Below are 223,907 nucleotides of genomic sequence, written 5' to 3' on the forward strand. Positions count from 1 at the left end.
GCGCCTACACTTATCGGTTGTCTGTTTTGTTAAAGAGCGTTTTTCCGAACTGAATCAGCGACTTGCTGCTTCGGCCGGCGCTGCGTCGTGCAGCGAGGAAGCGAACTATACGTCCGCCCCTCCCTTCCGTCAACACCCGTTTTCCGCTTTTTTGTCACCGATCCGGCAAGTCATTGAGCGGAAAGATTTTTCCCGAAACCACTTTTCCCGCTTCATCCTGCGACGGCAATCAGCGAAGGCGATTTCCCGCTGGCGATGTCCAGCAGACGGTCGATATTCGGGTGTTTTCCGGGGTTCGCCCGGGCATCCGTGCTGTGTTCCGCATACAGCAGCAGCCCGGCTTCGGCCGCTTCCGGGCCGATACGGGCCTGGAAATGATCGAGCAGATAGCGGTAGACGCGCAACGAACCGCTCTGTCCCGGCTTGTCTTCCAGCAGGACCGGAGGCACTTCGCTCTCGAACCCCAGCAGCGTCAGCCGGCAGGCCGCCGCAAAGTGGCCGCGCCCTGCGTCCAGCAGCGGCAGGATTTCGGCAAAGGTCTTGCCGCGCAGCTGCCCCAGCATGACCGCGCTCTCCCGCTGCGACACGCCAAGCGGCTTGTCTTCCACCAGGTAGGTCTTGCTCATATGGCGGAACAGGTCGGTGCCGGCGAGACGCAGGGTCTCGAACAGCACCATTTCGCGCGTCACCAGAATCACTCCGGCCTGCTGGCAACGCAGCAGGGCGACGTCGACGTCGCTGTCGGCGCGGGAGCCGATGCAGTCGCGGACCAGGAAGACCTGCTTGCCCTGCGCGCGCAGTTCCAGCACGGTCTGCAGCACGCAGACGTGGGCTTCCATCCCGCACACGATCACTTGCGAGCGCGCCATCAGGCTACCCGGCAGGCAACCGGCGGCCACGCAGGAGAAGTGGTTCTTTTCGACGACATCGGCACGCGGCGCCCGCGCCAGCAGCGACGGGGCGGTATGCCCCAGTCCGCGCGGGTACTGTTCGGAGAAGACAATCGGCAGACCGGCATCGGCCGCGGCCGAGATCAGTTTGCCGGCATTGGCCAGCAGCGCTTCCGCGCCACGAATGGCCGGCAGCAGCTTGTCCTGGATGTCGACCACCAGCAGGGTGGCGTCGGAGAGATCAATCAGCATGCGGAGTCCTCGTTCTGGGGAAGGAAGATCAGGCGTCGGCGTAGGGTTCGGCCGAACGGATGAGCGGTTCGCTTTCTGCGGCCTGCAGCCATTCGTTCATTGCCGGCAGTGCATAGAGGGCATCGACCCAGTCGCGCACCAGCGGCGGCAGCTGGACGCCGTAGGTGACAAGCCGGGTCGCCACTGGCGCATACATGGCATCGGCAATGCCGAACTCGCCAAACAGGAAACGTCCGGTGCCGCCAAAGCGGGTCCGGCAGTCACTGACCAGTTCGACCACCCGCGCCACGTCGGCCAGGGCCGCGTCGGTATGGCCGCGCCCGGGCAGGCGGGCGCAGAAGTTGGTCGGCATCGCCTGGCGCAGTGCACCAAAGCCGGCATGCATTTCTGCGGCGATCGAACGCGCATGGGCACGGGCAATCCGTTCCGCCGGCCACAGCGGCAGTTGCGGAAAACGCTCGGCCAGATAATCAAGGATCGCCAGCGATTCCCAGACCAGCGCGCCATCGTCGATCAGTGCCGGCACCTTGCCGGTCGGCGAGTAAGCCAGCCGCTCGGCACGGGTGTCACCCTGGTACAGGTTGACCATGATTTCGTCGAACGGCAGATCGAAGTGGCGCATCAGCAGCCAGGGCCGCAGCGACCAGGACGAATAGCGCTTGTTACCGATGATCAATTGCATGAAATCTCCCGCGTGCAGGTCACAGTGAGCAAAACGCTCCGGCATGCGGAGCGTTTCTGGTAATAGCTACAGCTTATTCGGCTTCATCGATCCACGCCATCTGGATGGCTTCGAGGATCTTCTCGCCACAGTGACCGGGGTCGTCGTCGAAGTCGGGCAGTCCCATCACCCAGTCGCGCAGGTCGGTAAAACGTACCGTTTTCGGGTCGATGTCCGGGTGCTGCTCCACCAGCTCGATGGCGATATCCAGCGTATCGGTCCATTTCATGTTCAATTCTCCTTGATGTCGGCGACACGGGCACCGGTAGCCGCCACCAGGTCGGCGGCCGTGGTGCGGAACACGGCGAACGGGCTGCCGGCTGCGGCCCAGAGCTCGTCATACTGGAACAGGTCTTCATCCAGCAGCAGATCGACCGGATCGTTGGCATGGCCGACCGGCGATACGCCACCGATGGCGAAGCCGGTCTTTTCGCGCACGAAGTCCGCGTTCGCCTTGCCGATGGTCTTGCCGGTCAGTGCCGCCAGCTTGGCGGTCGACACGCGGTTGGTGCCGCTGGCGACGACGATCAGTGCGCGGTCGCTGTCGACCTCGCGAAAGACCATGGATTTGGCAATCTGCGCCACGCTGCAGCCGATGGCGGCGGCGGCTTCGGCCGAGGTGCGGGTCGAATCCGCCATTTCGCGGATCTCGGCCTGCAGGCCCAGTGCTTTCAGTGCTTCCGCGACCCGGGCGACGCTGCCGCCGCCTGTCGCGCCCTGAGGATGCTCACTCATGCTTCTCCCCTGCCCGGCCGGCAGTTGACGGCCGGTCCGATGAGCTGATCAATGATGTTCGCGGGCGTGGTTGACGGTATAGCGCGGAATGTCCACGACCAGATCGTCTTCCGCCACGATGGCCTGACATGACAGGCGGGACTGCGGTTCCAGCCCCCATGCCTTGTCGAGCATATCGTCTTCCAGCTCGTCGGACGGATCAAGGGAATCGAAGCCTTCGCGCACCACGACGTGGCAGGTGGTGCAGGCGCAGCTCATTTCGCAGGCATGCTCGATCTCGATATCGTGTTCCAGCAGGAGCTTACAGAGGTTCTGCCCGGGAACGGCGTCGATGACCGCCCCGTCCGGACACAGGTCGGGATTGGGCAGGACGATGATTTTCGGCATGGGGAGTCCTTACAGGTCGCTGATTTTCTGGCCGGCCAGCGCGCGACGGATATTGCGATCCATGCGCCGGGCGGCAAATTCGTTGGTGGCGTCGTTCAGGCGGGCAGTGGCGGCGTTGATGGCCACGGTCTGTTGCGAGGCGATCGCGCTGCGCAGCCCGGCTTCGGCATCGACGATCGCGGCCCGCTCGGCGCCGTCGAGCAGATCGCCGTCGACCTGCAGGGCGGCTTCCGTCGTGGCGAGCAGGCTTTCCGCGTCGACCACGGCTTCGCGCAGCTTGCGCGCGACGATATCGTCCTTCACGTGTTCGATCGAGTCGGCCAGCATCTGGGTGATCTGGTCGTCGGTCAGGCCGTAGCTCGGCTTGACCGAGATGCTGGCCTCGACGCCGCTCGACTGCTCGCGCGCGCTGACACCGAGCAGGCCGTCGGCATCGACCTGGAAGGTGACGCGGATCCGCGCCGCACCGGCCACCATCGGCGGGATGCCACGCAGTTCGAAACGCGCCAGGCTGCGGCAATCGGTAACCAGTTCGCGCTCGCCCTGCAGCACATGCACCGCCATGGCGGTCTGCCCGTCCTTGAAGGTCGTGAATTCCTGCGCCCGCGCGGTCGGGATGGTGCTGTTGCGCGGAATGATCTTTTCCACCAGCCCGCCCATGGTTTCGATACCGAGCGACAGCGGAATCACGTCCAGCAGCAGCCAGTCGTCTTCGGTCTTGTTGCCGGCCAGCACATTGGCCTGCATGGCGGCACCGAGGGCGACGACCTGGTCCGGGTCGAGGTTGGTCAGCGGCGTGCAGCCGAAGTACTCGCCGACCGAGCGGCGGATTTGCGGCATGCGCGTCGCGCCGCCGACCAGCACCACGCCGTTGACGTCCGCCGGCGCGATCTTCGCGTCGCGCAGCGCCTTGCGCACCGGCAGCAGGGTCTTTTCCACCAGCGTGCGGCTGATGTCGCCGAAGACGTCGCGCGTCAGCAGCAGGTCGACTTCGGTCTTGTCCGACAGCACGGTGTTGATATGCGCCTCGCTGGCGTCGGTCAGGCGTTCCTTGGCAGCGCGGGCGTGGGTCAGCAGCAGGCGGATGTCGTGGTCTTCGAGTTGCGACAGCGATGCCTGTTCGAGAATCCAGCAGAACACGCGCTGGTCGAAATCGTCGCCGCCCAGCGCGGAATCGCCGCTGGTCGACAGCACTTCGAACACGCCGCGTGTCAGGCGCAGCACCGACACGTCGAAGGTGCCGCCGCCAAGGTCATAGACGACGTACACGCCTTCGGACGCGTTATCCAGGCCGTAGGCGATGGCCGCCGCCGTCGGTTCGTTCAGCAGGCGCAGCACATTGAGGCCGGCCAGCCGCGCCGCGTCCTTGGTCGCCTGACGCTGTGCGTCGTCGAAGTAGGCCGGCACGGTAATGACGGCACCGGTCAGTTCGCCGCCCAGCGACGCTTCGGCGCGGACTTTCAGTGCCCGCAGGATGTCGGCGGAGATTTCGACCGGCGACTTGACGCCCTGGCGGGTCGCCAGCTGCACCATGCCCGGCGCATCGACAAAGCGGTACGGCGTCGAGGCGGTGTCGCCGATGTCTTTCAGGTCGCGGCCCATGTAGCGTTTGACCGAGACGATGGTGTTGTGCGGATCGTCGCTCTGCCGCGCGCGCGCGGCATGGCCGACGACGACGCTGCCGTCTTCCATGTAGCGGACCACCGAGGGCAGCAGGTTGTAGCCATGCTCGTCCGGCAGCACGGTGGCAGAACCGCTGCGCACGGTCGCCACGAGGGAGTTGGTCGTGCCCAGGTCGATGCCGACCGCGAGGCGATGCTGGTGCGGAGCGGCCGACAGGCCGGGTTCGGAGATTTGCAGCAGAGCCATGAACGTTATGTCACCACAAAACGGGACGAGGACGACCGCTGGCGGCGGCACGCCGGATCAGTCCGGCGGCCTGCGGTCTCGTCACCCCTTGGGAATCATCGGAATCAGAACAGCAGCGCCTCGATGGCATCGCCGATTTCTTCATCGAGTTTTTCGAGAAAACGCAATTTTCGCACGAGCAGCGCCGCAGTTTCATTGTCTGCGTCGACATCCAGCGCCTGCCCGAGGCTGACGGTCAGCGCGTCGGTGTCGCGACGGACGTCGGCCGACAGGCGTTCCAGCTGGTCGACGTCGCGCGCGATCCGCGCGTCCGCCACGGCCTCGCGCCACTCCATCTGTGCCATCAGGAAGTCGACCGGCATCGCGGTGTTGGTTTCTTCCTGGGTATCGACACCCGCCAGCGACAGCAGATAGCGCGCGCGCAGCAGCGGGCGTTTCAGCACCTGGTAGGCTTCGTTCACGCGTGTCGCGTACTGCATGGCCAGACGCCGGTCGGCATCCGGCTTGTGCGCATGGCGGTCAGGGTGGACCTCGGCCTGCACGCGACGGTAGGCGGCTTCAAGTGCCGGCAGGTCGACGGCGAAGCGCTGGGGCAGGTCGAACAGGGAAAAGTGGGTCATCGGGCGGACAGTGCAGCAGAAATGAACAAGGCGCGCCTCCTCGCGGAGGGCGCGCCTGGCAAGCGGGGCTCAGACGTGGAAGCTCTCACCGCAACCACACTCGTTCTTCACGTTCGGGTTGTTGAACCTGAAGCCCTCGTTGAGGCCTTCCTTGACGAAATCGAGTTCGGTGCCGTCAAGGTAGGCCAGGCTCTTCGCATCGGTAAACACCTTGACGCCGTGGCTCTCGAACGTCAGGTCCGAACCGTCGACCGCGTCGACGAACTCGAGCTTGTAGGCCATGCCGGAGCAGCCGGAGGTTTTGACGCCCAGCCGCAGTCCGACACCCTTGCCACGCTTTTCGAGGTAGCGCTGGACGTGACGCGCCGCGCTTTCGGTCAGGGTAATCGACATCATGCGTCCCTTCTCAGTTTTCCGCGCCGTGCTTCTGCTTGTAGTCGGTCACGGCCGCCTTGATGGCGTCCTCGGCCAGAATCGAGCAGTGGATCTTGACCGGCGGCAGCGCCAGTTCTTCGGCAATCGCGGTGTTCTTGATCGTCAGGGCTTCGTCGAGCGTCTTGCCCTTGACCCATTCGGTGACCAGCGAGCTGGAGGCGATGGCGGAACCGCAGCCGTAGGTCTTGAACTTCGCGTCCTCGATCACGCCGTCGGCACCGACCTTGATCTGCAGCTTCATCACGTCGCCACAGGCCGGTGCGCCGACCATGCCGGTCCCGATGGTGGTGTCGCCCTTTTCGAACGAACCGACGTTGCGGGGATTCTCGTAGTGGTCGATGACCTTGGAACTGTAAGACATTTCTCTACTCCTCGAAGCGAGGCCGATCCGCCCTGTTTCCGGTCGGGATCAGCCCGTCAGTCAATCAATGCGCGGCCCACTGGACGCTGTTCAGGTCGACGCCGTCCTTGAACATTTCCCACAGCGGCGACAGTTCGCGCAGCTTGCCGATCTTGTCGTGCAGCAGCTTCACGGCAAAGTCGATTTCCTCGACCGTGGTGAAGCGGCCGATGGTGAAGCGGATCGAGCTGTGCGCCAGTTCGTCGTTGCGGCCCAGGGCGCGCAAGACGTAGGACGGTTCCAGCGACGCCGACGTGCAGGCCGAACCCGACGACACGGCCAGATCCTTGATCGCCATGATCAGGCTTTCGCCTTCGACGAAGTTGAAGCTGACGTTCAGGTTCTGGGCGACGCGGCGTTCGAGGTCACCGTTCAGGTAGACCTGTTCGATGTCGGACAGCCCGCTCCACAGCCGGTCGCGCAGCATGCGGATGCGTTCGTTCTCGGTGGCCATTTCCTCGCGGGCGATGCGGAATGCCTCGCCCATGCCGACGATCTGGTGCGTGGCCAGCGTGCCGGAGCGCATGCCGCGTTCGTGACCGCCGCCATGCATCTGCGCCTCGATGCGCACGCGCGGCTTGCGGCGGACGTACAGCGCGCCGATGCCCTTCGGGCCATAGGTCTTGTGGGCGGAGAAGCTCATCAGGTCAACCTTGAGCTTTTCCAGATCGATCACGACCTTGCCGGTGGCCTGGGCGGCATCAACATGGAACAGCACGCCCTTTTCGCGGCACAGGTTGCCGATGGCATCCATGTCCTGAATCACGCCGATTTCGTTGTTGACCAGCATGACCGACACCAGGATGGTGTCCGGACGGATGGCGTCGCGCAGGCGGTCGAGGTCGAGCAGACCGTTGTCCTGCACGTCGAGATAGGTGACTTCAAAGCCCTGGCGCTCCAGCTCGCGCATGGTGTCCAGCACGGCCTTGTGTTCGGTCTTGACCGTGATCAGATGGCGGCCCCGGGTCTTGTAGAACTGGGCCGCGCCCTTGATGGCCAGGTTGTTGGACTCGGTCGCACCGGACGTCCAGACGATTTCCTTCGGATCACAGTTGACCAGCCGCGCGACTTCGGCGCGGGCGTTTTCGACCGCCTCTTCCGCGACCCAGCCGAAGCTGTGGCTGCGCGATGCGGGGTTGCCGAATTTTTCGGTCAGGAACGGGATCATCGCCTCGGCGACACGCGGGTCGATCGGGGTGGTTGCCGAGTAGTCGAGATAGACGGGAAGCGAAAGTTGGCTCATCGATATGCTCCAGTTGCCAATGAGGTTCGTCAGGCTGCGGCGCGTGCGTCGCTGCGGCCGCGCCGCTCACGGGCGTCGACCAGCACATTTTGTCCGCACTGCGCGCGCTGCTGATCCACCAGGCTGCCGAGCGTAACGGCCTCGAGGTAGGCATAGATTGTGCGGTTGAGATCGGTCCACAGATCGTGGGTCATGCAGCGGTGGCTGTCGTGACAGTTTTCCTGCCCACCACAGGAGGTGGCGTCGAGCGGTTCGTCGACGGCGATGATGATGTTCGCGACGGAAATGTTGACTGCATCCCGGGCCAGACAGTAACCGCCGCCCGGACCGCGCACGCTGTCCACCAGTTCGGCACGGCGCAACTTGCCGAACAACTGCTCGAGATAGGACAGGGAGATGCCCTGGCGCTCGCTGATGCCGGCGAGCGTGACCGGACCGTTGTGCTCGCGCAGCGCCAGATCCAGCATGGCGGTTACGGCGAAGCGGCCTTTGGTGGTCAATCGCATGTCGTTCTCCCTCATCGAATTTCGATGGTGAGAATACTAAAACCCGAGTGTTTTAGTCAACAATTTTATTGAGCCGGTCAGGGTCGAAATCGTCGCCATTGCGGCCGGCGTTTCCGGTGTCGATACCGTGCTGTTCGAGCAGGGCGAGCAGCCGTTCCAGGCGCCGGTCGGTCAGTGCCGAATGGTCGATCAGCGCGTGCAGCGCCTTGACCACCGGATCGTTCATGTCGCCGCCGACCCCGTACTGGGCGAAGCGCGTGTCGGTGCTGCCGCCATCGCGCGACTCGACCAGTCTGGCCGGGATGCCGACGGCGGTCGCGCCAGCCGGCACGTCCTTCATGACGACGGCGTTCGAGCCGATGCGCGCCTTGTCGTGCACGGTGATCGGCCCCAGCACCTTCGCGCCGGCGCCCACCACGACCCCGGCGCCGAGTGTCGGGTGGCGTTTGCCTTTCTGCCAGCTGGTGCCGCCCAGGGTGACGCCATGATACAGCGTGCAGTCATCGCCGACTTCTGCCGTTTCGCCGATCACGACGCCCATGCCGTGGTCGATGAACACCCGGCGGCCGATACGGGCGCCGGGATGGATCTCGATGCCGGTCAGCCAGCGCGACAGATGCGACACGAAGCGCCCGCTCCACTTGAAGCCGCGCTGCCACAGCCCGTGCGCCAGCCGGTGCAGTGTCAGGGCGTGGAAGCCGGGATAGCAGGTAAGCACTTCCCAGACGGTCCGCGCGGCGGGATCACGGTCGAACACGCAGCGGATATTTTCGCGCAGCCGGGAGAACATTGTCGGGTCCGGTGTCAAAGAAGGGACACCGCGAGTGTGGGCCACCCGCGGGCAAATGCAAACCGGTTCAGTGGCTGCCGTGGGTGACCGCGGCGATCAGGATCTTGCCGACCGACTCCAGTGCGGCGGCAAAGGCCTGGCTCTGGCTGTCGAAGGTCACCGAGGCGACGCTGTCGCCCTTGCCGGCGGCCCAGTTCACCACCGGCGCCAGGCACGCATACGGCACGCCCTTTTCCCGGGCCAGCGCGGCTTCCGGCATGCCGGTCATGCCGACCATGTCGGCACCGTCGCGTTCCAGCCGGCGGATTTCCGCCGCGGTTTCCAGTCGCGGCCCCTGGGTGCAGGCATACACGCCGCCATCATGGGCGTCGACGCCGGCGCTCTTTGCGGCCTGCAGCAGGCGCGCGCGCAGTCTGGCGTCATAGGGCAGTGTCAGGTCGGTGTGGACGACCGGGATGTCGGCGCCTTCGAAATAGGTGTGCGCGCGGCCCCAGGTGTAGTCGATGATCTGGTCCGGCACCGCGACGGTGCCCGGTGGCACGCCGGCGGAAATGCCGCCGACCGAGCCGACGGCGACGATGCCGCTCACGCCCTGCTCCGCCAGTGCCCAGATGTTGGCGCGGTAGTTGATCTCGTGCGGCGCCAGCGAATGTCCGTAGCCGTGGCGGGCGATGAACACGACCGGATGGCCGCCGATCAGGCCGAAGGTCAGCGGGCAGGACGGATCGCCGAACGGGGTGCGGACGATCTGGCGCTGGGTGGATTCGAAACCGGGCAGGCGGTACAGGCCGCTGCCGCCGATAATGGCGAGCATCACGTCTCCATGACGGAATGAGGATGGCGAAACATACCATTCGCTTCGCCATCCACCAACGGCCACGCGCCGCCGTGATCCGGAATTACAGTACGCCGTCCTTGCGCATGCGCTCGATCAGCACCCCGGCCAGCTTCGTGGTCAGCCCGGCCACGTCCTGCCCGGCGATGGTTTCGCTGGTGCCGCTCCAGATGACTTTTTCCTGTTTGAAGTCCCACAGCGTCGACTCGATGACCAGCACTTCATACTGGTCGACCTGCGGCGGCATCGATGCCCAGGCCGCGCCATACCAGCCATAGAAGCCGCCATAGCCCGGTCCCGTGTAGCCGGGCGACACGCTGATGCGCTGATCGACGCGCAGCAGCCGGGTGACCAGGATCGCGTCGGAACCGGTCCGGGTGACCGTGTCGCGGATGTCGGCCCGCGACAGCTGCCCGCTTTCCGGCAGCAGCGCATAGCTGGTCGCGGCCGGGATGCCGGCATCGCGCAGGCTCCGGGCAAAGCTGTCCTCGAAGATGCGGCGATGACTGTCGCTCTTGCTGATGCCGATCACCAGTATCTGCTTCGGTGCCGGTCCGCTGAAATCGGGGCTGCGCCAGACCGAGGTCAGTTGCGGCGTCGAGCAGGCGGTCAGTACGACGCAGGCGGCCACGGCCAGCCAGCCGGCAATCCGGCGGCCTCCGGTGGAGAGGATCGACATGGCTTACTCCTGTGAGTGGGGGGAATGACTGTCGGCAGGGGTCGGGACGCTGTCCGGCGTCACGACAGGCGACACCAGGCCCTCATCGATCCATGCCTTCAGCAAGGTATAGGACACGGCCAGAATCACCGGACCGACAAACAGGCCGACGATGCCGAAGGCCAGCAGGCCGCCGATCACGCCGACCAGGATCAGCAGCAGCGGCAGGTCGGCGCCGCGCCGGATCAGGATGGGTCGCAGCACATTGTCCAGCGTGCCGACGATGCCGGTCCAGACCAGCAGCGACGTCGCCCACACCGGCTCGTTCTGCCAGTACAGCCATGCCACCGCGCCCAGCAGCGGCAACGTCGGCCCGATCTGGGCGATGCACAGCAGCAGCATCAGCACGGTCAGCAGACCGGCAAACGGCACGCCGGCAATCCAGACGCCGAGCCCGCCGAGCGCGGACTGGGTCAGCGCGGTGACGACGATGCCCAGCGCAACGGCGCGGATGGCCATGCCGGCCAGCAGCAGCGCATTCTCGCCCCGGGAGCCGGCCAGCCGGCGTGCAAAGCGCCGCAGGCCGCAGGCCGCCGCTTCGCCCCGGGCGTACAGGATGGCGGACACCGCCAGCGTCAGCAGCAGGTGGACGACCAGCATGCCGGCCGAGCCGGCGGCAGCCAGCCCCTGGTTGGCGATCAGCATCGCATACGGCTGCAGCCGGGCCAGCACGCCGCCGGAGCCGGCATCGGACAGGCGCTGCCACTCGCTGCCGACGGCGTTGCCGATCAGCGGCAGCTGTCCCACCCACGCCGGCGGCGCCGGCAGGGTGTAGGCGGGCAGTGCCTTGGCCCAGCCGGCGATCGCGTCGGCATGCTCGGCCACGATGGAAATCCCGGCGACGATGGGCAGCACCAGCAGCACCAGCATGATCAGCATCATGACCAGCACTGCCAGGCTGCGACGTCCCCACAGCCGGCGCTGCACCGACAGCAGGATGGGCCAGGTCGCGACGACCACCGTGGTCGCCCAGACCAGCGCGACCAGGAACGGACGCAGGACCCAGAGGCTGCCGGCAATCAGCAGACTGGTAATCAGGATGAGGAGCAGCGCGCGCGCCAGATCGTTGCGGGGAGAAACAGGGTTCACGGACGCTCCATGGCGCAGGGTCGAATGACTAGGATGCCCGGAGCCCGGGCAGAATGCGAGTGAGTATAGAACAGCGTTCCCTTGCCGGCGGCGGGCCAAACCCGCGCGGCAGGCGGATAATGCGCGCATGAACATCCATCTGGCCTTTGCCCGCCTTGTGCCGCCGGACGCTGATGCGGCGCCGCTCCCGCAGCGCGCCTCGCTGGCCGCCCGCGCGCTGCTGGCACGATTGCTGGCGGTAACGCACGGCATGGAGGAGCTGCCGGAGATCGTGCGCGAGGCCGGCGGCCGCCCCCGTTTCCGCGATGCCGCGCTGCCCGCCTTCAGCCTCAGCCACAGCCGCGACTGCATTGCGGTTGCCCTGGGCGGAACCGGGCCGGTCGGCCTCGATATCGAACTGCCGCGACCACGCACGCACATGGCCGACATGGCCGATGCGCTGTATTCGGCACCGGAGCGCGACTGGATGGCGTCAGGTCCGGCACTGGAACGCTTCTACCTGCTGTGGTGCATCCGCGAGGCGGCGCTGAAGGCGGGAGGGCACGGGCTGGCGGAGCTGTCCCGGGTCGAGGTCGATCCGGTCGCCGCCACGCTGCGCTATCCGCGAACGCCGCACGGCCAGGTGCTGGCCGGCCTGCATGACGGCTGCAGCTGGGCGCTGCATGTGCCGTGGCCGGCGCGGCTGCACTGGCGGGATGCGCAGGCCGCGCCGATCGGCAGTCCGCCGCTTGTCCTCCGGCTGGACTGCCTGCCGGCCGGATCAGGCGTCGGCCAGCTTGCGACAGATCAGTAGCGTGTGACCCTTGCCGAGGTCGTCGTATTCGTCCTCGACATGGAAGCCCGCCAGCCGCAGGCACTTCAGCATCACTTTCGAGTGATAGAAACGGCTGTTGCCATTGGCGAGGCAGGTAAAGTACAGCGATGTCGCATTGAGACTGAAGGCCGCCGCCTCGAAGCGCTGACGGTCCCAGAACAGCTCCATGATCGCCAGCCGGGCGTCCGGGCGCATGCTGCGGCCGATCAGCTTGAGGATGTGGACGATCTCGTCCTCGCTGAAGCAGTCGAGGAACTGGCTCATCCACCACAGGTCGGCGTCGCCGGGCAGCTGTTCCGCCTTGAGAATGTCGACCGGCCAGCCGTCGATGCGGCCGGCCAGCCCCTCGCGTTCGATGTTGTCCTGCGCCAGGGCCAGTTGCTGCGGCAGATCCAGCAGCGTGACACGCACGTCCGGATCGTGGCGCGCACAGCGCAACGCCCACTTGCCGGTATTGCCGCCGACGTCGTAGATATGCGCAGGCCGGTAGTGGAAGATTTTCGCCAGCGCCTCGCTGAACGCCTGATCGGAATAGAAGTGGTCGAATTCGAACCAGCTTTCGCGCGCCTCGTCGGGCAGTTCGCCGAGTGCCGGGTAGATGGTCGGCCAGTCGCCGAACACCTGCAGCCCGGACGGCTTGCCACTGCGGATGGCATCCAGCAGATGGCGCATCGCCTCGTAGCAGGTGTGCTGGGTGAAGTCCATGTTGGTCCGGGTCATCGGATCGTTCAGCAGGTAGTGACCGACCCGGGTCAGCCGGTAACGCGCCGACTTCAGGAACAGCACGCCACCGCTCAGTCCCATGTCCAGCAGCACCCCCACGGCATAGGGTGTCAGCCCGCTGTCGTCGACAAGGGTTTCCAGACTCGCGCCGTCGCGGTCGTGCCGTTCCAGCGCGGCCAGCAGGCCGGTCTCGCGCAGGCACCAGACCGCCTGGAACAGAATCGGCGCAAAGGCGATCTTCTGCGCAGCCGATACGGCCTCCAGCGCGTTCAGTCGATCATGGTCATAAACGGTTTCCACCCTGTCTCCCTGTTGCGGTCCGGCCAGCCGGACCCGTCGTGCATAGATGATGCCGGCCCGCATCGTGCGGGCCGGCGGACCACTCAGTTGGCCGTCTTGCCGTAGCGGCCCTTCAGCGCCACGCCGGCGACCATGGCGCCGGCATGGCATTCATAAGTCGTGCTGCTGCGGGTTTCGTTTTTCTTGTAGTAGCTGACGATGTCGTACACCGCATTCGCCCCCAGTGACCTGGCCTTGTTCTGGAAGGCCATCAGCGCGGACAGCGCGGCCCAGCGGCAGGCGACGTCGTCGGCCTTGCCAAAGCCGTTGGTCTTGCGGTTGGACACGTCCTCACCCAGCTGCTCGGTAATGGCCGGGGTCTTCTGTCCGGCCAGGTAGAACTTGACCGAGCCGTCGAGCTTGTCCTTGGCTTCCGGCATGTTCAGCACGTCCTCGAACGGCAGGTGCAGCTCGGTGTCGCGGGCATGGGCCTGGCCGGCCAGCAGCAGGGCAAGCATCGAAAGCGCCAGTGTTTTTTTCATGATTCGTTCATCCTGTTGTCGATTGAAAAGCGGGTCAGTCGCAGCGGCGGAAGATCAGCGAGGTGTTGATGCCGCCGAAGGCAAAGTTGTTGCTCATGACCACGTCGGTTTCCAGCGCGCGCCCGTTCCCGGTCAGGTAGTCGAGCTCGGCACAGGCCGGATCGACGGCGTCGAGGTTCAGCGTCGGCGCAAACCAGCCGGCCCGCATCATCTCGATGGTCATCCAGGCTTCCAGCGCACCGCAGGCGCCGAGGGTGTGGCCCATATAGCTTTTCAGCGACGAGATCGGCATGCGGGCACCGAACACGTCCTGCGTGGCATGCGATTCGGCGACGTCGCCATGGTCGGTCGCCGTGCCGTGCGCGTTCACGTAGCCGATGTCGGCCGGCGCCAGGCCGGCGTCGTCAAGGGCCAGACGCATGGCTACCGCCATGGTGTCCGGGCGCGGCTGGGTCACGTGGCGGCCGTCGCTGTTGGTGCCATAGCCGATGATTTCCGCATAGGGCCGCGCGCCGCGCGCCAGCGCGTGCTCGCGCTCTTCCAGCACCAGCGTGCATGCGCCCTCGCCGAGCACCAGCCCGTCGCGGCGGGCATCGAACGGGCGCGGGGTCAGGGACGGCGTGTCGTTGTGGTCCGCGCTGGCGGCAAACAGGGTGTCGAACACCGCCGCCTCGGTCGCATCAAGTTCCTCGGCGCCGCCGGCGAGCATGGCGACCTGCTTGCCGGACTGGATCGCCTCGAAGGCATAGCCGATGCCCTGGCTGCCTGAGGTGCAGGCGCTGGAGGTGGTCACGATGCGGCCGGTAATGCCGAAGAACACGCCGATATTGACCGCTGCCGTATGCGACATCATCTTGATGTAGGTGGTTGCGCTGATGCCGGCGGTGGTCTTCTCGCTCATCACCGTGCCGAAGTCGCCGATCGCGCCCGGCGAGCCGGCCGACGAGCCGTAGGAAATGCCCATGCGGCCCGAACTGACCAGCGGGTCGCCATACAGGCCGGCATCACGCAGTGCCAGTTCGCTGGCACGGGTCGCCATCAGCGCCACCGGTCCCATGCTGCGGGTGCTCTTGCGGTGGTACAGCTCGGTCGGCAGGACATACGGCGCGACCGGCGCGCCGACCTGGGTGTTGAGCCCGGCATAATCGGCCCAGGCACTCATGCGCTGTACGGCGTTGCGGCCGACGCGCAGGCGCGCATGCACCGTTTCCCAGTCATGGCCGAGCGGGCTGAGCGCACCGATGCCGGTAATCACTACGCGCTTCATCCGAGCAGCCCCCCGTTGACCGAAATGACCTGGCGGGTGATATAGGCGGCATCCTCGCCGAGCAGGAAGCGCACGGTGGCGGCGACCTCCTCCGGTTTGCCGACCCGGCGCGCCGGAATCATCTTCAGCGCTTCCTGCAGGATGTCGTCGTCGACCATCTCGGTGCCGATCAGGCCGGGCGCCACGCAGTTCACGGTGATGCCGCGGCTGGCCAGCTCGACCGCCAGCGCCTTGCTGGCGCCGATGATGCCGGCCTTGGCCGCGCTGTAGTTGACCTGGCCACGGTTGCCCATGATGCCGGACACCGACGACAGCGTGACGATGCGCCCCGGCTTGCGCGTCCGCACCATCGGCATGATCAGCGGGTTGAGCACGTTGTAGAACGCGTCGAGGTTGGTGTGAATCACCGCGTCCCAGTCTTCCGGCGGCATGGCCGGGAAGGCGTTGTCGCGGGCAATGCCGGCATTGCAGACCACGCCGTAGTAGCAGCCGTGCTGCCCGACATCGTCGAGCAGCGCCCGGGCAGTCTCTTCGCGCTGGCCGACGTCGAACTGCAGCACGCGCGCGCGCCGGCCCAGCGCCGCAATCTGCGCCGCCACCTCATCGGCCTGCTCTCGCCGCTCGCGGCAGTGCAGGACGATATCGTAGCCATCCTGCGCCAGGCACAGCGCAATGGCGCGGCCGATGCCGCGGCTCGACCCGGTTATCAATACGGTCTTGTCAGTCATGTCCTGCTCCCCGCAATCCGGGTTCCACTCGCAAACTCGATGTCATGAATTGGGTAACAATAAAAATCGTCAAAAAAGCAGCCAGCCATCATACAGAAGCCTCTTTCAGTCCGCCCTGACGGCAACGGTGTCTTCGTCGGGACCGTAGACTGTCAGTGTGGCGGTCGCGACCGTGTCGCCGCGCAGCTGCAGCGCGCACTCGAACTGGCCCAGCCCGTTGTCGGACTGGAAAATCCGGGTCGCCGTCACCTGCAGCGTGTCGCCGGCAAGGAAGCGCGGGCAGCGGCATTCATAGCGCCGCGTACCGAGCAGGAAGCCGATCCGGGGTGTCTCGCCGGCGCCGCGCGCCTGCCAGCCGGCCCAGGCGGCGACTGCCTGCGCCATGTATTCCAGCCCGACCCAGCCGCCAACGCCATCGTCGCCGTGAAACAGGTCGTCGGCGCGAATGTCGACTTCCGCCAGCACGCTGTCGCCGTCGCACGTCAGCACCCGGCTCAACAGGCACATGCGACCGGCATGGACCACCAGTTCGGTCACCGGTATCCGGCTCGGATCGGTCATCAGGCTCTCCCCAGCAGCAGCACGGCATTGCTGCCGCCAAACGCAAATGAGTTACTCAGTATCCAGTCCGGCTGGCGACCGAGCCGGCCACCGGCCGGCACCAGGTTCAGCACCGGCAGCGCCGGGTCGGCCACGCCATCCCAGCACTGCGGCGGCAGTTCGCCCTGCGGGTTGTCGTGCAGCAGCAGCCAGCCGATGGCCGCTTCGATCGCCCCGGCCGCGCCGAGCGTATGCCCGGTCAGCGGCTTGGTCGAACTGGCCAGGGTGCCGGCGCCGAACAGGGTGCGGACCGCCAGGCTTTCCATCGCATCGTTCTGCACCGTCGCGGTGCCATGCAGATTGATGTAGTCGACCTGGCCGGGTTCGATGCCGGCCCGCGCCAGCGCCTCGCGCATGGCGGCCAGCGCCCCGGCGGCGGACGGATCGGGGGCGGAGATGTGGTGCGCGTCGGACGATTCGCCCCAGCCGGCCAGCCGCACCCCGCCCGGCTCGCGGCTCATCAGGAACAGCGCCGCGCCCTCGCCGAGGTGAATGCCGCAGCGGTTGGCGCTCATCGGGTTGCAGCGTCCGGGGCTGACCGATTCCAGCGCAGTAAACCCGGCCAGGGTGAAGCCGCACAGGGTGTCGACGCCACCGGTAATGACCACGTCGCACAGCCCGGCGCGCAGCAGCCTGGCCGCACTGGCGATGGCTTTTGCACCGGACGAGCAGGCAGTGGACACCACCAGCGCCGGTCCGGCCAGCCCGAGCAGTCCGCTCAGCGCCAGCGCGGGCGAGCCCAGTTCCTGCATGGCGAAATCATAATCGGCCGGCAGGGCGCCGCCGGCATGAAACGCCCGTGCCGCCCGTTCGCTTTCGGCAATGCCCGAGGTGCTGCTGCCAAGCACGACGCCGATCCGCTCCGGTGCATGACGCGCCAGCGCGGCATCGACCGCCGGACGGATCTGCGCCAGCGCGGCCAGCATCAGTGCGTTGTTGCGGCTGCGCCGGGCGGGCGGCAGCAAGGACAGGTCGGCGTCAGCCACCGTCACCCGTCCCAGCAAGCGTGGCTGCCCCGGCGAATCGCATTCGTCCAGGCTGCCGGGCAGCGGCGTCCGGCCCAGCATGGCGTCGCGCAGCGCCGCCTTGCCGTTACCGGCGGCGCAGACCACGCCCAGTTCGTTCAGGTAGACCGCGGCGCTCATGGCGCTTCCTCCGGCTGCAGGGCAGATTCGATGCGCAGCCGGTAGTGCTCGGCCACATTGTCCAGTTCAGCCGTGCCGATCCAGCGTGGCGCGCCGGCGGCATAGCGGATGTTCACCACGGCGCTGCCATCCCGGCTGCGCAGCACGCGCGCCCGTTCCGACTCGTCCAGCGTCCAGCCCGGCGGCAGCGCCGCCTGCAGCGCGCTTGCCGGCCAGTACACCAGTTGCACGTCGCGCAGCACATGCGCGGCATCGACTTCCATCGGCAGCAGCGGATGACGCTGGCTGCGCAGTGTCTTGCCGTCATAGTCGAGCGTCAGCACGCGCTGGTTCATGACGAAACCGGCCAGCCGGACCCGTGCCGGGTCCAGTTCCAGCAGCACGTCGATGCTCCTGCCGGTCGATGCCGCCTCGCCACCGTTGCGCGGCACTTTCAGCACCGTCAGGCGCTGGACCAGGGCCAGCGAACTGCCGAGCGTGGCCGGTGCCAGCTGCAGCGGCGGCACGGCCGCGACCGGCGCCGGCGCACGCGTGGCGCAGCCGGTCAGCAACAGCAGGCAGAGCACGCCGCAGCAGCCCCATCGGTTCACGCGCCTCATGGCGTCCTTTCTTTTTGCCGCGCCGGCCCCGAGCAGAACATCGGCGCCAGCAGCCAGGCCAGGCCGATCCCGAGCAGCATGGTCAGCCCGAAGGCGCGCAGCGCCGGGGTGTGCGACAGCGCCAGCAGGCCGAACGACAGCAGGGTGCACGCCGCCCCCAGGGTGACCGACAGGAACGGAGCGCCGGCATCAGGGTCGGGCTGCTCCTGCAGGAAAATGCCGTAGTCCACGCCCATGCCGAGGATCAGCAGCAGGGCCAGGACATTGAACAGTTGCAGCGGCTGGCCGAACAGGGCGAGCACGGCGAGGGTCAGCAGGCTGGCCAGGGCGGTCGGCAGCAGCGCCCGCCACGCCTTGCGGCCGAAGCGACGCCACAGTGCAGCCAGCACCAGCAGGTAACTCGCAAGAATGACGCCGCCCATGATCTGCCGGTACCGGCTCAGCACCGACGACACTTCCGCCACCTTGTCGACCCAGCGCACGCCGGGCAGTCCGTCGGCCAGTGCCGCCAGACGCGGCAGGCGATCGGGCGAGTCCACGCCGCGCAGCATGATCACGCTGGCGTAGCCGCCATCGAGCCGGCCCAGCCACAGCGGCCGCAGCGGTTCGGAGACCGGCGCGGCCAGCCAGCGCGCCAGGGTCATCAAGGGCACCGGGCCGGCCGTGCGGGCGGCGGCCGGGGTTTCTCCCAGTCGCTGCGTGGCCAGCGCGATGACCCCGCCGTCGCCATCCAGCGTCCGGCGCAGCAGCGCCACACTGGCGCGCTGGCGGGCCGCCGACGGCACCCAGTCGGAGACCGCCTGATAGCCGCGTATCCAGCGTGCGCCGACCAGCGCGTCCAGCCGGGCCTTCAAGGCTTCTTCCCGGGCCAGCACCTGGTCCGGCGTGGCCCCGCGCACCAGGTAGAACTGGGCCGGGCTCGGCAGGTCGAGCAGGCGGGAAATGGCCAGTTGCTGTTCGATCAGCGTCGCCGGCGAGCTCTGCAGCAGGCGGATGTCGTCATTCGCCTGCAGGCGCCAGCCGCCCCCCAGCAACAGGCCGGCCAGCAGCAGCGCCAGCAGCAGTGTCGCCCGGTTGCGACCGACGCGCGGCCAGTAGCGGCGCGCACGACCGATGGCAGCGGACAGCGGCGTCACCGACATGTAACCGCGTTCAAGGAACGGAAACCACAGCATGACGGTCAGGAACGAGGCCAGCAGGCCGACGGCGGAAAACACCGCCATCTGCTTGAGGCCGGGAAATGGCGTCAGCGCCAGCGCCAGATAGCCGATCAGCGTGGTCAGCAGCGCCAGCCCCATCACCGGCGCCTGCTCGCGCACCATGCGCCAGCGCGAGGCCGGCGGCTGGCCGAGCCGGCCGGCAAAATAGTTGGTGCCGTAGTTTTCGGCCACGCCGACCAGGCTGGCGCCGAATACCAGTGTCAGCAGGTGCAACCGGCCAAACAGTGCGGCAGTGACCGAGACGGCCGCCAGCAGGCCGACGCCGATGGCCAGGGTCACCAGTACCCGCGGCCGCAGCGCGCTGAAGGCGAACACGGTCAGCAGGATGATGCCGGCCAGCGAGCCGAAACCGATGGTGTGCACTTCTCGCTCGGCCTGGCTGGCCGCCGCCGCCGCATGCAGCGGGACGCCGGCGCTGAGCACGCGCACGCCGGGCGCGGCCTGCTGCGCGGCCTGCGCAGCGCGTTCCAGCCACGGCATCAGCGCCTGCTGGGCGGAGATCGAGAACGCCGGCCCCTGCTGCTCCAGCATCAGGACCGCATGGGCGCGACCGTCCACCTGCAGCGACAGCCGGCCGTCGGCCGGCCGCACCCGGCTGTCGGCCGCACGCTCGGTCTGCCAGTCGCCATACAGGTTCAGCGGGTCCTCGATCCACGGCCCCAGCCGCGGCATGCCGACCGGGCGGTACAGCGCGGCGACGGCATCGTCGGCCAGCGCCTGCGGCGACCGGCTCGCCAGCCGCTCCGCCTGGCGCGCACTGAGCAGGGCCTGCCGGTACGGCGCAAAGAACGACAGCCAGTCGTCGGCCATCCGGTCGCTGACCCGGTATTGCAGCGCCAGCGGCAGGCGCGCCGAGGCCAGCACGGCCGCATAGGCATCGCCGGCGCGGCGGGCGTCAGCCCAGTCGTCAGCGCCGACCAGCACCACGATGCGCCGGGTGGCCGCATCGGCCAGGCGACGGGTGGCCTGCTGCACGGCCGGGTCGCGCTGGTCCTGCGGCAGCATCGCCAGCACGTCGGTGTCCAGTTGCAGCCGGTCGCCGGTCCACAGCCACAGATTGTGCCCGGCGACCAGCGCGACCAGCAGCAGCCAGAGCAGCGCCAGCCGGCGCATCAGCGGGGAGGCGGCGTCAGTCAAACCGGGCGGCCTCTTCGGCAGTCAGCGCGGGCGGCGTGCTGCGCAGCGCGGAGAACTGGATATGCGTGCTGTCGCCATTGCTTTCGTCGATGGTGATCTGGCGCACGTAGCGGTCACCGGACAGGTCTACCCGGCGCATGCTCTTCGCCAGTGCCGCATGGCGCGGCGTCAATGTCAGCGACCACGACTTGCCGGACAGCTTGCCGTCGATGGTGAAGTATTCCTTCAGCGCCAGCACATCGCCGCCGAGCAGCGAGAACATCAGGTTGTTGATGACCCGCACCGACGGTTCGCGGCCGGCGTCGAGCTGGAAGGCAACGCGGCCATCCTGGGTCGCCACGATTTCATTGCGCGTCATGCGCAGCTCGCCGGCGAAGGGTTTGCGGGTGCGCCACAGTACCCCGCGCTCGCGCGAGACCAGGAAATCCCCGTTCGATGCCAGCGGCTTCCGGAAGCCGGCCACCGACTTGCTCTGGGTGAAATCCCCGCGCAGCAGCGCCGGTTGCGCGAGTCGTTCGCGTACGCCGGCCACCAGATCGGCGGCCTGGGCCGCACCGACCGCCAGCCACAGGGCCAGGCCCAGCCACAGCCGTCTCATGCCACCTCCACGCCGAGTTTTTCCCACAATACCGGCGGGCAGACGTAGCACATCTCCCCGCTGTCGAGACCGACCGCCACCTGGATGGTCCAGGCCTCGTTCAGCTTTTCGCCGCTGTCGGCATCGGTCATCCGGTAGTCGATCTTCAGCCGGTTTTCCCATTCGACGATGCGGGCGCGCAGCCGCACGCGCTGGCCGTATACCAGCGGCCGGACGTACTTGAGCCGCATGTCCACCACCGGCCATGCATAGCCGGACGCCCGCATCTGCGGATAGTCGTAGTCGAAGCGCGCCAGCAGCGCGCAGCGGGCGATTTCGAGGTAGCGGACGTAGTTGCCATGCCAGACCACTTCCATCGGGTCGAGGTCATGGAAGGCCGGCGTCAGTTCGATCTCGTGACTCAGCTCAGTCGTCATACAGGCTCCAGGCTTCGGCGCGGATCGCCGTCAGCAGCGATTGCAGTTCTCCGTCCAGCGCGCGGTCCTCGACGATCAGCGGGATGCGCGCGGCCAGATCGTCCAGCGTGGCGGCCAGTACCGGGCTGAGGTCGGGGTCGTGCCGCAGCCGCAGCGCCACGCCCTGGCGGGCGCAGATCAGCATGGCGGCCAGCACCTGTTCGGACAGTTCCAGCACCCGCAGGCAGTCGCGGGCGGCGATGGTGCCCATGCTGACCTTGTCCTGGTTGTGGCACTCGGTCGAACGCGAGAACACCGAAGCCGGCATGGTCTGTTTCAGCGCTTCGGCGGTCCATGCCGACACGCTGATCTGCAGCGCCTTCAGGCCATGACTGATGGCGGCGCGCGGTCCGGTCGCCGCACTCAGGTTGCCGGGCAGGCCCTGGTTGTAGCGGGTGTCGACCAGCAGGGCCATCTGCCGGTCCAGCAGGTCGGCGACATTGGCCACCGCATTTTTCAGCCCGTCCATGGCAAAGGCGATATGCCCGCCATAGAAGTGGCCACCATGCAGCACCTTGCCGTGGTCGACGTCGATGATCGGGTTGTCGTTGGCGCTGTTCAGCTCGTTCTCGATCATCATGCGGAAGAACGGCAGCGCCTCTTCCAGCACGCCGATCACATGCGGCGCGCAGCGCAGCGAGTAGCGGTCCTGCAGCCGGCGTTCATTGCGCGCCGGCCGGTCGCTGGCCAGGTCGGCACGCAGGCGGGCGGCGGTCAGTTGCGGTCCGGCGTGCGGTTTGACGGCAAACAGCGCCTGATCGAAGTGGTAGGCGTTGCCGGCAGCGGCAAAGACATTCAGCGCGGTGATGCGGGTCGCCAGCCGGGACAGGTAGTCGGCGCGGCGCCAGGCGAGGCAGGCCAGCGCCGTCATCACCGCGGTGCCGTTCATGATCGCCAGTCCTTCCTTCGGCCGCAGCGTCAGCGGCGCGACGCCGATCGCGGCCAGCGCGTCGGCGGCGGCGCACGGCTCGCCACGGAACCAGACCTGCCGCTCGCCGCACAGCACCGCGGCCAGGTAGGACAGTGGTGTCAGATCGCCACTGGCGCCGACCGAACCTTCGGCCGGAATCATCGGCAGCACGTCATGGCGGAGCAGGGTTTCGATCTGTGCCAGCAGGGCCACGCTGACGCCGGACGCGCCCTGCGACAGCGATGCCAGTCGCGTCGCCAGTACGGCACGGGTTTCTTCCGGGGTCAGGAAACGCCCGGCGCCGCAGCCGTGATAGGTGTACAGCCGCGATGGCAGCTCGGCCACCAGCTCCGGCGGCACGGCGACGGTGCACGAGTCGCCATAACCGGTGGTGACGCCGTAGACCACGCCGTCCTCGGCCAGCAGGCGGTCAAGGAAATCGGCGCCGGCGGCGATGCGCTGGCGGAACGCCGGGGCAGGCGACAGCACGGCCGCGCGCTCGCGGCGACTGATGGCGACAATGTCTTCCAGGGTCAGGCGGCTGCCGTCGAAGCAGACGGCGTTATCAGGTTGATCGGACAGCATGGGGCAAGGCTTTCTGTTCCCAGAACGGGAAAAAATTGAACCAGTCATAAGGCGATGCCGCCAGCAGCGCGCCCAGCCGTCCGGCATAGCGCGATGCCTGTGCGGCCAGCGCCTGCTGGCGCTGCTGGCGTGGCAGCACGACGCGCCCGGCCAGCAATTCGAAATGCAGGGCATAGCCCTCGCCGTCGTGCAGGCAGCCCAGCAGGTACAGCGGGCACTTGAACAGCGAGGCCAGCAGATACGGACCGACCGGAAAGGCGGCGTCATGACCGAGGAACGGGACGGTCACGGTCTGGCCGGAGCCGACCGGCACCCGGTCCCCGGCAATGACCACGTATTCGCCGGCCTCGACCCGCTCCGCGAGCATGACGGCCGTGGCCGGGCCCAGTTCGCTCACTTCGAGCAGGGTCAGCGCGGTATCGGGATTCAGTCGCCGCAGCACCCGGTTGAACTGTTCGGCATGGCGGGTATGCACCAGCACGGTCAGTTTCAGGGTCTCGGTCCGCTCGGCCAGCGCACGGCACAGCTCCAGGCAGCCGACATGCGCGGTGACAATGACGCCGCCCTGCCCGGCACGGATCGCGGCCAGGATCGGTTCGGCACCGAGGGTGCGCACGCGCTGCAACGGGTAGCGGCCGGCAACGGCCAGCAGCTTGTCGAGCAGGGTGTCGGCAAAGGTCAGCAGATGGAAAAAGGTGTCGCGACGGCGGGCGGGCCGGCCGAGGGCACCGGTTGCCGCCTGCAGCCGGTCCAGATACTGGCGCGACTGCGCACGCACATCGGGGCGCCCCAGCCAGTAGGCGAGCACGACCGGGTACAGGCAACAGCGGAACAGCCGCCGGCCGAGCAGGCGCTCGATGCCGTACAGCAGCCAGATGCCGGCGACGAACGTGTTCTCGCCCAGCTCGGCCCAGTGCGCGCCGCGTTCGCTCATCGGCGCAGTCTCCGCCACAGCAGCAGCGGCGCGCGCAGCAGCATGCCGGCGAACAGCCCGGCATGCAGCCGGGAAATCAGCACGTTGTCGCGCAGGACCCGAAAGTGCGACACGCCGTCTTCCGGATAGCGCACCCGTGTCGGCAGACTGACGATGCGCAGCCCGCGCCAGGCCAGACGCACCAGGATCTCGATGTCGAAATCCATGCGCCGTCCAAGCCGGACCGTATCCAGCAGCGCCAGCACCGGCGCCAGCGGATAGACGCGGTAGCCGCACATCGAGTCGCGGATTTCCAGCGACAGGGTGTTGATCCACACCCATACATGGGTCGCGTAACGGCCATACAGCCGTCCGGCCGGCACCGAGGCGTCGTAGACCGGGCAGCCGCAGATCACCCGCTGCGGATACTGTTCGGCCAGCGCCAGGAAACGCGGAATGTCATCGGTGTCATGCTGGCCATCGGCATCGATCTGCAACGCCTGCCGGTGGCCCAGGCGTGCGGCCTCGCGCAGGCCGGCCATGACCGCCCCGCCCTTGCCCTGGTTGCTCGCCAGCCGCAGCAGGTGAACGCCGTCGGGGTCGGCGGCGGCCAGCGCATCCAGCGCGGCGGCGCAGGCGGCGTCGCTGCCGTCGTCGACCAGCACGCAGAACAGGCCATGACGGCGCACGCCGGCCAGCACCTGGCGTACGGCATCGCCATGGTTGTAAACCGGGATCACGGCGCAGACCGTCATGCCGTCTCTCCAAAAAGGATCCGCCCGCCGGCATGCCGGCCGGCATCCGAGTCGAAGGCGAAGGTCAGCGAGCCCCGCGCCGCATCGAAGTCCAGCGTCAGCGTCAGCACGCTGTCAGGCACGATCACCTGCTGGAACTTCAGCACTTCCAGCCGCTGCACGGTCGCCGGCAGCGGAAACAGCTCGCGGCCGAAACGGATCGCCCACTCGATCTGGGCGATGCCGGGCAGGATGGGCCGGCCGGGGAAATGGCCGTCGAAGTACGGGAGGCCGGCCCCGGCGCGCAGCCACAGCCGGACGGACTGCGCCTCGCGCGCCAGCAGGCACACGTCGGGCCGGCGCGGGTCGAACCAGCGCGTCAGCGCCGCCTGGGTGATTTTGCCCTGGCTGTCGACCGGCAGCGCCCAGCCGTAACGCCAGTGGCGCGGCAGCACGCTGGCTTCCACATCGCACGCCAGCCACTGCCGCAGCCGGCGGCCGAAGGCGCCGCGCCCGTCGGCAACCAGCGCCGCGCGACCGGCGGCACTCGGCACGGCGGCGACGCCGAGCCGTTGCCGCGCGCCGTCCAGCGGCAGCACGCGCACTTCGTCGAGCAGGCCGGACGCCAGCAACCGCTGTTCCATCGCCGTCAGCGAGACGCGCTTTTCCTCGATCTTGACGATGCGGTCCTGACGGCCCAGCAGCAGGAAACCGTCGCCATGCGGCCGGGCATGGTCGGCGGAGCGGAACCAGTCGTCATCGGGCAGGTTCGGCGAACGCACCCACAGGGTGTCCTCGTAACGCAGCGTGACCGCCGGGAACGGCAGCCAGCCGGTGGCGTCGTCGCGTTCGCGCTGACGCCAGGCGATGCCGCCGGTTTCCGAGCTGCCGTAGACCTCGATCGGCGCCTGGCCCAGCAGTTCACGGCACACCGGCACGGCGTCGTCCGGCAGCGGACCGCCGGACGAGAACACCGCCCGCAGGCCGCGCGTGGCCGTTGCCCAGTCCAGCCCGGACGGCAGCCGCTTCAGGTGCGCCGGGCTGGCGACCAGCACTGCCGGCTGGCCTGCCAGGGCGGCCACGATGTCCTCCGGATACGCATGTCGGGTGGCAATGAACGGACGACCGCTGGTCAGCGGCCACAGAATGCGGAACAGCAGGCCGTAGATATGCTGGTGCGAAACGGTAGCGAATACCGGTGCCTCACCCAGCAGCCCGTCCCAGCAGGCGGCCAGCGTGCCCACTTCGGCCATCATCTGCCGCAGGCACTTGCCGATGGCGGCCGGTACCCCGGTGGAACCGGAGGTATGGATCACCAGCGCGGAAAAATCAGGGTCCAGCGGCTGCCAGTCCGGTGTGGCGGCCCCGCTCAGCGGCGTCAGCGGCAGACAATCGGCCGGCAGATCGCCGGCAAAGCGGTCGACCTCGTCGCGCAGTCGGGCCAGCGTGCCCGGCTGCGCATCGGCCGGCAGCACCACGGTCTTGCCGGCATGCCAGGCACCGAGCAGTGCGCAGGCGAAGTCGAAGCTGTCGTTGAAGTACAGCGCCACGGTCGGACCGGGCTCGGCGGCAAAGGCCGCGTGCCAGTCTGTGCAGCCACGCAGCAGGGCGGCGTAGTCGAGCCGGGCGCCATCGCGCCAGGCGACCGTGCTGTCCGCGGCGCGGCCGCGCGTCAGCAGGGTATCGAGTGTCAGGCGTTCAGGCATGGTTCCTCCCTGCCCTGACCCGCCGCCGCACCAGCCATTCACCGGCGAACAGCACGCCCATCAGCAGGTAGGAGATCAGGCCGTTGTACAGTGCCCAGGTGGCGGCATCGCCCCACAAGGCGGTCAGCAGCGAGAGGCTGCCGTTGAACAGAAAAAATCCGCACCAGACCTGGGTGACCTTGCGGGTGTAGCCGACGGCCTCGGGCGGAAAATCCGGTTCCATCCGTCGCGCCAGGCGCTCGATCACGCTTTGCGGGCTGTACAGGCTGGCCGCGAACACCGCCAGCAGCACGGCATTGATCAGCAGCGGATACAGTTTCAGCGGCCAGGCCGCGTTGGCCAGCAGGCCGGCCACGGCCAGCACCAGCGTGCCGGCGGCCACCACCAGCCAGACCCGGTCGCGTTGCCGCCAGGCGCGCAGCAGCGCCACCGCCACCAGCGGCACGGCCAGCCAGCGCGGCTCGACCAGTCCGAGACCGAAATAGACGATCAGCGGGTAGGCGAGCAACAGCAACGACGCGAGCAGCGTGGTCATGGGCGGTTCAGCTCGGGTCCGGCGCGTGCATCAGGGTGTGCAGCGCGTCGACGACATCCTGCAGCGTACGGACCGACTTGAAGGTTTCCGGGTGCAGGCGCTTGCCGACCAGCGGGCGCAATTTCACGATCAGGTCGACCGCGTCGATGCTGTCGATGTCGAGGTCTTCCTTCAGCCGGGCTTCCGGCCGGATGCGCTCGGCATCGATTTCAAAACATTCCTGCAGGGTGGCCGACAGGCGGTCGAAAATGTCCTGTTTGTTCATTCTGTTCTCTCTGGCTGGCGGCGAAACGGGGAATGCCGCACGGGTTGCTGTCAGGTCGGGGGCGCCATCAGCGCTGGCGGCTCGCCGCGACGAAGGAAGCCAGGGCGCGCACGCTGGCGAAATGGCGGCGGGTTTCTTCCGCTTCGGCCGACAGGCTGACGCCATAGCGCTTCTGCAGCACCAGCCCCAGTTCCAGCGCGTCGATGGAGTCGAGGCCGAGGCCGTCGACGAACAGCGCCGCTTCCGGGTCGATGTCGTCCGGGGTCACGTCTTCGAGATTCAGGGAATCGATGACAAGCTGTTTGATTTCCAGCTCAAGGGATTGCATGGATCGGGATCTCCGTCGAAAAGTAATGGCTCAGATAGCGGGTCAGTTGCCGTACGGCCAGCGCTTCGCTGCCGTCGGCTTCCAGAAAGGGCGCGACTTCGATGTCATCACGGACATCAAAGGAAAAATCGATGATGCGCGGCGGCACCTTCCACCACGGCAGTTCCTTGCTCAGCGCGGGGGGCGAGCAGCGGATATGCACGGGTGTCATGTCGCAGCGTCCGCGAATGGCGATATTGGCCGCGCCGCGCTGCAGTTGCAGCGGCCGGCCGGGGGTGGTGCGCGTGCCTTCGGGGAAGATGATCAGATTGTTGCCTGCCCGCAGCGACGCGATGCAGTCGTCGATCACGCCGACGCCGGAATCGTTGCAGATGTAGCTGGCGGCCCGGACCGGGCCGCGGGTGAACGGATTGCGCGCCAGCCCGGCCTTCACCACGCAGTCGGCGTTCGGCACCATGGCGATCAGGAAAACCACGTCGATCAGGCTCGGGTGATTGGCCAGAATCAGCTGTCCACCGCGCGCCAGCCGCTCCTGCCCGCTGATCCGGTAACGCAGCAGACCGAGCCCGCACATGATGTCGACGAACAGGCGGAACGAATGGTGGATGGCCAGCCGCGCCCGCCGCGTGCGGCGCACCGGATCGCGATCCAGCCACTGCAACAGCGGAAAGTACGCCAGCCACAGCAGCAGGCCGCCGAGGCCGAAGACGGAAAAGGCCAGCCCGGTTGCCAGCAGGCGCCAGGCGCGACCGGCGCGTTCAGTCATGCCGGCACCATTGCCATTGCCGCACCCCGACCCGGCGGGTATAGGCCGGCCGGTCCGACAGCAGAAAGGCCAGCGCGGCCAGATCCGGCGGCAGCACGCCGTCGGCCACGCACTCCCGGCCGGCCTCGCCGGTACAGAGGCTCAGCCCGCCCGTGTCGGTGGCCTCCAGCCGACAGGCCCAGCCGCGCGGAAAGGTGACCCGGTCGGCAAATGCCTGGTAGCGCGCCGGCAGCGGCTCGTCATACACCACGACCATGACCGCCGGCGCCCCGTCGGCCAGCAGGCCGCCGGCTTCGACAAAGGCGGCTTCGACGGTTTCGTCACCGGCGGCGATCGCCGAGTACGGCTGGACATCGTGACGGGCAATCGAGTACAGCGCACCGATGGCATTGTGAACCGACAGACTGAACGACGCCGGTGACACCTGGCCCTCGCTGACCAGCGAGTCGAGCAGGGTCAGCGAGCGGCCGACTTCGCCATGGCGCGACGCAAGCACGACCGGGCAGGCATCGTCGTCGGCCTGGCACGTGTAGGCGGTTTCCAGCGCGACCCGGCCCAGCGGATCGAGCCGTCGGCGCATCATCGCCGGCATCGCTGCCAGCGCCGGCTTGCCATCGACCGGCAGCGGAAACGGCGCCGCCAGCCAGCGCAGCCAGCTCTCGCTGTCCGTCAGGCCGGGCGCCCATGCGGCCCAACGCACCATTTTCCACCTCACCGCCATCACCAGTCGTTCCGTTTTCTCATGCGTGCCCGGCACGGATTCCGGGGAAATCCGCGCAATTCTTTTGGCATATAAAATATGGCGGACATTTTAATCCATGCCGCGCATAAAGCCCATAAATGGCGCGATGATGGCCGTCAGTGCGTTGTTTCCGCCCAACGCCGGCGGGTATGGCAGCGAGGAATTCTGAACGTTATTGGCGCATTTCCCGCAGCGGCCAATTAACTAACGATTAATTCCAAAATAGAGAAATTCTGAATCTGGGTTCAACCCTGTGACCCGCGCTCGCGCACCGACAACAGGCCGGCACGGATCAGCCGGGCGCGGGTGACGCTGCGGCTGAGGCCGAGCAAGCGGGCGGTATGGACCTGGTTGTCCTGGCTGCGTGCATAGGCAAAACGCAGGATCGCCGTCTCGATTTCTTCGAACAGCCCCTCCCGTCGGTCCTCGGCGCACAGGGCATCAAAGGCCTGCTCCAGCAGCGCCATTCCGGTCGAAGGCGCCATGGGCGGCAGCGCGACGGGGACCGCTTCGGTCGCCGCTGGCGCAGACAGGCTGTCCAGGCGGGTCAGTTGCAGGTCATCGGGGCGGATCTCGCCGTCGCGGCACACCAGCAGGGTGTGATGGATGACGTTTTCCAGTTCGCGGATATTGCCGGGCCACGCATGCCGGCGCAGCTTGTCCTCGGCGCGGGCGTCGATGCGGATGCGCTCGTAACCGAGCCGTGACTGGTACAGGCGGATAAAGAAGTGCGCCAGCGGCAGGATGTCGCCCGGCCGGTCGCGCAATGGCGGCAGTTCGAGCCTGACCACGTTCAGCCGGTAGAACAGGTCTTCCCGGAAGCGGCCGGCGGCGATGGCCTGTTCCAGCTGGACATTGGTCGCCGCCACAATGCGCACGTCGATCGGCACCGGCTTGCGCGCGCCAAGCCGCACCACTTCGCGCTCCTGCAGCACGCGCAGCAGCTTGACCTGGATCGCCAGCGGCAGGTCGCCGATCTCGTCGAGAAACAGGGTGCCGCCATTCGCAGCCTCGAACCAGCCTTCCCTGGCGGCAAAGGCGCCGGTAAAGGCCCCCTTCTCGTTGCCGAACAATTCGGCTTCAACCAGGTTTTCCGAAAAAGCACCGCAGTTCACCGCCACGAACGGTCCGTCAGCGCGCGCGCTGAGCGCGTGCACGTGACGGGCGATCAGTTCCTTGCCGGTTCCGGTTTCGCCCATGATCAGCACACTGGCATCGCTGGGCGCCACCCGGCGGATGCGCGACAGCAGCGCCCGCGACGCCGGGTCCTCGAACACCTGCGCGGTCGCGCGGATCGAGGTGGCCAGCGCCTGGGCATTGGGAAGTGTCAGCAGCGTCATCGGCGGGGCGACCCCGGCTGCGGGTGCAGGACAGACAGGATGGGCAGGGACATCAGGAATAAAAGGATGGCGCGGGCGGCTGCTGGTTCAGCGCCCAGTCTCCGAGTTCGCGGAGCTTGTAGTCTACGGGATCGTGCAGGGTCTGCGTTCGCAGATTGCGCCAGTGGCGATCCAGCCGCAGCGCGGCATGGGTGGCACGCGCGCCGGTGACTTCGAACAGCCGGGTGCAGACATCCAGCCCGATCCGCGTCGCCGCCACCTTGGCACTGGCGATGCTGACCGCCAGCCGGCCGCGCTCGTCCGCCGTCAGGGCGTCGCCGCACGCCCAGGCATCGTCCAGCATCCGCGCCGCACGTTCGACCAGTGCACGCACGCTTTCCAGGCCAAGCCAGAACTCGCCGTAGTGATTGAGCACGTACGGGTCTTCGCCAACCGTCGCCGCCGCGGAGCGATGCCATGGTCGCGCCTCGTGCAGCGAGAAATGCCGCGCCTCGTCGAATGCGCCCTCGGCGATGCCGAGATAGACGCAGGTCAGGGTCAGCTGGGCAATCAGCGGCCGCAGGCACGAGAACGGCGTGGTCAGCGGACCGGGGTCGGCCAGGATCTCGCTGTTCTCCACCCTCACCTGCTCGAACTGCACCGTGCCGCTGTCGGTCTGGCGCTGGCCGATGCTGTCCCAGTCATCCAGCAGGGTGATGCCGCTGCGCGCGGTCGGCACGGCGGCAATCAGCAGCCGCTGGTCATCGGCATGCCGCGCCGACACGATCAGCATTTCCGAGTCCAGTGCGCCGGAGCAGAAGCGCTTCTGCCCGGCAAACAGGTAGTGGCCCGGCCGCGGCCGGGCCTGGGTGCGCGGATCGAGCGGGTTCAGCGCATTGCCCCAGAACCACTGCCGCCGCGCGGTATGCTCGAACCACGGCTGCCACTGCGCCGGCCCGGCGAACAGGCGCACGGTCGCCAGCATCAGATGCTGGAAACCGAACACATGGGCGATCGACGCATCGACGCGGGCAAAGCGGCGCACGATGGTCAGCATCTCGCTCCAGCTGGCCCCCAGCCCGCCGAACTCGCGCGGGATGGCCAGCGTCAGCAGCCCGCTGCGCCGCAATGCATCGCGCTCGGCCTTCGGTGTGCCACCCGCCTGGTCGCGCGCCACGGCCGTGGCGGCGAAGCGCTGCGCCAGTTCATCGGCAATGGCGAAGATATCGTCGTGACGCGGGCGGGCACGCCCGGCGATCGGCGGGGCCAGGGTATTCAGCATCGGCGTCTCCGTCAGGCTGCAGGGCGTTCGCGCATCGGCACGATGTCGTTGGCAATCATTTCCCCGAACGGGCCGGTCAGGTTGCCGCTGCTGGCCACGCGCTCACGCAGCCCCAGCGGCAGCAGCGGAAACACCAGTTCGGCGAAGCGGTACGCTTCCTCCAGGTGCGGGTAACCGGAGAAAATGAAGCTGTCGATGCCGAGCGCCGCGTATTCGAGAATGCGTGCCGCCACGGTTTCCGGATCGCCGACCAGCGCCGTGCCGGCGCCACCGCGGACCAGCCCGACGCCGGCCCACAGGTTCGGCGCAATTTCCAGCTGGTCGCGGCGGCCGCCATGCAGTTGCGACATGCGCCGCTGCCCTTCCGAATCGAAGCGCGAGAACGACTGCTGTGCGGCGGCGATCGTCTCGTCCGACACCTGCTCGATCAGCTTGTCGGCGGCGGCCCAGGCTTCGGCGGCCGTCTCGCGCACAATGACGTGCAGGCGGATGCCGAAGCGCACCTCGCGCCCGAGCCGCCGGGCGCGGGCGCGCACGTCGGCGATTTTCTCCGCCACCGCCTGCGGCGGCTCGCCCCAGCTCAGGTACACGTCGACCTGCTCGGCGGCCAGGTCGTGCGCCGCATCCGACGAGCCGCCAAAGTACAGCGGCGGGTACGGCTGCTGCAGCGGCGGGTACAGCGCCCTGGCCTTTCTGACTTTCAGGTATTCCCCGTCATAGTCGACGCTTTCGCCCTGCAGCACGCGGCGCCAGATATGCAGGAATTCGCGCGCGGCCGCATAGCGCTGGCCATGGTCGAGAAACACGCCATCGCCCTGCGCTTCGTCAGGATCGCCGCCGGTCACGACATTGATCAGCAGCCGGCCACCGGACAGCCGGTCCAGCGTCGCCGCCATCCGCGCCGAAACCGTCGGCGAAATGATGCCGGGCCGGACGGCGACCAGATAACGCAGTTGCCGGGTCAGCGGCGCCAGTGCGGACGCCACCACCCAGGCATCCTCGCACGAGCGCCCGGTCGGGATCAGCACGCCGTAATAGCCCAGTTCGTCGGCTGCCTGGGCAATCTGTTTCAGATAGGCCAGCGTCACCGGGCGGGCGCCGTGCGACGTGCCCAGATAGTGGCCGTCGCCGTGGGTCGGTAAAAACCAGAAAACCTGCATGGTCGCTTTCTGTATCGGGGAAGTCGGGAACAAGGGTGAGGTCATTCAGGCCGCCAGCAGCTCGGCCGCCCCCCGGGCCTGCCTGGCCCGCAGCAGCGGCAGGGCCCGCTCGACCGCCAGGTCGATGCGCGCCTGCAGCGCCGGGCTGCTGACCCGGTAGTCGCTGAAGTCGGTTTCGGTGCCGTACACGCCGATCGGCAGCGTCAGCGACTGGAAGAAGCTGAACAGCGGCCGCAACTGGTGATCGATCACCAGCGCATGGCGGTCGCTGCCGCCGGTGGCGGCCAGCAGCACCGGGGTGTCGACCAGCGCGTTCTGGCCAACCAGATCGAAGAAGTGCTTGAACAGGCCCGGATAGGTGCCGCGGAACACCGGAGCGGCGACAATCAGGAAGTCGGCCGATTCGACGGCCGCAAACTGTCTGCGTACGGCCTCCGGCAGGGCCGATACCGAAAAGGCGCCGCCGAGTGCCTTGCCGATATCGCTGATTTCGATCACATCGATATCGACCGGCAGCCGCTCGGCAAAGCGCTCCAGCAGGGCTTCCACCAGGGCGGCGGTGCGGGACGGGCGCTGGAAGCTGCCGATGACGGCAGCGATTTTCAGTCTGTGTTGCATGGCATGAACTCCTGTTGGTGCAGCCATCGGCCCGTGGCCGTGGCGAGGGATGGGGTCAGTACGCGCCATGGCGCGGAGGCGGTGTGCCATTCAGGCAGTGGTCGCCGATCACGCGCGCCTGTTGTCGCGCGGGACGACCGGTGTCATGACGACGGGCGTCGCGCCAGTGCCGGTCCGGGCGGGCGGCATCCGCCAGCAGGCGGCGACCGGCCAGCTCGAACACGGCAGCGCCAGCCTGCGATGCCAGATCGGCGCACAGCACCCGCGCCGCCGTGACGGCCAGCGCGGCCGCATCATGAATGGTCTGGCCCGGCACGGCGGTCAGCGCATCGACCTGCAGTGCCGCGTCGTCGAGCAGCGCACCGGCAGCGGCCTGGCAGGCGCCGAGCCAGCCAAAGCGCGCCAGCCGCTGCGCATCATGGTCATGGCGCAAGACGGCGGCGCTGTCCGCCAGGGCGGCATCGGCGATGCCAAGGTCGATGGCAGCATGCAGCAGCTGGGCCAGCGGTCCGACCCGGCCCGGCGTGTCGAACACCACCCGGTACGGAATCACCGCCAGTGGCCCGACCTCGACCTCGTCGATCGCCACGCCGCCATCCGCTTCGACCCGCAGGCCGGCACTGCCGCGCGGGACAAAGGCCAGCAGCAGGTTGCCATCGCCGGATCTGACCGACAGCGCCACCCAGTCGGCCTGCGCCGCGCCGCCGGCATCGCACTTGCGTCCGTCGATGCGGTAGCGACCGTCAACGCAGTGAATGCGGGTTTCGATCCGGCAAACCTCGTCGACACCGGTTTCCGCCAGTGCGGCGGCAAAGCGTTCGCCGTCCAGCGCCCGCCGGAAAAACGCCTGTTTCTGCGGCTCGCTGCCGGTGGCGCGCAACACTTCGAGCACCGCGTAGTGGCTGTGCGCGATACGGGCCAGCGCCGGGTCCCCGGCCGCCAGCAGACGGATCAGCTGCGCCAGGGTGCCGCTGCCGACGCCACCACCGCCATACGCCTTCGGCACGGCCACGCCGCCCAGCCCACTGGCCCGGAACTGCGCCAGCGCGTCGGGGACACCGCCCTGCAGCCGCAATGCCAGTTGTCGCGCCGCATCGAGCGCCTGCGCGTCATCGGCGCGGGATGCCGTATCAGTCGATGGCGCCGGTCGACGGCGGCGGCGGGGTACGGGAGAAACGGTCATGAGGATTCCAGTCAGAAAGGGGCGCGGAGAGGCGCGGCAGACGGCAGGTCCAGCAGCCGTTCGCCAAGCTGGCGGCAACTGTCGGCGGATGGCGCGTACTGTGCATGGGCCCGGGCATCGCGCCAGCAGCGATCGCGGTCATCGCCATCGACAGCCGGGACCGGCCCGGCCAGCTCGAACAGCGCATCGACCGCACGCAGCGCGATATCGCCGCACAGCACCCGGGCCTGGAGCACCGCCACATCGGCGTCGTTGCCGGCATCCAGCGCGCGGGCAGCGTGGCGCAGCAGTGTCTGCGCCGCAGACAGCCGCACCTGCAGTTCGCCGATCGTCGCCAGCAGCGCATCGGTCTGCGCCCCCGGCCGGCACCGGGTGCCATCCAGTGCGGCCGCCGCCATGCCGGCGTCGATGGCAGCGGCATACAGCGCCACCGGCGATGGCGACCGGGCCGCCCCGTCGAGGTCGAACACCCACTTCGCCGCGACCGTGACCTGCGTCAGCCGCAGCGTGCCGCCAGCGACGGTGCGCAGCCCGACCGGCACCGCTTCATCCTCGATATCGAGGCCATGCGCGTTATGTGGCACCAGCGCCAGCCACGTCCGCTGCCGGGCGTCCCGGGCCGGCACCGCCAGCCACTCGGCAAAGCCGGCGCCGGCGACCTGGTGCAGCTCGCCGTTCAGACGCAGCGCGCCGCCGGAATCCGGTTCGCCATCGACAGTGCCGGCCGGCGCGGAGGCGAAATGCCGTCCCTGCAGCAATTCGCGGTACAGCAGGCGCTGTTGCGCCCCGCCCGCCGTCCGCAGCCGTTCCAGCGTGTCGACATGGGCGAGCAGGATGCGGGCAATCGACGGATCGGCCGCCGCCAGGGTGCGAAAGATCGCGGTCAGGGTCTGGCGCGATACCCCGGCACCGCCGTGCTCGCGCGGCACGGTCACCGCCCACAGCCCGGCGCGGGTCATGGCCGCCAGTTCGTCCCATGGCAGGCGCCGCTCGCGGTCGCGCACGGCAGCCCCCGGCGCGAATTGCGCGGCCAGGGTACGGGCGGTGTCCAGTGCTTCATCGTCGCTGCGGATCAGGTGCACGGCGATGTCGACGATCGGTTCGATGGCGCGGATGGTCATCAGGGGCTCCGGCAAGTTTCTGATAACTGTTCAGCAGCTTGCGTGCCAGAAACCCAACCTTCTGTTATATAAGCCTTTCCCCGTTCCGCGCGCCGATCTCTGTACGGATCCGGACAGTGCCACTGTCCGGATCCGTACAGCGGCATGGCCCCGATGCGGGAAATGCAGCAGCGCCGGTCGTCGGCAGACGGCCCGGTCTGCTATCGTTCGGTCTCGTTCCGGCATGCCGGCCCCACCTACCGGCCCTTGCGGCCTTCACCGGGAGACTCTCGCCCCATGGCTCAATACGATCTCGACCTGTTTGTCATCGGCGCCGGTTCCGGCGGGGTACGCGCGGCACGCGTCGCCAGTCAGCACGGCGCACGCGTCGCCATCGCCGAAGAGGCGAATTTCGGCGGCACCTGCGTCAACCGTGGCTGTGTGCCAAAGAAGCTGTTCGTGTATGCGAGCCGCTTTGCCGCCGAGTTCGAACAGGCCGCGGCCTATGGCTGGCAGCTGCCGAAGCCCGCCTTCGACTGGCCGACGCTGCTGCGGAACAAGGATGCCGAGATCGCGCGTCTGGAAAGCGTGTACCGCCGCAACCTCGACCAGGCCGGCGTCACCATCCATGCCGAACGTGCCGTACTGGAAGATGCGCACACCGTGCGTCTGAGCACCAGCGGCAAACGCCTGACCGCCGCCCATATCCTGATTGCCGTCGGTGGCCGGCCGCATGCCGGCCCGGCCTTCCCCGGCCAGGAACTGGCCATCACCTCGGACGAGGTGTTCCACCTGCAACAGTTGCCGCGTCGCATCCTGATTGTCGGCGGCGGCTATATCGCCATCGAATTCGCCGGCATCTTTGCCGGACTTGGCGTCAACACCGCACTGCTGCATCGCGGCCCGCACGTGCTGCGCGGCTTTGACGAGGAAATCCGCACCACGCTGGAAGACAGCTACCGCCAGCGCGGCATCCGCATGCTGCTGAACAACACGCTGGCCCGGCTGGAGAAAACCGCCGACGGACTGCGCGCCACCCTGGCTGACGGCAGCACGGTCGAGACCGATGTGGTCATGCTGTGCGTCGGCCGCCGCCCGTACACTGGCGAGCTCGGGCTGGACGCGGCCGGCGTGGCCACCGGAAAGAACGGGGAGATCCGGGTCGATGCGCAATCGTGCACCAATGTGCCGTCGATCCACGCAGTCGGCGACGTGACCGACCGCGTCAACCTGACCCCGGTCGCCATCCGCGAAGGCCAGGCCTTTGCCGACAGCGTGTTCGGTCAGCGACCGGCGACTGTCGATCACTCACTGGTACCCACGGCGGTGTTCTCGACCCCGGAAATCGGCACGGTCGGCCCGAGCGAGGAAGCCGCCCGCGAACGCTACCCGGCACTGAAGGTGTATCGCGCCCGCTTCCGGCCGATGAAAACCGCATTTGCCGCCAGCAACGAACCGATGCTGATGAAGCTGCTGGTCGACGGCGAAACCGACCGGGTGGTCGGCGCCCATGTGCTCGGCGAAGGCGGGGCGGAGATGATCCAGTTGCTGGCGGTATCGATCGGCATGGGCGCGACCAAGGCCGACCTCGACCGCACCATCGCACTGCACCCGTCCGCCGCCGAGGAATGGGTGACGATGCGCTGAGTATTCATTGAGTACTCATTGGCCTGCGTGAGCAACCCGGGGTTTTCCCGGTCCCGGCCATGAGGACACCGCCCCCCGGGATGACATCACGGCATGCTTGTGGTCAATCCGACGACCACTGCGCATACAGGCCGGCACGACGGAAGTTGTCACCGTGCTGCTGCGATGGCCCTCCCGGGCTTAACCGCAAATAGCTGCAATCATCTGCAGGCCGCTTTTCCCTGGTCCGGCGAAGGTCCCAATAACCATCCGTGGAAAGAACCCAGGCTTGTCCCCCTGTCTGACTGAGCTCCATCACCTCGGGAGTGGCAAGCCGGCAAGCTTTGAGCACTCGGGTCACAAGATGACGATCCGGTGACCGGCCTGCCTGCGCAAGAGCGGCCTCAAGGGTATGCACAGGGGTCTGCCACTGTTCTTGCTGCCCCTTTTCCTGTGACCCGACCCGGCAATCTCCGCAAACAAATGCGGTGCAGGGATGATCGTCATGAGGAATGAGCAATGCAGCAAAACACGCTCTTTCCTGGAACAACTTCGCCTGGCGAAGAGGTTGTCTGGCCTCCTGCATCATGCCGATGACGCGGTCAGCGGAAGGAGGGTGCTCAGGTAGCTGTTTCAACAAGGCGTCCAGCCAGATGGCATTGAACAAAGACGCATCGTTCCCCTTGCCCGAAGCATCCATGATGATGGCAAAAGTGTAGGCGTCACTGGCATATAGCCCCCCGGCATCACGGTTCTCATTTTGTTCTGTGCCCTTGACGCTGGCCCAGTGAAAACCGTACCGCCGGGCGCCATTCATGCGCCGCGGCCTTGAACGGCAATCAGCCGGATACGGTCAAACAGCGCCTCTTCTCTTGATCTGTCGTTATTGGCTGCAGCTTGAACTGCATAGTCGAAATCCCGGTGCATTTGCAGTGCCGCCATCTGTGTACCGACATACGCCCTCAGTGCGGCGGGAGCATCCAGTATTTCACCGATCAATTCCGTGCGACCATCAATCAGCGTCAGGATGTCTTCAATATCCCGGCTCTCTATCGGATCATCATTTCCACGCTGCAGGTATGCTTCAAGCTTTGTAGCCATGAAGTATGTTGGCGGTATCAGCCGGATAGTGAGTTGAGCAGGCAGCACATATGGCTCTGCTTTCAGGAAGGCGTCCCGGTACCACTGATTCGTAAAGCCCAGGACGCTTGCATCGTCCGGCATAAAATCAACGCGCAGTTCTCCCAGCCGCATGGCGCAGACAGGATCCTCACTGGAGACAAGGGAATCCCTGAATCCCTTGCTGCGCAGCTTCTCGACCAGCACGTGCCATCCGACAGTGCTGATCACGTGAACAATCAGATCAACGTCGTCAGTATGTCGGACCTGCCCTTGAGAATAGGTGTCTGTCACGAATAGTGCCGTGGTGCATCCCCCGACAAAAGCAACCTCATTGCACAGTTCCTGGCCCATTGCTTGTGCCACAGCAGTTATCATCGCAACGTGGTTTGCCCGACTTGCCATTTTTCAGCCTCGAAGCAATTTTTCGAGTTCAGCAATAGCCAGGCTGCGTTCCCTGGGCAACCCAAGCCGGATCGAGTCTACCGCGGCCAGCATGGCATACAGTTCCGCATCGTGAATCACCGCCATCGGGACTGTTTTGTAAAGGGGCGCCACGGCCGGGCCTGCAGCGTTGCCTTTTGCGTATGGCCATACCGGAACCGCGTCTCCCGAATGCAACTTGCCCTGAAAAATCGGCGCGGTAAGACAGGTTGCGATTCCGCGCGTGGTCTCCTGCATCCTGACCGGGAAAACATAGCGGATACCGTAAACGAGAAACTCCAGCAATGCCCTTGTGTTGACTGCTGGAGGCTCGCCTTTTCTGCCGGGTCTGGCGAGCCCGCTGAAAAAGCAGCGGGACATCACATTGCTGACCTCTGATTTGCCTATGCCAGTGAGCCGGGCAAGTCCTCTTGCACTATACCGGCCAAAGGGCGCTTCCCCCGCCCCGGGATCATCGACAGGCTCCCCGCCCTCGATATCCCGTGACCACGCCACTGACTGGTCGTCCGCAGGGTAGTCATATCCGCTGCCCGTACCTTCATGTCGCCCAAGGGCGACCAGCTTGAGCAACAAAAAGACATCTTGACTCTTCATATTCGTCACAACCAGCACGCCCACAGTCCATGGACAATGGACACACTGTCACCATCAGGCGTTGCGTTGTCAAGTGTGGAGGACGCCGCCGCCTTTCAGAGCGGAAAACAAGGAAAAAGGGCCATGACGGCCCTTGAAGGTAAAGCGCAATGCGCTGATCAGCGATCCAGCCCGGCCAGCAGCAGGTACTTGATCTCGACGTAGTCTTCGATGCCGTACTTCGAGCCTTCACGGCCAAGGCCGGACTGCTTGATGCCGCCGAACGGTGCGGCTTCGTTCGAGATCACGCCGGTGTTGATGCCGACCATCCCGTACTCGAGCGCTTCGCCGACACGGAAGATGCGGCCGATATCGCGGCTGTAGAAATAGCTCGCCAGGCCGAATTCGGTATCGTTGGCCATCCGGATGACGTCGGCCTCGGTGTCGAACCTGAACAGCGGAGCCAGCGGGCCGAAGGTTTCCTCGCGGGCGACCTTCATGTCCTGGGTCACGCCGGTCACGATGGTCGGCTCGAAGAAGCTGTGGCCCAGCGCATGGCGCTTGCCGCCGGCAATGACCTTGCCGCCCTTGGCCACGGCGTCGGCGATATGCTCCTCGACCTTCTCGACCGCCTTCTCGTCGATCAGCGGGCCCTGGGTGATGCCGGCGGACGCGCCGTCGCCAATCTTCAGTCCGGCCACGGCGGCGGCGAACTTCTCGGCAAACGCGTCGTAGACGCCGGCCTGCACGTACAGCCGGTTCGCGCAGACGCAGGTCTGGCCGGCGTTGCGGTACTTGCTGATCATGGCGCCTTCGACGGCGGCATCGAGATCGGCATCGTCGAAGACGATAAACGGCGCATTGCCGCCGAGTTCCATCGACACTTTCTTGACCGTGCCGGCACACTGGGCAATCAGTTCGCGGCCGATTTCGGTCGAGCCGGTAAAGCTGAATTTGCGCACCAGGTCGCTGGCGGTCATTTCACCGCCGATGGCAGCGGCCGAGCCGGTAATGACGCTGAACACGCCGGCCGGCACGCCGGCGCGGTGGGCGAGTTCGGCAATCGCCAGCGCCGACAGCGGGGTCTGGCTGGCCGGTTTGACCACGATCGGGCAGCCGGCGGCCAGTGCCGGGGCGGCCTTGCGCGTGATCATGGCATTCGGGAAGTTCCACGGCGTCACGGCAGCACATACGCCGATTGGCTCCTTGATCACCAGCACGCGCTTGTCGTTCTGATGGGTCGGGATGGTATCGCCGTAAATGCGCCGGGCTTCCTCGGCATACCATTCGATATAGCTGGCGCCGTAGGCGATCTCGCCCCGGGCTTCGGCCAGCGGCTTGCCCTGTTCGGCAGTCAGGATGGCCGCGAGGTCATCCTGCGCCGCCATCATCAGGTCAAACCATTTGCGCAGGATGCCGGCGCGTTCCTTGGCGGTCTTCTTCTTCCACGCCGGCCAGGCGGCATTGGCCGCTTCCAGCGCGCGCCGGGTTTCCGCCGCCCCCATGCGCGGCACGCGGGCGACCACTTCGCCGGTGGCCGGATTGGTGACCGGCAGGGTTTCGCCGTTGTCGGCGTCCAGCCACTGTCCGTTCACATAGCACTGCTGGCGCAACAGTCCCGGATCTTTCAGGTTCAGCATATGGATTCTCTCTCTCGTGTTGGCCACAACGACACGCCGGCCCCGCGCGGGGCCGGCGGACGGACTCGGGTTCAGGCGTTTGCCGCGTGCAGCAGGGCCGCTTCGAGCTTGCCCAGCGCTTCGTCGAACACCGCATCTTCGATGGTCAGCGGGAACAGGAAGCGAACTACGTTGTAGTACATGCCGCAGGTCAGCAGGATAAGGCCATTGGCCAGGGCGTGCTGCTGGACCTTCTTGGTGAAATCGGCGTCCGGCTCGTGCGTGCCCGGCTTCATGATTTCGAGGGCGACCATGCCGCCCAGACCGCGCACGTCGGCGATATGCGGCACGCGGCTCTTCAGCCCGTTCACGCGTTCGCGCAGCTGGTCACCGAGGCGGACCGAGCGTTCGCACAGCTTCTCTTCGGCGATGACGTCGATGACGGCCTGCGCGGCGGCCAGCGCCAGCGGGCTGCCGGCATAGGTGCCGCCAAGGCCGCCGGGAGCCGCCGCATCCATCAGTTCGGCACGGCCGCTGAGCGCGGACAGCGGGTAACCGCCGGCCAGCGATTTGGCCATGGTCACCAGGTCCGGCTGCACGCCGGAATGCTCGATGGCGAACATCTTGCCGGTACGGGCAAAGCCGGACTGGACTTCATCGGCGACCAGCAGGATGCCGTGTTCGTCACACAGGCTGCGCAGTTCGCGCAGGAAATCGTACGGGGTGACGTTGAAACCGCCCTCGCCCTGCACCGGTTCGATGATGATCGCAGCGACGCGCTTCGGGTCGATTTCGTACTTGAACAGCCCCTTCAGCGCCTGCAGGGCATCTTCGCTGGACACGCCATGGAACGGGTTCGGGTACGGCACGTGATAGACGTCGCCCGGGAACGGACCGAAGCCCAGCTTGTACGGCGCGACCTTGCCGGTCAGCGCCATGCCGAGCATGGTGCGGCCGTGGAAGGCGCCGGAGAAGGCGATCACACCGGCACGGCCGGTGGCCACGCGGGCGACCTTGACCGCGTTTTCCACTGCTTCTGCGCCGGTGCTGAAGAAGGCGGTCTTCTTCGCGTGCTTGCCCGGGGTAAGGGCATTGATCTTTTCTGCCACATCGACGTACAGCTCGTACGGAACGACCTGGTAGCAGGTGTGCGAGAACTTCTTCGACTGGGCATCGACTGCCGCGACCACTTTCGGGTGCAGGTGGCCGGTGTTCAGTACGCCGATGCCGCCGGCGAAGTCGATATAGCGGTTGCCTTCGACATCCCAGATTTCGGCATTCTTGGCATGGTCGGCATAAAAACCACACATGACGCCGACGCCACGCGGCGTGGCGGCATCTTTGCGGGCTTGAAGTTCAGCATTCTTGCTCATCTTGTATCTCTCCTGGCGGCGGGCAGGCCCGCCGGATCTTTCGCAGGTAAAGGCCGGATCGGCGACTCATGACAACCATCTCGGCGCGTGTTTAATTTTTTAAGCGTTTGATGGTGTTTTTCTCATGCAAAACCTTGACATGGCCTGTTTTGGTCAACACTTCAGCACTTATGGCACTGAAATTTCGCCAAATCGGCGTTTATTGTCAGACAAGTCTGCAACAAGTGTCGAAGATTGTAATCACGTGTTTAGAAAATAACCACAGGGTGCGGCAAAAAAATTAAACGCTCCGGCATGCGGTTTTCCGCGTGCGCGTTCCACCGCCAATGCGGCCCGCTCATGCCATAATCGAGACATGAGCGAATTCTCCCTCTCCCACCATTTTCTGATCGCCATGCCGCACATGGACGACCCGTTCTTCGCCCGCGCCGTGGTCTATCTGTGCGAGCACTCGGAGCGCGGCGCCATGGGGATGGTGATCAACCGACCGTCCGACATGACCATGGCGACGCTGTACCGGCAGATCGGTCTGACGCTGGACCAGCCGCAGTTTGCCGACCTGCCGGTCTACTACGGCGGGCCGGTGCAGTCCGATCGCGGCTTCGTGCTGCATGAGCCGATCGGCAACTGGCAGTCGACGCTGACCGTCACCGACGATGTCGCCATGACCACGTCGAAGGACATCCTGACCGATACCGGCAAGGGTCAGGGACCGGAGCGCTTTATCGTCACGCTCGGCTACGCCGGCTGGGAAGCCGGCCAGCTGGAACATGAGCTGTCGCACAACGGCTGGCTGACCGTGCCGGCCGACATGCGCATCGCCTTCGACCTGCCGCCGGAAGACCGCTACGACGCCGCCATGAAGCTGCTGGGCTTCGATCCGCTGGCGCTGTTCGGCCAGGCCGGGCACGCCTGATGCAGGGCCAGACGTCCTGCAGGAAATGATCATGAACGGAACTTATCTCGGCTTCGACTTTGGCGAAGTCCGCATCGGCGTTGCCGTCGGCGAACGCCTGGTGGCCCTGGCCCATCCGCTGGAAACGCTGGCGACCCCGAACAACGACGAACGCTTTGCCCGCATCGCCACCCTGCTGCATGACTGGCAGCCGGAAGGGCTGGTGGTCGGCCTGCCGACCCATGCCGACGGTACCCCGCACGAAATGACCCGTCTGGCGCGGCGTTTTGCCCAGCGCCTGCACGGTCGTTTCGGCCTGCCGGTGTTTCTGGTCGACGAACGCCACACCTCGCTGGTCGCGGAAGAAATGCTCAGGGAAGCCGGCCTGCGCGGCCGCAGGCAGAAGCCGGCCCTAGACCAGATCGCCGCCCAGCTGATCCTGCAGACCTATTTTGATGGCGGCGGCGAAGCGCTCGATGTGAAGGGCGGCAGCGAGGAACGCGAATGAGGACGCTGGTGCTGCTGGCGCTGGCCCTCGGCGGTCTGCTTGGCGCACTGATGATTCATCGCCAGGGCAGCAAGGCCGCCGCCGCACTCGACTGGCCGCAGGTGACCGGCAGCGTGCTCGACAGCCGGGTCGAGACCCGCGCCGCCCGCGGCAGCGCGGCACGGCAGTGGGACTACAAGGCGGTGATCCACTATCGCTACACGCTGAACGGCCGGCAGTACGATGCCAGCCGCCGCCGTTATCCCGAGCCCGGCTACAGCGACAACGAGGCCGGCGAAGCCGCCATTGCCGCCCGCTATCCGGCGGGTCAGCCGGTGCGCGTGCACGTGAATCCGGCCAACCCGGCCGACAGCGTGCTGGAGGCCGGCCGCCACTGGACCGTCTGGGCCGGCATGGCCATGGCCATTCTGGTCGCCGTCATCGCCATCGCCGTGCTGGTCGCCGGCTGAACGCCGGTTTTCCACAGCAATGCCGGTTCATCCCCCGGCAACGGGGATGGCGCAGGGGACTGCCTGTGGAAAACTCTGCTATCTCATTGAAATCGCTTCATCTTCCCGTTGCTGTCTGTTTTTTGCACAAGCCCCTGTCAGCCATGCCAATGGAATTGGCGGTCAGCCAGAACTGTGGACAAGTTCCCTCTGACTTCATCCACTATCGGCGGGGACAGGGTTGGGGACGTGCTGTGGACAAGTCAGACAAGTCATTGACCAACATGAACAATTCTCATCCTGCTTATTTTTTGCGCAACAGAAAAACCGGTCAGCCGAACAGCACCAGCACCTGCCCGTCGCTGTCAGCCGCATAGTGGTGGCTGAGTCCGGGCGGAATACAGGCCATCTGGCCGGCTGCCATCTCGACCCGCTGCTGCGCGGTCTCCAGCGCGACGCGGCCGGCCAGCACCACGATGCGCTCGGACACCACGTGCTGCTCGTCCGGAAACGCCGCAGCCTGTGGCCGGTAGTTCAGCAGCAGCAGATCGCCTTCGGTGACCCGGGCCAGCAGGTAGTCGCTGTCGACATCCAGTCCGGATGCCAGCGTGCGCAGGTCGCTGACCTCGATGGAGAGATCGTTCATCGTGTGTACTCCCAAGAAAAAACCGGGCCACGACGGACCCGGTTTGAAAATGGACAGGCATCGTCCTATTTGACGATGCGCAGCTTGCCTCTGGCCGGCGGCGTGCCGCCGGCATCCGGACCGGCAGGAGGCGTCGGATCGTCATCACGATCCTCTACCGCCTGCAATGCCGGGCGCTCCGGCGTCTCGTCGACTTCGAGCTCGAACCCCATGCCCTCGCCGGTTTCCCGGGCGAAGACCGACACCACGTTGCCGACCGGCACCCGGATCGCATGCGCCACACCGCCGAAACGGGCGGAGAACGTGATCCAGTCGTTGCCGATATCGAGGCCGTGCGTGGCGGTGTTGCCGATATTCAGCACGATCTCGTTGTCGCGCACGAACTGGCGCGGTACCTGCGTGCGCTCGTCCACCCAGACGGCCAGGTGCGGCGTGTAGCCGTTGTCCACGCACCACGACCACAGTGCGCGGATCAGATAGGGCTTGGTCGATGTCGTCATGGGACTCACTTGCGCATGGCTTTTTCGGCCGGCGTCAGCGAGTCGATGAACGCCTGACGGGTGAAGATCCGTTCCGAGTATTTGAGGATCGGCGCGGCGGCGCGGCCAAGGTCGATGCCATAGCTTTCCAGACGCCACAGCAGCGGGGCCACGGCGACATCGATCATCGAGAAGTCGTCGCCGAGCATGAACTTCTGCTTGGCGAACACCGGCGCGATGGTGGTCAGGCCGTCGCGGATGCCTTCACGGGCCTTTTCGGCTTCGGATTTCTTCGGCGAGCCTTCCAGCGTCTTCACGTGGATGAACAGTTCCTGCTCGAAGCGATGCAGGAACAGGCGGGCACGGGCGCGCATGATCGGGTCGGCCGGCATCAGTTGCGGGTGCGGGAAGCGCTCGTCGATGTACTCGTTGATGATGTTCGACTCGTAGAGGATCAGGTCGCGTTCGACCAGCACCGGCACTTCGTTGTACGGGTTCATCACCGCCAGGTCTTCAGGCTTGTTCAGCAGGTCGACTTCCTTGATTTCGAAGTCCATGCCCTTTTCGAACAACACGATGCGGCAACGATGGCTGAAAGGACAGGTGGTGCCGGAATAAAGCGTCATCATAAATACGGAGATCCTCTAGACGTCATGTGGGCCATACAGGCCTGGATGGCGGGAATTCTAGCACTCCGCTCTCCGGCACTGCCACCACAAGTCGTCAAACCCTTGATTTGAAAAACAAAACAGACGGGTCAAAAAACCCGTCTGTCATGAATTGCCGACTGTTACCGGAGAATGCCCTTAGTGGACGTCCTTCCAGTATTCCTTCTTCAGCAGGTAGGCCAGCGGCAGCATGACCAGCGCGAGGAACATCAGCACGACATAGCCGATCTGTTCACGCTTGGTCTGGACCGGTTCGCTCATCCACACCAGGTAGTTGGTCAGGTCGGCCATGCGCTGGTCGAACTCGCGCGTATCGGCCTTGCCGTTTTCCAGCTTGGTCATGGAACCGGCCTTGACCAGGGCCAGCTTGTGCTCGTCCTTGCCGTCCTTGCCCTTGACCGTTTGCAGAACCTGGTCGCCCTGCCATTGCCACAGTGCATGCGGCATGCCGACCTTGTCGAACACCAGGTTGTTCCAGCCGGTCGGACGGGTGTCGTCACGGTAGAAACCACGCAGGTAGGCGTACAGGTAATCGGCGCCGCGCGAACGGGCGATGACCGACAGGTCCGGCGGCGCAGCGCCGAACCATTCCTTGGCGTCCTTGACCGGCATGGCGGCGTGCATCGTGTCGCCAATCTTGTCGGTGGTGAACATCAGGTTGCTCTTGATCTGCTCTTCGGACAGGTTGATGTCCTGCAGGCGATTGAACCGCATCGCCTGTGCGCTGTGGCACGACAGACAGTAGTTGGTGAAGATCTGCGCACCGCGTTGCAGGCTTTCCACATCGCGGACGTTGATCGGCGCCTTTTCGAGCTCCGGGCCTTCGCCGGCGGCCATGACGGCCGTGGTCGGCAGGATGAAGGCCAGTGCGGCGATCAGGTGACGGAATTGCATTTTCATCGTTATCCCCTCGATCAGACCAGTTTGGCGAACAGTGTCGCGCCGCCGATGGCCACCAGCCAGTACACCACGAACATCAGTTGGCGCTTGCCGTTGGTTTCCGTCACGCGGGACGGGACCGGCACCGAGCCGACATCGTTCCGGGTGTAGAACGGCATGGCGAGGAAGAACATGAAGTACACGAACGACAGCACCTGCGAGATCACCGTGCGTTCGCTGGTTGCCGGCATCGCACCGAGGATGCCCAGGCCGAAGAAGCTGATCAGGAACAGCACCAGCATGAACTTGAACTTCGGGCCACGGTAGCGGATCGACTTGATCGGCGAGCGGTCAAGCCACGGCAGGAAGGCAATCAGCACCACGGCGGCACCCATGCCGATCACACCCCAGACCTGGGTACCCAGGAAGGACGGGATCGCGCGGAGGATGGCGTAGAACGGCGTGAAGTACCAGACCGGCGCAATGTGCGGCGGCGTCTTCAGCGGATCGGCCGGATCGAAGTTCGGCATTTCCAGGAAGTAGCTGTTGTGCCCGATCGGCAGCGTCGGCGCGAAGAACACGATGGCGCTGAACACGATCAGGAACACGACCACGCCGAGGATGTCCTTGACGGTGTAGTACGGGTGGAACGGGATGCCGTCGAGCGGGATGTGCGTCTCCGGGTCCTTGTTCTTCTTGATTTCGACGCCGTCCGGGTTGTTCGAGCCGACTTCGTGCAGCGCGATCAGGTGGGCGACCACCAGACCCAGCAGCACCAGCGGCACGGCAATCACGTGCAGGGCGAAGAAGCGGTTCAGCGTGGCGTCCGACACCACGTAGTCACCCCGGATCCAGACCGACAGGTCCGGGCCGATCACCGGGATCGAACCGAACAGGTTCACGATCACCTGGGCGCCCCAGAACGACATCTGGCCCCACGGCAGCAGGTAGCCCATGAAGGCTTCGGCCATCAGACAGAGGAAGATCAGGGTACCGAACACCCACACCAGTTCGCGCGGCTGCTTGTACGAGCCGTAGATCAGGCCACGGAACATGTGCAGATAGACCACGACGAAGAACATCGACGCGCCGGTCGAGTGCATGTAGCGGATGATCCAGCCGCCCGCCACGTCGCGCATGATGTATTCGACCGAGAAGAACGCGGTGGCCGCGTCCGGCTTGTAGTTCATGGTCAGGAAGATGCCGGTCAGGATCTGGATCACCAGAACCAGCATGGCCAACGACCCGAAGAAGTACCAGAAGTTGAAGTTTTTCGGCGCGTAGTATTCGGAGACGTGCGCCTTCCAGGTCGACGTCAGCGGGAAGCGCGCGTCAATCCAATCCAGAACCGCTTGTTGCTTGCTCATGTGTTTCGCCTCTTATTTACTTGTCGTCGCCGATGAGAATCACCGCGTCGGAAAGATATTTATGTGGCGGAATTTCCAGATTGGTCGGGGCAGGCACGCCACTGAACACCCGGGCGGCGAGGTCGAACTTCGACCCGTGGCACGGACAGTAGAAGCCACCCAGCCACTCCGGACCGAGGTCGGCCGGCGCGAGGTCCGGACGGAAGGTCGGCGAACAGCCCAGGTGGGTACAGATACCCACGGCAACGAGCAGGTTCGGCTTGATCGAACGCGTGGCGTTCTTGCAGTACTCGGGCTGCTGCGGCACCTCGGACTTCGGGTCGGCCAGCTTCGGATCGTTCTTCGGCAGACTCTTGATCTGCTCTTCCGTACGATTCATCACCCAGACAGGTTTGCCACGCCATTCGACGTTGATCTTCTGCCCTGCCTCCAGCTTGCTGATGTCGACCTCGACCGGCGCGCCTGCTGCCTTGGCACGTTCGGACGGGAAGAAGCTCAGCAGAAACGGCGTCGCAACGCCGATGGCGGCGACCCCGCCGGCTGCGGCGGTAGCTACCGTCAGGAAGCGGCGACGGCCGTTGTCCACTTGCGGCTCACTCATTGTGTTGATCCTCAAACAAGATATGGAGCTTAAACTCAGACTGCTGACAAAGTTGGGGCTTGCCGCCCCGGCGGTACCGGCACAGGCCGGACTGGTGAAAATCCCGCGGGTGGCGGCAGTCTGCCTGATTCATTCCGACGCCCTCCGCCCTCGGCGGCGCGAGGGGACCTCGCTGGCGCTCGCCGGTTTTCCAGGGCCGGGTTTGTCTGCAGGCTCTTAAACCCCGCGATTCTAACTGAATACCCGGATTGCTTAAAGCGGGCTTACAGTTTTTTGCCCTGCCCTTGATCCAGGATGTCCTACAGTGACAGATGGCTGAAGGAGAAAGGCCGGCCGGGCGGCATCCGGTCGACCGTCTGCCTGTCAGACCGGATTGTCGATGTCGACGTAGCGGGTATTCAGCCCGTCCTGGCCGTGCAGCCAGCCGGCCAGCGCCTGCGCGCCAAAGCGCTCGGTCGCATGGTGGCCGGCGGCGATAAAGGCCACGCCGCTCTCGCGGGCCAGGTGGCAGCAGTATTCGGAAGCCTCGCCGGTCACGAACGCGTCGACCCCCAGCGCAATCGCCTCCTGGAAATAGCTCTGCGCGCCGCCGGTGCACCAGGCCAGCCGGCGCAGCGGCCGGTCGGCCTCGCCGATCAGCAGCGGCGTGCGGCCCAGCACCTGCCCGATACGCGCGCCAAACCCGGCCAGCGTCGCGCCGTCTGCATTGCGTCCGTACCACAGCAGGTTCTGTTCACCGGTCTGCCCGTCGGCCTCCAGGCCCAGCGCACGGCCCAGCCCGGCGTTGTTGCCCAGCTCGGCATGCGCATCAAGCGGCAGGTGGTAGGCGATCAGGCTGATGTCGTGCGTCAGCAGTGCCTTCAGCCGGGCCTGCTTGATGCCGACCACGCGTGCGTCCTCGCCCTTCCAGAAATAACCATGGTGGACGAGCAGCGCATCGGCGCCATCGGCGATGGCGGCATCGATCAGCGCCTGGCTGGCGGTCACGCCGGTGACGATGCGCCGCACTTCGCCGCGCCCCTCGACCTGCAGGCCGTTCGGTGCATAGTCCCTGAACCCGCCCGGCTGCAGCAGGGTATCAAGGCGGGAAACGAGATCGCTGAGCAGCATGGCAGGCTCCGGGTCAGGGTAAGGAATGGCCGGATTGTGCCGTGCAACACCCGGCGGGCCAAGCGCAAAAAAGCCCGGCGCTGTTGTCGCCGGGCAATCCGTGGAGTGTTACATGTTCGGATAGTTCGGACCGCCGCCACCCTCCGGCGTAACCCAGTTGATGTTCTGGGTCGGGTCCTTGATGTCACAGGTCTTGCAGTGCACACAGTTCTGCGAGTTGATCTGCAGACGGGGCTCCCCCGTGTCCTGCCCGACGATCTCGTACACGCCGGCCGGGCAGTAGCGCTGCTCCGGGGCGTCGTATGTCGCCAGGTTGATGCGGATCGGCACGCCCGGGTCCTTCAGCCGCAAGTGGATCGGTTCGTCCTCGCGGTGATTGGTATTGGACAGGAACACGCTGGACAGCTTGTCGAAGGTCAGCACATTGTCCGGCTTCGGATAGACGATCTTCGGCATCTGGCTGGCCGGTTTCAGCGTCTCGTGGTCGGCATGCTTGTGATGCAGCGTCCACGGTGCGCGACCACGGAACAGATAGGTGTCGATGGCCGAGTAGATCATGGCCGGCCACAGCCCCCACTGGAACGACGGCCGCACATTGCGCACGCTGTACAGTTCGTCGTGGACCCAGCTCGCCTTGTAGGCGGCGGTATAGCCGGTGGCTTCGTTGCCGGCGTTCTCGTCGCCGAGCAGCGCGAAAAGCGTGTCGGCCGCCAGCATGGCGGACTTCATTGCCGTGTGCGTGCCCTTGATCTTCGGCACGTTCAGGAAGCCGGCGGTATCGCCGACCAGTACGCCGCCGGGGAAGGTCAGCTTCGGCACCGACTGCAGGCCGCCCTCGGACAGCGCGCGGGCGCCGTACGACAGCCGGCGACCGCCTTCGAACACGCCGCGGATGGCCGGGTGGGTCTTGAAGCGCTGGAATTCATCGAACGGCGACAGGTGCGGGTTCTGGTAGTCCAGACCGACCACATAGCCGACCACCACCTGGTTGTTTTCCAGGTGATAGATAAACGAACCGCCATAGGTGCTGGTATTCATCGGCCAGCCGATGGTGTGGGTGACCGAACCCGGCTGATGCAGCTCCGGTTTGACCTCCCACAGTTCCTTGATGCCGATGCCATAGGTCTGCGGCTCGACGCCATCACGCAGCTTGAAGCGCTCGAACAGCGTCTTGGTCAGCGAGCCACGGCAGCCTTCGGCGAAGATGGTCTGTCTGGCCCACAATTCCATGCCGGCTTCCCACGCATCGGTGCGGTTGCCTTCACGGTCCAGCCCCATGTCGCCGGTCGCCACGCCCTTGACCGAGCCGTCCTCGTGGTACAGCACTTCGGCGGCGGCAAAGCCCGGGTAGATTTCCACGCCCAGCGCCTCGGCCTGTTCGCCGAGCCAGCGACAGAAGTTGCCCAGACTGACGATGTAATTGCCGTCGTTGTGCATCTGCGGCGGCGTCGGCAGCGCACGCGAGCCGGTTTCGGTCAGATACAGGAAACGGTCGGCGGTCGCCGGCGTATTCAGCGGCGCACCCTTGTCTTTCCAGTCGGGGATCAGTTCGTCGAGGGCGCGGGTCTCGATCACCGCGCCGGACAGAATGTGGGCACCGATTTCCGAGCCCTTTTCCAGCAGGCAGACGGAAATCTCGCGGCCGTTCTCGGCAGCGAGCTGCTTGAGGCGAATCGCGCTGGACAGCCCGGCCGGGCCGCCACCGACGATCACCACGTCGTATTCCATGTATTCGCGTTCCACGCGCGACTCCTTCATGCTTTTCGGGTTTCGGCAACTATTGCATGCTATCGGCAAATGAGTCAAACGAGCGTTTGACTTTTTATTCAACCCGCTATGATAAAGCGGCCGGAGCCGGCCGCTTACACAAAAAATCGCATAGCGAATGCGGCGTTTCAGATCACGCCCTGCGCCCGCAGCCTTGCCACCTCGTCCCCGGAATAGCCGAGTTCCGCCAGTACCTCACCGGTGTGCTCGCCCAGGGCCGGCGGCGCGCGATGATAAACCAGCGGCTCGACCTCCAGCCTGATCGGACTCACGACCTGCGGCACGGCCCGGCCATGACCGTCGACCAGATCGGCGCGCAGACCGCGCGCGACAATCTGCGGATCGGCAAAGGCCTCGTCGACGGTATTGATCGGTCCGCACGGCACGCCGGCCGCATCGAGTCGCGCCAGCCATTCATCGCGGCCACGGGTGGCGAACACTTCGGCCAGTTGCGGCACCAGCAGTTCGCGATGGGCGACCCGCTGCGGGTTGGTGGCGAAGCGGTCGTCCTGCGCCAGTGCCGGCAGCCCGACCTGCTCGGCGACACGCGCAAACTGGCTGTCGTTGCCGCAGGCCAGGATGAAATGGCCGTCACTGGCGGCAAAGACCTGGTAGGGCACGATATTGGCGTGACCATTGCCGAGTCGCGGCGGGGTCTTGCCGCCGACCAGCCAGTTCATGTTGACGTTGGCCAGCATCGTCAGGGCGCAGTCGAACAGCGCCAGATCGATCCGCTCGCCGTGGCCGCTCTTTTCCCGCCCGTACAGCGCGGCGGTAATGGCACTGACCGCGTACATGCCGGTAAACAGGTCGGTCACCGCCACCCCGACCTTGTGCGGCTCGCCGTCGGCAGGGCCGGTGATGCTCATCAGCCCCGACATGCCCTGGACGATGTAGTCATAACCGGCATGCTGTGCATACGGCCCGGTCTGGCCGAAGCCGGTAATCGAGCAGTAGATCAGCCGCGGGTTCACCGTCTTCAGGCTGTCATAGTCGAGGCCGTACTTGCGCAGCCCGCCGACCTTGTAGTTTTCCAGCAGCACATCGGCCTCGGCCGCCAGACGCGCCACCAGCTCGCGGCCTTCCGGCCGGCTGATGTCGACCGTGACCGAGCGCTTGCCGCGATTGGCGGCCAGGAAATAGGCCGCCGTGCCGTCGTCGAGGTTGGGAGGGCCCCAGTGGCGGGTATCGTCCCCGCTGCCGGGACGTTCGATCTTGACCACATCGGCGCCGAGATCAGCCAGCGTCTGGCTGGCCCAGGGGCCGGCCAGCACGCGGGACAGATCGAGCACCCTGATGCCGGAAAGCGGACCGGACATGTGAACTCCTTGCGCTCAGGAAAAGGCCTGGATGCCGGTCTGCGCGCGACCGAGAATCAGCGCGTGCACGTCGTGGGTGCCCTCGTAGGTGTTGACCGCCTCAAGGTTCAGCATGTGACGGATCACGCCGTATTCATCGCTGATGCCGTTGCCGCCATGCATGTCGCGCGCGACGCGGGCAATGTCCAGCGCCTTGCCGCAGTTGTTGCGCTTGATCAGCGAGATCATTTCCGGCGCGGCGCGGCCTTCGTCCAGCAGCCGGCCGACCCGCAGCGCGGCCTGCAGCCCGAGGCTGATTTCGGTCTGCATATTGGCCAGCTTCAACTGGATCAACTGGTTGGCGGCCAGCGGGCGGCCGAACTGCTTGCGGTCCAGCGTGTACTGGCGGGCAGCATGCCAGCAGAACTCGGCAGCGCCCATTGCCCCCCAGGCGATGCCGAAGCGGGCCTTGTTCAGGCAGCCGAACGGCCCTTTCAGGCCCTTGACGTTCGGCAACAGCTGCGCATCCGCCACCTGGACCTCGTCCATGACGATTTCGCCGGTGATCGACGCACGAAGCGAGAACTTGCCTTCGATTTTCGGTGCCGACAGCCCCGGCATGCCCTTTTCGAGGATAAAGCCGCGGATCTCGCCGTCGTCATCCTTGGCCCAGACCACGAACACGTCGGCGATCGGGCTGTTGGTGATCCACATCTTGCTGCCCGACAGCAGATAGCCGCCGTCGACACGACGGGCACGGGTCTTCATCCCGGCCGGATCGGAGCCGGCGTCCGGCTCGGTCAGCCCGAAGCAGCCGACCCACTCGCCGCTGGCCAGCTTCGGCAGATAGCGGTCCTTCTGCTCGTCGGAACCGTAGGCCCAGATCGGATGCATGACCAGCGAGCTCTGCACGCTCATCGCCGAGCGGTAGCCGGAATCGACCCGCTCGACTTCGCGGGCGATCAGTCCGTAGGCCACGTGTGACAGGCCGGCGCAGCCGTAACCGTCGATGGTGCAGCCCAGCAGGCCCAGTTCCCCCATCTCGCTCATGATTTCGCGGTCGAAGCGCTCGTCACGGAAGCCCTGGCGGACACGCGGCAGCAGCCGTTCCTGGCAGTAGGCGTGCGCGCTGTCGCGCACCATGCGTTCTTCTTCGGTCAGTTCCGCTTCCAGCAGCAGGGCGTCATCCCACTGGAACGGGGCCCGGTTTTGCGTTGCAGCCATGTGATTTACTCCTTTGCAGAGGATTTCGCCTGCCCCGGTGCGGGGCGTCCGACAAATTTAATTCCGCCAGGCGGAACTTTGTTCTAATATGTGGAATCAAGATACCCTCGGCACCGGTGACTGTCAAAGCCCTTGCCCCGTCTCTCCCCCCTTTTTTTGCCGACCATGACCGATACCGACAAAGACCGACTTTTCGTAACCGCGCTGGCGCGCGGCCTGGATGTGCTGTCCGCCTTCGACGGCACCGCCGCACGCATGACCAATCTGCAACTGGCCAGCCGCACCGGTCTGCCGAAATCGACTGTGTCGCGGCTGACCTACACCCTGACCCAGCTCGGCTATCTGAATGCGGTCGACAATGGCTATACCCTCGGCTTCCGCGTGCTGGCGCTGGCCGCCGCACAACTGAACCGCTTCGAGCTGCGCACGCTGGCCGCGCCACTGATGCGCGAGTTCGCCGACCGTCATCAGGTGTCATGCAGCCTGGCAACCGATGACGGAGTGGAGATGGTCTATCTGGAATGCACGCGCAGCAGCGCGCGGGTGACAGTGCAGTTGTCGGTCGGCTCGCATGTGCCGATGACCCGCACCGCCATCGGCCGCGCCTGGCTGGCGGGGCTGGAGGCGGCCGAACGCGACCGGGTGTTTGCGCGGCTCGGGCAGCACTACGGCGAGGCATGGCCGGCCGAAGCGGCCCGCATCGAAACCGCCCTGGCCCAGTACCGCCAGCGCGGCTTTACCTCGTCCTATGGCGATTACGACGATGAGGTGGTGGCGGTCGGGGTGCCGATCGCGCCGATGCTGCAGGGCCAGCCCAAGCTGGCGATCAACGCCAGCAGCCCGGCCTACCAGATCAGCCAGGAACGGATGGAGCAGGACATCGCCCCGGATCTGGTCGCGCTGGCCGACCGCCTGTCCGGCCGCGCCTGATCCGGCACCGAACGACGGACGCAAAAAAACCGGGCAAGCCCGGCTTCAGACAAGACTTATTATTCGCCGACCACCACCACCGGCACGCGCGCGGCCAGCGCACACATGAGCTCATAGCCGATCGTGTCGGCGCCGGCGGCCACTTCGTCGATCGACAGGCCGTCGCCACCCCACAGCGTGACCTTGCTGCCGACGCCGGCCTGCGGCACCGGATCGAGATCGATGGTCAGCATGTCCATCGACACCCGGCCGACCAGCCGGGTACGGACGCCGTCGACCACGCACGGCGTGCCGGCACGGGCGATGCGCGGGTAGCCGTCGGCATAGCCGCAGGCGACAACACCTATGCGCATCGGCTGCGACGCGGTAAAGCGTGCACCATAGCCAACCCGGTCGCCCGGCTGCAGTTCCTGCACGCCGATGATTTCCGCTTCCAGCTTCATGGTCGGTGCCAGGCCGAGCTGTTCGGCCGACTGGTCGGCAAACGGGCTCGCGCCGTACAGCATGATGCCCGGTCGCACGTACTCGCGCCGCGCCACGTCGTAGCGCAGTGTCGCGGCCGAGTTGGCCACGCAGCACGGCAGATCCAGTCTGGCATTGACGGCGTCGAAGCGCAGCAGCTGCGGTTCGATGCCTTCGTCGTCATCGGCGGTGGCGAAGTGGGTCATCAGCCCGCGCACCTTGACCTGCGGCAGTTGTCGCAGCCGGGCCAGCACGTCGGCGGCCTGCTCCGGCCGGAAGCCGAGCCGGTTCATGCCGGTGTTGATCTTGATGAACACGTCCAGCGGCCGGCCAGCGGCCGGCAGCGCGCGCAGCCAGTCGAGCTGGAAGGCGGAATGCACCGGCACCCACAGCCCGTTCGCCACGGCGACGTCGACTTCCTCGCGGTCGAAGCAGCCTTCCAGCAGCAGGATCGGCTGGGTGATGCCGGCCTCGCGCATTGCCAGCGCGTTCTCGATATTGATCAGCCCGTAGCCGTCGGCCACCGGCGCGAGCGCCTGCGCGACACGCAAGTAGCCGTGCCCGTAGGCATCAGCCTTGATGACGGCGAAGGCAAAACTGTTGGGGGCCAGACGTTTGGCAAGCAGGTAATTCTGACGGATGGCGGCGAGATCTATCGTCGCTTGAATCGGACGGGTCATGATGTAGGGCAAATCTCGATAAGCAGGGGGCAACACGCGGTGTGATAGTATCAACCATCTCCGCTGGAGCGGTGCTTTTTTAAACAAAACGTTTAATATTTCAACCAACGCCAAGCATGGACATACTGCAAACGCTGATCGACTTTTTTACCGGGTACGGCTATGCAGCCGTGTTCCTGGTGCTGCTGGCGTGCGGTTTTGGCGTACCGATTCCCGAGGACGTCACGCTGGTTGCCGGCGGCATCATCTCCGGCCTCGGTTACACCAACGAACACACGATGTTCCTGGTCGGCATGGCCGGCGTACTGGCGGGCGATTCGACCATGTTCATGATCGGTCGCCTGTACGGTCCGCGCGTGCGCCGGTTCAAGTTCGTCCGTCGCATCCTCACGCCACAACGGTTCAGGATGGTACAGCAGAAATTTGCCCGTTACGGCAACTGGGTGCTGTTCGTCGCCCGTTTCCTGCCCGGCCTGCGCACCCCGATTTTCCTGACTGCCGGCATGTCGCGGCGCATCCCGTTCTGGCGCTTCCTGCTGCTTGACGGCCTTGCCGCGCTGATCAGCGTGCCGATCTGGGTCTACCTCGGCCACTTCGGCGCCAACAACCGCGAATGGCTGATGCAGATGGTGTCGCGCGGCCAGCACGGCCTGTATGCGCTGATGGCGGTCATTGCGGTGGCGCTGTTCGCCGTCTGGTGGCGCAAGCGCAAACGCAAGGCCGACTGCTGACGCGCAAGCGGTACGCCCCGCCGGGGGTGTTACAATCGCGCCTTTGTCGAACTCCGGCCGGCAAGCCGATGCGCCCGTGCGCGTCGCCCGCTTGCCCGCCCCTCGTGACGAAGGACACACCATGAGCCTCAAATGCGGCATTGTCGGCCTGCCCAACGTCGGCAAGTCCACGCTGTTCAACGCGCTGACCAAGGCCGGCATCGAAGCGGCGAACTACCCGTTCTGCACCATCGAACCGAACGTCGGCATCGTCGAAGTGCCCGATCCGCGCCTCGACGAACTGTCGAAGATCGTCAAGCCGCAGCGGGTTCAGCCGGCCATCGTCGAATTCGTCGACATCGCCGGTCTGGTGGCCGGCGCCAGCAAGGGTGAAGGCCTCGGCAACCAGTTCCTGGCCAACATCCGCGAAACCGATGCCATCGTCAACGTGGTGCGCTGCTTCGACGACGACAATATCGTCCACGTCGCCGGCAAGATCGACCCGATCTCCGACATTGAAACCATCGGCACCGAACTGGCGCTGGCCGACCTGTCGACGGTCGAAAAGGCCATCACCCGTGACGGCAAGAAGGCCAAGAGCGGCGACAAGGACGCGATCCGCCTGATCGCCGTGCTGGAAAAGGTCCGCGCCCATCTCGACGCCGGCCTGCCGGCCCGCAGCCTCGGCCTGGACCCGGAAGACGTCGAACTGGTCCGCCCGTTCTGCCTGCTGACCATCAAGCCGGCAATGTACGTCGCCAACGTGGCCGAAGACGGCTTCGAGAACAACGACTACCTCGACCGCCTGAAGGCCTTTGCCAGCAAGGAAGGCGCACCGGTCGTGGCGGTCTGTGCCTCGATTGAATCGGAAATCGCCGACCTCGACGATGCCGACAAGCAGGAATTCCTCGACAGCCTCGGCCTGGCCGAACCGGGCCTGAACCGGCTGATCCGCGCCGGCTACCAGCTGCTCGGCCTGCAGACCTACTTCACCGCCGGGGTAAAGGAAGTCCGCGCCTGGACCATCCACGTCGGCGACACCGCGCCGCAGGCGGCCGGCGTCATCCACACCGACTTCGAACGCGGCTTCATCCGCGCGCAGACCATCTCCTACGCCGACTTCATCGCCTGCGGCGGCGAAGCCAAGGCCAAGGAAGCCGGCAAGATGCGCTCGGAAGGCAAGGAATACGTGGTGCAGGATGGCGACGTGATGAACTTCCTGTTCAACGTCTGAGCCTGAGCATGGATGCCACCGGATGCCGGTGGACGACAAAACCCCCGCAATGATTGAGCTTTGCGGGGGTTTTTGTTTATTTCTGTCCAGGGCGGTCGTTGAAATCCCGACGTGAGCCGGGTGTGGGGCCGGAGATGACGCCATGGAGGCCTTCCGCACCGGAGCGACCCGGGCGGTCCCGGTCAGACAGACCAGTCATCCTCGCCGGCCGCGCCATCGCCTCCGGCGGGACCTGCCGCCGGCAATGCCGGCGAATGCGCCGACGCGGCGGGGGGCGGCGCAGTGGTGGCCAGCCGCGCGTCCGGTATCGGTCGCAGCACCAGCCACAGGGCGGCGGCAATCATGCCCCCACCCAGCGCGTGGGCCAGCGTGGCAGCTTCGCCCAGGATCAGCCAGCCCCAGAACACGCCGAACAGCGGGATCAGGAAAGTCACCGTCAGCGCCTTCAGCGGTCCCACATCGGCAATCAGTCTGAAGAACAGAATGTAGGCCGCCGACGTGCACAGCAGGCCAAGCGCCAGCATCGACATCCACACCGGGGCCTCCACCTCGCCCCAGGGAATCGAACGGGTCGAAACATCCAGGGCGGCAAACGGCAGCAGCATCAATACTGCACCGATCTGGCTGCCCAGAGCGACGATCCGGCTGTCGAGGCCGCCGCGTGCGGTAATCCAGCGCCGGGTCAGAAAACCGGCCAGCCCATAGCAGAACGTCGCCAGCAGACAGGCCGCCACGCCCCACAACACGGCCCCGCTGACATCGAGCGGCCCGGTACGGGTCAGGACGGCGACCCCGGCCAGCCCGACCAGTACGCCGGCGGCCCTGGCGCCGGTCATCCGCTCGCCAAAACAGGCCATGCCGACCAGCACGCCCATCAACGGGGTCATCGCATTCAGAATGGCGCTGTAGCCGGCTGGCAGCACCCGGGCCGCCAGCGCGTACATCAGGAACGGGATGCCGGAGTTGATCACTCCCAGCGCCAGCGCCGCGCCGAGTTTGCCGTGGAACGACAGCCGCACCCGCAGCAGCAGCACCAGTGCGAGCAGGCCAAAAGCCCCCAGCAGCACGCGGCCGAATGCCGTGGGCACGGCCCCCAGCACCGGGGCCGAAATGCGCATGAACAGAAAGCTGCCGCCCCAGAGTGCGGCAAGCAGGAACAGGCGGGCGAGACTGGCGGGATTCATGATTGACCGTGACCTTTGCATGCTGCACCGGGGGAACTGCTTCCCGGATTTTCAGGGGGAAAGGCCGATTCTTCAAACGATTTGTTCTGGCTGGCTATTTAGTCTGGCTAAATCCTGTCAGCCACCGGCGAAGGCTGTTGTATTCAGACCGGATTTGACGATCGCAGCGGGAAAACGCTAGTTTTACCGGCAGCTCAGTGGGTGATCAGGCATTGCCAACCGATATTTTCATTCCCGCTCATGCTGGAAGAGACCCTGCCTGACGCCCCTTCGACCCTGCTTTTTTTATCCATTACGTCATTGACAAATCAAAGCCACTAATTATTTCCGCGGTCAAATTTTTATTTAATAGAGATTATAAATGTCTGCGAGAAAATGCATGCCCGGTGCCCGCTTGAAACGGGTTGGCAATATGACGGCGCTTTCCCTTGCCGCACCATTTTATGCCCCTGCCGCCCCCGCACAAGTGGCCGAACCGCTGCCGGTCAGCTGGGAAATCGCGGCTACAGGCGCCGATGCCGCCCGGCGCGCCGGTTTCAGGGGAAAGGGCGTCGCCATCGGCGTGCTGGACAAGGGCTTTCTGGTCCGGCACCCGTTATTGTCCGGGCCCAATTTTCATCCGCTCGACAGCACCCTGAATATCGACGGCAACACGCTGATTTTCGACGCCCGCGTACTGCAGCGGGACGAGCGCGGCTATGCCACGCACGGTGCGTCCGTCAGCGCCGCCATTGCCGGGCAGGCCTATCCCGATCTTGGCTATCTCGGCGGCATCGCGCCCGAAGCTGACCTGTACCTGTCATCGATGACCCCCTCCGACGTGATCTTCGCCACGACACACGGGAGCAAAAGCGCGGAGGCCGACAATGACAACACCCTGTTCCAGCCTCTCGACCAGCAACTGCTCGGCCATGGCCTGCGCACCCTGTACCGGAATGTGTCCGCGCTGCGCGTGATCAACAACAGCTGGAATGACGAAGCGGCCGGTGATCGCCCGGCGGATGTCGATACCGCCTATCGACGCGCAAGGCAACTCGACACGGGAAACGCGCCGCTGATCGACAGCCTGCGTGCCGCCGCCCGCCAGGATGTCCTGCTGGTATTCGCGGCCGGCAATGAGCACCGTGCCCAGCCGGGCCTGATGGCGACCCTGCCGCGCTACCTGCCTGAACTCGAACCCCATTTCCTGTCCGTGGTTGCGCTGGATGCGGAAGGCCGGCTGGCGGCATACTCGAACCAGTGCGGCGTCAGCAAGGCCTGGTGCCTGAGTGCGCCGGGCGACATCTATGCGGCCAGCGCCAGCCATGCCCCGGCCGGGGCCGGCCCGGCCTACAACCTGGTGCGCGTCCAGGGTACCTCGATCGCGGCGCCGCTGGTCAGCGGTGCAGCCGGGCTGATCAGGGAACGCTTCCCGTACATGACCATGGCCCAGGTACGCGGCGTCATGCTCAGTACGGCAACGCCCGAGGGCGCAGAGCGGGTCAGCGAGGCCCAGGGCTGGGGCCGGCTGAACGTGGCCAGAGCCTTGCAGGGGCCGGAACAGCTGCTTGGCGATCCGGTCTACCATCTCGACCGTGCCAGCGACCCGGAGGGCGATGTCTGGCGCAACGATATCGTCGCCGGCGGCCGGCTGGGCAAGGCCGGCAATGGCACACTGTCGCTGGCAGGCATGCGGAACCGCTTTGCCGGCGTCACCGTGCATGACGGGCTGCTGACGCTGGAACAGGCCCATGTCTTCAGCCAGTCAAGCCGGGTCGAGGGCGGGGAGCTGCGTGTCGACGGCTCGCTGGAGGGCCCGGCACTGGACGTGGCACCGGCAGGCACCCTGAGCGGCAGCGGCGATATCCGGGCGCCGACCCGGATCGACGGCAGCCTGGCGTCGCAGCAGGCATCGCGTGCACTGACCTTTCACCACTCGCTGATCCTGGGACGGCACAGCCGCACGCGGCTTGCCGCCGCACCGCTCGTGCTGTCCGGTTCCCGGGCCCAGGCCATGCTCGGCGGCACACTGATACCGTCCGGTCTGACGGCAGGTAGCCGGCCACTGCTCAGGACCACGGCCGGCGCACGCTACCACGGCCGCTTCGACCGCCTGCAGCAGGACCCGGCGCTGAATGCCGCCGGTCAGCGCCATGACCTGCTGTTCGCCCCCGACGGCATCCGTGTCGCCGTTCATCCACAAACGCTTCCCGGCCAGCAGGCGCTGACGGCCAATGCCGCCCGTGGCGCCACCCTGCTCAATCAGTTGCGCGATCATCCGCAGGCGCTGGGCGACAGCCGCTACAACCGCTGGTTGCAGCAGGCGCTGGCCGGGCACGCCGGCAGCCTGCCGCAAACCATCGGTGGCCAGATCCATGCCGACCTCGGTGCGGCACTGCTGCAGCAACCGCTGCGACTGCAGTCCGCCTTGCAGACGCAGCTGGGCCACCCGGGACAAGTCCCGGGTGGCAAGCGCTGGTGGCTGGATGCGGTCAGCGAGCGGGCGCGCAGCAGCGCCCGGCCCGGCATCGCCGCCAGCAAGGAGCACAGCAGCACGCTGCGGCTGGGGGTCAGCCTGCCGGTCAGCGAACGGCTGGCGTTCAGCGGCGGTTTCTCGCCAGGCAAGGACACGGTCAGCGCGGTCTCCGCCCACGCCCGGACCGACCTGCTCCAGCTGGGCGTGGCGACGCGCTACGGGCTTCGTGCGCTCGGTCACGGGCCGTATATCGGCGGGCAACTGGCCGTCAGCCGCGCCAGCAGTACGATCACGCGCAATCTGGCGCCGCTGGGGCAGACGCGAGGCGACACCGGCGGCTGGCTTTACAGTGCCGGCCTGACCGGCGGCTATCGCTGGCCGGCCACGCCGGACAGCATGATCACGCCTCATGCCGGTCTGCAGGGCAGCCGGGGTCATCTGCGCGCGTTCCGGGAGCACGGCGGCGAACTGCCCCTTTCCGTCGAGCGCGGCACGCTGTCCACGCAGACCGCGCTGGCCGGCATTGATCTGGAACAACGCTGGCAGCGCGGACGCTGGGCCCTGCTCCCCGGTCTGAGCATCGCTTACCAGCGCACACTCGGTCGCAGCAGCCAGCACAGCCAGACCCGGATCGACGGCTTCACAGTCGGGCAGACCTCGGCGCGGCACGGCCGGGACCGCGTCGCCGCCAGTCTGAAGCTCGACGCCCGCTATGCCGACTGGACCGCCCGGGTGCGTCTGGCCGGCCTGACCGGCAGCGGGGACAGCGGTGGTGCAGCCAGCCTGCAGCTGTTCCGGGCATTCTGAGTCGGCAGGACAGAATGCCGGACAGCGAACAACCCGAGCCTGTTGCTCAACAGACTTCAGACTGTCCACAAACCCCGTCCACGAAGAATGGACGAGCGAAGCGAGGTTTCCCCGCGGCGGCGGGGACGGAAGAGGCAGGATTCAATCAGGCAGACTGCCGTGTTCACGACAGTTTCTGTCAGTCGGGCGTGCACCGACGCCACTGCAACTGTCTGTGCCCACCTTCATGAGCAGTCTGGAGCCTGTTGGTCAACAGGCTTGCGGGTCTGCCGTGGTCGGGAAGCACACCCAGTGCGATCGCCCTGGCGATGCCGGCATCACGTCCCCTTCCTGACCGTCCCCGCTTTCAGAAACGCCCCGCGCACTTCGAACCGTACCTGCTCGATCACCTGCTGACGGTCGCGCAGCTGCAGCACGTGGCGCCCGGGCATCGGGAACCAGGCCAGCGTCGCCCCGCTGCCGAGCAGCCTGCCATCCAGCCACCACTGCGGCCGGGCAATGCCGCTGGCGCGAAACACCACGCGCTGGTTCTGCGGCGGGATGTCCGGGTCCAGCGCATAGATCGCACCATCGACCGGATTGCCGATGCCGCGCGTGCGGCTGCGGCGGTCATCATCGGCCGCGTAGATCATGTCGCGCGCGGTACCGGGCAGGAAGTATTCGCGATGGGCGACTTCGACGTTCCGCTCGAAGCGCACCTGGCGTCGCTCCACCCCGGCTGGCGGTGCCGGCGGGCGTGACGGTACGCCATCGTGCAGCCGGTTCATCAGTGCCAGCCAGACCGGCGCCGCACCGTGCATGCCGGACACGTCCCACATCGGCGCACCACTGGCATTGCCGACCCACACCCCGACCGTGTAGCGGCGCGAGTAGCCCACCGCCCAGTTGTCGCGCATGTCCTTGCTGGTACCGGTCTTCACCGCACTCCAGAAGCGGGTGGCCAGCGCACTTTCCAGACCGAAGGTGCGGGCCCGCGCGGTGCGGTCGGACAGAATGTCGCTGATGATGAAGCTGCTGCGCGCATCCAGCTGCCGGGCCGGCGCCGGCCGGGGGTCCCTGACCTGCCAGCGCAGCGGACTGCCGAGTCCCCCGGTCGCCAGCGTGCGATAGGCATTGACCAGCTCCAGCAGCCGGACATCGGCAGAGCCCAGCGCCAGGCTGTAACCGTAGTAGTCGCCGGACTCGGACAGGCTGCTCAGGCCGAGGTCGTACAGACGCTGGCGCAGCCGGTTCGGCGTGACCATCTCGATGGTGCGGACCGCCGGCGTATTCAGCGACGAGGCCAGCGCGGTACGGACCGAAACCGGCCCCTTGAAATCCTTTTCGTAGTTCTGCGGCGCATACAGGCCGCTGCTTGTCCGCAGGTCGAGCGGGCTGTCGTTCAGCAGCGACGCCGCCGTCAGCCAGCGCCCTTCCAGCGCGATCTGGTACAGGAACGGCTTCAGCGTCGAACCGGCCTGGCGCAGGGCGGTCACGCCATCGACCGCGCCGGCCCGCGACAGATCGCCACTGGAGCCGACCCAGGCCAGAATGTCGCCGCTGGCATTGTCCAGCACCAGCAGCGCCCCATCCTCGACATTGCGCTGGCGCAGATCGGCCAGCTGCCGGCGCAGGACACGGGTGGCGAAACGCTGCAGATCGCCGTCCAGCGTGGTGCGAACGGTGCTGCCGGCCGCCTGCGGCGACCGCGCCAGCAATTTGCGGGCGAAATGCGGCGCCAGTTGCTCGCCGCGCAGATAGTCATTGCCGTGCCGCGCCAGCGCAAAGCGGGTTTCGGCATCGATCCGGGCGCAGTCCTGCGCCTTTGTGCCGACGCGGCCCATGTCGCGCAGAATGCCGCAGGCGCGCTGCGCGACCCGGGCCGGACTGGCATTCGGGGCGCGGATCAGCGCCACGGCGATCGCGGATTCGTGGGCATTCAGCCCTGACGGCGACTTGTCGAACATCGACGCCGCCAGCGCATCCAGACCGACGATCTCGCCCCGGAAACTGACCAGATTCAGGTATGCCTCGAGAATCTGCGCCTTGCTCCAGCGGCGCTCCAGCCACTGTGAACTGACCCCCTGCCCGACTTTCTGCACCAGCGAGCGCCGCTGCGCGCCGCGCCGCAGATCGTCGTCCAGCAGGCCGACCAGCTGCATGGTCAGTGTCGAGGCGCCACGCGTGCGCTGGTTCCACAGATAGCCCCAGCTGGCGGCGGCCACCGCCGACCAGTCCACCCCGCTGTGCTGATAGAAGCGACGGTCCTCCGACATCACCAGCGCCTGGCGCATGGCCGGCGAGATGTCGGTCAGCGTGACCCAGTCCAGCCGGCGCACCCGCGCATCGACCCGCATGCGCTGCAGCGGCTGGCCGTTACGATCCATCAGGGCCACGTCGGACGAACGCCAGCCGGCCTTGACCTGCTGAAAGTCCGGCATTGCCTGCACAGCCGGCGCGATGATCAGCGCGGCCAGCAGCGCCAGCCCGCGCCCGGTTCCGGCCAGCCTCACGGCTTCGCCTTTACCGTGAACGGCGGATTCGGCGCCGCACCGAACACGTCCGGCGCATACAGCGCCTCCACCCGGGTCGGCGGCAGCCGGAACACGCCGGCATTGTTCAGCCGCATGCTGTACTCGACGCTGAAGCCGCCGCGCGGCACGTACTGGTAGTAGGCGCGATAGCCGGCAAAGCGTCGCTCGACATAGGCCGGCCACGCGTCACCGCTCTGCTGTTCGCCCTGGGTGGCGATCTGCGAATCGCGGCCCATGCCGCTGCCGAGAATGCTGGCACCGGCCGGCACCGGGTCGTCGACCACCACCCAGGTCATGCCGGCCTGGGCGCTGATGTCCAGTTTCACCCGCAGCACATCGCCGCGCGAATACTGGCCGGACACGCTCGGCTGCACCGGCGTGATGGTTTTTTTGACGCTGTAGCCGGCCGCCTGCGGCGCCCCCAGCGGCACGGCCGCCAGCACCTGCACCGTCGCCCATGGCGCACCGCTGCCCTGCTGGGCCAGCGTCAGCGAGGCCTGACCGCGTCCCGGCCACGGCAGCATCACCGCTGCCGGCTGCGGCGTGGTCCAGGGCACGGTCCGCTTGCCGGCGCCCAGCGCCAGCTGCACCTGGCCGGTCACCGGCCGGGTTTCGAACTGGCTGCCGAAACGCTTCACCGCCAGCGTGCCCCAGGCATTGGCATTGGTGGTCCACCAGGCGCCCTTCTGCTGCCGCGCCAGCAATCCGGTCAGCAGCCGTGGCGCATCGTCCTTCCAGCCCGGCACCTTGCTGGCGATCAGCAGCAGTCGCGCCGCATTGACGTCGGCGTTGCCCATCAGCCACCACCAGTAGTCATCACGTTCGGTGGAGAACACCAGCCGCGTGCCCTGATAGGTCAGCCGGCTGCGCAGGATCTGTTCGGCCTGATGCAGCTTGCCGTCACGGTCGGCCACATCGGGCAGGCGCTGCAGCAGCGACAGCCAGTCGATCAGCATCGCCGTCGACCAGCTGTTCGGCTGGATGGTCACGGTATCGAGCTGACGCGCCCGGGCACGGTCGTAGCGTGACAGCGCTTCCAGCGCCGCCAGCCGGCGTGCATCGCCGGAATCGCGCGGCATCCACAGATCACGCCGCAGTTGCCCTTCGACAAACCGGGTCAGCCCGGTCAGCATGCGCTCGCGCGCCGCATCGGGAATCGTCCAGCCGGCTTCGTTCGATACCGACAGCAGATAGGCGGTCAGCGTGTCGCTGCCACTGGCGCGGCTGCCTTCCTGGGACGGGAAGTACTGCGCCAGCCCGTCGCCGTCCAGATAGGTCGGCAGCTCGGCCATGATCGCGTCCCAGCGCGCCTTGTCGTCCAGGCCGATGGCGATCGACGAACGCTGTTCGAGGCAGGTGAACGGATAGCGCCGGAACCAGTCGCGCACCGACGGCAGTTCGTCGGCCAGCCGCGCCTGCAACTGCACCGAGACGCCACCGCGGCCCGGCTCGGCCCCCGGCGGCAGGCCGACCGGGATCGCCAGTTCACCATCCAGCTGGCGCAGCGTGGCCTGCTGCACCGTGACCGGCGTGGCCGCTTCGACCTGCTGGCTGAAGGCCAGCCGGTCCTGCGCGTGTTCACCACCCTGCTCCTTCGCCGTCAGCGTCCACGGCAGGGTGGTGATGCCGGCCGGCACCACCACATTCCATTTGACCTCGCGTGCCTCGCCGGCCGGAATCTGCACCGTCTGCGCAGCCAGTGCCGGCAGGCCGGGCGCCTGTGCCTCCACTACCGTTTTCATCGCCCGGCCGGAGCCGTTGCGCACGGTGATGCCGGCCTCGACCCGGTCGCCGGATCGCGCCAGCGGCGGAATGCCGGCGGTGATCTGCAGGTCCTGGGTCACGGTAATGGTGGCCGATCCGGTGCCGAAGTACGCCGGGCCGGCGTCGGCGATCGCCACCAGCCGGAAACGGGTCAGCGCATCGTTCAGCGGTACGCTGACGGTGGCGCTGCCGGTCCGGTCCAGCACCACCCGCGGCTGCCAGGTCAGCAGGGTATCCAGCAGCTCGCGCGTCGGCGCAAAGCCGCCGCCGCCGCCCGGCTCAAGCGCCTTGCGACCGAAGTGGCGCTTGCCGACCACCTGCAATTGCGCGGTCGAGGTCTCCACGCCATAACTGCGTCGCTGCAGCATGGCGTCCAGCAGATTCCAGCTGGTGTTCGGCTGCAGTTCCAGCAAGGCCTCGTCCACCGCCGCGAACGCCACTTCGGTGCCGGCCGGAACCGGCTGGCCGTTCGGCAGCTTGACCTGGACCCTGACCGTCGCCGTCTTGCGGATCGAATATACCGGCTTGTCCGGCGTCACCGTCACCGCCAGCTGGTGGCCGGCGCTGCCGACGGTGATTTCCGCCAGCCCGTATTTGAAGGCCGGTCGCGACAGGTCGACCATGGCGGTCGGCGCCTGGTATTCGCCGCCCTCGTTGCGGAAGGCATCCCACCAGTCGCGCGGCGTCTTCCAGCCCCAGGTAAAGAACGAATACCACGGCACCTCACGCACGCGGCCACGCACGGCCAGCACTGACACATAGACGTTCGGCGCCCAGTCCGGCCCGATCTTCAGCTCGAAAGACGGGTCCTTGCCGCTGAGTTCGATCACCCGGGTCTCGATCACGCCCTCGCGCTCGATGGCCAGCAGCGCCGTCGCCTTGCGGAACGGCATCCGCACCTGGAAGCGGGCGGTATCACCCGGCTGGTAGCGCTTCTGTTCCGGCAGCACGTCGATGCGGTCATTGTTGTCGACGTCGAACCACATCTCGTCGCGGTTGCTGACCCAGATGCGCTGCGCGGCACGGGCGCTGTGGCTGTTGCCGTCATCGGCCTCGGCGATCAGCTCGATGCTGCCTTCCCGGGCCAGTTCGATCTCGCAGAACATCAATCCACGGCGGTCGGTCTTGCCATCGCAGACCTGGCCCAGATCCTTGCTGGTTTCCTGATGGTCATACGCATAGAAACCGCCAACCAGCCGTTTGCGGGTCGACAGGTATTCATGCTGGCGCGCCCTGACGCTGACCGTGCGATTGGCCACCGGCTGCCCGCGGGTATCCAGCACCACTGCCTTCAGGCTGACCCGCTTGCCGGCTGCGACCCAGTCGTCGACCGCCAGCCCGACGCGCACGCCGGCCGGCCACAGCGTGACCGTGCGCGACAGCGTCTGCACTTCACCGTTCGGGTCGCTGTAGGTCGCCTCCATCACCATGTCGTATGGCCGGTCGAGCTTCGGCAGCTCGCGCACGGCGGTCTGGCCATTGCCGTTGCCGTCGAGGGTGAACGCGGACTTGTCCAGCACCACCTTGCCGTCCAGCGACTTCTGCGGTTCGCCGCGCGCACTTTCCGGTGCGGCGAAACTGAAATTGTCATAGCCGTCGGCCTGGTCGTAGCGTGCGCGCAGCATGGCGCTGACTTCCACCGGCAGGCCTTTGGCCGGCCCCCCGGTGCCGTAGGCCATCGACACCCGCACCGGTATCCGGCCCGGCGCAATGGTGGTCTTCGGATCGGTGCCCAGCTGACCCCGCATGACCGGCAGGCGGAACTCCTCGACCCGGAAGCGGCCGGTGTACAGGGTGATGCCGTCCAGATCGATACTGGCAGGACGGGTGTCGCCCGACTGGCGGGTCGGCTTGCGCGTCAGCGTCACCGAGTACATGCCAAGCCTGGCCGCCTTCGGCAGGGCAAAGCTCGATTCGGCATGGCGCCCACCGCGCCAGTCCAGCGGGAAACGGTACTCCTCGCCGCTGCCCTCATGGGTCACGGTCATCTGGTCCGGCAACTGCCCGGCCTTCGGCAATGCCAGACCGCGAGCGGTCTCGACGCGCAGGAAATGCTTCATCGACACCGTTTCGCCGGCGCGGAACAGCGGCCGGTCGAACACGGTGCTGGCACGCACGGTCGGCTGCGGCGTGGTGTCGGTCGGCACCGGGAAGCGCCACGGCTCGATCCCCTGGTTCCAGCCGGAACGCACAAAGGACACGTCCTCGCGGCCCTGCGCATCCTTCTTGCGCGCAGTGACAAACAGCCCGTACAGCCCGCCGTCCGGGCAGCGCCCGGCTTCATCCAGCGGCTGGTCGATGCGGGCCACGCCCTGCGCATCGGTCTTGCCCTGCCACAACAGCTCGCGGCGGCAGTCGTAGACCGACACCCGCGCGTCAGCCACAGGCCGGGCGCGGTCGAGCGTGGTCACCCACACCGCCGCATTGTCCCGCCCGCGCTTCAGGTGCACGCCAAGATTGGTCACCAGCATCGCGGTGCGCACATACATCGGCGCGTCCTCGGCCAGCAGCGACTTGCCGAGCAGGCGCGATTTCAGTTCGACCACGTGCAGGCCCGGTTCGCGCGCCGGAATGCCAACCACCGAGAACGGCCACTTGCCGCTCTTGTCCTGCGCCATCGGCACCTGCATCGCCTGCACGCCGCGCTGCCCCTGCAGCAGGCTCAGGCGGCGGGTCTCCACCGGCTTGCCGCGCACCAGGGTCGTCGTCTCGTGCCAGCGTTCGACCCGGGCCAGCCAGTCCATCATCGAGCGGTCGTCGGTCACGGTCAGGTTGCTGGCACCGACCTGGATCTGGCGGACATCGAGGCCGGCCTCCACGTCGCGCAGCGTGACCGCGATGGCCGGGTCGGCATTCAGTTCGACAATGCCGAACGGCGCGGCGGCGAACTTGGCCAGCGGCGGTGCCGAGGCGGTGGAGAACGCGAGCGGGAACGAGGCCCGGTTGTCCAGCGTGCGACCGCTGTCATCCCTGAAGCCATCCGGCAGCGTCAGGGTAAACGCGGCATTGGGCGGGAACGGCGGCTTGAAGCTGACCTCGTAGACCGTGCTTTCGGTGTCGCGACCGAAGTCCGGCTTGCGCTCGCCGTTCGGCGTCCGCAGCCGGATCTGCTCGGCCAGCTTGCGCGTGACCGGCGCCGAGAAATGCAGCGTGACCGGACGCAGCGGAATGCATGCTGCCTTTGCGCTTTCGCGCTTGCAGGTGAACGAGGCATTGAAGGCCTCGCGCACCGGGTACTCCAGCGTCTGCCGCTCGGCGCTGCCCGGACGCGTCAGCACCAGCTTGACCCGCTTGCCGGCCGGCAGGCGCTGGCCGCAGCTGACCGCGTCGACATTGGCCGCCTGCTGCTGCCAGCCCAGGTGCCTGATCAGCGCATTGCGGTCAGCAGCGGCGACACGCCGGGCCGGCAGCCGTTCCGGCGATCCCTCGACCTGGCAGAACATCGGCACTGGAGCCGCGACCCGGCCATTGAAACGCAGGGCAAATGTCTGGTCCTCGTCGATGGTGCCGCCGTTGTACGGTGCGCTTTCCACCACCGCCAGCGGACCGGTGGAAAAGCGGAACTGGCGCTGGCCGCTGATTGCCTCACCGGCCAGCGTGGTCAGCGCCGGCCTGACACTGAAGCGGCACGTGGTCGCCGCCGGCACCCCGTGCGGGAAGTCCATGACCCACGAACGATCGTCGATCCAGTGGCCGTTGCCCTTCTGCGCGCAGTCGATGTCGAACGGCGCCGGCGCGGACACATTGCCCATGCGGATCATCGGTGCGGAAAACGTCGCCCGCACCTGCTGGATCTCGCGCACCTCGTTCTGCGGGGAGAAGGACAACACGCTCGCGGCCATCGACCACGGCGAAGCCAGGGCGATGGCGAGCAGGGCGAGGGTATGGGTGGTTTTCAGTTTCATGACGATCGGCAGGCAAGGACGAAAAAAAGGGGCAAAACAGCGGTCGACAGCCCCGAAAGGGCAGCGCATGCGGACGGAATCGACAACTGCCGTTACCTTACCTGTTTAGCCTGTTTGCTGATACCGCCCGGCAAATACATGAAAAAGCCCCGCGCAAGCGGGGCTCAGACTGTCCACACACTCCGCGACGACGAACGGGCGGGCGTAGCAGGGTTGCCGGGAAACGGTACCGGTGGCCGCCTTAGCGGTACACCAGCCCGCCGTCGATCATCGGCGCCTGACCGGTCATGTAATCGGCGTCCGGACCGGCCAGATAGGACACGAAGGCGGCCACGTCGTCCGGCGTCTCGGCACGGCCGAGCGCGATGCCCTCGACGAACTTGCGATAGGTCGCGCCCGGTTCGGCACCGGTGGCTTCGACCATGCCCTTGTCGATCTCGACCCACATGTCGGTGCCGACCACGCCCGGGCAGTAGGCATTGACGGTGATGCCGGACGAGGCAAGTTCCTTGGCCGCCGCCTGGGTCAGCGCACGAATGGCGAACTTGGTCGCGGAATAGACGCCGAGCAGCGCATAGCCCTCATGGCCGGCGATCGACGAGGCATTGATGATCTTGCCCTTGTGCCCGCGCGCCCTGAACTTCTTCGCCGCCGCCTGGATGCCCCACAGCACGCCATCGACATTGATCCTGAAAATGCGCTCGGTTTCCGCCGGCGTGACATCCAGCAGCGCCCTGACCTGGGCGATGCCGGCATTGTTGACCATGATGTCGAAGCCGCCGAGCGTCTTCTCGGCATGCTCCACCGCCGCGTACACCTGATCGCGGTCACCGACATCGGCCACGAAAGTCGTGGCCTTGCGTCCGAGCGCCGCCACTTCGGCCGCCACGGCGGCCATCTTGTCCTGGTGCAGGTCGACGATGGCGATATCCGCGCCATCCTTCGCCAGCCGCAAGGCAATGGCACGGCCGATTCCCTGACCAGCCCCGGTAACCAGGGCCACTTTTCCATCAATAGTGCGCATGATGTTTCCTTCCGGATGTGGGTAATACGGTGGATCCGTATCCGATTCTGCTCCGTTTTCCGGCACGAGGGTTTGCCCTGCGACATCAGAACGGCTCCCGGCAGCTCGACTTGCGGACCCGCGGAGTAAAATGACGGCGGCAAGCCGGTCTGCCCCCGGCCAGGCTTTCCCTGCAACGGCGGGGCATGCCTGGCGAGAATCTCTGTCAAGTATTTGTACCTGAACACAATATTTGTGTCATAAGCACGCCAGACTACACGTTTGCCCTGCCGTTGCCCGCCCGGACCGGAGGGAAAAACATATACGCCATCAAGCCCGTATGAAAAGACGACTGCAATGTTCAACAACAAACTGAAGCAGGCCTGCGCAGCGCTACAGCAGCAGGTCGATGAGCAGGCTGCGATCATGCAGGCGCTGGACCGCGCCTCGGCCATCATCACCTTCGATCCCGACACCACGGTGCTGAGCGCCAACGCCAATTTCCTGCGCACGCTCGGTTATCGGGACAGCGAAGAAGTCGTGGGCAGGAAACATGCGACCTTCTGCCTGCCGGAAGACGCCGCCAGCCCGGCCTACCGGCAGTTCTGGGAGCGGCTCAAGCGTGGCGAATCCTTCAGTGGCCGGGTACGGCGCAAGGCCGCCGACGGCCGCATCGTCTGGCTGGAAGCCAGTTACAACCCGATCCTGGACCCGACCGGCAGGGTGGTCCGCTACATGAAATTCGCCACCGACATCACCGCCAGCGTCGATGCCGAGGCGGTCATGCAGGCCAAGCTGAATGCGATCGATCGCGCGATGGCGGTGATCGAATTCGCGCCGGACGGCCTGGTCCGCGATGCCAACGACAACTTCCTGAACGTGATGGGCTACCGGCTGGACGACATCCGGGGCAAGCACCACCGGCTGTTCTGCGAAGACGAATTCACGGCCAGCGCCGAATACCAGGCGTTCTGGCACAACCTGGCCAGCGGCAAGCTGTTCAGCGGGCAGATCAAGCGCATTGCCCGCGATGGCACGCCGCGCTGGCTGGAAGCCAGCTACAACCCGGTATTCGGCAGCGATGGCCGCACGGTCATCTCGGTGATCAAGTTCGCCAGCGACGTGACGGCCAACGTGCTCCAGCAACAGCAGGAAAGCGAAAGTGCGCGCTTCGCCTACCGCGTGTCGCAGGACACGCTGTCGATGTCCAATTCCGCCGTCGACTCGATCCGCCTGAATGTCGACGAGATCCAGAAGATGGCAGACAGCATTGGTCAGGCCGGCGAGAACGTGCAGGCGCTCGGCGCCCGTTCCGGCCAGATCACATCAATCGTGCAGACCATCAGGGACATCGCCGACCAGACCAATCTGCTGGCACTGAACGCGGCCATCGAAGCCGCGCGTGCCGGCGAAACCGGCCGCGGCTTCGCCGTAGTCGCCGACGAGGTGCGCAAGCTGGCCGAGCGCACCGCTTCGTCGACCGCCGAGATCGGTGCCATGGTGTCCGAGATCCAGCAACGGACCCGGACCGCCGTCAGCCATATGGAACAGGTCCAGGCGCAGGTCGGCCAGAGCGTGTCGCTGACCGAGGCCACCGGCGCCACCATGAACCGGATCAGCGAAGGCGCCCGCTCGGTCGTCGACGCCATCGGTCAGTACGCGACACTGAAGGCCTGATCGGCATCAGAAGCGGTAACCGAGCCCGGCCGACACGCTGAAGCCGTTGCCGGGCAGGAAGCCCGGCTGGGCGGCGGTTGCCTTGTTGCGGATTGCGTAGCTGCTGGCGTAGCGCTCGTCGGTAATATTGTCCAGTTGCAGGAACAGGCTGAGCTGTTTGTTGCGGCGATAGTCGACCTTGAAGCCGAGCAGTGCATACGGGTCCTGATAGATCGACGACGTATTGGCATGGTCGGTCGGTGTCGCCTGCGGCAGCCAGCGCACATTCGGGCCGAAGCGCCAGTCGCCGGTCCGGTACAGCAGTTCGGCGCTGATCAGATGGCGAGGCACGCCGGCGATCTGATTGCCGGCGAATTCGCCGCCGCGAAAACGGAAATCGCTGTAGGTCCACGCCAGCCGATAGTCGATGGCGCCGCTGGCCGTCACCGGCAGCGAGCCGTTCAGCCCGGCCTCGATCCCCTGGTGGCGGGTACCGCCGGCATAGTTGTAGGTGCCGACCCTGATGCCGTAGCCGTCGGTGGTCGAGATCAGTTCGTCATCGACATCGCTGTAATACGCCGTCAGCGACCCGTTCAGCCGGCCGGCCAGCAGCTCGGCCTCGGTGCCGATCTCGAACGTGGTCGCCTTCTGCACCCCGAGTTTGACCAGTTCCGCGCGGGCGCCGGCCGGATTCTGCGGCGACACTTCCCCACTGACGATTTCCCAGTAGGTCGGTGCCTCGTTGCTGCGGCTGATATTCGCGTAGCCGCGCAGGCCCGGCCTCGGCGTCCAGTTCAGGCCGATTTTTGGCGTGGCATAGTCCCAGGACTGGTCCAGCGACGAGCCGTCGTCGCGGCTGCGCGCATCCCGCACCACATGACTCCACTTGACCTCGCCGACCAGTTGCCAGTCCGGTGCGAACTGCCAGCCGAGCCCGGCCAGCGCCTCGCGGTTTTCCGCCTGCAGCGCATAGTTGCCGAAACGCTGCATCGGCTGGCCGGTCTTCGGGCTGGTCGCATACAGCTCGCGATCCATGTCGCTGCGCGACCACGCCAGCGCCAGCCGGTAATCGAGCTGCCGCCACTTGCCGTCCAGCGTCCACTGCGCGCCGACCGTCTCGCTGCCGGTCACGGTGGTGCTGGTCTGGTTGTTGAAGCGGTCGTCCGTATTCTGCCAGTACACGCCAAACCCCTGCCGCAGTGCGTCGTCTCCCCATTGCGAACGGTTGGCCAGCCGCAGCTGGCGCGCGGCACGGCGCGGGTCGCGGCTGTACACATTCAGCAGCTTGTCCTGCGCGGTATTGCCGTCCCCCATGACGCCGCGCGGATTGCTGTCGATGCGGTCCCTGGGCACCACGGTCGGGATATCGAACTGCAGGTCGGTCCACGACAGATAGCTGCGGTTCTCGAAGCGGTCGCCAAGACGGAAGCCGGTATTGGCCTGCACGCTGCTGCGCGTCGATCCCGAGTGATGACGGTAGCCGTCGTAGTTGTCGGCGCTGACGCTGAGGCGACCGTCGAGCTGCTCGCCCTGCCCGCCGACGGCGGCCTGCAGCGCCTGACGGCCAAAACTGCCGCCTTCCAGCCGCAACTGCCCGCGCCCGTCCGCGCCGGTCATCGACTGGAAGTCCAGCTCGCCGCCGAGCGTGGTCGCCCCCGGCGTCGTCGCGTTGGCGCCGCGCCGCGCGGTAATGAATGCACTGTTGCGCGGTTCGAGCAGGCCGATGATGAATGACCCGTCGGCCTCGTTCAGTGGCAGCCCGTCCTGCAGCAGCAGCACGCCGCGATTGACCGGATTGCTCTGGATACCGGAACCGCGAATGCTCAGCCGGGGCTGGTCCGCGCCGCCGAAAAAGTCCTGGATGATGATGCCCGGCTGGTAGTCGAGCGCATCGCGCAGCGTCGCCAGCCGGGTTTCCTGCTGCGGCTCGGCCAGATTGGTACCACCAGGCACGCGGGCCAGTTTCGCGCGGGCCTGCCCGGCCGTCGGCGCCAGCGGCACGGCCTGTCCTTGCCGGTCGGACACGACCACCGGCGTCAGCACGACTTCGTCATCGGCGAGGGTGGCCGCCGGCAGGGCAGCGGCGATCGCCAGGCCCAGCAGCGGGCGTTGGAACGCATTCGGGAACATCGGAACTCTCTTTCAGGATGGGGGCGCCGCTCAGCCGTGCACGTAGAACATGCTTTTGGCGAGCAGCACGATGGCGACCATGTGACAGAACACGCTGAGGTGGAGACGGCGGAAGCGGACCGAACTCATCTGTCCGCACCCCCGCCAGCGCATGGCGAGCAGGAAGTGGCCGAACACGCTCAGCGCCAGGGCGATCTTCAGCGCCAGCAACGTGCCGAAGCCGCCGGCGAGCGGCGTCATCAGCGCTGCGCGGTGATGCCAGCCAAGGCCGAGGCCGGCGCTGAACAGCACCAGCAGCACCCACGGCATCAGCGACCGGGCACGGGCGGAGATCGCCTGTTCCAGCTCGCGCATCGACGCCGCCGGCATTCGCCTGCGCACGCCTTCCAGGATCAGGACTTCGAAAAACACCGTGCCGATGAAGATCAGCGCGGCAAACAGGTGCAGGATCAGCAGGACGGGATAAGTCATCGGGACAACACTCCGGGGTGGACAAGGGCGGCATGCAGGGCGGCGGCGACCTGGTCGCGGGACTGGCCGGGACGGCGGTCGTCAATATCGAACCGGCGCAGCGAGCCGGCATCGAGCAAGGCACAGCGGTCGACCAGCCCGACCAGTTCGTCCGGGTGGTGGCTGACGCAGATCAGCGCCGCGCGGGTCTGCGCCAGCAAGGAACGGCAGACCTCGCCAAGTGACGCGCGCAGGCCCGGATCAAGCGCGCTGAACGGCTCGTCGAGCAGCAGCAGGTCCGGCTCCAGCGCAAAGGCACGGGCCAGTGCCGCCCGTTGCGCCATGCCGCCGGACAACTGCCCGGGCCAGGCATCAGCCTGTGCGCCCAGGCCGACCCGCTCCAGCCACTCGCCGGCCCGCCGGCGCGCCTCGGTGGCACCGCAGCCGGCGGCACGCAGCGGAATTTCCACATTGGCGCGCACGCGCCGCCAGGGCAGCAGCCGCGGCTCCTGGAACACCAGCAGCGGGTGGGCAAAGTCATTGCGGTAGCCGCCCTGCGATGGCACCAGCAGCCCGGCCGCCAGTTTCAGCAGCGAACTCTTGCCGCTGCCGCTGACACCGAGCAGACCGAGGTGCTCGCCGGGACGCAGTTGCAGATCAACGCCATCGACAATGCGGCGACCGCCGCGATCGATGGATACCCCGCGCAGTTCAAGCATGGTTTGCCTCCTGCCAGCGGGTCAGCCGGCGCTGCAGCGGTTGCTGCACGCTGAATTCGAGGACCGCCACCAGCAGCAGCAACAGCAGCGCCCATGCATACAGCTCGCCGCTGTCGAAGGTGCTGCGGGCATTGGCCAGCGCAAAGCCGGCGCCGCTGTCGGCGCCGAGCACCTCGGCCATCACCACCACCCGCACACCACCGCAGGTGGCAATCAGCAGCGCGGCGGTCAGCGGCGCAGCCAGATGCGGGACATACAGGTGCCAGAGCCGCTGCCACGGCCGCAGCCGGTAGACCGCAGCCATTTCGACCAGTGCCGGGTCGAGCATCTGCATGCCCCTGACCGTGTTCACATACATGCCGGGCGCAACCATCAGCGTGGCGATAAACACCACCATGGCCGAACCGAGGCCGAACCACAGCATGGCCAGCACCACCACGACCACCGGCGGCACCGCCATCAGCAACCAGCGCAGCGGTTCGAGCAGGCCGCGCAGCCGTGGTGACAGACCGGCCAGCAGGCCGAGCGCAAAGCCGGCCCCTGCGCCAAGCCCGACGCCGGCGGCGATGCGCAGCAGGCTGGCCCCGGCCTGGGCATGAAAATCATCGCTGTGCAGCAAGCGCCACAGCGCGGCCAGCGTCTGCAGCGGCGTCGCCATCAGCAGCGGCCCCAGCCGGATCGCGGCCAGTTGCCACAGCAGCAACAGCAGCGCCCCACCGGCCAGCGCCCAGATCCGCGACGTTCGCCGCGAGACGGCAAGACGGGGCGCGCTCATGGTCCGTAGAACCCGACGTCGGGCAGGCGGCCACCGATCGCCTGCGGGTGCTTGTCGGCAATCAGCCGGTACAGCGCTTCCAGTTGCGGACGGACTTCGCTGGCCGGGCGGCTGTCGAGCCGGGTGACGCGGATCGACGCCTCGATGGCGGCGACCGGCAGTTGCGGCAGATGGCGATGCGTCAGTTCGGCGCAGGCACGCGGCTGTGCCGCGCACCAGCGGGCCGAGGCCGCGTACGCGTGTTCGACCACTCGCGACAGCGCCAGGTCCGGTGCGCGGCGTGAACTGGCCATCAGCCCGGCCTGCGGCAGCGCCGGCTGGCCCGGAAAGGCCTCGCGCCACGCCGAAGCCAGACTTTGCGAGCGGTACAGCGGCGCACCGCCGGCCCGGGCATTGCGCCATAGCAGCAGCGACGCCATCGGCTCGCCGAGCACGGCGTGATCGGCCTGTCCGGCCAGCATCAGCGCGACCGCATCCTGCATGTCGCGGGTGCGCCGCAGCGTGACCTTGCCGGCCACGCGCTCCGCCCGCAGCACTTCGTCGAGCAGAATGGCCGGCAGATCGCGCGAGAACGACGTCAGCAGCACCTTGCCGGACAGGTCGGCATAGCGCCTGACCTGCGGGTCGCGGCTGACCAGCCACAGCTGGCCCCATACCGAAATGTTCAGCAGCCGGACCGGCTCGCCGCGATTGGCCAGCAGTGCCGGCAGATTGGCCGGCGCAGCGGTGTAGTCGGCCTGGCCATTGGCCAGCAGCACGCGCAACTGGTCGGGGTTCTGCCACAGCCGGAACGTCACCCGGTCCGCATGGGATTTCAGTGCCCCGCTGTCGATCATGTGCAGCAGCGGGAAGCTGACCACCGATGCCGGCCCGGCCAGTGTCAGCGGCGGGCGCGTCTCCGCCGCACCGGCGGTGCCGGCCAGCAGCAGACACAGCGCGGCCGCGGCATGCCGGGCCGTATTGATTGATTTGATAATACGAATTATTCTCATGCGGTCATTTTCGCTGCATGAGACCCACACCCCCAATGACATATGTCATGACGCAGGAAAAACGCATGCCGGACGTCCCGTCCCTCCCCCTGCTGTCCGGGCACCCGCTGTTTCGCAGCCAGCCGGCCACCGTGCTCGATGCACTGGCCCTCGGCGCGTCGGTGCGGCGGGTGGCGGCGGGCGGACAGCTGTTTCGCGAGGGGGACCCGGCCGGTCATTACTATCTGGTCATCAGCGGCAGCGTCGAGATGCTGCGCTATGGCCAGGATGGCGAAGAGCGGGTATTCCGCCTGTACGAGCGCGGCCAGCTGGTCGCCATCGCGGCAATGTTCATGGCCCATGCGCGCTATCCGATGAATGCGCGCGCACGCACCGACCTGGCCGTCCACCGGCTGTCGCGCGCCGCGCTGCACCAGGTCTGCGCGGCCCATCCTGATATCGCCATGCGCCTGCTCGAGGTCGTCAGCCAGCAGCTGTACCAGCATGTGAACCAGGTGGACTGGCTGACCGGCAGCTCGGCATCGCAGCGGCTGGCGGCCTACCTGCTCGGCCTGCCGCGCACGGCGGACAGTACCGCGGTCCAGCTGCCGCTGAGCCAGCGCCAGCTGGCCGCCCATCTCGGCGTTCGCGCCGAAACCCTGAGCCGGCTGCTGTCCGAATGGACCCAGCGCGGTCTGGTTCGCGGACGGCAACGCACCTGGGCGCTGTGCGACATCGTGCCGCTGCAGCGGCTTGCAAGTGCATCGTCGCGCCCCTTCTGAACGAACCACCGGTCAGGCAATGCAGCCTGCTAAGACGCGTTTAAGTCATGACGGATGTAATGGTCGGGCTTTTTCAGACGGTTGACACCGGCCCCGATGGTGAAACCGGCCAACCGTCTGGCCCGCTGAATGCCGAACCTGGAGTTGCCGTCATGCGTCGCATCCTGATCTGTATGCCGCTGCTGTTGGCCGGCGCCGCCGTACACGCCGCGCCGCCCACGCCGTCCCCCTGCACTGATGCCCCTCGCGCCCAGTGGCTGAGTGATGAACAGTTGCTCAGCGAGGTCAAGCGCATGGGCTACAAGCTCAAGCGCTACGAACAGGAGCGCCAGTGCGTCGAAGTCGAGGGCTGGGACCGTAATGGCCAGCGCGTCGCACTGCGTGTCGACCCGGCCACCGCCCGCATCGTGCAGACTACGTTCAAGTAGCGCCTCACCCCCTCTTTTCCCCGGGTCGGTCATCAACCGGCCTTTTTTATTTTTTGCCGGCTGCGACCGCGTTACCATTCCGCCGGAACCCTTATCGGAGTCAAGGTCATGAGAGTGCTGCTGGTTGAAGACGATCCCCTGCTCGGCGACGGGCTGGAAGCCGGTTTGCGCCAATCCGGTTTCAATGTCGACTGGATGAAGGACGGTGCCGCCGCCCGCGCCGCCATGGCCGCCGCGCCGTATGATGCCGTGGTGCTGGATCTGGGCCTGCCGCGCGTGTCCGGGCTGGACGTGCTGTCCGACTGGCGCCGCCAGCAGGTGATGACGCCGGTGCTGATCCTGACCGCGCGCGATGCGGTCGAGGACCGCATCAAGGGCCTCGACGCCGGCGCCGACGACTATCTGGTCAAGCCGTTTGCCCTCGGCGAGCTGGTGGCCCGGCTGCGCGCGCTGATCCGCCGCTCGCACGGCCGCGCCAATCCGGTGTTCGAGCACGGGACGCTGATCCTCGACCCGAATGCGCGCACCGTCAGCCAGGACGGCCGGGCGGTCGAGCTGACCGCCAAGGAATTCCAGCTGCTGGAACTGTTCCTTGAAAACAAGAACCGCGTACTGCCGCGCGCGCTGCTCGAAGAAAAGCTGTACGGCTGGGCCCAGGAACTGGACAGCAATGCGCTGGAGGTCCACGTCCACCACCTGCGCAAGAAACTCGGCAGCCAGCTGATCCGTACCGTGCGCGGGGTCGGCTACCAGTTGGGCGAGGCATGAAGGTCGGCAGGCTGCGCGGCGTCCCGTCGCTGAAGCGACGGCTGCTGACGGCATTCCTGATCCTGCTGCCTGCGGCGTGGATGGTCAGCGCCGTCATCAACTACCGTGCCGCCTCGCTGGCGGTCAACGAACTGTTCGATACCGAGCAGGCGTTCTTCGCCCAGATCCTGGCCTCGGTCAATCTCGAGGCCCGCGCCCAGGGCTACAAGATCCGCCCGACGCTGCCGCGCACGCTGCACGAACTGTTCGATGACGGCGACGAAGAGGAAATGGACGCCGATATCGCCTTTCAGCTGCGCAACGGCGCCGGCGAAATCATCATCGCCGACATCAACCAGACCGAACTGCCGTTCAGCCGCGACTACAAGGGCTTTTACAACGTCCGCATCGACAACCGCGAATGGCGGCTGTTCTACCTGCACGACCGGAACAACGACGCGTTCGCCCTGGTCGGCCAGCGCATGAAAACCCGCAACAAGCTGGTCAGCCGGCTGGTGCTCGGCCAGATGATGCCGTGGCTGATGGCATTGCCGGCGCTGCTGGTGCTGATGTGGTGGGGGGTGCGCCGCAGCCTGCGCCCGGTCGACCGGCTGGCGCGCGACGTGCGCGAGCGCGCCCCGGACAATCTGGCGCCGATCGCCGCACCGGTGCCGGCCGAAGTCGGTCCGCTGGTGGTCGCACTGAACCGGCTGTTCGCGCGACTGGAAACCACGCTCGCCAACGAGCGCCGCTTTACCGCCGATGCCGCACACGAGTTGCGCACGCCGCTGGCCGCGCTGCGCGTACAGCTGGAAGTGGCGATGATGGCCGGTGACGACGCGTCGCGCCGGCGCGCGCTGGCCAAGGTCATGAGCGGCATCGATCGCGCCACGCGGCTGATAGAGCAACTGCTGACACTGGCCCGGCTCGACCACCTGGCCGCGGCCGATCGACGTCCGGCCGACCTGGCACTGTGCGCACGACGCGCGGTCGTGCTGTGCGCCGACGCCGCCGATACCCGCGCCATCACGCTGACGGCACCGGCCGAGGGCGTGATCTGGCCACTGGCCGGCGACGAAGGCATGCTGGAAATCCTGCTGCGCAACCTGATCGACAACGCCATCCGCTACACCCCGCCGGGCGGCGAGGTATGGGTCGAGTGCGACGCGGCCGCGCTGTCGGTCTGCGACAACGGCCCCGGCGTCGCGCCGGAATGGCTGGAACGGGTCAAGGAGCGCTTCTCGCGACCGGAAGGCCAGCAGGCCAGCGGCAGCGGGCTCGGCCTGTCGATCGCCGAGCGCATCGCCGAGCTGCACGGGCTGAAGCTGACGCTGGACAACCGCCCCGGCGGCGGCTTCATCGCCAGACTGAGCCGGGTCGGCTAGCCATCAAGCAGCGACGGCATCATCACCGTCCGCAGCAGGATCTGCCCGTCGCCCTGGCGCTGGCGGCGGGCGAACCACCATGCCGCGCCCTTCTTGATCGTCAGCATGGTCGGCGTGCCGGTCAGCAGCTGCGAGGCTACCTGGCCAATCCACGGCTGATGGCCGACCACCACCAGTGACTCGCCGCATTCCGGCCAGTCGATGGCCGACAGCACGCGTTCCCACGGCTGGTCCGGATTCAGTTCCGGCAGCACTTGCGCATGCTTGCCCAGGTGCGCGGCCGTCTGCTGCGAGCGGCGCGCCTCGCTGACAAAAATCCGTACCCGGTCCGGCAGGCGCGGCCGCAGCCACTCCGCCATCGATGCCGCCTGCACCTGTCCGCGGCGCGTCAGCGCCCGGTTCAGGTCCGGACTGCCGTCTTCGGCTTCGGCATGTCGCCACAGCACCAGTTCGATCATGGTCGTATCCTTGTTGCAAATCCGGGCCTCCATTGTCGCAGACTGTCGCCTGCAGGCAAAAAATCGCCGCCAATACCGATCCGGGGCGAGGTATTTGGCATAATGCAGGGATGACTTCGCTTCCCGACTGGCAGTCCGCCGTTCCGGCCGACTGCGCCTATCCGGACTGGCTCAGCGAGCAGGGCTCGCTGACCGCCCGCCTGCTCGCCACTGGCCATGCATTCGCTGTCGAACTGCAGGCACTGGAGGCCACCGTTCCGCGCGCCGACGAGGCGGCCTGTCTGGGCATCGCCAGCGACAGCGTCGTGCTGGTGCGCCAGGTCCGGCTGACGCTGGATGGCGTGGCGGTGATTGCCGCCCGCAGCCTGTCGGCGGATGACGGCTGGCGTGCCGTGCTGGACCGCGGCGGCCGCTCGCTCGGCTATTCGCTGTTCGGCGACGACAACGACATTCTTCGCGGCCCGCTCGAATACGCGACCCTGTCCGCCGGCCAGGCGTTGCACCCCGGCGATGGGCCGTCACTGTTTGCACGTCGTTCGACCTTTGCCCGCCACGGCGGGCGGCTGCTGGTGCAGGAGGTTTTCCTGCCCGCCCTGACCGGGTTCCTGCCATGAATCGCGAACGCCTGATTACTTACAGCCAGTTGATGCGGATCGACAAGCCGATCGGCACCTTCCTGCTGCTGTGGCCGACGTGGTGGGCATTGTGGATCGCCTCTGGCGGCGTGCCGCCGCTGCCGGTGCTGGCGATCTTCACCCTCGGCACCTTTCTGATGCGCTCGGCCGGCTGCGTGGTCAACGACTATGCCGACCGCGATTTCGACGGCGCCGTCGACCGGACCCGCCAGCGCCCGTTTCCGCGTGGCGCGGTCAGCAAGAAGGAAGCCCTGCTGCTGGCCGCCGGTCTGGCGCTGCTGGCCGGGCTGCTGATCCTGCCGCTGAACCACCTGACCTGGGCCATGAGTCTGCCGGCACTGTTCCTTGCCGTCAGCTACCCGTTCACCAAGCGCTTCTTCGCCGTGCCGCAAGCCTATCTCGGCCTGGCATTCGGCTTCGGCATCCCGATGGCCTTCGCCGCGATCCAGGACACCATTCCGCTGGTCGCCTGGTGGATGTTCGTCGCCAATGCCTTCTGGACCGTGGCCTACGACACCTGCTATGCCATCACCGACCGCCCGGACGACCTGAAGATCGGCATCAAGACCTCGGCCATTACCTTCGGCCGGCACGATGTGCTCGCCGTCGGCATCTGCCATGCGACCTTCCTGCTGCTGATGGCACTGCTGGGGCCGCAGCTGGGCATGGGCTGGCCGTATCTGGCCGGGCTGGTGGTGGCCGCCGTGCTGATCGGCATCCAGATGGGGCAGATCCGTGGCCGCGACCGCGCGGTGTGCTTCAAGGTATTCCTCGACAACAACCGGGTCGGGCTGGCGATCTTCGTCGGCATCGTCATCGACTATGCGCTGCGCTGACCTGCACCTGCGCGCGGCCGTTGCCGCAGATGCCGCCGCCATTGCCCGCATCCATACCGAGAGCTGGCAGCTGGACTATCGCGACATCCTCAAGCATGCGTATCTGGATGACGAGGCGCCGGCCGAACGGCTGGCGCTGTGGTTGAGCCGGATGGGCGGCGATGCACCGCCACGGGTGCTGCTGGCGGAAAGCGCCGATGGGGTCGTGCTCGGTTTTGTCTGCGTATTTCCCGATGTCGACAGCCGTTTCGGCGCCCTGCTCGACAATCTGCACGTCGCACCGGCCGCCCGTGGCCGCGGCATCGGCCGCCGGCTGCTGGCCGAGGCCTGCCGCGAACTGCGCACGTACGGCCAGTCCGGCGGCATGCACCTGTGGGTCTACGCGGCCAATCGCAGTGCCAGCGGCTTCTTCCGCCGCTATGGCGGCAGCGAGGTCACGCGGGAAACCATCGTCACGCCGGATGGCGGCACCACCATCTCGCTGTGCTATCACTGGCCGAACCTGGACATGCTGGCGGCGGATACCGGCGCGCGCGACAGCGGCAAATAGCCGGCCGCTCAGCGCCGGACCCGCAGCGGCCCCGGCAGGCGGGCGAAATGCTCGGCCAGCGCCGTGATCTCGTCAGCGGTCAGCCCGGTCACCTGCGCCTGCATGATGGCGTTGCGGCGGGCGCCGTGCTGGTAGTCGGCCAGCGCCCGGGCCAGATAGTCGGCATGCTGGCCGGCCAGCGCCGGAAAGTCATCCGACACGCCCCGCCCGTCGGCGCCATGACAGGCCGCGCACTGGGTCCGCGCCCGCTCCTCCACACCGACCGCCCGCGCCGTACCGGACGCCAGCAGCACGGCGATGGCCAGCAGCAGGGCTGCACCTTCTCCGCAACGGGTCATTTTCCGCTCCCGTAGAAAGCCGCCAGATCGGCGATATCCTGGTCGGACAGGCTGCGGGCAATCGCCTGCATGCCCGAGTGGCTGCGTTCGCCGGCACGATATGCATGCAGCGCCGCTTCCAGGTAACGCGCTTTCTGTCCGCCAATCAGCGGCACCGAATACACCGCCGGATAGGCGGTGCGGTAGCCGGGAATGCCGTGACAGCCGGCGCACATGGCGGTCTTGTCGCGTCCGGCGGCCGGATTGCCGGGCGCAGCCAGCGCCGGCAGCGTACAGACGGCGGCGAGCAGCCACCATGAAGGCAGTCGGAGCATGGGCACGGTCCTTTGTCCTGACAGCCATCGCACAGGCGATGACAACCGGTTTATAGCGGCTGTCGCCGCCGGCTGCCATGGCGGAATGAACGCGGGAGACTTACTCCTGGCGTGCCGCCTGACGTGCCCGCCAGGCGGCGACGATGCCGTCGATGCCGGACAGCTCGGTCATCACCTCGCAGCGCGGCCGCGAGCGCAGCCCGCGGCAACCGGCGCCGCCGACCCACAGCTCGACGTCCGGCGGCAGCAATTCCAGCAGCGATGCCGTCGCATCCTGCACGTCGCCGTCATAGGCGCCGGAGAACGACAGCGCGACCACGTCGGCATCGTGCTTGACCGTGGCGTGCGCGGTATCGGTAAACGGCATTTCCGGACCGAAGGCCAGGGTTTCGCAGCCGGCCAGCCGCAGCATCGCCTCGACCATCAGCACGCCGATCACGTGCTGTTCGCCGGGACAGGTGGTCAGGATCACCCGCGGGCGCTCGGCCGGCATCGCCAGCCGCGCCAGTGCCTCGCGCAGCACGCGGTTGATCTGTTCGGTGTACAGATGCTCTTCGTAGACTTCGATTTCGCCGCGCATCCAGGCACTGCCGACCTGCTCGATGGTCTCGCTGAGAAAGTCGCAGACGAACGGACGGGTGCCGAGGGTATCCAGCTGGATGTGCAGATAGTCGCGAACGGCGTAATGGTCGCGTCCGCGCAGCAGGCGGACCATGTCATGGGTCGACGGCGAGGCCTCGCGGCGCGGCTCGTGCACGTCGATCATCCGTTCCAGCGCGTCGCTGTCGAGGTGCATGACCTTGCCCGGCCGGAAGCCGAGGTCCATCAGCCGGCGTACCAGCCGCAGCTTGTCGATCTGTTCGCGCGGATACAGCCGGTCACCCTGGTCGTCACGGGCCGGCTCGGGAAAGCCGTAACGCCGTTCCCACATGCGCAGCAGATCCTTGGCGATGCCGGTCTCGCGCTCGACGGCGCTGATGGGCAGTCCGTGCGGTATCAGGTTCATGGGGTCCATGCCGTAGGCAATGTAGGGGGTGCGCCGATTATGCCATGCGTGATCCGGCCGGCACCGGCCGGATCACGCAATGGCGAACTCAGACGCGCAGCAGCTCGACTTCAAACACCAGCGTGGCATTCGGCGGAATCACGCCGCCGGCGCCACGGGCGCCATAGCCGAGCGAGGCCGGAATGGTCAGCTTGCGCTTGCCGCCGACCTTCATGCCGCTGACGCCTTCGTCCCAGCCCTTGATCACATGGCCGGCGCCAAGCGGAAAGCTGAACGGCTGGGCGCGGTCCACGCTCGAATCGAACTTGGTGCCATCGGTCAGCCAGCCGGTGTAATGCACGGTGACTTCGCGGCCGGCACGGGCCTCGTCGCCGGTACCGACTTCCAGTTCTTCAATCACCAGTCCGCTGTCGGTGGTCGTTGTGCTCATGTGTGTCTCCTCGTGGGGGTCAGATCCGGATGGCGGCGCGGGCGGCGGCAGGATGCCAGAGCCGACGCCGGGGATGCCGATTGTAAGCAGGATGAGGCGCAGGACAAAGCCCGACCGGCGGGACGACCCGACCACCGGGGCTTGCCAGCAGGCGCGCACTGTCTATAACCACAGGACAACACCATAGCGGCAGCCCGCGGCTGCCGGGGAAACGGGTGGGCGCCCTCTGCGCGCTTGCCCTTCCGGGAGAGGGGACGTTCTGCCCCGCTGCGTCAGCCTTCGCACCCGACTCCGCCGCCCGACCGGGATGGCGAACCGCTCACCGCTGCCGAGGAAAGCCGCCATGGACATCACACACGCCCCCGTCACCCGTCCGCCCGCCGTGCGTCATGTCGACGCCGCCGCCCCCCTGTCGTGGCTGCTGCATGCCCTGCTCGACTTTCGCCGCGCACCGGCCGTCAGCCTGTTCTACGGCGCCGCCTTCGTGGTCATGGGCTATCTGATGTTCTTCTATTTCGGCAACCGGCCGGAATACGTGATCACCTGCGCAACCGCCTTCCTGCTGCTGGGCCCGTTCCTGTCGATCGGGCTGTACGACATTGCGCAACGGCTGGAACAGCACGGTGAAGTCCACCTGCTGCCGACGCTGACCGCCTGGCGGGCGAACCTGCCCGGCATCACGCTGTTCGCGGTGATGCTGGCCATGCTGGTTTTCTTCTGGTTCCGGATTTCGCAGCTGATGTTCGCGCTGTTCTATACCGGCGACATCCCGGCGCTGTCCGATATCGTCGCCAATGCGTTCACGGCCGGAAACCTCGGTTTCCTGGTGGTCTATTTCGGACTCGGGCTGATCTTCGCCGCCGTGGCCTTCAGCTTCAGCGTGGTGGCCATCCCGATGATGCTGGATCGCAATGTCGACACCGTGACCGCAATCCTGACCAGCCTGCACGCCACGGCGAAGAACATCCCCGCCATGCTGGTCTGGGCCGGGCTGATCGCGCTGCTGACGGTCATCGGCTTCGCCACCTTTGCGGTGGGGCTGGCGATCCTGATGCCGCTGATCGGGCTGGCCAGCTGGCACGCGTACCGCGCCCTGGTCGAGTGAGGCCCGCGGGGGGCGGATTGCCCGTCCCCCGTCCCCTGCCTACCTGGCCGCCGTATGCAGGGTTTTCATTGCCGAGGCGAAGTCGCCGTCGCGCACCTGCGGCAGCACGTCCAGCGCATGGTTCATGGCAATGTCGATCAGGGTCTGCTCTTCGGCGCGCGGGCGCTTCAGTACGAAGTTGACCACTTCATTGCGATCGCCGGGATGACCGATGCCGAGTCGCAGCCGCCAGAAATCCGGACCGCCGAGTGCCGCGATGATGTCCTTCAGCCCGTTGTGGCCGCCATGGCCACCGCCGAGCTTGAACCGGGCAGCACCGGGCGGCAGGTCGAGTTCGTCATGAACGACCAGGATTTCATCCGGCATGATCTTGAAGAATTTCGCGACCGCAGCCACCGCGCGCCCCGAGGCGTTCATGTAGGTCTGCGGCCACAGCAGATGCAGCTCGCCGGCACGCGCATACTGGCCGAAGAACTTGGCTTCGAGGCGCGGCGTGGCCCGTTCCTGGTGTGCAATCTGGTCCAGGAACCAGAAACCGGCGTTATGGCGCGTATCGGCGTAGTCCGGCCCGGGGTTGCCGAGGCCGACGATCAGGCGAATCTGACTCATGGCTCAATGGGATTCTGGGGAGAGTGAATGAAAAAACGGCCCGCTGCAGGCAGCGAGCCGTTTTGTCGTGTACGCGCAGAAACTCAGGCGCGGGCCACGGCCAGGTCGTGACCGCGGCGCAGCGATGCCAGTTCGGCACCTTCCGGCAGCTTCAGGTCCGACAAGTGGATGGCTTCGCCGGCTTGCAGCGTGCTCAGGTCCACCACCAGCGACGACGGCAGGTTGGCCGGCAGGGCCACGACTTGCACTTCGCTGACGATGCGGCTGATCAGCTTGCCACCCAGCTTCACCGCCGGCGAGATGTCGGCGTTGATGAAGGACAGGCGAACCTTGGCGGTCAGCGGCACGTTGGCTTCCACGCGCTGGAAGTCGGCGTGCAGCACTTGTTGCTTGTACGCGTGCTGTTGCACGTCGCGCAGGATGACCTGCTCGGCAGCGCCATCAACGATCATGTTCAGCACCGAGCCGTGGAAATCGTCATCCTTCAGCGCGTAGAACAGGGTGTTGTGGTCGAGCGAGATGGCCTTGGCTTCGCCATTGCCATAGATCACGCCCGGAACCTGACCAGCGCGACGCAGGCGGCGGCTCGCACCAGACCCCTGATCGTCACGCTTTTGAGCGATAACTTCGATAGTCATTGTGATACTCCAGTTGGGACACCGGCCGCGACCAGCCGGCGTTGTGACGGGCGCTTGTGCGCCCGGAAATCAATCCATGAACAGATAGCTCACCGATTCTTCGTTATTGATGCGGCGCAGCGTCTCGCCAAGCAGACCGGCGATGGACACCACGCGGATGTTCGAGCAGGCCAGCGCTTCTTCGGACAGCGGGATGGTATCGGTCACGACCACCTGGTCGATCTCGGAAGTCTTGATCCGCTCGACCGCCTGACCCGAGAACACCGGGTGGGTCGCATAGGCCAGCACGCGGGCAGCACCCTTGACCTTCAGCGCGGCGGCCGCCTTGCACAGGGTGTTGGCAGTATCGATCATGTCGTCGACGATCAGACAGGTCCGGCCCTGGATGTCACCGATGATGTTCATCACTTCGGCCACGTTGGCCTTCGGACGACGCTTGTCGATGATCGCCAGGTCGGCATGCAGCGCCTTGGCCATGGCACGGGCACGCACCACACCGCCGATGTCCGGGCTGACCACGGTCAGGTTCTCGATGCTCTGCGACTGGATGTCCTTCAGCAGCACCGGCGTGGCGTAGATGTTGTCCACCGGAATGTCGAAGAAGCCCTGGATCTGGTCGGCATGCAGGTCGACGGTCAGGATGCGGTCGATACCGGCCGACGTCAGCATGTTCGCCACCAGCTTGGCGGTGATCGGCACGCGGGCCGAACGCGGACGGCGGTCCTGGCGGGCGTAGCCGAAGTACGGGATGGCTGCCGTGATCCGGCCGGCCGACGCGCGCTTCAGCGCATCGACGGTGGTCAGGATTTCCATCAGGTTGTCATTGGTCGGCGCACACGTCGACTGCAGCACGAACACATCGCGTCCACGGACATTTTCCAGCAGCTCGATGGCGACTTCGCCATCGCTGAAGCGGCCCACGTCGGCGCGGCCGAGGGTGATGTCCAGGTGTTTGACGACACTGTGTGCGAGTTCTGGGTTGGCGGTCCCGGTAAAGACCATCAAGCTGTCGTAAGCGGCCATGTGTATTCCGATTCAAGACAAACAAAAAGCGTGTAAGTCCGATTTAACTTACACGCTTGCGTTATGCTTTTATTCGCACTTTTCGTATTGGATTGGCTGGGGAGGTAGGGATCGAACCTACGAATGTCGGAATCAAAATCCGATGCCTTACCACTTGGCGACTCCCCAGTATAACCGTCAATCCGTCTCGTACAGCGGATGATCCTGCAGTCCCTTGACCACGAATCCCCGATATTCGTCCGACACGGATCGGTAAACTGTATTTGCTTGCTGCTCCGTTTCGCATTCCAGAAAAACGCAACTTCCGGAACCCGTCATCAACGCCGGACCAAACTCACTCAGTCGTTGATGGCACTTTGCAACCTGCGGAAACTCTTGGAAAACAACGCTTTGCATGTCGTTCCTGCGTCGCGTCACATCCGAGAGGCTTCGCATTATGGAGATGGTCGAATTGCGTGTCAACAGCTCCGACGCGAAAATTTTCGCAGTCGGCACATGCGCGTCCGGATGCAGCACCACATACCAGGCGTCCGGCACGACACAAGTCGTTAATTCTTCACCGATTCCGCTCGCGAACGCCGGGCGTCCATAAATGAAAACCGGCACATCGGCGCCAAGGGTCAAACCGAGCATTTGCAGCGCGGTTCTGGACAACCCGCAGCCCCACAGCCGATTCAATGCCAGCAAAACCGTAGCCGCATCCGAGCTGCCGCCGCCCAGACCGCCGCCCATCGGGATGCGCTTGTCGATCCGGATCGAGGCGCCCAGTCGCGTGCCGCTGGCCGCCTGCAGCGCCCGGGCGGCGCGCACGGTCAGGTCCAGGGCCGGGTCGACGCCGGGCGTCGGCGTGTCCAGCACGATGGCGCCATCGTCACGCACGGCCAGTTCGATGGTGTCGCACAGGTCGATAAAGCGGAACACTGTCTCCAGCAGGTGATAGCCGTCGGCGCGGCGGCCGACGACATGCAGTGACAGATTGAGTTTGGCGGGAGCGGGAAAGGCGTGAAACGTCATGCGATCGGACCGGGAAAGACAGGAAGGGACGGCGCGGCTTATTGCCAGCCGTTGATGGCGAACCTGATTTCCAGGTCGCTGCCGCGGGTCAGCGTGACGCGGGTCGGGCGCGGACCGGCCGGGGTGTCGACCGGACTCTCGGCGACGATGCGCCAGCCGTCCTGGACAAAGCCGGCCCCGTCCTGCTGCCAGGCGCCGGGGGCCGGACGGCCGAGGATCCACCAGCCGAGGTTGTCGAGCGGCAGCGGCCAGCCCAGTTCGGCCTCGGTCAGTTGCTCGGTGTCGGCCGCGCAGCGTTCGCGCTGGTGGGCCACCAGGCATACGGCATCACGCTGGCGGTTCAGTGTGGCGACGATCTGGCCCAGCGGCGACATGACCGCGACGTCATCGACGCCGGCGACCCGTTTCCAGTCGAAATTGCCGTAGTGCCCCTTGCCGGTCGCCTTGACCGCCAGACGGCCGTCGATGCGGAAGTCGGGGGCCTCGGCCTGATGACCGGCATCGACCGGCGCCATCGGCCGCAGCTGCGCACAGGCGGCCATCAGCACGACCGGCAGCAGCGCCAGCAGCCGATGCCAGCGGCTCATGGCTGCACCTTCAGCCGCTTGACCGTCTCGGCCAGCACGTCGCTGTCCGGGTGCAGGGTCAGCATGTTGGCGGCCAGCGCGCGCGCGTCAGCGACCTTGCCCTGTTTGACCAGCACTTCGATCATGTGGGCGGCGATCTCGCCATCCGGCAGTGCCGCATACGCGCGCTGCAGCCAGTCGTAGGCTTCGGTCAGCCGGCCCTGCCTGAACAGGACCCAGCCCATGCTGTCCATGACCATCCCGTTGTCGGGGCTGTCGGCCAGCGCCTTTTCGATCAGTTGCCGGGCTTCGGCCAGCTTGATGCCGCGATTGGCCAGCGTGTAGCCGAGTGCGTTCCGGGTCTGCATCGAGTTCGGATCGAGCTTCAGCGCGTGGCGCAGATCGCTTTCGGCCTGGCCCGGGCGACCGAGCTGGTCGGCGAGAATGCCGCGCTCGTACCACAGCTCCAGCGCGGCCGGATACTTGCGCAGCGCCGTGCTCAGGATCGCGTAGGCACGGTCCTGCTGGCCGGCGTCACGCGCCAGCTGGGCGCGCCACAGTTCCAGCCGTGCCGGTTCCTTCAGGTCGGGCCCCAGCTTCTCGATACGGGCCAGTGCGGCGTTCAGCTGGCCGGACTGGGCTTCGAGGCTGGCGATGCGCGCCTGTGCCTGCGGATAGTACGCACCCTGACCGACCTGCTCGTAATAGGCACGGGCCTGCTCGGGGCGTTTCTGTTCGTCCTCCATCTGTCCCAGCGTCAGCAGGATGAAGGCCGGGTCACGATAGCCGGCCGCACTGGCCGCCTTCAGGTGACGCTCGGCATCGTCATAGTCCTTGTGCTCGTAGTCGAGGATGCCGATCGCGTACAGGATGTCGGGGTTGTTCGGGTTGCGCTTGTCCAGCCGGGTGAATTCGGCCCGGGCCTGGTCATATTGCCGGTCAGCCACCAGCAGCCGCGGGTAGGACAGCTGCAGTTCCAGCGGCGACTTCGGCCGGTCGGCCAGCGCCTGTTTCAGGAACGGCGCGGCCAGGGCCGGACGCAGTGCACGCAGCCGCTCGACCCGCCACATGACCGGGATCACCCAGTCCGGCCGCGATGATGCCAGCTGGTGGATCGCCTGATCGGCGACCGCATCGGCACCGACTTCAGTCGCCGAGGCCGACAGCGCAAAGCGCGATTCCGGCAGTGTCGGGAAACGCTGGGCCAGTTCCTGCACGACTTCGTAATTGCCCTGCTTGTCCGCCTGACGCGGGGCAAGTACCGCGATATGGCTGAACAGCGCCGGCGCACGCGACGGCACGCTCAGCAGCGAATCGAACAGCGGCCGCGCCTCGGCCAGCCGGCCGGTGCGGGCCAGCGCCAGTGCCAGCTGCAGCCGCGCCTGCTCGGACTCGGGGTCCAGCGCGCTCCACAGCGACAGCGATGCCAGCGCCATGTTCAGGTTGCCACCGACCAGCGACAGTTCGGCCGCCCGCCGCGCCAGGCGCGGATCGCGGACTTCCTGCGCCAGCTCCAGATAGGTACTGGCCGCGGCGGCGGTCTGGCCGTTCTGCGCCGCGTACTCGCTGGCCAGCAGACCGAACAGCAGGTCCTCGTTCATCTCGACCTTCGGCAGACGCGCTTCTTCCTCGGCACGGGCCTCGTTCTGGGCGGTCAGCAGGTCGGCCTCGGAGCCGCCGGGCGAACCGGTAACGGGTTTGGCGGTACTCGCGCAGGCAGCGAGCAACAGGGTCAGCAAAAGTCCGAGTGCCGGGCGATGAAGGTTCATGAAGTCGTTCTGCCGCAGGAGAAGTGGACAAAGAGGTTGATACTTTTCAGCATAACACGCCGCTCAGCAGCATTCCGTACCGTATCATCGCGCGTTATCGTATTTTGCTGCCGCCTGAATCGATGCCCGAACTCCCCGAAGTCGAAACCGTGCGCGCCGGCCTGACGCCGCACATCACCGGCCGGACCGTCACCGACGTCACTATTCGCGATCCGCGCCTGCGCTGGCCGATCGATCCTGCCCTGCCCGCCCACCTGACCGGCCTGACGGTACGCAGCGTGTCGCGCCGTGCCAAATACCTGCTGATCGACTTCGGCCAGGAATGCCGGCTGATCATGCACCTCGGCATGTCCGGCAGCATCCGCATGGTCGAGACCGGCCTGGCGCCGGAAAAACATGACCATCTGGATCTGGTGTTCGGCGCCAGCACGCTGCGTTTTCGCGACCCGCGCCGCTTCGGCGCAGTGCTCTGGCATATCGGTCCGCCCGAACTGCACCCGCTGCTGGCGCGGCTGGGGCCGGAACCGCTGTCGGAGGAGTTCGATGGCGCGCGGCTGTATGCCGCCACCCGCAGCAAGCGCGCAGCCATCAAGACCGTGCTGATGGACAACCATGTAGTGGTCGGCGTCGGCAATATCTATGCGAACGAGGCGCTGTTCGCCGCCCGCATCGATCCGCGCCGCGCCGCAAACAGCCTGGATGCCGATGCCTGCGCGCGGCTGGTCGCGGAAGTGCGTGAAGTGCTGACCCGTGCCATTGCCGCCGGCGGCAGCACGCTGCGCGACTTTACCGACGCCATCGGCAAGCCCGGCTACTTCCAGCAGACCTATGCGGTCTACGGCCGCGACGGCTGGCCATGCCCGGTCTGCGGCGGTCCGGTCGCCAGCGTGCGCATCGGCCAGCGCTCCAGCTTTTACTGCCCGCACTGCCAGTGCTGATGCGCTTTGCGTCCATCAGGGTTTTTTGAGATCGTAGCCAATTGCAGGTATTTTCAGCGTCATGAACAACCGTCTTCCCCTGCCCGGCCGCCTGTGGCGCGTCGCCCGCCTGCTCGGCCACCTGATGGCCGGCCTCGGCCTGGTTTCCTTCCGCTACGGCAAACTGAATCGCGCCGGCCGCGCTCACGCCGGCCGCGACTGGTCGCGGCGCCTGCTGCGGCTGACCGGTGTCGAGATCCGCGTCATCGGCAACCAGCCGGAGCTGATTCCGGCCAATACGCTGCTGGTCGCCAACCACGTGTCGTGGCTGGACATCTTCGCCATGTGCAGCGTGTCGATGTCACGCTTTGTCGCCAAGAGCGAGATTCGCCGCTGGCCGGTGCTCGGCTGGCTGGTGACCCGTGCCGGCACGCTGTATATCGAACGTGGTTCGCGGCGCGATGCGATGCGCGTCAACGACATGCTGGCCAATGCCATGCTCAGCGGGGACGCGATGGCGGTCTTCCCCGAAGGCACCACCACCGACGGTGCCCGGCTGCTGCCATTCAAGGCGTCACTGTTCGAGTCGGCGCTGCGCGCCGGCAGCGTGGTGCAACCGGTTGCCATCCGCTATCTGAACGCCAGTGGCGAGCTGTCGACGGCCGCGCCGTACATCGACCAGATCCACTTTCTCGGCTCGGTCTGGCGGCTGCTCAGCGAACGCCAGACCATTGTCGAACTGACCTTCCCCACGCCGTACCATGCCGTCAACCAGAGTCGCCACCAGCTGGCGCTGACCGCCTACGCCCGTATCGCCGGCGCGCTCAGGCTGCCTGCTGGACAGGACGAAACGTGGGACATGGCAGCTGAAACGCCTGCCGATCAGACAGCCTGACCGCCGTCAGGCTGCCGCCCCACAGGCAGCCGGTATCGATGGCCAGCACACGGTCGTCCAGCCGCAGTCCCAGTGCCGACCAGTGGCCGAAGATCAGCGGCGTATCGCTCCAGCGCGGGTTCGGCGCATCGAACCAGGCGATCAGGCTGGCCGGTGCATCGGCCAGTTCGCCCTTGAAGGCCAGATCCAGTTCGCCGTCGCGGGTGATCAGCCGCATGCGCGTCATCACGTTGACGATCATCCGCAGCCGGTCGATGCCTTTCAGGTCGTCGCTCCAGCGAACCGGCTTGTTGCCGTACATGCGGCTGAAAAAGGCCCGGTAGTTCGGCCCGGACAGTTCGGCTTCCACTTCTTCAGCCAGACGCAGGGCCTTGCGGATGCTCCATGACGGCAGCAGCCCGGCGTGGACCATCGCATAGCCTTCGCCCGCGATCATCAGCGGCTGCATGCGCAGCCAGTCGAGCAGAATCTTGCCGTCGGCGGCATCCAGGATGTCGAGCAGCGTATCGTCCGGCTTGACCCGGCCAAAGCCTTCCGACACTGCCAGCAGGTGCAGGTCATGATTGCCGAGCACCATGCTGAGGCTGTCCTGGTACTTGAATGCCCAGCGCAGCATGCCGAGCGAATCCGGCCCGCGGTTGACCAGATCGCCGGTCAGCCACAGGTGGTCGCGTGACGGGGAGAAGTCGATCAGGCGGAGCAGTTGTTCGAATTGACGGAAGCAGCCCTGAATGTCGCCGATCGCGTAGGTGGCCATGTTTTCTCCAGATATTTGCATCATCAGGCCGGCGCCGGTCCTGCTGGCGCCTTTCGTGCCCGGCCCGTACCAGTGGTCTGCCTGGCGGGTCAGGCCGATCTTACCTGATAGAATACGACGCCTTGTTGACGAACTCAGGAAGCCACAGGCCCGCACGATGTCCATCGCCGATATGAATCCGCCGCAGCGCGCGGCGGTCCGCTACCTTGACGGCCCCCTGCTGGTGCTGGCCGGCGCGGGCAGCGGCAAGACGCGGGTCATCACGCAGAAGATCGCCTATCTGGTTCGCGAAGGCGGAATGTCGGCGCGCAATATCGCCGCCATCACCTTCACCAACAAGGCGGCGCGCGAGATGCTGGAGCGGGTCGGCAAGCTGCTGCCGGCCGACGCGTCGCGCGGACTGACCGTCAGCACCTTCCACTCGCTAGGCCTGCAAATTCTGCGCCAGGAAGCGCCGCGCGTCGGCTACAAGCCGCAGTTTTCGATTCTCGATTCGGCCGATGCCGCAAAGATCATCTCCGATCTGCTCGCCACCACCAGCAAGGACGAGATCCGCCGGGTGCAGAGCCAGATCTCGCGCTGGAAGAACGACCTGCTGGCGCCGGAAAGCGCGCTGGTCGGCGCCGGCAACGAGTTCGAGCGCATTGCCGCCCGCATCTATCTGAACTATCAGGATACGCTGCTCGCCTACCAGGCAATGGACTTCGACGACCTGATCCGACTGCCGGTGCGGCTGTTCGAGACCGACCGCGAAGCGCTGGAAAAATGGCAGGCGAAGCTGCGCTATCTGCTGATCGACGAATACCAGGACACCAATACCTGCCAGTACCTGCTGGTCAAGCTGCTGGCCGGCGTGCGCGGCATGTTTACGGCAGTCGGCGACGACGACCAGTCGATCTACGCCTGGCGCGGCGCCAATGTCGAGAATCTGGCGCAACTGCCGCGCGACTATCCGCGCCTGCACGTGATCAAGCTGGAGCAGAACTACCGTTCGACCGCCCGCATCCTGCGCGCGGCCAACAGCGTGATTTCCAACAATCCGAAGCTGTTCGAGAAGCAGCTGTGGAGCGAACTCGGGCTCGGCGAGCCGCTGCGGGCCGTGCAGTGCCGCGACGACGATGGCGAAGCGCACATGGTCGCCCAGCGGCTGCTGGCGCACAAATTCGAACACCGGACCGATTTCCGCGACTATGCCGTGCTCTACCGCGGCAATCACCAGGCGCGGCTGATCGAGCAGGTATTCCGCGAACACAAGATTCCGTATGCCATTTCCGGCGGCCAGTCGTTCTACGACCGGGCGGAAATCAAGGACGTGCTCGGCTATCTGCGCCTGATCGCCAACCCGGACGACGACCCGGCCTTTATCCGCGCCGTGACCACCCCCAAGCGCGGCATCGGCAATACCACGCTGGAAAAGCTTGGCGCCTATGCCGGCGAGCGCCATGTCTCGCTGTTCACCGCCGCACGCGAGCACGGTCTGCAGGGCCGCATCCAGCCGGCGCAGCTCGAACCGCTGCAGCAGTTCTGCGACTATATCGAACGGATGGGGTTCCGCGCCGTGCGCGAACCGGCCGGTCCGCTGATCCGCGAACTGCTGACGGCCATCCGCTACGAGCAGTGGCTGTATGACAGCGAGGAGCCGCGTCCGGCGGAAAGCAAGTGGAAGAACGTGCAGGAGCTGTGCGGCTGGCTGGAACGCAAGGGCGAGGCCGATGGCAAGAACCTGGTCGAGCTGACCCAGACCATCGCCCTGATCACGCTGCTCGAGGGTCGCGAGGGCGAAGAGGCGCCGGATGCGGTGCGGCTGTCCACGCTGCACGCGTCCAAGGGGCTGGAATACCCGCATGTATACCTGATCGGCTGCGAGGAAGGCATCCTGCCGCATCAGGAATCGATCGACACCGGCATGGTCGAAGAGGAACGCAGATTGATGTATGTCGGCATTACCCGCGCGCAGCGCACGCTGACCCTGAGCCACTGTGTAAAGCGCAAGCGCGCCGGCGAATGGGTGTTCTGCGAACCGTCGCGCTTTATCGGCGAGATCAACGGCGACGATATCCGCTTCTTCGGCAAGCCCGGCCAGCCGCAGCAGGTGACCCGCGACGAGGGCAAGGCCAGGCTGGCCAATCTGCGCGAGATGCTGGCCTCGAAGCGCAAACCGGCGGAGTAATGGCATGATCATCCGTCCGCACAAGTCGTCGCTGCAGTTGCTGTTCGTCTGGCACGGCTCGATTCTCCGCCGCATTCTGCCGCAGCTGGGCATCGTGTTTGTCATTTCGGTGTTCTGCGTGCTGGCCACGCCGTGGTGGGCCCACCTGTTTCCCGGGGAAGTGCTGAACCTGCAGCCGTTCACGCTGATGGGGCTGGCGCTGGCAATCTTTCTCGGCTTCCGCAACAGCGTCAGCTACAACCGGTTCTGGGAAGCGCGCCAGCACTGGGGCAGCCTGCTGATCAATGCCCGGTCGCTGACGCGACAGGTGCTGTCGCTGGTGTCGCCGCTGCATGCCGACTGCCGCCGGCACATGGTCAACGGCCAGATCGCCTTTGCCCACTCGCTGCGCCACCAGTTGCGCAACGACGACGCCCAGGCCGACCTGGACCGGCTGCTGCCGGCCGAGGTGGCCGCGCGCATCGGCAGCGCACGCTTCAAGCCGGCCATGCTGCTGCTGTGGCTCGGTGAAACCGCCAGCCAGGCCCACCGGCACGGCTGGATCAGCGACCTGCAACTGCAGTCGATGGACCGCAGCCTGTGCACGCTGTCGGAGGTGGTCGGCGCGTGCGAACGCATTGCCGGCACGCCGATCCCGTATACCTATCACGTGCTGCTGAACCGCACGGTAATGGTCTACTGCCTGCTGCTGCCGATGGCCCTGTCCAGCAGCATCGGCTGGCTGACGCCGCTGATCTCGACCTTTATCGCCTACACCTTCTTCGGTCTGGACGAAATCGGCGAGGAAATCGCCGATCCGTTCGGCGTCCAGCCGAACGACCTGGCGCTCGGTGCGATCTGCCACACCATCGAGACCTCGCTGCGGGAAATGCTCGACGATGGCGACGCCCTGCCGCTGGAGCCCGAGCCGCGCCACTTCGTGCTGCACTGAGGCGCGGCCCGTGCCCGCCGCTCAGGCCGGCTGCAGCCAGTCCGGGTGGCTGCGGTCCTCGCCGCGCACGCAGGCGAAGTAGCGCGCCTGCAGTGCCCGGGTTACCGGCCCGGGCCGGCCGTCGCCGATCTGCCGCCGGTCGAGTTCGACCACCGGCGTCACTTCGGCCGCCGTGCCGGTGAAGAACATCTCGTCCGCCAGGTACAGGTCGTCGCGCGTCAGCCGCCGCCGGCTGGTGGTCAGCCCCATATCGGCCGCCAGCGCGATCACCGTGCGCCGGGTGATGCCGTCCAGCGCGCAGGCGCTGTCCGGTTCGATCAGTTCACCATCGCGGACGATAAACACGTTTTCTCCCGAGCCCTCGGCCACGTAGCCATCGCCATCCAGCAGCAGCGCCTCGTCGTAGCCGTCCCGGCGCACTTCGCGGCAGGCCAGAATGGAGTTCGCGTAGCCGGCCACCGCCTTGACCCGGAACAGCTGCGCATTCGGCGAGGCGCGGACGAAGGACGAGGTCTTGACCCGGATACCGTTGTCCAGCGCGCCGTCCCCCAGATACGCGCCCCATTCCCATGCGGCAATCATGCCGTGGGTGGACGCGCCGGCCGGGTCGACCCCGGCCTTTTCCGCGCCGAGAAACAGCAGCGGCCGCAGATAGGCCGATGTCAGCCCGTTGCGGCGCACGGCCTCGCGGCAGGCGTCGGCCAGCGCATCGGCCGACCAGTCGAGGTCGAGTGCCATCAGCCGGGCAGAGTCGCGCAGCCGGCGGATATGGTCGTCCAGGCGAAACAGGGCGGGACCGCTGGCGGTCGGATAGGCACGGATGCCCTCAAAACAGCCATAACCATAATGCAGGGTATGGGTCATCACGTGCACCCGGGCATCGCCCCAGGGCAGCCATTCACCATCCATCCAGATCCAGCCGTTGCGTTGTTCCATGCTCATTTTTCGTACTCCATCGATGTCCGGGGAAAGGGAAAACCACTGGCCACCCCGGATCGGGATGGGGCACGCGTCGCCGCTGGCCGGCAGGGGTGGAGCCGGCAGATCACGGACAACGCATGGCGCGTGTCGGTAGGGACAGACTGGCGGGGATCGGGAAGGCGGACAAATGAAAGTTTCCGCTCGCAGATGAATCATTTTCATCCGAAGCGAAACCAGACCGGGAAAGGGTCAGCCGCGGGCGCGGTGGACCAGCCAGCGAATGAAGTCGGTGATCCACGGCTGCGCATGGCCGCGTGGCAGCGCCACCGCGTAGAAGGCCCGGTCCGGGCACGCGCATGGCAGCGGGCGGACCAGGGCGCCGCTGTCCAGATACGGCGCCGCCAGCGCGTCGACCATCAGCGCCACGCCCTGCCCGGCCACGGCAGCCTCCAGCATCAGCAGGGCATCGTTGAATCTCGGCCCGCGTTCAGGCTCGGGCACGCTCAGGCCGGCGGCGGCGAACCAGCGCGACCATGACAGCAGCGGGTGGCGCAGCAGGCGGGTATGCAGCAGGGCGGACGGATCGGGCAGGCCGTCCAGGGTATTGAACAGCGCCGGACTGCAGACCGGGAACACGGTCGCATCGAACAGCTTCCAGGCATCGAAGCCCGGCCAGTCTTCCTCGCCGAAACGCAGCGCGAGATCGGCCTCGCCATTCAGCAGCGGCGCCAGGTCGATGGAGGTGGTGAGTTCCAGCTCGATATCGGGATATTGCGTCTGCCAGGCCGCCAGCTGGCCGACCAGCCATTTGCCGCCCAGTGCCGGTGCCACCGACAGCCGCAGGCGACGCAGCGGACGCGGCGACAGCGCGGAGGTCGCCGCCAACAGCGCTTCCAGCGCCGGCGCCACCCCCGCCAGATAGCGCTGGCCGGCCTCGGTCAGCCGCACCTGACGGTGTCCCCGCACGAACAGCGCCTGGCCGAGATGGGTTTCCAGCACACGGATGCGGTGGCTGACCGCCGACGGCGTCAGCGCCAGTTGCGCGGCGGCGTCCTGGAAGCTGCCCAGCCGCGCCGCAGCGGCAAAGGCAGGCAGGGTGTGCAGGGGCGGCAGGCCATCGCTCATGGCAGGATCAGGCCAGCTTGCCCTTCTTGCTGCCCTTGGCGCCTTCCGCCAGCCGCTTCTCGATGGCGGCGCAGACGGTTTCCAGCACCTTGATGCGTGCGTAGTACTTGTTGTTGGCTTCGACCAGCGTCCACGGCGAATGATGGGTACTGGTGCGGTCGATCATGTCGCAGACCGCCAGCTTGTAGTCGTCCCACTTGTCACGGTTGCGCCAGTCTTCATCGGTGATCTTGAAGCGCTTGAAGCCGGTTTCCTCGCGGGCCTTGAAGCGGGCCAGCTGCTCTTCCTTGGAAATGGTCAGCCAGAACTTGACCACGATCGCACCGGCGGCATGCAACTGGCGTTCGAAGTCGTTGATCTCGTTGTAGGCGCGCATCCAGTCGACCTCGCGGCAGAAGCCCTCGACCCGTTCGACCAGCACGCGGCCATACCAGGTGCGGTCGAAGATCGAGATGCCGCCACGCTTCGGCACATGGCGCCAGAAGCGCCACAGCCACGGCTTCGCGCGTTCTTCCTCGGTCGGTGCGGCGACCGGGATGATCCGGTAGCGGCGGGCATCCAGCGCCATCGCCAGCCGGCGGATCGCCCCGCCCTTGCCGGCGGCATCATTGCCCTCGAAGGCGATCAGCAGCGAATGGTTGGCGAACGCCGCTTCCCGGGTCAGCTGCGCCAGCCGGCTCTGCAGTTCGGCCAGCCGTGCCTTGTATTCACTCTTGTCCAGCGGCTGGTCGAGCTGCAGCGTGTCGAGCAGCATCACGCCGTCGACCGGTGGCAGCAACGGCGGGGTATCGTCGTGGACGACCGGCTTGGCATTGTGTTCCAGCCCGGCCTTCAGCATGTTCAGCAGCGTGCGACCGACGGTGATTTCGCGGTAGCGGGCATTCAGTCCCTCGACCACCACCCACGGCGATTCGGCAATGCTGGTCGCGCGCAGCATCCGCTCGGCCTCGGCACGGATGGCGTCGTAATCCTTTACGTGCTGCCAGTCGCGTTCGCTGACCCGCCAGCGCGTGGCCGGGTCCTTTTCCAGCGACTTCAGCCGGTTTTTCTGGTCGGCCTTGGACAGGTGCAGCCAGAACTTGACGATGCTGGCGCCCTCGGCAGCCAGCTGCTTTTCGAACATCAGTGTCTCGGCCAGCGCCTGCAGCGCCTGCTGCTCGGTGGTCTGGCCATACACGCGGCCGAACAGCACGTCGGAATACCAGCTGCCAAAGTAGACGCCGATCTGCCCGCGCGGCGGCAGCGCATTCCAGTAGCGCCACAGCCAGGGCCGGCCGGTCGCTTCATCGACCGGATCGGCGAACATCGCCGTCTGTGCGTAGACCGGCACCAGCCGGGGATCGAGCCAGGCGTCGATCTGGGCCAGCGTCTCGCTGCGACCGGCGCCGTCCATGCCGTTGATCAGGATGATCACCGGTCCGGCCGCCCGTTCTTTCAGCTCGTGCTGCGCATCCAGCAGGGCTTCCCGCAATTCCGACACTTCGGCTTCATACGCCTCGCGCCCCAGGTGATGACCCAGCTCGGCTGACTCGAACATGCTTACTCCACGCTATGACATTGGCGACAATGCGGCTATTGAACGGTCGCCAGCCCCCTGCGTCAAGCAGCATGTCGCCCGTTCCCGCCATCAGGTCATGACAGGGGGGGCGCGACAGCAATTGCAGGAACAGCTATTAGCCATCATGCCGAAAGCACCGCACGCAATGGTTTTGCATGGCCTGAAAATAGGTTATGTTGCCGCCTTTCTTCATAAAGCCGCGCCCCTTTCGCGGCGGATTGCAAGAGGATCAAATGCACATCGCCGCCCTGCTTGGCCTGCTTGATGCTGCCAGCCGACTCGATAGCGCCGACCTGACCCCGCTGGTGATTGCGGGCCGGGAAATCGGCTTGCTGAACCCGGACTGGAAGGCGCAGGTCGTCTCGCATGCGGAGTTCCAGGACGACGGTGCCCGGGTCGTTCTGGCCCCGGCCCTCGACCGCTACAACGACATCAGCGCCGTGCTGATGCGCATTGCGCGCGGCTGGCGCGACAGTGGTCGTCTGAGCGGCTGGCGCGGCGAGAACTTCACCGCCTTCGCCCAGGACGGCACGCCACTGTTCGAGCTGGAACGCGCGGCATTCCGGCCACTGGGTCTGATCAGCCGTGCCGTCCACGTCAACGGACTGGTTCGCCAGGCCGACGGCTCGCTGAAGATGTGGATCGGCCGCCGCAGTCCGCACAAGTCGGTCGAGCCGGACAAGCTGGACAACCTGACCGGGGGTGGCGTGGCCGCCGGCGAATCGCTGCTCGCCGCGCTGGAGCGCGAAAGCTGGGAGGAAGCCGGCATGCCGGCCGCGGCCGTGCGCGAGCTGTCGTCAGCCGGCCGGGTGTTCGCCCAGCGCCGGGTCGCGCGCGGTCTGCACCGCGAGTGGCTGCATACCTACGACCTGTGGCTCGATGAAGGCACCGTACCCTGTAACCAGGACGGCGAGATGAGCGAGTTCGTGCTGATGTCGCCACCGGAAGTGGTCAAGGCCGTCGTCGACGGCCGCTTCATGGCCGACGCCGCGCTGGTCGCCCTCGACTGCCTGGCACGCAACCGCGCGCTCGGTGCCAGCAGCGCGCGCATCGTCGCCGCGCTGCTGCCGATCAAGGGCTCGACCTCGCCGTTGCTGGCCTGAGCCCGACCCCATCAGTGAATGTGATGGGGGGGTATCAGGATTTGTGATTGGAATACGTCAGGAAGCTGCACCTATTATGGCTCCACGTGCTGCGCGTTTTGCCCGCGTCAGCACCACTAGTAAGGTGTTTCTTCCTCGTGCTTTCCCCCACGCCCTAGCGAGCCGGGGGATTTTTTTTGCCCGCACGGTACGCACGGGCATGGGCGCGCAGGGCGGCCCGCTGCGGCAGCGGATGGCCGGCCGGACGGGCCCGGCCAGCGTGCCTGACGGCAGCCGATGCCCGATCCCGGGCCCAGGTCAGTCGTTCAGCGGCTTGACCAGGATCCCGTTCAGAATCTGGTCGATCAGTGGCCCGGCCCGTTCGGCCAGCGGGTAGCGCTCCGGCCACAGCAGCCAGATCGACAGCGCGCCGTGTACGGTGAAGCGCAGGGTTTCCGCCGCCAGTTCCGGGTCCACGTCGGCACGCAGCACCCCGACGGCTTTCGCCTCGACGAAGATCTGCGCGATCGCCTCGCTCACCCGCTTGTGGACGCCATGAATGTCGTCAATCGCCGGTTTCAGTTCGTCGACGTACTCGGCCTTGTGGGTCAGGATGTCCAGCAGCCGGCGCCGGCGTTCGGAACGGGTGGTTTCCTCCAGCACGTACACGTAATAGTCACGCACGCGCCGGATCGGATCGCCACTGCCGGCGACGATCAGTTTCTGGAACACCGCGTCGACCGGCTCGCGCAAGCGGGCGTGCATGGCGACGAACACCTCGGCCTTGTTCTTGAAATGCCAGTAGATGGCCCCCCGCGTGACCCCGGCCGCGCCGGCGATATCCGCCAGCGAGGTGCGTGACACGCCCTTCTCGGAGAACAGCCGTTCTGCTGCATCCAGCAGGCTCTCGCGGGTCAGCGCCGCATCTTCTTTGGTTCTTCTCATAGCGTATCTTCAACAAAATCCGTAAACTGCCGCATTAACATCCAGTCAAGAATGTATGATAACCCGATATTGCCTGTGAACATCTTTTTAAAACAAGAGTAAATCGCCAACTTTCACTATCACTGGCGACAGCTTGTTTTTATAGTGAAGCTGCGTGCCCGGCATCATACTCAAACTCGCTGCCCGCACTTGAGTGCAGTACCCAATTTCAAAAGGTCCGCGTGCGCAGTCTGTCGTGGCGCGGAGTTTCCCCGACGAGGTTCAAGTGAAGCCCATCAGACATACAACTCACGCTGCCCTGCTCCTCCCCCTCGCACTCATGCTCGCCGCATGTGGCGCCAAAGACAATGCCCCCCCTGCGCCGCCGCCGGCACCGGTCTCGGTCATGAAGGCAACAGCGCAGGATGTACCGGTCTCTTACGAGTTTATCGGCCAGGTCGCCGGCTTCCGCGATGTCGAAGTCCGCGCCCGCGTCGGCGGCATCCTGCAGAAGCGACTGTACACTGAGGGCCGGCTGGTCAAGGCCGGCGAACCACTGTTCCAGATCGACCCGGCGCCGTTCGTGACCGAGGTCGACCAGTCCCGTGCGGCGCTGGCCGTGCAGAAGGCGCAGCTGACCCGTGCCGAGCTCGACTACAAGCGCATTGTGCCGCTGTTCGCCGAAAATGCCGTCAGCCAGAAGGACCGGGACGATGCACTGTCGGCCTACGAGTCGGCCAAGGCCGCGGTCAACCAGGCGCAGGCCAAGCTGTCGCAGGACCAGATCAACCTCGGCTACACCAAAGTCACCGCACCGATCACCGGCATGGCCAGCAAGGAAACGGTCAGCGAAGGCAACCTGATTGTTGCCAACTCGGCCGAAGGCAGCCTGCTGACCACGGTGTCGCAGATCGATCCGATCTATGTGAATTTCTCGATCTCGGACAATGATGCGCTGCGCTACCGCACCCAGATCGCCAACGGCCAGCTCGTCGTGCCACAGGGCGAGAAGTACCAGGTGACGGTCCAGTTGTCCGATGGCAGCAATTACTCGCGCACCGGCTGGATGAACTTCACCGACAACATCATCGACACCACCACCGGCACCATCCGCGCCCGGGCCACGTTCAAGAACCCCGACGGCCATCTGCTGCCCGGCCAGTTCGTCCGCGTTCACCTCGAAGGCGCGCACCTGAAGGACGCCATCGTGATTCCGCAGCGGGCGGTCCTGTCGACCCAGCAGGGCAACATCGTCTTTACCGTGACACCTGATGGCAAGGCGGCACCGCGCCCGGTGGAAAAAGGCCAGGAGATCGGCGACAACGTCGCCATTCTCAAGGGGCTGAAGAGTGGCGACACCGTCATTGTCGATGGCGCGGTCAAGGCCAAGCCCGGCCAGCCGGTGAAGATCCTGCCCGCCAGAACCGACGGCAAGCCCGCGGCACTCCCGCCGGCGACCGGAACGGCCGCCGCACCGGCCGCCGGCAACGAGAAGAAACCGGCCAACTAAGCGGGAGCCTCCATGTTTTCAGCGTTCTTCATCCGGCGGCCCATCTTTGCCAGCGTGATCTCGATCATCATCATGCTGGCCGGGATTGCCGCCATCAAGGCACTGCCGATCGCGCAGTATCCGAATATCGTGCCGCCGCAGGTGTCGGTGACCACCAGCTATCCGGGCGCATCGGCGGAAACCATCGCCAAGTCGGTGGCCGCGCCGCTCGAAACGCAGATCAACGGCGTGGACAACATGCTGTATCTGCAGTCGGCCAGTGCGTCCAACGGCTCGCTGACCATCACCGTCACCTTCGCCATCGGCACCGACCCGGACCAGAACACCATCAACGTGAACAACCGCGTGCAGGCCGCCATGGCGCAACTGCCGCAGGAAGTCACGCGCCAGGGGGTCACGGTGCAGAAGAAGTCGTCGACCATCCTGATGGTGCCGGCGATCTATTCCCCCGAGGACCGCTTCAGCCAGACCTACATCAGCAATTACACGCTGGTGAACATCATCGACGACATCAAGCGCATTCCGGGGGTCGGCGACGCGTCGATCTTCGGCGCGAGCGACTACTCGATGCGGGTCTGGATCCGGCCTGACCGCCTGGCCCAGCTGAAGCTGACGCCGGCCGACATTTCCAGCGCCATCAACGAACAGAACGCGCAGTTCGCCGCCGGCAAGGTCGGCGCGGAACCGACCAGCGGCAAGCCGGTCGACTTCACCTACACCGTGACCGCCAAGGGGCGGCTGGAAACCCCTGAGGAATTCGGCCAGATCATCGTCCGCTCGAACCCCGACGGCTCGAAGATCAGGCTGAAGGATATTGCCCGCATCGAGCTGGGCGCCAAGGACTACTACTCGCAGACCTTCCTCAACGGCAAGCCGGCCACGCTGTTCGGCGTGTACCTGGCCCCGGGCGCGAACCAGATCGCCGTGTCCGACGCGGTCCAGGCCAAGCTGAAGGAACTGTCCGGCCGCTTCCCGGAAGGCATCACCTACAAGGTGCCGTACGACACCACCAAGTTCATCAAGGTGTCGATCGAGGAAGTGGTGCACACGCTGTTCGAGGCGATGGTGCTGGTGTTCCTGGTCGTCTACCTGTTCCTGCAGAACTGGCGGGCAACACTGATCCCGTGCCTGGCGGTGCCGGTGTCCATCGTCGGTACCTTTGCCGGCATGTATCTGCTCGGTTTCTCGATCAATACCCTGACACTGTTCGGCATGGTGCTGGCCATCGGCATCGTGGTCGACGACGCGATCGTGGTGCTGGAAAACGTCGAGCGGCTGATGCGGACCGAACACCTGTCGCCAACCGATGCCGCGATCAAGGCCATGCAGGAGGTGACCGGCCCGGTGGTCGCCATCGTGCTGGTGCTGTGCTCGGTGTTCATCCCGGTCAGCTTCCTCGGCGGCCTCGCCGGCCAGATGTACAAGCAGTTCGCCGTGACCATTGCCGTTTCGGTAGTGATCTCCGGCATCGTGGCGCTGACGCTGACGCCGGCGCTGTGCGCCCTGTTGCTGAAGGATCATGACCACAGCAAGAAGCCGAACCGCTTCTTCAGCTGGTTCAACGATTTCTTCGAGAAAGCTACCGGTCGCTACACCGGCGGCGTGTCGTTCCTGCTCAAGCGCTCGGCGGTCGGCCTGCTGCTGTTCGCCGGCATCATCGCCGTCACGCTCGGCCTGTTCCGCCACGTGCCCGGCGGGCTGGTGCCGGACGAGGACCAGGGTTATGTGCTGACCCAGACCTTCCTGCCCGACGGCGCGTCGCTGACGCGCACGCAAAAGGCGGTGCTGAACCTGCAGAAGATCGCCAGCGAGAACCCTGCCACCGCCGATGTGGTGACCATCAATGGCCTCGACCTGCTGACCGGCGGCACCTACAAGACCTACAACGGCGTGACCTTCCTGCCGCTGAAGGACTGGAAGGAGCGCGAGAAGCACAAGGGCCAGGACTCGTTCAGCTATGCGAAGGAGATCATGCAGGGCACTTATGGCGACCCGACCTCGCTGACCATGGCGTTCAACCCGCCGCCGATCTCCGGCATGTCGAACACCGGCGGTTTCGAGGCGTATATCCAGGACCGGACCGGCGGCACGTCGCAGGATCTGGAAGTCGCGCTGAAGAAGTTCATCGACGCGGCACGCAAGCGGCCCGAGCTGACCGGTATCAACACGCTGTTCTCGGCCAACGTCCCGCAAATCTACCTCGACCTCGACCGCGAGAAGGCCAAGGCGCTGTCGGTGCCGATCAATGACGTGTTCGCCGCCATGCAGAGCACGTTCGGCGCCTACTACGTGAACGACTTCAACAAGTATGGCCGGCCGTTCCGGGTGCAGATCCAGTCCGAGTCCGACTTCCGCTCGCGACCGGAGGACATCCGCAACGTCTACGTGCGTTCGACCAGGGGCGACATGATTCCGCTCAACGCGCTGGTCAATGTCAAACAGGTCAAGGGCACGGAAGTGGCCGAACGCTTCAACGTGTTTTCCGCCGCCAAGGTCATGGGCGGTCCGGCCCAGGGCTACAGCTCGGGGCAGGCAATCCAGATCATGGAACAGGTGGCGGCCGAGTCGCTGCCGGACGGCTATACGCTGGCCTGGACCGGCACGGCGTATCAGGAAAAGGCCACCAGCGGCTCGTCGGCGATCGTGTTCATCGCCGGCCTGATCATGGTGTTCCTGATCCTGGCCGCGCAGTACGAGAAGTGGTCGCTGCCGCTGGCGGTGCTGATGGCGGTGCCGTTTGCCCTGTTCGGTGCCATTCTGGCCAACTTCCTGCGCGGGCTGGCCAATGACGTGTACTTCCAGATCGCGCTGGTGACACTGATCGGTCTGGCGGCCAAGAATGCCATCCTGATCATCGAGTTCGCAGTCATGCGCATGCACGAGGAAGGCGAAACCCTGGCCCAGGCGGCGGTCAACGCGGCCCGGCTGCGTTTCCGCCCGATCATCATGACCTCGCTGGCCTTCGTGCTTGGCTGCGTGCCGCTGGCCATCGCGTCCGGCGCCGGCGCGGCCAGCCGTCACTCGATCGGCACCGGCATTATCGGCGGCATGCTGGCGGCAACCTTCGTCGCCACCTTCTTCATCCCGATGTTCTTCGTACTGATCATGAAACTGTTCAAGGGCGACAAGCCCGTTACGCCGCCCGCCACCCCGCCGACCGGCACGGATGGCTCGCAGGGAGGACATGCCTGATGAAACGTCTGCTCCTGCCCACGCTGATCACGCTGGCGCTCGGCGCCTGCGCGGTCGGTCCTGACTACCAGCGCCCGGCGATGGACCTGCCGCAGTCGCTGGCTGCCGACGCCCGCCCTGACGCCCGTGTCGACCTGAACTGGTGGACCGCGTTCAACGATCCGGTGCTCGACGCCTTCGAGCAGCGCGCCAGCGTCTACAACCGCGACCTGCTCGCCGCCATCGCCCGTGTCGACGAGGCCGCCGCGCAGCTGACCAGCACCCGCGCCGACCTGCTGCCGCAGCTCAACGGCGCGGCCGGCGGCCAGCGCGGCCAGCCGTCCAGCCTGCTGCCGTCCAGCGGCCTGCAGCCGGGCCAGAAGGTCATCGGCGAGCAGTACAACGCCTCGCTGCAGGCCTCGTACGAGCTCGACCTGTGGGGCAAGCTGCGCCGCGCGACCGAAGCCTCGCGCGCCGAGCTGCTGTCGTCGCAGGCCGCCCGTGATACCGTGGCGCTGACCGTGGCCGCCAGCGTGGCCAACGGCTACTTCCAGCTGCGCACCTATGACGAGCAGCTCGACATTGCCCGCCGCACGCTGAAAAGCCGTGAAGACGCGCTGGTGCTGCGCAAGAAGCGCTTCGAGGGCGGACTGATCTCCGAACTCGACTATCGCCAGGCCGAGGCGGAAACCGCCACGGCGCGCGCCGCGGTGCCGCTGTACGAGCAACTGGTCTCGCAGGCGGAAACCGCACTGAAGGTGCTGATCGGCGCCAGCCCGCGCGAGATCTATCAGGGCGAGGTCAGTCGCGGCAAGGCGCTGTCGACGCTGAACGTGCCGCCGACGCCGCCATCCGGCCTGCCGTCCGACCTGCTGCTGCGCCGGCCGGACGTGGTCGCCGCCGAGCAGCAGCTGGTGGCCGCCAACGCCCGCATCGGCGTTGCCCGTGCTGCCTACTTCCCGGACATCACTCTGACCGCCGCACTGGGCAGCGCCAGCCTGGCGCTGGGCGACCTGTTCACCGGGCCGGCCGCACTGTGGTCGTTCGCCGGCGACCTGACCATGCCAATCTTCAACTGGGGCAAGACCGGTGCCGGCGTCGACATCGCCAATGCCCGGCAGAAGCAGGCACTGGCCAGTTACGAGCAATCGGTGCAGAACGCGTTCCGCGATACCCGCGATGCCCTGGTGGCCCAGCAGAAAACCGCCGAGCAACTGGTGGCGCAAAACACCCAGGTGTCCGCCTATACCCGCACCACCCACCTGGCCCGCCTGCGCTACGACAACGGCTATTCGAGCTATATCGACGTACTGGACTCGGAACGCAGCCTGTTCAGTGCCGAGCTGGACCGGGCCAACACCCGTCTGGCCCGCCTGCAGGCGGCGATCAGCGTGTTCCGTGCGCTGGGCGGCGGTTATGGCCAGCCGCAGGACGCAGGCAAACCCGCCGGCTGATTTCCATCAGGCAGACAAAAACGCCGCGGCAGATGCCGCGGCGTTCTTTTTTGCCTTGCCGGGAAGCAGGGCTTATTCGATCCGCTCGCCGTGCAGCGTCACGTCCAGGCCTTCGCGTTCCTCGTCATTGCTGACCCGCAGGCCCATCGCCATGTCGATCAGCTTCAGCAGGATGAAGGTCACCACCAGCGTGTAGCCGGCCGTCGACACCGTGGCAATCGCCTGCGTCATCAGATCGCCTTCCACACCGCCGATCGCCTTGACCGCCAGCGGGCCGACCAGCAGCGAGCCGATGATGCCGCCGACACCATGCACACCAAAGGCATCGAGCGAGTCGTCATAGCCGAGCCAGTGCTTCAGCGACGTCGCACCGACGTAGCAGGCGCCGCCGGCCACCAGACCGATCAGCAGCGCGCCCTTCGGGTCGACGAAACCGGAGGCCGGCGTGATCGCCACCAGACCCGCCACGGCACCGGATGCAATGCCCAGCACCGACGGCTTCTTCTTGAAGATCCATTCGACGAACATCCAGGTAGCGGCAGCGGCACCGGTGGCGACCTGGGTCACCAGCATGGCCATGCCGGCACGGCCATTGGCTTCCAGCGCCGAGCCGGCGTTGAAACCGAACCAGCCTACCCACAGCATCGAGGCCCCGACCAGCGTCAGTACCAGGTTGTGCGGCGGCATGGCTTCCTTGCCGAAGCCGATACGCTTGCCAAGCACCAGCGCGCAGACCAGACCGGCCACACCGGCATTGATGTGCACCACCGTACCGCCGGCGAAGTCGAGCACGCCCTCCTTGAACATCCAGCCGGTCGGCTCCCACACCCAGTGGGCGATCGGCACGTAGACCACGAACAGCCACAGCGTCATGAATACCAGCATGGCCGAGAACTTCATCCGCTCCGCAAACGCCCCGGTAATCAGCGCCGTGGTGATGATCGCGAACGTCATCTGGAACACGACGAATACGGTTTCCGGGATGTTCGCGCCAGCCGTGCCGGTCAGCGAATCCATGTTCACGCCATTGAGAAAGGCCTTGTCCAGCCCGCCGATAAAGCCGCTCCCCGGCGTAAAGGCCAGCGAATAGCCAAACGCAAACCACAGCACGGTCACCACCGAGCAGATGGCGAAGCTCTGCATCAGCGTGGCCAGCACGTTCTTCTTGCGCACCATGCCGCCATAGAACAGCGCCAGGCCGGGAATGGTCATGAACAGCACCAGCGCGGTCGACACCAGCATCCAGGCGGTGTTGCCGGTATCCAGCTTCGGTTCGGGAACCGGGGCGGCAACAGCGGCGGTGGCCGTGGCATCAGCCGCCGTGGCCGGCGCACTGCCGGCGCTGTCGGTGGTGGTCGGCGCCGGGGCGGTCGCCACCGGCGAGGTCGCGACCGGTGTCTGCTTCATGATCACCGCAGCACCGATGCCGAGCACGCCGATCAGCGCAAGAATGCTCAACGTTTTCTTCATGATGGTTTCTCCTCGGAACTCGAATGCCTAAACCGCTTGCGCGCCGGTCTCGCCGGTACGGATACGCACGACCTGTTCGAGGTCGTAGACGAAGATCTTGCCGTCACCGATCTTGCCGGTCCGGGCCGAGGTCTCGACCGCTTCGACCACCCGGTCGAGCAGATCGTCATGCACGGCGATCTCCAGCTTGACCTTGGGCAGAAAGTCGACCACGTACTCCGCACCGCGATAGAGCTCGGTATGGCCCTTCTGGCGACCGAAGCCCTTGACCTCGGTGACGGTGACGCCCTGGACACCGATGGCCGACAGCGCCTCGCGCACTTCGTCGAGCTTGAACGGCTTGATGATTGCCGATACCAGTTTCATGCCTGTTCCTTCCTCATTTGCTGAAATCAGACACGGCGACCGGTCACACACGGTGCCGTCGTGTTGCACTGCAGCTGATGCAGCTTTCGTGCCAACACAGGTGGGTTGCGGAAAAATCGATCAAATACAGCGGATTGACGCATCAGCCAGCGTTTTAGGATTCGTCCGATTGACCGGCATTCATGACGGGAACATCCTCGTCTGCCGGTCGGGATATGTCTACGCACCAGATTAGTGCATCGCCGCCGATGGCGCCGGCATTTGCTACACTCGCAACATCATCCCGTTGCCAGGAGTACACCATGCTGAGCCAGAAGCTCTTCGACGAACTGTCGAACAAGATCAGTGAAACCATTGCCGCCAGCCCGGCCAGAGACATCGAGAAGAACGTGCGCTCGATGATGGGCGCCGCCTTTACCCGGCTCGATCTGGTCACGCGCGAGGAGTTCGACGTGCAGCAGGAAGTCCTTGCCCGCACCCGCGAGAAGCTGGCCGAGCTGGAAAGCCGCGTGACCCGGCTGGAAGCCGAACTGTTCCCCGACCAGCGCGAGGTCGCCGTCGACGAGCAGGCCAGCCAGGGTCATTCCTGAGCGGATTTGCCTGTCCCCACCGGCCACACAGGCCGGTTTTTTTTCGCCCGGAGGTTTGATGAGCACCGCCGTACTGCACAGCCGCGCCCTGATCGGCGTCGACGCGCCGGAAGTCGCGGTCGAAATTCATCTGGCCAATGGCCTGCCGGCATTCTCGCTGGTCGGCCTGCCGGAAACCGAGGTCAAGGAAGCGCGTGAGCGGGTTCGCGCGGCACTGCTGACCACCGGCTACGACTTTCCCAACCGGCGGGTGACGGTCAATCTGGCGCCGGCCGACCTGCCGAAAGCCTCCGGCCGCTTCGACCTGCCGATCGCACTCGGCATCCTCGCCGCCAGCGGCCAGTTGCCGGCAGCGGCACTGGACGGCCATGAATTCGCCGGCGAGCTCGGGCTGACCGGCGAACTGCGGCCGATTCGTGGCGCACTGGTCATGGCCTGCGCCGCCCGTCGCGCCGGACGGGTATTCGTGCTGCCGGCCGGCAGCGCCGACGAGGCGGCCATTGCCGGCGACGGCCTGGCGCTGATCACCGCCGACACGCTGGCAACCCTGACCGCGCATTTCGACGGTCGGGCGCCGCTGGCGCCGTTCCAGCCCGCGATGGCCGGCGCCGGGCAGCCCGATTATCCGGACCTCGGAGATGTCCGCGGCCAGGGTGCAGCGCGGCGGGCACTGGAAATCGCCGCCGCCGGCACCCACTCGCTGCTGCTGTGCGGCCCTCCCGGCACCGGCAAGTCGATGCTGGCCGCCCGGCTGCCGGGCATCCTGCCGCCGATGCACCACGATGAGGCACTGGCGACCGCAGCCGTCCATGCGCTGGTGCAGCCGTTTGATCCCGCGCGCTTTCACTGCCGCCCGTACCGTACACCGCACCACTCGTCCTCCGCCGTGGCGCTGGTCGGTGGCGGTTCGCCGCCCCGGCCAGGCGAAATCAGCCTGGCGCACAATGGCGTGCTGTTCCTCGACGAACTGCCCGAGTTCGAACGGCGGGTGCTGGAAAACCTGCGCGAACCGATGGAACGCGGCCATGTCGATATCGCCCGCGCCGCGGCGCAGGTGCGCTTTCCGGCCCGTTTCCAGTTCATTGCGGCGATGAATCCGTGCCCGTGCGGCTATCACGGCCATCCGGCCGGTCGCTGCCGCTGCTCGCCCGAGCAGGTCGGCCGCTATCGCGCCCGCCTGTCCGGCCCGTTGCTGGACCGGATTGACCTGTGGCTGGACATGGCCAGCGTGCCGGCCGGCGAATTGCTGGACACCCCGCCAGGCGAGCCGTCGGATCGGGTCCGGCAGCGGGTCGTGGCAGCCCACCGGCGGCAGACAGCACGACAGGGCACACCAAACGGTCAGCTGGAGGGCGAGACACTGGCCCGGTTCGCGACGCCGGACCCGGCCGGGCTGGCGCTGCTGCGCGAGGCCATCGAACGGCTGCAGTTGTCGGCGCGCGCCTGCCACCGCATTCTGCGCGTCGCCCGTACGGTGGCCGATCTGGACGGCAGCGAGGCCGTGGCCTGTCACCATGTCGCCGAAGCGATCCAGTACCGCCGCCATTCGCGGCCCTGATATCCGGTAACATTTGAACATGACAATATTGCCGCCAGACCGTGTCCGGGCAGGTGCAGCCGGACGGTGAGCCGGTATAATCGCCGACTCCCGCAGCGCACAAGCGCCAGCCCGGTGCCACGCGCCCTACCCCCGCCACCGCTAGCCGGACACAATGCCCCGGCAGGCACGGGGCGCAGACGAACAGATCGATCGACACAGACATGGCATCACGCGATTACAAGAACGCCGGACGGAGCCAGAGCCGCCCGAGCGGACGCAGCAGCAAACCCCAGCGCGACCGCAGCGGCGGCGGCATGGGCGCCGGCATCCTGATCGGCGTCATCGCCGGCGTCGGCATCGCCGTGGGCGTCGCCTTCTGGCTGAATCGTGCCGCCAGCCCGTTCGCCGACCGGGAAAAACCGCGCACGCCGACCACGGCGGCCGAGGTCGCCCCGCCACAACCGTCCCTGCTGGAGCCCGGCACCCTGAATACCCGCGCTCCCGAGGTCAAGACCGAAGGACCGACCCAGGGCAATGTCGTGGTGCTGCCGCCGCCGGACAAGGCGCCGGGCGCCCCCGCCCCGGCCGCCAAACCGGCGGCACCGGCCACGCCGGACTACGATTTCTACCAGTTGCTGGCGGACAAGGACGGCAAGCTGCCGGCCGAAAAACCTGCTGCCAGGAAACCGGCGGAAAAGAGCGACAAGGCCGGCAAACCGGTGTTTTTCCAGCTTGGCGCCTTTTCCAGCGAGAACGAGGCCGACAACCTGAAAGCGCGGCTCGCGCTGTCCGGCATCGAGGCCAGCATCTCGTCGACCACCATTCCGGACAAGGGACTGCTGCATCGCGTCCGCGTCGGTCCGTATTCCAGACCGGAAGATATCAACCGGGTTAAGGCCTTGCTAAAGAACGAGGGCTTCAATCCTTCGGTCGTCAAGGCCGACGGCTAATTTCTATCAGGGATTTCAAAAATGAAAAAATGGCTGTTCGCCAGTCTGGTCTGGCTTGTCGCCGCCACCGCCAATGCCGCTGCTCCGATCAAGGAAGGCGTCGACTATACGGTCATGTCCCCGGCCCAGCCGGTCGCCAGCAAAGGCAAGATCGAGGTGCTGGAGTTCTATTCCTACACCTGCATTCACTGCTACCACCTTGAACCGCTGATCGAGACCTGGGCCAAAACCAGGCCGGCCGATGTCGACTTCCGCCGCGAGCACATCAGCTGGGACAAGAGCACGGACGGCTTCGTCAAGCTGGCCGCCACGCTGAAGGCCACCAACCTGGAACGCCTGCAGATGCCGGTGTTCGATGCCGTGATGCGCGACAAGATCAATCTCGGTCAGCCTGACGTGCTGAAGGGCTGGATCGCCAGGCAACCGGGCGTGAATGCCGCCTCGTTCATGCAGACCTACGGATCGTTCGGCATTTCCAGCGCGCCGGCCCGCGCCGCCCAGCTGACCCGCACCTACCAGATCGAAGGCACACCGACGCTGGTGGTCGGCGGCAAGTACGCAACCCTGGCCGCCACGCCGGAGCGCCGCATCGAAATCATCAATGCGCTGATCGCCAGGGTCCGCGCAGAACAAAAGAAGTAAGGCTGGCATCAGCGGCAGAAACCACGGGGTGAGCAATCACCCCGTTCCTGTTTATTCATCAAAAAGGAAGCACTTAAAGTGGATTGGCTCCTGCTTGCCAAGGCAGTCCTGATGGGCATTGTCGAAGGTTTGACCGAATTTCTGCCGGTGTCGTCCACCGGCCACCTGATCGTCGCCGGCGACCTGATCAATTTCAATCCACGCATCGGCGACGTGTTCGAGATCGTCATTCAGCTCGGTGCCATCCTTGCCGTGTGCTGGGAATACCGCGAACGCCTGCTCGGTGTGGTTCGCGATCTGCCGGGCAGCCGGACCGCACAGCGTTTCGTGCTGAACCTGTTCATCGCCTTCCTGCCCGCCGCCCTGGTCGGCATCACCTTCATCAAGGCGATCAAGGCGCACCTGTTCAATCCGGTCGCAGTCGCCTGCGCGCTGGTGGTCGGCGGCCTGATCATCCTGTGGGCCGAACGTCGCCAGCGTCCGGTCCGCATTCACAGCATCGACGACATGACGCCGCTGGATGCGTTCAAGGTCGGCGTCGCCCAGGTCGCCTCGCTGATTCCCGGCACCAGCCGCTCCGGTTCGACCATTATCGGCGGCATGCTGTTCGGCCTGGACCGCAAGGTGGCGACCGAGTTCTCGTTCTTCCTCGCCATCCCGGTCATGTTCGCCGCGACCTTCTACGATGTGTGGAAACACCGCGAGCTGTTCACCAGCGGCGACATTCCGGTGTTCGGCGTTGGTTTCGTGTTCGCTTTCCTGTCCGCCTTCGTCGCCGTGCGCGGCCTGATCCGCTTTGTCGCCCACCACACGTTCACCGTGTTCGCCTGGTATCGCATCGTGTTCGGGCTGATCATCATTGCCACGTGGTATTTCGGCTGGGTATCGTGGAATAGTTGAGCATTTGCTTGACGCGATGGCTGACGCGGGATATTATCTGCTTCCTCTGTCGCGGGGTGGAGCAGTCCGGTAGCTCGTCGGGCTCATAACCCGAAGGTCGTAGGTTCAAATCCTGCCCCCGCAACCAGTTTACCGGTGTCGATCGCTCCATCGACATCAACACCCTGACGCGGGGTGGAGCAGTCCGGTAGCTCGTCGGGCTCATAACCCGAAGGTCGTAGGTTCGAATCCTGCCCCCGCAACCAGTATCGATTCAGGCTGTCAGCTCACGCTGACAGCCTGTTTTCGTTTCAGCCGCCAGAATTGACGTTTGCATGCTCTGGAACAAATTTTCACGCATTCGTCTTGTCATGAAAAAACGGAAATGCTAACGTGATTTCGCGTCATGCCGCCATCCAAATGGCATGATGGCTTGCCGCAGTGAACACCGGTCCGTTTTTCAACAATGACAAGAGTGAGGTGCTTCATGGATCCGTTTGTAGGCGAAATCCGCCTGTTCTCCTGGAACTGGGCGCCAAGGGGCTGGCTGCCATGTGATGGCAGGGAGCTGAGTATCCAGCAAAACGTCGCGCTGTACTCCTTGCTGTCGACAACCTATGGCGGCAACGGCGCGACCACGTTCTGTCTGCCGGACCTGCGTGTCCGGACACCGATAGGTTTTGATCCCGCCCATCCTCCTGTCCCGACCAGCAAGCGACAAGACGGCAGTGCGACCAAAACGCTTCCCGCTGCCGTTATTCCGGCCCACAACCACCTGGCAAGAGCCTCAACCGAGGCAGCGACAGCTACGGCCCCGGCCGGCGGCATCCCCGCCATCAGCCCCAAGAAGGTTTATCACGCTGCCCCCGTTGCACCGGCCCAACCTGTCGCACTGCGATCGGATACGGTTGGCTTCGCCGGTTCTGGCCAGCCCATGGACAATACCCAGCCTTCTATCGGATCGGCCTTTTTCATTGCCACTACTGGCAACTACCCGCCACAGGATTAGCATTGCGCCGGGCCATCGTTTATTTTTCGTGAGGCAACAAGCATGGCAGACTGTTTCGTTGGCGAAATCCGCATGTTCGCCGGTAATTATGCGCCAGAAGGCTGGGCCATTTGCAATGGCGCCTCCCTGTCCGTCAATGACTATCCCGCATTGTTTTCGCTGATCAGCACTACGTATGGCGGCGATGGGATCAGAATCTTTAACCTGCCCGATTTTCGCGGTCGTATTCCGGTAGGCACGTGCTCGACAAACGGGATGCCCACGATTACGCTGGGGCAGCATTTCGGTGCCGAAACATCCATGATAACAAACGCAAATATGCCACCGCACAAGCATACATTCAACGTGGTGGCAGACATAGGCGACAACGAAGCGCCCAGCAATATCATGCTGGGGAAGCTTGCGGCAGCCGGGGCCAACAAAGGGTTTTACAGCAAAGAATCCCCCGCCACGGCCGTACTGAGTGCGGATTTTCTGAGCCCCGTTACAAATCCAAACCAGGCCCCCATAAACAACATGATGGCCACACTGACCGTAAGCTACATCATTGCCTTGAATGGCCTTTACCCGGACCGGCCTAACTGAGCCCTCCCCACTGCAACTTCAAACCTGACAGGCTATGACATCATGGATGCATTTGTTGGTGAGATCAGACTTTTCCCCTACTCCAGTGGAAGAAGCGTCAGCGGCTGGTGCTTGTGTGACGGAAGACAGATGCCCATTTCGCAGTATCCGGCACTGTATTCAATTATCAGCAACCTCTATGGCGGGGATCTGAAAACCTATTTCAATCTCCCCAATCTGACAGGGCGGGCAGTCATGGGCAGCGGGAGAGGCATTGGGCCAACTCCCAGCGACCCGACCCTGACGACCAGAAAGGTCGGAGACGTGGCCGGTGAGCGTACCAGCAGCATAGAGCCTATCAATATCCCGTCTCATTCCCATCAGATCACTGGTGCGGCATATACCAATGCCAACAATATTGATACGCCGGATGCTACGACCGTGCCCTCGGCCCCGTTCAATATCAAGGTTTACGCAGCGTACAACAGCGGGGCGATACCCGCTACCCTGGCCCCGACCACAATCGGCGATGCTGGCACGGCCTATACAGCACCAATCAAGGTGGCCAATATGCAGCCTTGCCTGCAAATCAGCAGCTATTACATCTGTCTCGACAGCGGTGGCACTTACCCGATCAGGCCGTAATGGCGTTCCACCAAGCGGGGCAATAACAGGCCATAGCACATGGCGGCAAGAACAGGCCGGGCCGGATTCGATCTGGCAGGCCGCCGTGCCCACCATCTGCACCGTCAGCCGGGCAGGTACCAAAGCCACTAACGACTAGTGGCGCCGTTCGTCGTCAGCAGTCTGACGACGGCGCCTTATCCTTCCCCGGCGCCGCCCCCATCAGCATCACGAGGGCGGCGCCGGCGGAACCGTTTCCGGACGAGAACCGCAACGTGTCCACACACTCTCAGCCCCACCCCGATCCTGATTCCCTTCCTTCTCCAGAGACAAAACCAGGCTTGCGCTGGCACGTGCAAACGGATGCCGATGCGGCATTCGTCCGCGACCTGTACCTGGCGCGTCGCTGGGCGGAAACGGCGCTGATACCGGGCTGGACCGACGAACAGCGCCGACAGTTCCTGCTCGACCAGGCACGCCTGCAGCGCCTGCACTACGAGAAGTGCTATCCGGACAGCGATATTCTTGTTGTCGAGCAATCCAACCATTCAATTGGCCGCCTGTATCTGCATCGCCACGCCCCGGGCGGCTGGCACATCGTCGATATCGCCCTGCTGCCCGCCTGGTGCGGACAAGGTATTGGTTCTGCCTTGCTGCGCGCAGTCCTCGACCTGGCCGACCACGCCGGGCGCCCGTGCAGCCTCCATGTCAGCCCCGGCAATCCGGCGCAACGCCTGTACCAGCGACTGGGGTTCCAGGTGACCGGGACTGCAGGCCCCGACCTCCATCTGTGCAGACCGGTTTCCAGCCGCGCCTGATGCCCGGCCGTGTCGTGACGCCCATCCAAAGTAAATAGCAGCTACATCAAACGAATAAAATATTTATTTCGCATTATCCGGGATCTATACTGCTAACTGAATATTCATTTCCGATACCGGGACACTTCAAGCGGACGGGGGGGCAGCCTCCCGTCCGCTAAACCGTGGCGGTCATCCAGCAGCACACCCGTTTGACGCCACAGGGGGCCCCGCCCGGACGACTTCCCTCACGAGACTGCAAATGCACAGACAGTTGGCCACACTGGTTTCTGGATTCAGAACCGCAACACAGCAGGCATTTTGCATGCTGCTGTTCACGCTTGCGCTTGTCTTCCCCGCCATGGCTGTCGGCGCCGGCGTTTCCCTCTCCCCTCCCAGTGGCACGACCCTTGCCACCCTGACTCTCGGTCAGTCGATGTCGGTTACGCTGACGGCAATTGGCGGCGCCGCACCGTACGCATACTGGCAAGGCGACGTGAATGATCCGAACTACGATGGCAACGCCACCTACATCCCGGCCGGTTTGAGCCTGGATAACAATACTGGTGTGCTCAGCGGTACACCGACCACACCCGGCACCTACCCATTCCAGATATCGGTAGTGGAAAACTTTGGTGACAGCGGTGTGGCGACGTACACAGTGGTGGTCAACGGCGGCGCCACGCCGACCCTGACCCAGGTCACCCCGCCCACCGGCAGTACCGCAGGCGGCACCACGGTCACCCTGACCGGCACCAACCTGACCGGCACCACGGCCGTCAGCTTCGGCGGCACCGCAGCCAGTTCGTTTACCGTCAACAATGCCACCACGATCACCGCCACCACGCCGGCCCATGCGGCAGGTGCGGTCAACGTTGTCGCCACGACGTCGAACGGCATGGCCACGCTGACCAATGGCTATACCTATGCCTTGCCGGCCCCGACTGCCGGCGCGGTCAGCACCACCGTCGCCGCCAACAGCAGCGCCAACCCGATCACGCTGAGCCTCGGCGGCGGCGCCGCCACCAGCGTCGCCGTGGCCTCCGCCGCTGGCCATGGCACCGCCACGGCCAGCGGCACCAGCATCACCTACACCCCGACCGCCGGTTATTCCGGCCCCGACAGCTTCACCTACACCGCGACCAATGCCAGCGGCACTTCCAGCCCGGCCACCGTCAGCATCACCGTCAGTGCACCGACCCTGGTCCTGTCGCCGGCAAGCGGCGCGCTGGCCGGCGGCAGCACCGGCAGCGCCTACAACGCCACCATCAGTACCAGTGGCGGCACTGCGCCATACAGCTACGCCATCACGGCCGGCAGCCTGCCGATCGGACTGAGCCTGAACACCTCGACCGGCGCCCTCAGCGGCACCCCGGGCAGCAGTGGCACCAGCAACTTCACTGTGACCGCTACGGACGCCAACAGCGCCACCGGCAGCAACGCCTACTCGATCACCGTTTCCGGTCTGCCGCCAACCGCCAGTGCCGTCAGCGCCACCGTCGCTGCCAACAGCAGCGCCAATCCGATCACGCTGAGCCTCGGCGGCGGGGCTGCCACCAGCGTCGCCATTGCCTCCGCCGCCAGCAATGGCACCGCCACGGCCAGCGGCACCAGCATCACCTACACCCCGACCCCCGGTTACTCCGGGACGGACAGCTTCACCTACACCGCGACCAATGCCAGCGGCACCTCCACCCCGGCCACCGTCAGCATCACCGTCAGTGCACCGACGCTGAACCTGACCCCGGCCTCGCTGGGCAACGGCACGGTTGGCGTCGCCTACAGCGCTGCGGTCAGCGCCTCCGGCGGCACCGCGCCGTACAGCTACACGATCACGGCAGGCAGCCTGCCGGTGGGTCTGAGCCTGAATACCTCGACCGGTGCCCTCAGCGGCACACCGAGCACCAACGGCACGTCCAACCTGACCATCACCGCCACCGACAGCCACAGTGCAACCGGATCTCGGGCATACACATTGACCATTGGCGCCCAGGTCCCGACCGCCAGTGCCGTCAGCGCCACCGTCGCCGCCAACAGCAGCGCCAACCCGATCACGCTGAGCCTTGGCGGCGGGGCTGCCACCAGTGTCGCCGTTGCCTCCGCCGCCAGCCATGGCACCGCCACGGCCAGCGGCACCAGCATCACCTACACCCCGACCGCCGGTTATTCCGGACCGGACAGCTTCACCTACACCGCAACCAATGCCAGCGGCACTTCCACCCCGGCCACCGTCAGCATCACCGTCAGTGCACCGACGCTGAACCTGACCCCGGCCTCGCTGGGCAACGGCACGGTCGGCGTCGCCTACAGCGTCACGGTCAGCACCACCGGCGGCACCGCGCCGTACAGTTACGCCATCACGGCCGGCACTCTGCCGGTGGGTCTGAGCCTGAACACCTCGACCGGCGTCATCAGCGGCACGCCGAGCACCAACGGCACGTCCAACCTGACCATCACCGTCACCGACAGCCACAGTGCAACCGGATCACGGGCATACACATTGACCATTGGCGCCCAGGCTCCGACCGCCAGCGCCGTCAGCGCCACCGTCGCCGCCAACAGCAGCGCCAATCCGATCACGCTGAGCCTCGGCGGCGGGGCTGCCACCAGTGTCGCCGTTGCCTCCGCCGCCAGCCATGGCACCGCCACGGCCAGCGGCACCAGCATCACCTACACCCCGACCGCCGGTTATTCCGGGGCGGACAGTTTCACCTACACCGCAACCAATGCCAGCGGTACCTCCAGCCCGGCCACTGTCAGCATTACCGTCAGTGCACCGACGCTGAACCTGACCCCGGCCTCGCTGGGCAACGGCACGGTCGGCGTCGCCTACAGCGTCACGGTCAGCACCACCGGCGGCACCGCGCCGTACAGTTACGCCATCACGGCCGGCACTCTGCCGGCGGGTCTGAGCCTGAACACCTCGACCGGCGTCATCAGCGGCACGCCGAGCACCGGCGGCACGTCCACTCTGACCATCACCGCCACTGACAGCGTCAGTGCAACCGGCTCCCGGGCATACACGCTGGTCATTGGTGCCCAGATCCCGATTGCAAGTGCCGTCAGCGCCACCGTCGCCGCCAACAGCAGCGCCAATCCGATCACGCTGAGCCTCGGCGGCGGGGCTGCCACCAGTGTCGCCGTTGCCTCCGCCGCCAGCCATGGCACCGCCACGGCCAGCGGCACCAGCATCACCTACACCCCGACCGCCGGTTATTCCGGGGCGGACAGCTTCACCTACACCGCAACCAATGCCAGCGGTACCTCCAGCCCGGCCACTGTCAGCATTACCGTGACGGCACAACCGGCATCGGTGGTGTCGTCGGCCCGTACTCTGCGCGTCGGAGAGGCCGTGACTGTCGACCTGACTGACGGCGCGACTGGTGGCCCATTCACCAGCGCCCGGGTGATTTCACTGACCCCGGCATCCGCCGGCCAGGCGATCATTGTCACGGAGCAGCCAGCCAGCGCCCCGGTGCAGCGCATGATGCTGAGCGCCGCCGCACCCGCGCCACGCTACACGCTGCGCTTCATCCCGGCAGCCGCGTTTTCGGGCAGTGCCATCGCCACATTTGCTCTCAGCAATGGGACAAGCACGGCCAGCGGAACAGTCACTTTCACCGTTCAGGCTCGTCCAGACCCATCAAAGAATGCAGAAGTGATCGGCCTGGTCAATGCACAGAACCGCTCCGCCGAGCGTTTTGCCAGCACCCAGATGGCGAACTTCAACCGTCGCCTCGAGCAACTGCACCAGAACACCTGCCACGGCAACGCCTTCGGCATCAAGCTAGGCGCCGGCGGCGCGACCATTCCGGTCGCCGATCTGGCCACGGCGGCGGCCAACGCCCTGTCGGGCAAGACACCGAACGGCGACGTCGCAAACGGCAGCAAGCGCCCCACCAAGGTGGCCACAACCACGGCCCCGGCCGGAGACAGCCGCCCGGCCGTCGCCGCGCCTGCCGCCCCGTCCGCGGCGGCAGGTGACTGCAGCAGCGAACCGCTGGCATTCTGGACCGATGGCTTCGTCAACTTCGGCTCGAACGACACCCGCCATGGCCGGGGTACCGACTTCACCACTGTCGGCCTCAGCGGCGGTCTCGACTACCGGGTGTCGTCCGCACTCACCCTCGGGGTCGGTCTGGGCTACGGCAACGACCGCAGCCTGATCGGCAGTGACGATACCCGCAGCGATGCCGATGCCATCAGCGCCGCCGTCTACGCCAGCTTCCACCCGATGCCGCAGGTGTTTATCGACGGGGTGCTCGGCTACAGCTGGATCAGCTTCGATTCGCGCCGCTATGTCACCGCCGATCCGTCCAGCGGTTATGCACGCGGATCGCGCGATGCCAGCCAGGTGTTCGGTTCGCTGACCGGCAGCTACGAGCATCGCCAGGGCAATCTGCTGCTGGCACCGTACGGCCGGCTGAATGCCGCCATCACCCGCTTCGATGCGTTCAGCGAAAGCGGTGGCGGCATGTATGCACTGCACTACGGCGACCAGACCCAGCGTTATGTCACTTCGTTCCTTGGCCTGCGTTCGAGCTACGACCTGCCGACCAGCTGGGGCATGGTCACGCCGACTCTGCGCATTGAATGGGGACACAACTTCAGCAACAGCGGTGGCGTCGACCTCAGCTATGCCGACCTGGTCGGCGGGCCGGTCTACCGCCTGAATACCGATCCGCTGTCGAGCAACTTCGTCAATGTCGATCTGGGTGCCGACATCAGTCTGAGCAAGCTGTGGCTGCTGGGCATCGGCTACAAGACCTCGCTCGGGGCTTCCGGTGAGCAGAACCAGTTGTTCCGCATCGGTCTGACCAGCCGGTTCTGATCCGGAAACAGGAACGGGCACCAATGGCCGGCATGGCCCTGGTGCCCGTTTCTCTCCGGGCGGCCCTGACCGGACCGGAATGCAAAAAGCCGACATCTGACGATGTCGGCTTTTCTGTATCTGGCGCATCCGGCCCGGCTCGAACGGGCGACCCCTGCCTTCGGAGGGCAGTACTCTATCCAACTGAGCTACGGATGCAGGTCGTCGACACAACCCGTTATGGGTAAAATCTGCCGGCCCCGGATGCGACATCCGTAACGCGGCTGACGTTGTGTCAGAGGGCGCATGATAGACAATCCTGACCGGGCCGTCCAGTTGCAGCTTTGCGTAGCCTTGCCCTTCTCGTATAATCGCCAAAGATTTTTATGTCATTTTTCGTTTGCAGAGGCGGAACAAAATGAGCAGTGAGAACAGCACTATGGCCCCCGGCTCGGTTATCCGCGTTCTGGTCGCCGTCGTTGCCCTTGTCGTGGTGGCCATCTGGCTGCTCGCCAAGCTGGCAACCAGCGGCCAGATCGTCAATGCCGAAGTCATGTCCAACGAGGCCGTTGCCGCCCGATTGAAGCCGGTTGGCGAATCGGTCGCCAGCGACGCAGCACCGGGTATGCGGACCGGCGAACAGGTCTACAAGGCCGTCTGTATCTCCTGTCACGGCACCGGCCTGGCCGGCTCGCCGAAGTTTGGCGATGCGGGCGCCTGGGCGGCACGTATCGCCCAGGGTTACGACACCCTGGTGACCCACGCCCTCAATGGCCTGAACGCCATGCCGGCCAAGGGTGGCGCCACCGACCTCAGCGATGACGAGATCAAGCGCGCCGTGGCCTTCATGGGCAATGCCGCGGGTGGCAAGTTCACCGAACCGCCGGTTGGCGGGGGGGAAGCCGGCGCCGCACTGGATCCGCAAGTGGCCGGCAAGAAGGTCTACGACAGCGTCTGCGTGGCCTGCCATGCTTCCGGCGCCGCCGGCGCACCGAAGTTCGGTGACAAGGCAGCCTGGGCACCGCGTCTGAAGGCCGGCATGGACGAAGTGGTGCAGATCGCCACCAAGGGCCTGAACGCGATGCCGCCGAAGGGTGGCTTCACCGGCAGCGACGACGAGTTCCGCGCCGCCGTCCAGTACATGGCCGACGCCGCAAAATAAGCGGCGAGGCATGACAGAAAACCCCCGAACGGATTCGGGGGTTTTTTCTCGCCTGCCGGGCAGCAAAAACCCCCGGACATGCCGGGGGCTGCGGGTGCGTGCGAAGACTGACGCCCCGCGGGTACTCAGTCCTGCCACACCACCAGGCTGTACAGCTTCTTGCCGCGCCGGATCAGCGTGTAGCGACCGAACAGCCGGTCGGCATCCTCGAAGTGGCGGTCGATCGACGTCGCCTTCACGCCATTGATCGCCACCGCCTGGCTTTCAATAAAGGTACGCGCCTCGCTCTTCGACTTGGCCAGGCCCGCCGACACCAGCACATCGATCAGCGACGTGCCGCGCGCCATATCGATCCGCGGCATGCCGTCCTGCGCCAGCTGGCCCAGGTCGTCCTCGGTCAGCCCGGCGATGTCTTCGCTGAACAGGCTGCGCGAGATCCGCTGCGCCGCGACCACCGCCGCTTCGCCGTGCACCAGCGCGGTCACCTGCTCGGCCAGCACCCGCTGCGCGGTCGGCGCCTTGCCGCTCTGCTGATCGAACGCTTCCAGTGCCGCGATGTCTTCCAGCGACATGAAGGTGAAGAAGCGCAGGAAACGGTAGACGTCGGCATCGGCCACGCCCAGCCAGAACTGGTAGAACTGGTACGACGAAGTCTTGGACGGATCGAGCCAGACCGCGCCGCCCTCGGTCTTGCCGAACTTGGTGCCGTCGGATTTGGTGATCAGCGGCACGGTCAGGCCCCAGACCGTCTGCTGGTTCAGACGCCGGGTCAGGTCGATGCCGGCGGTGATATTGCCCCACTGGTCGGAGCCGCCGATCTGCAACTGGCAGCCGTGCAGGCGGTTCAGTTCGGAGAAGTCATAGCCCTGCAGCAGGCTGTAGCTGAATTCGGTGAACGAGATGCCGACATCGTCACGGTTCAGCCGCTGCTGTACCGATTCCTTGCGGATCATGGCGTTGACCGAGAAATGCTTGCCGATGTCGCGCAGGAATTCCAGCACATTCATCGACCCGAACCAGTCGTAGTTGTTGGCCATGATGGCGGCGTTATCGCCATCGAAAGCCAGGAACGGGGTCAGCTGGCCACGAATCTTTTCCACCCAGCTGGCCACCACGTCCGGCGTGTTCAGCTTGCGTTCCGCCGCCTTGAAGCTCGGGTCGCCGATCATGCCGGTGGCGCCGCCGACCAGCGCGATCGGCTGGTGCCCGGCAAGCTGGAAGCGCTTCAGCATCAGCACCGGCACCAGATGGCCAAGGTGCAGGCTGTCCGCCGTCGGGTCGAAGCCGCAATACAGCGTGACCGGACCTTCAGCCAGCCGCGCCTCGAGTGCTTCGGCGTCAGTGGTCTGCGCGATCAAACCGCGCGCTGCGAGTTCCTGAATAAGTCCGCGTGTCTGCATTGGGAAAGTCCTTAGTGGGCACACCGCTGCCGGCCATGGGCGGCCAGCGGCAACAAAACCGGTGATTTTACGCTGATTTCCGCCACAGCAGGCAGCGCGGGCGGCCGGCATGACGCAGACCCGGCGGCCCCAAAGCATTATCGGGAATTTGAATAGACTCGATTGGTATTACGCGTTTCTCTGATGCAGCACGTTTCCGTACCCTGCAGGCTGTGCTGATACCCGAATCGTGCCGTTCCCATGCTGTCTGCCCTGCTGTCTTCCCTGCGCCGCCGCTTCCCCGGCCTGCTGCTGACCGCCGTCATCGCCGCTCTGGCGATCCGCCTGGCCGGCGTCCCCGTCTTTGCCGACAACGGCCTGTCCGCGCTGACCTTCGCCATCCTGATCGGTCTGCTGGCCGGCAATACCTTCTATCCGCGTCTCGGCGGCCCGGCCGGTCCCGGGGTGCTGTTCGCCAAGGGCGAGCTGCTGCGCGCAGGGGTCGCACTGTACGGTTTCAAGCTGACTTTCCAGCAGGTCGCCGCGGTCGGCATGGCCGGCGTGATGACCGACCTGAGCATGCTGCTCAGCACCTTTCTGCTCGCCTGCTGGTTCGGCCGGCGCTTTCTCGGGCTGGAGCGGGACACGGCGCTGCTGATCGGCGCCGGCAGTTCGATCTGCGGCGCCGCTGCCGTGCTGGCCACGGCACCGGTCCTGCAGCCGCGCGAGCGCGATGTCGCCGTGGCCGTCGCCACCGTGGTGGTGTTCGGCACGCTGGGCATGGTCGTCTACCCGCTGCTGTGGCGTGCCATGGCCCAGCTGGCGCTGCCGGGGCTGACCCAGAACCAGTTCGGCATCTATATCGGCGCCACCGTGCACGAGGTGGCCCAGGTCGTGGCCGCCGCCCGCGCCGTCGGCGAGCAGGCGGCCGACAGTGCCATGGTCAGCAAGATGATCCGGGTGATGATGCTGGCGCCGTTCCTGCTCGGCCTGTCGCTGTGGCTGGCCCCGCGCAGCGCCACGCCGGACACGCCACGCCGCATCACCGTGCCGGTCTTCGCTTTCGTCTTCGTCGGCTGCGTGCTGCTGAACTCGCTGGATCTGCTGCCGCCATCCGTGGTTGCCGCCCTGATCCGCATCGACGACGTGATGCTGGCCTGCGCCATGGCCGCACTCGGCCTGACCACCCACGCCAGCGCCGTCCGCCAGGCCGGCAGCAGACCGCTGGCACTGGCTGCCGTGCTGTTTGTCTGGCTGGTTGCCGGCGGCGGCGCCATTAGCTGGGGCTGGCAGGCGCTGCTGGCCTGACGCGCATCCGTCATCGCCGGATTTTCTGATATATGACAAGACAGTTTATGTTTGCCGGTACGGCCCCGGATCGCTGCGGGCCGGGATGCTATGATTCCGGGACTCTGCGAACCGGATGCACCCGATGCAATACCTCCCGGTCTTTTTCGACTTGCGCGACCGTCCTGTCACCGTCATCGGTGGCGGCGCCGTCGCCATGCGAAAGATCCGTCTGCTGCTCGCCTGCCAGGCCCGCATCCGTGTGCTGGCACCCCGGCTCTGCGCCGATCTGGCACAACGGCATCACGATGGCCTCATCGACTTCCGGCCCGGTGAGTTCTCCCCGGCCCTGCTCGATGACGGCGACACGCCGGCACTGGTCATCGCCGCCACCGACGACGAGGACGTGAACGCCGCCGTGGCCGCCGCCTGCCGCGCGCGCCGGCTGCCGATCAATGTCGTCGACTCCCCGAGCCTGTGCGATTTCATTTTTCCCGCCATCATCGACCGCTCGCCGCTGGTGATGGCGGTGTCGTCCGGTGGCGCCGCGCCGGTACTGGCACGGCTGGTCCGCAGCCGCATCGAAGCCGCCGTGCCGGCCGCCTTCGGCCAGCTGGCCGAACTGGCGGAAACCCTGCGCCCGCAGGTCAAGGCCGCCTTGCCGGATGTCGACTCACGCCGGCATTTCTGGGAGAGCACGCTGGAAAGTGCTGACGCCGAACTGGCCCTGCAGGGCGATATCGACCAGGCCCGGCAGGCTTTCCTTGCCCGGCTGGCCGCCCCCGGCACCCCGGAAAAGGGAGAAGCGCTGCTGATCGCCGCCGGCAGCGGTGACCCCGACGACATGACTTTCAGGGCGCTGCGCCTGCTGCAGCGCGCGGAACTGGTTTTTCACGATGCCGATGTCCCGGCCGCCATCGTCGATCTGGCCCGGCGCGACGCCGACCGGGTCGCGCTGGCGGCGGCCGACGAGGGCGCGCAGGTCCTGGCCGCCGTGCGCGCCGGACGGCGCGTGGCATGGCTGCGCGCCGGCGACGGCACGCGTCACGACGACATGGCGGACCGGCTGGCCCGTGAAGGCTTGCGCACCCTGCGTGCTGCGGGCGTGGCGGGACACGCGCGAGCCGGATTATGATGACACGCTCACATCCTGTTTGACCGGCACGCATCCTGTGCCAGGCCGGCCGGAGCCGGTGTTATCGAGGGCACTCTATGGTAGGCATCCTGATCATTACTCATGGCGATCTCGGCCGCAGTCTCGCCGACTGTGCCAGGCATGTCCTGCAGCGCGACATCGACAACCTCGAGTACATGCAGGTAGACAAGAATGACGATCCCGAGCAGATGCTCGCAACGGCACGCTGCATGATCGAGCGCCTCGATCGGGGTGAAGGCGTGCTGGTGCTGACGGACATATTCGGCGGTACGCCGTCGAATATTGCCAGCCGGCTGATCGTCGCAGAACAAGTGGAGGCCATTGCCGGCATCAATCTGCCGATGCTGGTCCGGGCCCTGTGCTACAGCAGCCAGTCGCTCGAGACCGTCATCAGCAAGGCGGTGACCGGCGGGCTGGAAGGCGTCATGTATATCGTTGCGGGGGACGGGCGTGGTTGAAAAAGACATCCAGATCATTAACAAACTCGGCCTGCATGCGCGGGCATCGAGCAAATTCACCCAGCTGGCGGGGAAGTTCAAAAGCGAAATCTGGATATCCCGGAGCAACAGGCGCGTCAACGCCAAAAGCATCATGGGCGTCATGATGCTGGCGGCGGCCAAAGGCAGCACCGTTCACGTCGAGGCCAGCGGTCCGGACGAGAGCGATGCGCTTTCCGCGCTGGAAGTACTGATCAACAACCGTTTCGACGAATCGGAATGATCCGAGCCGGGCGGCTGACAAATCCTGTGCGACGCGGCTGTGTAGCGTGATTTGTCACCCTCCCGGGCGGAATTCTCCATCCGGACCACTAGGGAGAGCCTGACTGGCTCTAGGAAGACTTCGGGAATGAGCATCGTCCTGCACGGCATCGGCATTGGCGGCGGCATCGCCATCGGCCGCGCCCACCTGATCTCGCACAGCAGCATCGACGTCGTCCATTACCAGCTCGAGCCGGGCGAGGTGCCCGGCGAGCTGGCTCGCTTCGACGAGGCAATCCGCACCACCCGCAAGGAACTGGAGATGCTGTGGGGCAGCATCCCGGAAAACGCGCCGGCAGAACTCGGCGCTTTCCTGAGCCTGCACATCATGCTGCTGAATGATGCGGCCCTGTCACGCGAGCCGCGCGTTGTCATCGAACGCGAGCAGTGCAATGCCGAATGGGCACTGAAACAGCAGGCCGACGCGCTGATCGAGCAGTTCAACGAGATCGAGGAATCCTACCTGCGCGAGCGCAAGCAGGATGTGATGCAGGTCGTCGAACGCATCTACAAGAACCTGGCCGGCGCCAATGGCGAACTGCCGGAGGCCGATGACCTGATCGACGATGCGATCCTGATCGCACACGATCTGTCGCCGGCCGACATGGTCTATTTCAAGGATTCCAACTACGCCGCCTTCGTGACCGAAGTCGGCGGCGCCACCAGCCATACCGCCATTCTCGCCCGCAGCCTGGATCTGCCGTCGATCATCGCCACCCATACTGCCCGCCAGTTGATCAACGAGGATGAGCTGGTCATTGTCGACGGCATCCAGGGCGTGATCATCGTGTCGCCGGACGACATGGTGCTGACCGAATACCGCCGTCGCCTGCGCTCGTGGCGGGTGGCGAAGAGCAAGCTGGCCAGCATCAAGAAGTCCAATGCGCAGACGCAGGACGGCACGCCGATCGAACTGGTCGCCAATATCGAATTGCCGCAGGACGTCGATGACGTACTGAACTCCGGCGCGGTCGGCGTCGGCCTGTTCCGCAGCGAATTCCTGTTCCTCGGCCGCGACAACCTGCCGACCGAGGACGAACAGTTCGATGCCTATCGCGAAGTCGCCACCCGCCTGAACGGCCAGCCGCTGACCATCCGCACACTCGATCTCGGCGCCGACAAGAACCCGAAATGGTCGCAGTACACTACCGCCGACAACCCGGCGCTGGGCCTGTGCGGCATCCGCCTGTGCCTGGCCGAACCGGCGCTGTTCCGCACCCAGCTGCGTGCGATCCTGCGCGCATCGGTGCATGGCCGGGTACGCATCCTGTTCCCGATGGTCAATTCGGTCGCCGAACTGCGCCAGGCCGTGACCCAGCTGGCGCTGGCGCGCGAGGAACTCGACGCGACCGGCCAGGCCTACGATCCGGACATGCAGGTCGGCGCGATGATCGAGGTGCCGTCCGCGGCACTGACGGTCAACATGCTGGCCAAGTACGTGAACTTCTTCTCGATCGGCACCAACGACCTGATCCAGTACACGCTGGCCATCGACCGCAACGACGATGCGGTCAGCCATCTGTACGATCCGACCCATCCGGCGGTGCTGTACCTGATCTGGCATACGATCAAGACCGCAAACAAGGCCGGCGTGCCGGTATCGATCTGTGGCGAGATGGCCGGCGATGCCCGTCTGACCCGCCTGCTGCTCGGCATGGGCCTGCGCAAGTTCTCGATGCCGCCGGCCAATCTGCTCAGCGTCAAGCGCGTGGTGCTGGATACCCATCTCGACCATATCTCGCCGGTGGTCAGCAAGATCCTGCGCACCAACGACCCCGACCGCGTGCACGATCTGCTGACCCAGCTGAACACGCTGCCGGCATGAACGGCAGCGTGGCGTGGCGACGGGAAGCGTCCCGTTCGCCACGCCGGCCCTCGGCGGCCAGCGCGTGATGCAGTAGAATACCCGGTTTTACCCGGAAGCCGATCGCCATGACCGACCCCTCCACCGACGGTTCGTGGGCGCTGTACAAGCGCCTGCTCGGATACCTGAGGCAAGACTGGCGGGTGTTCATCGTCACCATCGTGGCCATGATCATCGCGTCGGCAACCGAGCCGCTGTTTGCCAGCCTGATGAAGCCGCTGATCGACGGCGGCTTCGTCGAGCGCGATCCGCAGACACTGATCTGGACGCCGCTGGCCATTGTCGGCCTGTTTGCCCTGCGCGGGCTGGCGTCCTTCACCAACGATTACACCTCGACCTGGCTGTCCGGCCGCCTGGTCATGCGGCTGCGCGAGCTGATGTTCGTCAAACTCATGCAACTGCCGGTCAGCTATTTCGACGGCAACAGCTCGGGCCGGGTCATCTCGCGCGTGACCAATGACGTGACCATGGTGACCGACGCCGGCTTCAGCGTCATTACCGTGGTGGTCCGCGACGGCATCACCCTGATCGGCCTGCTCGCCCTGCTGCTGTGGACTGACTGGCAACTGACGCTGATCTGCCTGATCATGGTCCCGGTGGTCGGCGTCGGCATTCGCGTGGTCGGCAAGCGGCTGCGCAAGCTGTCACGCAAGAACCAGCAGCACATGGGGGAAATGACCCAGGTGCTCGGCGAGACCGTCGACGGGCAACGCGTGATCAAGGTCTATGGCGGCCATGAGCATGAAACCCGGCGCTTCATGGTTTCGGCCAACGGCATTCGCCAGAACTCGGTCAAGCAGATCGCCGCCAGCTCGATGAATACCGCCGCCACCCAGCTGATCGTGTCGGTGGCGCTGGCCATCATCATCTACTTTGCCGGCGTGCGCGCCAGCCACGGCGGGTTCAGCGCCGGCGACTTCATGTCGTTCCTGACCGCGATGATCATGCTGTTCACGCCGCTGAAGCGGATTACCGGCGTCAGCCAGACGCTGCAGCGCGGTCTGGCAGCGGCCGAGAGCGTATTCACGCTGCTCGACGTGCCCGGCGAGCGCGACAGCGGCACGCGCACGCTGGAGCGCGCGCACGGCAAGCTGGAATTCGACCGCGTCACCTTCCGCTACCCGGAAGGGGAACGCGATGCGGTCAACGGCTTCTCGCTCGACGTCAGCCCCGGCGAAACCATCGCACTGGTCGGCAGCTCCGGCAGCGGCAAGACCACCATCGCCAACCTGGTGCCCCGCTTCTATTCGCCGACCAGCGGCGAGATCCGCCTCGACGGCATTCCGCTCGATGCGCTGACGCTGCACAGCCTGCGCAGCCAGATCGCCATGGTCAACCAGGACGTGGTGCTGTTCAACGATACCGTTGCCGCCAATATCGCCTATGGCGACAGCCAGGCCAGCCGTGAACGGATCATCGCCGCCGCCCACGCCGCCAATGCGCATGAATTCATCGAAGCAATGCCCGACGGCTACGACACCCGGATCGGAGAAAACGGACTGAAGCTGTCCGGCGGCCAGCGCCAGCGGCTGGCGATCGCCCGCGCCATCCTCAAGGACGCGCCGATCCTGATTCTGGACGAAGCCACCAGCGCACTCGACACCCAGTCCGAGCGACTGGTGCAGGGCGCGCTGGAGCAGTTGATGCTGAACCGCACCACGCTGGTCATCGCCCACCGGCTGTCGACGATCGAGAAAGCCGACCGCATCATCGTCATGCGCGACGGCCTGATCGTGGAAACCGGCACCCACGCCGAACTGCTGGCGCATGACGGCGTGTACGCCGGCCTGTACCGGATGCAGTTCAGCGCCGCCGCCAATCCGAATTGAAGCTCGCCCGCCATCCGGCGCCACACAGGGCGCCCCGACCCCATAGGACGAATAAATGAAAATCCTGGTCACCGGAGCCGCCGGTTTTATCGGCATGTTTGTCTGCAAGCGCCTGCTTGGCGAAGGCCATGCCGTCACCGGGATGGACAATCTGAACGACTACTACGATCCCGGCCTGAAGCAGGCCCGGCTCGATCAGCTCAGCCAGTTCGAGCGCTTCCAGTTCATCTATCAGGACCTGGTCAACCCGGGCCTGATCGAATATATCGCCCAGGGCGAATTCGACGTCGTCGTCCATCTGGCTGCCCAGGCCGGCGTCCGTTATTCGATCGCCGCGCCGCTCGCCTACGCCGATGCGAATCTGGCCGGCTTCACCCATATCCTGGAAGGCTGTCGCCACGGCAAGGTCAAGCACTTGCTGTTCGCCAGCAGCTCCAGCGTCTATGGCGGCAATACCCGCCTGCCGTTCTCCGAAACCGACCCGGTCGACCTGCCGGTCAGCTTCTACGCGGCGACCAAGCGCGCCAACGAACTGATGGCGCACAGCTACGCCCATCTGTACGGCCTGCCGGTCACCGGCCTGCGCTTCTTCACCGTCTACGGACCGTGGGGACGACCGGACATGGCCTATTTCAAGTTTGCGGAAAAGATGGTCAACGGCACGCCGATCGACGTCTACAACCACGGCCGGATGCAGCGCGACTTTACCTATATCGACGATATCGTCGAGGCCATCGCCCGCCTGCTGCCACAGGCACCGGCGGCCAACCCGGCCTATGACCGCGACCACCCGCTCGCCGGTGCAAGCTGGGCGCCATACCAGCTATTCAATATCGGCGGCAGCCACCCGGTCGCACTGCTGACCTTTATCGAAACCCTGGAAGCACAACTGGGTCTGGTCGCCGACAAGAACCTGCTGCCGATGCAGGACGGTGACGTGGTCGCCACCTGCGCCGACAACAGCAAGCTGCGTCAGGCGATCGGCGAATGGCCGGTCACGCCGCTGGAAACCGGGCTGGCACGTTTCGTCGACTGGTTCCGTACCTTCTACGGCCACCGCTGAGCCCCACTGACGCAAGACAATACCGATTGACCACCATGAAAAAACTGAGTGTTTGCGTACTGACGTTCAACTCGGAACGGCTGCTGGAGGCCTGTATCGAGCCGCTGACCCGGATTGCCGACGAACTGATCGTCGTCGACTCCGGCAGCAGCGACGGTACGCTGGCCATTCTGGAAAAATTCGGCCTGACCCCGCTGTACCGCCCGTATTCGACCCATGGCTCGCAGATGAACTTTGCCATCGACCATGCCAGCCATGACTGGGTGCTGTGCATGGACAGCGATGAAGTCATCGACGAGGCCACCGTCAACGCCATCCTGAAGCTGAAGCAGGAACTCGACGACCCGACCCTGGCCTACCGGATCACCCGGCACTGGTTCGTGCTCGGGCAGGAAGTGCATGCGATCTACCCGGTGTCGTCGCCGGACTATCCGGTCCGCCTGTTCAACCGCAGCATCGCCCGTTTCAATGATGCACCGGTCGATGACCGGCCGGCCGGCTTCGCCGACACCCGCATCATTGCCGGTTTTGTCCGCCACGACACCTTCTATACCATTCATGAAATCTTCAAGAAGCTGAACGACTACACCACGCGGCTGGTGAAATTCAAGAAGGTCTCGCCGAGTCTGGCCCGGGCATTCGCCAGCAGCATTGCGTCGTTCTGGAAGTGGTACGTGGTCAAGCAGGCCTGGAAGGACGGTCGGGTCGGGCTGGTCACCGCCACTTATGCATCGTGGTATGCCTACCTGAAGTACATGAAGGCCTGGTTCCAGGCCAGGCACAAGCCGTGACCGGACCGGCAAGGACCCCCGCTCCCATGACGCCCTTTCTTTCCGTCATCCTGATCACCAAAAACGAGGCTGCGCACATCGATGCCTGCCTTGACGCGGTGGCGTTCGCCGACGAAATCATCGTCGTCGACGCCGGCAGCAGCGACGATACCGTGGCCCGGGCCGAGGCACACGGCGCCACGGTGACCGTGACCGGCGACTGGCCGGGCTTCGGCCCGCAGAAAAACCGTGCGCTCGACCTGGCCCGTGGTCAGTGGGTGCTCAGCATCGATGCCGATGAGCGGGTCACCCCGGCACTGGCAGCGGAAATCCGCGCCCTCCTCGCCGCCCCGGCCCACGACGCCTACCGGATTCCGCGCCTGTCCAGCTATTGCGGCCGCTTTATCCGCCATTCCGGCTGGTGGCCGGACCCGGTGCTGCGCCTGTTCCGCAACGGCCGGGCCCGCTTCAGTGATGTGCCGCTCCACGAGAGTGTGCAGTTTGATGGCAGCCCCGGCATGCTGAGCCAGCCGTTGCTGCACTACACCTACCCGGATCTGGACAGCGCCATCACCAAGATGAACCGCTACTCGTCCGATGCCGCCGCCGCGATGTTCGCACGCGGCAAGCGCGCCAGCCTGCCCGGCGCCTTCGGTCACGGCCTGTGGACCTTTATCCGCATCTACCTGCTCCGGCGCGGCTTCCTCGATGGCCGCGAAGGGCTGCTGCTGGCGATCGGCGCCGGCATCGGCAGCTTCTACCGCTACGCCAAACTTTCCCTGCTCACCCGCCCGAGACAGCTTCCCGATGAAAATTCTCGAACTCGACTTTGAGCGCGGCTGGCGCGGTGGCGAACGGCAGACCCTGCTCAGCAGCCTGGCGTTTCGCGATGCCGGCCACGAGGTCGACCTGCTGTGCCGCGACGGCGAAACCCTTGCCTCCCGCGCCGGCAGCGAAGGCCTGACCGTGCATGGCTGCCGGCGTCCGCTCGATATCGTGCGTTTCCTGATCCGGCATGGCCACAACTACGACATCCTGCACGCGCAGACCGGCCACGCACTGACCTGGCTGGCCGCGACACGCTGGGCGCACCGCCGCCCGATCGTCATGTCACGCCGGGTCGCCTTTGCGCTGCATGGCACGTTCACCGCCTGGAAATACCGCCAGGCGGATGCCGTCGTCGCCATCAGCCAGGCCTGCGCCGACAGCGTGCGCCGTCTTGGCATTGACGATGTCCACATCATTCCGTCGGCCGTGCTGCCGATCGTGCCGGACCCGGAACGGGTGCGCGACTGCGCGGCAGCCTGGCGGCTCGATGGCCGGAAAGTGGTGGCGACCACCGCCGCCCTGGCCGAGGACAAGGATCCGTTCACCCTGATCGACGCCGCCGCCGAACTGCTGGGCCGGCGCGACGATGTCGTGTTCCTGCATCTCGGTCACGGTGCGCTGCTGGACGCGGCGCGGGCACGCGTTGCCGGGCTCGGGTTGCAGGATCGCTATCTGCTGCCCGGTCACCAGCCGCAAGTTGAAGCACTGTTCCCGCTGTTCGACGTCTTTGTCATGAGCTCGCGTGAAGAAGGCCTTGGCAGCAGCGTGCTCGATGCCTTCCAGGCGCGGGTGCCGGTCGCTTCGACCGACGCCGGCGGCCTGAAAGAACTGCTCGCCGAAGGCCGGGGACTGCTGAGTCCGGTTGGCGACAGCCATGCACTGGCGACCCATATCGATACGCTGCTGGCCGCCGGTCCGGCCACGGCAGCCATGGTCGATGCCGCCTGCCGTTATGTACGCGCCAACCATGAGGTCGGCATCATGGCCGGGCGCTACCTCACCCTGTTCCAGACACTGGCCACTTCCCCGCATTCATGAAACGCCCTGTCAACCTGAGCCTGCCGGTACTTGTCCCACTCCTGGCCTTGCCGGCACTGTCGCTGGCATTCAAGCCAGTCAGCCAGATCTGCTTCTACCTGCTGGTTCTGCTTGCGCTGGCCGCCCTGGCCTGCCACAGGCGTCTGGGCCTGTCGTCGCCTGCCGCCTTTGCGCGGGAATACTGGCCCCTGTGCGTCGCCCTGTTGCTGCCCGTGGCGTCATTGGCAGCAACCTTTACCTATCACGGCATTTTCGATGGCCGGGAACTGGAAAAGAAGCTCGGCCTTGCCCTGGCACTGCCCATATTCTGGCTGCTGCTGCAACTGGCGCCGGAGCGGTTGCGTCACCTGCAGTGGGGTTATCTGGCTGGCGCCGGCATTGGTGCAGGGATGGCCATCACTCTGGTGCCCATTCTCGGCCTCGGCCGCAACGTCTTCAGTCACACCGGCATCCAGGTCAATGCTGTCAGCTATGCAAACCTGCTGATGCTGCTGGGCCTCGCGTCGCTGGTTTCACTGGGCTGGACGCTGAGCCGCCATGAAAAGCTGGAAATGGCAGCCAAGCTCGCCGTCGGTACGCTGGCACTGTATGCCACCCTGGTCACCGAGACCCGCAGCAGCTGGCTGGCGGTTCCGGCCTTTGCCATCCTGCTGCCCGTCAGCATGGGCAAGCGCCTGCTCCTGCGCTGGCTGGTGCCCGGCCTGCTGCTGGCTACTCTGCTGCTAGGACTGTTTGTCTGGACTGAACCCACACTGAACGCTCGCCTTATGGAAGGCGTGCACGACCTGGCCACGTTCAAGCAACAGCCTGACACATCCCTCGGCATCCGTCTGCAGTTATGGAATGCCGCCTGGCACATGTTCCTGCAGGAGCCATGGCTCGGCATCGGCAATCCGGTTGCCTTCCACCGTTTCCTGGATGCCTATGCGCTCAGCGGGCAGGTGACCCCCTTCGTCGCCGACAACTTTGGCGAACCGCATAATGACTACCTGGCCGCCCTGTCGATGTACGGTCTGCCCGGCCTGCTGGCACTACTGCTGGCCTATACCGTACCGGCGGCCTACTTCGTCCGGCGCCTGCGCCAGCATCCACCGGCGGCCATCCGGGTGCCTGCCTGTCTGGGCCTGCTGTGGTGCCTGAGCTACATGGTATTCAGCCTGCCGGAGCACATGTTCCGCGATACGCGTATCTTTCCGCTATACAGCGTCATGGTCGTCGCCTTCCTCGCCCTGTCGAAGCCGGCGCCTGCCACCGCTGCCACCGAAACGGTAAAGCCCTCTGCCCATGCCTGATTCGTCCCTTGCCAGCAACGGCACGCTCCCGGTGCTGATGTACCACCACGTAAACCCGGTGCCGGGTGCCCTGACCATCACCCCGGCGCACTTCGCGGCGCAGATGCACTGGCTGGCCGAACACGGCTACAGCACACTCGGCAGTGCCGGTGTCGAGGCTTTTCTGGCCGGCAAACCGGTACCGAAGAAGTCGGTGGTGCTGACTTTCGACGATGGCCTGCTGGACAACTATGTCCATGCCCATCCGGTCCTGCAGCGCTACGGCCTGCATGCCGTCATGTTCCTGGTTACCGGCTGGAATCACGATGGTCCGGCACGGCTGCATGCAGGGGAGCCCAGCCCGGCCGTCGTCCCCAGCCGCGAGGACAGCAAGGCACTGATCGAGGCTGGCAGCACCGACGATATCGCCGTACGCTGGAGCGAGATCGAACGCATGCGTGCCGCCGGCACGTTCGAGTTCCACAGCCATACTCACTCCCACACCCGCTGGGACCGCGTCTGCGCCAGCAGGGAAGAGAAAACCGCGCGGTTGCAAGAGGATCTGGCCCTGTCACAGGCCACACTGCATGCACGACTTGGCGAAGCGTCCCGGCATCTGTGCTGGCCGCAGGGTTATTTCGATGACGACTACCTGCAGGTGGCCCGCCAGGCCGGCTTCCGCTACCTGTACACCACCCGGGATACCGACCGGAACCGCCCGGGATCGGACCCGGGCCATCTGTACCGCATCGGCGACAAGGGCAAGGCCGCAAACTGGATCGCAAGAAAGCTGTGGCTGGTGCGCCATCCGCTTTTCGGCGCCGCCCATTACTGGCTCAAACAGCGCAAGCACTGACCTGATGAAAATCCTCTATACCAATTTCCACCACGGTTCCGGCGGCGGCCATTTCACCTATATCAACGGGCTGGCCAAAGCCATGACAGCCCGGCACGAGGTCAGCATCGCCTCGCCGGCAGGCAGCCAGCTTCATGCCATGGCCGAGGCCGATCCGGCGCTGCACGCCTTCGCCATCGACTTCAGCAACAATTTCAAACGGCTGTGGCCGGCACGCCGTGCGCTGGCAAAGATCCTGCGTGACGAGCGGTTCGATATCGTCCATGTCAACGGCTCGCCCGACCACCGGCTGGTGATGCTGGCCATGGCCGGCATGGGCCGCCAGCGGCCGCGCGTTGTCTATACCAAGCACAACAATCTGCCGATTTCCGGTCTCGGCGCATCGATCCGCGCACACTTTGCCACGGACCGGACCATTTGCACCTGCCTGGAAGCACGGCGCATTCTGGAAGCATCACCCTATGCCAGGACCGGGCTGGTTGACGTGCTGCTTGGTGTCGATACCGGCTTTTTTACACCGGCGGATGCCCGCCAGGCGGCGGAGGCACGTACCGCACTGCTGCCCGGGCTGGCACCGGACACGCTGGTGCTCGGCAGCAATGCCGGTACCTCGGAATACAAGGGCTGGCTGGACCTGCTGCAGGCGATATCGCTGTTGCCGTTCGAACAGCGCAACCGCCTGCATGTGGTCCTTGCCGGCCGCCCGCCGCGTGATGATCTGCTGCAACGCGTCGATGCGCTCGGACTGCGCCCACAGCTGACGCTGACCGGCCTGCTGGCCGATGTCCGGCCGGTGCTGCGCGCCATGGATGTCGGTTTTGTGCTGTCGCACAAGGAAATGGCCTCGTACGCCGGCCGTGAAATGATGGCCATGGGCAAACCGGTCATCGTGTCCGACGTCGGCGGCCTGCCCGAGTTGCTCGAACCGGGTGTGCAGGGCTGGCGGGTGCCGGCGCATGCACCTGAGCGGATTGCTGCCGTGCTGAAGGAGATCCTGGCCGATCCGGCATCGATCGCCGTGCGCGGGGCGGCAGCACGTGAACGCTGCGTCACGAACTATTCGATGGAGACCGTGGTGGCCCGCATGGAAAGCGTCTATGCGGCGCTGCTTGAAGAACGCTAATTCGCGCAGTGATAAACTGCCGGTTTTGCCATTCCCCACCGCAAAAACTGCGGATGAATCATCACGTCGGAGCAAACGAATCGTGAAAGTGACTGTTGTAGGCACCGGCTATGTCGGTCTGGTTTCCGGCACCTGCCTGGCGGAAGTGGGCAACGACGTACTGTGCCTGGATGTGGATGCGGCCAAGATCCGCACGCTGGAACAGGGCGGCGTCCCGATCTTCGAACCCGGTCTGGAAGAGATGATCCGCCGCAACGTGGCGGCCGGCCGGCTGCGCTTCACCACCGATGTCGAGCAGGCTGTCCGTTTCGGCACGGTGCAGTTCCTCGCCGTCGGCACGCCGCCGGATGAAGACGGTTCCGCCGACCTCCAGTATGTCGTCGCCGCCGCGCGCGCCATCGGCCGCCATATGGACGACTACAAGGTCGTGATCGACAAGTCCACGGTGCCGGTCGGCACCGCAGACAAGGTCCGCGCCGCCATTTGCGAAGAGCTGGCCACGCGCGGTGTCGACCTGCCGTTCGGCATGGTATCCAACCCCGAATTCCTGAAGGAAGGCGCCGCCATCGACGACTTCATGCGGCCGGACCGCATCGTCATCGGCGTCGAGGACGAACGCGCGCTGGCGCTGATGCGCACGCTGTATGCACCGTTCCAGCGCAACCATGACCGCCTGCAGGTCATGGACATCAAGAGCGCCGAGCTGACCAAGTACGCGGCCAATGCCATGCTGGCCACCCGCATTTCGTTCATGAATGAGCTGGCCAACCTGGCCGAAGTGCTCGGGGCGGATATCGAGATGGTGCGCAAGGGCATTGGCGCGGACCCGCGCATCGGCTACCACTTCCTGTACCCGGGCTGCGGCTATGGCGGCTCGTGCTTCCCGAAGGACGTGCAGGCATTGCTGAAGACAGCCAAGGATGCCGCCGGCATCGACCTGCGCGTGCTGAGCGCCGTCGAGGAAGCCAACGAGAACCAGAAGTCGGTACTGCCGCGCAAGATCAAGGCCCGTTTCGGCGACGACCTGTCCGGCCGCACCTTCGCGCTGTGGGGGCTGGCATTCAAGCCGGATACCGACGACATGCGCGAAGCGCCGTCGCGGACCCTGATCGCCGCGCTGCTGGATGCCGGTGCCCGCATCGTGGCCCACGACCCGGTGGCCATCGACGAGGCCCGCCGGCTGTATGGCGACGAGCCGCGCCTGCGCTTTACCGATACGCCGATGACGGCGCTGGAACAGGCCGACGCACTGGTCATCGTGACCGAATGGAAGGCCTACCGCAGCCCGGACTTCGCCGCGATTCGCAACAGCCTGCGCACACCGGTCATTTTCGACGGCCGCAACCTGTTCTCGCCTGAAGCGGTCAGGGAAGCCGGCATCGACTACTACCCGATCGGCCGCCCGCAGGCCGCCTGAGCCCTGCCCAGCCACGCCCGCCGTCACGGCGGGCTTGAAAAAAACCCGCCATGCTGTGTGGCGGGTTTTTGCTTGTACGACTGGCTATCAGCAGTGATAGAGCGGATTGTCCGGTTCCATTTCCCGCCCGGTGCGCTGGATCTGCTGCCAGATCGGTTCACCCTGCAGCGGTTCGGACACTTCGCGTGCGAGTTCGCTGTACTCGCGGATGTAGTTGCCATCGGCGAACGCCCGCAGCAGCACGACCTTGACCGACATATTGCCCGGTTCGTCGTCCAGTGCAGCCTTCAGTACGCGGATGGCATGACGAACCTTGCCCTGGAACAGGAAAACCTCTGCCTCCCCGACCGGATCGATGCCTCGTGCGCTGGCTTTGACGAAGCGGTTCTGTCGCCACCATTGCCCCAGCAGATAACTGACGCTGACCAGCAGCATGGCGTTAATCAGGGTTTGCAGTTCAATCTCGTAGTCCATGGCAAGCGCTCTCCTCACATGCATGCAGGCAGATCATCGTCGACCGTGCACTGTTAGACAATTAGTGAAAATACGGATTTCCAATGTCATTACGGGCTTGCCTTCGACATGGCAGCCCGGGGTGAGGGTCGTCTTGCGGCACGGAAGGGAAAACAGGAGAGGGTGCAGGGAAAACCCGGCAGGATGGAAGGTTGCGACGGGCGCGCGGCAAGCGCAGACGTGGCTCGGGTGTCCATGCAGAGTCCCCCTGAAATCGGGTGCGGGCGAACGGCCGGTCGTCAGCCGGCAACACGCGGGCAATGGTGATCATCGCCGCTTTTCCACCCACCCCTGAGTAAGTGTTATGCGGAGATTATTACCAAAACCGGCTACGCCGTGAGGGTATTTGCCCCTCGCTCCGCCATGCCGATCGCCCCGCTGATACAGCAGCCATGAGCATGGTGCAGCAGGGAAAATACCGTTCAGCGCGCGATAAAGCGACCGCCCAGCACCCGGGCCAGCGCATCGGCATCGACGTCCGATTCCACGCTCGCCCGGCCGATGCCGTCCGGCACGACAAAGCGCAGGTGCCCGCCATCGACTTTCTTGTCGTGCCCCATCAGCGACAGCCACGCGTCGAGTCCAAGGTCCGGCGCGCGTACCGGCAGTTGCACCGCGGCCAGCAGGGCCTCGATCCGGTCCAGTTCGCCCGCGGACTGGCGGCCGAGCTGCGCGGCCAGGTCGGCCGCCAGCAGCATGCCGGCAGCCACGGCTTCGCCATGCAGCCAGACACCGAAGCCGAGCCCGGCTTCGATCGCGTGGCCAAAGGTATGACCGAGATTCAGCAGTGCGCGCACGCCCTGCTCCTTCTCGTCCTGCCCGACAATGTCGGCCTTCATCTCGCAACTGCGGCGCACGGCATGGATCAGCGCATCGGCATCGCGCGCCATCAGCGCTGCCGCCTGCGCCTCGCACCAGTCGAAGAAACCGGCATCGCCGATCAGGCCATACTTGAACACTTCGGCCAGCCCGGCCGACAGCTCCCGCGGCGGCAGGCTGTCGAGCAGCGCGATATCGGCCAGCACCAGCCGCGGCTGCCAGAACGCACCGATCATGTTCTTGCCGGCCGGGTGGTTGATTGCCGTCTTGCCGCCGACCGACGAATCGACCTGGGCCAGCAGCGTGGTCGGCACCTGGACGAACGGCGCGCCGCGCTGCCAGCAGGCGGCGGCAAAACCGGTCATGTCGCCCACCACGCCGCCGCCCAGCGCGACCAGCGTGGTCTTGCGCTCGGCGCGCATGTCGATCAGCGCATCAAAAATCAGGTTCAGCGTCTGCCAGTCCTTGTGCGACTCGCCATCCGGCAGCACCACGGCCCGGGTCTGGATGCCGGCGGCCGCCAGCGAAGCCTCAAGCCGCGCCAGATACAGCGGTGCCACCACGTCATTGGTGACGATCAGCGCGCGCGGCTGCGGCAGGACCGGTGCCATCAGTTCGCCGGCCCGGTCCAGCAGGCCCCGGCCGATATGGATCGGGTAGCGACAGTCGGGCAGCGTCAGGTCAAGCGTGATCATGACTCGGGAGTTTCCTTGAGTTTGGCCAGCAGCCGCTGCACCAGCACGCCGACGTTCTGCCGGCTGGTGTCGACAACCACGTCGGCAATTTCGCGATAAAGCGGGTCGCGCACGGCGAACAGCGCTTCGAGCTTGGCGCGCGGGTCACCGGTCTGCAGCAGCGGCCGGCTCTTGTCGTGCGCCGTGCGGATCAGCAGGTCGTCGATGGTCGCGCGCAGATAGATGACCGTGCCGCCGGCCTTCAGCGCCGCACGGTTGTCCGGGTCGAGCACCGCACCGCCACCGGTTGCCAGCACGATGCCGTCACGCTGCATCAGCTCGGCGATCACCGCCTTTTCGCGCTCGCGAAAGCGGTTCTCGCCCTCGATCTCGAAGATGGTGGTCACGCGCACGCCCGTACGCGATTCGACCTCGTGGTCGGAATCGTGAAAGGTTCGGCCGGTCAGACGGGCAAGGTGACGACCCACAGTCGTCTTGCCCGCACCCATCAGGCCAATAAGTATGTAGTTGCCTGCCGTCATGGGGCCGCATTGTAACCAAGGCCCACGCAGCCGTCATGGCCGAGCGGGCCTCAATCGTATCTGTTCGCAACGAAAATGGCAGGCGGACCATCTGGCGCTATACTGCGCTGTTTTCCCATCGGAAGTTTCACCGCACATGTTTTCCCGACTGCTCGGAGGCATCGCCCTGATTGTCGCGGTGCTGATCGTCATCGGCGCAGGTCTGGCTGGTGTCGGCATTGCCGTCACCTATCCCCGCCTGCCCAGCCTTGATGTCCTGACCGCCTATCGCCCGAAAATCCCGCTGCGCGTCTATACCGCAGACGGCGCCCTGATCGGCGAATTCGGTGAGGAACGTCGCTCGTTCACCCCGATCGGCGAAGTCCCGCCGCTGATGAAGAAGGCCATTCTCGCTGCCGAGGACGAGCGCTTCTACGAACACGGCGGCATCGACTACCTCGGCATCGCCCGCGCGGCGGTGGCCAACGTGACCACCGGTCATATCCGCTCCGGCGCCTCGACCATCACCATGCAGGTCGCGAAGAATTTCTTCCTGTCGAGCGAACGGACCTTCACCCGCAAGTTCAACGAGGCCTTGCTGGCATTCAAGATCGAACACAACCTGTCCAAGGACCAGATTCTGGAGCTGTACTACAACCAGATCTATCTCGGCCAGCGCGCGTACGGTTTCACCTCGGCCGCACAGATCTACTTCGGCAAGACACTGGACCAGCTGACCCCGGCGGAAATGGCCATGCTGGCCGGCCTGCCGAAGGCACCGTCCTCGTACAACCCGGTAGTGAATCCGGAACGCGCGCACCTGCGCCAACTGTACGTGCTGCGCCGCATGCGCGAGCTGAACTTCATCGACAACGACCAGTACGAGGCCGCCAAGCAGGAGAAGCTGAAGCTGGCCAGCCGCAACGAGGACTTCTCGGTGCCGGCCCAGTACGTGGCGGAAATGGTGCGCCAGTCGATGTATACCCGTTACAAGGAAGCCGCCTACACCGAGGGCTTCCGCGTGTACACCACGCTGAAATCGGACCCGCAGCGCTGGGCATTCGACGCCGTGCGCGAGGGGCTGATGAGCTATGACCGCCGCCATGGCTATCGCGGACCGGAATCGTTCATCGATCTGGCCGCGCTGCCGGAAGGCGCCGACCGTGACGAAGCGCTGGATGATGCGCTCGCCGCCATTCGCGACTCGGGCTCGCTGCAGCCGGCCGTGGTACTCGAAGCCTCGCCAACGCTGGTCAGCGTCTATCTGCGCGGCGGCGACAAGGTGGACCTGAGGGGGCGGGCACTGAGCTTTGCCCAGCGTTTCCTGTCGCCGAAACTGACGCCGGCGCAACGCATCCGCCCCGGTTCCATCATCCGCATTACCAAGGATGAGGACGGTGGCTGGTCGATCACCCAGATGCCGAAGGTCGAAGGGGCATTCGTCGCCGTCGACCCGAAGACCGGTGCGATCCAGTCGCTGGTCGGCGGCTTCGACTTCAACCGCAACCACTTCAACCGCGTGACCATGGCCTGGCGCCAGCCGGGGTCGAGCTTCAAGCCGTTCATCTATTCGGCCGGCCTCGAACGCGGCTTCACCCCGAGCACGCTGGTCAATGATGCTCCGCTGGTCATCGACCCGCAGACCATCGGCGGCCAGCGCTGGGAACCGAAGAACTATGACGGCCGCTACGCCGGCATGATGACGCTGCGCCGTGGTCTGACCCTGTCGAAGAACCTGGTGTCGATCCGGGTGCTGATGGCCACCGGCACCGACTACACCCAGCAGTATCTGCAGCGTTTCGACTTCGGCCCCAAGCAGCATCCGGCCTACCTGACCATGGCGCTCGGCGCCGGCATGGTGACGCCGCTCGGCATGGCCGAGGGCTACAGCGTGTTCGCCAACGGCGGCTGGCAGGTCAAGCCGTACTTTATCGACCGCATCGAGGACAGTCTGGGCCATGTGCTGGCCAAGACCGCCCCGATCGTGGCCGGCCAGAACGCCAGGCAGGTCATCGACCCGCGCAACGCGTTCATCATGACCAACCTGATGCAGGACGTGGTCAAGTTCGGCACCGGTCGCAGCGCGCTGTCGCTCGGCCGCAGCGACCTGGCCGGCAAGACCGGCACCACCAACGATTCGCGGGATGCCTGGTTCGCCGGCTTCGCCCCCGGCGAGCTGGTCGGCATCGCCTGGGTCGGCTTCGACAACAACAAATCGCTGGGCGGCGGGGAAACCGGGGGCGGCGCCGCGCTGCCGATCTGGATCTCGTACATGCGCCACGCGCTGAAGAGCGTACCGGAAGTCGAGCTGCCGGTGCCCAGCGGCATCGTGGTCAAGCCGGGTGCCGGCCTGCACGGACAGCCCGAGTATTACTATCAGGAATTCCTGCAGACCAGTCCGGAGCTCGGCCTCAACAACCAGGCCAGCCGTTCGGTGGAAAGCAATGAAGCCGACCCGGCAGCCAGCCCGAGCACGCCGCCGCCTGACTCGGCGCGCGATGCGGTCGAGAACGTGAAGGAACAGCTGTTCTGATGCTGTGCCTGGCGGAAGGGGCCTGCCGGCTCCTTCCGCCATCCAACCATTCTAAAATGCCGTCACACCGCCATGACCACCCTTCTTGTTACCGGTGGCGCCGGTTATGTAGGCAGCCACACCTGTGTCGAACTGCTTGAGGCTGGCTACGAGCTGGTCGTGCTGGACAATCTGTGCAACAGCAGCCGGGAAGCCTTGCACCGGGTGGAACGAATCACTGGCAAGCCGCTGATCTTCGTGGAGGGTGATATCCGTCACGCCGGCACGCTGGAGCAGCTGTTTACCCGGTACACCATTGACACCGTCGTCCATTTTGCCGGGCTGAAAGTTCTGGGCGAGTCAGTGTCAGCGCCACTGAGCTATTACGACAACAATATCGGCGGCACACTCACCCTGCTGACAGCCATGCGCAGCCATGGCGTGAAATCCCTGTTGTTCAGCTCTTCCGCCGCGGTATACGGCAACCCGCACCAGGTACCGATCACCGAAGACTTTCCGCTGTCCGCGACCAACCCCTACGGCCGCAGCAAGCTGATCGTCGAAGACATGCTGCGCGACCTGCACCGCGCAGAGCCGGACTGGTCGATCATGATCCTGCGCTATTTCAATCCGGTAGGGGCGCACGAGAGCGGGCTGATCGGGGAAGACCCGCAGGGTATTCCCAATAATCTGATGCCGTTTATTGCACAGGTCGCCGTCGGAAAGCGGGAATTCTTGTCGGTATACGGCAATGACTACCCGACAGCGGATGGGACCGGCGTGCGTGACTATCTGCATGTGGTCGATCTGGCGGTTGGCCACGCCAGGGCCATTGAGGCACTGGGCAACACCCCCGCCGGACAGCTGCACACCTGCAACCTGGGCACCGGGCGCGGGTATTCAGTACTGGATGTCGTACATGCTTTCGAGCGAGTCAGCGGTCGCAAGGTCCCGCATGTCCTTGCTGCCCGTCGTCCAGGCGACGTGGCTACCTGCTATGCCGATCCCGCTCGGGCAGAAAGGGAACTGGGCTGGAAAGCGACACGCGGACTGGATGCCATGTGTGCGGATACATGGCGATGGCAATGCGACAATCCTCACGGTTATTGAGCGAAATGGGTAACTATCCGGAGTGAATATCCATACTGCTGCTTGCCAGATATTTACCATGCTCGCTGAGCTGGAAAATTCCAGATTGCGCCAAGCCCGCCCAACTTCGGCCGAGAGTGTCAGTCAGTAATAATGCACATGGTGGAAACAGCTCCTTTTATCAGAACAGATCCACCCCACTGTTTTTTCGCGGATTTTCATCTACAGCTTTCCGCGTCAGGAGAGCCCAATCCGTTAGAATATCGGTATGGTTCTCTTCGTATCCACTCTACTGACCAGCTTTATGCTTACCTTGTGGCTGGTACGCAGTAGTCACTTTCATGCCCGGCTCAGTGCGGACTCCGACCTGTCAGGCGTGCAAAAATTCCATGTTGCCCCGGTGCCCCGCATCGGCGGTGTCGCGCTGCTCATCGCACTGGGCACTGGCTGGCTGGTACTGTGGTTGCGGCACTCGCCACTTCACACCGCCTACCTGGGGCTGCTGGCAGTCACGCTGCCGGCCTTCCTCAGCGGGCTGTATGAAGACATGTCCAAACAGGGCGGGCTGGGCCTGCGCATGGCGGGGATCCTGCTGTCAGCGGGACTGGGATGGTGGCTGCTCGGCGTCCAGATTACGCGGCTGGACATCCCTGTCCTGGAGGCCGCATTGCGCTACCCGGCCGTCTCCCTGTCGCTGACACTGATCGCCATCTGCGGCGTCACAAATGCGATGAATTTCATCGACGGCTACAACGGGCTGGCGACAGCCGTCGCGGCCATCATGCTGGGTGGCATTGCCTATGTCGCCTTCCTGCTCGGCGACCACCTGATCTGGTCATGCGCAATAGCCGGCATCGGAGCCTGCCTGGGCTTCCTGCTCTGGAACTGGCCGCGCGGGCTGATCTTTCTCGGTGATGGCGGTGCCTATCTGCTCGGTTTCCTGATCGCCGCACTCGATATCCTGCTGGTCGCACGCAACCCTCAGGTATCACCCTGGTTTGCGCTGCTGCTGGTCAGCTACCCGGTCGTCGAAATGACATTCACCGTGCTGCGCCGGACGTCACGGCGCTCGAACCCGGGCATGCCGGATGCCGCCCACCTGCACCAGCTGATCTACAAGCGGCTGATGAAATGGACGGTTGGCAGTTCGCGCCCGGCCGACAAGCTGTTCCGCAACTCGATGACCTCGCCGTACCTGTGGCTGCTGTCATCGCTGGGCGTAATACCGGCAGTACTGTTCTGGAACAACACCCGGCTGTTGCAGTTGTCCACACTGCTGTTCATTGCCGCCTACATCTGGCTGTACCGCCGCATTGTCAAATTCCGGACACCGCGCTGGCTGGTCGTCCGCGACCGGCAGTCCCACAAGGATCGGCAATAACCGGGGCCGCGCTTTTCACCCGGAGGTTCCCGGCGCTCAACGATCCGCGCGCTCGTCAACCGGCAGCGTATCCGGTGCGCTGCCCTTCCGCCGCACCTGCAGCAACGGTGGCGCCCACGCTTCACCCGCCCGCTTCTTGCGCGTGGCCAGCGTCAGCTCGCTCGGCGCAAAGATATTGATGTTGTGCGTATTCGGGGTGGTGATCAGGTACTGGGCTTCGGTCGCGCGCAGGAAGCTCGACACCCGGTCAATATTGAAGATGTCCAGGTGGGCAAACGGTTCGTCGATAAACACGAAGCCGGATGGCTGGGACTCGTCCATCATCAGTCCGACCAGCAGGATCAGTGATTTCATCACCTGCTGCCCGCCGGACGCCTCGCCGTCATTCAGCCCCATCATGCCCTTGTGGTCGAAGTTGAAGCGCACGGTCAGCCCGGCCTGCAGCAGGCGGCTATCGTCGTCGCCGAACTCAGGCAGGTCGGCCTCGACCGCAATGCCGGACAGCTCGCCCAGCCGTTTCAGATTGCGGCCATAGGCGCGTACCGTGGCGCGCAGCTTGCCGACATAGGCGCTGCGCGCCTCGTCGGTCAGCGCACTGGCGCGCTCCACTTCCGCGCCGCGTTTCTGCATGTCGAGGTCAAGCGTGACCAGTTCGTCGCGCAGCAGGTCACGGCTGGTCAGCACGGTTTCTTCCCGCTCCCACTCGCCCAGTTCCAGCCGCTGACGCGCATAGCGCAGTGCGTGCTCGGCATCCCCGGCATCGCCGAATTCACCGGACAGCGCCTCCAGATACCCGGCATCCAGCCAGCTCGGGTCGAGCCGTCGGGCCAGATCGCGCAGACTGGCCAGATCACGGCGCACCATGCGGCGCGCCTCGACCGCGGCCAGTTGCAGGGCTGACAGTCGCTGCGACTGCTGTTGCAGGTTCAGCGCCCGTCGTTCGTGCGTGCGGCGGGCCTGGTCGTGTTCGTCACGCGCCTGACGCTCGGCCTCCTGCGCCGCCGCCACGGCGGCGCCGATATCGGCGGCGCGCGCGGCGAGATCGCGGCGGCTGGCTTCCAGTGCGGCATATTCGTCGGCACGCGCTTCCAGCAGGCGGATGGCATCGACCCCGCCCAGGTATTCGGCCAGTTCGCGCGCTTCGCGATTCAGTGCCAGTTGCCGCTCTTCCTCGGCCAGGATGTCACGGTTGACCCGCTCCAGCCGGGCCTCGACCTGGGCCAGCCGGGCCTGGCGCGCTGCCTCGCCAAAAGCGAGGTCATGCGCGGCCACGCCGATATGCCGGCCGCCGCGCCGTTCGCGCAGATAACCGTCCGGCGTGATCCACTCGCCGCCCAGTGCCTCGCCTTCGCGCTCGTCGGCGACCCGCCGGGTGTCATTCAGAATGCGCGCCAGCCAGCCCGGCACGGCCGAGGCAAAGCGCACCACTTCCAGCACACTGCCCGGTTTGGCACGCGGTGCCGGCTCGGCATCCGGCACGATAAAGTGCCGGTAGCGCAGCCGGCGTCCGAGTGCGAACGCGGTTTCGCGGTCGGACGGATTGCCGAGCAGCACCAGATGGCGATACGGTTTCAGCAGCGACTCGACGGCGATCTGCCAGTCCGGATCGGTGACTTCGACCCGCTCGGCCAGCAGCCCATGGTCGACGCCCTGCTCTTCCAGCGCGATGCGGAACGCCCGCACCTCGTCCGGTGCGCGCCGGCCACCCGAGGACAGCGCCGCACGTTCGACCCCGAGCTGTTCGCGCTCGTCACGCCGGGCCTTCAGGCTGGCGCCGAGCGCGGCGGCTTCCTGGCGCAGCGTGTCATGGCGGGCGGCCAGTCGGGCCTGGTCATCGCCCCAGTCCTTGCCGGACAGCGCCTGCAGCCGGTCACGCTCTTTCAGTTGCGCGTCCAGCCCGGCGCATGCCTCGCGCACCGACTGGAACTCGGCCAGCACCTGCCGGTAGTGATCGCTGGCCGCGACACGACGGGCATCGGCCTGCGCCTCGGCCCGTGCCAGCCCGGCCAGATCGGCCTGATCCAGCGTCTGCGCCTCGCACTCGCGACGCCAGGCCGCGCGCGCCGCGCGTTCGTCACGCCAGTGCTGGCGCAGCTTGCCCCGGCCCTCGATATAGCCGAGCGTCGGCAGCACTTCGCTTTCCAGCCGGGCGATCTCGTCCTGCAGCGCACGCCACTCGACATAGCGATTGGCGCGACCGACGGCGTTTTCCACCCGCGCAGCCAGCACATCGCGGCGTTTGGCCAGTTCGGCCAGTTCGATCTCGGTCTGCACCTGTTCATCGCGTGCGGCCGCATAGTGATCGAGCACCGCCTTGTCGCCGAACACCTGGAACACCAGGTCCAGCAGCGCACGCGGCGAGTATTCACACAGCTTGTCGGTATCGCCCTGCTCCAGCGCCAGCACCTCGGCAATCGCCGGCGTCAGGCCGGCTGCCTCCAGCCGCTGGCGGTATTCATGCACGCCCAGCCAGGTGACGCCAGCCTCCAGCTCGTCGCCAAGTGGAACATCGCCTTCCAGAATTGCGTAATGGCGTACCCAGTCGCCACCCTGTTTTCTGACCCGGCACAGCAGGGTCACGCGTTCGCTCATCAGCGGGAAGAACGGCGTCGGGTACAGGCCCGATTCGAGCCGGCGCGGGTTGTCGACCACACCGCGCAGCCAGGCGAATGGCGATCGGTTGTTGCGCACATAGCGCTTGTAGTCGCGCTTGCCGGAACAACGCAGCGCCAGCAGGGTCCGCAGCGCATCGAGCAGCGTGGTCTTGCCGGAGCCGTTCGGGCCGGTGATGGTGACGATCTGGGCGTCCAGCGGCACGGTCAGGCGCTGCCAGTAATCCCAATGAACCATTTCGAGGGCGCGGAGTTGAAACATGCGTTGGACCGGATTCCAGTAAGGACAGGGAGCGGGGCAAGCCCCGGGTTCAGAGGCCGGCGTCCTGCCGGCGCTTGAGCAGCACTTCGGACAGCGCACCTTCGAGGATGCGCGGCGCGAGCTGGCCGTAGTCGATCAGCGTATCCAGCAGCGGGCCCTCGGTCAGCAGCTTCTGCCGGCGAACGATAAAGCCAAGGTTCACCAGCCGGCCAAGGTTGGCACTGAACTTGGTGCGACCGCCAAGCAGATTGCCGAAGTCGGCGTAGATCGCCTCCTCGTTGACGCCGACCGACACGTCGTCGCCAGTGGCGATCGGCTTGCCTTCGCCGAACATGTCATGCTGCGACTCGCGGCCGGCTTCGACCCGCGCATGCTGGCGTTCGCGCTTCGGCAGCACGATCAGCGCCCACAGCACCACCAGCAGCGCCACTGCGTCGCGCGGCAGCTCCAGCGTATTGTTCTGCCAGGTTTCGCCCTGACCGAACACCGCCTCATGCTGCGCCGGCTGCAGGCAGACCGCCACTTCGGCCGCATACGGGTTGTCGGCCAGGGCCAGCCCGACCTGGGCCAGCCGTTCGTCCAGCGCCTGACGGAACACCTCGTCCATCAGCGCGCGGCGAACCAGCTTGTCGCTGCGGGGAAGCGTGCGGTGCGCGATCAGTCGCGCGGAAAGCGTTGCAAGGTCAGCGTCCATGCGGCTCAGCGATCAGTAAAAGGAATCAGTTGCGCGTCGGACAGCGACGCGATTTCGGGGTGATCGGGATGGGTCAGGCCCTCGCCACCGGCCAGTGCCCACGGCGCGGTCGCCAGCCGCGACAGCGCGCCGGCATCATCGCCCGGCTCGGGGTCACCCAGCAGCGCCAGCAGCGACATGCGATAGGCAGTCTCGGCATAGCTGTCGGCCAGCACGATCCCGGCGATCGGCGCCATCCGGCCCGGCGGCAGCGCGTCAAGCGCTTCGAGAAAGGCGTCGGCCTCCTGTTGCCGCTCGGCCGCCTGCGGCTCGGCATCGTCGGTCGCGCGCGACGGCGGCAGCCCGGTGGTCGCCGCCACGACCCGCTCGCGGGCGATCAGTTCGTATTCGGCCACATCGGCCAGTTCCGGCGTGGACAGGAAAGCCGCCAGCGGCGGCGGGGACAGCACGCCATCCAGCAGGCCGGCCAGTGCCGGCGCACTCTGCGTGCGCAGCCAGCCGGCAATATCGGTCGAGGTCAGGCCGCTCTGGCCAAGATGGACCCGCTGCACCGCCAGTTGCGCCAGCCGGCGCTGGAAAGTGCCGGCCAGATGCAGCATGCGTGCCTGGGCATAGGCCACCTGCTGCGCGGCGGCCAGTGTGCTCAGGTCCTGGGTATCGTCACGGATGATGGCTCGCACGACTTCCGTCCCGCGCGCCACCCAGCGCCATACCGCTTCCAGCCGGCCCTGGGCCGCACGGATACGGAATTCGGATTGCGATTCAAGGGCTTCCTCGAACTCGGCATGCAGTTCGTTCAGCCGGGCCAGCAGATGGGTCAGCGCTTCGCCGCTGACTTCGCCCATCGCCTGACCGGCAGCCACCTGTCCGGCCAGATAGCCGAGTTCGGCATCGTCGCCGTCCAGCTGCACCAGCGTGGCCAGCGCCGCCAGAACCCGGCGCGCATGTTCGGCCAGTTGGTAGTCACCACTGTCGGCGTGCCACAGCAGCAGGCCGTTCTCGCGCAGCCGCTTGAGCACGGTGTCGAGCTTGGTCGGGTTCAGGTAGGCAAAGCGCTGCTGCAGATCCTGCGGCGTCCAGCGCGGTGCGCCGGCGCGGGCGCCGATTTCGCGCAGCACCAGCAGCCGGACCAGCACTTCGTCCTCCCCGCCACGAAACAGCGTGATCAGGGCGTCGATCACCTGTCGGGCGCCGAGCAGATCGCTCAGCGCCGGCAGGTCGGCCGGAAACAGTCCCGGCGCCAGAAAATCGGCGAGCGTATCGTCGCGCATGCGCGGAATCAGGCGGCCGGGTTGTACGGCTGCTCGGCGGCGGCGAGTTCTTCCTCGCTGCGTTCGGCGGCGCGCACGTGTTCCAGATGGGTCATGATCGCGTAGCACAGTTCGCGCGTCCCCTCGCCGGTCAGTGCCGACATGGTGAACAGGCGCGGCTGCATCGGATCGTAGTCAGCCAGCTTGTCGACGGTGAAGTCGACCCCATAGGCGTCGAGGAAGGCCCGGGTCTTTTCGATGCGGTCGGCTTCGTCGAGCATGTCGAGCTTGTTCAGCACCAGCCAGCGCGGCTTGTTGTACAGATGCTCGTCGTACTTGCGCAGTTCCTCGACAATGGCGCGCGCTTCGGCCACCGGGTCCACTTCCGGGTCGAACGGCGACAGGTCGACGATATGCAGCAGCAGACCGGTACGCTGCAGGTGCTTGAGAAAGCGGTGACCAAGGCCTGCGCCTTCGGCTGCACCCTCGATCAGGCCCGGGATGTCGGCGATGACGAAGCTGCGGTTCTCGTCGATGCGGACCACGCCCAGGTTCGGGTGCAGGGTGGTGAACGGGTAATCGGCGACCTTGGGTCGCGCAGCCGACACGGCAGTGATGAAGGTCGACTTGCCGGCGTTCGGCATGCCGAGCAGGCCGACGTCGGCCAGCACCTTCAGTTCCAGCTTCAGCGCGCGCTCCTCGCCCTCTTCACCCTTGGTGGTCTGACGCGGTGCGCGGTTGGTGGAACTCTTGAAATGGATATTGCCCAGCCCGCCCTTGCCACCCTTGGCCAGCACGGCCTGCTGGCCATCGTGGGTCAGGTCCGCGACCAGTTCGCCGGTCACCTGGTCAACAATGACCGTGCCGACCGGCATGCGCAGGATGATGTCGTCCGCGCCCTTGCCGTAGCAATCGGCGCCACGGCCACCTTCGCCATGCCGGGCGATGTACTTCTTGACGAAGCGGTAGTCGACCAGCGTGTTGATATCCTTGTCGGCAACAGCGATCACGCTGCCGCCACGACCGCCGTCGCCACCGTCCGGGCCCCCCTTGGGCACGAACTTTTCGCGCCGCATGCTGGCGGAGCCGTTGCCGCCCCTGCCGCCGACTACTTCGATTTTCGCTTCGTCAATAAACTTCATGGTGTCTCCGGTACGCGGTGGGGATGCGCCGCGCGCGCAGGCGGGGCAGCCGGACGGCGCCAGTGCGCCGTCTCCTGAAAAACGAAAGCCCTATCACAAGGATAGGGCCACTGCTGACAAATCCTGCCACGGGGGGCGCTGGGCGCCCGGTGCGACCCGACCTTGTCAGCAGTCAGGCATGCGCTGCCTGTGGCTCAGGCTGCTACCGCTTCTTCCACGCCGGTGTACGGCAGGACGACGACGGTCTTGCGCTTGAGCGCGCCCTTGGTCACGAACTTCACATAGCCGTCGACTTTGGCGAACAGGGTGTGATCCTTGCCGCAACCGACGTTTTCGCCAGCGTGGAAACGGGTGCCACGTTGACGGATGATGATCGAACCAGCCGGAATCAGCTCGCCGCCGAACACCTTGGTGCCGAGGCGTTTTGCCTGTGAGTCGCGGCCGTTACGTGAACTACCGCCAGCTTTTTTGTGTGCCATGATTCTGCTCCTGGATTACTTCGAAATTTCGTCGATGCGAATTTCGGTATAGTTCTGGCGGTGGCCTTGATGCTTTTGGTAGTGTTTCCGACGACGCATCTTGAAGATGCGGATCTTGTCGCCACGACCATGGGAAATCACAGTGGCCTTGACAGTGGCACCAGCCACCAGCGGGACACCGACTTCAACCTGCTCACCATCAGCAACCATCAGTACCTGGTCCAGTACAATCTGGCTGTCGATGTCTGCCGGTATCTGTTCTACTTTGAGTTTTTCGCCAATGGCAACTTTGTATTGCTTGCCACCGGTTTTTACGACCGCGAACATAGACATTGAACTCCAATAAACTTCCACGAACCATTCGCGGAAGAGGCAAGAGGATACGCAAGTCGCTGATTGGCGTCAACTTTCCCGACCCGTTCCGCCCCCTTCGCCGCGCCAGCCAGCCCGTTACGCAGACAGCATCACGCGTCCCGCGCTTTTTGTTACAATCCGAACGTTCTCCGCGCGTTTCCGAGTCGAGTCTGCCGTGCCTAACCCGTTGTATCGAAAACTGATTGCCGACGACATGCAAGCCGTCGACCAGGTCATCCGTCGTCGCCTGCATTCTGATGTAGTGCTTATCCGGCAGGTTGCCGACTACATCATCAACGCCGGCGGCAAGCGCATGCGCCCCGCCGTCGTGCTGCTGGCCGCGCGTGCGCTCGGCCTGTCCGGCGACAGTGTGCACGAGCAGGCGGCGATGATCGAATTCATCCACACCGCCACGCTGCTGCACGATGATGTCGTCGACGAATCGAGCCTGCGCCGTGGCCGCGAAACCGCCAACGCGATGTTCGGCAACGCCGCCAGCGTGCTGGTCGGCGACTTCATCTACACCCGCGCGTTCCAGATGATGGTCGCCACCGACAGCATGCGCGTGCTCGAAGTCATGGCCGGCGCCACCAACGTCCTCGCCGAGGGCGAAGTGCTGCAGCTGCTGAACATCGGCAACACCAGTATCGACGAAGCCGGCTACCTGCGCGTGATCCAGTACAAGACCGCCAAACTGTTCGAGGCCGCCGGCCGGCTGGGCGCCATCCTCGCCCGTGGCACGCCGGAGCAGGAAGAAGCCCTGGCCCGCTACGGCATCGAACTCGGCACCGCGTTCCAGATCATCGACGACGTGCTCGACTACTCGGGCGACGCCGACACCATCGGCAAGAGCCTCGGCGACGACCTGGCCGAAGGCAAGCCGACGCTGCCGCTGATCTACGTCATGCGCCAGGGCACGCCGGAACAGGCTGCCGTCGTGCGCCAGGCACTGGAGCAGGCGAACCGCGACCATTTCGATGCGGTGCTGGCTGCGGTACAATCCAGCGGCGCGCTCGACTATGCCCGCGAACAGGCTTGGGCCGCCGTGCACCGCGCGCAGGATGCCATTTCGATCCTGCCCGACACCGACGCCCGTCAGGCACTGTGCGATCTGGTGCATCAGGCCGTCGACCGCACCAGCTGAGTTTTCCCGTGAGTCTCCGTAGTTAAATGGATATAACGGCCCCCTCCTAAGGGGCAGTTACAGGTTCGATTCCTGTCGGGGGCGCCACACTGAAGTCCACAGCAGTCCGGCAACAGCCACCAAACCCGCATGGCGCAAGGCTCTGCGGGTTTTTTGTTGTCCTGAGGGGTCCCGCGACATCCAGCGGTAGCCGGACCGGATTGCGGTTATTTCCGCTGTTATCAGGTAAAAAACCCAAAAATCGATAACAGCAGACCGCAGCCATGACCCTGACCGATGTTGGCGTGAAGAACGCAAGGAGAGACCCTGTTCGCGGCAGATGCGCGCCTGCCTCGAGTGCATTTCACGGACGAGTCGGCGCTGGTACGCAGGGCGAAGACACTGCGGCATGCAGCAGCCAGAGGCAGGGCGACGCATGTCGGACCACGTCCAGACATGAAATAATGATGTCATACTCGGCAGTGACCAGTATTTTCTCTTTGCAGAAGATCTATTTTTGATCCAACACCGCCCTCGAAAAATTTTTAACATCATGAATATAAAATCCCGTTTTGCGTGTTGTCTTTTACTCACCACCCTCTTTTCCCCAGCCTATGCGAAAGTATTCACGCCGCCGGGCGAAATTTCTTATATGGGAAAAACGTATAAACTTGCCTACGAAAATTCCGCCCCGAATGGCCGAGCCATTTTTGAATACACAACGGACAACGAACCCATAGAGAAATGGTCATCTTTGATTACGCTTAATTATTCAAAGTCATTAATCATCTCTCCGCAAAAATGGGCAGAGGCAACCAAGGCATCTTCAGACCGTCAGATTCCAAAACCTCATTACGACCTTTATTTGAAGAGCAATAATGGTTATGCCAGACTAATCTTTGAACCAGACTCGAAAAATCCGGCCTACGAATCAAACGTACACAAAAGCTTTCATCTGCAAGCATGCAATGGCTTGCTTGTATTCCAGTATGCCAAAAAGTACCCCCAAGGCGCCGAGCTATCCCCGGCGGAAAAACTGGCCACCCTCAAACAGATCGCAGCCGAAAACACCCAGTTTGCCGCATCAATGGAAAAGTCAGAGTGGTCGCCTGATTGCAAGTAGGGTGGACCTTTCGCTCAAGGGAACCCAATGAATCCTTGCCGTGATCCGGCCAAATTTCTCGCAGGCCAGGCAACCAGTTATTGGCTTCAGCACCGGAGCAGCCCAAAAACCCGCCACCAGTCATGGTTGCGGGTTTTTGCCCTGCGCTATCGCCGGACGTTCAGATCCAGACGTCGTTCGGGGCTGTTCTCTCCCCGCCCTGGTCTCCGGTATTGGCGACCCCCCTTGGCTCGATCAGCAGCATCTGCACCTCCTCACTGGCATGGGGTTTGTGCTCGACTCCCTTGGGGACGACATACATCTCCCCGCTGTTGACGAGTACATGGCCATCGCGAAAATTGATGCGCAACTGGCCGTCCAGCACGATAAACGTCTCGTCCGTTTCCGCATGCGAGTGCCAGACGAATTCGCCGGCGATTCTGACTACCTTGAACTGGTAGTCGTTCATCTCGGCGATGACGCGGGGCTGCCAGCGGTCGGTGACCAGGTTCAACTTCTGCGCCAGGTTGATCGCGTGCGGGGCAGGACGGTGGGGGGTGGAATGGCTCGGCATGACGGACTCCTTGTGGTGGTCGGATGCATGCCAGTCTGCCGGGATTGCCGGGCCTTATCTTGTACGATCCTGCAAGGTCGGCGCCGGGTCAGACAGGCCCCGCAAGGCACGCAGCCAGCGGCCCGGCGACAGGCCATACGCACGGGTGAAGTGTTTCGTCATGTGGCTCTGATCGGTAAAACCGGCCCAGAGTGCGGCCTGCGCCAGCGACTGGCCGGCCACGACAAGGCGGCGCACCCGTTCCAGCCGGCGCATGGTCAGATAGCGGTACGGGCTGGTGCCGTACAGCACCCGGAAGTCCCGCGACAGCCGCCAGCGATCGCGCCCGCTGACGAGTTCCAGCTCATCCAGCGTCACCGTGCATTCCAGACGGTCCAGCAGGTAGCTTCGGGCCAGTTCGGCGGCACGATAGTCGACAGCCTGTCGCCCGCGCGGCGCCCCCGCTGCAGCAGCCAGCGCCTGCGCGAGATCGAAGATCGCATCCTCTTCCTCAAGGGGGGCGAGGTCGTCCAGGGAGCGGAGCAGCACATCGGAAGCGGCCAGCAGCCGTGGATCGGCGGACAGCCCGCCGGCAATGAACGGCAATGGCCGGCCGCCCAGCACCCGCTGGATCAGTGACGGTTCGATATAGAGCATCCGGTAGCGAAACCCGGCGTCTGTCCCGGCAGAACCATCATGCGGCTCATCGGGATGCAGCACGAGGGTTCCCCCCGGCATGCTGTGCGTCATGCTGCGGCGATAGTGGAAGCTCTGGACACCCGCCAGCGTGCGGCCGATGGCATAGGTTGCATGCCGGTGCATGTCGTAGCCATGGCCACCAAAGAACGCTTCGATGCGTTCCACGTCCCGCACGGAAGACGCCCGCTGCACCCAGTCGTGCTGGCCCGGAAGCGCAATAGTGATCCGCTGTGCCATTTCCGCTTACCGTACTTTCTCTGCCCACGTCGCAAGAAACCGGTCGATGACGACGCGCGGGAGCGGCGGCAGGGCCTCATGAAAACCCCTCATCAGCTTGGCACCTGCGCCCCTGCGCGCGGCGGTTCGGTCAGGAGGTCCCGGGCGGCACGGCTGCGGCTGAAGACATTGGGGGTAGCGAGGAGGCAGTCAGGCATCGGGTTTTCCTTCTGGCACAGATCTAAAGAGGAAAACGGTCCGGCGGTACAGCTGACCGCGGCGAACGGGGCATCGCCAGCCGGGGGCGGCGGCGCCTGGCCAACGGGAAAGAGGGCCCCCATGCTACCCCGGGATGCGACCCGCCCAGAAGCCTCCACCCACAAAAAAGCCCACGGCACTCATGTGCCATGGGCTGTCGCCATTCACTAGCGGGAATCAGAACTCGGCGTCGATATCCACCACATTGATCAGCTTGTGGTTGACGAATTCCTTGAGGCCGAGACCGATCAGCTCGCGGCCGTAGCCGGAGCGGCGGATGCCACCGAACGGCAGATCGGCCTTGACCATGGTCGGATGGTTGACGAACACCATGCCGGTCGAGATCTTCGCCGCCACTTCGGCGCCATGGCGGGTGTTGGCGGTAAAGACCGAACCACCAAGGCCGAACGGCGAGTCGTTGGCGATGCGCACGGCGTCATCCTCGTCCCGGGCGCGGAACAGCATCGACACCGGGCCGAAGAATTCCCAGTAGTAGGCCGGGTTGTCGGACGACACATTGGTCAGGATGGTCGGCTGGACGAAGGCGCCCCGGGTCGGCACTTTCGGGCCGACTTCGGTCGCGGTCGCGCCATGGGCGACGGCCTGGCGGATCTTTTCCTTCACTTCGTCGGCAGCGGCCTGCGACGACAGCGGAGCCAGCGTGGTGTCGGCGGCGAACGGGTCGCCGGCGCGCAGGGCGGCCACACCGGCGGTGTAGCGTTCGAGGAACGCGTCATACACCTCGTCGACAATGATCATGCGCTTGGACGACACGCAGACCTGGCCACCGTTCCAGTGGCGACCAAAGACCGCCCACTTGACCGTCTTGTCCAGCTCGGCGTCGGCCAGCACCACGAAGGCATCGGCGCCACCGAGTTCCAGCGTGGACTTTTTCAGTGCCCTGGCCGCCTGGGCGGCCACTACGGCACCGGCGCCTTCCGAGCCGGTCAGCGCCACGCCATGAACGCGCGGGTCGTTGAGGATGGCTTCGATCTGCGAACGCGTCGCATACAGGTTTTTGAAGGCGCCAGTCGGCAGCCCGGCTTCGGCCATCAGTTTTTCGAACGCGGCGGCACTTTGCGGCACATTGGACGCATGCTTCAGCAGCACGGTATTACCGGCCGACAGCTGCGGCGCAATGATGCGGGCAATCTGGTAGTACGGGAAGTTCCACGGTTCGATGGCCAGCAAGACGCCAAGCGGTTCATGGACCAGAATGGCTTCGCCTTCGGCGGCCTTGGCCACCGGCAGTTTTTCCGGGGCCAGCAGCGCTTCGGCGTTGTCGGCATAGTATTCGAGGATCTGAGCCGACAGCTCGACTTCAGCCTGGGCTTCGGCAAACAGCTTGCCCATCTCGATCGTCAGCAGTTCGGCATACGATTTGCTGCCCTTGCGGAGCAGCGTCGCGGCCTGGCGCAGAATGGCGGCGCGCTGGGCAAACGAGGTGGTTTTCCACTTCAGGAAGGCTGCATGGGCGTTATCGATCGCCTGGGTAACTTCCGCATCGGTGGCGTCCGGAAACGTCTTCAGGAGCTCGCCGGTATACGGATTGAGAGTGGCATACGCCATAGGTGAACCGTCCTTTCACATCTGCTGGGTAAAGGCGTTTCGTCAGACGGAGATGTCGTGGAGCGGTAGATGGACCAGGGCAAGGGCGTCTGGCTATCGCCGAAGAGAGCCAGTTGATTCGAGTCAATACATAGTACCCAGTGTTTCACGGCCCCACAATGCGGACGCCATTGCATTTGTAAATCAGCATGCCATTCACGCACTATCAGTAGGGTTATTAAACATTCACGGCAAATTCCCACAAAAAATGCTGCAATACACAATAAATGCAGAATGAAACCCCGTTCACGCAGCACCCGTCGCCCGCAGGCGACAAGCTTGCTAGAATCCGCCGCCTCCCTCTCCATCCGGTCACCCCATGAGCCCACCCTCCGCCGGCACGTCTCTTCCGTCCCCGGCCAGCGCCAGCGGCGGCAATGGTCTGCTGTGGAGCCTGGCCGGCGTGGCCGTCGTGCTTGCCATCCTGCAGCCGCGCGCGCCCATGGACTGGATCGGGCTGGTCGACTGGCGCACCATCGGCGCCCTGGCCGGACTGCTGGCGATCACCCAGGGCGTCGAGCGCAGCGGCATCCTGCAGACAGTCGGCCAGCGTCTGCTGTCGCGCATCACGAATCTGCGCACGCTGGGTCTGCTGCTCACCGGGGGGGCGGCCCTGCTGTCCGCGCTGGTCACCAACGACGTCAGCCTGTTCCTGCTGGTGCCGATGACCCGGGTGCTGGCGGCGCAGGCCCATCTGCCGCTGACGCGACTGGTGGTGCTCGAAGCGCTGGCAGTCAATGCCGGTTCGGCGCTGACCCCGATCGGCAATCCGCAAAACCTGTATCTGTGGCACCGTTCCGGCGAGAGTTTCTTCGGCTTTATCGGCATGATGGCGCCGGCCGCCGCGATCATGCTGTTCTGGGTATTTGTCGCCTGCTGGCTGCTGCTGCCGCGCACGCCCATCACCCTCAAACCGGCGGTCAGCACCGCACCGGTCGCGCCGCGCCTGCTTGGTCTGTCGGTGCTGCTGTTCATCGGCTTTGTCATCGCGCTCGACCGGAACTGGCTGCCGGCGGGGCTGGCGGTGGTCTTCGGCGTCTACCTGTTTGCTCATCCGCGCGTGCTGCGCGGCATCGACTGGGGGCTGCTGGCGGTGTTCGTGCTGATGTTCGTCGACCTGCGGCAGATCGCCGACCTTCCTGCCATTACCACGGTACTTCGTCAGTGGTCGATCGCCGACGGCTGGCGCGCGTATCTGGCCGCCATCGCCACCTCGCAGCTGATCAGCAATGTCCCTGCCACCCTGCTGCTGGACCGGCATGTCACTGACCTGACCGCGCTGGCCATCGGGGTGAATGTCGGCGGCTTCGGCTGCGTGCTGGGCTCGCTCGCCAATCTGATCGCGCTGCGTCTGGCCCGGGTGCCGCACGGCTTGCGCGACTTCCACTGCATCAGCCTTCCCTTCCTGCTGGTCTGCGCCGCCTCGGTCGCCGTGCTGCTCTAGGACAGCGCCGCCTCGACCCGGTTGCGGCCATTGTGCTTGGCCTTGTACAGCGCCTTGTCGGCCTGCTTCAGCACCGTTTCCACGGCAGCCCCGCCCGCCGGCCAGTGGGACACGCCGGCCGACAGGGTGATCGGCGTTCCGGTCGGGCTGTCGGTTGCGGCAATCCGCGTGCGCAAGCGCTCGGCAACCCCGATCGCCGTTTCCTGGCTGCAGTCGGGCAGCAGCATGCAGAATTCCTCGCCACCGAGCCGGCACAGCAAATCGTTGCTTCGCGAGCCATTGCGCATCTGCCGTGCCAGGTATTGCAGCACCCGGTCGCCGGTATCGTGGCCGAACTGGTCATTGACCTGCTTGAAGTGATCGACATCCAGGGCGATGACGGCAAACGGCCGCGCCTCGGCCTGCCATTGCGCCAGCGCCGCCTGCATCCCGCGCCGGTTGACCAGCCCGGTCAGGGTATCGGTAATGTTCTCCTGATTGAGCCGCCCGAGTTTCTGATGGATCTTCGCCAGGCCGGCCAGCATCGCCCGCTTCAGCTGCTCGGCCTCGACATACCATGAACGCACCCGACGGATCTGTTCCGGCGCATGGGGTGAATCCCAGTCCTGGGCGGTATTGGCCAGCCGCGACAGTGGCTGCGCAATCACCCGCGACATCCACCAGGCGCCCAGTACCGACAGCAGAAAGAACGGGAAGGTGTGGCGCAGGACATCCAGCATCAGGCCATCCAGTCCCTGCAGCGTCGCGGCCGTCGGCCGCTGGGCGACGATGCCCCAGCCGGTGCGGCGCAGCGGCGCATATCCGGTCAGCATGTCGGTTCCCTGCGAGTTGACCAGTTGCAGATTGCCGGTCTGGCCGGCAATGACCGCCTCGATGGCCGGATTGTCGGCCACGACCTGCCCGACCCGTTTCGGGTCCCGGTGATAGATCAGCCGCCGCTGCTGGTCGACCACATACAGGTAGGAACCGTCACGGTAATAGTTCTCTCCCAGCAGCGAATGCAGGACGTTCTTTTCCTGCAGATAGATCGCGCCGCCGACATAGCCCAGATATTGGCCGTCCGCCGTGTAGACCGGCTGGGAAATAAAGATCAGCAGGTAACCGGATGCCCCGATATACGGTTCGGAAATCATTGGCTGGCGCCGCTTCAGCGCGGCGCGGATCCCCGGGCTGTCGATGATCACGCCGGTCAGCGCGGGCCGGCGCGGCGCGGCCGCCAGCGCCGTGCCGTCGGCACGGATGATAAAGACCGAATTGAAGCTGCCGTTCTGCTGCTGCAGACGGTCGGCCTCGGCCACCAGTTGCGCCGGCTGGTCCATCAGCGGCGTCAGCAGCCTGGCGCTGTAGGCCAGTTGCCGCTGCGCATCGGCCAGAAAATGGTCGGTGCTGCTGGCCAGCTTGATCGCGTAGGCACGGTTGGTTTCCATCGCCTGTTCCATCAGCAGGCTGCGCTGGGTACGGTAGCTGGCGTAGAAGGTATAGGTCAGCGTCAGCAGGGCCGTGCTGACAGTCAGCAGCAGGATCAGGCGGCGGAGGTTTATTTTTATCATGACGTCATTATTACGTAATGACGGTGCCGGTGGCGCGGTTTGCCGGTACTGCCGCCAGATCAGAACCGCTCTTCCGGCCGCAGATAGCGCCATTGCCCCTGCGCCAGGTCGCCCAGCGCAATGCGGCCGACGCGGATGCGGCGGACCTCGGTCACCCTCAGGCCGACCGCATCGGCCATGCGCCGGATCTGCCGCTTGTGGCTGTCGCGCAGCAGCACGCGCAGTTGCCGGTCGCTCTGGCGGCTGACCCTGGCCAGCTTCAGCAGTTCATCGTCCACCGTCACCCCGGCCGCCAGCCGTGCCAGTGCCGCCTCGGACACCTCGCCGTCCAGACCGACCAGGTATTCCTGCTCGAAATCGGCGGCATCGGCAATCAGCTTGCGGGCAATGCGCCCGTCCTGGGTCAGCACCAGCAGGCCGGACGAATCCACATCCAGTTTGCCGGCCGGCGCCAGCTGGTTCAGGTGTTTCTTCAGGAAGGCGTAGCCGGAGCGGTCGCTGGCAGAACGGGTTTCCGGCTTGATCAGCATCCAGGCCGGCCACTCGCCGTTCTCCGACAGACCGGCCGCATAGCCGACCGGCTTGTTCAGCAGGATGGTCACCCGGTCGGCCTGCATCGCCATTGCCTGCCGGGTCAGCTCGATCTGCTGGTCGGGGCGAACCCGGCTGCCCAGCACGTCGACCACCTCGCCATCGACCCGGACCAGCCCCATCTCGATGAACTCGTCGGCCTCGCGGCGCGAGCACAGGCCCAGTTCGGTCATGCGTTTGGACAGGCGGAGGGTATCGGTCATGGTGCGGTCTTCAAGGTCGGGCGGCGGGAGCGCGATTATCCCGGTTTTCACCGCCCGGGTCTGTAGCGGGTGTCGTATTTCCCCGACGGCCCCTTAACGCCGGTTTAGCCAGAAGCGGCATGATGGATATCATGGAAAAACAACCATAACTTCATGATATTCAATGATAAAACAAAACCACATACTTCATGAAATTCCAGGAACGGCAGCAAGTAGCGGCATTTCGCGCCGCCCGTTCCATGCATAGGCCAACGGACAGGCGGCGCCCGTCCCTGCCCGGCTGGACGGCCATCGTCCTGGCCTCCTCACTGCCGGCCCTGTTCCCCCTGCTCCACCACGACAGCAGCGACCGGATCAGCAAGGTCTGGCTCTCCGGGCTGCTCCTGCTGTGCACGACCGCACTGTGCTGGCGAACGCGCTGGCTCCGGCCGCTTGCCGTCACCGTCTGCCTGCTGCTGGCCACCAACCTGACCCTGTCGCTGTTTGCCCATGTCAGCTACCGCCACCCGTTCAACGACGGACTGGCGATGAGCATCATCCTGACCCACCCGCGCGAAGCGTTCGGGATGCTGACGCTGTACTGGCCGTATCTGCTGGCGCTGCCGGCCGGCTGCGCCCTGTTTCTGCTGCCGGCCATCACCCTGTCCCGCCACAGCGGGCGCCGGCCACTGGTCGTGGCGACAGCGCTGCTGGTCACCTATGCCGGCTACAGCTGGCTGAAAGCGGCATGCATGGACGATCCGCCGGCGGACCGGAAGGTCCCGAGCGTTCACTTGCTGCGCAAGAGCGCCCTGTTCAACGGCAGCCATTTCGCCGCTGCCCTGCATGACCAGCCGCTGTTCGACCGCATCGCCCGCCACCCGGTCCGGCACAGGCTGACCGTCACCGACAGCGGCATCGATACCTATGTACTGGTCATCGGCGAATCGGCCCGGAAAAGCCATCACAGCCTGTACGGCTACCCGCGGGATACCACCCCGCACGCCCGGCGGCGGCAGGATGCCATGCTGGTGTTCGACCAGGCCATCGCCGGCGCGCCGCTGACCAATCTGGCCGTGCCGCTGGCGCTCAGTGCCAGCCACCCGGCACGCCACGATCCACTGCTGTATGCCGACAATGTGATCCATATCGCCAACCAGGCCGGGTTTCGCACCTTCTGGTATTCAAAACAGGAAGCCTTTGGCCTGTGGGCCAGCAGCATCAGCGGCATCGCGCTGAGCGCCGGACAGCAGCGCTGGATCCATGGCGACCATGACGGTGCATTGCTGGTGCCATTGCGCGAGGCGCTCGCCACGCCCGGCAGAAAACTGATCGTGCTGCACCTGAACGGCAGCCACCCGCCGGCCTGCGCCCGCTTCCCGCCCCACGCCACGGTATTCACCGGCGGCGAGCCGGCGGACGACTGCTACGACAACTCGATCCGCTACACCGATGCCCTGCTCGGGCAGATCTTCCCGCTGCTCGACCGGCAAAAAGCGTCGCTGCTGTATTTCTCCGACCACGGGCTGGAACGGCAGCCGCAGCGGCATCCGGTCTATGTCCACGGTGGCGGCCTGCCCAGCCGGCAGGCTTTCGATGTCCCGCAGTTCATCTGGTACAGCCGGCAGGTCTCGGCCACCAGCCGCCGCAGCGGACGGGTTACCGGACCGTATTCGACCGCCGACAATTTCGAGCTGATCCAGGACTGGCTCGGCGTCGACACCGGCCGGACCAGCTGCCGCTCCCCGCTGGCCCGCTGCTACCGGCGTGACGACAATGTCCATGTCGTGACCGCCAGCCGGGACAGCATGCCTTATGCCCGTCTGCGCGAGCGGCCGGACTGAGCGTGCGCGGCCCCTTACCGGCGGGCACCAAGGGCGCGGGTCAGCCGGGTAGCATTGCGCTCCAGTTCGCCCAGCGGATCGGCGCCAGTGGTATCCAGCACCACCAGCCGGGCGCCGCCGGCGGCAATGGCACGGGCCAGCTCTTCGGATGGCTGCTGGTGATGCACCACCAGTGCCACCGACTGCGACTTCAGTCGCTGGCTCAGCGCACCCAGCGCCTGCGTCGTCCACGCCTCCTCCTCCTTCAGCTCGGTCCCGACCAGATCGAGGTTGAAACCGGATATCAGATAATCGAGCCGGTCGGACAGGCTCAGCACCGACACATTGCTGACCGCGGCCAGTTGCGCCTCGGTACCGGCCGCCAGCGTCACCAGCTGACGGCGGAAAGCAGCCAGATTGCTCTCGATTTTCGCCCGGTCGTCCGGCGACAGCCGACCCAGGTCGGCTGCCACGATATCGGCCATGCGGCCGAGATTGATCGCATCCAGCCACGGGTAGGCCCCCAGTGCCGCAGCCTGGGGACCGCCCTGCAGCGCAATGCCGGGCAAGGCGCCGTCGACCGGGCGGGCGGCGTCAATCTCGACGATGCGGATATTGCTGCGCCGCGCCAGCGGGTACAGCGGATCTTCCGGCCAGATCGACCGCAGGGCGACCACCGCATCGGCCCCGGTCGCCGCCTGCTGCAGCGCGGGAGCGCCCCGGCCGGAGAAGTACGACAGCAGGCGGGTCGGCGGGATCGATGCCGGCGCCACGCGGCGGGCCTCGATACCGGTGTCGGCGGTCAGTGTCGCCGTCAGAGCCTGGGTCAGCGGGTGCGCGGCCAGCACGACCGGGCCGGCCAGCGCGGCATTCATGGCACCGGCCAGCAGGCCGGCCAGCAAGGTCAGAGTCAGTTTGTTCATCCGGCATTTCCTTTCAGGCCCGGCAGCACGCCACGGGCGATGGCCGCCAGTGCGAACAGCAGACCGGCCGTGAGAATGATCGCGGCGCCCGACGGCACCGGCAGTTCCAGTTCGATCGGCACCAGGATACCGACCAGGGTACTGATCGTCGCCAGCAGCACCGACAGACCGAAAAAGCCCTTCAGCGACTGGCTCAGCAAGCGAGCGGCAGCGGCGGGAATGATCAGCAGCGCACCGACCAGGATCGCACCGATGACCTTGACTGCCGCCACGGTGACCAGGGTGACCGTCACCACGAACAGGTAGTCGAGCGCCTTGACCGGCACGCCGCGCACACCGGCCAGTTGCGGATTGAAGCTGGCCAGCATCAGGCGGTTGTAGTTCGGCAGCGTCAGCCCCAGTACCAGCGCCGCCACCACGGCCAGCACCAGCAGATCCTGGCCATTGACCGTCAGCACCGAGCCGAACAGCACGTTTTCCAGGATGTGGACGTTGATGCGGCCGGACAGGATCAGCAGCAGGCTGGCGCCAAGTGCCAGCGACACCGACAGGAACACGCTGATCAGCGTGTCCGGCGACAGGCCGGTGCGGTTGCGCAGATAGTTCAGGCCGACGCCGAACAGCAGGCAGTAGCCGAACAGCCCGCCATACGGACCGGTGTACGGCTCGCCGAGCAGGATGCCGATCGCCACGCCGGTCAGCGCCGCATGGCCAACCGCTTCGGAGAAGAACGCGAAGCGCTTGACCACCACCAGCGTGCCGAGCCCGCCGAGCACCGGCCCGATCACCAGCCCGGCCAGCACCGCATTGATGACGAAGCCGTAGCCGAGCGAGGCCGGCAGCCAGCCGCTGGCGGCCCAGCCCTGCACGGCGAGGCGGAAACTTTCGAACAGGGTCATGCGGCAACCTCCAGCCCGGCCGCCGCCGGCCGGGTCGAGAACAGCGCCATCAGCCGCTCTGGCGTCAGCGTCGGCGCCGGCGGGCCGTCGAACAGCACGCGCCGGTTCAGGCCGGTCACATGGTCGGCCAGCCGGCCAACCGCCGACAGATCGTGCTCGATCCACAGCACGGTCACGCCGGCCTCGCGCCAGCCGGCCAGCAGGCGCTCAAAGATGGCCGCGCCGGCTTCGTCCAGCGCCGACATCGGCTCATCGAGCACCACCAGCCCCGGCGCCGGAATCAGGCTTTGCGCCAGCAGCACGCGCTGACGTTCGCCGCCGGACAGCGCGCCCATGCGCCGGCGGCGCTTGTCGAGCAGGCCGACCCGCCCCAGCGCCTCGGCAATGGCATCGGCCCGGTGCGGCGACAGACCGAAGAACACCGGCCGGCGCTGACACATCGCGGCCATGAAATCGTCGACCGTCATCGGCAGTGCGCGATCGAACTCCAGCGCCTGCGGCACATAGGCAATGACGCCGGCCTGCTCACCGGGCCACTCCAGCGTCAGCGTGCCGCGATGCGGCGTCTGGCCGAGCAGGGTCTTGACCAGCGAGCTCTTGCCGCCACCGTTCGGACCGACCAGCGCGTGGACACTGCCGGCGGCCACCCGCAGCGACACCTCGCACAGGATGTCAGTGCGGCCCAGCGTCAGGCCGACCTGCTCGAAGCACAGGGCCGGGCCGCTCACTGGCCGGACTCCTGGATCGCCTGCACCACGGTGGCCAGGTTCTTGGCCATTTCCTGCTCGTACTTGGCAGCGCTGTAGGCGCCGTACGAGATATGCGACAGCGCGTAGAGGCGTACGCCGGTTTCACGCCGGATGGTGTCGACGTAGGCGGACGGGAAGTTCAGTTCGGAGAAGATCACCTTCACATGCAGCCGCTTCAACTGGTCGATAGTGCCCTTCAACTGGCTGGGACTCGGCTCGATGCCGTGCGCCGGCTCGACCACGGCGGTCACTTCGAGGCCGAACTCGCGCAGCAGGTAATCGTAGGCACCATGGATGGTGGCGACCTTGAAATCGGCGCCCGGTGCCCGGGCCAGCTTGGCCATCGCATCGGCGCGCAGCTTGCGCAGCTTCTGCGCATAACGGCGGGCATTGGCGACATAGACGGCGGCATTGGCCGGATCGTACTTGCCGAGCTCGCGGGCAATGGTGTTGACCTGGGCAATCGACGCGGTAATCGACAGGAAGGTGTGCGGATTGACCACCTTGCCGGAACCGCGTGCGGCCATGCCGGTCGCGGCCAGCAGCGGCACCTGGGCATTGGCCTCGATCACCGGCAGTTTCGGTTTTTCGCTGGCGGCGATCATGCGCTCGGCAAAATCGTCATGGCCGACGCCATTGACCACCATGACGTCGAGGGTGCCGACGCGCTTGATGTCGTCGGCGCGCGGCTCGTATGCATGCGGGTTGAAGCCGGCCGGGATGATCGGCACCACGTCGGCCTTGTCGCCGACGATATTCGCTACATAGCTGTAGTACGGATGCAGGGTCACGCCGATGCGCAGGCGCTTGTCCTGCGCCCAGACCGGTTGTGCCAGCAGGCAGGCCAGCGCGACGCAGGCCAGCACGGCGCGCCAGACAGGGCGAAAAGTCAGGGACGGCAAAGAGAATACGGGTGACATGGCAGATTCTTCAGTTCGGGATGGGCTTGTCAGTCCTGCGACTGACGCGTGACGCCCGCATCGAAGCGGGCAACGACCTGCAGCCAGCCGGCCTCGGCCAGGCTGGCATCATCAAGCCGTGCCGGCAGCGCCTTCAGGCTGCGGCGCAGCCATACATCGGCGGCAGCGGCATGACCGTGGCCGTCATCGGCAGCCGCGATACGCAGCAGCATCGAGCCGGCGACCCCGGCATCGGCGCTGACACCGGCAAAGGCCAGCCGGGTGCCGTCCTGCAATCGCGACCACACATGGCCGCCACGCTTCGCGCTGCTGACATCGGTGGCGAACGGCGGCAGGCCGGCATCGGCCAGCGCCGTGACCGCCGGCCGGCCGTGATCGAGCAGCGGGATCTCGTCAGCGGCAATCAGCAGGTCGGCGTACACCCCCTGCTCGGCCGCGGTCAGGTCGCGCCGGGCATCGATCTGGTGGGCGGGCAGCGCCTGCTCGCCGGCGCGGTCCGTGCGCAGCACGACCACGGTCGCCGCCACGGCGAGAATCAGCGCGGCCCACAGCGCCACCCACAGGGTTTCATGCCCGGCACCGGCCGGGCGCACCACAATCCGGGTCGCCATCGCTATTTGATATCCGTGTGATCGACTTCGACCACATGGCCGGGGCCGGCATCGAACACCACGTAGAACTCGCCGGCCGGGCGCTTGAATACCAGTGTCGAATTGGCGCCGAGCTTGCCCTTGACCAGGGTTTTCTCGTTGTAGCCGACCACGTCCAGCGTCACGCCGGGCGCGCCGCTGCCATCGGAAAACCCGCCCTTGCAACTGACCTGGCCAGCGGCAATATTTCGACACTGGCACAACGGGTTGTGCGCGCTGGCGTGCTGGCTGACCGCCATCAGGCCGGCCAGTGCCAGCAGGGCCGACATTGCTTTTACATACCGATTTGCCTTCATTGTCCTGCTCCCTGTTTTTTCAGCCATGCCATCGTCGCCGGCGAGGCCTCTGCCAGCGGCCAGCTGGTCTGATGCACCGCCCCGTCCCAGCCCTCGACCGTCAGCCAGATCGCCGCATCGGCGCGACTGCGTTCGGGAATGGGGATATTGGCCATCTGCCGGTACGGCGTACCGGAGAACAGCCCGCCGGCGGTGCGCAGATTGCGCGGCTTGCCGACACGCAGATAGGCGGCCTTGATCCCGGCTCCGCAGCCGGCGCACGGCGCCAGCGTGAAGGTCTTGATGTAACCGGCCTCGCCATCGCGGATCGGTTCGCGTGCCTGCCACTCGGCCAGCCGCACCGTCCACGGTCCGACCTGCTTTTCGGCCAGCTCGCGCTCGCCCAGGCCCTTGTCGCCACTCATCAGCCCCAGGGTGTGGAAGTACTGCGGCAGATAGCCGAGCGGAATCAGGATCAGCAGCGCGCTGAGATGGAAACGCCAGCGGAACCACAGACGGCCGGCACGCGAGGCGGGTTGCGGCTTGCGGCTCATGGCGCGCTCCTTTCTGCCACGGCAACCGGCGATGCCGCCGGCCGGGGCCGCCTGATCACGGCGGCAGTCGCCTGCGCCGTGCGTTTGGTCCAGATCAGCAGGCCGCTGAACACCATCATGGTCAGCAGCAGGCCGAAGAAGAAATACACCAGCTTCAGCCACAGCCCGGCGAAGTCACCGGTATGCAGCGGGCGCATCGATTCGGTGACCAGCTCCAGCCCGGAGCGGTCGGACACGCGGCGCGACCACTCGACCCGACCGTTGTACGGGTTGATGCTCAGCTCCTCGAACAGCAGCGGATAGTTGCCGCGACCGCCGACGCTGATGGGGTCGTAGGCATTGGCCGGCAGGCTGACGAAGGTCGGCGTCAGGTCGGGGAAGGTCCTGCTGGCAATCTGTGCGGCCTGGTCGAGCGACAGCCGTTGCGGCGCGCGGCCGTCCAGGCTCGGCGGCACATCCTCGCGCGCCACCACCACCGGTATGCCGGCCGTCGAGAACGACACGTGGTTATCGGCCAGCGCGGCCTGGATCAGGAACCACAGGCCGGTGACGGCAATGATGGCAATAAACGGGATCGACCAGATGCCGGCCAGACGGTGGAAGTCGCCCCAGAACACGCGCGAGCCCTTGTCGAAGCGCAGCCGGGGCTTGAGAAAGCCGCGCCAGAAACGCTTGTAGACCACCAGCCCGGTAATCAGCGAGCCCAGCAGCGGAATCGCCAGCGCCGACACCGCATACCAGCCGAGGTTGTAGCTGCCGTTGAACGGCATCAGCAGCCAGCCGTGGATGGCACGGATGAACTGGCGGAAATCGAAGCCCGAGGTCGAGCCCTGGATGTCGCCGGTATACGGGTTCACGTACAGCGTTTCGCTGGTCGCATCCGGATTGGTCACCCGCACAGTCAGCGCAAACTGCGACTTCACCGGCCGCGCGATCGACTGCACCACTGCATCCGGGCGGTTGCGATTGACGGCGGCCAGCACCGCGTCGTAGCCGAGCAGCGGCGGATCACCGTCCGGCTGCCGCGCCCGCGTATCCGGATTGGCGACCCAGATGATTTCCTGGCTGACCGTGGCGATGGTGCCGGTCAGACAGACAAAGAACAGGAAAGCCCAGATGGGCAGCGCCAGCCAGCTGTGGAACAGGAACCACAGCCTGGCATTCGATTTCTTTTGGACTTGGACCATGTCGCTCTTTTTTTTCATGACACCCCCGCGGCGGTGCAGGTCGGCGGGACGAGGACGCAGCAGCCCGGGCTCTGCGTCGGCGGCTGCAAGGCTAGCAGAAGCAAACAATAACGAGAATCATTTTTCTTTATCGGCAAGAATTTTCTCCATCCGGAACAGGCACTTTCGCCGTGCGCCGGCGTCCGCCTTGCAACAGCGGCCGGCAACACGCGCAGACACCATGGCAGTCCAGCGGCAACAGCGACCGCCGCCAGCCAATACCGGCCACCAGCCGTGTCAGGCAGCGGTGCAGCGCCGGGTCATCGGTTTCTTCGATCCGGCCGCAACGGCGGCAGACCAGCCGCATGGCCGGCGGCGCGCCGTCGAGCCAGCGGAACACCGTGGTGCCGGACACCAGCCGGCAGGCCAGCAGCACCCCGCCGCGATGCAGCGCGTTGACCTGGCGATACAGGGTGCTCAGCGATACCTGGCGCGCCTGATGGGCAACCAGTTCGGCGGCAATCTGCTCGACAGCGAAGTAGCGCGCCGGCTCGCGGGCGAACACCTCCAGCACCCGCAGGCGAAATACGCTGGCTCGCAGCCCGGCGGCCACCAGGGCATCAAAGGGTGTCATCGCGCCTCCAGCCGCCACCGAGGGCCTTGAACAGTTCCACTGCCGCCTGCTGGCGCCGCAGGCGCAGCGTCAGCCGCTCGTCCTCGGCGGCGAACAGCGTGCGTTGCGTATCCAGTACGGTCAGCAGCGTGTCTGCGCCGGCCCGATAGCGTCGCTCGGCCAGGGTCAGCGCACGTTGAGCCTGCTCGTGCGCCTCATCGGCCGAGCGCAACTGACGCTCCAGTCCGTCAATCGTGTTCAGCGCCTGTTCGGTATCGCGGAAAGCGGCGACGATGGCCTGGCGATAATCGGCCAGCAGTTCGGCCCGGCGCGCGTCGGCCTGATCGCGCTGCGCCGCCAGCCGGCCGGCATTGAAGATCGGCGCGGTCAACGCCCCGGCCAGGCTGTAGACCGGGTTGTCCAGCCAGCGGCCGGCCCGGTCGCTGTTCGAGCCGATGCCGGCCGTCAGCCGCACCGCCGGCAGCATGGCGGCCCGCGCCACGGTGATGTCGGCATCGGCCGCCGCCAGTCGCGCTTCGGCGCGGGCCAGATCCGGACGCCGGGTCAGCAGTGCCGAGGGCGGACCGGCGTCCAGCGTCGGCCAGCCCAGCGCCGACAGCCGTTCACCCTCGATATCGAAACCGGCCGGCAGGTGCCCGCCCAGGCTGGCCAGCAGAATCAGCGCATCGCGCGCCTGCTGCGCCAGGGCATCGACCTGCTGCTGCGCGCTGGCCACCAGCCCGCGCTGCTGCGCCAGCGCCAGCGGCGTCTCGGCACCGGTCCCGGCGCGCACGCGCACGGTGGCCAGCACCCGCTCGGCCCGTGCCAGGTCGGCGCGGGCGATCGCTGCCCGCTCGCGCAGCGCCAGCGTCTGCAGATAGGCCGATGCCACGCTGGCGCTGACCGTCAGCCGCACCGTATCGCGATCGAAACGCGACGCCTGCACACCGGCCAGCGCGCTGGCGCGGGCAGCACGATTGCCACCCCAGAAATCCAGTTCGTAACTGGCCGACAGCCCGGCGTTGAATGCCCTGCCCTCGTCAGCCTGCCCGCCGAGGCGGCCGGTACGCGAGGCGCCGGCCGTCAGCGAGAGTTCCGGCGCCAGCGCAGCACCGGCCATCCTGGCCCGGGCGCTGGCCTGCGCCAGCCGTGCCACGGCAGCGGCGATATCGTGACTGTCGCGCCGGGCGTCCCCCACCAGCCGGTCCAGTTCGGCGCTGCCAAAGCCGCGCCACCAGTCGGCATCGATGCCATCCGTCTCGCCATCAGCGGCTTGCCTCCAGTGCGCCGGTATCGGCAGGCCGGCGTCGGTGTTCGTCACCGGCAGCGCGCAGGCGGCCAGCAGACACAGCGGCGACAGCAGAAAAAAACGGCGGATTGCCATCATCATGGTGTTCACTCCCCCGCCAGCGCGACGACAGGATCGAGCCGGGCCGCCTGCCGCGCGGGCATATAGCCGAACACCAGCCCGGTCAGCAGCGCGCAGGCAAAGGCGCCGACCATGGCGGTGACGGAGAAAATCAGCGGCAGGCCGAACAGCACCAGCACGCTACCGACCAGCAGCCCGATCAGCACCCCGGCCAGTCCGCCGACCAGCGAGACCAGCACCGCCTCGGTCAGGAACTGGCGCAGGATGTCGCGCTGACGCGCGCCGGTCGCCATGCGGATGCCGATCTCGCGCGTCCGCTCGCGCACCGTCATCAGCATGATGTTCATCACGCCGATGCCGCCGACCAGCAGCGACACCGCAGCGATCAGCGCCAGCAGCAGCGACAGCGTGTCACTGGTCGCCGCCTGTGCCGCGATGCGCGACGCGGCATTGAACATGCGGAAATCGCGCTGGCGATGCCGCTCCAGCATCAGGGTGTCGATGGCCGCCTCGGTTTCCTGCAGCTTCGCGCCGTCGGCCAGACCGATGGTCAGCCACGACGGATACGGATTGCCGTACAGCCGGCTGCTGGCGGTCGAAAACGGCAGCACCACCCGGTTGTCCTCGTCGCTGTCGCCGGACTGCGCGCCCTTGGACGCCAGCACGCCGATGACCTGGAACGGCACCTTGTCCAGCAGCACCCGGCGCCCGAGCGGGTCATCGTCCTTGAACAGCGCATCGCGCACCCGTTCGCCGATCACCACCACCTTGGCCATGGTCCGTTCGTCCTCGGCCGAGAAAAACATGCCGCGCGCCGTTTTCCAGTTCAGCGCCTGCGGAAACTCGCTGCTGACGCCGCCGCCCTCGGCGCGGTAGTCGAGATTGCCGTAGCGGATCACCACCTGCCCTTCGAGGTACGGCATCACCAGCGCCACATTCGGCACGGCACGGATGGCGGCCGCATCTTCCAGCGTGACCCGGCCGCCGTTCTGGCGCGCGCTGTCGCCATTCGGGCCGAGATAGATATTGTTGGCGCCGAATGCCGAGAGCTGTTCGAGCACGCGCTGTTTCGAGCCCTGGCCGACCGCCAGCATGACAATGACCGACGCCACGCCGATCACGATGCCGAGCAGGGTCAGTGCGGTGCGGAAACGGTTGATCCACATCACCCGCCATGCCGCCCGGCAGGCTTCGCGCATGTCGCCGGCCAGCGTGGCCGCCCGGGTGCGGCTGCCGTCGGCCATCTGTTCGAGCCAGCCACTGTCGCTGCCGTCAGCCCGGCTGGCATCCGGGCCGGAATCGGCAACCACCCGGCCATCGCGGACCTCGATCACCCGGCGCGCGCGCGCCGCCACCGCCCGGTCGTGAGTAATCAGGATCAGGGTATGGCCGGCCGCAGCCAGCTCGTCGAGCAGCGCCATGACCTCGATGCCGCTCTGGCTGTCGAGGGCACCGGTCGGTTCGTCAGCCAGAATGATGCGGCCGCCGTTCATCAGCGCCCGCGCAATCGACACCCGCTGCTGCTGGCCACCGGACAACTGGTTCGGCCGGTAGTCATGGCGGGCGGACAGCCCGAGTCGCGACAGCAGCGCCGTCGCCCGCGCCGCGCGTTCGGCAGCCGGCATGCCGGCGTAGATCGCCGGCACTTCGACATTCTCGCGCGCGCTTTCGGTCGCGATCAGGTGATAGCCCTGGAATACGAAGCCGAATGCCTCGCGGCGCAGCCAGGCCAGTTCGTCGGCATCCAGCCCGGCCACATCGACGCCGCAGAAGCGGTACTGTCCCGATGTCGGCCGGTCCAGGCAGCCAAGCAGGTGCATCAGCGTCGATTTGCCGGAACCGGAGCTGCCGACAATGGCAACGAACTCGCCGGCATGAATGGTCAGCGACACGCCATGCAGCACTTCCACTTCCGGTGCATCGCCGCCGCCATAGGCCTTGCGGATCGCGTCGAGTTCGATCAGCGGCGTGCTCACAGGCTGAACCTCGGCGGTCCGGCCGGCGTGGCGCGCTCGCCGGTGATCAGCCGCTCTCCGGCCTGCAGCCCGGAACGAACCTCGGCCCGGAAGCGGTCACGCACCCCCAGCTGCACTTCGCGCACGACCACCCGGTCGTCCGCATCCAGCACCCGGGCACGCCAGACACCGGGCTTGCCGGCCACGGCTTCCAGCGCTGCCACCGGCGCCAGCACGACATTACGCGCACGGCCGGCAACGAAAAACACCTGCGCCGTCATCTGCGGCATCAGGTCTCCGTCGCGGTTGTCGACGTCGAACAGCACGGTATACGACACCACCTTGCTGCCGGCCGTGACCGGTGCCGTGCCGTTCTGCGCCGCCGTGGCCGGCGGTGCCGGCAACAGCTGACGCACCGTACCCTGCCAGCGCCGGCCGTCGATGCCGAGGGTGGTGAAATACACCGCCATGCCCGGCTTGACCCGGTGTACATCGGCCTCGGACACCTCGGTCCACACCGTCATCGTGCCGAGATCGGCGATGCGCAGCAGGTTCGGGGTCTGGTAGGTCGCATTCAGCGTCTGCCCTTCACGCGCTTCCAGCGACACCACGGTGCCGGCCATCGGAGCGAAGATGCGGGTATAGCCGAGCCGCACCTCATTGCCCTTCAGCGTCGACTGGGTCTGGTCGATCTGCGCGCGCAACTGGTCAAGCCGCGCCCGCGCCGAGCGCCAGGCCGCATGCGCGATCTGCCGGTCCTCGTCGCGGGTGGCATCACCGGCAGCGAGTTGCTGCTGGCGCGCATGCTGCTGCGCGGCCAGATCGAACTGCGCCTGCTGGTCGGCCAGTTGCGCACGCAGGCTGGCCAGTGCGGCACGGCCGGCATCGACTTCGGCCTGCTGCACGCTCGGGTCGATATCGACCAGCGCGGCGCCCTGTCCGACCCGGTCGCCCGGCTGCACCGCGATACGGCGGATCTGCCCGGACACCTGCGCGCCGACATCCACATACCGGCGCGGCTGCAGGGTGCCCAGCGCGGTCACATTGTCCTCGACATCCCCCCGCGCCAGCTGCACGGTGTCCCAGCGCGGTGCGGCGCGACCGAATGCCGCCCAGGCAGCCGCACTGGCCAGCAGCAGGCCGAGGACACACAGCAGCGCACGGCGCCGCCCGGGTGTTGCCCATCTCGCCATCGATCTACTTCCCGACCTCGAACGAGGTGGTGGCGGTATGCCGCACCGCTTCGTAGCGCTTGCCATCGACCGTCACCGCGCCGTTCACCCTGACCGAGACTTCCAGCAGGTAGCGACCGGGGAACGGCGTATCCAGCGTGACGCTGCCATCCTTCGCCGCCTGCAATGAGCGGTTCCACTGTGCCGAGGTCTGCACATTGACCCGGTCGGCCGCCACCGGCTTGCCCTTCCAGAACAGGCGGAAGGTATTGCCGTCCGGCCGGGTCGGCACCAGTTCCAGATCGCTGACGGCACGGGTTTCGCTGCGGCCGGCCCTGGCGTGGTAGATCGTCAGGCCGCCCTGGCCATCCAGCTGGCGCGCCTCGGCGCGCACGTCGCCGGACGCCCCGGCCTCCACGGCGAAACCGCTGCCGGCACGGCTCAGCGGCAGGGCCTTGCCGTCGGCGAGGAAGGCGCGCGGCGCGAGCAGCGTGCCGGCATCGTCGTCCGCCCGGGGGGACGACAGCTCGCCCAGTCGCAGCGAAACGGCGCCATCATCGGTACGCGCCGCCCACAGATAGGCGGCCTGCGCCGGCAACGACAGGCCGGCGGCAAGGGTTACGGCAATCAGTGCCTGGCAGGCAATACGCATCGGGAATTTCCTTGCAAAATGCGGCGGCGGGAACGGCAGCGTGCCGGTCCCGCCGCTATCAACGACAGTCAGAAGGTGTATTTGACCGACGCCATCACATTGAACGGCGCGCCGTAGAAACTGCTGGACGAGGTGGAGTAGTACTTCTTGTCGAATACGTTGTTCAGGTTCAGCGATGCGCTCAGCTGGCGCGAGAAGCGGTAGCGCGCCATCAGGTCGAGCACGGCGTAGTCGGGCTGGGTGAAGCGCTCGCCGTGCGGGCCGACCCTGTCGCTGTAGATGCTGCTCTGCCACACCAGCGCGCCGCCGATGGTCAGCGGATTCCAGGCGCCGGGCAGCGTGTAGGCGGTCGACAGTTTGAACAGGTCTTCCGGGGCGACGGTATTGACCGGCTTGCCCTGCGCGTCTTCCGAGGTGCGATGGGTAAAGCCGCCGGCGACCTGCCAGCCGGTCAGCACTTCGCCGGACACTTCGACTTCGAAGCCACGGCTCTTCGTGCCCTTGGCTGCCTTGTAGGCCGTATTGCCATCCGGCGTCAGATGTCCGACATCCTCGACCGCCAGGTTGTCCTGATCGACCTTGAACACCGCCAGGCTGGCGTTCAGCCGGCCGTCGTAGAACGCCCCCTTGATCCCGGCCTCATAGCTGTTGCCCTCGAGCGGATCGAGGTACTGGCCACTGCTGTCCTTGCTGTCCTGCGGCTTGAAGATATTGGTGTAGCTGGTGTAGACCGACCAGTTGTCGTTCAGGTCGTAGACCACGCCCAGATACGGGGTGACCACGCCATGCTTGCCGCGCTTGCCCGAATCGCTGCTGCCGTCGTAGTAATGGTTGTAGGTGTCCTGCGACCAGTTGCTGACCCGGCTGCCGACAATCACCGACAGCGCGTCGGTCGGGCGGAAGCGCGCCGTCATGTAGGCGCCGGACTGGCGCTCGCTGAAGTGATAGTTGCCGCTCTGGGCAATATCCGGCTTGGCCGGGTTGCTGCCATCCCACTTGTAGATATCCGGCACCGACGAGTCCCAGCCCGGGAAGCGCCACAGCGGATAGGTCGGGTCATCGCTGCTGGTGCGCAACATATTGAAGCCGACCACCAGGTCATGCTTGCGACCGAACAGCGAGAACGGACCGGACGCATAGAAGTCCAGCGCGTTCTGCACCGGGGTCTGGTTCCAGCGACCGGCCCACAGGCTGACGCCGGCACCGGTCTGCCGGTCCGGGTAGCCGCCACCGGCATAGCCGAGCACGGCATCGTAATGGTCGCGCGACTGGGTCAGCACCAGCTTGGCCAGCCAGTCATTGTCGAAGCGGTGTTCGAGCGAGCCGAAGAACGAGCTTTTGTGGTGGTTGTAATACGCCCAGTCGGCGCCGGAGTTGAACGAGCGGGAAAAATTGGTCTTGCTGCCGTCGCTGAAGAACAGCGGCGCGCCGGCACGACCCATATTGTTCGAGTCGTGGTGCTGGACATCGAAGCCGGCCGCCAGCGTGGTGTCCGGCGTCAGGTCCGCCTCGACGATGGCAGAGAAGACGGCCTTTCTTTCCTTCAGCCGGTCGACCCACGAGTCATTGTCCTGCAGCGCAGCAACCAGCCGCGTGCGCACATTGCCGCCCTCGGTGATCGGCACCGACAGGTCGACATCGGTACGGTAGAAATCCCACGAGCCGACCGTGGCCGATACCGAGGCCTCGAACTCGCGTTTTGGCCGCTTGCGCACCAGGTTGACGGTCGCTGACGGGCTGCCGACGCCGTTCATCAGCCCGGTGGCGCCGCGCACGACCTCGACCCGGTCGTACAGCGCCATGTCGTTCACGTCCTGGGTGCTGTTGCTGTATTGCGGAATGCCGTCGATCTGGTAGTTCTCGATGGCGAAACCGCGCGAGTACAGCGCATTGCTGTCGGTACCGGCCGCACCGGCCTGGGTGACGGTGATGCCGACGGTCGCCTTCAGCACTTCATCGATCTGGGTCAGGCCACGATCGTCCATCTGCTGGCGGGTAATCACGCTGACCGACTGCGGCGTCTCGCGTAGCGACAGCGGCAACTTGGTCGCGGTGCTGGTCGAGCCGGTGGTATAGGAACCGGTGCCATCGGTGCGGGCGCCAAGCCCGCGCGCATTGACGTCGACCGCAGCCAGCGTCTGCACGCCGGCCAGCGAGCCGGCAGCCTCGCCCGCCGGTTTCGGTGCGGTTTTCAGCACATAACCGCCGCTGCCGTTCGCCACGGCTTCCAGGCCGGTACCGGCCAGCAGCCGGGCAAAGCCCTGCTGCGGCGTATAGCGGCCGTCGAGGCCGGGACTGGTCTTGCCCGCCGTCACTGCCGGGTCGAACGACAGCAGCACCCCGGCGCTGGCGGCAAAGCCCGACAGCACCCGTCCCAGCGGCCCGGCGGCGATGTGGTGGTTCTTGCCGGCAGTGGCGGCGGCCGGCTCGGCGGCCAGCGCCGGCAGCGACAACGACGTCAGCGACAGGCCGAGCAGCGCGGCGGTCACGGCCAGCGCCAGCGGATCAGGCTTGCGGCAAGGGGCAGTCGCCGCCATTCGGGTGGCGTGCGGGCGACCAGTGGTCATGCGGATTCTCCGATTCAGGGAAGCAGGTGGAAGAAGGCCGGCCCGGTCGCGTGGCGACGGCGCCAGTCATCAGCTCTTACTTTCCATGCCAATCGAAAAACGAAAAGTGACAGGTCCGGCGCAATATTTTTTTTCGCCGCCTCAGCGCGGGCCGACCGTGACCCAGTAACGGGTGAGCGAATCGATGCGGACCGGCAGGGCATCCGCCAGCGCGGCCAGCACCCGGTCGGTGTCATCGAGCGGAAAGGCGCCGGAAATCCGCAGGCCGGCCACCGCCGGATCACAGCGCAGCCAGCCATGCCGGTAGCGCGCCAGCTGCTCGACAAACGCGTCCAGCGGCATCCGGTCGGCAAACAGCATGCCGCTGGCCCAGGCCGCCATCTGTTCATCGACTGGTCGCGCCGGGGCGATGCTGCCCGCATCAAAACGGGTGCGCTGTCCGGCCTGCAGCACCTGCACGCCAGCAGCAGGGTCACGCGGACGGATTTCGACCGCGCCGTCATAGACCGCGAGCCGGCTGCCCTGCGAACACTGCCGAACGCTGAAGCGGGTGCCGAGCGCGGTCAGCCGGCCGTCCCGGGTGGCGACGACAAACGGCCGGTGCCGGGCGGCCGGGTCGGCGGCGGTTTCGACCAGTACCCGCCCCTCGCCAAGAACCAGCAGCCGTTGCGTCGCATCGAAAGCGACCTCCAGCCGGGTGCCGGCGTCGAGCACGACCCGTGTGCCATCGGCCAGAGACACTTCGCGCGGCGCTTCCTTGCCGGTATGCAGCAGCGTGCCGTCGGCATCGGCGGCCAGATGGCGGTAGCCAAACCAGCCGGCCCCGCCGACCGACACCAGCAGCACGAGTTTTTCCAGTGCGCGCCGCCGGGCCAGCGACTGCGGCCGGTCGAGCGCCGCCAGACCGACGCGCGGTGGCACGGCACCGAATTTCCGCGTCAGTGCCTCGATGCCCTCCCAGGCCCGGGCATGCGCCGGGTCGGCCGCCAGCCAGCGCTGCCACGCGTCCCGGTCGGCATCGGTGGCATCGCCGGCGGTCAGCCGCACCAGCCAGTCCGCAGCCTGGTCCAGCACCTGCGGCGACGGCCGCCGCGCTACAGCAGCAGGGACAGGCATTGCCGCACCGCACGGGTCAGATACTGGCGCACCGAACTGACCGACACGCCAAGATCGGCGGCGATTTCGGCATGGGTGCAGCCTTCCAGCTGCGACAGCAGGAAAGCGCGCCGCACCTTCGGCGGCAGGCCGTCGAGCAGCGCATCGATTTCCATCAGTGTTTCCAGCACCAGCGCACGCGTTTCCGGCCCCTGGGTTTCCGGTTCCGGCAGCAGGGCCAGTGCCTGCAGGTAGGCACGCTCCAGTTCCTTGCGCCGCAGGTGGTTGACCATCAGCCCGTGCGCCACCGTGGTCAGGTAGGCGCGCGGTTCGCGGATCTGTCCGGCATCCTGGCCGGACAGCACGCGGATAAAGGTGTCGTGCATCAGGTCAGCGGCTTCGAACGCGCAACCCAGCTTCTTTCTCAGCCAGCCCTGCAGCCAGCCCTGATGGGCCAGATACAGGTCCTGGACGATTGCGGACTGCGAGCCTCCACCGGTAAGCACGACATGCACCTTTCGCCTGCTGGACAGGGCTGAAAATTCAAACGATAACTATTATCATTTCTTTCCTGCCCAGTTGGCAATAACAGCCATTCCGGACAGCGGCGACGGCGGTTTCCCCACCTGCCTGGCCGCGAGGAAAATCATCACTGTTTGATCCAGATCAAATTCGCATCAGCCGGAAGCCGGATTCCGCCACCGGCAACTATCAGCAGTCAGACAGGCTGATTAAAATCCATGCCTGATGCATTTCCGTAGCCGGTCCGGTTCGAAAGCATGCGCAGACATCCCGTATGGTCGTATTCCACGACGACGGCGGTCATCCGTACCGCCCTTGCTGTCCCGTCTTTCCCCTCCCCCGTCTATCCGATCTGAACGGCCGCGCCATGCGGACCGCTCCGGCACACGACGCGCGCGTCGTCCAGGCATCCGGTGCCGATCAAAAAAACCAACTGGGAGAGACACCATGCAGGTCACCAGACGTCAGTTTTTCAAACTGACCGCAGGCGGCATGGCCGGCAGCACGATTGCGGCGCTCGGCTTCACCCCCGGCCAGGCACTGGCGGATGTGCGTGCCTACAAGCTGCAGCGGGCCACCGAGACACGCAACAACTGTCCGTACTGTTCGGTCGGCTGTGGCGTGCTGATGTACAGCCTCGGCGATGGCGCCAAAAATGCGATTCCGTCCATCTACCATATCGAAGGCGACCCGGATCACCCGGTCAGCCGTGGCTCGCTGTGCCCGAAAGGCGCCGGGCTGGTGGACTTCATCCATAGCGCCAACCGGCTCAAATACCCCGAATACCGCGCCCCCGGCAGCGACAAGTGGCAGCGCATCAGCTGGCACGATGCCCTCACCCGCATCGCCGGGCTGATGAAGGCCGACCGCGATGCGAACTTCATCGAGAAGAACGCCGACGGCGTGACCGTCAACCGCTGGCTGACTACCGGTTTCCTCGCCGCGTCCGCCTCCAGCAACGAAACCGGCATCCTGACCCAGAAAGTCACCCGCTCGCTCGGCATCCTGGCGCTCGACGCCCAGGCCCGCGTCTGTCACGCGCCGACAGTGTCGGCGCTGGCGACCACCTTCGGCCGCGGCGGGATGACCAACACCTGGGTCGACATCAGGAATGCCGACTTCATCCTGGTGATGGGCGGCAATGCCGCCGAAGCGCACCCGGTCGGCTTCAAGTGGGCGATCGAGGCCAAGCGCACGCGCGGCGCGCGTCTGGTGGTGGTCGATCCGCGCTTCAACCGCACCGCCGCCGTCGCCGACCTGTACGTGCCGATCCGCGCCGGTTCCGACATCGCCTTCCTCGGCGGCGTCATCAACTGGCTGATCGCCAACGACAAGATCCAGTGGGAGTACGTGAAGTCGTACACCAACGCCAGCCTGATCGTCGGCGACGGCTACAGCTTCGATGACGGCCTGTTCTCCGGCTTCGATGCCGGGCACGGCAAGTACGACCGCAGCGGCTGGCAGTACGCGCTGGACGAAAACGGCCAGGCGCGCCGCGACCCGAGTCTGCAGGACCCGCGCTGCGTGTGGAACCTGATGAAGGCCCACTACAGCCGCTACACCCCGGAAGTGGTCAGCAATATCACCGGCACGCCGAAGGACGCTTTCCTGCAGGTGTGTGCGATGCTCGGCGCCACCTCGGCGCGCGACAGGGTCGGCACCATCCTGTACGCGCTCGGCTGGACCCAGCACACCACCGGCACGCAGAACATCCGCACCATGGCGATGATCCAGTTGCTGCTCGGCAATATCGGCATGCCCGGCGGCGGCGTCAACGCCCTGCGCGGCCACTCGAACATCCAGGGCCTGTCCGACCTCGGTCTGCTGTCGACCAGCCTGCCCGGCTATCTGGTGCTGCCGACCGACAAGCAGACCGACTACGCAACCTATATTTCCCAGTCGACGCCGAAGCCGGTACAGGCCGGGCAGCTGAACTACTGGGGCAATACGCCGAAATTCTTCGTCAGCCTGATGAAATGGTTCTGGGGCGACAACGCTACCGCCGCCAACAACTGGGGCTTCGACTGGCTGCCGAAGTGGGACAAGTCCTACGACGTGCTGCAGGCGATGGAGCTGATGCACCAGGGCAAGATGAACGGCTATATCTGCCAGGGCTTCAACCCGATTGCCGCTTTCCCGGACAAGAACAAGACGGTCGCCTCGCTGTCGAAGCTGAAATTCCTGGTCACCATCGACCCGCTGGCCACCGAGACCGCCGCCTTCTGGCAGAACCACGGTGAGCAGAACGACGTCGATACCGCCAGCATCAGGACCGAGGTGTTCCGCCTGCCGTCGACCTGTTTTGCCGAGGAAGACGGCGCCATCGTCAACTCAAGCCGCTGGCTGCAGTGGCACTGGAAGGGCGCCAACCCGCCGGGTGAAGCGCGCCCCGACCAGGAAATCATGGCCGAGCTGTTCGTCGCCCTGCGCGAGCTGTATCGCAAGGACGGCGGCAAGGCGCCGGAGCCGATCCTCAATCTGGCCTGGCCGTACCGCGACCCGCTGAACCCGACACCGGAAGAACTGGCGAAGGAAATGAACGGCCGCGCACTGGCCGACATTCCGGACCCGAAGAACCCCGGCCAGTTCCTGGCGAAAAAGGGCGAACAGATACCCGGTTTCGCCGCGCTGCAGGACGATGGCAGCACGATGTGCGCGTGCTGGATCTTCGCCGGCAGCTGGACCCAGGCCGGCAACCAGATGGCACGGCGCGACAATGCCGATACCGGCCTCGGCAACACGCCGGGCTGGGCATGGGCATGGCCAGCCAACCGCCGCATCCTGTACAACCGCGCCTCCTGTGACCCGGCCGGCAAGCCGTGGGACCCGGCACGCCAGCTGATCAAGTGGAATGGCGAGAAGTGGGTCGGCGCCGACGTGCCCGACTTCAAGATCGACGAGGCGCCGGATACGGCCATGAGCCCGTTCATCATGAACAACGAGGGCGTCGGCCGGCTGTTCGCGGTCGACAAGATGGCCGATGGCCCGTTCCCCGAGCACTACGAGCCGATGGAATCGCCGATCGGCACCAACCCGCTGCACCCGAAGGTGGTATCCAGCCCGGCGGTCCGGCTGTTTGCCGACGACCGGGCGCGGATGGGGGTCCACACCGACTTCCCGTATGTCGGCACCACCTATCGGCTGACCGAGCACTTCCTGTTCTGGACCAAGAACTCGCGGCTGAACGCCATCATGCAGCCGGCGCAGTTTGTCGAAATCGGCGAGGCGCTGGCAAAGGAAAAAGGCATCAGCCAGGGCGATACGGTCAAGCTCAGCTCCAAACGCGGCTTTATCAAGGCCAAGGCGGTGGTGACCAGGCGGATCAAGGCGCTGCAGGTCAATGGCCAGACCGTGCACCAGATCGGCATTCCGCTGCACTGGGGCTTCGAGGGCGCCACGCAAAAGGGCTTTATCACCAATACGCTGGCGCCGTTCGTTGGTGACGTGAACACGCAGACCCCGGAGTACAAATCATTCCTCGTCAATCTGGAAAAAGCCTGAGGAGGGCGGACCATGGCACTGCAATCGCTTGACATCACCCGCCGCTCCGCGAGCCCGACCGCCCCGCCACAGGCCCGGCACACGCTGGAAGTCGCCAAACTGATCGACGTGTCGGCCTGTATCGGCTGCAAGGCCTGTCAGGTCGCCTGTTCGGAGTGGAACGACCTGCGCGACGAAGTCGGCCACAACGTCGGCGTCTACGACAACCCGGCCGACCTCACCGCCCAGTCGTGGACGGTGATGCGTTATGCCGAGGTCGAGGAAAACGGCAAGCTGGAATGGCTGATCCGCAAGGACGGCTGCATGCACTGCAGCGAACCGGGCTGCCTGAAGGCCTGCCCGTCGCCCGGCGCGATCATCCAGTACAGCAACGGCATCGTCGACTTCCAGGAAGAGAACTGCATCGGCTGCGGCTACTGCATCTCCGGCTGTCCGTTCAACATTCCGCGTCTGAATCCGGTCGACAACAAGGCGTACAAGTGCACGCTGTGTTCCGACCGGGTGTCGGTCGGCCAGGAACCCGCCTGCGTCAAGACCTGTCCGACCGGCGCGATCCGCTTCGGCAGCAAGGAGGACATGAAGACCTTCGCCGGCGAACGGGTCGAGGACCTGAAGTCGCGCGGCTATGACAACGCCGGGCTGTACGATCCGCAAGGCGTCGGCGGCACCCACGTCATGTACGTGCTGCACCACGCCGACCGGCCGGAGCTGTATCACGGCCTGCCGAAAGATCCGGCCATCAGCCCGGTGGTCAGCCTGTGGAAGGGTCTGCTGAAGCCGCTGGCCACCGTCGGCATCGCCGCCGCCGGCCTGTTCGGCTTCTTCCATTACATCACCGTGGGCCCGAACCGCACCGATGACGACAACGACGAGGAGCAACCGAAATGAGCCGTGAAAACCTCATTGTCCGTTACCGCGCCATCGAGCGGATCAACCACTGGATTGTCGCCTTCTGCTTCGTGCTGCTGGCGCTGTCCGGTCTGGCGCTGTTCTATCCGGCGTTCTTCTGGCTGACCGGCGTGTTCGGCACGCCGCAACTGGCGCGCATCATCCACCCGTTCGTCGGCGTGGTGATGTTCACCGGCTTCTCGGTCATGTTCCTGCGCTACTGGAAGCACAACCTGGTCAACCGCGAGGACATCAAGTGGATGATGGCGGTCGGCACGGTGCTGAAGGGCGGCGAGGTCGGCGACACCGGCAAGTACAACGGCGGCCAGAAAGGCATGTTCTGGCTGATGGCCGGCTGCCTGCTGGTGATGCTGGTCACCGGCTTCATCATGTGGCGACCGTACTTCGCGCCGATGTTCCCGATCCCGCTGATCCGCCTGGCCCTGCTGTTCCATGCCTGGTCGGCGCTGATCCTGATCGCCGGCATCATCATCCACGTCTATGCGGCAATCTGGGTCAAGGGCACGATCCGGGCCATGGTCGAAGGCGTGGTTACCGCCAGCTGGGCGCGCAGCCACCATCCGAAATGGTTCCGCGAAATGCAGGCCAGACAGCGCAAGTAGGCGGCCTCCCCGGTCACCATTGCGGGCGCCCACAAGGCGCCCGCAATGGTGTTCACCCCTCGTTGTCAGGACTTCGGTACGGCTGCCGCGATGCGCGTGGCCAGTTCCGCCAGCATCCGGCCATGAGCCGCAACCAGCGCGTCATAACTGCCGTCGGCGGCACGGTCGCTCAGGGCGACCCGGCCGCTGTCGACCGCCGCGCCCCCGGCACGGGTCAGGGTCCACAGCGCCTCCAGCGCCGCCGGTCCCCCGAGCGTCGAGTCGAAACGCTGGATATCCACCGTCAGCCGGTAGACCGCCTCCTGGCCTGCAGCCTGCCCCGGCCCCGCCACGGCCATGCCCAGCCGCGTCGCCAGTGCCATGGCGATATCGCTGCGCAGCGGCTGCAGCCAGCGCCGCTGCTCCATGATCCGCAGCGCGCCGTCCTGGCGCACGACGAGCTGCGGCCGGTCGACGGCGTCCGGCACGGTCACCGCGACCAGTGCGAGCTTCACCTGCGCCGACGCGGAGGCGCCGGCCGGCGGCGAGCTGTCGGCCAGGCTGTAGAAACGGGGGCTCGGCGAGGCGCAGGCGGCCAGCGCCGCCACCAGCATCATCGGAACAACGGAGCGTCTCATTGGTCTTTTTCCTTTCCGCGCAGCAGCGCTTCGGGGTTGCGCTCGAGGTAATCGGTCAGGTTGCGCAGCGATTCCGCCGCGCGGCCAACCTCGCGCAGCGTGCCGCGCAGGTCCTGCTGCAGCGGTGCGTCCTGCGCCAGCGTGCCCTAGGCAGTGTCCAGCGTCCGCCGCGCCTGGGCCAGCGTAGCCGCCGCTTCCGGCGCGACCTCGCCGTCGAGGCGGCGGATCAGCTTGTCGCTGCTGTTGATGGCGCGGTTCAGGTCGCGAATGGCGACGCGCAACTCGCGGCTGATCTCGTCGAACGGGATCTTGTCGATCTTCTTCAGGATGCTGGCGGCCGAGTTCTGCAATTCGCCAAAGCTGCCCGGCGTGGTCGGCAGCACATGCGGTTCCTGACGCCAGTCGATTGTGGTTTTCGGCAGGGTCGGGAAGAAGTCGAGCGCGATATACAGCTGCCCGGTCAGCAGGTTGCCGGTACGCAACTGGCCGCGGAAGCCGTGTTCGACCATCGCATCCAGCAGCTTGCGCTGGTGTTCCTCGGAGTAGTCGGCCAGCTTTTGATCCTGCGGCCGGCGATAGCGCGCCTGCAACCGGTGCGGGTAAATCGCCACCTCGACCGGGAACAACAGTTTTCGGCCCTTCGGGTCGTATTCGAGATCGATCGACTTGACCTCACCGATGACGATGCCGCGGAAGTCCAGCGGCGCACCGACCGACAGCCCGCGCAGGCTCTCGGTGAAATACATCAGGAAGGTGCGGGTATCGGTATCCGGCGTCTTCATCGCCTGCACCTTGTCCGCCGCCAGCCGGAACGAGGTGTTTTCCTTCGCCGGCTGACCGGCCGGCAGGTCGCTGGCGTCCTGGAAGGCGATACCGCCGGCCAGGATGGCTGCCAGCGATTCGGTCTGCAGTTTCACACCGTTGGCATCGATGCTGACATCCAGCCCGCTCGCCTGCCAGAAGCGGCTGCTGCTGGTCACGTATTTCTCGTACGGGCTGTTGATGAACACGCGCAGGGTGACGCTGCGCCCGTCGGCATCGAGCTGGAATGCCGTGACCTGCCCGACCTGGATGCGACGGAAATAGACCGGCGAACCGACCCCCAGCGAGCCGATATCGGTGGTGTACAGCGTGAACTGGCGACCCGGCAGCTCGCCGGTCACTACCGGCGGCACATCCAGTCCGGCGAAGTTCCGCCGCTCCTCGGTCGACTTGCCGATATCCATGCCGATATAGGCGCCGGACAGCAGGGTACCGAGCCCGGACACGCCACCGACGCCGATACGCGGCTTGACCACCCAGAAGCGGGTGTCCTTCAGCAGCATGGAGCCAGTGTCCCTGGCCATGTCCGCGGTTGCGACCACATGCTTGCGGTCGGGTGACAGCGCGACATGGCTGACCACGCCGATATCGACGTCCTTGTACTTGATCTTGGTCTTGCCGGCCTCCAGCCCTTCGGCGGACAGCAGGGTGATGGTGATGACCGGTCCGCGCTCGAGTACCGACTTGACCGCCAGCCAGCCGCCGATCAGCGCGGCGACCAGCGGAATGATCCATACCAGCTGCAGCGAGCGCTTTTTCGGCGGGTCCTCGCTGGCGACGGGCAGCGCATCCAGTGCGTCCTGCTCAGGGTTTTGCGACATGCGGCTCTCCGGGACGGTCCACATCCGGTTGATCATCGAGCGGATCCCAGATCAGGCGGGGATCGAAGCTCAGGGCCGAGAGCATGGTCAGCACCACCACCGCCGCAAAAGCGACGGCGCCCGGCCCGGGATTGATGGAAGCCAGCGACTGGATCTGCACCAGCGCGGCCAGAATGGCGACGACATAGATGTCGAGCATCGACCAGCGGCCGACGAACTCGACCAGCCGGTACAGCTTCAGCCGCTGCTGCGGCAGCCAGGTCGAGCGGCGCTGGGTGGTGATCAGCAGCAGCGTCAGCGCAATCATTTTCAGCAGTGGCACCATGATGCTGGCGAAGAACACCAGCAGCGCCAGCGGCCAGGAGCCGCTGATCCACAGGTAGACCACGCCGCTGAGAATGGTATCGGCCTGCACGCCGACGATGGAGCCGGTAATCATGATCGGCAGCGCATTGGCCGGGATATACAGGATCATTGCCGCCAGCAGCAGCGCCCACGCGCGTGCCAGGCTGGCCGGCTTGCGCACGTGCAGCATCGCATCGCAGCGCGGGCAATGGCCGTGTCCGTCGGCCGGCAGCCGTGACAGCAAACCGCAGGCATGGCAGCTGGCCAGTCCGCGCTGTCGCGCCGTGCGCCACACCGTCACCGCAGGCTCCCCAGCCGGCGCCAGATCGCGTCGGGATGAAACGACGCCGACATGCCGGCCATCATCGGGATCAGCAGCAGCAGCGCCCACAGCGACAGGCCGGGCATCACGCTGGCGTAGTGGGTCAGCTTGACCACCGAGACCAGCACGCCGAGCAGGAACACCTCGATCATCCCCCATGGCCGCGACAGGTGCAGCCAGCGCAGCACCTGCGGTGCGGCCGGTGGGCGCAGGCCAAGCCTGACCGCACCGAGGACATAGACCAGCATGCCGAGAATGCCGGCCGGGGCGACGATGGTGGTGACCGCCACCAGGATGGCGACCAGATACATCCGGTCCAGCCACAGATGGCGAACGGCGCTGGCCAGACTGCTGGCCGTGGTATTGCCCTGCATGTCGATGGCCACGATCGGGAAGGCATTGGCCACGATGAACATGATCATCGATGCCAGCGCCAGCGCCAGAGTGCGGGAGATCTCGTTCGGGTCATGCCGCAGCAGCACGCCGCCGCAGCGGGCGCAGCGCACCACGCGCGAACGCGGCGGATAGTGCAGCCGCTGTACCAGGTCGCACTCGTGGCAGGCGACGATATTGTCGCCGGCGTTCAGGGAAGGCAGGTCGACGCGAGCATCAGGCAACGCCTCTCTCCTGCAGGAAGAAACAGCTTCAAGAATACGTCACGCCGGCGTCGGCGTCAGTCCAGGTATGGCAGCGGGTCCACCGCCTTGCCGCGCAGGCGCAGCTCGAAATGCAGCTTGACCCGGTTGCTGGCGGTATCGCCCATGGTCGCGATCTTCTGCCCCTTGCGCACCGACTGCCCTTCCCGCGCGATCAGGGTCTGGTTGTGCGCATAGGCGGAAATGTAGTCGTTGTTGTGCTTGATGATCAGCAGATTGCCGTAGCTGCGGATGCCACGCCCGACGTACACCACCTTGCCGGCCGCTGCCGCATAGACCGGGTCGCCGGCGGCACCGGCGATGTCGATGCCCTTGTTGCTGCTGCCGTCAAAACGACCGACCAGTTGCCCTTTGGCCGGCCAGGCCAGGCTGATGCCCGATGCCGGCGCGGGCTCGGCCGGCGGCGGTATCCTTGACGGTTTCGGTGCGGGTTTTGTCGTCGACGGTTTCGATGCCGTGCCGCCGGACGGGCGGGAAGCGCCGGTTGGTGGCGAAACCCGCAGCACCTGCCCGGTTTCGATGCGCGAGGCATCGCCCAGGCCATTCCAGCGGGTCAGCTCACCGACACTGCGGCCGTGATTGACGGCAATGCGGTACAGCGTGTCGCCGGATTTGACCCGATAGTAGCCGGCGGCGACCGGCTGGCTGGAGCCGGTTGTGCCGCAGGCAGCAAGAAGGCAGGCGAGCAGGGCCGAGGAAAGAAAGCGCATGCGGCGGATTCTAACATCAGCCGGCGCCATGGCCGGATGCGTGCAGTGTGATGCCGGACCGTGGCGGGTCCGGCAGGGCGGTTGCTAATCGCGCTTGCCGTAAACGGCGTCGAGCAGCGCGTCCAGGTCTTCGTGAAAGCGGCGGGCCTCTGCCTGCTTGCGGTCCGTCCGGGTAATCGGACGATGCATGAAGCGTTCGCGCCACGGCCCGAGCGAGAACCCCGTGGTCTGCTCGATTTCCTTGAGGGAGGCCGTATTCAGCGAGCTATAACCGGTGCTTCGGTTCATGAACGTTTCCTTGTAAAAGGCAACAATTTCGTTCAGATGCGGCGGCTGTACAGCGACGACTTTAATAGCATGGCTGTTGCATCGCCGCAACCGCAAGTCCATGACGATCTGTGACTTTCTTGATCCGGCCCCGCGCCGGCCGACCCGGTGCGCGTGCCTGGCGACCGGGTGGTTTCGCCGCGGCTACCCGTGCCCCGCGACGGCGGACCGCCCCTGCCGCCAGCGCCAGAACAGGCGGGTCCCCAGCAGCACGTCGAGCACCATGGCGAACAGCGCCGGTTCGCGAATGTCCGCCTTGACCAGCCACCAGAAGTGCACAACCCCGGCGATGGCGATCGGGTAGACCAGGCGGTGCAATTGCCCCCAGCGCCGCCGGAGCCGGCGCATCCAGCCATCGGTCGAAGTCAGCGCCAGCGGCACCAGCATGGCGAAGGCGGCGAAGCCGACCGTAATGAACGGCCGCTTGACCACGTCATGGACGATGGTGAACGGGTCGAACATCTGGTCCAGCCACAGATAGGTCAGGAAATGCAGCGACACATAGAAAAAGGCGAACAGCCCCAGCATGCGCCGCAACCGGATCACCGCGTTCCAGCCGCTCAGCCGGCGCAGCGGCGTTACCGCCAGGGTGATCATCAGCATGGTCAGCGTCCACCAGCCGGTTTCCCGGGTGAGGAACTCGACCGGGTTGGTCTGGTGGCCGAGCAGCAGCCGCCAGACGATGGAGGCCAGCGGCAGCAGGCACAGCGCGAACAGCAGCGCCTTGAGCCGGGCGGGCGCAGGCGGCCAGTGGCGGCGCATCAGAACCATTTGCGCGGGTCGAGCCCGCGATACAGCCCGGCCACCTGCTCGCCATAGCCGTTGAACGGCAGCGTCTTGCGCTTGAACAGCTCGCCGATGCGCCGTTCGGTTGCCTGGCTCCAGCGCGGGTGATCGACGTCCGGGTTCACATTGGAGAAAAAGCCGTATTCGTCCGGCGCGGACTTCATCCAGCTGGTCTGCGGCGAACGCTCGACCAGATTGATCTTCACGATGGACTTGATGCTCTTGAAGCCGTATTTCCACGGCACCACCAGCCGTACCGGTGCGCCGTTCTGGTTTGGCAGCGTCTCGCCGTACAGGCCGACGGCAAGGATGGCCAGCGGGTGCATGGCCTCGTCGATACGCAAGCCTTCCCGGTATGGCCAGTCGAGCAGCGGCATCCGCTGCCCCGGCATCTCGGCCGGACGCGACACGGTGACGAACTCGACGAACTTGCCGCGCGACTGCGGCCCGACCTGCTTCAGCAGCGCCGACAGCGGAAAGCCCAGCCACGGAATCACCATCGACCAGCCTTCGACACAGCGCAGCCGGTAGATGCGTTCCTCCAGCGGCGCCAGCTTCAGGATCTCGTCGAGCGAGAAGGTGCGCGGCCGGTCGACGAAGCCGCCGACCTCGACCGCCCATGGCCGGGGCTTGAAGTGACCGGCGTTGCGGGCCGGGTCACCCTTGTCGGCGCCGAACTCGTAGAAGTTGTTGTAGTGGGTCACGTCGTCGAGCGGGGTTTTCGCCTCGCTGGTCGAATAGCGGCCCGGCGTACCGGACAGGGGCGCTGCCGCAGCCAGCCCCGGCCACAGCAGGCCGGCGGATGCCGCCAGCCCGGTCGCCATCAGGCGACGGCGATCGAGATAGCACGCCTGCGGCGTGATCTCCGACGCGGGCGGCACGGATGGATCATCGATACGGATCAGTGACATGGCAACCTCCGGCACCGGGACGAAAACGGACAATACCCTGTCGTGGACCTTCTGCGGCAACCATCGTTCACGCCCGCCCGCAGAAGGCTCAGATCAGCGTTGTCGAGAAGCCGTGAACCACACTGCTGATGCCATTGATGATGAACTGCACGCCGAGGCAGATCAGCAGAAACCCCATGATCCGTCCGACTGCGCTGACGCCGCCGGTGCCCAGCGTACGCTGTACCCAGCCGGCGCTGCGCAGCGTCAGCCAGCACACCACCGACGTGATCAGGATGCCGATGATGACCGACACGAAGCCCATCCACATCGCGCCGCGCGACAGGTCGCGAATCGACGACGACATGCCGATCACCACCGCGATCGAACCGGGGCCGGCCAGCATCGGCATGGCCAGCGGGGTGAAGGCGACATCCGGCTTGGCGCGCGCTTCCTCGTGCACCTTGCGCGGCAGCGGCTGCTCGTCGGGAAACAGCATGCGGAAACCGATAAAGCTGACCACCAGTCCCCCGGCGATCTGCAGCCCGGGAATGGAGATGCCGAAGGTAGTCATGATCAGCTCGCCGGCGAGCAGGAAAGTGGTCAGGATGCCGACCTGATAGGCGCACGCCAGCGTCACCTGCCGCTTGCGCTCGGCCGGTGTCAGGTCGTGGGTGATGGCCAGCAGCAGCGCCGTGGTCGACAGCGGGTTGATAATCGGCAGCAGGCCGATCACCGTGGCAAAAACAAAGGCAGACAACGAGGACAGCAGCATCGAAAAGCTCCACAGCGAGCAGGCAGGATAGCGGCTAACGCCCGGAGGGGAAATCGGTTTTCCTCCGGGATGCCATCCGCCGCCATTTCCCCCTACTCTACGGGGTATCGGCCACGATATTGCCCACTCAAATCAAGACTCATGAAACCGGATTCCCAACATCGGCGCCTGCTCGACAACTGGCACGACGAGCTCAACAGTGCCGCCATGTACGACGCCCTGGCCGCGGCCGAACGCGACCCGGGGCGGAAGGACATCTTCGCCCAGCTGGCCCAGGCCGAGCGGCGCCATGCCGAGGTCTGGCGCCGGCGGCTGGAAGGCGCCGGCCTGACGCCGCGCCCGCATCGCCAGGACTTCAGGACCCGGCTGATGCGGCGGCTGATCCACTGGTTCGGACCGGCCTTCGTCATCTCCAGCATCGCCGCCGCCGAGTACGCCGACCGCAACAAGTACGCAGGCCAGCCGGATGCCGCCGCGCTGTCATCGGAAGAGCGCGGCCACGCCGCCGTCATTCAGGCCGTGGCCGACGGCGGGCCGGCCATTGCCGGCGCCGAGCCGTGGCACCGCGGGCTGGCCTCCGGCAATGACCTGCGGGCGGCCGTACTCGGCGTCAACGATGGTCTGGTATCAAACTTCTGCCTGGTAATGGGGGTGGCCGGCGCTTCGGCCAGCCCGTCGTCGGTGCTGCTGACCGGCTGCGCCGGTCTGATCGCCGGCGCACTGTCGATGGCACTGGGCGAATGGCTGTCGGTCACCAATGCCCGCGAACTGGCCAGCTCGCAACTGGGCAAGGAAGCCGCCGAGATCGAACAGACGCCGGAAGCGGAACGGCACGAACTGGCACTGATCTACCGCGCCAAGGGGCTGCCGAAGGACGAGGCCGAGCGCATTGCCGGCACGCTGATGGCGGACAAGGACACGGCGCTGGACGCCATGGCGCGCGAGGAACTCGGCATCGACCCGAAGGAACTCGGCGGCCGGCCGTGGCGCGCAGCCGGTCTGTCGCTGGCGCTGTTCTCCCTCGGCGCGCTGATGCCGATCCTGCCGTTCACCCTGCTCGACGGCATGGTGGCCCTGATCGGCAGCGCCGTGCTCAGCGCACTGGCGCTGTTTGCGGTCGGCGCGCTGACTTCGCTGTTCAACGGCCGCTCGGCGCTGTTCTCCGCGCTGCGCCAGACCGTGATCGCCGGCCTGGCCGCCGCCATCACCTATGGCGTCGGCCATGTGCTGGGCGCATCCCTGTCCGGCTGATGCCTGCCTTACAATAGCGGCCCGATTGCCTGCAGAAAAGCCCGACACCGTGACCGAACACCCCCCGCAGATCCACTGGACCGAGAACGGCGAAGCACACAGCGCACGCTGGCGCGCCGAAGGCGGGACGCCGGCACCGAAACGCGTGCAGGTCGTCGACGACCAGACCCCGGCCGACCTTGCCTACCGCCTGGCCTGCGAAGGTACGGCGCTGCTGTGGCGCGGCGACTTCCACAACGCGCGCCAGTTGCTGCAGGCCATGGCGCGCCGCGCCGACCGCAAGCCGCGCAAGACGGCCGCGTCAGCCGCCGATGCCTTCCATCTGCACCGGCAGGCCCAGTCGCAGCGCGCCCGCACGCTGGGCATGCTGCTGCTGCCGTTCGAGGCCGGCCACCAGTTGCCGCTGCGCCGCGCGCCCGATGTGCGCGCTGCCTGCCAGGAAGCCTGCGGGCCGGCCGACGACGCCTATGTGATGTCGCTGCGCGAGCTGCAGGGCATGGTCGGTGCCCATGAATGGCGCAAGAAAGGGGTGGAAATTCCGGTACTCGGTGCCCGCATCCATCCGTACTACGGCGTGTTCTCGCCGCTGCGCGGCGAGTATGTCGATCTGGTTGCCGGCACACCGCTGCCGGACACCTCGCTGGCCTTCGACATCGGCACCGGCACCGGCGTACTCGCGGCCGTACTGGCGCAACGCGGCGTCGCGCGCATCATTGCCACCGATCAGGACCCGCGCGCGCTGGCCTGCGCCCGCGACAACCTCGCCCGGCTCGGCGTCGACCACCAGGTCGAGGTGATCGAAGCCGACCTGTTCCCGCCGGGTCGCGCACCGCTGGTGGTGTGCAACCCGCCCTGGGTGCCGGCGCGGCCGAGTTCACCGATCGAATACGCGGTCTACGACCCGGACAGCCGCATGCTGCGCGCCTTCCTGGCCGGACTGGCCGACCATCTGACGCCCGGCGGCGAAGGCTGGCTGATCCTGTCCGACCTGGCCGAACACCTAGGACTGCGCACGCGCGAGGCGCTGCTGGCGATGATCGACGCGGCCGGACTGACAGTGATCGACCGGCACGACATCCGTCCGCGCCACCCGCGCGCCAGTGACGACAACGATCCGCTACATGCTGCGCGCGCCGCGGAAATCACCTCGCTGTGGCGGCTGGCGCCACAGCCGCCGCAGCCGGATTAGACATCGGCGGCACGCGCGGGAAAGATCGGGGGCCATGCCACCAAGCCATGGGAGCCCCCGATGCATGCCGGCAATGTCTCCCCCTATTCCACCGTCCTGACCGGGTGGCGCGATCACCCGCATGCGTTGCCACTGCTGGACCGGGTCAGACACGCCTGCCACCCGGCCAACTGGGACGCGGCCATGGCCGCGCCACTGACCGTGCCCGACAGGGTCTTCGCTACCGGCAATACCCGGCTGGAAGCGCGATTGCTGCCGGTTTACTTCTACCAGCGGCCGCGTATCGAGCAGGACATGGCGCGCTGGTACACCCCCCACTGCCAGTTCCGGCGGCTGGACCCCGGCGAAGCCAACTGCGCCGAAACCAGCTGGCAGACGGTGCTGGCCGGCCTGCGGCCGATGGGACAGTTCTCCGTCCCCACGCTGTTCTCCCCGGTCCTGCACGCCATACTGACGCTCGACCGGATCGGTGCCTTCGTTTTTCCCAGGGAGAGCACCGACACCCTGCTGATCGTGGTCATCTACCGGCGGGATGCCGAACAGGGGGAAAGCTTTGCCCGGCGCTTTATCGAGCTGTACCGGCAGAAACATGAAGTCATGCGGTCGATGACCGGCAGCGCGGCAGAGAAGGCGATTGCCTCGGAGAAAGTCGTGGCCCGGGCCATGGGCGAGATCCTGCACTACACCGACGCGTCAATCGACGCCTACCTGAAGCACCTCGACACGCTGGGCCAGCCCCCTCAGGACACGGGTACCGGCTGAGGCGCCCACGGCTGGCCCAGTGTCGTGCCCTGCCCGCCGTGGCGTGCCAGGTTGTCGGCGATCGCCTGCATCGACGGCCAGCGTTCCGCACACCAGTCCGGTGCCAGCAGCACGTCGCGTTTGGCCGTTGCCGACACGCGGTGGAACACCACGTCGGCCGGCGTGGCGCGAATCAGGTCGGCGGCAATGGTCACGTAATCGTCGAAACCGACCGGGGCCAGCTCGCCGCGACGGAACTGTGCGGCCATGCGGCTGCCGCGCACGATATGCAGCGGATGCAGCTTGATGCCCTCGACGCCGGCATCCAGCACCTGGTCCAGCGTGATCCGGCACATGGTCGCCGTTTCACCCGGCAGGCCGACAATCAGATGGGTGCAGACCTGCAGGCCGCGCACGTGCGCCCGGGTCACCGCATCGCGGTAGGCAGCAAAGCCATGCCCGCGGTTGACCCGTTCCAGCGTCGCGTCGAATGCACTCTGCAGACCGAGTTCCAGCCACACTTCGGCGCCGCGGTCGCGATAGCCGGCCAGCAGGTCGAGTGCCGCGTCCGGTACGCAGTCGGGCCGGGTGCCGACGCACAGGCCAACCACATCGGCCGAGCGCAGCGCGGTTTCGTACATCTCGCGCAGTACCGACACTTCGGCATAGGTATTGGTATAGGCCTGGAAATAGGCGAGGTATTTGCGCGCGCGGTCGGCGTCGAGCTTGCCCTGTTCCAGTTGCTGGTCCAGCGGCAGGGTGGCAGCACGGCTGAACGCACGCACATTGCAGAATGTGCAGCCGCCGCGGCCGAGCGTGCCGTCGCGGTTCGGGCAGGTAAAGTCGGCGTTCAGCGCCAGTTTGTGCACCCGCTCGCCGAAACGGCGTTTCAGATGGTGTCCGAGGGTATGGACGAGATGATCAAGTTGCATAGGGGGACAGAGTCTACCGGGGACGGCCCGATGTCCCCTTGCCCGTCGTCAATGCTGTCAGTGCCAGCCCAGCCAGTACAGGATGGCAATCAGTCCGGACGAGATGACCAGCGCCTGCGCCAGCGTCACCGCCCATTCGCGGAAGCTCTTGCGCTGTTCGCGCGAAAACAGCCACTGGTACAGCGCCAGCAGGACAAAGGCGAACACGAAGAACTTGAACAGGCGGCCGAGCATCGGTTTCCACGGGCAGGCGACAGGAGCGGCGATTGTCGGCGTGCGGCCGGCACCGGGCAAGCGCGACCGTCGTCGCCACGCCGCCCTCGCGTGGCATAATCGTACACGACTGTCATCCCCGCCCTGACCCCCATGACCTCCGCACCCGACTCCGTCGGTCTGGTCGAAGCGCAGACTGCGCACTTCGATACCCCGCTTGCCCTCGCATCCGGCAGCCAGCTCGACCGCTATACCCTGTGTTTCGAGACCTACGGCGAACTGAACGCCGACCACAGCAACGCCATCCTGATCTGCCACGCGCTGTCGGGGCACCACCACGTTGCCGGCCGCTACCATCCGGACGACAAGGCGGCAGGCTGGTGGGACAACATGGTCGGGCCCGGCAAGCCGATCGATACCCGCCGCTTCTTCGTGGTCGGCGTCAACAACCTCGGTGGCTGCCACGGCTCGACCGGACCGTCGAGCATCGACCCGGCCAGCGGCCAGCCATTCGGCTCGCGCTTTCCGGTGATGACCGTGCCGGACTGGGTGTGTACCCAGGCCAGGCTGGCCGACCGGCTCGGCATCGAGCGCTGGGCGGCAGTGATCGGCGGCAGCCTCGGCGGCATGCAGGCGCTGCAGTGGTCGCTGGCCTACCCGGACCGCATCGCCCATGCACTGGTCATCGCCTCGGCGCCCCGGCTCAGCGCGCAGAACATCGCGTTCAACGACGTTGCCCGCCAGGCGATCCTGACCGACCCGGATTTCCACGGCGGTGATTTCTACGCCCATGGCGTGGTCCCGCGCCGCGGGCTGCGGCTGGCGCGCATGCTCGGCCACATCACCTATCTGAGCGACGACGGCATGGGTGCCAAGTTCGGCCGCATGCTGCGCAGCGGCGAATACCAGTATGGCTACGATGTCGAATTCGAGATCGAGAGCTATCTGCGCTACCAGGGCGACAAGTTCTCCGACTACTTCGACGCCAACACCTATCTGCTGATGACCAAGGCACTGGACTACTTCGATCCGGCTGCCAGCCACCAGGGCGACCTGGTTGCCGCACTGAAGCCGGCCCGCGCCCGCTTCCTGGTCGCCGCATTCACGTCCGACTGGCGCTTCAGCCCCGAACGCAGCCACGAGACGGTCAAGGCGCTGGTTGCCGCCGGCAAGCGCGTCGCCTACGCCGAAATCGAATCGGCACACGGCCACGATGCCTTCCTGATGCTCGATCCACCGTATGTGGAACTGATGCGTACCTACCTGAACAACGTTGCCCGCGAGGTGAACGCATGAACCTCCGCCCCGACCTGCGCCAGATCTACGACTGGGTGCCCGCCGACAGCCGCGTGCTCGACCTCGGCTGCGGCGACGGCACCCTGCTGGCGGCGCTGAAGCAGAAGCGCGTCACCGGCTACGGTGTCGACTTCGACGTCAACAATGTCATCGCCAGCGTCGGCAACGACGTCAACGTGATCCAGGCCGACCTCGAGGAAGGGCTGATGGAGTTCGGCGACGACGCCTTCGACACCATCGTGCTGTCGCAGACCATCCAGGCCATGAAGAACACCGAAGCCATCCTGATCGACATGCTGCGCGTCGCTCACGAGGCGATCGTGACCTTCCCGAACTTCGGCTACTGGCAGAACCGCTGGCAGATTTTCCGTGGCCACATGCCGGTGTCCGAGACCATTCCGTACCAGTGGTACGACACGCCGAACATCCACTGGTGCATGCTCGGCGACTTTGAGGCACTGTGCGAAAAGAACCGCATCCGCATCGCCGAACGCAAGGTCATGGACGGCGAGAAGGAGATCCACTTCCTGCCGAACCTGCGCGGCAGCCTCGCCTTCTACCGCATCGCGCGCGACCGCAGCTGATCCCTGCCAGCCATGGCGCCGCAGCATGGCACAATGGCGTCTTTCCCGACCCGATCCCGGCCGGCCGCGCGCCGGCCGGCGCTTTTGCGACAGCCTGATGACCCCCTCCGAAGCCCCGACCTGGTACCGCGCCATTTTCACCCGCAAGATGCTGATCTGCGTATTCACCGGCTTCGCCTCCGGCCTGCCGCTGTACGTGCTGCTGAACCTGGTCCCGGCCTGGATGCGCAGCGAGGGCGTCGACCTGAAGGCCATCGGCCTGTTCGCGCTGATCCAGCTGCCGTATACGTGGAAATTCATCTGGTCGCCGCTGATGGACCGTTTCTCGCTGCCGCTGCTTGGCCGGCGACGCGGCTGGATCGGCGCCACGCAACTGGTGCTGGTCGTGCTGATCGCCTCACTCGGGCTGTTTCACCCGCAGGCCGACATCGCGCTGATCGCCGTGCTCGCCATCGGCGTGTCGTTCAGCTCGGCCAGCCAGGACATCGTGCTCGATGCCTACCGGCGCGAAATCCTCGATGACCGCGAACTCGGCCTCGGCAACTCCATCCACATCAATGCCTACCGGCTGGCCAGCCTGATCCCCGGCTCGCTGTCGCTGATCCTGGCCGACCACCTGCCATGGCGCGAGGTCTTCTTCATCACCGCCCTGTTCATGCTGCCGGGCCTGCTGATGACACTGGCCATCAGCGAGCCGAAACTGATGCGCGCCGCGCCGAAAACGCTGGAAGAAGCAGTGGTCGAGCCGTTCCGCGAATTCATCACCCGGGCCGGCTGGCGCGAGGCGCTGCTGATTCTGGGCTTCATCTTCCTGTACAAGCTCGGCGACAGCATGGCCACCGCGCTGGCCACGCCGTTCTACCTCGATACCGGCTTCAGCAAGTCGGACATCGGCCTGATCGCCAAGCACGCCGGGCTGTGGCCGGCGGTGATCGGCGCCCTGCTCGGCGGCATCTGGATGCTGAAGCTCGGCATCAACCGCGCACTGTGGCTGTTCGGCGTGGTCCAGCTGGTGTCCATTCTCGGTTTTGTCTGGCTGGACCAGACCGGGGCGGACCGCATGGTGCTGGCCGCCGTCATCGGCTTCGAGGCGCTCGGCGTCGGCCTCGGCTCGGCCGCCTTCATCGCCTTTATCGCCCGCACCACCGACCCGCGCTATACCGCAACCCAGTTTGCGCTGTTCACCAGCCTGGCCTCGGTGCCGCGCGCGGTGATCAACTCGACGACCGGTTATCTGGTCGAGGCACTCGGCTGGACCCCGTTCTTCCTGCTGTGCACGGCGCTGGCGGTTCCCGGCATGCTGCTGCTGTTCAGGATCGCACCGTGGAACCCGCCAGAACGCGACAAGGTCAGAAGCGCAGCGTAGCCGACAGCCACAGCCGCCGTCCCTCCTGTATCCGCTGGTAGGCGTTGACATAGGCCGCCGCCTCCGGCGACAGCGGATTGGGTCCGTAGTCGACAAGGTTCTTGTCGAACAGGTTGTACAGCGTCGCGGACAGCGCGACCGATTTGCCGAAGGCATGGCTGCCACCCAGATCGAACAGCAGATACGGTGCATAGCTGACCGGGCGCCGCGCCGGCGTCAGCCCGCGATACTGGCCGGCGCGATAGCTGGCGCCCAGCCACAGGCGTGCCGCATCGCCATGCGTCCAGTCCAGCCGCGCATTGGCCATGTGCCGTGGCTGGTCCCCGAACGGGTGGCCCCGGCCCCGGCCGGTGAGCTGCCTGCTGTCGGTCAGGGTGTAATTCAGCGTGGCCGGCCAGGCCGCGCCCAGTGGCTGCCGCGTGGCCAGCTCCAGTCCGAACAGGCGTGCGGCGCCAATATTGGCCGACTGACTGAACTCGGTCACCGGCCGTCCCCGACGATCGGTCCAGGGCCCGACATCGACGCAACCCGGTACCCGGCCCGCCTTTGCGCGGCAGTTCGGCAGCCGCACCGACTCGATCTTGTTGCCGAAGCGGGTGTGGAACAGCGTCGCCGAAGCCGTCCGCCCGCGCAGCGTGTCGAAGCCCACGCCGAGCTCGGACAGGATGGCGGCTTCCGGCTTCAGCTGCGGATTGCCGAGTAGCGGCAGCGTGCCCTGGCGGCCGAGGCCGATGATGCCGGGCGTGGTCTGGTTCAGCCGTGGCGGTTTGTGCCCGCGGCTGATGCCGCCCCTGACCGTCCACTGTGCATCGGCGTTCCACCGCAGAGACGCACGCGGACTCCACTGCCCGCCGGCAGCCTGGATGTGTTCATGCCGCAGGCCCAGCGTCAGCGCCAGCCGGTCGCTGAGCCGCCACTTGTCCTCGGCAAACACGGCCCACTGCCGCCGGGTCAGCGACGACTGCGGGTTGTCGGCCAGCGTGTCGTGCAGGCGCTGCTGCCAGTACTGGCCACCGGCCGTCAGCCGGTGCGGCGCGTCCGGCCAGGGGGCGACCAGCCGGCTGTCCAGCGTCAGATTGCCGTGTTCGAGCCGCCGCGGTAGCCCGTCATCGGCCCGGCGTGGCCAGCGCATCGGCCGGGTCCGGCCCCGGGTCGCGGTCCGGTCATGCAGCAGGCTGGTTTCGCTGCGCACTGCGCCCCAGCGCCCCAGGTGGGTCAAGGCATAACGGTCGCGGTCGAATGCCATGTCCGGCGCATAGCCGCCACCGGCTGCGCGGGCCGGTACCGACTCATTCAGCGTGCCCAGCTCGCCGCGCCGGTTCGAATACGCGAGCCGCGCCCGGTCGATATCGAGCAGCAGTTCATGTGCCGGGTCCGGCGTCAGTGTCAGCCGCAACCCGAAGTTGTCGCTCCGCCCGGCACCGAGTCCGTTGAAGCCCGGCGTGACGGTCCGGCCGTCGCGATCGGCATAACGGATGTCGGCGCCGTCCCGGTGCGTGGCGCCGGCCCGCACCGCCAGACCGAGCAGGCCCGCCTTCAGCGGTCCGCTCGCATGCAGTGTGCCGCCCTGGTCTCCGTCGAATGCACGGTTCAGCGACAGGGTCCCGTCCAGCTGGAACGAACCGCCCCAGCGGCTTCCGGTCTTGCGGGTAATGATGTTGACCACCCCGCCCAGTGCATCGGCACCGTACTGGACCGCCATCGCGCCGCGCATGACCTCGATCCGCTCGATGGCGGACGCCGGCGGAATGAAGTGACTGTCGACATCACCAAAACCGTTGGGGCGCACACTGGCGCTCTGATTCAGCCGCTTGCCGTCGATCAGGATCAGCGTGTAGTCGGCAGGCATGCCGCGGATGCGGATATTCGCCCCGCCGGCCTTGCCGCCCCGGCTGACATCCACGCCTTCGACCTCTTTCAGCCCGTCGCCGAGATTGTGGAAACGCCGCCGTACCAGCGTGTCTCCGTCAATGACCGACAGACTGGCGGACGCCTGCCCGCTCCGGACACCCGCTCCGGCCGGACTGACAACGACCGGTTCCAGTACCACGGCCGGCTCGGCCCGCGCCGTCCCTGCCGGCAACAGGGCCAGCAGGCCCGCTACCCTTGCCCAACGATGCCACTCCATACCCGTGCTCTCCGTCTGCTGTTCTGGCGCGACGCACGGGGCCCTTCCCCTCCGTCGCGCCAGAACAGCAGGGCGACGGAGAGAGGGGCACGGAGAAACGGGCAGGGAAGCGCATTCCGCCATGATCCGCACGGGAGGAAACAACGGAATCAGAGGAATCCGAGAAGTGGACCGCTGACAACAAAAAACCGCTTCCTGGCAGGAAGCGGTTCAGACAGTCCGTAAACCCCGTCCACGAAGAACGGACGAGCGAAGCGAGGTTTCCCCGCGGCGGCGGGGACGGAAGAGGCCGGATTCAATCAGGCAGACTGCCGTGCTCACGACAGTTTCTGTCAGTCGGGCGTGCACCGACGCCACGGTGAACGTCAGTGCCCACCTGTATGAGCAATCTGAACCGCCTCCTGCCAGGAAGCGGCTGATGGTCAATGCCGCATCAGCGCGCCATGCGCGCCGACGCATGTCCGGCAACCCGGCCCGAGGTCAGATAGCTGGCAATATAGTCCTGCGACACCTCGCCGCTGTAGCGGCCATCGGCGTCGACCACCGGCATCCAGGTCAGGTTGTGCTCGTACAGCCGCGACAGCACGACGCGCAGGTTTTCGTCCGCCCCCGAGGTGACGGTAATCGGGGTCAGCCGGTCGGCGCAGACGCCGTCCGCGCCGCGCGCCTCGCGGCGCTTGACGAAACCGAGCGGCTTGCCGGCCCCGTCGACCACGGTCAGGTAGCGCAGGTCGTTGTCGTCCATGATGCCGAACGCCGTGCCCAGCGGCGTATCCAGGCTGGCGGTCTGGGTTTCCTGCATGTCGGCCACATCGCCGGCCTGCACCAGCAACAGCCGCTTCAGCGTGCGGTCCTGGCCAACAAAGGAGGCCACGAAGTCGTCGGCCGGTTTGGCCAGGATCTCGTCGGCGCCGGCGCACTGGACAATGCGCCCCTGACGGAACACGGCAATGCGGTCGCCGAGCTTGATTGCCTCGTCGACGTCATGGCTGACCAGCAGCACGGTCTTGCCGAGCTGGCGCTGCATCTGCAGGAATTCGTTCTGGATCTGTTCGCGGTTGATCGGGTCGACCGCACCGAACGGCTCGTCCATCAGCAGGACCGGGGCATCGGCCGCGAGCGCGCGGATCACGCCGATGCGCTGCTGCTGACCACCCGACATTTCACGCGGGTAGCGCTGCAGGAAGCGATCCGGGTCCAGCGCCACCATGTGCATCAGTTCGCGGGCGCGTTCGCGGCAGCGGCGCTTGTCCCAGCCGAGCATGCGCGGCACCACGGTGATGTTTTCCTCGATGGTCATGTTCGGAAACAGGCCGATCTGCTGGATCACGTAGCCGATCTTGCGCCGCAGCGCAACGGTATCGATGCCGGCAGTGTCCTCGCCGTTGATCAGCACCGAACCCGAGGTCGGCTCGATCAGCCGGTTGATCAGCTTCATGGTCGTGGTCTTGCCGCAGCCGGACGGGCCGAGGAACACGCAAATTTCGCCTTCCGGCACGCTGAGACTGACATTGTCGACGGCATTGAATGCCTGGCCGTTCTTCTGGACGAATTGCTTGCACAGGTTTCTGAGTTCAATCATCAGCGAATTCCTTTCGGGGTCAGTACGCGCTGCAGTTTCAGCAACGCCCAGTCCATGACGACGGCCAGCAGGCTCACCATCACGGCACCGGCGATCAGTTTGCGAATGTCACTCTGGCTGATGCCGTGCAGGATCAGCGTGCCGAGGCCGCCGGCGCCAACGATGGCGGCAATCGCCATCACGCCGATATTCAGCACCACGGCAGTGCGGATGCCGCCGAAAATCACCGGCACCGCCAGTGGCAGCTCGACCCATTTCAGCCGTTGCCAGAAGGTCAGACCGATGCCGCGCCCGGCCTCGCGTATTCCCGGATCGACCTGGGTCAGCGCGGTATGGGTATTGCGCACGATCGGCAGCAGCGAATACAGGAAGGCGGCGGTCACGGCCGGCACCGCGCCGATGCCGTGCCCGATCTGCGAGAACAGCGGGATCATCAGTCCGAACAGCGCAATGGCGGGGATGGTCAGCACCACGGTCGCCAGCCCCAGCACCAGCGACGCCAGCGAACGGAAGCGAACGATCAGCACCCCCAGCGGCACGCCGAGCAGTACCGCCAGCCCGACGGCCAGGCCGACCAGCTGCAGGTGTTCGCGCGTCAGGCCGAGCAGATAGCCGGTGTTGTGGATCAGGTATTGCCAGGTTTCCATGTCGGCCTCCTCAGATCAGTCCGCGCTGGCGCAGGAAATCGGCAGCCACGGTCCGCACCGGCAGGTGTTCGATGTCGACGCGGGCGTTCATGGTCGACATCGCCTCGTTGTCGAGCGCGGCGGACAGGGTGTTCAGCGCGTCGGCCAGTCCCGGATGCTGCGCCAGCACCTCGGCACGCACGACCGGTGTCGCCGCGTAGCTGGGGAAGAAGCCGAGATCGTCTTCGAGCACCACCATGTCGAAGCCCTTGACCCGGCCGTCGGTGGTGTAGACCAGTCCGGCCGGCACGAAGCCGTCGCGGATGGCGGTATAGACCAGTCCCGGGTCCATCTGCCGGATCTGCGGGCGGGTCAGCGGCAACTTGTACAGCGCCTGCAGCGGCTTGAGCCCGTCCGGCCGGCCGGCGAACTCCATGTCCAGTCCCAGATGCCAGGCCGCGGACGGATCGGCCAGGGCGACGGCGTTCATTTTTGCCACCAGATCGGACAGGGTGCGAATCCCCTCGCGTTCGGCGCGCTGGCGCTGCATTGCGAACGCATAGGTATTGTTCAGCGCCGATGCGTTCAGCCAGGTCAGGCCCTTGTCGGCATCGAGGCGTCTGACCGTGTCGTATGCCTGCTCCGGCGTCATGCGCTCGTTGATCTTGTTGTAAACGATGAGTGCGGTGCCGGTGTAGTCCCACACCAGGTCGAGCTGCCGGCTTTCCAGTGCCCCGCGCATGATCACGGTGGCCAGATCGCCCTTCTGGCTGACCTGGAAGCCCTTGTGCTCCAGGTACTGCGCCGTCAGTTCGGACAGCAGTTGCTGCTCGGTAAAGTTCTTGCTGCCGATCACCAGCCCGGCCGCGACGGCCTGGGTACCGGCAATGGCCAGCATGGCGGCGGCCAGCAGCCGCCCGGCATGGCGCCGGAATGTGGAACAAAGCGACGGGAATGTCGTCATGACGGTCCTCCTTGAAGTGGGGCCAGCCGGCCGGTCGCACGGAGCGGCGGGCATGGCGGTGCCGGCGGCGTCACCGCCGGCCACGGGGGGATGGCGGAATCAGTTCGCCTGGCCCGGCGTCATCAGCCGGCCGAAGCTGGCGACGATGAAATCCAGGAACAGCGCGACCAGTGCGGTCGCGGCGGCACCGATGAACAACGCGGTCTGGTTGTTCAGGTAGATGCCGGGGAAAATCAGCTCGCCGAAGCTGCTGGCGCCGATCAGGAAGGCCAGCGGTGCGGTACCGACATTGATCGCCAGTGCCACGCGCACGCCGGACAGGATCATCGGCAGCGCATTCGGCAGTTCGACCCTGAGCAGCCGCTGCTGCGGCGTCATGCCGAGGGCGTCAGCCGCTTCCAGCATCGCCGGCGGCAGGCCGGCCAGGCCGGCGTAGGTATTGCGGACGATGGGCAGCAGCGACGCCAGGCACAGTGCGACGATGGCCGGCCGGTCACCGATGCCGATCAGCACCATGGCCAGCGCCAGCACCGCCAGCGGCGGCAGGGTGTTGCCGATATTGAAAAGCTGCATCCACTTCTCGGCATGGCGGCGCATTGCCGCCCGGCTGAGCAGAATGCCGCTGGGCAGGCCGATGGCCAGTGCGGCCAGCATCGACACGCCGACCAGATACAGGTGCTGGCGTCCCAGGTAGACGAGGTCTTCCCGGTAGTCCCGCAGCACGTCCGGGCCGATGCCCCAGACCAGTGCGGCCAGCAGGGCGGCCGTGACCAGAAGCCCGAGGGATATGCGCTTGATAAACGCTCTTTTGTACATCTGCGTCCTCCTTGGCGACTCGCGGGGACCGGACGTCCTGCGCGAATGCTGTAATGATCGCGACAACCAGGGTGGTGCTTTGCCGCTCCCGCCGGATGGCGAAACGCGGGCAGAAACACGCCCGTAAAGAGCTGCCTTGTAAACACGGTGTCCGGGTGGACCGGACCTGAATTGAGGTGCGCCAGGTGGCGCATTTGACAGTCGTCTGACTGCAGAACTGAGTGCGGCGTTACGCGCCGCGGGGGATGCCGCAGCCCCGTTTATAACACTTGGTTACGCAGAAAAACAATTCCTTACCGCACTTTCCGGACCGTTTTCACCATGAAAAGCCGCGCAGGAAGCCCCGGAAAACCCCGCCAGACCTGGATTTGACCGCAAACGGAGCACGAACGGCGACAACGTTCTACAATCGCCCGGAAATCCCGTTTTTTCGACGCGGCACAGCGCGAATATCCGCGCTGCGTACCGCAGTTACCCGTTTTTCGAAGACGATATGAGCCAGAAATTTCCCGTTACCCAGGCGATCCGCGCCTTGCGCGCGGCCGGGGTCGAATGGACCGACCATCTGTACGACTATGAGGAGCACGGCGGCAGCGCCGTTGCCGCCGCCTCACTCGGCGTCGACGAGCACTGCGTGATCAAGACGCTGATCATGCAGGACGAGAACCGGAAGCCGCTGATCGTGCTGATGCACGGCGACCGCGAAGTCTCGACCCGCAGCCTGGCCCGCCAGGCCGGCGTCAAGCACATCGAACCGTGCACGCCGGAAACCGCCAACAAGCACTCCGGCTACCTGGTCGGCGGCACCAGCCCGTTCGGCACCCGCCATCCGATGCCGGTGTACATGGAAGCGAGCATCGCCGGGCTGCCGAAGATCTTCATCAATGGCGGCAAGCGCGGTTATCAGGTCTGTCTGGCGCCGGCCGACGTGATCCGCCTGCTGAAGCCGACCCTGGTCGACGCGGCACAGGCCTGACGCTCAGTCGACGGCCAGTTTTTTCGCCACCGCTGCCAGCCGCGCGCCCAGTGCCTGCGCCAGCGTGCGCTCGGCCTCGGCCAGCGGGTGCTGACCCTCGACGCCAGCCCAGTGGCTGGCCCCGTACGGCGAACCGCCACCGGTGGTGGTGCTCAGCGCCGGCTCGGTATACGGAATGCCGACCAGCAGCATGCCGTGATGCATCAGCGGCAGCATCATCGACAGCAGCGTCGATTCCTGCCCGCCATGCAGGCTGCCGGTGCTGGTGAACACCGCCGCCGGCTTGCCGGCCAGCGCACCAGACAGCCATTCCGGCGTGGTGCCATCCCAGAAGTATTTCATCGCCGACGCCATGTTGCCGAAGCGGGTCGGACTGCCCAGCGCCAGTCCGTGGCAGGCGCGCAGATCGGCCTGCTCCACATATGGCGCGCCCTCGTCGGGCACGGTCGGCGCGGTGGCCTCGCACAGCGCCGACACCGCCGGCACGGTGCGCAGCCGCGCCCGGCAGCCCGGTACCCGCTCGATCCCGCGCGCGATCTGACGCGCCAGCTCCCGCGTCGCGCCATGACGGCTGTAGTACAACACCAGAATTTCGATCATCAGGCTTTCTCCTTGCAGTCGGCCGCATGGTACGCGAGCGCCCCGGCCGCGGCGATTGGCAGGCACGGCGCACCGGCTGTCGATAAGCTGCCATAATCCTGCCATTGCCCCGGATAGCCAGCCCGCCATGCCCGCCCTACCCGCCCGCCTCGAACCCCCCGTCAGTTTCGCCGCCTTCATCTGGCGCCGTGCCATGCACAACCGCAGCATCCAGGTCGCCGCCAGCCTGACATTCACCACGCTGCTGTCGCTGGTACCGCTGTTCACCATCGCACTGATCGTCGTCTCGGCGTTTCCGGTGTTCGACGACATTTCCGCCGCGTTCAAGACCTTTCTGCTGACCAATCTGGTGCCCGACTTCGCCGGCAAGGTCATCACCGTCTACCTGAAGCAGTTCACCGACAACGCCGGCAAGCTCACCGCCGTCGGCATCGGCGCGCTCGGTGTGACGGCACTGTCGCTGATGTTCACCATCGACAGCACGTTCAACAGTATCTGGCGGGTCAGGAAAAGACGGCCGCTGATGCAGAACATGCTGGTCTACTGGACCGTGCTGACGCTCGGCCCGATCCTGCTCGGGGTCGGCATTTCCGGCTCGGCCTGGCTGCTGCGCGAAAGCGGTCTCGGTCATCGCCTGCCGTGGTTCGCCAGCCTGATCCAGGACGGCGGCACCCTGCTGCTGTCCACGCTGATGCTGACCGTGCTGTACGGACTGGTGCCGAACCGCCACGTGCCGCTGTCGCAGGCGCTGACCGGCGCGTTCTGTACCTCGCTGGTGCTCGGCATGGCCAAATGGCTGTTCGCGCTGTACCTGTCCGGCTTCAAGTCCTACCAGTTCGTCTATGGCGCGTTCGCGACCTTCCCGATCATGCTGCTGTGGCTGCAGCTGCTGTGGCTGATCGTGCTGCTCGGCGCCGAAACGACCGCGGCGCTCAGCTACTGGCGCGGTGCAGCCTGGCGACGCGAGTTCGAAGCGCAACGCCAGTTCCGCGATGCGGTCGAAGCCCTGTTGTGCCTGGCCGATGCCCAGCGCGAAGGCCGCGCGCTGACCCAGCCGGAGCTGCGCCGGGTCATCGATACCGGCTATGACGAAATCGGGCTGGTACTGGACGAGTTGACCCTGGCCGGCTATGTGCAGCGCGGCGAGCGCGATCGCTGGGCGCTGCTGCGCCGGCCGGAAGATATCCGCCTTGACGACCTGTTCCGCCGCTTCGTGCTCGACACCCGGGCCGGAGAGGATGAGGTCGCACGCGGACTCAGCCGGCTGATGGTGCCGGTCGGTCACCAGCTCGACCTGTCACTGGCCGAGTTTGGCCGGCAACTGCAGGCATCTGCAGCCGAAACGACGGGCTGAGCGACGACAACACCCGTGGCACGGTCAATCTCTGCCGCACAAATTTGGCTATCAACCCCTCCGGCATGCAAAAATCAGCGCCTGACCCGCTCGCCGACTCCCTGACGACTGCCATGCCCATTTCCAACATTACCTTTTCCAGCCATCGACAACGCGACACGGCGTTCTGGCGTCTCCACCTGCTGGCACTGACGCTGATGGCCGCCGGGCTGTTCTGGCTGTGGCAGGATGCCCGACTCGACTTCTGGCTGGCATCACTGTCGTATTCGCCGGCCGAGCGCGGCTTTCCGCTGAAGGACACATTCTGGATGCGCGAGATCGGCCATGTCGGCCTGCGCAATTTCGTCATCGCCATCGGGGTCGCCACCCTGGCGGTCATCGTCTGGCCGCGTACCTCGCCCGAACTGCGCACGCGCGCCGGCTACGTACTGCTCAGCATGGCGGCGTGTACGCTGGCCATCTCGGTACTGAAACAGGGCAGCGTTCACCATTGCCCGTGGGATCTGGTCCAGTTCGGCGGCACGGCGATCCACTTGCCGCTGTTTGCCTCGCTGCCGGCCGGCCAGAGTGCCGGTCAGTGCTTCCCCGGCGGCCACGCGTCAGCCGGGTTCGCACTGCTGGCGCTGCCGTTCGCCGCACGCGGCTGGCGGCCACGCTGGGTACTGCCGCTGACGCTGTTCGCGCTGCTGATGGGCGGACTGATGAGCGGTATCCAGATGGTTCGCGGCGCGCATTTCCTCAGCCACAATCTGTGGACGCTGTGGTTCTGCTGGGCGATCTGTCTCGTCGTCTATGCGCTGTACCGCTGGCGGCGCTGGATGTAACTGCTTTCCGGTGCGCACGGATAGCGGTGTGCCGCCCGGTGTACGCCCGGCTGATGGCAGGGCGCGGGCGGGCGGAGGATTAAAAAAAGACGGCCAGCGAATACTGGGTAAGCCGTTTCTTCCATTTCTGACCATCGCCCGGCATGGGGCAAAAAAATGGCGCAGTCCTGCCCGGACTTGCGCCATTGACGGTGACCCCGTGCCGTTGCGGCCGGCTCAGTGCGCCGCTTCCCAGTTCGGACCGCTGCCGACTTCGGCGACCAGCGGAACGGCCAGTTCGGCGGCGGCGGCCATGCGCCGCGGCAGTTCGGTGCGGATCAGTTCCAGCTCGGCGGCCGGCACTTCCAGCACCAGTTCATCGTGTACCTGCATGATCAGCCGGCTGGACAGTTTTTCCGTCCGCAGCCAGTTCTGCACATTGATCATCGCCAGCTTGATCAGGTCCGCCGCGGTGCCCTGCATCGGCGCATTGATCGCCGCGCGCTCGGCGCCCTGACGGCGGCCGGGGTTCGACGAGCGGATTTCCGGCAGGTACAGCCGGCGGCCGAACACCGTTTCCACCCAGCCCTGTTCTCGCGCCGTCTGCCGCGTGCGTTCCATATAGGCCGCCACGCCCGGGTAGCGGGCAAAATAACGCTCGATAAACGATTGCGCGGCGCTGCGGTCGATTTCCAGGCTGGCGGCCAGGCCAAAGGCGCTCATGCCGTAGATCAGGCCGAAGTTGATGGTTTTTGCATAGCGGCGCTGTTCGGCGCTGACCGCGTCCGGCGCCACGCCAAACACTTCGGCCGCCGTCGCGCGGTGGATGTCGCGGCCGTCGCGGAAGGCCTGCACCAGGCCTTCGTCGCCGGACAGGTGCGCCATGATGCGCAGTTCGATCTGCGAGTAGTCGGCCGACACGATCAGGTTGCCGGCATCGGCGACAAAGGCCTCGCGCACGCGGCGGCCTTCTTCGGTGCGAACCGGGATGTTCTGCAGGTTCGGATCGCTGGAGCTCAGACGACCGGTCACCACGGCGGCCTGCGCATAGTGGGTGTGCACGCGGCCGGTATCCGGATTGATCATGCCCGGCAGCTTGTCGGTATAGGTCGACTTCAGCTTGGCCAGCGCGCGATAGCGCAGCAGCGCTTTCGGCAGCGGGTAGTCGAGCGCCAGTTTTTCCAGTACCGATTCGTCGGTGCTCCAGGCGCCGGTGGTGGTTTTCTTCACGCCGTGGGCCTTGGCGTCGATGCCGAGCTTGTTGAACAGGATGTCGCCCAGCTGCTTCGGCGAATTCAGATTGAACGGCTGCTCCGCCAGCGCGTACACCTCGCGCTCGATCTCCAGCATTTCCGTGCCGAGCTGCTGGCTCTGCCGTGCCAGCACCGCACGATCGATCAGTACGCCGTTGCGTTCCATGACGAACAGCACGTCGGCAGTCGGCAGTTCGATCTTGCGGTACACATCGGCGCGCTTGCCGTCGAGTTTCGCCGCCAGCACGCGCGCCAGCCGCAGCGTGATGTCGGCATCTTCGGCCGCATAACGGGTCGCCGTCTCGAGATCGACTTCGTAGAAGCCGATCTGCTTGGCACCCTTGCCGCAGATGTCCTCGTACTTGACCGTCTTTACGCCGAGTTCGCGCTCGGCCATGGCGTCCATATTGTGCTTTTCATGGCTGGCGAGCACATAGCTCATCAGCATGGTGTCGTCGGCGACGCCGGCCAGCGCAATGCCGTGGTTGGCCAGCACGTGGCGGTCGAAATTGAGATTCTGGCCCAGTTTCTTCCGTTCCGGGTTTTCCAGCCACGGCTTCAGCCGGCCGAGCACATGCTCGCGGTCGAGCTGGTCGGCGACGCCCGGCGCGGTGTGCGCGAGCGGAATGTAGGCGGCGATGCCGGGGGTGACGGCGACGCTGACGCCGACGATGCGGGCATGCATCGGGTCGAGGCTGTCGGTCTCGGTATCGAACGACACCACGTCGGCCGCGTCCAGTGTGGCCAGCCAGACATCGAGCCGTTCGTCGCTGGTCACCATTTCGTAGCGGGCCTCGTCGGTCGGCTGCGACAGTGCATCGTCGACCACGATCGCGGCCGGCTCGGCGGCCGGCGTCGCATCGGCACTGACACTGGCCACCGGCGCGCTGTCGCCGCCGTATTCCTTCAGCCAGGTGCGGAAGCCCAGGTCCTTGCACAGTACGGTCATTGCCGCGCGATCGACCGGCAGGCGCGCCAGCGAGTCGAGGCCATGCGGCATCGCGTCATCAAGTTCGACGTCGGTCTTGATGGTGACCAGTGCGCGCGACAGCGGCAGGCGCGGCAGGGCATCGCGCAGGTTTTCGCCGACCTTGCCGCCGACTTCGTCCGCGCGCGCCATCAGCGTGTCGAGGTCGCCGAACTGTTCCAGCCATTTCACCGCCGTCTTCGGCCCGCACTTGTCGACACCGGGCACGTTGTCGACCTTGTCGCCGGTCAGGGTCAGGAAGTCGATGATCCGCGCTGGCGGCACGCCGAACTTGGCCAGCACGCCGGCTTCGTCGAGCCACTCGTCGGTCATGGTGTTGACCAGCGTCACACCGGGCCCCACCAGCTGGGCGATATCCTTGTCGCCGGTCGAGATCACCACGCGGAAGCCGTCGGCGGCGGCCTGGCCGGCCAGCGTGCCGATCACGTCGTCGGCCTCGACGCCGTCCTTGACCACCAGCGGCCAGCCCAGCGCGCGTACCGCCTGGTGCACCGGTGCGATCTGTGCCGCCAGCTCGGTCGGCATCGACGGCCGGTTCGCCTTGTACTCGGGATACAGGTCGTCGCGGAAAGTCCTGCCCTTGGCGTCGAATATGCACGCGCTATAATCGGCTGCGACTTCACGCTCCAGTCGTCTCAGCATGTTTATCATGCCGTAGACCGCGCCGGTCGGTTCGCCTGTGGGCGAGCGCAGATCGGGCATCGCATGAAACGCGCGGTACAGGTAGGAAGAGCCGTCGATCAGAAGCAGGGTTTTCATAAGGTATTTTCGGATGAGCTTGTCAGACAAGATCCCGGCGGCGAGCAATCGTTACGCGGTAATGCAAAAATTTCGCTCGCGCGAGGCATGGCATGTACTGAAAATCATGGCGGAATTCGTCGAATCCGCCGAGGAACTGCAGGGTATTGAACCTGCCGTAAGTATTTTCGGCAGCGCGCGGACTGCGCGCGATCATGCGGATTATAAGCTGACGGAGGACATTGCCCGGCGTCTGTCGGACGCGGGCTTCGGCGTGATATCCGGCGGGGGTCCCGGCATCATGGAGGCCGCCAACAAGGGCGCGTTCCAGGGCAAGGGGCCGTCGATCGGACTGAACATCGTGCTGCCGCACGAGCAAAAGGGCAACGAGTATCAGGACATCAGCCTAAAATTCAATCACTTCTTTTCGCGCAAGGTCATGTTCGTCAAGCATGCGTGCGCCTACGTGGTGATGCCGGGCGGCTTCGGCACGCTCGACGAGCTGTTCGAGTCGCTGACGCTGGTGCAGACAGGCAAGAGTCGCCGCATTCCCATCATTCTGGTCGATACGTCGTTCTGGCGCGGGCTGGTCGACTGGTTTGCCGACCAGCTGGTCGGACGCGGCATGATCAATCCCGGCGACCTGGCACTGATCACGCTGACCGACGACCCGGCAGAAGTGGTGAACGCCATTTTCGAGCACTACGAAACGCGGGGCTTCTCGGCATCGCCGGAAGAACGCGAGCGCATGCTCAACCTCTAACTTTTTCAGGAACCGCCAATGCGCAACTCCACCGCCCTCGCCGCCCTGCTCGCGGCCCTCGCTGCGGCTCCGGCCCTCGCTGCCGACGCCGGCAAGCCCGCTCCCAACGCACCGCCGCCGCCGCAGATCGGCGTTGACGACGGCAGCGACGCCGAGCCGGACGTCACCATCCGTCAGGAAGGCGACAAGAAGATCGAGGAATACCGCGTCAACGGCAAGCTGTATGCGGTCAAGGTGACACCGAAGGTCGGTCCGCCGTACTACCTGGTCGACCAGAAGGGCGACGGCGAGCTGACGCCGTACGACGTGACCGGTCGCGGCAAGCTGAAGATCCCGCACTGGGTCCTGTTCACTTTCTGATCGCCGACATGTCCGTTTACACCACCGTGACCCCGGAGGCGCTCGAGCCGTGGCTCGCCCGCTACGACATCGGCCGGCTGGTCGCGCTGAAAGGCATCGCCGCCGGCGTCACCAACACCAACTACTTCGTCACCACGACGCAGGGCCGCTACGTGCTGACCCTGTTCGAGGCGTTGCAGCTGGACGAGTTGCCGTTCTACCTGAACCTGACCCACCACCTGTCGCGCCACGGCGTGGCGGTGGCCGGGCCGGTAGCCGACCGTACCGACCAGTTCGCCAGCATGCTGGCCGGCAAGCCGGCCTGTCTGGTCCATTGCCTGCCCGGCACCGATGTCAGCGCCCCGACGCCGGCACAGTGCGCTCAGGTCGGTGCCATGCTCGCCAGCATGCATATCGCCGGCGACACCTTCCCGATGTCGATGCCGAACCCGCGCGGCCCGCACTGGTGGAGCGTGACCGCGGCGGCCGTCTACCCGTTCATGGCTCCCGCCGACGCCGCGCTGCTGCGCGACGAGCTGCATCTGCAGAACAGCCATCGCTATGCGTACCTGCCGCGCGGCATCATCCACGCCGACCTGTTCCGCGACAACGTGCTGTTCGATGGCGAGCAGATTTCCGGCTTTATCGATTTCTACTACGCCTGCAACGACCTGCTGCTGTATGACCTGGCCATCGCGGTCAACGACTGGGCCATGCTGGCGGACGGCGACATCGACAACGAGCGCGCCCGGGCGTTTATCGACGCCTACCGCGCGGTGCGCCCGCTGCAGCAGGCGGAAATCGAGGCCTGGCCGCTGATGCTGCGTGCGGCAGCCATTCGCTTCTGGGTATCGCGGCTGTACGACCTGCACCTGCCTGCCGCAGGCGAACTGACCTACGCCAAGGACCCAGCGGCCTTCCAGCACGTGCTGGAACGGCACCGCCAGCGCACGGACTTCTGGCTGTAACCCCCACCTCCCGACCGGGCCGCGCCACGCCGGCCCGCGGACGGGGCCTGCCCTTCGGGCACGGCTTCGTGCTACGGTAAAAAAGACGCCGCGACCCATCCTTGCGGATCGGCGCGGTGTTTCCTGTTCCGTATCAAAGGGAGTCCAGTATGAAATTCGCACCGATCGCGGCCACGCTGGCCGCTGTTGTCCTGTCCGCCTGCGCCAGCACCGGCACCGCTGCCAACGCCGGCATTGCACAGGGCGAATGGAAAAGCGCGACCGGCATCACCCTGCTGGTCGAGGACGGCCGCCTGTCCGGCCGCGCCGGCTGCAACCGCTTCACCGGCACGGCAAAAGTCGAGGATGGCCGCCTGGTGACGGGCCCGCTGGCAGCGACCAAGATGATGTGCTCGCCGGACCTGATGAAGGCGGAAGCCGAGCTGTTCGCCTTTCTGGACAGCAAGCCGACCGTGACCCGGCAGGGCGACCGCACGCTGATTCTCAGCAGCGGCGACCACCAGATCACGCTGACCCGCTAAGGCCGGATGCCCGTCAGCCGGACTGCAGATGCGCCAGCAGTTCGCAGACCTTTTCCGGCGGCCGGGCAATCAGCGCATGGTTGCCGACGACGACGATCGGGCGCTGCAGCAGCCGGGGATATTCGACCAGTGCGGCGACCAGGTGATGGCGATCCAGGGTGATGTCATCCAGATACAGATCGCGGTATTCCGCTTCGTTGCTGCGCATCAGTTCGCGCGGCGGCAGGCCGAGCAGGTCGATCAGCCGGCTGATTTCCGCTTCGTCGAGCGGTGTTTTCTGATAATCGACGACCCGCGGCGTCACGCCGGCCTCCTGCAGCAGGCGCAGTGCCTCGCGTGATTTCGAGCAACGCGGATTGTGATATATGACGACCTCGGGCATGGCTGGTCAGGGTTTCCAGGTGATGACGACAGGATCATTCTGGCCGATGACACTCATCCCGGGCAATCAACTTTGAGATAAATCAGGTTTCTGCCATGGCGACTCCAAGCTCCCCCCACAGCATTCTCGACTTCTGGTTCGGCCGACCGGACGACCCCGACTACGGCCTGCCCCGCATCACCTGGTTCACCCGGGATCCGGCATTCGATGCCCTGATCCGCGCACGCTACCGGGACATTCTCGACAGCGCCCTGAACGGGGAACTGGACCACTGGAACGATTCGCCACGCGGCACGCTCGCCCATCTGCTGGTACTTGACCAGCTGACGCGCAACGCGTTCCGCGACAGCGCCCGTGCCTATGCCGGCGACGAGCAGGCCCGCCGTCTGGCAATCCGGCTGGTCGACAGCGGTGACCACCTGCTGCTGGCGCCGATCGAACGCCAGTTCGCCTATCTGCCGTTCGAGCATGCCGAAAACATCGACCACCAGAACCGCGCCATTGCGCTGTTTACTGCACTGGCACGCGACGAGCCCTCGCTGGCGAGCAGTGTCGACTGGGCCCGTCGCCACCGCGACATCATCGTGCGTTTTGGCCGCTTCCCGCATCGCAACGAAGTCCTGGGGCGCGACAGCACCCTGGAGGAAGCCCAGTTCCTGACCGAGCCCGGTTCCTCGTTCTAGCCGGCACCACGGCTTGCCGGATCGGGGCGGGGCCCCTACCATCGGCGGGTTTGCCTCCCCCGGACCGCCGCATGTCACGTACCCCCTCCGCCCCCGGTCTGGCGCTGATCCTGGCCGCGCTGGCCACACTCGGCCCGTTTTCGATCGATACCTTCCTGCCAGCCATGGCGACGATCGGCCACGCGCTCGATGCCAGCCCGATCGAGATCCAGCAGGCGCTGTCGATCTACCTGCTGTGCTACGGCGCCATGATGCTGTGGCACGGCGCGCTGTCCGATGCCATCGGCCGCCGCCCGGTCATCCTCGGCGCCACGCTGCTGTTCGCCATCGCCTCGATCGGCTGTCTGCTGGCGCAGACCCTCGGCCAGCTGCTGCTGTTCCGTGCGCTGCAGGGCCTGTGTGGCGGCGCCGGCCTGATCGTCGGCCGGGCCATCATCCGCGATACCTTCGACGGGCCGGCCGCCCAGAAGCTGATGTCGCAGGTCACCATGCTGTTCTCGCTGTCGCCGGCGATTGCGCCGGTCATTGGCGGCTGGCTGTACGGCGCTTTCGGCTGGCGCTCGATTTTTGCCTTCATGGCGCTGGTCGGTTTCATGCTGTTTTCCGTCTGCGCCTGGCGGTTGCCGGAAACGCATGCCCGGGAACAGCGCTCCACGCTGGCGCCGCGTGCCCTGGCGAAAAATTACTGGCACATTGCCTGCAACCGACAGTTCCGCTTCCTGGCACTGGCGCTGTCGTTCAACTTCGCCGGTTTCTTTCTCTACATTCCGGCGGCCCCGGTATTCCTGATCCGCCATCTCGGGCTCGGACCGACCGATTTTCTGTGGCTGTTCGGTCCGGCGGTCTCCGGCATCATGTTTGGCGCCTGGCTGTCCGGACACCGGGCCGGACGCTACTCCGCCCGTGAATCGATCCACCTCGCCTATGTCCTGATGGCCATCGCGGCGGCCGCCAATCTGGCCAACAGCCTGTTTTTCGCACCGTCGCTGCCATGGAGCGTGCTGCCGCTGGCGCTGTACACCACCGGCATGTCGATCGCCGCGCCATCGGTCACGCTGTTCGTGCTCGACCTGTTCCCGGGCGCACGCGGCACGGCATCCAGCGTGCAGGGCTTCGTCCAGACCCTGTTCTCGGCTGCCGTGGCCGGGATCGTAGCCCCGCTGCTGTGGTTCTCGCCGCTGGCGCTGGCGCTGGGCATGAGCGGCTTCCTCGCCATCGGCTACCTGATGTTCGTGCTGGCACACCGGCGTCGGCCCGGCCCCGAAGCCGTGTCCTGATGCGCAACGACAATGGCCGCAGCAAACGCTGCGGCCATTGTCATTCCGGATCGGCAATCAGCAGGGACACTTGCTGAGCTTGCCGCTCTTGCCCGGATAGCGCGCCTCGATGGCCGCGCGGTGGAATGCCGCCCGGCTCATCGCCGGAAGGTCCGGGTGGTGGTCGCGCATGTGCGCGACATAGGTGTCGTAATCCGGCACCCCCACCATCAGGCGCGCCGTCTGCGCCAGACGGCGCGCCACGAGCTTCACGTTAAGCAGCATGGGTGCCTGTTGCCTCCTTGCGATACTGGACCGGGGTTTCGTGCATGGTCGGATGCGCCTGTGCACGTGCCTTCAGGATAGCCCGGAATCCGAACACCAGCATCATCACCACCACCGCCATGAAGCCGGCGCACAGCGCCGCATCCACGTAGTCGTTGAAGATGATCTGCTGCATCTCCGCCGCCGTCTTGGCCGGCGCCAGCACTTCGCCATTGGCCAGGGCGCCGCTGAACTTGCGGGCATGGGCCAGGAAGCTGACCTTGACGTTGTCGTCGAACAGTTTCAGCCAGCCGGCGTACAGGGTCGAGATCAGCACCCAGACTGCAGGTACGACCGGCACCCATACGTACCGACCCTTCTTCATCTTCACCAGCACGACGGTGGCGAGGATCAGCGCGATACCGGCCAGCATCTGGTTGGCGATGCCGAACAACGGCCACAGCGTGTTGATGCCGCCCAGCGGATCGACCACGCCCTGATACAGGAAGTAGCCCCAGAAGCCGACCGACAGCCCGGTCGCCACCAGGTTGGCGGTCCACGACTCGGTGTTGCCCAGCGGCTTGATGAAGGTGCCGAGCAGATCCTGGATCATGAAGCGGCACACGCGGGTACCGGCATCGACGGTGGTCAGGATGAACAGCGCTTCGAACAGGATGGCGAAGTGGTACCAGAACGCCATCATCGTCTTGCCGCCGATGACCTGGTGCAGGATGTGCGCCATGCCGACCGCCAGCGTCGGGGCGCCGCCGGCGCGCGACAGGATGGTGGTTTCACCGACGTCCGCCGCCATTTGCGTCAGCATGTCCGGTGTCAGCACAAAGCCCCAGCCGGAGATGACCTGGGCCGCTTCGGCAGCGGTCTTGCCGATCACGGCAGCCGGGGCGTTCATGGCGAAGTAGACGCCCGGATCGAGCACGCAGGCGGCGATCAGCGCCATGATGGCGACGAACGACTCCATCAGCATGGCACCGTAGCCGATCATGCGGGCATGGGTTTCATTCTCCAGCATCTTCGGCGTGGTACCGGAGCTGACCAGCGAGTGGAAGCCCGACACCGCCCCGCAGGCGATGGTGATGAACAGGAACGGGAACAGGCTGCCGGCAAAGACCGGGCCGGTGCCGTCGATGAACTTGGTGACCGCCGGCATCTGCATGTCCGGCGCCACGATCAGGATGCCGATGGCCAGCCCGCAGATGGTGCCGATCTTCAGGAAGGTCGACAGGTAGTCGCGCGGTGCCAGCAGCAGCCACACCGGCAGCACCGAGGCAATGAAGCCGTAGGCCATCAGTGCCCAGGCCAGCTGCGTACCGCTCAGGGTGAACAGCGGCGCCAGCGTTTCGCTCCTGGCCACGTCACCACCATAGACGATGGCCAGCATCAGCAGGATAAAGCCGACCACCGAGATCTCGCCGATGCGCCCCGGGCGGATGTAGCGCATGTACACCCCCATCAGCAGTGCGATCGGGATGGTCATTGCAATGGTGAACGTGCCCCACGGGCTGCCGACCAGCGCCTTGACCACCACCAGCGCCAGCACGGCGAGCAGGATGACCATGATCATCAGGATGCCGACCGAGGCCACCACGCCGGCGACCGGGCCGAGTTCCATCTTGATGATCTCGCCCAGCGACTTGGCATCGCGGCGGGCAGACAGGAACAGGATCAGGAAGTCCTGTACCGCACCGGCCAGGATCACGCCGACGATGATCCACAGCGTGCCCGGCAGATAACCCATCTGCGCGGCCAGCACCGGGCCGACCAGCGGGCCGGCGCCGGCAATGGCGGCGAAGTGGTGGCCGAACAGCACCCATTTGTTGGTCGGTACGTAATCGAGGCCGTCATTGTGACGTTCGGCCGGCGTCAGCCGGCGCGGATCGAGTTCCAGCACCT

211 protein-coding genes and 5 tRNA genes (1 of these 216 running past the window's edge) are annotated in these 223,907 nt (G+C 65.9%); 79 read left to right on the forward strand and 137 right to left on the reverse strand.

What is annotated here, in order from left to right; all coding sequences use genetic code 11:
• Positions 1-212 precede the first annotated feature (212 nt).
• The 15 genes from ACYVG8_RS02105 to ydiK all read right to left on the reverse strand — a co-directional run bounded on the left by ACYVG8_RS02105 (position 213) and on the right by ydiK (position 11,490).
• Positions 213-1,142 carry an isochorismatase family protein gene (locus tag ACYVG8_RS02105; protein WP_460744954.1) on the reverse strand — a complete coding sequence of 310 codons (930 nt, stop codon included), beginning with the start codon at positions 1,140-1,142 and terminating at the stop codon, positions 213-215.
• Positions 1,143-1,170: 28 nt separating this feature from the next.
• Complete coding sequence (locus ACYVG8_RS02110) at positions 1,171-1,824, reverse strand: glutathione S-transferase family protein (protein WP_028499503.1); 654 nt, start codon at positions 1,822-1,824, stop codon at positions 1,171-1,173.
• 73 nt (positions 1,825-1,897) lie between these two features.
• Positions 1,898-2,092 (reverse strand): Fe-S cluster assembly protein IscX, encoded by a 195-nt coding sequence (iscX, locus tag ACYVG8_RS02115; RefSeq protein ID WP_028499504.1) that lies wholly within the window; start codon positions 2,090-2,092, stop codon positions 1,898-1,900.
• A gap of 2 nt (positions 2,093-2,094) precedes the next feature.
• Positions 2,095-2,598 carry a YbaK/EbsC family protein gene (locus tag ACYVG8_RS02120; RefSeq protein ID WP_233495239.1) on the reverse strand — a complete coding sequence of 168 codons (504 nt, stop codon included), beginning with the start codon at positions 2,596-2,598 and terminating at the stop codon, positions 2,095-2,097.
• Between the two features lie 48 nt (positions 2,599-2,646).
• On the reverse strand, positions 2,647-2,985 hold the full coding sequence (gene fdx, locus ACYVG8_RS02125; protein WP_028499506.1) for an ISC system 2Fe-2S type ferredoxin: 339 nt from the start codon (positions 2,983-2,985) through the stop codon (positions 2,647-2,649).
• Positions 2,986-2,994: 9 nt separating this feature from the next.
• Complete coding sequence (gene hscA, locus ACYVG8_RS02130) at positions 2,995-4,854, reverse strand: Fe-S protein assembly chaperone HscA (RefSeq protein WP_028499507.1); 1,860 nt, start codon at positions 4,852-4,854, stop codon at positions 2,995-2,997.
• A 104-nt stretch (positions 4,855-4,958) separates the two neighbouring features.
• The gene (hscB, locus tag ACYVG8_RS02135) at positions 4,959-5,474 is read right to left on the reverse strand and encodes a Fe-S protein assembly co-chaperone HscB (RefSeq protein WP_028499508.1); all 516 of its coding nucleotides are present in this window, start codon (positions 5,472-5,474) and stop codon (positions 4,959-4,961) included.
• Positions 5,475-5,543: 69 nt separating this feature from the next.
• Positions 5,544-5,867: an iron-sulfur cluster assembly protein IscA gene (iscA, locus tag ACYVG8_RS02140; RefSeq protein WP_028499509.1), complete on the reverse strand. Its 324-nt coding sequence runs from the start codon at positions 5,865-5,867 to the stop codon at positions 5,544-5,546.
• Positions 5,868-5,880: 13 nt separating this feature from the next.
• The gene (gene iscU / locus ACYVG8_RS02145; RefSeq protein WP_028499510.1) at positions 5,881-6,270 is read right to left on the reverse strand and encodes a Fe-S cluster assembly scaffold IscU; all 390 of its coding nucleotides are present in this window, start codon (positions 6,268-6,270) and stop codon (positions 5,881-5,883) included.
• Between the two features lie 64 nt (positions 6,271-6,334).
• Entirely contained in the window at positions 6,335-7,552 is a 1,218-nt protein-coding gene (locus tag ACYVG8_RS02150; protein WP_460744956.1) for an IscS subfamily cysteine desulfurase, read from the reverse strand.
• Positions 7,553-7,581: 29 nt separating this feature from the next.
• Positions 7,582-8,058, reverse strand: a complete 477-nt coding sequence (gene iscR / locus ACYVG8_RS02155; RefSeq protein WP_028499512.1) for a Fe-S cluster assembly transcriptional regulator IscR — start codon at positions 8,056-8,058, stop codon at positions 7,582-7,584.
• A 52-nt stretch (positions 8,059-8,110) separates the two neighbouring features.
• On the reverse strand, positions 8,111-8,893 hold the full coding sequence (gene cysE / locus ACYVG8_RS02160; RefSeq protein WP_255420215.1) for a serine O-acetyltransferase: 783 nt from the start codon (positions 8,891-8,893) through the stop codon (positions 8,111-8,113).
• A 22-nt stretch (positions 8,894-8,915) separates the two neighbouring features.
• A complete protein-coding gene (locus ACYVG8_RS02165) occupies positions 8,916-9,662 on the reverse strand; it encodes an S-methyl-5'-thioinosine phosphorylase (protein WP_028499514.1) in 747 nt (248 codons plus the stop codon).
• 85 nt (positions 9,663-9,747) lie between these two features.
• Positions 9,748-10,362 carry a hypothetical protein gene (locus ACYVG8_RS02170; protein WP_460744957.1) on the reverse strand — a complete coding sequence of 205 codons (615 nt, stop codon included), beginning with the start codon at positions 10,360-10,362 and terminating at the stop codon, positions 9,748-9,750.
• Positions 10,363-10,365: 3 nt separating this feature from the next.
• Positions 10,366-11,490: an AI-2E family transporter YdiK gene (ydiK, locus tag ACYVG8_RS02175; protein ID WP_028499516.1), complete on the reverse strand. Its 1,125-nt coding sequence runs from the start codon at positions 11,488-11,490 to the stop codon at positions 10,366-10,368.
• 127 nt (positions 11,491-11,617) lie between these two features.
• Here ydiK and ACYVG8_RS02180 point away from each other — a divergent pair, with 127 nt between their 5' ends.
• Positions 11,618-12,283, forward strand: coding sequence for a 4'-phosphopantetheinyl transferase family protein (locus ACYVG8_RS02180; protein ID WP_460744958.1), 666 nt, complete (start codon positions 11,618-11,620; stop codon positions 12,281-12,283).
• Here the strand turns inward: ACYVG8_RS02180 and ACYVG8_RS02185 are convergent.
• The 25 genes from ACYVG8_RS02185 to ACYVG8_RS02305 all read right to left on the reverse strand — a co-directional run bounded on the left by ACYVG8_RS02185 (position 12,251) and on the right by ACYVG8_RS02305 (position 35,764).
• Entirely contained in the window at positions 12,251-13,390 is a 1,140-nt protein-coding gene (locus ACYVG8_RS02185) for a methyltransferase (protein ID WP_084300116.1), read from the reverse strand. The genes ACYVG8_RS02180 and ACYVG8_RS02185 overlap by 33 nt on opposite strands.
• A gap of 20 nt (positions 13,391-13,410) precedes the next feature.
• A complete protein-coding gene (locus tag ACYVG8_RS02190) occupies positions 13,411-13,848 on the reverse strand; it encodes an excinuclease ATPase subunit (RefSeq protein WP_107889289.1) in 438 nt (145 codons plus the stop codon).
• Positions 13,849-13,882: 34 nt separating this feature from the next.
• A complete protein-coding gene (locus ACYVG8_RS02195) occupies positions 13,883-15,115 on the reverse strand; it encodes a beta-ketoacyl-ACP synthase (protein ID WP_460744959.1) in 1,233 nt (410 codons plus the stop codon).
• Positions 15,112-15,843 carry a 3-oxoacyl-ACP reductase FabG gene (gene fabG / locus ACYVG8_RS02200; RefSeq protein WP_107889288.1) on the reverse strand — a complete coding sequence of 244 codons (732 nt, stop codon included), beginning with the start codon at positions 15,841-15,843 and terminating at the stop codon, positions 15,112-15,114. The genes ACYVG8_RS02195 and fabG overlap by 4 nt, the downstream gene beginning before the upstream one ends.
• A 105-nt stretch (positions 15,844-15,948) precedes the next feature.
• On the reverse strand, positions 15,949-16,404 hold the full coding sequence (locus ACYVG8_RS02205; protein ID WP_107889286.1) for an ApeP family dehydratase: 456 nt from the start codon (positions 16,402-16,404) through the stop codon (positions 15,949-15,951).
• Complete coding sequence (locus ACYVG8_RS02210) at positions 16,404-17,588, reverse strand: beta-ketoacyl-ACP synthase (RefSeq protein WP_028499522.1); 1,185 nt, start codon at positions 17,586-17,588, stop codon at positions 16,404-16,406. The genes ACYVG8_RS02205 and ACYVG8_RS02210 overlap by 1 nt, the downstream gene beginning before the upstream one ends.
• Positions 17,585-18,187 carry a DUF3261 domain-containing protein gene (locus ACYVG8_RS02215; RefSeq protein ID WP_460744960.1) on the reverse strand — a complete coding sequence of 201 codons (603 nt, stop codon included), beginning with the start codon at positions 18,185-18,187 and terminating at the stop codon, positions 17,585-17,587. Before ACYVG8_RS02215 ends, ACYVG8_RS02210 begins: the two co-directional genes overlap by 4 nt.
• Positions 18,184-20,544, reverse strand: coding sequence for an MMPL family transporter (locus tag ACYVG8_RS02220; RefSeq protein ID WP_460744961.1), 2,361 nt, complete (start codon positions 20,542-20,544; stop codon positions 18,184-18,186). Before ACYVG8_RS02220 ends, ACYVG8_RS02215 begins: the two co-directional genes overlap by 4 nt.
• Entirely contained in the window at positions 20,537-21,142 is a 606-nt protein-coding gene (locus tag ACYVG8_RS02225) for an outer membrane lipoprotein carrier protein LolA (protein WP_460744962.1), read from the reverse strand. The genes ACYVG8_RS02220 and ACYVG8_RS02225 overlap by 8 nt, the downstream gene beginning before the upstream one ends.
• Positions 21,139-21,558 (reverse strand): acyl-CoA thioesterase, encoded by a 420-nt coding sequence (locus ACYVG8_RS02230; protein ID WP_028499526.1) that lies wholly within the window; start codon positions 21,556-21,558, stop codon positions 21,139-21,141. The genes ACYVG8_RS02225 and ACYVG8_RS02230 overlap by 4 nt, the downstream gene beginning before the upstream one ends.
• Positions 21,548-23,092 (reverse strand): HAL/PAL/TAL family ammonia-lyase, encoded by a 1,545-nt coding sequence (locus ACYVG8_RS02235; protein ID WP_028499527.1) that lies wholly within the window; start codon positions 23,090-23,092, stop codon positions 21,548-21,550. Before ACYVG8_RS02235 ends, ACYVG8_RS02230 begins: the two co-directional genes overlap by 11 nt.
• A complete protein-coding gene (locus tag ACYVG8_RS02240; RefSeq protein WP_112692490.1) occupies positions 23,073-24,026 on the reverse strand; it encodes an LpxL/LpxP family acyltransferase in 954 nt (317 codons plus the stop codon). Before ACYVG8_RS02240 ends, ACYVG8_RS02235 begins: the two co-directional genes overlap by 20 nt.
• On the reverse strand, positions 24,023-24,760 hold the full coding sequence (locus tag ACYVG8_RS02245) for a glycosyltransferase family 2 protein (RefSeq protein ID WP_460744963.1): 738 nt from the start codon (positions 24,758-24,760) through the stop codon (positions 24,023-24,025). Before ACYVG8_RS02245 ends, ACYVG8_RS02240 begins: the two co-directional genes overlap by 4 nt.
• Complete coding sequence (locus tag ACYVG8_RS02250; protein WP_112692491.1) at positions 24,757-26,445, reverse strand: AMP-binding protein; 1,689 nt, start codon at positions 26,443-26,445, stop codon at positions 24,757-24,759. The genes ACYVG8_RS02245 and ACYVG8_RS02250 overlap by 4 nt, the downstream gene beginning before the upstream one ends.
• Entirely contained in the window at positions 26,438-26,980 is a 543-nt protein-coding gene (locus ACYVG8_RS02255; protein WP_028499531.1) for a COG4648 family protein, read from the reverse strand. The genes ACYVG8_RS02250 and ACYVG8_RS02255 overlap by 8 nt, the downstream gene beginning before the upstream one ends.
• 7 nt (positions 26,981-26,987) lie before the next feature.
• A complete protein-coding gene (locus ACYVG8_RS02260) occupies positions 26,988-27,245 on the reverse strand; it encodes an acyl carrier protein (protein WP_028499532.1) in 258 nt (85 codons plus the stop codon).
• 67 nt (positions 27,246-27,312) lie between these two features.
• Entirely contained in the window at positions 27,313-27,573 is a 261-nt protein-coding gene (locus ACYVG8_RS02265) for a phosphopantetheine-binding protein (protein WP_028499533.1), read from the reverse strand.
• The gene (locus ACYVG8_RS02270; RefSeq protein WP_028499534.1) at positions 27,560-28,339 is read right to left on the reverse strand and encodes a lysophospholipid acyltransferase family protein; all 780 of its coding nucleotides are present in this window, start codon (positions 28,337-28,339) and stop codon (positions 27,560-27,562) included. The genes ACYVG8_RS02265 and ACYVG8_RS02270 overlap by 14 nt, the downstream gene beginning before the upstream one ends.
• Positions 28,332-29,042: a beta-ketoacyl synthase chain length factor gene (locus tag ACYVG8_RS02275; RefSeq protein ID WP_107889280.1), complete on the reverse strand. Its 711-nt coding sequence runs from the start codon at positions 29,040-29,042 to the stop codon at positions 28,332-28,334. The genes ACYVG8_RS02270 and ACYVG8_RS02275 overlap by 8 nt, the downstream gene beginning before the upstream one ends.
• Positions 29,043-29,326: 284 nt before the next feature.
• Entirely contained in the window at positions 29,327-30,421 is a 1,095-nt protein-coding gene (locus tag ACYVG8_RS02280; protein WP_460744964.1) for a sigma-54 interaction domain-containing protein, read from the reverse strand.
• Between the two features lie 52 nt (positions 30,422-30,473).
• The gene (locus ACYVG8_RS02285; protein WP_084300106.1) at positions 30,474-31,682 is read right to left on the reverse strand and encodes an acyl-CoA dehydrogenase family protein; all 1,209 of its coding nucleotides are present in this window, start codon (positions 31,680-31,682) and stop codon (positions 30,474-30,476) included.
• Positions 31,683-31,693: 11 nt separating this feature from the next.
• The gene (gene ssuD / locus ACYVG8_RS02290) at positions 31,694-32,842 is read right to left on the reverse strand and encodes an FMNH2-dependent alkanesulfonate monooxygenase (RefSeq protein WP_028499537.1); all 1,149 of its coding nucleotides are present in this window, start codon (positions 32,840-32,842) and stop codon (positions 31,694-31,696) included.
• Positions 32,843-32,887: 45 nt separating this feature from the next.
• A complete protein-coding gene (gene msuE, locus ACYVG8_RS02295; protein WP_028499538.1) occupies positions 32,888-33,460 on the reverse strand; it encodes an FMN reductase in 573 nt (190 codons plus the stop codon).
• Positions 33,461-33,515: 55 nt separating this feature from the next.
• Positions 33,516-34,643, reverse strand: coding sequence for an acyl-CoA dehydrogenase family protein (locus tag ACYVG8_RS02300; RefSeq protein ID WP_460744965.1), 1,128 nt, complete (start codon positions 34,641-34,643; stop codon positions 33,516-33,518).
• 11 nt (positions 34,644-34,654) lie between these two features.
• Positions 34,655-35,764 (reverse strand): acyl-CoA dehydrogenase family protein, encoded by a 1,110-nt coding sequence (locus ACYVG8_RS02305; RefSeq protein WP_460744966.1) that lies wholly within the window; start codon positions 35,762-35,764, stop codon positions 34,655-34,657.
• A gap of 276 nt (positions 35,765-36,040) precedes the next feature.
• Between ACYVG8_RS02305 and gor the strand changes: the two genes are divergently transcribed.
• Positions 36,041-37,390, forward strand: coding sequence for a glutathione-disulfide reductase (gene gor, locus ACYVG8_RS02310; protein ID WP_281660367.1), 1,350 nt, complete (start codon positions 36,041-36,043; stop codon positions 37,388-37,390).
• A gap of 103 nt (positions 37,391-37,493) precedes the next feature.
• Here gor and ACYVG8_RS02315 read toward each other — a convergent pair whose 3' ends face one another.
• The 5 genes from ACYVG8_RS02315 to gabT form a co-directional block, all read right to left on the reverse strand.
• On the reverse strand, positions 37,494-38,186 hold the full coding sequence (locus ACYVG8_RS02315) for a hypothetical protein (protein WP_028499540.1): 693 nt from the start codon (positions 38,184-38,186) through the stop codon (positions 37,494-37,496).
• Positions 38,183-38,842 carry a hypothetical protein gene (locus tag ACYVG8_RS02320; RefSeq protein ID WP_199905566.1) on the reverse strand — a complete coding sequence of 220 codons (660 nt, stop codon included), beginning with the start codon at positions 38,840-38,842 and terminating at the stop codon, positions 38,183-38,185. Before ACYVG8_RS02320 ends, ACYVG8_RS02315 begins: the two co-directional genes overlap by 4 nt.
• Before the next feature lie 54 nt (positions 38,843-38,896).
• The gene (locus tag ACYVG8_RS02325) at positions 38,897-39,544 is read right to left on the reverse strand and encodes a hypothetical protein (RefSeq protein ID WP_199489805.1); all 648 of its coding nucleotides are present in this window, start codon (positions 39,542-39,544) and stop codon (positions 38,897-38,899) included.
• Between the two features lie 140 nt (positions 39,545-39,684).
• Positions 39,685-41,145, reverse strand: a complete 1,461-nt coding sequence (gabD, locus tag ACYVG8_RS02330; protein WP_460744967.1) for an NADP-dependent succinate-semialdehyde dehydrogenase — start codon at positions 41,143-41,145, stop codon at positions 39,685-39,687.
• Between the two features lie 71 nt (positions 41,146-41,216).
• Positions 41,217-42,497, reverse strand: coding sequence for a 4-aminobutyrate--2-oxoglutarate transaminase (gene gabT, locus ACYVG8_RS02335; protein WP_028499544.1), 1,281 nt, complete (start codon positions 42,495-42,497; stop codon positions 41,217-41,219).
• Positions 42,498-42,852: 355 nt separating this feature from the next.
• On the opposite strand from gabT, the gene ACYVG8_RS02340 reads away from it, so the two are divergent.
• Genes ACYVG8_RS02340 through ACYVG8_RS02350 form a run of 3 tightly spaced genes read left to right on the forward strand, consistent with a single transcriptional unit; the run spans position 42,853 to position 44,349 of the window.
• Positions 42,853-43,413, forward strand: coding sequence for a YqgE/AlgH family protein (locus ACYVG8_RS02340; protein WP_028499545.1), 561 nt, complete (start codon positions 42,853-42,855; stop codon positions 43,411-43,413).
• Between the two features lie 25 nt (positions 43,414-43,438).
• Positions 43,439-43,900 (forward strand): Holliday junction resolvase RuvX, encoded by a 462-nt coding sequence (ruvX, locus tag ACYVG8_RS02345; protein ID WP_028499546.1) that lies wholly within the window; start codon positions 43,439-43,441, stop codon positions 43,898-43,900.
• On the forward strand, positions 43,897-44,349 hold the full coding sequence (locus ACYVG8_RS02350) for a DUF3592 domain-containing protein (protein ID WP_107889267.1): 453 nt from the start codon (positions 43,897-43,899) through the stop codon (positions 44,347-44,349). Before ruvX ends, ACYVG8_RS02350 begins: the two co-directional genes overlap by 4 nt.
• A 310-nt stretch (positions 44,350-44,659) precedes the next feature.
• On the opposite strand, the gene ACYVG8_RS02355 is transcribed toward ACYVG8_RS02350, so the two are convergent.
• The 10 genes from ACYVG8_RS02355 to ACYVG8_RS02400 form a co-directional block, all read right to left on the reverse strand.
• Positions 44,660-44,974 (reverse strand): cupin domain-containing protein, encoded by a 315-nt coding sequence (locus ACYVG8_RS02355; protein ID WP_051528905.1) that lies wholly within the window; start codon positions 44,972-44,974, stop codon positions 44,660-44,662.
• Between the two features lie 65 nt (positions 44,975-45,039).
• The gene (locus tag ACYVG8_RS02360) at positions 45,040-45,474 is read right to left on the reverse strand and encodes a ClpXP protease specificity-enhancing factor (RefSeq protein ID WP_028499547.1); all 435 of its coding nucleotides are present in this window, start codon (positions 45,472-45,474) and stop codon (positions 45,040-45,042) included.
• A 5-nt stretch (positions 45,475-45,479) separates the two neighbouring features.
• A complete protein-coding gene (locus ACYVG8_RS02365) occupies positions 45,480-46,082 on the reverse strand; it encodes a glutathione S-transferase N-terminal domain-containing protein (RefSeq protein ID WP_028499548.1) in 603 nt (200 codons plus the stop codon).
• Between the two features lie 177 nt (positions 46,083-46,259).
• Entirely contained in the window at positions 46,260-47,021 is a 762-nt protein-coding gene (locus tag ACYVG8_RS02370) for a cytochrome c1 (RefSeq protein WP_028499549.1), read from the reverse strand.
• 14 nt (positions 47,022-47,035) lie between these two features.
• Complete coding sequence (locus ACYVG8_RS02375; RefSeq protein WP_028499550.1) at positions 47,036-48,367, reverse strand: cytochrome b; 1,332 nt, start codon at positions 48,365-48,367, stop codon at positions 47,036-47,038.
• Positions 48,368-48,383: 16 nt separating this feature from the next.
• Positions 48,384-48,968: a ubiquinol-cytochrome c reductase iron-sulfur subunit gene (gene petA / locus ACYVG8_RS02380; RefSeq protein ID WP_028499551.1), complete on the reverse strand. Its 585-nt coding sequence runs from the start codon at positions 48,966-48,968 to the stop codon at positions 48,384-48,386.
• Positions 48,969-49,331: 363 nt separating this feature from the next.
• A complete protein-coding gene (locus ACYVG8_RS02385) occupies positions 49,332-50,078 on the reverse strand; it encodes a Nif3-like dinuclear metal center hexameric protein (RefSeq protein WP_460744968.1) in 747 nt (248 codons plus the stop codon).
• 108 nt (positions 50,079-50,186) lie between these two features.
• Entirely contained in the window at positions 50,187-51,806 is a 1,620-nt protein-coding gene (locus ACYVG8_RS02390) for an electron transfer flavoprotein-ubiquinone oxidoreductase (protein WP_036386181.1), read from the reverse strand.
• A 167-nt stretch (positions 51,807-51,973) separates the two neighbouring features.
• Positions 51,974-53,164 carry a CaiB/BaiF CoA transferase family protein gene (locus tag ACYVG8_RS02395; RefSeq protein ID WP_107889264.1) on the reverse strand — a complete coding sequence of 397 codons (1,191 nt, stop codon included), beginning with the start codon at positions 53,162-53,164 and terminating at the stop codon, positions 51,974-51,976.
• A gap of 15 nt (positions 53,165-53,179) precedes the next feature.
• Positions 53,180-54,367, reverse strand: coding sequence for an acyl-CoA dehydrogenase (locus ACYVG8_RS02400; RefSeq protein ID WP_107889263.1), 1,188 nt, complete (start codon positions 54,365-54,367; stop codon positions 53,180-53,182).
• Positions 54,368-54,532: 165 nt separating this feature from the next.
• Between ACYVG8_RS02400 and ACYVG8_RS02405 the strand changes: the two genes are divergently transcribed.
• On the forward strand, positions 54,533-55,297 hold the full coding sequence (locus ACYVG8_RS02405) for an IclR family transcriptional regulator (RefSeq protein WP_028499556.1): 765 nt from the start codon (positions 54,533-54,535) through the stop codon (positions 55,295-55,297).
• A gap of 59 nt (positions 55,298-55,356) precedes the next feature.
• Here the strand turns inward: ACYVG8_RS02405 and alr are convergent, their stop codons facing one another.
• Positions 55,357-56,439, reverse strand: coding sequence for an alanine racemase (alr, locus tag ACYVG8_RS02410; RefSeq protein ID WP_199905565.1), 1,083 nt, complete (start codon positions 56,437-56,439; stop codon positions 55,357-55,359).
• Between the two features lie 116 nt (positions 56,440-56,555).
• Between alr and ACYVG8_RS02415 the strand changes: the two genes are divergently transcribed.
• Together ACYVG8_RS02415 and ychF are read left to right on the forward strand one after the other, a co-directional pair.
• Positions 56,556-57,170 (forward strand): DedA family protein, encoded by a 615-nt coding sequence (locus tag ACYVG8_RS02415; protein WP_028499558.1) that lies wholly within the window; start codon positions 56,556-56,558, stop codon positions 57,168-57,170.
• A gap of 121 nt (positions 57,171-57,291) precedes the next feature.
• Positions 57,292-58,383 carry a redox-regulated ATPase YchF gene (gene ychF / locus ACYVG8_RS02420; RefSeq protein ID WP_028499559.1) on the forward strand — a complete coding sequence of 364 codons (1,092 nt, stop codon included), beginning with the start codon at positions 57,292-57,294 and terminating at the stop codon, positions 58,381-58,383.
• Between the two features lie 182 nt (positions 58,384-58,565).
• On the opposite strand, the gene ACYVG8_RS02425 is transcribed toward ychF, so the two are convergent.
• Positions 58,566-59,567, reverse strand: coding sequence for a DMT family transporter (locus ACYVG8_RS02425; RefSeq protein WP_460744969.1), 1,002 nt, complete (start codon positions 59,565-59,567; stop codon positions 58,566-58,568).
• Positions 59,568-59,979: 412 nt separating this feature from the next.
• Here ACYVG8_RS02425 and ACYVG8_RS02430 point away from each other — a divergent pair, with 412 nt between their 5' ends.
• A complete protein-coding gene (locus ACYVG8_RS02430) occupies positions 59,980-62,829 on the forward strand; it encodes a S8 family peptidase (protein ID WP_460744970.1) in 2,850 nt (949 codons plus the stop codon).
• 317 nt (positions 62,830-63,146) lie between these two features.
• Here ACYVG8_RS02430 and pbpC read toward each other — a convergent pair whose 3' ends face one another.
• The 3 genes from pbpC to ACYVG8_RS02445 form a co-directional block, all read right to left on the reverse strand.
• The gene (gene pbpC, locus ACYVG8_RS02435; protein ID WP_460744971.1) at positions 63,147-65,321 is read right to left on the reverse strand and encodes a penicillin-binding protein 1C; all 2,175 of its coding nucleotides are present in this window, start codon (positions 65,319-65,321) and stop codon (positions 63,147-63,149) included.
• On the reverse strand, positions 65,318-71,011 hold the full coding sequence (locus ACYVG8_RS02440) for an alpha-2-macroglobulin family protein (RefSeq protein WP_460744972.1): 5,694 nt from the start codon (positions 71,009-71,011) through the stop codon (positions 65,318-65,320). Before ACYVG8_RS02440 ends, pbpC begins: the two co-directional genes overlap by 4 nt.
• Before the next feature lie 241 nt (positions 71,012-71,252).
• Positions 71,253-72,035: an acetoin reductase gene (locus tag ACYVG8_RS02445; RefSeq protein ID WP_036386144.1), complete on the reverse strand. Its 783-nt coding sequence runs from the start codon at positions 72,033-72,035 to the stop codon at positions 71,253-71,255.
• A 336-nt stretch (positions 72,036-72,371) separates the two neighbouring features.
• Between ACYVG8_RS02445 and ACYVG8_RS02450 the strand changes: the two genes are divergently transcribed.
• Positions 72,372-73,691 carry a methyl-accepting chemotaxis protein gene (locus ACYVG8_RS02450; protein ID WP_107889254.1) on the forward strand — a complete coding sequence of 440 codons (1,320 nt, stop codon included), beginning with the start codon at positions 72,372-72,374 and terminating at the stop codon, positions 73,689-73,691.
• A 6-nt stretch (positions 73,692-73,697) separates the two neighbouring features.
• Here ACYVG8_RS02450 and ACYVG8_RS02455 read toward each other — a convergent pair whose 3' ends face one another.
• From ACYVG8_RS02455 to ACYVG8_RS02475, 5 genes are read right to left on the reverse strand one after another with little or no spacing between them, the layout of a single operon-like run.
• Positions 73,698-75,800, reverse strand: a complete 2,103-nt coding sequence (locus ACYVG8_RS02455) for a TonB-dependent receptor family protein (RefSeq protein WP_460744973.1) — start codon at positions 75,798-75,800, stop codon at positions 73,698-73,700.
• A gap of 30 nt (positions 75,801-75,830) precedes the next feature.
• Positions 75,831-76,271 (reverse strand): CopD family copper resistance protein, encoded by a 441-nt coding sequence (locus ACYVG8_RS02460; RefSeq protein WP_028499565.1) that lies wholly within the window; start codon positions 76,269-76,271, stop codon positions 75,831-75,833.
• The gene (locus tag ACYVG8_RS02465; RefSeq protein ID WP_028499566.1) at positions 76,268-76,969 is read right to left on the reverse strand and encodes an ATP-binding cassette domain-containing protein; all 702 of its coding nucleotides are present in this window, start codon (positions 76,967-76,969) and stop codon (positions 76,268-76,270) included. The genes ACYVG8_RS02460 and ACYVG8_RS02465 overlap by 4 nt, the downstream gene beginning before the upstream one ends.
• On the reverse strand, positions 76,962-77,744 hold the full coding sequence (locus tag ACYVG8_RS02470; RefSeq protein WP_028499567.1) for an ABC transporter permease: 783 nt from the start codon (positions 77,742-77,744) through the stop codon (positions 76,962-76,964). Before ACYVG8_RS02470 ends, ACYVG8_RS02465 begins: the two co-directional genes overlap by 8 nt.
• A complete protein-coding gene (locus ACYVG8_RS02475; RefSeq protein ID WP_460744974.1) occupies positions 77,741-78,736 on the reverse strand; it encodes an ABC transporter substrate-binding protein in 996 nt (331 codons plus the stop codon). Before ACYVG8_RS02475 ends, ACYVG8_RS02470 begins: the two co-directional genes overlap by 4 nt.
• A 65-nt stretch (positions 78,737-78,801) precedes the next feature.
• On the opposite strand from ACYVG8_RS02475, the gene ACYVG8_RS02480 reads away from it, so the two are divergent.
• From ACYVG8_RS02480 to ACYVG8_RS02495, 4 genes are all read left to right on the forward strand, one after another.
• Positions 78,802-79,497: a Crp/Fnr family transcriptional regulator gene (locus ACYVG8_RS02480; protein ID WP_199905562.1), complete on the forward strand. Its 696-nt coding sequence runs from the start codon at positions 78,802-78,804 to the stop codon at positions 79,495-79,497.
• 152 nt (positions 79,498-79,649) lie between these two features.
• Positions 79,650-79,925 (forward strand): PepSY domain-containing protein, encoded by a 276-nt coding sequence (locus ACYVG8_RS02485; protein ID WP_028499570.1) that lies wholly within the window; start codon positions 79,650-79,652, stop codon positions 79,923-79,925.
• Between the two features lie 108 nt (positions 79,926-80,033).
• Entirely contained in the window at positions 80,034-80,693 is a 660-nt protein-coding gene (locus ACYVG8_RS02490; RefSeq protein ID WP_028499571.1) for a response regulator, read from the forward strand.
• The gene (locus ACYVG8_RS02495; RefSeq protein WP_051528909.1) at positions 80,690-82,057 is read left to right on the forward strand and encodes an ATP-binding protein; all 1,368 of its coding nucleotides are present in this window, start codon (positions 80,690-80,692) and stop codon (positions 82,055-82,057) included. The genes ACYVG8_RS02490 and ACYVG8_RS02495 overlap by 4 nt, the downstream gene beginning before the upstream one ends.
• Here the strand turns inward: ACYVG8_RS02495 and ACYVG8_RS02500 are convergent.
• Positions 82,054-82,515, reverse strand: coding sequence for a SixA phosphatase family protein (locus ACYVG8_RS02500; protein ID WP_234413023.1), 462 nt, complete (start codon positions 82,513-82,515; stop codon positions 82,054-82,056). The genes ACYVG8_RS02495 and ACYVG8_RS02500 overlap by 4 nt on opposite strands.
• A gap of 110 nt (positions 82,516-82,625) precedes the next feature.
• Between ACYVG8_RS02500 and ACYVG8_RS02505 the strand changes: the two genes are divergently transcribed.
• Genes ACYVG8_RS02505 through ACYVG8_RS02515 form a run of 3 tightly spaced genes read left to right on the forward strand, consistent with a single transcriptional unit; the run spans position 82,626 to position 84,536 of the window.
• A complete protein-coding gene (locus ACYVG8_RS02505; RefSeq protein WP_028499574.1) occupies positions 82,626-83,129 on the forward strand; it encodes a chorismate--pyruvate lyase family protein in 504 nt (167 codons plus the stop codon).
• On the forward strand, positions 83,126-83,986 hold the full coding sequence (gene ubiA / locus ACYVG8_RS02510; protein WP_028499575.1) for a 4-hydroxybenzoate octaprenyltransferase: 861 nt from the start codon (positions 83,126-83,128) through the stop codon (positions 83,984-83,986). Before ACYVG8_RS02505 ends, ubiA begins: the two co-directional genes overlap by 4 nt.
• A complete protein-coding gene (locus ACYVG8_RS02515; protein ID WP_107889248.1) occupies positions 83,973-84,536 on the forward strand; it encodes a GNAT family N-acetyltransferase in 564 nt (187 codons plus the stop codon). Before ubiA ends, ACYVG8_RS02515 begins: the two co-directional genes overlap by 14 nt.
• Before the next feature lie 8 nt (positions 84,537-84,544).
• Here the strand turns inward: ACYVG8_RS02515 and ACYVG8_RS02520 are convergent, their stop codons facing one another.
• From ACYVG8_RS02520 to ACYVG8_RS02535, 4 genes are all read right to left on the reverse strand, one after another.
• Positions 84,545-84,874 carry a c-type cytochrome gene (locus tag ACYVG8_RS02520; RefSeq protein WP_028499576.1) on the reverse strand — a complete coding sequence of 110 codons (330 nt, stop codon included), beginning with the start codon at positions 84,872-84,874 and terminating at the stop codon, positions 84,545-84,547.
• The gene (locus tag ACYVG8_RS02525) at positions 84,871-85,188 is read right to left on the reverse strand and encodes a c-type cytochrome (RefSeq protein ID WP_028499577.1); all 318 of its coding nucleotides are present in this window, start codon (positions 85,186-85,188) and stop codon (positions 84,871-84,873) included. The genes ACYVG8_RS02520 and ACYVG8_RS02525 overlap by 4 nt, the downstream gene beginning before the upstream one ends.
• 100 nt (positions 85,189-85,288) lie before the next feature.
• Complete coding sequence (locus ACYVG8_RS02530) at positions 85,289-86,194, reverse strand: MerR family transcriptional regulator (RefSeq protein WP_199905561.1); 906 nt, start codon at positions 86,192-86,194, stop codon at positions 85,289-85,291.
• Positions 86,195-86,282: 88 nt separating this feature from the next.
• The gene (locus ACYVG8_RS02535) at positions 86,283-86,624 is read right to left on the reverse strand and encodes an FKBP-type peptidyl-prolyl cis-trans isomerase (protein WP_028499579.1); all 342 of its coding nucleotides are present in this window, start codon (positions 86,622-86,624) and stop codon (positions 86,283-86,285) included.
• Positions 86,625-86,967: 343 nt separating this feature from the next.
• Between ACYVG8_RS02535 and ACYVG8_RS02540 the strand changes: the two genes are divergently transcribed.
• Positions 86,968-87,729 (forward strand): DUF2189 domain-containing protein, encoded by a 762-nt coding sequence (locus ACYVG8_RS02540; protein ID WP_028499580.1) that lies wholly within the window; start codon positions 86,968-86,970, stop codon positions 87,727-87,729.
• Between the two features lie 39 nt (positions 87,730-87,768).
• On the opposite strand, the gene pth is transcribed toward ACYVG8_RS02540, so the two are convergent.
• The 7 genes from pth to ACYVG8_RS02575 form a co-directional block, all read right to left on the reverse strand.
• A complete protein-coding gene (gene pth, locus ACYVG8_RS02545) occupies positions 87,769-88,338 on the reverse strand; it encodes an aminoacyl-tRNA hydrolase (RefSeq protein ID WP_028499581.1) in 570 nt (189 codons plus the stop codon).
• An 83-nt stretch (positions 88,339-88,421) separates the two neighbouring features.
• On the reverse strand, positions 88,422-88,976 hold the full coding sequence (locus ACYVG8_RS02550) for a 50S ribosomal protein L25/general stress protein Ctc (protein WP_028499582.1): 555 nt from the start codon (positions 88,974-88,976) through the stop codon (positions 88,422-88,424).
• A gap of 69 nt (positions 88,977-89,045) precedes the next feature.
• On the reverse strand, positions 89,046-89,999 hold the full coding sequence (locus ACYVG8_RS02555) for a ribose-phosphate pyrophosphokinase (protein ID WP_107889244.1): 954 nt from the start codon (positions 89,997-89,999) through the stop codon (positions 89,046-89,048).
• 93 nt (positions 90,000-90,092) lie between these two features.
• A tRNA-Gln gene (locus ACYVG8_RS02560) sits at positions 90,093-90,167 on the reverse strand.
• A 9-nt stretch (positions 90,168-90,176) separates the two neighbouring features.
• Positions 90,177-91,013 carry a 4-(cytidine 5'-diphospho)-2-C-methyl-D-erythritol kinase gene (ispE, locus tag ACYVG8_RS02565; protein ID WP_028499584.1) on the reverse strand — a complete coding sequence of 279 codons (837 nt, stop codon included), beginning with the start codon at positions 91,011-91,013 and terminating at the stop codon, positions 90,177-90,179.
• 38 nt (positions 91,014-91,051) lie between these two features.
• A complete protein-coding gene (locus ACYVG8_RS02570) occupies positions 91,052-91,600 on the reverse strand; it encodes an outer membrane lipoprotein LolB (RefSeq protein ID WP_028499585.1) in 549 nt (182 codons plus the stop codon).
• A complete protein-coding gene (locus ACYVG8_RS02575; protein ID WP_028499586.1) occupies positions 91,597-93,348 on the reverse strand; it encodes a tetratricopeptide repeat protein in 1,752 nt (583 codons plus the stop codon). Before ACYVG8_RS02575 ends, ACYVG8_RS02570 begins: the two co-directional genes overlap by 4 nt.
• 122 nt (positions 93,349-93,470) lie before the next feature.
• On the opposite strand from ACYVG8_RS02575, the gene mutM reads away from it, so the two are divergent.
• Positions 93,471-94,286 (forward strand): bifunctional DNA-formamidopyrimidine glycosylase/DNA-(apurinic or apyrimidinic site) lyase, encoded by an 816-nt coding sequence (mutM, locus tag ACYVG8_RS02580; RefSeq protein ID WP_028499587.1) that lies wholly within the window; start codon positions 93,471-93,473, stop codon positions 94,284-94,286.
• A gap of 61 nt (positions 94,287-94,347) precedes the next feature.
• On the forward strand, positions 94,348-95,160 hold the full coding sequence (locus ACYVG8_RS02585) for a lysophospholipid acyltransferase family protein (protein WP_028499588.1): 813 nt from the start codon (positions 94,348-94,350) through the stop codon (positions 95,158-95,160).
• On the opposite strand, the gene ACYVG8_RS02590 is transcribed toward ACYVG8_RS02585, so the two are convergent.
• Positions 95,090-95,917, reverse strand: coding sequence for a symmetrical bis(5'-nucleosyl)-tetraphosphatase (locus tag ACYVG8_RS02590; protein ID WP_028499589.1), 828 nt, complete (start codon positions 95,915-95,917; stop codon positions 95,090-95,092). The genes ACYVG8_RS02585 and ACYVG8_RS02590 overlap by 71 nt on opposite strands.
• A 157-nt stretch (positions 95,918-96,074) precedes the next feature.
• Between ACYVG8_RS02590 and ACYVG8_RS02595 the strand changes: the two genes are divergently transcribed.
• The gene (locus ACYVG8_RS02595; protein WP_028499590.1) at positions 96,075-98,087 is read left to right on the forward strand and encodes a UvrD-helicase domain-containing protein; all 2,013 of its coding nucleotides are present in this window, start codon (positions 96,075-96,077) and stop codon (positions 98,085-98,087) included.
• 4 nt (positions 98,088-98,091) lie between these two features.
• The gene (locus ACYVG8_RS02600; protein WP_028499591.1) at positions 98,092-99,018 is read left to right on the forward strand and encodes a bestrophin family protein; all 927 of its coding nucleotides are present in this window, start codon (positions 98,092-98,094) and stop codon (positions 99,016-99,018) included.
• A 21-nt stretch (positions 99,019-99,039) separates the two neighbouring features.
• On the opposite strand, the gene ACYVG8_RS02605 is transcribed toward ACYVG8_RS02600, so the two are convergent.
• The 3 genes from ACYVG8_RS02605 to pap form a co-directional block, all read right to left on the reverse strand.
• On the reverse strand, positions 99,040-99,960 hold the full coding sequence (locus ACYVG8_RS02605) for a branched-chain amino acid transaminase (protein WP_028499592.1): 921 nt from the start codon (positions 99,958-99,960) through the stop codon (positions 99,040-99,042).
• A gap of 228 nt (positions 99,961-100,188) precedes the next feature.
• Positions 100,189-101,064, reverse strand: coding sequence for a LysR substrate-binding domain-containing protein (locus tag ACYVG8_RS02610; protein WP_460744975.1), 876 nt, complete (start codon positions 101,062-101,064; stop codon positions 100,189-100,191).
• Between the two features lie 7 nt (positions 101,065-101,071).
• Positions 101,072-102,601, reverse strand: a complete 1,530-nt coding sequence (gene pap / locus ACYVG8_RS02615) for a polyphosphate:AMP phosphotransferase (protein WP_036386157.1) — start codon at positions 102,599-102,601, stop codon at positions 101,072-101,074.
• Between the two features lie 254 nt (positions 102,602-102,855).
• Between pap and ACYVG8_RS02620 the strand changes: the two genes are divergently transcribed.
• Positions 102,856-103,725, forward strand: coding sequence for an NUDIX hydrolase (locus ACYVG8_RS02620; RefSeq protein ID WP_107889240.1), 870 nt, complete (start codon positions 102,856-102,858; stop codon positions 103,723-103,725).
• A gap of 297 nt (positions 103,726-104,022) precedes the next feature.
• Here the strand turns inward: ACYVG8_RS02620 and ACYVG8_RS02625 are convergent, their stop codons facing one another.
• Positions 104,023-104,649: a TetR family transcriptional regulator gene (locus ACYVG8_RS02625; protein ID WP_028499595.1), complete on the reverse strand. Its 627-nt coding sequence runs from the start codon at positions 104,647-104,649 to the stop codon at positions 104,023-104,025.
• Between the two features lie 385 nt (positions 104,650-105,034).
• On the opposite strand from ACYVG8_RS02625, the gene ACYVG8_RS02630 reads away from it, so the two are divergent.
• From ACYVG8_RS02630 to ACYVG8_RS02640, 3 genes are read left to right on the forward strand one after another with little or no spacing between them, the layout of a single operon-like run.
• Positions 105,035-106,138: an efflux RND transporter periplasmic adaptor subunit gene (locus ACYVG8_RS02630; protein ID WP_244879578.1), complete on the forward strand. Its 1,104-nt coding sequence runs from the start codon at positions 105,035-105,037 to the stop codon at positions 106,136-106,138.
• A 12-nt stretch (positions 106,139-106,150) separates the two neighbouring features.
• Positions 106,151-109,330, forward strand: a complete 3,180-nt coding sequence (locus tag ACYVG8_RS02635; protein WP_107889236.1) for an efflux RND transporter permease subunit — start codon at positions 106,151-106,153, stop codon at positions 109,328-109,330.
• On the forward strand, positions 109,330-110,763 hold the full coding sequence (locus tag ACYVG8_RS02640; protein WP_315384119.1) for an efflux transporter outer membrane subunit: 1,434 nt from the start codon (positions 109,330-109,332) through the stop codon (positions 110,761-110,763). Before ACYVG8_RS02635 ends, ACYVG8_RS02640 begins: the two co-directional genes overlap by 1 nt.
• Positions 110,764-110,835: 72 nt before the next feature.
• Here ACYVG8_RS02640 and ACYVG8_RS02645 read toward each other — a convergent pair whose 3' ends face one another.
• Both ACYVG8_RS02645 and glnK read right to left on the reverse strand, forming a co-directional pair.
• Complete coding sequence (locus ACYVG8_RS02645; protein WP_028499597.1) at positions 110,836-112,233, reverse strand: ammonium transporter; 1,398 nt, start codon at positions 112,231-112,233, stop codon at positions 110,836-110,838.
• 27 nt (positions 112,234-112,260) lie between these two features.
• Positions 112,261-112,599, reverse strand: a complete 339-nt coding sequence (gene glnK, locus ACYVG8_RS02650) for a P-II family nitrogen regulator (RefSeq protein WP_028499598.1) — start codon at positions 112,597-112,599, stop codon at positions 112,261-112,263.
• 302 nt (positions 112,600-112,901) lie between these two features.
• Between glnK and ACYVG8_RS02655 the strand changes: the two genes are divergently transcribed.
• From ACYVG8_RS02655 to ACYVG8_RS02710, 12 genes are all read left to right on the forward strand, one after another.
• On the forward strand, positions 112,902-113,189 hold the full coding sequence (locus ACYVG8_RS02655; RefSeq protein WP_028499599.1) for an accessory factor UbiK family protein: 288 nt from the start codon (positions 112,902-112,904) through the stop codon (positions 113,187-113,189).
• Positions 113,190-113,247: 58 nt separating this feature from the next.
• Positions 113,248-114,747: a YifB family Mg chelatase-like AAA ATPase gene (locus ACYVG8_RS02660; protein WP_460744976.1), complete on the forward strand. Its 1,500-nt coding sequence runs from the start codon at positions 113,248-113,250 to the stop codon at positions 114,745-114,747.
• A gap of 203 nt (positions 114,748-114,950) precedes the next feature.
• A complete protein-coding gene (locus tag ACYVG8_RS02665; RefSeq protein ID WP_028500446.1) occupies positions 114,951-115,679 on the forward strand; it encodes an SPOR domain-containing protein in 729 nt (242 codons plus the stop codon).
• Between the two features lie 21 nt (positions 115,680-115,700).
• Complete coding sequence (locus ACYVG8_RS02670; protein WP_028500445.1) at positions 115,701-116,321, forward strand: thiol:disulfide interchange protein DsbA/DsbL; 621 nt, start codon at positions 115,701-115,703, stop codon at positions 116,319-116,321.
• A gap of 78 nt (positions 116,322-116,399) precedes the next feature.
• Positions 116,400-117,221 (forward strand): undecaprenyl-diphosphate phosphatase, encoded by an 822-nt coding sequence (locus tag ACYVG8_RS02675; RefSeq protein ID WP_028500444.1) that lies wholly within the window; start codon positions 116,400-116,402, stop codon positions 117,219-117,221.
• 50 nt (positions 117,222-117,271) lie between these two features.
• A tRNA-Met gene (locus ACYVG8_RS02680) sits at positions 117,272-117,348 on the forward strand.
• A gap of 41 nt (positions 117,349-117,389) precedes the next feature.
• Positions 117,390-117,466: transfer RNA gene (locus ACYVG8_RS02685), tRNA-Met, on the forward strand.
• Positions 117,467-117,687: 221 nt separating this feature from the next.
• Complete coding sequence (locus ACYVG8_RS02690; RefSeq protein WP_460744977.1) at positions 117,688-118,209, forward strand: phage tail protein; 522 nt, start codon at positions 117,688-117,690, stop codon at positions 118,207-118,209.
• Between the two features lie 42 nt (positions 118,210-118,251).
• Complete coding sequence (locus ACYVG8_RS02695) at positions 118,252-118,794, forward strand: phage tail protein (protein ID WP_028500443.1); 543 nt, start codon at positions 118,252-118,254, stop codon at positions 118,792-118,794.
• A 42-nt stretch (positions 118,795-118,836) separates the two neighbouring features.
• On the forward strand, positions 118,837-119,418 hold the full coding sequence (locus tag ACYVG8_RS02700; RefSeq protein ID WP_084300344.1) for a phage tail protein: 582 nt from the start codon (positions 118,837-118,839) through the stop codon (positions 119,416-119,418).
• Positions 119,419-119,750: 332 nt separating this feature from the next.
• Positions 119,751-120,215, forward strand: a complete 465-nt coding sequence (locus tag ACYVG8_RS02705) for a GNAT family N-acetyltransferase (protein ID WP_460744978.1) — start codon at positions 119,751-119,753, stop codon at positions 120,213-120,215.
• A gap of 304 nt (positions 120,216-120,519) precedes the next feature.
• Positions 120,520-125,025, forward strand: coding sequence for a putative Ig domain-containing protein (locus ACYVG8_RS02710; RefSeq protein WP_460744979.1), 4,506 nt, complete (start codon positions 120,520-120,522; stop codon positions 125,023-125,025).
• Positions 125,026-125,146: 121 nt separating this feature from the next.
• Here ACYVG8_RS02710 and ACYVG8_RS02715 read toward each other — a convergent pair.
• Positions 125,147-125,223: transfer RNA gene (locus tag ACYVG8_RS02715), tRNA-Arg, on the reverse strand.
• A gap of 199 nt (positions 125,224-125,422) precedes the next feature.
• On the opposite strand from ACYVG8_RS02715, the gene ACYVG8_RS02720 reads away from it, so the two are divergent.
• Entirely contained in the window at positions 125,423-126,166 is a 744-nt protein-coding gene (locus ACYVG8_RS02720; protein ID WP_028500242.1) for a c-type cytochrome, read from the forward strand.
• 125 nt (positions 126,167-126,291) lie between these two features.
• Here ACYVG8_RS02720 and tyrS read toward each other — a convergent pair whose 3' ends face one another.
• A complete protein-coding gene (tyrS, locus tag ACYVG8_RS02725) occupies positions 126,292-127,566 on the reverse strand; it encodes a tyrosine--tRNA ligase (protein ID WP_028500241.1) in 1,275 nt (424 codons plus the stop codon).
• A gap of 240 nt (positions 127,567-127,806) precedes the next feature.
• Between tyrS and ACYVG8_RS02730 the strand changes: the two genes are divergently transcribed.
• The 14 genes from ACYVG8_RS02730 to ACYVG8_RS02795 all read left to right on the forward strand — a co-directional run bounded on the left by ACYVG8_RS02730 (position 127,807) and on the right by ACYVG8_RS02795 (position 142,805).
• Complete coding sequence (locus ACYVG8_RS02730; protein WP_460744980.1) at positions 127,807-128,853, forward strand: YeiH family protein; 1,047 nt, start codon at positions 127,807-127,809, stop codon at positions 128,851-128,853.
• A 124-nt stretch (positions 128,854-128,977) separates the two neighbouring features.
• A complete protein-coding gene (locus ACYVG8_RS02735; RefSeq protein WP_460744981.1) occupies positions 128,978-129,967 on the forward strand; it encodes an NAD(P)-dependent oxidoreductase in 990 nt (329 codons plus the stop codon).
• Positions 129,968-130,044: 77 nt separating this feature from the next.
• On the forward strand, positions 130,045-130,446 hold the full coding sequence (locus ACYVG8_RS02740) for a PTS sugar transporter subunit IIA (protein ID WP_028500239.1): 402 nt from the start codon (positions 130,045-130,047) through the stop codon (positions 130,444-130,446).
• Positions 130,439-130,708 carry an HPr family phosphocarrier protein gene (locus tag ACYVG8_RS02745; protein WP_028500238.1) on the forward strand — a complete coding sequence of 90 codons (270 nt, stop codon included), beginning with the start codon at positions 130,439-130,441 and terminating at the stop codon, positions 130,706-130,708. The genes ACYVG8_RS02740 and ACYVG8_RS02745 overlap by 8 nt, the downstream gene beginning before the upstream one ends.
• Positions 130,709-130,834: 126 nt before the next feature.
• Positions 130,835-132,571: a phosphoenolpyruvate--protein phosphotransferase gene (gene ptsP, locus ACYVG8_RS02750; protein WP_028500237.1), complete on the forward strand. Its 1,737-nt coding sequence runs from the start codon at positions 130,835-130,837 to the stop codon at positions 132,569-132,571.
• Positions 132,572-132,678: 107 nt separating this feature from the next.
• Entirely contained in the window at positions 132,679-134,439 is a 1,761-nt protein-coding gene (gene msbA / locus ACYVG8_RS02755; protein WP_281661114.1) for a lipid A export permease/ATP-binding protein MsbA, read from the forward strand.
• Positions 134,440-134,494: 55 nt separating this feature from the next.
• Positions 134,495-135,502 carry an NAD-dependent epimerase gene (locus tag ACYVG8_RS02760; protein WP_460744982.1) on the forward strand — a complete coding sequence of 336 codons (1,008 nt, stop codon included), beginning with the start codon at positions 134,495-134,497 and terminating at the stop codon, positions 135,500-135,502.
• 35 nt (positions 135,503-135,537) lie between these two features.
• Entirely contained in the window at positions 135,538-136,293 is a 756-nt protein-coding gene (locus ACYVG8_RS02765) for a glycosyltransferase family 2 protein (protein ID WP_028500235.1), read from the forward strand.
• Positions 136,294-136,319: 26 nt separating this feature from the next.
• Positions 136,320-137,105, forward strand: a complete 786-nt coding sequence (locus ACYVG8_RS02770) for a glycosyltransferase family 2 protein (RefSeq protein ID WP_460744983.1) — start codon at positions 136,320-136,322, stop codon at positions 137,103-137,105.
• Positions 137,080-138,138: a glycosyltransferase gene (locus ACYVG8_RS02775; protein WP_460744984.1), complete on the forward strand. Its 1,059-nt coding sequence runs from the start codon at positions 137,080-137,082 to the stop codon at positions 138,136-138,138. The genes ACYVG8_RS02770 and ACYVG8_RS02775 overlap by 26 nt, the downstream gene beginning before the upstream one ends.
• Positions 138,135-139,430, forward strand: a complete 1,296-nt coding sequence (locus ACYVG8_RS02780) for an O-antigen ligase family protein (RefSeq protein ID WP_460744985.1) — start codon at positions 138,135-138,137, stop codon at positions 139,428-139,430. The genes ACYVG8_RS02775 and ACYVG8_RS02780 overlap by 4 nt, the downstream gene beginning before the upstream one ends.
• Positions 139,423-140,265: a polysaccharide deacetylase family protein gene (locus ACYVG8_RS02785; RefSeq protein WP_460744986.1), complete on the forward strand. Its 843-nt coding sequence runs from the start codon at positions 139,423-139,425 to the stop codon at positions 140,263-140,265. The genes ACYVG8_RS02780 and ACYVG8_RS02785 overlap by 8 nt, the downstream gene beginning before the upstream one ends.
• Before the next feature lie 4 nt (positions 140,266-140,269).
• A complete protein-coding gene (locus ACYVG8_RS02790) occupies positions 140,270-141,388 on the forward strand; it encodes a glycosyltransferase (protein ID WP_460744987.1) in 1,119 nt (372 codons plus the stop codon).
• 82 nt (positions 141,389-141,470) lie between these two features.
• Positions 141,471-142,805, forward strand: coding sequence for a UDP-glucose dehydrogenase family protein (locus ACYVG8_RS02795; protein ID WP_028500231.1), 1,335 nt, complete (start codon positions 141,471-141,473; stop codon positions 142,803-142,805).
• 87 nt (positions 142,806-142,892) lie between these two features.
• Here the strand turns inward: ACYVG8_RS02795 and ACYVG8_RS02800 are convergent, their stop codons facing one another.
• The 3 genes from ACYVG8_RS02800 to ACYVG8_RS02810 form a co-directional block, all read right to left on the reverse strand.
• Positions 142,893-143,279: a type IV pilus assembly protein FimV gene (locus ACYVG8_RS02800; RefSeq protein ID WP_051529028.1), complete on the reverse strand. Its 387-nt coding sequence runs from the start codon at positions 143,277-143,279 to the stop codon at positions 142,893-142,895.
• A 461-nt stretch (positions 143,280-143,740) separates the two neighbouring features.
• Complete coding sequence (aroB, locus tag ACYVG8_RS02805; RefSeq protein WP_028500229.1) at positions 143,741-144,832, reverse strand: 3-dehydroquinate synthase; 1,092 nt, start codon at positions 144,830-144,832, stop codon at positions 143,741-143,743.
• Positions 144,829-145,353 (reverse strand): shikimate kinase, encoded by a 525-nt coding sequence (locus ACYVG8_RS02810; RefSeq protein ID WP_028500228.1) that lies wholly within the window; start codon positions 145,351-145,353, stop codon positions 144,829-144,831. Before ACYVG8_RS02810 ends, aroB begins: the two co-directional genes overlap by 4 nt.
• A gap of 136 nt (positions 145,354-145,489) precedes the next feature.
• Between ACYVG8_RS02810 and ACYVG8_RS02815 the strand changes: the two genes are divergently transcribed.
• The 3 genes from ACYVG8_RS02815 to ACYVG8_RS02825 all read left to right on the forward strand — a co-directional run bounded on the left by ACYVG8_RS02815 (position 145,490) and on the right by ACYVG8_RS02825 (position 150,314).
• On the forward strand, positions 145,490-147,865 hold the full coding sequence (locus ACYVG8_RS02815; RefSeq protein ID WP_028500227.1) for a penicillin-binding protein 1A: 2,376 nt from the start codon (positions 145,490-145,492) through the stop codon (positions 147,863-147,865).
• 72 nt (positions 147,866-147,937) lie between these two features.
• On the forward strand, positions 147,938-148,954 hold the full coding sequence (gene galE, locus ACYVG8_RS02820; protein WP_028500226.1) for a UDP-glucose 4-epimerase GalE: 1,017 nt from the start codon (positions 147,938-147,940) through the stop codon (positions 148,952-148,954).
• Positions 148,955-149,237: 283 nt separating this feature from the next.
• Positions 149,238-150,314 carry an MraY family glycosyltransferase gene (locus ACYVG8_RS02825; protein ID WP_460744988.1) on the forward strand — a complete coding sequence of 359 codons (1,077 nt, stop codon included), beginning with the start codon at positions 149,238-149,240 and terminating at the stop codon, positions 150,312-150,314.
• A gap of 36 nt (positions 150,315-150,350) precedes the next feature.
• Here ACYVG8_RS02825 and ACYVG8_RS02830 read toward each other — a convergent pair whose 3' ends face one another.
• The 6 genes from ACYVG8_RS02830 to rplU form a co-directional block, all read right to left on the reverse strand.
• Positions 150,351-153,188, reverse strand: coding sequence for an ATP-binding protein (locus ACYVG8_RS02830; RefSeq protein WP_107889216.1), 2,838 nt, complete (start codon positions 153,186-153,188; stop codon positions 150,351-150,353).
• A gap of 49 nt (positions 153,189-153,237) precedes the next feature.
• A complete protein-coding gene (locus tag ACYVG8_RS02835; protein ID WP_315384154.1) occupies positions 153,238-153,882 on the reverse strand; it encodes a hypothetical protein in 645 nt (214 codons plus the stop codon).
• Positions 153,883-153,887: 5 nt separating this feature from the next.
• Positions 153,888-155,153 carry a hypothetical protein gene (locus ACYVG8_RS02840; protein ID WP_028500224.1) on the reverse strand — a complete coding sequence of 422 codons (1,266 nt, stop codon included), beginning with the start codon at positions 155,151-155,153 and terminating at the stop codon, positions 153,888-153,890.
• An 8-nt stretch (positions 155,154-155,161) separates the two neighbouring features.
• Positions 155,162-156,274 carry a GTPase ObgE gene (gene obgE / locus ACYVG8_RS02845; protein WP_028500223.1) on the reverse strand — a complete coding sequence of 371 codons (1,113 nt, stop codon included), beginning with the start codon at positions 156,272-156,274 and terminating at the stop codon, positions 155,162-155,164.
• A gap of 194 nt (positions 156,275-156,468) precedes the next feature.
• Positions 156,469-156,753 (reverse strand): 50S ribosomal protein L27, encoded by a 285-nt coding sequence (gene rpmA / locus ACYVG8_RS02850; RefSeq protein ID WP_028500222.1) that lies wholly within the window; start codon positions 156,751-156,753, stop codon positions 156,469-156,471.
• Between the two features lie 15 nt (positions 156,754-156,768).
• On the reverse strand, positions 156,769-157,080 hold the full coding sequence (gene rplU / locus ACYVG8_RS02855; protein WP_028500221.1) for a 50S ribosomal protein L21: 312 nt from the start codon (positions 157,078-157,080) through the stop codon (positions 156,769-156,771).
• 202 nt (positions 157,081-157,282) lie between these two features.
• On the opposite strand from rplU, the gene ispB reads away from it, so the two are divergent.
• The 3 genes from ispB (at position 157,283) to ACYVG8_RS02870 (ending at position 159,353) form a co-directional block, all read left to right on the forward strand.
• A complete protein-coding gene (ispB, locus tag ACYVG8_RS02860; protein WP_107889214.1) occupies positions 157,283-158,251 on the forward strand; it encodes an octaprenyl diphosphate synthase in 969 nt (322 codons plus the stop codon).
• A gap of 12 nt (positions 158,252-158,263) precedes the next feature.
• Positions 158,264-158,338 (forward strand) — tRNA-Arg (locus ACYVG8_RS02865).
• A gap of 445 nt (positions 158,339-158,783) precedes the next feature.
• Positions 158,784-159,353 carry a hypothetical protein gene (locus ACYVG8_RS02870; protein WP_460744989.1) on the forward strand — a complete coding sequence of 190 codons (570 nt, stop codon included), beginning with the start codon at positions 158,784-158,786 and terminating at the stop codon, positions 159,351-159,353.
• Positions 159,354-159,513: 160 nt separating this feature from the next.
• On the opposite strand, the gene ACYVG8_RS02875 is transcribed toward ACYVG8_RS02870, so the two are convergent.
• The 3 genes from ACYVG8_RS02875 to ACYVG8_RS02885 form a co-directional block, all read right to left on the reverse strand.
• The gene (locus ACYVG8_RS02875) at positions 159,514-159,906 is read right to left on the reverse strand and encodes a cupin domain-containing protein (RefSeq protein ID WP_051529042.1); all 393 of its coding nucleotides are present in this window, start codon (positions 159,904-159,906) and stop codon (positions 159,514-159,516) included.
• 54 nt (positions 159,907-159,960) lie between these two features.
• Positions 159,961-160,821 (reverse strand): AraC family transcriptional regulator, encoded by an 861-nt coding sequence (locus tag ACYVG8_RS02880; RefSeq protein WP_460744990.1) that lies wholly within the window; start codon positions 160,819-160,821, stop codon positions 159,961-159,963.
• Positions 160,822-161,235: 414 nt separating this feature from the next.
• Entirely contained in the window at positions 161,236-162,627 is a 1,392-nt protein-coding gene (locus ACYVG8_RS02885; protein WP_028500273.1) for an NAD-dependent succinate-semialdehyde dehydrogenase, read from the reverse strand.
• Between the two features lie 358 nt (positions 162,628-162,985).
• Here ACYVG8_RS02885 and ACYVG8_RS02890 point away from each other — a divergent pair, with 358 nt between their 5' ends.
• The gene (locus ACYVG8_RS02890; RefSeq protein WP_107889197.1) at positions 162,986-164,110 is read left to right on the forward strand and encodes an SLC13 family permease; all 1,125 of its coding nucleotides are present in this window, start codon (positions 162,986-162,988) and stop codon (positions 164,108-164,110) included.
• Here ACYVG8_RS02890 and ACYVG8_RS02895 read toward each other — a convergent pair.
• Positions 164,107-165,660 (reverse strand): sensor domain-containing diguanylate cyclase, encoded by a 1,554-nt coding sequence (locus ACYVG8_RS02895; protein ID WP_028500275.1) that lies wholly within the window; start codon positions 165,658-165,660, stop codon positions 164,107-164,109. The genes ACYVG8_RS02890 and ACYVG8_RS02895 overlap by 4 nt on opposite strands.
• Positions 165,661-165,719: 59 nt before the next feature.
• Positions 165,720-166,454, reverse strand: a complete 735-nt coding sequence (locus ACYVG8_RS02900; protein WP_460744991.1) for a pseudouridine synthase — start codon at positions 166,452-166,454, stop codon at positions 165,720-165,722.
• 239 nt (positions 166,455-166,693) lie between these two features.
• Here ACYVG8_RS02900 and ACYVG8_RS02905 point away from each other — a divergent pair, with 239 nt between their 5' ends.
• Positions 166,694-168,277 carry a phosphoethanolamine transferase gene (locus ACYVG8_RS02905; protein WP_331637420.1) on the forward strand — a complete coding sequence of 528 codons (1,584 nt, stop codon included), beginning with the start codon at positions 166,694-166,696 and terminating at the stop codon, positions 168,275-168,277.
• Between the two features lie 14 nt (positions 168,278-168,291).
• On the opposite strand, the gene ACYVG8_RS02910 is transcribed toward ACYVG8_RS02905, so the two are convergent.
• The 16 genes from ACYVG8_RS02910 to ACYVG8_RS02985 all read right to left on the reverse strand — a co-directional run bounded on the left by ACYVG8_RS02910 (position 168,292) and on the right by ACYVG8_RS02985 (position 184,321).
• Positions 168,292-169,179: a metal ABC transporter solute-binding protein, Zn/Mn family gene (locus ACYVG8_RS02910; RefSeq protein WP_460744992.1), complete on the reverse strand. Its 888-nt coding sequence runs from the start codon at positions 169,177-169,179 to the stop codon at positions 168,292-168,294.
• Complete coding sequence (locus ACYVG8_RS02915; protein WP_460744993.1) at positions 169,176-170,078, reverse strand: metal ABC transporter permease; 903 nt, start codon at positions 170,076-170,078, stop codon at positions 169,176-169,178. The genes ACYVG8_RS02910 and ACYVG8_RS02915 overlap by 4 nt, the downstream gene beginning before the upstream one ends.
• Positions 170,075-170,806 carry a metal ABC transporter ATP-binding protein gene (locus ACYVG8_RS02920; protein WP_028500279.1) on the reverse strand — a complete coding sequence of 244 codons (732 nt, stop codon included), beginning with the start codon at positions 170,804-170,806 and terminating at the stop codon, positions 170,075-170,077. The genes ACYVG8_RS02915 and ACYVG8_RS02920 overlap by 4 nt, the downstream gene beginning before the upstream one ends.
• Positions 170,803-171,747, reverse strand: a complete 945-nt coding sequence (locus ACYVG8_RS02925) for a metal ABC transporter solute-binding protein, Zn/Mn family (protein ID WP_107889187.1) — start codon at positions 171,745-171,747, stop codon at positions 170,803-170,805. The genes ACYVG8_RS02920 and ACYVG8_RS02925 overlap by 4 nt, the downstream gene beginning before the upstream one ends.
• 29 nt (positions 171,748-171,776) lie before the next feature.
• Positions 171,777-172,358, reverse strand: a complete 582-nt coding sequence (locus ACYVG8_RS02930) for a DUF6162 family protein (protein WP_107889185.1) — start codon at positions 172,356-172,358, stop codon at positions 171,777-171,779.
• Positions 172,359-172,360: 2 nt separating this feature from the next.
• The gene (locus ACYVG8_RS02935) at positions 172,361-172,666 is read right to left on the reverse strand and encodes a hypothetical protein (RefSeq protein WP_028500282.1); all 306 of its coding nucleotides are present in this window, start codon (positions 172,664-172,666) and stop codon (positions 172,361-172,363) included.
• A gap of 23 nt (positions 172,667-172,689) precedes the next feature.
• Positions 172,690-173,226, reverse strand: a complete 537-nt coding sequence (locus ACYVG8_RS02940) for a hypothetical protein (protein ID WP_028500283.1) — start codon at positions 173,224-173,226, stop codon at positions 172,690-172,692.
• The gene (locus ACYVG8_RS02945) at positions 173,223-174,413 is read right to left on the reverse strand and encodes a PepSY-associated TM helix domain-containing protein (RefSeq protein WP_460744994.1); all 1,191 of its coding nucleotides are present in this window, start codon (positions 174,411-174,413) and stop codon (positions 173,223-173,225) included. Before ACYVG8_RS02945 ends, ACYVG8_RS02940 begins: the two co-directional genes overlap by 4 nt.
• Positions 174,414-174,540: 127 nt before the next feature.
• Complete coding sequence (locus ACYVG8_RS02950) at positions 174,541-175,026, reverse strand: transcriptional repressor (RefSeq protein WP_028500285.1); 486 nt, start codon at positions 175,024-175,026, stop codon at positions 174,541-174,543.
• Positions 175,013-176,395 (reverse strand): efflux transporter outer membrane subunit, encoded by a 1,383-nt coding sequence (locus ACYVG8_RS02955; RefSeq protein WP_460744995.1) that lies wholly within the window; start codon positions 176,393-176,395, stop codon positions 175,013-175,015. The genes ACYVG8_RS02950 and ACYVG8_RS02955 overlap by 14 nt, the downstream gene beginning before the upstream one ends.
• Before the next feature lie 5 nt (positions 176,396-176,400).
• Positions 176,401-178,350, reverse strand: a complete 1,950-nt coding sequence (locus tag ACYVG8_RS02960; RefSeq protein WP_460744996.1) for a MacB family efflux pump subunit — start codon at positions 178,348-178,350, stop codon at positions 176,401-176,403.
• On the reverse strand, positions 178,347-179,522 hold the full coding sequence (locus ACYVG8_RS02965) for an efflux RND transporter periplasmic adaptor subunit (protein ID WP_460744997.1): 1,176 nt from the start codon (positions 179,520-179,522) through the stop codon (positions 178,347-178,349). Before ACYVG8_RS02965 ends, ACYVG8_RS02960 begins: the two co-directional genes overlap by 4 nt.
• A 4-nt stretch (positions 179,523-179,526) precedes the next feature.
• Positions 179,527-180,153, reverse strand: coding sequence for a hypothetical protein (locus ACYVG8_RS02970; protein ID WP_028500289.1), 627 nt, complete (start codon positions 180,151-180,153; stop codon positions 179,527-179,529).
• Positions 180,154-180,221: 68 nt separating this feature from the next.
• On the reverse strand, positions 180,222-182,720 hold the full coding sequence (locus ACYVG8_RS02975) for a TonB-dependent siderophore receptor (RefSeq protein WP_460744998.1): 2,499 nt from the start codon (positions 182,718-182,720) through the stop codon (positions 180,222-180,224).
• A 141-nt stretch (positions 182,721-182,861) separates the two neighbouring features.
• Positions 182,862-183,836 (reverse strand): FecR domain-containing protein, encoded by a 975-nt coding sequence (locus ACYVG8_RS02980; RefSeq protein WP_281660225.1) that lies wholly within the window; start codon positions 183,834-183,836, stop codon positions 182,862-182,864.
• The gene (locus ACYVG8_RS02985) at positions 183,815-184,321 is read right to left on the reverse strand and encodes a sigma-70 family RNA polymerase sigma factor (protein ID WP_051529046.1); all 507 of its coding nucleotides are present in this window, start codon (positions 184,319-184,321) and stop codon (positions 183,815-183,817) included. The genes ACYVG8_RS02980 and ACYVG8_RS02985 overlap by 22 nt, the downstream gene beginning before the upstream one ends.
• A 463-nt stretch (positions 184,322-184,784) precedes the next feature.
• On the opposite strand from ACYVG8_RS02985, the gene fdnG reads away from it, so the two are divergent.
• From fdnG to ACYVG8_RS03000, 3 genes are read left to right on the forward strand one after another with little or no spacing between them, the layout of a single operon-like run.
• A complete protein-coding gene (gene fdnG / locus ACYVG8_RS02990) occupies positions 184,785-187,838 on the forward strand; it encodes a formate dehydrogenase-N subunit alpha (RefSeq protein ID WP_460744999.1) in 3,054 nt (1,017 codons plus the stop codon).
• A 12-nt stretch (positions 187,839-187,850) separates the two neighbouring features.
• Positions 187,851-188,726: a formate dehydrogenase subunit beta gene (fdxH, locus tag ACYVG8_RS02995; protein ID WP_460745000.1), complete on the forward strand. Its 876-nt coding sequence runs from the start codon at positions 187,851-187,853 to the stop codon at positions 188,724-188,726.
• Positions 188,723-189,349 carry a formate dehydrogenase subunit gamma gene (locus ACYVG8_RS03000; protein ID WP_028499320.1) on the forward strand — a complete coding sequence of 209 codons (627 nt, stop codon included), beginning with the start codon at positions 188,723-188,725 and terminating at the stop codon, positions 189,347-189,349. Before fdxH ends, ACYVG8_RS03000 begins: the two co-directional genes overlap by 4 nt.
• A 65-nt stretch (positions 189,350-189,414) precedes the next feature.
• On the opposite strand, the gene ACYVG8_RS03005 is transcribed toward ACYVG8_RS03000, so the two are convergent.
• The 9 genes from ACYVG8_RS03005 to ACYVG8_RS03045 form a co-directional block, all read right to left on the reverse strand.
• Complete coding sequence (locus ACYVG8_RS03005) at positions 189,415-189,966, reverse strand: PqiC family protein (RefSeq protein ID WP_460745001.1); 552 nt, start codon at positions 189,964-189,966, stop codon at positions 189,415-189,417.
• A 146-nt stretch (positions 189,967-190,112) separates the two neighbouring features.
• A complete protein-coding gene (locus tag ACYVG8_RS03010) occupies positions 190,113-191,609 on the reverse strand; it encodes a PqiB family protein (RefSeq protein WP_460745002.1) in 1,497 nt (498 codons plus the stop codon).
• Positions 191,593-192,255, reverse strand: coding sequence for a paraquat-inducible protein A (locus ACYVG8_RS03015; RefSeq protein ID WP_036385979.1), 663 nt, complete (start codon positions 192,253-192,255; stop codon positions 191,593-191,595). The genes ACYVG8_RS03010 and ACYVG8_RS03015 overlap by 17 nt, the downstream gene beginning before the upstream one ends.
• Positions 192,252-192,893, reverse strand: coding sequence for a paraquat-inducible protein A (locus ACYVG8_RS03020; RefSeq protein WP_051528864.1), 642 nt, complete (start codon positions 192,891-192,893; stop codon positions 192,252-192,254). Before ACYVG8_RS03020 ends, ACYVG8_RS03015 begins: the two co-directional genes overlap by 4 nt.
• A 56-nt stretch (positions 192,894-192,949) precedes the next feature.
• Positions 192,950-193,642 (reverse strand): peptidoglycan DD-metalloendopeptidase family protein, encoded by a 693-nt coding sequence (locus tag ACYVG8_RS03025; protein ID WP_028499316.1) that lies wholly within the window; start codon positions 193,640-193,642, stop codon positions 192,950-192,952.
• Positions 193,643-193,726: 84 nt separating this feature from the next.
• The gene (locus ACYVG8_RS03030; protein ID WP_028499315.1) at positions 193,727-193,930 is read right to left on the reverse strand and encodes a hypothetical protein; all 204 of its coding nucleotides are present in this window, start codon (positions 193,928-193,930) and stop codon (positions 193,727-193,729) included.
• Between the two features lie 183 nt (positions 193,931-194,113).
• The gene (locus tag ACYVG8_RS03035) at positions 194,114-194,731 is read right to left on the reverse strand and encodes a protein-methionine-sulfoxide reductase heme-binding subunit MsrQ (protein WP_460745003.1); all 618 of its coding nucleotides are present in this window, start codon (positions 194,729-194,731) and stop codon (positions 194,114-194,116) included.
• Positions 194,731-195,666 carry a protein-methionine-sulfoxide reductase catalytic subunit MsrP gene (gene msrP / locus ACYVG8_RS03040; RefSeq protein WP_460745004.1) on the reverse strand — a complete coding sequence of 312 codons (936 nt, stop codon included), beginning with the start codon at positions 195,664-195,666 and terminating at the stop codon, positions 194,731-194,733. Before msrP ends, ACYVG8_RS03035 begins: the two co-directional genes overlap by 1 nt.
• Positions 195,667-195,754: 88 nt before the next feature.
• Positions 195,755-196,420: a MarC family NAAT transporter gene (locus tag ACYVG8_RS03045; protein ID WP_051528862.1), complete on the reverse strand. Its 666-nt coding sequence runs from the start codon at positions 196,418-196,420 to the stop codon at positions 195,755-195,757.
• Positions 196,421-196,561: 141 nt separating this feature from the next.
• Between ACYVG8_RS03045 and ACYVG8_RS03050 the strand changes: the two genes are divergently transcribed.
• The 3 genes from ACYVG8_RS03050 to ACYVG8_RS03060 are packed head-to-tail and all read left to right on the forward strand — an operon-like array spanning position 196,562 to position 199,622.
• Positions 196,562-197,671 carry a VIT1/CCC1 transporter family protein gene (locus ACYVG8_RS03050; RefSeq protein ID WP_107889167.1) on the forward strand — a complete coding sequence of 370 codons (1,110 nt, stop codon included), beginning with the start codon at positions 196,562-196,564 and terminating at the stop codon, positions 197,669-197,671.
• Between the two features lie 49 nt (positions 197,672-197,720).
• Positions 197,721-198,860 (forward strand): methyltransferase, encoded by a 1,140-nt coding sequence (locus tag ACYVG8_RS03055; protein WP_028499310.1) that lies wholly within the window; start codon positions 197,721-197,723, stop codon positions 198,858-198,860.
• A gap of 60 nt (positions 198,861-198,920) precedes the next feature.
• Positions 198,921-199,622 carry an NleE/OspZ family T3SS effector cysteine methyltransferase gene (locus ACYVG8_RS03060; protein WP_460745005.1) on the forward strand — a complete coding sequence of 234 codons (702 nt, stop codon included), beginning with the start codon at positions 198,921-198,923 and terminating at the stop codon, positions 199,620-199,622.
• On the opposite strand, the gene mnmL is transcribed toward ACYVG8_RS03060, so the two are convergent.
• On the reverse strand, positions 199,601-200,533 hold the full coding sequence (mnmL, locus tag ACYVG8_RS03065; RefSeq protein WP_028499309.1) for a tRNA modification radical SAM protein MnmL/YtqA: 933 nt from the start codon (positions 200,531-200,533) through the stop codon (positions 199,601-199,603). The two genes, ACYVG8_RS03060 and mnmL, sit on opposite strands and share 22 nt — an antisense overlap.
• 57 nt (positions 200,534-200,590) lie before the next feature.
• Complete coding sequence (locus ACYVG8_RS03070; RefSeq protein WP_169735646.1) at positions 200,591-200,767, reverse strand: protein MIGRI; 177 nt, start codon at positions 200,765-200,767, stop codon at positions 200,591-200,593.
• A gap of 132 nt (positions 200,768-200,899) precedes the next feature.
• Here ACYVG8_RS03070 and metX point away from each other — a divergent pair, with 132 nt between their 5' ends.
• The 3 genes from metX (at position 200,900) to ACYVG8_RS03085 (ending at position 203,992) form a co-directional block, all read left to right on the forward strand.
• Complete coding sequence (metX, locus tag ACYVG8_RS03075; protein ID WP_028499308.1) at positions 200,900-202,042, forward strand: homoserine O-succinyltransferase MetX; 1,143 nt, start codon at positions 200,900-200,902, stop codon at positions 202,040-202,042.
• On the forward strand, positions 202,039-202,626 hold the full coding sequence (metW, locus tag ACYVG8_RS03080; RefSeq protein WP_028499307.1) for a methionine biosynthesis protein MetW: 588 nt from the start codon (positions 202,039-202,041) through the stop codon (positions 202,624-202,626). The genes metX and metW overlap by 4 nt, the downstream gene beginning before the upstream one ends.
• A 97-nt stretch (positions 202,627-202,723) precedes the next feature.
• On the forward strand, positions 202,724-203,992 hold the full coding sequence (locus tag ACYVG8_RS03085) for an AmpG family muropeptide MFS transporter (RefSeq protein ID WP_028499306.1): 1,269 nt from the start codon (positions 202,724-202,726) through the stop codon (positions 203,990-203,992).
• Here ACYVG8_RS03085 and ACYVG8_RS03090 read toward each other — a convergent pair.
• From ACYVG8_RS03090 to ACYVG8_RS03110, 5 genes are all read right to left on the reverse strand, one after another.
• Complete coding sequence (locus ACYVG8_RS03090; RefSeq protein WP_460745006.1) at positions 203,976-206,120, reverse strand: TonB-dependent receptor domain-containing protein; 2,145 nt, start codon at positions 206,118-206,120, stop codon at positions 203,976-203,978. The genes ACYVG8_RS03085 and ACYVG8_RS03090 overlap by 17 nt on opposite strands.
• 433 nt (positions 206,121-206,553) lie before the next feature.
• Positions 206,554-207,702: an osmoprotectant ABC transporter ATP-binding protein OsmV gene (locus ACYVG8_RS03095; RefSeq protein ID WP_460745007.1), complete on the reverse strand. Its 1,149-nt coding sequence runs from the start codon at positions 207,700-207,702 to the stop codon at positions 206,554-206,556.
• Positions 207,702-208,349, reverse strand: coding sequence for an ABC transporter permease (locus tag ACYVG8_RS03100; protein WP_028499305.1), 648 nt, complete (start codon positions 208,347-208,349; stop codon positions 207,702-207,704). Before ACYVG8_RS03100 ends, ACYVG8_RS03095 begins: the two co-directional genes overlap by 1 nt.
• Before the next feature lie 10 nt (positions 208,350-208,359).
• Entirely contained in the window at positions 208,360-209,292 is a 933-nt protein-coding gene (locus tag ACYVG8_RS03105) for a glycine betaine ABC transporter substrate-binding protein (RefSeq protein WP_051528858.1), read from the reverse strand.
• 99 nt (positions 209,293-209,391) lie between these two features.
• A complete protein-coding gene (locus ACYVG8_RS03110; RefSeq protein WP_107889157.1) occupies positions 209,392-210,108 on the reverse strand; it encodes an ABC transporter permease in 717 nt (238 codons plus the stop codon).
• Positions 210,109-210,601: 493 nt separating this feature from the next.
• Between ACYVG8_RS03110 and ybaK the strand changes: the two genes are divergently transcribed.
• Positions 210,602-211,084: a Cys-tRNA(Pro) deacylase gene (ybaK, locus tag ACYVG8_RS03115; RefSeq protein ID WP_028499302.1), complete on the forward strand. Its 483-nt coding sequence runs from the start codon at positions 210,602-210,604 to the stop codon at positions 211,082-211,084.
• A 3-nt stretch (positions 211,085-211,087) separates the two neighbouring features.
• Here the strand turns inward: ybaK and wrbA are convergent, their stop codons facing one another.
• Positions 211,088-211,684, reverse strand: a complete 597-nt coding sequence (gene wrbA, locus ACYVG8_RS03120) for an NAD(P)H:quinone oxidoreductase (RefSeq protein WP_051528857.1) — start codon at positions 211,682-211,684, stop codon at positions 211,088-211,090.
• Positions 211,685-211,811: 127 nt separating this feature from the next.
• Here wrbA and ACYVG8_RS03125 point away from each other — a divergent pair, with 127 nt between their 5' ends.
• A complete protein-coding gene (locus ACYVG8_RS03125) occupies positions 211,812-213,038 on the forward strand; it encodes a YihY family inner membrane protein (RefSeq protein ID WP_107889155.1) in 1,227 nt (408 codons plus the stop codon).
• A gap of 113 nt (positions 213,039-213,151) precedes the next feature.
• A complete protein-coding gene (locus ACYVG8_RS03130) occupies positions 213,152-213,862 on the forward strand; it encodes a phosphatase PAP2 family protein (RefSeq protein ID WP_051528856.1) in 711 nt (236 codons plus the stop codon).
• A 216-nt stretch (positions 213,863-214,078) separates the two neighbouring features.
• Here ACYVG8_RS03130 and polA read toward each other — a convergent pair whose 3' ends face one another.
• Positions 214,079-216,841, reverse strand: a complete 2,763-nt coding sequence (gene polA / locus ACYVG8_RS03135; protein WP_315386080.1) for a DNA polymerase I — start codon at positions 216,839-216,841, stop codon at positions 214,079-214,081.
• Between the two features lie 13 nt (positions 216,842-216,854).
• Here polA and ACYVG8_RS03140 point away from each other — a divergent pair, with 13 nt between their 5' ends.
• The 4 genes from ACYVG8_RS03140 (at position 216,855) to ACYVG8_RS03155 (ending at position 219,411) form a co-directional block, all read left to right on the forward strand.
• Entirely contained in the window at positions 216,855-217,583 is a 729-nt protein-coding gene (locus ACYVG8_RS03140; protein ID WP_028499298.1) for an LOG family protein, read from the forward strand.
• A gap of 18 nt (positions 217,584-217,601) precedes the next feature.
• Complete coding sequence (locus ACYVG8_RS03145; RefSeq protein ID WP_028499297.1) at positions 217,602-217,943, forward strand: DUF2782 domain-containing protein; 342 nt, start codon at positions 217,602-217,604, stop codon at positions 217,941-217,943.
• A gap of 8 nt (positions 217,944-217,951) precedes the next feature.
• Entirely contained in the window at positions 217,952-218,890 is a 939-nt protein-coding gene (locus ACYVG8_RS03150) for a homoserine kinase (protein ID WP_028499296.1), read from the forward strand.
• A 149-nt stretch (positions 218,891-219,039) separates the two neighbouring features.
• Entirely contained in the window at positions 219,040-219,411 is a 372-nt protein-coding gene (locus tag ACYVG8_RS03155) for an META domain-containing protein (RefSeq protein ID WP_051528855.1), read from the forward strand.
• Between the two features lie 13 nt (positions 219,412-219,424).
• Here ACYVG8_RS03155 and arsC read toward each other — a convergent pair whose 3' ends face one another.
• Complete coding sequence (arsC, locus tag ACYVG8_RS03160; RefSeq protein ID WP_028499295.1) at positions 219,425-219,793, reverse strand: arsenate reductase (glutaredoxin); 369 nt, start codon at positions 219,791-219,793, stop codon at positions 219,425-219,427.
• Positions 219,794-219,888: 95 nt separating this feature from the next.
• On the opposite strand from arsC, the gene ACYVG8_RS03165 reads away from it, so the two are divergent.
• Positions 219,889-220,476: a DUF924 family protein gene (locus ACYVG8_RS03165; RefSeq protein ID WP_028499294.1), complete on the forward strand. Its 588-nt coding sequence runs from the start codon at positions 219,889-219,891 to the stop codon at positions 220,474-220,476.
• 71 nt (positions 220,477-220,547) lie between these two features.
• Positions 220,548-221,753 (forward strand): multidrug effflux MFS transporter, encoded by a 1,206-nt coding sequence (locus ACYVG8_RS03170; RefSeq protein WP_028499293.1) that lies wholly within the window; start codon positions 220,548-220,550, stop codon positions 221,751-221,753.
• A gap of 57 nt (positions 221,754-221,810) precedes the next feature.
• Here the strand turns inward: ACYVG8_RS03170 and ACYVG8_RS03175 are convergent, their stop codons facing one another.
• Both ACYVG8_RS03175 and ACYVG8_RS03180 read right to left on the reverse strand, forming a co-directional pair.
• Positions 221,811-222,017, reverse strand: a complete 207-nt coding sequence (locus tag ACYVG8_RS03175) for a YbdD/YjiX family protein (RefSeq protein ID WP_051528854.1) — start codon at positions 222,015-222,017, stop codon at positions 221,811-221,813.
• On the reverse strand, positions 222,007-223,907 hold the 3' portion of the coding sequence (locus ACYVG8_RS03180; RefSeq protein WP_460745008.1) for a carbon starvation CstA family protein. The gene runs 175 nt beyond the window's last position; 1,901 of the gene's 2,076 nt are visible here — the last part of the coding sequence; the start codon falls outside the window, past its right edge; it ends in the stop codon at positions 222,007-222,009. The genes ACYVG8_RS03175 and ACYVG8_RS03180 overlap by 11 nt, the downstream gene beginning before the upstream one ends.

The sequence above is a fragment of the Microvirgula curvata genome (assembly GCF_054781615.1).

What these genes read in the sequence shown, in the direction of transcription:
- ACYVG8_RS02105 (WP_460744954.1), bottom strand. Translation starts at nt 1,142, where the DNA reads ATGCTGATTGATCTCTCCGACGCCACCCTGCTGGTGGTCGACATCCAG.
- ACYVG8_RS02110 (WP_028499503.1), bottom strand. Translation starts at nt 1,824, where the DNA reads ATGCAATTGATCATCGGTAACAAGCGCTATTCGTCCTGGTCGCTGCGG.
- iscX (WP_028499504.1), bottom strand. Translation starts at nt 2,092, where the DNA reads ATGAAATGGACCGATACGCTGGATATCGCCATCGAGCTGGTGGAGCAG.
- ACYVG8_RS02120 (WP_233495239.1), bottom strand. Translation starts at nt 2,598, where the DNA reads ATGAGTGAGCATCCTCAGGGCGCGACAGGCGGCGGCAGCGTCGCCCGG.
- fdx (WP_028499506.1), bottom strand. Translation starts at nt 2,985, where the DNA reads ATGCCGAAAATCATCGTCCTGCCCAATCCCGACCTGTGTCCGGACGGG.
- hscA (WP_028499507.1), bottom strand. Translation starts at nt 4,854, where the DNA reads ATGGCTCTGCTGCAAATCTCCGAACCCGGCCTGTCGGCCGCTCCGCAC.
- hscB (WP_028499508.1), bottom strand. Translation starts at nt 5,474, where the DNA reads ATGACCCACTTTTCCCTGTTCGACCTGCCCCAGCGCTTCGCCGTCGAC.
- iscA (WP_028499509.1), bottom strand. Translation starts at nt 5,867, where the DNA reads ATGTCGATTACCCTGACCGAAAGCGCGGCGCGTCACGTCCAGCGCTAC.
- iscU (WP_028499510.1), bottom strand. Translation starts at nt 6,270, where the DNA reads ATGTCTTACAGTTCCAAGGTCATCGACCACTACGAGAATCCCCGCAAC.
- ACYVG8_RS02150 (WP_460744956.1), bottom strand. Translation starts at nt 7,552, where the DNA reads ATGAGCCAACTTTCGCTTCCCGTCTATCTCGACTACTCGGCAACCACC.
- iscR (WP_028499512.1), bottom strand. Translation starts at nt 8,058, where the DNA reads ATGCGATTGACCACCAAAGGCCGCTTCGCCGTAACCGCCATGCTGGAT.
- ACYVG8_RS02165 (WP_028499514.1), bottom strand. Translation starts at nt 9,662, where the DNA reads ATGCTCGCCATTATCGGCGGCAGCGGCCTGTACCGCCTGCCCGGTTTC.
- ACYVG8_RS02170 (WP_460744957.1), bottom strand. Translation starts at nt 10,362, where the DNA reads ATGTCGATCCTCTCCACCGGAGGCCGCCGGATTGCCGGCTGGCTGGCC.
- ACYVG8_RS02180 (WP_460744958.1), top strand. Translation starts at nt 11,618, where the DNA reads ATGAACATCCATCTGGCCTTTGCCCGCCTTGTGCCGCCGGACGCTGAT.
- ACYVG8_RS02185 (WP_084300116.1), bottom strand. Translation starts at nt 13,390, where the DNA reads ATGCGGGCCGGCATCATCTATGCACGACGGGTCCGGCTGGCCGGACCG.
- ACYVG8_RS02190 (WP_107889289.1), bottom strand. Translation starts at nt 13,848, where the DNA reads ATGAAAAAAACACTGGCGCTTTCGATGCTTGCCCTGCTGCTGGCCGGC.
- ACYVG8_RS02195 (WP_460744959.1), bottom strand. Translation starts at nt 15,115, where the DNA reads ATGAAGCGCGTAGTGATTACCGGCATCGGTGCGCTCAGCCCGCTCGGC.
- fabG (WP_107889288.1), bottom strand. Translation starts at nt 15,843, where the DNA reads ATGACTGACAAGACCGTATTGATAACCGGGTCGAGCCGCGGCATCGGC.
- ACYVG8_RS02205 (WP_107889286.1), bottom strand. Translation starts at nt 16,404, where the DNA reads ATGACCGATCCGAGCCGGATACCGGTGACCGAACTGGTGGTCCATGCC.
- ACYVG8_RS02210 (WP_028499522.1), bottom strand. Translation starts at nt 17,588, where the DNA reads ATGAGCGCCGCGGTCTACCTGAACGAACTGGGCGTGGTCTGCGCCGCC.
- ACYVG8_RS02215 (WP_460744960.1), bottom strand. Translation starts at nt 18,187, where the DNA reads ATGAGGCGCGTGAACCGATGGGGCTGCTGCGGCGTGCTCTGCCTGCTG.
- ACYVG8_RS02225 (WP_460744962.1), bottom strand. Translation starts at nt 21,142, where the DNA reads ATGAGACGGCTGTGGCTGGGCCTGGCCCTGTGGCTGGCGGTCGGTGCG.
- ACYVG8_RS02230 (WP_028499526.1), bottom strand. Translation starts at nt 21,558, where the DNA reads ATGACGACTGAGCTGAGTCACGAGATCGAACTGACGCCGGCCTTCCAT.
- ACYVG8_RS02235 (WP_028499527.1), bottom strand. Translation starts at nt 23,092, where the DNA reads ATGCTGTCCGATCAACCTGATAACGCCGTCTGCTTCGACGGCAGCCGC.
- ACYVG8_RS02240 (WP_112692490.1), bottom strand. Translation starts at nt 24,026, where the DNA reads ATGAGCGAACGCGGCGCGCACTGGGCCGAGCTGGGCGAGAACACGTTC.
- ACYVG8_RS02245 (WP_460744963.1), bottom strand. Translation starts at nt 24,760, where the DNA reads ATGACGGTCTGCGCCGTGATCCCGGTTTACAACCATGGCGATGCCGTA.
- ACYVG8_RS02250 (WP_112692491.1), bottom strand. Translation starts at nt 26,445, where the DNA reads ATGCCTGAACGCCTGACACTCGATACCCTGCTGACGCGCGGCCGCGCC.
- ACYVG8_RS02255 (WP_028499531.1), bottom strand. Translation starts at nt 26,980, where the DNA reads ATGACCACGCTGCTCGCGTCGTTGCTGTTGCTCGCCTACCCGCTGATC.
- ACYVG8_RS02260 (WP_028499532.1), bottom strand. Translation starts at nt 27,245, where the DNA reads ATGAACAAACAGGACATTTTCGACCGCCTGTCGGCCACCCTGCAGGAA.
- ACYVG8_RS02265 (WP_028499533.1), bottom strand. Translation starts at nt 27,573, where the DNA reads ATGCAATCCCTTGAGCTGGAAATCAAACAGCTTGTCATCGATTCCCTG.
- ACYVG8_RS02270 (WP_028499534.1), bottom strand. Translation starts at nt 28,339, where the DNA reads ATGACTGAACGCGCCGGTCGCGCCTGGCGCCTGCTGGCAACCGGGCTG.
- ACYVG8_RS02275 (WP_107889280.1), bottom strand. Translation starts at nt 29,042, where the DNA reads ATGGTGCGTTGGGCCGCATGGGCGCCCGGCCTGACGGACAGCGAGAGC.
- ACYVG8_RS02280 (WP_460744964.1), bottom strand. Translation starts at nt 30,421, where the DNA reads ATGACGCTGCTGACACTTCCCAATGCCCAGGCGCTGGCCACCTCGATC.
- ACYVG8_RS02285 (WP_084300106.1), bottom strand. Translation starts at nt 31,682, where the DNA reads ATGCTGAATACCCTGGCCCCGCCGATCGCCGGGCGTGCCCGCCCGCGT.
- ssuD (WP_028499537.1), bottom strand. Translation starts at nt 32,842, where the DNA reads ATGCAGGTTTTCTGGTTTTTACCGACCCACGGCGACGGCCACTATCTG.
- msuE (WP_028499538.1), bottom strand. Translation starts at nt 33,460, where the DNA reads ATGCAACACAGACTGAAAATCGCTGCCGTCATCGGCAGCTTCCAGCGC.
- ACYVG8_RS02300 (WP_460744965.1), bottom strand. Translation starts at nt 34,643, where the DNA reads ATGACCGTTTCTCCCGTACCCCGCCGCCGCCGTCGACCGGCGCCATCG.
- ACYVG8_RS02305 (WP_460744966.1), bottom strand. Translation starts at nt 35,764, where the DNA reads ATGACCATCCGCGCCATCGAACCGATCGTCGACATCGCCGTGCACCTG.
- gor (WP_281660367.1), top strand. Translation starts at nt 36,041, where the DNA reads ATGGCTCAATACGATCTCGACCTGTTTGTCATCGGCGCCGGTTCCGGC.
- ACYVG8_RS02315 (WP_028499540.1), bottom strand. Translation starts at nt 38,186, where the DNA reads ATGAATGGCGCCCGGCGGTACGGTTTTCACTGGGCCAGCGTCAAGGGC.
- ACYVG8_RS02320 (WP_199905566.1), bottom strand. Translation starts at nt 38,842, where the DNA reads ATGGGCCAGGAACTGTGCAATGAGGTTGCTTTTGTCGGGGGATGCACC.
- gabD (WP_460744967.1), bottom strand. Translation starts at nt 41,145, where the DNA reads ATGCTGAACCTGAAAGATCCGGGACTGTTGCGCCAGCAGTGCTATGTG.
- gabT (WP_028499544.1), bottom strand. Translation starts at nt 42,497, where the DNA reads ATGAGCAAGAATGCTGAACTTCAAGCCCGCAAAGATGCCGCCACGCCG.
- ACYVG8_RS02340 (WP_028499545.1), top strand. Translation starts at nt 42,853, where the DNA reads ATGAGCGAATTCTCCCTCTCCCACCATTTTCTGATCGCCATGCCGCAC.
- ruvX (WP_028499546.1), top strand. Translation starts at nt 43,439, where the DNA reads ATGATCATGAACGGAACTTATCTCGGCTTCGACTTTGGCGAAGTCCGC.
- ACYVG8_RS02350 (WP_107889267.1), top strand. Translation starts at nt 43,897, where the DNA reads ATGAGGACGCTGGTGCTGCTGGCGCTGGCCCTCGGCGGTCTGCTTGGC.
- ACYVG8_RS02355 (WP_051528905.1), bottom strand. Translation starts at nt 44,974, where the DNA reads ATGAACGATCTCTCCATCGAGGTCAGCGACCTGCGCACGCTGGCATCC.
- ACYVG8_RS02360 (WP_028499547.1), bottom strand. Translation starts at nt 45,474, where the DNA reads ATGACGACATCGACCAAGCCCTATCTGATCCGCGCACTGTGGTCGTGG.
- ACYVG8_RS02365 (WP_028499548.1), bottom strand. Translation starts at nt 46,082, where the DNA reads ATGATGACGCTTTATTCCGGCACCACCTGTCCTTTCAGCCATCGTTGC.
- ACYVG8_RS02370 (WP_028499549.1), bottom strand. Translation starts at nt 47,021, where the DNA reads ATGAAAATGCAATTCCGTCACCTGATCGCCGCACTGGCCTTCATCCTG.
- ACYVG8_RS02375 (WP_028499550.1), bottom strand. Translation starts at nt 48,367, where the DNA reads ATGAGCAAGCAACAAGCGGTTCTGGATTGGATTGACGCGCGCTTCCCG.
- petA (WP_028499551.1), bottom strand. Translation starts at nt 48,968, where the DNA reads ATGAGTGAGCCGCAAGTGGACAACGGCCGTCGCCGCTTCCTGACGGTA.
- ACYVG8_RS02385 (WP_460744968.1), bottom strand. Translation starts at nt 50,078, where the DNA reads ATGCTGCTCAGCGATCTCGTTTCCCGCCTTGATACCCTGCTGCAGCCG.
- ACYVG8_RS02390 (WP_036386181.1), bottom strand. Translation starts at nt 51,806, where the DNA reads ATGGAATACGACGTGGTGATCGTCGGTGGCGGCCCGGCCGGGCTGTCC.
- ACYVG8_RS02395 (WP_107889264.1), bottom strand. Translation starts at nt 53,164, where the DNA reads ATGTCCGGTCCGCTTTCCGGCATCAGGGTGCTCGATCTGTCCCGCGTG.
- ACYVG8_RS02400 (WP_107889263.1), bottom strand. Translation starts at nt 54,367, where the DNA reads ATGGCTGCAACGCAAAACCGGGCCCCGTTCCAGTGGGATGACGCCCTG.
- ACYVG8_RS02405 (WP_028499556.1), top strand. Translation starts at nt 54,533, where the DNA reads ATGACCGATACCGACAAAGACCGACTTTTCGTAACCGCGCTGGCGCGC.
- alr (WP_199905565.1), bottom strand. Translation starts at nt 56,439, where the DNA reads ATGACCCGTCCGATTCAAGCGACGATAGATCTCGCCGCCATCCGTCAG.
- ACYVG8_RS02415 (WP_028499558.1), top strand. Translation starts at nt 56,556, where the DNA reads ATGGACATACTGCAAACGCTGATCGACTTTTTTACCGGGTACGGCTAT.
- ychF (WP_028499559.1), top strand. Translation starts at nt 57,292, where the DNA reads ATGAGCCTCAAATGCGGCATTGTCGGCCTGCCCAACGTCGGCAAGTCC.
- ACYVG8_RS02425 (WP_460744969.1), bottom strand. Translation starts at nt 59,567, where the DNA reads ATGAATCCCGCCAGTCTCGCCCGCCTGTTCCTGCTTGCCGCACTCTGG.
- ACYVG8_RS02430 (WP_460744970.1), top strand. Translation starts at nt 59,980, where the DNA reads ATGACGGCGCTTTCCCTTGCCGCACCATTTTATGCCCCTGCCGCCCCC.
- ACYVG8_RS02440 (WP_460744972.1), bottom strand. Translation starts at nt 71,011, where the DNA reads ATGAAACTGAAAACCACCCATACCCTCGCCCTGCTCGCCATCGCCCTG.
- ACYVG8_RS02445 (WP_036386144.1), bottom strand. Translation starts at nt 72,035, where the DNA reads ATGCGCACTATTGATGGAAAAGTGGCCCTGGTTACCGGGGCTGGTCAG.
- ACYVG8_RS02450 (WP_107889254.1), top strand. Translation starts at nt 72,372, where the DNA reads ATGTTCAACAACAAACTGAAGCAGGCCTGCGCAGCGCTACAGCAGCAG.
- ACYVG8_RS02455 (WP_460744973.1), bottom strand. Translation starts at nt 75,800, where the DNA reads ATGTTCCCGAATGCGTTCCAACGCCCGCTGCTGGGCCTGGCGATCGCC.
- ACYVG8_RS02460 (WP_028499565.1), bottom strand. Translation starts at nt 76,271, where the DNA reads ATGACTTATCCCGTCCTGCTGATCCTGCACCTGTTTGCCGCGCTGATC.
- ACYVG8_RS02465 (WP_028499566.1), bottom strand. Translation starts at nt 76,969, where the DNA reads ATGCTTGAACTGCGCGGGGTATCCATCGATCGCGGCGGTCGCCGCATT.
- ACYVG8_RS02470 (WP_028499567.1), bottom strand. Translation starts at nt 77,744, where the DNA reads ATGAGCGCGCCCCGTCTTGCCGTCTCGCGGCGAACGTCGCGGATCTGG.
- ACYVG8_RS02475 (WP_460744974.1), bottom strand. Translation starts at nt 78,736, where the DNA reads ATGAGAATAATTCGTATTATCAAATCAATCAATACGGCCCGGCATGCC.
- ACYVG8_RS02480 (WP_199905562.1), top strand. Translation starts at nt 78,802, where the DNA reads ATGCCGGACGTCCCGTCCCTCCCCCTGCTGTCCGGGCACCCGCTGTTT.
- ACYVG8_RS02485 (WP_028499570.1), top strand. Translation starts at nt 79,650, where the DNA reads ATGCGTCGCATCCTGATCTGTATGCCGCTGCTGTTGGCCGGCGCCGCC.
- ACYVG8_RS02490 (WP_028499571.1), top strand. Translation starts at nt 80,034, where the DNA reads ATGAGAGTGCTGCTGGTTGAAGACGATCCCCTGCTCGGCGACGGGCTG.
- ACYVG8_RS02495 (WP_051528909.1), top strand. Translation starts at nt 80,690, where the DNA reads ATGAAGGTCGGCAGGCTGCGCGGCGTCCCGTCGCTGAAGCGACGGCTG.
- ACYVG8_RS02500 (WP_234413023.1), bottom strand. Translation starts at nt 82,515, where the DNA reads ATGATCGAACTGGTGCTGTGGCGACATGCCGAAGCCGAAGACGGCAGT.
- ACYVG8_RS02505 (WP_028499574.1), top strand. Translation starts at nt 82,626, where the DNA reads ATGACTTCGCTTCCCGACTGGCAGTCCGCCGTTCCGGCCGACTGCGCC.
- ubiA (WP_028499575.1), top strand. Translation starts at nt 83,126, where the DNA reads ATGAATCGCGAACGCCTGATTACTTACAGCCAGTTGATGCGGATCGAC.
- ACYVG8_RS02515 (WP_107889248.1), top strand. Translation starts at nt 83,973, where the DNA reads ATGCGCTGCGCTGACCTGCACCTGCGCGCGGCCGTTGCCGCAGATGCC.
- ACYVG8_RS02520 (WP_028499576.1), bottom strand. Translation starts at nt 84,874, where the DNA reads ATGACCCGTTGCGGAGAAGGTGCAGCCCTGCTGCTGGCCATCGCCGTG.
- ACYVG8_RS02525 (WP_028499577.1), bottom strand. Translation starts at nt 85,188, where the DNA reads ATGCTCCGACTGCCTTCATGGTGGCTGCTCGCCGCCGTCTGTACGCTG.
- ACYVG8_RS02530 (WP_199905561.1), bottom strand. Translation starts at nt 86,194, where the DNA reads ATGAACCTGATACCGCACGGACTGCCCATCAGCGCCGTCGAGCGCGAG.
- ACYVG8_RS02535 (WP_028499579.1), bottom strand. Translation starts at nt 86,624, where the DNA reads ATGAGCACAACGACCACCGACAGCGGACTGGTGATTGAAGAACTGGAA.
- ACYVG8_RS02540 (WP_028499580.1), top strand. Translation starts at nt 86,968, where the DNA reads ATGGACATCACACACGCCCCCGTCACCCGTCCGCCCGCCGTGCGTCAT.
- pth (WP_028499581.1), bottom strand. Translation starts at nt 88,338, where the DNA reads ATGAGTCAGATTCGCCTGATCGTCGGCCTCGGCAACCCCGGGCCGGAC.
- ACYVG8_RS02550 (WP_028499582.1), bottom strand. Translation starts at nt 88,976, where the DNA reads ATGACTATCGAAGTTATCGCTCAAAAGCGTGACGATCAGGGGTCTGGT.
- ACYVG8_RS02555 (WP_107889244.1), bottom strand. Translation starts at nt 89,999, where the DNA reads ATGGCCGCTTACGACAGCTTGATGGTCTTTACCGGGACCGCCAACCCA.
- ispE (WP_028499584.1), bottom strand. Translation starts at nt 91,013, where the DNA reads ATGACGTTTCACGCCTTTCCCGCTCCCGCCAAACTCAATCTGTCACTG.
- ACYVG8_RS02570 (WP_028499585.1), bottom strand. Translation starts at nt 91,600, where the DNA reads ATGAGCCGCTGGCATCGGCTGCTGGCGCTGCTGCCGGTCGTGCTGATG.
- ACYVG8_RS02575 (WP_028499586.1), bottom strand. Translation starts at nt 93,348, where the DNA reads ATGAACCTTCATCGCCCGGCACTCGGACTTTTGCTGACCCTGTTGCTC.
- mutM (WP_028499587.1), top strand. Translation starts at nt 93,471, where the DNA reads ATGCCCGAACTCCCCGAAGTCGAAACCGTGCGCGCCGGCCTGACGCCG.
- ACYVG8_RS02585 (WP_028499588.1), top strand. Translation starts at nt 94,348, where the DNA reads ATGAACAACCGTCTTCCCCTGCCCGGCCGCCTGTGGCGCGTCGCCCGC.
- ACYVG8_RS02590 (WP_028499589.1), bottom strand. Translation starts at nt 95,917, where the DNA reads ATGGCCACCTACGCGATCGGCGACATTCAGGGCTGCTTCCGTCAATTC.
- ACYVG8_RS02595 (WP_028499590.1), top strand. Translation starts at nt 96,075, where the DNA reads ATGTCCATCGCCGATATGAATCCGCCGCAGCGCGCGGCGGTCCGCTAC.
- ACYVG8_RS02600 (WP_028499591.1), top strand. Translation starts at nt 98,092, where the DNA reads ATGATCATCCGTCCGCACAAGTCGTCGCTGCAGTTGCTGTTCGTCTGG.
- ACYVG8_RS02605 (WP_028499592.1), bottom strand. Translation starts at nt 99,960, where the DNA reads ATGAGCATGGAACAACGCAACGGCTGGATCTGGATGGATGGTGAATGG.
- ACYVG8_RS02610 (WP_460744975.1), bottom strand. Translation starts at nt 101,064, where the DNA reads ATGAGCGATGGCCTGCCGCCCCTGCACACCCTGCCTGCCTTTGCCGCT.
- pap (WP_036386157.1), bottom strand. Translation starts at nt 102,601, where the DNA reads ATGTTCGAGTCAGCCGAGCTGGGTCATCACCTGGGGCGCGAGGCGTAT.
- ACYVG8_RS02620 (WP_107889240.1), top strand. Translation starts at nt 102,856, where the DNA reads ATGCACATCGCCGCCCTGCTTGGCCTGCTTGATGCTGCCAGCCGACTC.
- ACYVG8_RS02625 (WP_028499595.1), bottom strand. Translation starts at nt 104,649, where the DNA reads ATGAGAAGAACCAAAGAAGATGCGGCGCTGACCCGCGAGAGCCTGCTG.
- ACYVG8_RS02630 (WP_244879578.1), top strand. Translation starts at nt 105,035, where the DNA reads ATGAAGGCAACAGCGCAGGATGTACCGGTCTCTTACGAGTTTATCGGC.
- ACYVG8_RS02635 (WP_107889236.1), top strand. Translation starts at nt 106,151, where the DNA reads ATGTTTTCAGCGTTCTTCATCCGGCGGCCCATCTTTGCCAGCGTGATC.
- ACYVG8_RS02640 (WP_315384119.1), top strand. Translation starts at nt 109,330, where the DNA reads ATGAAACGTCTGCTCCTGCCCACGCTGATCACGCTGGCGCTCGGCGCC.
- ACYVG8_RS02645 (WP_028499597.1), bottom strand. Translation starts at nt 112,233, where the DNA reads ATGAAGAAAACGTTGAGCATTCTTGCGCTGATCGGCGTGCTCGGCATC.
- glnK (WP_028499598.1), bottom strand. Translation starts at nt 112,599, where the DNA reads ATGAAACTGGTATCGGCAATCATCAAGCCGTTCAAGCTCGACGAAGTG.
- ACYVG8_RS02655 (WP_028499599.1), top strand. Translation starts at nt 112,902, where the DNA reads ATGCTGAGCCAGAAGCTCTTCGACGAACTGTCGAACAAGATCAGTGAA.
- ACYVG8_RS02660 (WP_460744976.1), top strand. Translation starts at nt 113,248, where the DNA reads ATGAGCACCGCCGTACTGCACAGCCGCGCCCTGATCGGCGTCGACGCG.
- ACYVG8_RS02665 (WP_028500446.1), top strand. Translation starts at nt 114,951, where the DNA reads ATGGCATCACGCGATTACAAGAACGCCGGACGGAGCCAGAGCCGCCCG.
- ACYVG8_RS02670 (WP_028500445.1), top strand. Translation starts at nt 115,701, where the DNA reads ATGAAAAAATGGCTGTTCGCCAGTCTGGTCTGGCTTGTCGCCGCCACC.
- ACYVG8_RS02690 (WP_460744977.1), top strand. Translation starts at nt 117,688, where the DNA reads ATGGATCCGTTTGTAGGCGAAATCCGCCTGTTCTCCTGGAACTGGGCG.
- ACYVG8_RS02695 (WP_028500443.1), top strand. Translation starts at nt 118,252, where the DNA reads ATGGCAGACTGTTTCGTTGGCGAAATCCGCATGTTCGCCGGTAATTAT.
- ACYVG8_RS02700 (WP_084300344.1), top strand. Translation starts at nt 118,837, where the DNA reads ATGGATGCATTTGTTGGTGAGATCAGACTTTTCCCCTACTCCAGTGGA.
- ACYVG8_RS02710 (WP_460744979.1), top strand. Translation starts at nt 120,520, where the DNA reads ATGCTGCTGTTCACGCTTGCGCTTGTCTTCCCCGCCATGGCTGTCGGC.
- ACYVG8_RS02720 (WP_028500242.1), top strand. Translation starts at nt 125,423, where the DNA reads ATGAGCAGTGAGAACAGCACTATGGCCCCCGGCTCGGTTATCCGCGTT.
- tyrS (WP_028500241.1), bottom strand. Translation starts at nt 127,566, where the DNA reads ATGCAGACACGCGGACTTATTCAGGAACTCGCAGCGCGCGGTTTGATC.
- ACYVG8_RS02730 (WP_460744980.1), top strand. Translation starts at nt 127,807, where the DNA reads ATGCTGTCTGCCCTGCTGTCTTCCCTGCGCCGCCGCTTCCCCGGCCTG.
- ACYVG8_RS02735 (WP_460744981.1), top strand. Translation starts at nt 128,978, where the DNA reads ATGCAATACCTCCCGGTCTTTTTCGACTTGCGCGACCGTCCTGTCACC.
- ACYVG8_RS02740 (WP_028500239.1), top strand. Translation starts at nt 130,045, where the DNA reads ATGGTAGGCATCCTGATCATTACTCATGGCGATCTCGGCCGCAGTCTC.
- ptsP (WP_028500237.1), top strand. Translation starts at nt 130,835, where the DNA reads ATGAGCATCGTCCTGCACGGCATCGGCATTGGCGGCGGCATCGCCATC.
- msbA (WP_281661114.1), top strand. Translation starts at nt 132,679, where the DNA reads ATGACCGACCCCTCCACCGACGGTTCGTGGGCGCTGTACAAGCGCCTG.
- ACYVG8_RS02760 (WP_460744982.1), top strand. Translation starts at nt 134,495, where the DNA reads ATGAAAATCCTGGTCACCGGAGCCGCCGGTTTTATCGGCATGTTTGTC.
- ACYVG8_RS02765 (WP_028500235.1), top strand. Translation starts at nt 135,538, where the DNA reads ATGAAAAAACTGAGTGTTTGCGTACTGACGTTCAACTCGGAACGGCTG.
- ACYVG8_RS02770 (WP_460744983.1), top strand. Translation starts at nt 136,320, where the DNA reads ATGACGCCCTTTCTTTCCGTCATCCTGATCACCAAAAACGAGGCTGCG.
- ACYVG8_RS02775 (WP_460744984.1), top strand. Translation starts at nt 137,080, where the DNA reads ATGAAAATTCTCGAACTCGACTTTGAGCGCGGCTGGCGCGGTGGCGAA.
- ACYVG8_RS02780 (WP_460744985.1), top strand. Translation starts at nt 138,135, where the DNA reads ATGAAACGCCCTGTCAACCTGAGCCTGCCGGTACTTGTCCCACTCCTG.
- ACYVG8_RS02785 (WP_460744986.1), top strand. Translation starts at nt 139,423, where the DNA reads ATGCCTGATTCGTCCCTTGCCAGCAACGGCACGCTCCCGGTGCTGATG.
- ACYVG8_RS02790 (WP_460744987.1), top strand. Translation starts at nt 140,270, where the DNA reads ATGAAAATCCTCTATACCAATTTCCACCACGGTTCCGGCGGCGGCCAT.
- ACYVG8_RS02800 (WP_051529028.1), bottom strand. Translation starts at nt 143,279, where the DNA reads ATGGACTACGAGATTGAACTGCAAACCCTGATTAACGCCATGCTGCTG.
- aroB (WP_028500229.1), bottom strand. Translation starts at nt 144,832, where the DNA reads ATGATCACGCTTGACCTGACGCTGCCCGACTGTCGCTACCCGATCCAT.
- ACYVG8_RS02810 (WP_028500228.1), bottom strand. Translation starts at nt 145,353, where the DNA reads ATGACGGCAGGCAACTACATACTTATTGGCCTGATGGGTGCGGGCAAG.
- ACYVG8_RS02815 (WP_028500227.1), top strand. Translation starts at nt 145,490, where the DNA reads ATGTTTTCCCGACTGCTCGGAGGCATCGCCCTGATTGTCGCGGTGCTG.
- galE (WP_028500226.1), top strand. Translation starts at nt 147,938, where the DNA reads ATGACCACCCTTCTTGTTACCGGTGGCGCCGGTTATGTAGGCAGCCAC.
- ACYVG8_RS02825 (WP_460744988.1), top strand. Translation starts at nt 149,238, where the DNA reads ATGCTTACCTTGTGGCTGGTACGCAGTAGTCACTTTCATGCCCGGCTC.
- ACYVG8_RS02830 (WP_107889216.1), bottom strand. Translation starts at nt 153,188, where the DNA reads ATGTTTCAACTCCGCGCCCTCGAAATGGTTCATTGGGATTACTGGCAG.
- ACYVG8_RS02835 (WP_315384154.1), bottom strand. Translation starts at nt 153,882, where the DNA reads ATGGACGCTGACCTTGCAACGCTTTCCGCGCGACTGATCGCGCACCGC.
- ACYVG8_RS02840 (WP_028500224.1), bottom strand. Translation starts at nt 155,153, where the DNA reads ATGCGCGACGATACGCTCGCCGATTTTCTGGCGCCGGGACTGTTTCCG.
- obgE (WP_028500223.1), bottom strand. Translation starts at nt 156,274, where the DNA reads ATGAAGTTTATTGACGAAGCGAAAATCGAAGTAGTCGGCGGCAGGGGC.
- rpmA (WP_028500222.1), bottom strand. Translation starts at nt 156,753, where the DNA reads ATGGCACACAAAAAAGCTGGCGGTAGTTCACGTAACGGCCGCGACTCA.
- rplU (WP_028500221.1), bottom strand. Translation starts at nt 157,080, where the DNA reads ATGTTCGCGGTCGTAAAAACCGGTGGCAAGCAATACAAAGTTGCCATT.
- ACYVG8_RS02870 (WP_460744989.1), top strand. Translation starts at nt 158,784, where the DNA reads ATGAATATAAAATCCCGTTTTGCGTGTTGTCTTTTACTCACCACCCTC.
- ACYVG8_RS02875 (WP_051529042.1), bottom strand. Translation starts at nt 159,906, where the DNA reads ATGCCGAGCCATTCCACCCCCCACCGTCCTGCCCCGCACGCGATCAAC.
- ACYVG8_RS02880 (WP_460744990.1), bottom strand. Translation starts at nt 160,821, where the DNA reads ATGGCACAGCGGATCACTATTGCGCTTCCGGGCCAGCACGACTGGGTG.
- ACYVG8_RS02885 (WP_028500273.1), bottom strand. Translation starts at nt 162,627, where the DNA reads ATGGCGTATGCCACTCTCAATCCGTATACCGGCGAGCTCCTGAAGACG.
- ACYVG8_RS02890 (WP_107889197.1), top strand. Translation starts at nt 162,986, where the DNA reads ATGAGCCCACCCTCCGCCGGCACGTCTCTTCCGTCCCCGGCCAGCGCC.
- ACYVG8_RS02895 (WP_028500275.1), bottom strand. Translation starts at nt 165,660, where the DNA reads ATGATAAAAATAAACCTCCGCCGCCTGATCCTGCTGCTGACTGTCAGC.
- ACYVG8_RS02900 (WP_460744991.1), bottom strand. Translation starts at nt 166,454, where the DNA reads ATGACCGATACCCTCCGCCTGTCCAAACGCATGACCGAACTGGGCCTG.
- ACYVG8_RS02905 (WP_331637420.1), top strand. Translation starts at nt 166,694, where the DNA reads ATGCATAGGCCAACGGACAGGCGGCGCCCGTCCCTGCCCGGCTGGACG.
- ACYVG8_RS02910 (WP_460744992.1), bottom strand. Translation starts at nt 169,179, where the DNA reads ATGAACAAACTGACTCTGACCTTGCTGGCCGGCCTGCTGGCCGGTGCC.
- ACYVG8_RS02915 (WP_460744993.1), bottom strand. Translation starts at nt 170,078, where the DNA reads ATGACCCTGTTCGAAAGTTTCCGCCTCGCCGTGCAGGGCTGGGCCGCC.
- ACYVG8_RS02925 (WP_107889187.1), bottom strand. Translation starts at nt 171,747, where the DNA reads ATGTCACCCGTATTCTCTTTGCCGTCCCTGACTTTTCGCCCTGTCTGG.
- ACYVG8_RS02930 (WP_107889185.1), bottom strand. Translation starts at nt 172,358, where the DNA reads ATGGCGACCCGGATTGTGGTGCGCCCGGCCGGTGCCGGGCATGAAACC.
- ACYVG8_RS02935 (WP_028500282.1), bottom strand. Translation starts at nt 172,666, where the DNA reads ATGTCGGCCCTGCTGGCACTGGCCGGCCTGATGGCGGTCAGCCAGCAC.
- ACYVG8_RS02940 (WP_028500283.1), bottom strand. Translation starts at nt 173,226, where the DNA reads ATGAGCCGCAAGCCGCAACCCGCCTCGCGTGCCGGCCGTCTGTGGTTC.
- ACYVG8_RS02945 (WP_460744994.1), bottom strand. Translation starts at nt 174,413, where the DNA reads ATGGTCCAAGTCCAAAAGAAATCGAATGCCAGGCTGTGGTTCCTGTTC.
- ACYVG8_RS02950 (WP_028500285.1), bottom strand. Translation starts at nt 175,026, where the DNA reads ATGACACCCTTTGATGCCCTGGTGGCCGCCGGGCTGCGAGCCAGCGTA.
- ACYVG8_RS02955 (WP_460744995.1), bottom strand. Translation starts at nt 176,395, where the DNA reads ATGATGATGGCAATCCGCCGTTTTTTTCTGCTGTCGCCGCTGTGTCTG.
- ACYVG8_RS02965 (WP_460744997.1), bottom strand. Translation starts at nt 179,522, where the DNA reads ATGGCGAGATGGGCAACACCCGGGCGGCGCCGTGCGCTGCTGTGTGTC.
- ACYVG8_RS02970 (WP_028500289.1), bottom strand. Translation starts at nt 180,153, where the DNA reads ATGCGTATTGCCTGCCAGGCACTGATTGCCGTAACCCTTGCCGCCGGC.
- ACYVG8_RS02975 (WP_460744998.1), bottom strand. Translation starts at nt 182,720, where the DNA reads ATGACCACTGGTCGCCCGCACGCCACCCGAATGGCGGCGACTGCCCCT.
- ACYVG8_RS02980 (WP_281660225.1), bottom strand. Translation starts at nt 183,836, where the DNA reads ATGCCTGTCCCTGCTGCTGTAGCGCGGCGGCCGTCGCCGCAGGTGCTG.
- fdnG (WP_460744999.1), top strand. Translation starts at nt 184,785, where the DNA reads ATGCAGGTCACCAGACGTCAGTTTTTCAAACTGACCGCAGGCGGCATG.
- fdxH (WP_460745000.1), top strand. Translation starts at nt 187,851, where the DNA reads ATGGCACTGCAATCGCTTGACATCACCCGCCGCTCCGCGAGCCCGACC.
- ACYVG8_RS03000 (WP_028499320.1), top strand. Translation starts at nt 188,723, where the DNA reads ATGAGCCGTGAAAACCTCATTGTCCGTTACCGCGCCATCGAGCGGATC.
- ACYVG8_RS03005 (WP_460745001.1), bottom strand. Translation starts at nt 189,966, where the DNA reads ATGAGACGCTCCGTTGTTCCGATGATGCTGGTGGCGGCGCTGGCCGCC.
- ACYVG8_RS03010 (WP_460745002.1), bottom strand. Translation starts at nt 191,609, where the DNA reads ATGTCGCAAAACCCTGAGCAGGACGCACTGGATGCGCTGCCCGTCGCC.
- ACYVG8_RS03025 (WP_028499316.1), bottom strand. Translation starts at nt 193,642, where the DNA reads ATGCGCTTTCTTTCCTCGGCCCTGCTCGCCTGCCTTCTTGCTGCCTGC.
- ACYVG8_RS03030 (WP_028499315.1), bottom strand. Translation starts at nt 193,930, where the DNA reads ATGAACCGAAGCACCGGTTATAGCTCGCTGAATACGGCCTCCCTCAAG.
- ACYVG8_RS03035 (WP_460745003.1), bottom strand. Translation starts at nt 194,731, where the DNA reads ATGCGCCGCCACTGGCCGCCTGCGCCCGCCCGGCTCAAGGCGCTGCTG.
- msrP (WP_460745004.1), bottom strand. Translation starts at nt 195,666, where the DNA reads ATGTCACTGATCCGTATCGATGATCCATCCGTGCCGCCCGCGTCGGAG.
- ACYVG8_RS03045 (WP_051528862.1), bottom strand. Translation starts at nt 196,420, where the DNA reads ATGCTGCTGTCCTCGTTGTCTGCCTTTGTTTTTGCCACGGTGATCGGC.
- ACYVG8_RS03050 (WP_107889167.1), top strand. Translation starts at nt 196,562, where the DNA reads ATGAAACCGGATTCCCAACATCGGCGCCTGCTCGACAACTGGCACGAC.
- ACYVG8_RS03060 (WP_460745005.1), top strand. Translation starts at nt 198,921, where the DNA reads ATGCATGCCGGCAATGTCTCCCCCTATTCCACCGTCCTGACCGGGTGG.
- mnmL (WP_028499309.1), bottom strand. Translation starts at nt 200,533, where the DNA reads ATGCAACTTGATCATCTCGTCCATACCCTCGGACACCATCTGAAACGC.
- ACYVG8_RS03070 (WP_169735646.1), bottom strand. Translation starts at nt 200,767, where the DNA reads ATGCTCGGCCGCCTGTTCAAGTTCTTCGTGTTCGCCTTTGTCCTGCTG.
- metX (WP_028499308.1), top strand. Translation starts at nt 200,900, where the DNA reads ATGACCTCCGCACCCGACTCCGTCGGTCTGGTCGAAGCGCAGACTGCG.
- metW (WP_028499307.1), top strand. Translation starts at nt 202,039, where the DNA reads ATGAACCTCCGCCCCGACCTGCGCCAGATCTACGACTGGGTGCCCGCC.
- ACYVG8_RS03085 (WP_028499306.1), top strand. Translation starts at nt 202,724, where the DNA reads ATGACCCCCTCCGAAGCCCCGACCTGGTACCGCGCCATTTTCACCCGC.
- ACYVG8_RS03090 (WP_460745006.1), bottom strand. Translation starts at nt 206,120, where the DNA reads ATGGAGTGGCATCGTTGGGCAAGGGTAGCGGGCCTGCTGGCCCTGTTG.
- ACYVG8_RS03095 (WP_460745007.1), bottom strand. Translation starts at nt 207,702, where the DNA reads ATGATTGAACTCAGAAACCTGTGCAAGCAATTCGTCCAGAAGAACGGC.
- ACYVG8_RS03100 (WP_028499305.1), bottom strand. Translation starts at nt 208,349, where the DNA reads ATGGAAACCTGGCAATACCTGATCCACAACACCGGCTATCTGCTCGGC.
- ACYVG8_RS03105 (WP_051528858.1), bottom strand. Translation starts at nt 209,292, where the DNA reads ATGACGACATTCCCGTCGCTTTGTTCCACATTCCGGCGCCATGCCGGG.
- ACYVG8_RS03110 (WP_107889157.1), bottom strand. Translation starts at nt 210,108, where the DNA reads ATGTACAAAAGAGCGTTTATCAAGCGCATATCCCTCGGGCTTCTGGTC.
- ybaK (WP_028499302.1), top strand. Translation starts at nt 210,602, where the DNA reads ATGAGCCAGAAATTTCCCGTTACCCAGGCGATCCGCGCCTTGCGCGCG.
- wrbA (WP_051528857.1), bottom strand. Translation starts at nt 211,684, where the DNA reads ATGATCGAAATTCTGGTGTTGTACTACAGCCGTCATGGCGCGACGCGG.
- ACYVG8_RS03125 (WP_107889155.1), top strand. Translation starts at nt 211,812, where the DNA reads ATGCCCGCCCTACCCGCCCGCCTCGAACCCCCCGTCAGTTTCGCCGCC.
- ACYVG8_RS03130 (WP_051528856.1), top strand. Translation starts at nt 213,152, where the DNA reads ATGCCCATTTCCAACATTACCTTTTCCAGCCATCGACAACGCGACACG.
- polA (WP_315386080.1), bottom strand. Translation starts at nt 216,841, where the DNA reads ATGAAAACCCTGCTTCTGATCGACGGCTCTTCCTACCTGTACCGCGCG.
- ACYVG8_RS03140 (WP_028499298.1), top strand. Translation starts at nt 216,855, where the DNA reads ATGAGCTTGTCAGACAAGATCCCGGCGGCGAGCAATCGTTACGCGGTA.
- ACYVG8_RS03145 (WP_028499297.1), top strand. Translation starts at nt 217,602, where the DNA reads ATGCGCAACTCCACCGCCCTCGCCGCCCTGCTCGCGGCCCTCGCTGCG.
- ACYVG8_RS03150 (WP_028499296.1), top strand. Translation starts at nt 217,952, where the DNA reads ATGTCCGTTTACACCACCGTGACCCCGGAGGCGCTCGAGCCGTGGCTC.
- ACYVG8_RS03155 (WP_051528855.1), top strand. Translation starts at nt 219,040, where the DNA reads ATGAAATTCGCACCGATCGCGGCCACGCTGGCCGCTGTTGTCCTGTCC.
- arsC (WP_028499295.1), bottom strand. Translation starts at nt 219,793, where the DNA reads ATGCCCGAGGTCGTCATATATCACAATCCGCGTTGCTCGAAATCACGC.
- ACYVG8_RS03165 (WP_028499294.1), top strand. Translation starts at nt 219,889, where the DNA reads ATGGCGACTCCAAGCTCCCCCCACAGCATTCTCGACTTCTGGTTCGGC.
- ACYVG8_RS03170 (WP_028499293.1), top strand. Translation starts at nt 220,548, where the DNA reads ATGTCACGTACCCCCTCCGCCCCCGGTCTGGCGCTGATCCTGGCCGCG.
- ACYVG8_RS03175 (WP_051528854.1), bottom strand. Translation starts at nt 222,017, where the DNA reads ATGCTGCTTAACGTGAAGCTCGTGGCGCGCCGTCTGGCGCAGACGGCG.